Source organism: Candidatus Poriferisocius sp. (genome assembly GCF_965202595.1).
Classification (GTDB): Bacteria; Actinomycetota; Acidimicrobiia; order Acidimicrobiales; family Bin134; genus Poriferisocius.
Map to the genome: position 1 here is coordinate 229,665 of NZ_OZ241836.1, position 230,686 is coordinate 460,350.

General features: G+C 62.9%; 196 protein-coding genes, 2 tRNA genes, 2 pseudogenes and 1 riboswitch (1 of these 201 running past the window's edge). Of the genes and pseudogenes, 121 read left to right on the forward strand and 79 right to left on the reverse strand.

Annotated elements, in window-relative coordinates; translation table 11 throughout:
* The first annotated feature begins 59 nt into the window (after positions 1 to 59).
* The 9 genes from ACOGXC_RS01445 to hemL all read left to right on the forward strand — a co-directional run bounded on the left by ACOGXC_RS01445 (position 60) and on the right by hemL (position 9,017).
* Positions 60 to 548: a YbjN domain-containing protein gene (locus tag ACOGXC_RS01445; protein ID WP_419918955.1), complete on the forward strand. Its 489-nt coding sequence runs from the start codon at positions 60 to 62 to the stop codon at positions 546 to 548.
* Positions 549 to 697: 149 nt separating this feature from the next.
* Entirely contained in the window at positions 698 to 1,534 is an 837-nt protein-coding gene (gene proC / locus ACOGXC_RS01450) for a pyrroline-5-carboxylate reductase (RefSeq protein ID WP_419918956.1), read from the forward strand.
* Positions 1,535 to 1,679: 145 nt separating this feature from the next.
* The gene (locus tag ACOGXC_RS01455; protein ID WP_419918957.1) at positions 1,680 to 1,874 is read left to right on the forward strand and encodes a helix-turn-helix domain-containing protein; all 195 of its coding nucleotides are present in this window, start codon (positions 1,680 to 1,682) and stop codon (positions 1,872 to 1,874) included.
* A gap of 57 nt (positions 1,875 to 1,931) precedes the next feature.
* On the forward strand, positions 1,932 to 2,819 hold the full coding sequence (locus ACOGXC_RS01460; protein ID WP_419918958.1) for an SAM hydrolase/SAM-dependent halogenase family protein: 888 nt from the start codon (positions 1,932 to 1,934) through the stop codon (positions 2,817 to 2,819).
* A gap of 178 nt (positions 2,820 to 2,997) precedes the next feature.
* Complete coding sequence (locus ACOGXC_RS01465) at positions 2,998 to 3,630, forward strand: precorrin-2 dehydrogenase/sirohydrochlorin ferrochelatase family protein (RefSeq protein WP_419918959.1); 633 nt, start codon at positions 2,998 to 3,000, stop codon at positions 3,628 to 3,630.
* The gene (locus ACOGXC_RS01470; protein WP_419918960.1) at positions 3,575 to 4,885 is read left to right on the forward strand and encodes a glutamyl-tRNA reductase; all 1,311 of its coding nucleotides are present in this window, start codon (positions 3,575 to 3,577) and stop codon (positions 4,883 to 4,885) included. Before ACOGXC_RS01465 ends, ACOGXC_RS01470 begins: the two co-directional genes overlap by 56 nt.
* 4 nt (positions 4,886 to 4,889) lie before the next feature.
* On the forward strand, positions 4,890 to 5,864 hold the full coding sequence (gene hemC / locus ACOGXC_RS01475) for a hydroxymethylbilane synthase (RefSeq protein WP_419918961.1): 975 nt from the start codon (positions 4,890 to 4,892) through the stop codon (positions 5,862 to 5,864).
* Between the two features lie 215 nt (positions 5,865 to 6,079).
* Positions 6,080 to 7,600, forward strand: a complete 1,521-nt coding sequence (cobA, locus tag ACOGXC_RS01480; RefSeq protein WP_419918962.1) for a uroporphyrinogen-III C-methyltransferase — start codon at positions 6,080 to 6,082, stop codon at positions 7,598 to 7,600.
* 169 nt (positions 7,601 to 7,769) lie between these two features.
* Positions 7,770 to 9,017: a glutamate-1-semialdehyde 2,1-aminomutase gene (hemL, locus tag ACOGXC_RS01485; RefSeq protein ID WP_419918963.1), complete on the forward strand. Its 1,248-nt coding sequence runs from the start codon at positions 7,770 to 7,772 to the stop codon at positions 9,015 to 9,017.
* Here the strand turns inward: hemL and ACOGXC_RS01490 are convergent.
* Together ACOGXC_RS01490 and ACOGXC_RS01495 are read right to left on the reverse strand one after the other, a co-directional pair.
* Complete coding sequence (locus ACOGXC_RS01490; RefSeq protein ID WP_419918964.1) at positions 8,975 to 10,345, reverse strand: geranylgeranyl reductase family protein; 1,371 nt, start codon at positions 10,343 to 10,345, stop codon at positions 8,975 to 8,977. The two genes, hemL and ACOGXC_RS01490, sit on opposite strands and share 43 nt — an antisense overlap.
* Entirely contained in the window at positions 10,248 to 11,033 is a 786-nt protein-coding gene (locus ACOGXC_RS01495; protein ID WP_419918965.1) for a c-type cytochrome, read from the reverse strand. The genes ACOGXC_RS01490 and ACOGXC_RS01495 overlap by 98 nt, the downstream gene beginning before the upstream one ends.
* A 273-nt stretch (positions 11,034 to 11,306) precedes the next feature.
* Here ACOGXC_RS01495 and ACOGXC_RS01500 point away from each other — a divergent pair, with 273 nt between their 5' ends.
* The 21 genes and pseudogenes from ACOGXC_RS01500 to ACOGXC_RS01600 all read left to right on the forward strand — a co-directional run bounded on the left by ACOGXC_RS01500 (position 11,307) and on the right by ACOGXC_RS01600 (position 33,311).
* On the forward strand, positions 11,307 to 11,891 hold the full coding sequence (locus ACOGXC_RS01500; protein WP_419918966.1) for a hypothetical protein: 585 nt from the start codon (positions 11,307 to 11,309) through the stop codon (positions 11,889 to 11,891).
* Positions 11,891 to 12,382: an NADH-quinone oxidoreductase subunit I gene (locus ACOGXC_RS01505; RefSeq protein WP_419918967.1), complete on the forward strand. Its 492-nt coding sequence runs from the start codon at positions 11,891 to 11,893 to the stop codon at positions 12,380 to 12,382. Before ACOGXC_RS01500 ends, ACOGXC_RS01505 begins: the two co-directional genes overlap by 1 nt.
* A gap of 97 nt (positions 12,383 to 12,479) precedes the next feature.
* Entirely contained in the window at positions 12,480 to 13,208 is a 729-nt protein-coding gene (gene extP, locus ACOGXC_RS01510) for a selenite/tellurite reduction operon b-type cytochrome ExtP (RefSeq protein WP_419920097.1), read from the forward strand.
* Between the two features lie 42 nt (positions 13,209 to 13,250).
* A complete protein-coding gene (locus tag ACOGXC_RS01515; protein ID WP_419918968.1) occupies positions 13,251 to 14,051 on the forward strand; it encodes a menaquinol-cytochrome c reductase cytochrome b subunit in 801 nt (266 codons plus the stop codon).
* A 9-nt stretch (positions 14,052 to 14,060) separates the two neighbouring features.
* The gene (locus ACOGXC_RS01520; RefSeq protein ID WP_419918969.1) at positions 14,061 to 14,927 is read left to right on the forward strand and encodes a ubiquinol-cytochrome c reductase iron-sulfur subunit; all 867 of its coding nucleotides are present in this window, start codon (positions 14,061 to 14,063) and stop codon (positions 14,925 to 14,927) included.
* A gap of 73 nt (positions 14,928 to 15,000) precedes the next feature.
* Positions 15,001 to 16,347, forward strand: coding sequence for a c-type cytochrome (locus ACOGXC_RS01525; protein ID WP_419918970.1), 1,347 nt, complete (start codon positions 15,001 to 15,003; stop codon positions 16,345 to 16,347).
* A gap of 90 nt (positions 16,348 to 16,437) precedes the next feature.
* A complete protein-coding gene (locus ACOGXC_RS01530; RefSeq protein WP_419918971.1) occupies positions 16,438 to 17,556 on the forward strand; it encodes a hypothetical protein in 1,119 nt (372 codons plus the stop codon).
* A gap of 20 nt (positions 17,557 to 17,576) precedes the next feature.
* The gene (locus ACOGXC_RS01535; RefSeq protein WP_419918972.1) at positions 17,577 to 18,110 is read left to right on the forward strand and encodes an NADH-quinone oxidoreductase subunit A; all 534 of its coding nucleotides are present in this window, start codon (positions 17,577 to 17,579) and stop codon (positions 18,108 to 18,110) included.
* Between the two features lie 29 nt (positions 18,111 to 18,139).
* A pseudogene (locus ACOGXC_RS01540) lies at positions 18,140 to 18,643 on the forward strand (NADH-quinone oxidoreductase subunit B); the annotation flags it as partial.
* Positions 18,644 to 18,723: 80 nt separating this feature from the next.
* The gene (locus tag ACOGXC_RS01545) at positions 18,724 to 19,158 is read left to right on the forward strand and encodes an NADH-quinone oxidoreductase subunit C (RefSeq protein ID WP_419918973.1); all 435 of its coding nucleotides are present in this window, start codon (positions 18,724 to 18,726) and stop codon (positions 19,156 to 19,158) included.
* Positions 19,155 to 20,534, forward strand: coding sequence for an NADH-quinone oxidoreductase subunit D (locus ACOGXC_RS01550; protein ID WP_419918974.1), 1,380 nt, complete (start codon positions 19,155 to 19,157; stop codon positions 20,532 to 20,534). The genes ACOGXC_RS01545 and ACOGXC_RS01550 overlap by 4 nt, the downstream gene beginning before the upstream one ends.
* Before the next feature lie 2 nt (positions 20,535 to 20,536).
* Positions 20,537 to 21,175, forward strand: a complete 639-nt coding sequence (nuoE, locus tag ACOGXC_RS01555) for an NADH-quinone oxidoreductase subunit NuoE (RefSeq protein WP_419918975.1) — start codon at positions 20,537 to 20,539, stop codon at positions 21,173 to 21,175.
* Positions 21,175 to 22,596, forward strand: coding sequence for an NADH-quinone oxidoreductase subunit NuoF (nuoF, locus tag ACOGXC_RS01560; protein WP_419918976.1), 1,422 nt, complete (start codon positions 21,175 to 21,177; stop codon positions 22,594 to 22,596). Before nuoE ends, nuoF begins: the two co-directional genes overlap by 1 nt.
* The gene (locus tag ACOGXC_RS01565) at positions 22,593 to 25,220 is read left to right on the forward strand and encodes a molybdopterin-dependent oxidoreductase (RefSeq protein WP_419918977.1); all 2,628 of its coding nucleotides are present in this window, start codon (positions 22,593 to 22,595) and stop codon (positions 25,218 to 25,220) included. Before nuoF ends, ACOGXC_RS01565 begins: the two co-directional genes overlap by 4 nt.
* 46 nt (positions 25,221 to 25,266) lie before the next feature.
* Entirely contained in the window at positions 25,267 to 26,493 is a 1,227-nt protein-coding gene (gene nuoH / locus ACOGXC_RS01570) for an NADH-quinone oxidoreductase subunit NuoH (protein ID WP_419918978.1), read from the forward strand.
* Positions 26,494 to 26,548: 55 nt separating this feature from the next.
* Entirely contained in the window at positions 26,549 to 27,205 is a 657-nt protein-coding gene (gene nuoI / locus ACOGXC_RS01575) for an NADH-quinone oxidoreductase subunit NuoI (RefSeq protein ID WP_419918979.1), read from the forward strand.
* A gap of 43 nt (positions 27,206 to 27,248) precedes the next feature.
* Positions 27,249 to 27,800 carry an NADH-quinone oxidoreductase subunit J gene (locus ACOGXC_RS01580; protein WP_419918980.1) on the forward strand — a complete coding sequence of 184 codons (552 nt, stop codon included), beginning with the start codon at positions 27,249 to 27,251 and terminating at the stop codon, positions 27,798 to 27,800.
* A 70-nt stretch (positions 27,801 to 27,870) separates the two neighbouring features.
* Positions 27,871 to 28,173 (forward strand): NADH-quinone oxidoreductase subunit NuoK, encoded by a 303-nt coding sequence (nuoK, locus tag ACOGXC_RS01585; RefSeq protein WP_419918981.1) that lies wholly within the window; start codon positions 27,871 to 27,873, stop codon positions 28,171 to 28,173.
* Between the two features lie 83 nt (positions 28,174 to 28,256).
* Positions 28,257 to 30,152 carry an NADH-quinone oxidoreductase subunit L gene (nuoL, locus tag ACOGXC_RS01590; RefSeq protein WP_419918982.1) on the forward strand — a complete coding sequence of 632 codons (1,896 nt, stop codon included), beginning with the start codon at positions 28,257 to 28,259 and terminating at the stop codon, positions 30,150 to 30,152.
* Between the two features lie 70 nt (positions 30,153 to 30,222).
* Positions 30,223 to 31,812 (forward strand): complex I subunit 4 family protein, encoded by a 1,590-nt coding sequence (locus tag ACOGXC_RS01595; protein ID WP_419918983.1) that lies wholly within the window; start codon positions 30,223 to 30,225, stop codon positions 31,810 to 31,812.
* The gene (locus tag ACOGXC_RS01600; RefSeq protein ID WP_419918984.1) at positions 31,812 to 33,311 is read left to right on the forward strand and encodes an NADH-quinone oxidoreductase subunit N; all 1,500 of its coding nucleotides are present in this window, start codon (positions 31,812 to 31,814) and stop codon (positions 33,309 to 33,311) included. The genes ACOGXC_RS01595 and ACOGXC_RS01600 overlap by 1 nt, the downstream gene beginning before the upstream one ends.
* Positions 33,312 to 33,383: 72 nt before the next feature.
* Here ACOGXC_RS01600 and ACOGXC_RS01605 read toward each other — a convergent pair whose 3' ends face one another.
* The 5 genes from ACOGXC_RS01605 to ACOGXC_RS01625 all read right to left on the reverse strand — a co-directional run bounded on the left by ACOGXC_RS01605 (position 33,384) and on the right by ACOGXC_RS01625 (position 39,802).
* On the reverse strand, positions 33,384 to 35,702 hold the full coding sequence (locus tag ACOGXC_RS01605) for an N-6 DNA methylase (protein WP_419918985.1): 2,319 nt from the start codon (positions 35,700 to 35,702) through the stop codon (positions 33,384 to 33,386).
* A 99-nt stretch (positions 35,703 to 35,801) separates the two neighbouring features.
* Entirely contained in the window at positions 35,802 to 36,854 is a 1,053-nt protein-coding gene (locus ACOGXC_RS01610; RefSeq protein WP_419918986.1) for a PQQ-dependent sugar dehydrogenase, read from the reverse strand.
* Positions 36,855 to 37,231: 377 nt separating this feature from the next.
* Complete coding sequence (locus ACOGXC_RS01615) at positions 37,232 to 38,071, reverse strand: acyl-CoA thioesterase (RefSeq protein ID WP_419918987.1); 840 nt, start codon at positions 38,069 to 38,071, stop codon at positions 37,232 to 37,234.
* A 194-nt stretch (positions 38,072 to 38,265) separates the two neighbouring features.
* The gene (locus tag ACOGXC_RS01620) at positions 38,266 to 38,985 is read right to left on the reverse strand and encodes a DNA-methyltransferase (protein ID WP_419918988.1); all 720 of its coding nucleotides are present in this window, start codon (positions 38,983 to 38,985) and stop codon (positions 38,266 to 38,268) included.
* Position 38,986: 1 nt separating this feature from the next.
* A complete protein-coding gene (locus ACOGXC_RS01625; protein ID WP_419918989.1) occupies positions 38,987 to 39,802 on the reverse strand; it encodes a TdeIII family type II restriction endonuclease in 816 nt (271 codons plus the stop codon).
* 320 nt (positions 39,803 to 40,122) lie between these two features.
* On the opposite strand from ACOGXC_RS01625, the gene ACOGXC_RS01630 reads away from it, so the two are divergent.
* The 3 genes from ACOGXC_RS01630 (at position 40,123) to ACOGXC_RS01640 (ending at position 42,685) form a co-directional block, all read left to right on the forward strand.
* On the forward strand, positions 40,123 to 40,752 hold the full coding sequence (locus ACOGXC_RS01630) for a GtrA family protein (protein WP_419918990.1): 630 nt from the start codon (positions 40,123 to 40,125) through the stop codon (positions 40,750 to 40,752).
* Positions 40,724 to 41,353 carry a class I SAM-dependent methyltransferase gene (locus ACOGXC_RS01635; RefSeq protein WP_419918991.1) on the forward strand — a complete coding sequence of 210 codons (630 nt, stop codon included), beginning with the start codon at positions 40,724 to 40,726 and terminating at the stop codon, positions 41,351 to 41,353. Before ACOGXC_RS01630 ends, ACOGXC_RS01635 begins: the two co-directional genes overlap by 29 nt.
* A 150-nt stretch (positions 41,354 to 41,503) precedes the next feature.
* Positions 41,504 to 42,685 carry a DUF1214 domain-containing protein gene (locus ACOGXC_RS01640; RefSeq protein ID WP_419918992.1) on the forward strand — a complete coding sequence of 394 codons (1,182 nt, stop codon included), beginning with the start codon at positions 41,504 to 41,506 and terminating at the stop codon, positions 42,683 to 42,685.
* A 2-nt stretch (positions 42,686 to 42,687) separates the two neighbouring features.
* Here the strand turns inward: ACOGXC_RS01640 and ACOGXC_RS01645 are convergent, their stop codons facing one another.
* The 8 genes from ACOGXC_RS01645 to hemE all read right to left on the reverse strand — a co-directional run bounded on the left by ACOGXC_RS01645 (position 42,688) and on the right by hemE (position 51,440).
* Positions 42,688 to 43,284 carry a restriction endonuclease subunit S gene (locus ACOGXC_RS01645; RefSeq protein ID WP_419918993.1) on the reverse strand — a complete coding sequence of 199 codons (597 nt, stop codon included), beginning with the start codon at positions 43,282 to 43,284 and terminating at the stop codon, positions 42,688 to 42,690.
* A gap of 22 nt (positions 43,285 to 43,306) precedes the next feature.
* The gene (locus ACOGXC_RS01650; RefSeq protein WP_419918994.1) at positions 43,307 to 43,849 is read right to left on the reverse strand and encodes an HsdM family class I SAM-dependent methyltransferase; all 543 of its coding nucleotides are present in this window, start codon (positions 43,847 to 43,849) and stop codon (positions 43,307 to 43,309) included.
* Between the two features lie 245 nt (positions 43,850 to 44,094).
* Positions 44,095 to 45,120: a prenyltransferase gene (locus ACOGXC_RS01655; RefSeq protein WP_419918995.1), complete on the reverse strand. Its 1,026-nt coding sequence runs from the start codon at positions 45,118 to 45,120 to the stop codon at positions 44,095 to 44,097.
* 40 nt (positions 45,121 to 45,160) lie between these two features.
* Positions 45,161 to 45,913, reverse strand: coding sequence for a class I SAM-dependent methyltransferase (locus tag ACOGXC_RS01660; RefSeq protein ID WP_419918996.1), 753 nt, complete (start codon positions 45,911 to 45,913; stop codon positions 45,161 to 45,163).
* A gap of 126 nt (positions 45,914 to 46,039) precedes the next feature.
* A complete protein-coding gene (locus ACOGXC_RS01665; protein WP_419918997.1) occupies positions 46,040 to 47,299 on the reverse strand; it encodes a glycosyltransferase family 4 protein in 1,260 nt (419 codons plus the stop codon).
* Between the two features lie 102 nt (positions 47,300 to 47,401).
* On the reverse strand, positions 47,402 to 48,886 hold the full coding sequence (gene lnt / locus ACOGXC_RS01670; protein ID WP_419918998.1) for an apolipoprotein N-acyltransferase: 1,485 nt from the start codon (positions 48,884 to 48,886) through the stop codon (positions 47,402 to 47,404).
* 87 nt (positions 48,887 to 48,973) lie between these two features.
* Positions 48,974 to 50,308: a protoporphyrinogen oxidase gene (gene hemG, locus ACOGXC_RS01675; protein WP_419918999.1), complete on the reverse strand. Its 1,335-nt coding sequence runs from the start codon at positions 50,306 to 50,308 to the stop codon at positions 48,974 to 48,976.
* A 73-nt stretch (positions 50,309 to 50,381) separates the two neighbouring features.
* Entirely contained in the window at positions 50,382 to 51,440 is a 1,059-nt protein-coding gene (gene hemE / locus ACOGXC_RS01680) for a uroporphyrinogen decarboxylase (RefSeq protein ID WP_419919000.1), read from the reverse strand.
* Positions 51,441 to 51,557: 117 nt separating this feature from the next.
* On the opposite strand from hemE, the gene ACOGXC_RS01685 reads away from it, so the two are divergent.
* The 5 genes from ACOGXC_RS01685 (at position 51,558) to ACOGXC_RS01705 (ending at position 60,743) form a co-directional block, all read left to right on the forward strand.
* Positions 51,558 to 51,818 (forward strand): hypothetical protein, encoded by a 261-nt coding sequence (locus ACOGXC_RS01685; protein ID WP_419919001.1) that lies wholly within the window; start codon positions 51,558 to 51,560, stop codon positions 51,816 to 51,818.
* A gap of 88 nt (positions 51,819 to 51,906) precedes the next feature.
* Entirely contained in the window at positions 51,907 to 54,219 is a 2,313-nt protein-coding gene (locus tag ACOGXC_RS01690) for a HelD family protein (protein ID WP_419919002.1), read from the forward strand.
* Between the two features lie 3 nt (positions 54,220 to 54,222).
* Positions 54,223 to 54,621, forward strand: coding sequence for a pyridoxamine 5'-phosphate oxidase family protein (locus ACOGXC_RS01695; protein WP_419919003.1), 399 nt, complete (start codon positions 54,223 to 54,225; stop codon positions 54,619 to 54,621).
* Positions 54,621 to 55,292 (forward strand): O-methyltransferase, encoded by a 672-nt coding sequence (locus ACOGXC_RS01700; protein WP_419919004.1) that lies wholly within the window; start codon positions 54,621 to 54,623, stop codon positions 55,290 to 55,292. The genes ACOGXC_RS01695 and ACOGXC_RS01700 overlap by 1 nt, the downstream gene beginning before the upstream one ends.
* Positions 55,293 to 55,538: 246 nt before the next feature.
* Complete coding sequence (locus tag ACOGXC_RS01705) at positions 55,539 to 60,743, forward strand: fibronectin type III domain-containing protein (RefSeq protein WP_419919005.1); 5,205 nt, start codon at positions 55,539 to 55,541, stop codon at positions 60,741 to 60,743.
* Here ACOGXC_RS01705 and thiD read toward each other — a convergent pair.
* The 7 genes from thiD to thiC form a co-directional block, all read right to left on the reverse strand.
* On the reverse strand, positions 60,740 to 61,525 hold the full coding sequence (thiD, locus tag ACOGXC_RS01710) for a bifunctional hydroxymethylpyrimidine kinase/phosphomethylpyrimidine kinase (protein ID WP_419919006.1): 786 nt from the start codon (positions 61,523 to 61,525) through the stop codon (positions 60,740 to 60,742). The two genes, ACOGXC_RS01705 and thiD, sit on opposite strands and share 4 nt — an antisense overlap.
* A 109-nt stretch (positions 61,526 to 61,634) precedes the next feature.
* Entirely contained in the window at positions 61,635 to 62,210 is a 576-nt protein-coding gene (locus tag ACOGXC_RS01715; protein ID WP_419919007.1) for a thiamine phosphate synthase, read from the reverse strand.
* Positions 62,197 to 62,967, reverse strand: a complete 771-nt coding sequence (locus tag ACOGXC_RS01720; RefSeq protein ID WP_419919008.1) for a thiazole synthase — start codon at positions 62,965 to 62,967, stop codon at positions 62,197 to 62,199. The genes ACOGXC_RS01715 and ACOGXC_RS01720 overlap by 14 nt, the downstream gene beginning before the upstream one ends.
* Positions 62,968 to 63,156, reverse strand: coding sequence for a sulfur carrier protein ThiS (gene thiS, locus ACOGXC_RS01725; protein ID WP_419919009.1), 189 nt, complete (start codon positions 63,154 to 63,156; stop codon positions 62,968 to 62,970).
* A complete protein-coding gene (gene thiO, locus ACOGXC_RS01730; RefSeq protein WP_419920098.1) occupies positions 63,153 to 64,310 on the reverse strand; it encodes a glycine oxidase ThiO in 1,158 nt (385 codons plus the stop codon). The genes thiS and thiO overlap by 4 nt, the downstream gene beginning before the upstream one ends.
* Before the next feature lies 1 nt (position 64,311).
* Complete coding sequence (gene thiE, locus ACOGXC_RS01735) at positions 64,312 to 64,905, reverse strand: thiamine phosphate synthase (RefSeq protein ID WP_419919010.1); 594 nt, start codon at positions 64,903 to 64,905, stop codon at positions 64,312 to 64,314.
* Positions 64,906 to 64,914: 9 nt separating this feature from the next.
* Positions 64,915 to 66,633, reverse strand: coding sequence for a phosphomethylpyrimidine synthase ThiC (thiC, locus tag ACOGXC_RS01740; protein ID WP_419919011.1), 1,719 nt, complete (start codon positions 66,631 to 66,633; stop codon positions 64,915 to 64,917).
* Positions 66,624 to 66,734: riboswitch (TPP riboswitch) on the reverse strand. It overlaps the preceding gene by 10 nt.
* A gap of 113 nt (positions 66,735 to 66,847) precedes the next feature.
* Between thiC and pgi the strand changes: the two genes are divergently transcribed.
* Positions 66,848 to 68,455, forward strand: a complete 1,608-nt coding sequence (gene pgi, locus ACOGXC_RS01745) for a glucose-6-phosphate isomerase (RefSeq protein ID WP_419919012.1) — start codon at positions 66,848 to 66,850, stop codon at positions 68,453 to 68,455.
* Between the two features lie 42 nt (positions 68,456 to 68,497).
* On the opposite strand, the gene ACOGXC_RS01750 is transcribed toward pgi, so the two are convergent.
* From ACOGXC_RS01750 to ACOGXC_RS01785, 8 genes are all read right to left on the reverse strand, one after another.
* Entirely contained in the window at positions 68,498 to 68,878 is a 381-nt protein-coding gene (locus ACOGXC_RS01750; RefSeq protein ID WP_419919013.1) for a hypothetical protein, read from the reverse strand.
* A gap of 5 nt (positions 68,879 to 68,883) precedes the next feature.
* Positions 68,884 to 69,144, reverse strand: coding sequence for a CopG family transcriptional regulator (locus tag ACOGXC_RS01755; RefSeq protein ID WP_419919014.1), 261 nt, complete (start codon positions 69,142 to 69,144; stop codon positions 68,884 to 68,886).
* Between the two features lie 92 nt (positions 69,145 to 69,236).
* Positions 69,237 to 71,972, reverse strand: a complete 2,736-nt coding sequence (locus ACOGXC_RS01760; RefSeq protein WP_419919015.1) for an ABC transporter permease — start codon at positions 71,970 to 71,972, stop codon at positions 69,237 to 69,239.
* A 52-nt stretch (positions 71,973 to 72,024) separates the two neighbouring features.
* Positions 72,025 to 72,729, reverse strand: coding sequence for an ABC transporter ATP-binding protein (locus ACOGXC_RS01765; protein ID WP_419919016.1), 705 nt, complete (start codon positions 72,727 to 72,729; stop codon positions 72,025 to 72,027).
* Positions 72,730 to 72,864: 135 nt separating this feature from the next.
* Positions 72,865 to 73,494, reverse strand: a complete 630-nt coding sequence (locus ACOGXC_RS01770; protein ID WP_419919017.1) for a peroxiredoxin — start codon at positions 73,492 to 73,494, stop codon at positions 72,865 to 72,867.
* Between the two features lie 139 nt (positions 73,495 to 73,633).
* Positions 73,634 to 74,644, reverse strand: a complete 1,011-nt coding sequence (locus ACOGXC_RS01775; RefSeq protein ID WP_419919018.1) for a hypothetical protein — start codon at positions 74,642 to 74,644, stop codon at positions 73,634 to 73,636.
* Positions 74,641 to 74,826, reverse strand: a complete 186-nt coding sequence (locus ACOGXC_RS01780; protein ID WP_419919019.1) for a hypothetical protein — start codon at positions 74,824 to 74,826, stop codon at positions 74,641 to 74,643. Before ACOGXC_RS01780 ends, ACOGXC_RS01775 begins: the two co-directional genes overlap by 4 nt.
* An 85-nt stretch (positions 74,827 to 74,911) precedes the next feature.
* Positions 74,912 to 75,427 carry a LysM peptidoglycan-binding domain-containing protein gene (locus ACOGXC_RS01785; protein ID WP_419919020.1) on the reverse strand — a complete coding sequence of 172 codons (516 nt, stop codon included), beginning with the start codon at positions 75,425 to 75,427 and terminating at the stop codon, positions 74,912 to 74,914.
* 213 nt (positions 75,428 to 75,640) lie between these two features.
* On the opposite strand from ACOGXC_RS01785, the gene ACOGXC_RS01790 reads away from it, so the two are divergent.
* The 6 genes from ACOGXC_RS01790 (at position 75,641) to ACOGXC_RS01815 (ending at position 82,343) form a co-directional block, all read left to right on the forward strand.
* Positions 75,641 to 77,308 (forward strand): N-acyl-D-amino-acid deacylase family protein, encoded by a 1,668-nt coding sequence (locus tag ACOGXC_RS01790; RefSeq protein WP_419919021.1) that lies wholly within the window; start codon positions 75,641 to 75,643, stop codon positions 77,306 to 77,308.
* A gap of 216 nt (positions 77,309 to 77,524) precedes the next feature.
* The gene (locus ACOGXC_RS01795; RefSeq protein WP_419919022.1) at positions 77,525 to 77,944 is read left to right on the forward strand and encodes a hypothetical protein; all 420 of its coding nucleotides are present in this window, start codon (positions 77,525 to 77,527) and stop codon (positions 77,942 to 77,944) included.
* Between the two features lie 110 nt (positions 77,945 to 78,054).
* Positions 78,055 to 78,981, forward strand: a complete 927-nt coding sequence (gene deoC, locus ACOGXC_RS01800; RefSeq protein ID WP_419919987.1) for a deoxyribose-phosphate aldolase — start codon at positions 78,055 to 78,057, stop codon at positions 78,979 to 78,981.
* Positions 78,982 to 79,092: 111 nt separating this feature from the next.
* Entirely contained in the window at positions 79,093 to 80,550 is a 1,458-nt protein-coding gene (locus ACOGXC_RS01805; RefSeq protein ID WP_419919988.1) for an aldehyde dehydrogenase family protein, read from the forward strand.
* 246 nt (positions 80,551 to 80,796) lie between these two features.
* Positions 80,797 to 81,699: an aldehyde dehydrogenase family protein gene (locus tag ACOGXC_RS01810; protein WP_419919023.1), complete on the forward strand. Its 903-nt coding sequence runs from the start codon at positions 80,797 to 80,799 to the stop codon at positions 81,697 to 81,699.
* Positions 81,696 to 82,343: a 5' nucleotidase, NT5C type gene (locus ACOGXC_RS01815; RefSeq protein ID WP_419919024.1), complete on the forward strand. Its 648-nt coding sequence runs from the start codon at positions 81,696 to 81,698 to the stop codon at positions 82,341 to 82,343. The genes ACOGXC_RS01810 and ACOGXC_RS01815 overlap by 4 nt, the downstream gene beginning before the upstream one ends.
* On the opposite strand, the gene ACOGXC_RS01820 is transcribed toward ACOGXC_RS01815, so the two are convergent.
* From ACOGXC_RS01820 to ACOGXC_RS01860, 9 genes are all read right to left on the reverse strand, one after another.
* Positions 82,331 to 83,059 (reverse strand): hypothetical protein, encoded by a 729-nt coding sequence (locus ACOGXC_RS01820; RefSeq protein WP_419919025.1) that lies wholly within the window; start codon positions 83,057 to 83,059, stop codon positions 82,331 to 82,333. The genes ACOGXC_RS01815 and ACOGXC_RS01820 overlap by 13 nt on opposite strands.
* A gap of 200 nt (positions 83,060 to 83,259) precedes the next feature.
* Positions 83,260 to 83,964, reverse strand: coding sequence for an HAD family hydrolase (locus tag ACOGXC_RS01825; protein WP_419919026.1), 705 nt, complete (start codon positions 83,962 to 83,964; stop codon positions 83,260 to 83,262).
* A gap of 31 nt (positions 83,965 to 83,995) precedes the next feature.
* Positions 83,996 to 85,066 (reverse strand): adenosine deaminase, encoded by a 1,071-nt coding sequence (locus tag ACOGXC_RS01830; RefSeq protein ID WP_419919027.1) that lies wholly within the window; start codon positions 85,064 to 85,066, stop codon positions 83,996 to 83,998.
* 159 nt (positions 85,067 to 85,225) lie between these two features.
* Positions 85,226 to 86,494 (reverse strand): thymidine phosphorylase, encoded by a 1,269-nt coding sequence (locus ACOGXC_RS01835; protein WP_419919028.1) that lies wholly within the window; start codon positions 86,492 to 86,494, stop codon positions 85,226 to 85,228.
* A gap of 46 nt (positions 86,495 to 86,540) precedes the next feature.
* Positions 86,541 to 86,930: a cytidine deaminase gene (locus tag ACOGXC_RS01840; protein ID WP_419919029.1), complete on the reverse strand. Its 390-nt coding sequence runs from the start codon at positions 86,928 to 86,930 to the stop codon at positions 86,541 to 86,543.
* A 138-nt stretch (positions 86,931 to 87,068) separates the two neighbouring features.
* Positions 87,069 to 88,325 (reverse strand): ABC transporter permease, encoded by a 1,257-nt coding sequence (locus tag ACOGXC_RS01845; protein WP_419919030.1) that lies wholly within the window; start codon positions 88,323 to 88,325, stop codon positions 87,069 to 87,071.
* A 116-nt stretch (positions 88,326 to 88,441) separates the two neighbouring features.
* On the reverse strand, positions 88,442 to 89,614 hold the full coding sequence (locus tag ACOGXC_RS01850) for an ABC transporter permease (RefSeq protein WP_419919031.1): 1,173 nt from the start codon (positions 89,612 to 89,614) through the stop codon (positions 88,442 to 88,444).
* Entirely contained in the window at positions 89,611 to 91,161 is a 1,551-nt protein-coding gene (locus tag ACOGXC_RS01855; protein WP_419919032.1) for an ABC transporter ATP-binding protein, read from the reverse strand. Before ACOGXC_RS01855 ends, ACOGXC_RS01850 begins: the two co-directional genes overlap by 4 nt.
* A gap of 216 nt (positions 91,162 to 91,377) precedes the next feature.
* Complete coding sequence (locus tag ACOGXC_RS01860; protein ID WP_419919033.1) at positions 91,378 to 92,610, reverse strand: BMP family ABC transporter substrate-binding protein; 1,233 nt, start codon at positions 92,608 to 92,610, stop codon at positions 91,378 to 91,380.
* A 174-nt stretch (positions 92,611 to 92,784) separates the two neighbouring features.
* Here ACOGXC_RS01860 and ACOGXC_RS01865 point away from each other — a divergent pair, with 174 nt between their 5' ends.
* Positions 92,785 to 93,927 (forward strand): ferritin-like domain-containing protein, encoded by a 1,143-nt coding sequence (locus ACOGXC_RS01865; protein WP_419919034.1) that lies wholly within the window; start codon positions 92,785 to 92,787, stop codon positions 93,925 to 93,927.
* Here the strand turns inward: ACOGXC_RS01865 and ACOGXC_RS01870 are convergent.
* Together ACOGXC_RS01870 and ACOGXC_RS01875 are read right to left on the reverse strand one after the other, a co-directional pair.
* Complete coding sequence (locus ACOGXC_RS01870; RefSeq protein WP_419919035.1) at positions 93,924 to 94,466, reverse strand: thiol-disulfide oxidoreductase DCC family protein; 543 nt, start codon at positions 94,464 to 94,466, stop codon at positions 93,924 to 93,926. The genes ACOGXC_RS01865 and ACOGXC_RS01870 overlap by 4 nt on opposite strands.
* Complete coding sequence (locus tag ACOGXC_RS01875; protein WP_419919036.1) at positions 94,432 to 94,521, reverse strand: 50S ribosomal protein bL37; 90 nt, start codon at positions 94,519 to 94,521, stop codon at positions 94,432 to 94,434. The genes ACOGXC_RS01870 and ACOGXC_RS01875 overlap by 35 nt, the downstream gene beginning before the upstream one ends.
* Positions 94,522 to 94,575: 54 nt before the next feature.
* On the opposite strand from ACOGXC_RS01875, the gene ychF reads away from it, so the two are divergent.
* The 10 genes from ychF to ACOGXC_RS01925 all read left to right on the forward strand — a co-directional run bounded on the left by ychF (position 94,576) and on the right by ACOGXC_RS01925 (position 102,348).
* A complete protein-coding gene (gene ychF, locus ACOGXC_RS01880; RefSeq protein ID WP_419919037.1) occupies positions 94,576 to 95,652 on the forward strand; it encodes a redox-regulated ATPase YchF in 1,077 nt (358 codons plus the stop codon).
* 84 nt (positions 95,653 to 95,736) lie between these two features.
* A complete protein-coding gene (locus tag ACOGXC_RS01885) occupies positions 95,737 to 96,090 on the forward strand; it encodes a DUF192 domain-containing protein (protein ID WP_419919038.1) in 354 nt (117 codons plus the stop codon).
* An 18-nt stretch (positions 96,091 to 96,108) separates the two neighbouring features.
* Positions 96,109 to 96,960, forward strand: coding sequence for a 16S rRNA (cytidine(1402)-2'-O)-methyltransferase (rsmI, locus tag ACOGXC_RS01890; protein ID WP_419919039.1), 852 nt, complete (start codon positions 96,109 to 96,111; stop codon positions 96,958 to 96,960).
* Positions 96,961 to 96,970: 10 nt separating this feature from the next.
* The gene (locus tag ACOGXC_RS01895) at positions 96,971 to 97,435 is read left to right on the forward strand and encodes a VOC family protein (protein ID WP_419919040.1); all 465 of its coding nucleotides are present in this window, start codon (positions 96,971 to 96,973) and stop codon (positions 97,433 to 97,435) included.
* 98 nt (positions 97,436 to 97,533) lie between these two features.
* Entirely contained in the window at positions 97,534 to 99,033 is a 1,500-nt protein-coding gene (locus ACOGXC_RS01900; protein WP_419919041.1) for a class I tRNA ligase family protein, read from the forward strand.
* A gap of 19 nt (positions 99,034 to 99,052) precedes the next feature.
* Positions 99,053 to 99,799: a TatD family hydrolase gene (locus ACOGXC_RS01905; protein ID WP_419919042.1), complete on the forward strand. Its 747-nt coding sequence runs from the start codon at positions 99,053 to 99,055 to the stop codon at positions 99,797 to 99,799.
* Between the two features lie 263 nt (positions 99,800 to 100,062).
* The gene (gene rsmA, locus ACOGXC_RS01910; protein WP_419919043.1) at positions 100,063 to 100,920 is read left to right on the forward strand and encodes a 16S rRNA (adenine(1518)-N(6)/adenine(1519)-N(6))-dimethyltransferase RsmA; all 858 of its coding nucleotides are present in this window, start codon (positions 100,063 to 100,065) and stop codon (positions 100,918 to 100,920) included.
* 40 nt (positions 100,921 to 100,960) lie between these two features.
* Positions 100,961 to 101,107: an AbrB/MazE/SpoVT family DNA-binding domain-containing protein gene (locus ACOGXC_RS01915; RefSeq protein ID WP_419919044.1), complete on the forward strand. Its 147-nt coding sequence runs from the start codon at positions 100,961 to 100,963 to the stop codon at positions 101,105 to 101,107.
* Between the two features lie 104 nt (positions 101,108 to 101,211).
* Positions 101,212 to 101,601 (forward strand): PIN domain-containing protein, encoded by a 390-nt coding sequence (locus tag ACOGXC_RS01920; RefSeq protein ID WP_419919989.1) that lies wholly within the window; start codon positions 101,212 to 101,214, stop codon positions 101,599 to 101,601.
* A gap of 36 nt (positions 101,602 to 101,637) precedes the next feature.
* Entirely contained in the window at positions 101,638 to 102,348 is a 711-nt protein-coding gene (locus tag ACOGXC_RS01925) for a 4-(cytidine 5'-diphospho)-2-C-methyl-D-erythritol kinase (protein WP_419919045.1), read from the forward strand.
* A gap of 29 nt (positions 102,349 to 102,377) precedes the next feature.
* On the opposite strand, the gene ACOGXC_RS01930 is transcribed toward ACOGXC_RS01925, so the two are convergent.
* Positions 102,378 to 102,479 carry a 30S ribosomal protein bS22 gene (locus ACOGXC_RS01930; protein WP_419847603.1) on the reverse strand — a complete coding sequence of 34 codons (102 nt, stop codon included), beginning with the start codon at positions 102,477 to 102,479 and terminating at the stop codon, positions 102,378 to 102,380.
* 263 nt (positions 102,480 to 102,742) lie between these two features.
* Here ACOGXC_RS01930 and ACOGXC_RS01935 point away from each other — a divergent pair, with 263 nt between their 5' ends.
* The 14 genes from ACOGXC_RS01935 to ACOGXC_RS02000 all read left to right on the forward strand — a co-directional run bounded on the left by ACOGXC_RS01935 (position 102,743) and on the right by ACOGXC_RS02000 (position 116,939).
* Positions 102,743 to 103,051, forward strand: a complete 309-nt coding sequence (locus tag ACOGXC_RS01935) for a hypothetical protein (protein ID WP_419919046.1) — start codon at positions 102,743 to 102,745, stop codon at positions 103,049 to 103,051.
* A gap of 6 nt (positions 103,052 to 103,057) precedes the next feature.
* A complete protein-coding gene (locus ACOGXC_RS01940; RefSeq protein ID WP_419919047.1) occupies positions 103,058 to 103,537 on the forward strand; it encodes a nucleotidyl transferase AbiEii/AbiGii toxin family protein in 480 nt (159 codons plus the stop codon).
* A gap of 347 nt (positions 103,538 to 103,884) precedes the next feature.
* Positions 103,885 to 103,957: transfer RNA gene (locus ACOGXC_RS01945), tRNA-Gln, on the forward strand.
* A gap of 126 nt (positions 103,958 to 104,083) precedes the next feature.
* Positions 104,084 to 105,049: an NTP transferase domain-containing protein gene (locus ACOGXC_RS01950; RefSeq protein WP_419919048.1), complete on the forward strand. Its 966-nt coding sequence runs from the start codon at positions 104,084 to 104,086 to the stop codon at positions 105,047 to 105,049.
* Positions 105,050 to 105,054: 5 nt separating this feature from the next.
* Positions 105,055 to 106,035 carry a ribose-phosphate diphosphokinase gene (locus tag ACOGXC_RS01955; protein WP_419919049.1) on the forward strand — a complete coding sequence of 327 codons (981 nt, stop codon included), beginning with the start codon at positions 105,055 to 105,057 and terminating at the stop codon, positions 106,033 to 106,035.
* A gap of 129 nt (positions 106,036 to 106,164) precedes the next feature.
* Positions 106,165 to 106,827, forward strand: coding sequence for a 50S ribosomal protein L25 (locus tag ACOGXC_RS01960; RefSeq protein WP_419919050.1), 663 nt, complete (start codon positions 106,165 to 106,167; stop codon positions 106,825 to 106,827).
* Positions 106,828 to 106,847: 20 nt separating this feature from the next.
* Positions 106,848 to 107,459, forward strand: a complete 612-nt coding sequence (gene pth, locus ACOGXC_RS01965; RefSeq protein WP_419919051.1) for an aminoacyl-tRNA hydrolase — start codon at positions 106,848 to 106,850, stop codon at positions 107,457 to 107,459.
* Between the two features lie 171 nt (positions 107,460 to 107,630).
* Entirely contained in the window at positions 107,631 to 111,182 is a 3,552-nt protein-coding gene (gene mfd, locus ACOGXC_RS01970) for a transcription-repair coupling factor (RefSeq protein WP_419919052.1), read from the forward strand.
* A 92-nt stretch (positions 111,183 to 111,274) separates the two neighbouring features.
* Positions 111,275 to 112,609, forward strand: a complete 1,335-nt coding sequence (locus tag ACOGXC_RS01975) for a MazG nucleotide pyrophosphohydrolase domain-containing protein (protein ID WP_419919053.1) — start codon at positions 111,275 to 111,277, stop codon at positions 112,607 to 112,609.
* 146 nt (positions 112,610 to 112,755) lie between these two features.
* On the forward strand, positions 112,756 to 114,045 hold the full coding sequence (gene eno, locus ACOGXC_RS01980; RefSeq protein ID WP_419919054.1) for a phosphopyruvate hydratase: 1,290 nt from the start codon (positions 112,756 to 112,758) through the stop codon (positions 114,043 to 114,045).
* On the forward strand, positions 114,042 to 114,383 hold the full coding sequence (locus ACOGXC_RS01985) for an FtsB family cell division protein (RefSeq protein WP_419919055.1): 342 nt from the start codon (positions 114,042 to 114,044) through the stop codon (positions 114,381 to 114,383). Before eno ends, ACOGXC_RS01985 begins: the two co-directional genes overlap by 4 nt.
* A 130-nt stretch (positions 114,384 to 114,513) precedes the next feature.
* Positions 114,514 to 115,209: a J domain-containing protein gene (locus ACOGXC_RS01990; RefSeq protein ID WP_419919056.1), complete on the forward strand. Its 696-nt coding sequence runs from the start codon at positions 114,514 to 114,516 to the stop codon at positions 115,207 to 115,209.
* Positions 115,210 to 115,226: 17 nt separating this feature from the next.
* Positions 115,227 to 116,441 carry an amidohydrolase family protein gene (locus ACOGXC_RS01995; protein WP_419919057.1) on the forward strand — a complete coding sequence of 405 codons (1,215 nt, stop codon included), beginning with the start codon at positions 115,227 to 115,229 and terminating at the stop codon, positions 116,439 to 116,441.
* Positions 116,442 to 116,444: 3 nt separating this feature from the next.
* Positions 116,445 to 116,939: a hypothetical protein gene (locus ACOGXC_RS02000; protein WP_419919058.1), complete on the forward strand. Its 495-nt coding sequence runs from the start codon at positions 116,445 to 116,447 to the stop codon at positions 116,937 to 116,939.
* A gap of 87 nt (positions 116,940 to 117,026) precedes the next feature.
* Here ACOGXC_RS02000 and ACOGXC_RS02005 read toward each other — a convergent pair whose 3' ends face one another.
* Complete coding sequence (locus ACOGXC_RS02005) at positions 117,027 to 118,139, reverse strand: amidohydrolase family protein (protein ID WP_419919059.1); 1,113 nt, start codon at positions 118,137 to 118,139, stop codon at positions 117,027 to 117,029.
* 78 nt (positions 118,140 to 118,217) lie between these two features.
* On the opposite strand from ACOGXC_RS02005, the gene ACOGXC_RS02010 reads away from it, so the two are divergent.
* The 5 genes from ACOGXC_RS02010 to ACOGXC_RS02030 all read left to right on the forward strand — a co-directional run bounded on the left by ACOGXC_RS02010 (position 118,218) and on the right by ACOGXC_RS02030 (position 124,722).
* Complete coding sequence (locus ACOGXC_RS02010; RefSeq protein ID WP_419919060.1) at positions 118,218 to 119,609, forward strand: phenylacetate--CoA ligase family protein; 1,392 nt, start codon at positions 118,218 to 118,220, stop codon at positions 119,607 to 119,609.
* Positions 119,606 to 120,502 (forward strand): amidohydrolase family protein, encoded by an 897-nt coding sequence (locus ACOGXC_RS02015; protein WP_419919061.1) that lies wholly within the window; start codon positions 119,606 to 119,608, stop codon positions 120,500 to 120,502. Before ACOGXC_RS02010 ends, ACOGXC_RS02015 begins: the two co-directional genes overlap by 4 nt.
* A gap of 26 nt (positions 120,503 to 120,528) precedes the next feature.
* A complete protein-coding gene (locus ACOGXC_RS02020) occupies positions 120,529 to 122,691 on the forward strand; it encodes an acetate--CoA ligase family protein (RefSeq protein ID WP_419919062.1) in 2,163 nt (720 codons plus the stop codon).
* A gap of 41 nt (positions 122,692 to 122,732) precedes the next feature.
* Complete coding sequence (locus tag ACOGXC_RS02025) at positions 122,733 to 123,383, forward strand: NYN domain-containing protein (protein ID WP_419919063.1); 651 nt, start codon at positions 122,733 to 122,735, stop codon at positions 123,381 to 123,383.
* Positions 123,384 to 123,888: 505 nt separating this feature from the next.
* The gene (locus tag ACOGXC_RS02030) at positions 123,889 to 124,722 is read left to right on the forward strand and encodes a hypothetical protein (RefSeq protein WP_419919064.1); all 834 of its coding nucleotides are present in this window, start codon (positions 123,889 to 123,891) and stop codon (positions 124,720 to 124,722) included.
* Between the two features lie 77 nt (positions 124,723 to 124,799).
* Here ACOGXC_RS02030 and ACOGXC_RS02035 read toward each other — a convergent pair whose 3' ends face one another.
* Positions 124,800 to 125,546 (reverse strand): hypothetical protein, encoded by a 747-nt coding sequence (locus tag ACOGXC_RS02035; protein WP_419919065.1) that lies wholly within the window; start codon positions 125,544 to 125,546, stop codon positions 124,800 to 124,802.
* A gap of 117 nt (positions 125,547 to 125,663) precedes the next feature.
* Here ACOGXC_RS02035 and ACOGXC_RS02040 point away from each other — a divergent pair, with 117 nt between their 5' ends.
* The 15 genes from ACOGXC_RS02040 to ACOGXC_RS02110 all read left to right on the forward strand — a co-directional run bounded on the left by ACOGXC_RS02040 (position 125,664) and on the right by ACOGXC_RS02110 (position 147,344).
* Positions 125,664 to 126,695 (forward strand): IS1595 family transposase, encoded by a 1,032-nt coding sequence (locus ACOGXC_RS02040; protein WP_419919066.1) that lies wholly within the window; start codon positions 125,664 to 125,666, stop codon positions 126,693 to 126,695.
* 318 nt (positions 126,696 to 127,013) lie between these two features.
* Positions 127,014 to 127,157 carry a hypothetical protein gene (locus ACOGXC_RS02045; protein WP_419919990.1) on the forward strand — a complete coding sequence of 48 codons (144 nt, stop codon included), beginning with the start codon at positions 127,014 to 127,016 and terminating at the stop codon, positions 127,155 to 127,157.
* Positions 127,154 to 127,855 (forward strand): MvaI/BcnI family restriction endonuclease, encoded by a 702-nt coding sequence (locus ACOGXC_RS02050; RefSeq protein WP_419919067.1) that lies wholly within the window; start codon positions 127,154 to 127,156, stop codon positions 127,853 to 127,855. Before ACOGXC_RS02045 ends, ACOGXC_RS02050 begins: the two co-directional genes overlap by 4 nt.
* Positions 127,856 to 129,143: 1,288 nt before the next feature.
* Positions 129,144 to 129,908, forward strand: a complete 765-nt coding sequence (locus ACOGXC_RS02055) for an SDR family NAD(P)-dependent oxidoreductase (RefSeq protein WP_419919068.1) — start codon at positions 129,144 to 129,146, stop codon at positions 129,906 to 129,908.
* A 104-nt stretch (positions 129,909 to 130,012) separates the two neighbouring features.
* A complete protein-coding gene (locus tag ACOGXC_RS02060) occupies positions 130,013 to 130,786 on the forward strand; it encodes a CPBP family intramembrane glutamic endopeptidase (protein ID WP_419919069.1) in 774 nt (257 codons plus the stop codon).
* Between the two features lie 137 nt (positions 130,787 to 130,923).
* Positions 130,924 to 132,084: a cysteine desulfurase family protein gene (locus ACOGXC_RS02065; protein WP_419919070.1), complete on the forward strand. Its 1,161-nt coding sequence runs from the start codon at positions 130,924 to 130,926 to the stop codon at positions 132,082 to 132,084.
* Entirely contained in the window at positions 132,084 to 133,079 is a 996-nt protein-coding gene (locus tag ACOGXC_RS02070) for a DUF4007 family protein (protein WP_419919071.1), read from the forward strand. The genes ACOGXC_RS02065 and ACOGXC_RS02070 overlap by 1 nt, the downstream gene beginning before the upstream one ends.
* A 603-nt stretch (positions 133,080 to 133,682) precedes the next feature.
* Complete coding sequence (locus tag ACOGXC_RS02075; RefSeq protein WP_419919072.1) at positions 133,683 to 136,625, forward strand: hypothetical protein; 2,943 nt, start codon at positions 133,683 to 133,685, stop codon at positions 136,623 to 136,625.
* Positions 136,618 to 137,487 (forward strand): phosphoadenosine phosphosulfate reductase family protein, encoded by an 870-nt coding sequence (locus ACOGXC_RS02080; protein WP_419919073.1) that lies wholly within the window; start codon positions 136,618 to 136,620, stop codon positions 137,485 to 137,487. The genes ACOGXC_RS02075 and ACOGXC_RS02080 overlap by 8 nt, the downstream gene beginning before the upstream one ends.
* Complete coding sequence (locus tag ACOGXC_RS02085; protein WP_419919074.1) at positions 137,484 to 139,661, forward strand: sigma factor-like helix-turn-helix DNA-binding protein; 2,178 nt, start codon at positions 137,484 to 137,486, stop codon at positions 139,659 to 139,661. Before ACOGXC_RS02080 ends, ACOGXC_RS02085 begins: the two co-directional genes overlap by 4 nt.
* Entirely contained in the window at positions 139,658 to 141,934 is a 2,277-nt protein-coding gene (locus tag ACOGXC_RS02090) for a DEAD/DEAH box helicase family protein (protein ID WP_419919075.1), read from the forward strand. Before ACOGXC_RS02085 ends, ACOGXC_RS02090 begins: the two co-directional genes overlap by 4 nt.
* Positions 141,935 to 142,156: 222 nt before the next feature.
* Positions 142,157 to 144,388, forward strand: coding sequence for an AAA family ATPase (locus ACOGXC_RS02095; RefSeq protein WP_419919076.1), 2,232 nt, complete (start codon positions 142,157 to 142,159; stop codon positions 144,386 to 144,388).
* Between the two features lie 117 nt (positions 144,389 to 144,505).
* Positions 144,506 to 144,880, forward strand: coding sequence for a hypothetical protein (locus ACOGXC_RS02100; protein ID WP_419919077.1), 375 nt, complete (start codon positions 144,506 to 144,508; stop codon positions 144,878 to 144,880).
* 32 nt (positions 144,881 to 144,912) lie between these two features.
* Positions 144,913 to 146,106, forward strand: a complete 1,194-nt coding sequence (locus tag ACOGXC_RS02105; protein ID WP_419919078.1) for an amidohydrolase family protein — start codon at positions 144,913 to 144,915, stop codon at positions 146,104 to 146,106.
* A 68-nt stretch (positions 146,107 to 146,174) separates the two neighbouring features.
* Entirely contained in the window at positions 146,175 to 147,344 is a 1,170-nt protein-coding gene (locus ACOGXC_RS02110) for an ATP-binding protein (protein ID WP_419919079.1), read from the forward strand.
* Positions 147,345 to 147,403: 59 nt separating this feature from the next.
* Here ACOGXC_RS02110 and ACOGXC_RS02115 read toward each other — a convergent pair whose 3' ends face one another.
* The 4 genes from ACOGXC_RS02115 to ACOGXC_RS02130 all read right to left on the reverse strand — a co-directional run bounded on the left by ACOGXC_RS02115 (position 147,404) and on the right by ACOGXC_RS02130 (position 151,115).
* On the reverse strand, positions 147,404 to 148,153 hold the full coding sequence (locus tag ACOGXC_RS02115) for an SDR family NAD(P)-dependent oxidoreductase (protein WP_419919991.1): 750 nt from the start codon (positions 148,151 to 148,153) through the stop codon (positions 147,404 to 147,406).
* 127 nt (positions 148,154 to 148,280) lie between these two features.
* Entirely contained in the window at positions 148,281 to 149,180 is a 900-nt protein-coding gene (locus ACOGXC_RS02120; RefSeq protein ID WP_419919080.1) for a 1,4-dihydroxy-2-naphthoyl-CoA synthase, read from the reverse strand.
* 85 nt (positions 149,181 to 149,265) lie between these two features.
* A complete protein-coding gene (locus ACOGXC_RS02125) occupies positions 149,266 to 150,369 on the reverse strand; it encodes a hypothetical protein (protein ID WP_419919081.1) in 1,104 nt (367 codons plus the stop codon).
* Positions 150,370 to 150,638: 269 nt separating this feature from the next.
* Positions 150,639 to 151,115: an NYN domain-containing protein gene (locus ACOGXC_RS02130; RefSeq protein WP_419919082.1), complete on the reverse strand. Its 477-nt coding sequence runs from the start codon at positions 151,113 to 151,115 to the stop codon at positions 150,639 to 150,641.
* A gap of 77 nt (positions 151,116 to 151,192) precedes the next feature.
* On the opposite strand from ACOGXC_RS02130, the gene ACOGXC_RS02135 reads away from it, so the two are divergent.
* Positions 151,193 to 151,266: transfer RNA gene (locus ACOGXC_RS02135), tRNA-Arg, on the forward strand.
* Between the two features lie 69 nt (positions 151,267 to 151,335).
* Here ACOGXC_RS02135 and ACOGXC_RS02140 read toward each other — a convergent pair.
* From ACOGXC_RS02140 to ACOGXC_RS02165, 6 genes and pseudogenes are all read right to left on the reverse strand, one after another.
* Positions 151,336 to 152,661: a hypothetical protein gene (locus ACOGXC_RS02140; protein ID WP_419919083.1), complete on the reverse strand. Its 1,326-nt coding sequence runs from the start codon at positions 152,659 to 152,661 to the stop codon at positions 151,336 to 151,338.
* 8 nt (positions 152,662 to 152,669) lie between these two features.
* Positions 152,670 to 153,041, reverse strand: a complete 372-nt coding sequence (locus ACOGXC_RS02145; RefSeq protein ID WP_419919084.1) for a hypothetical protein — start codon at positions 153,039 to 153,041, stop codon at positions 152,670 to 152,672.
* Between the two features lie 62 nt (positions 153,042 to 153,103).
* Positions 153,104 to 153,655 carry a hypothetical protein gene (locus ACOGXC_RS02150; protein WP_419919085.1) on the reverse strand — a complete coding sequence of 184 codons (552 nt, stop codon included), beginning with the start codon at positions 153,653 to 153,655 and terminating at the stop codon, positions 153,104 to 153,106.
* Between the two features lie 60 nt (positions 153,656 to 153,715).
* Positions 153,716 to 154,945, reverse strand: a complete 1,230-nt coding sequence (locus tag ACOGXC_RS02155) for a hypothetical protein (protein WP_419919086.1) — start codon at positions 154,943 to 154,945, stop codon at positions 153,716 to 153,718.
* Positions 154,946 to 155,012: 67 nt separating this feature from the next.
* Positions 155,013 to 155,603 (reverse strand): annotated as a pseudogene (locus ACOGXC_RS02160) (DsbA family protein); the annotation flags it as partial.
* Between the two features lie 204 nt (positions 155,604 to 155,807).
* Positions 155,808 to 156,833, reverse strand: a complete 1,026-nt coding sequence (locus ACOGXC_RS02165) for an LLM class F420-dependent oxidoreductase (protein WP_419919087.1) — start codon at positions 156,831 to 156,833, stop codon at positions 155,808 to 155,810.
* 143 nt (positions 156,834 to 156,976) lie between these two features.
* Between ACOGXC_RS02165 and rpmB the strand changes: the two genes are divergently transcribed.
* The 4 genes from rpmB (at position 156,977) to ACOGXC_RS02185 (ending at position 159,967) form a co-directional block, all read left to right on the forward strand.
* A complete protein-coding gene (gene rpmB, locus ACOGXC_RS02170; RefSeq protein ID WP_419919088.1) occupies positions 156,977 to 157,213 on the forward strand; it encodes a 50S ribosomal protein L28 in 237 nt (78 codons plus the stop codon).
* A complete protein-coding gene (gene rpmG, locus ACOGXC_RS02175; RefSeq protein ID WP_419919089.1) occupies positions 157,213 to 157,380 on the forward strand; it encodes a 50S ribosomal protein L33 in 168 nt (55 codons plus the stop codon). Before rpmB ends, rpmG begins: the two co-directional genes overlap by 1 nt.
* Positions 157,381 to 157,421: 41 nt before the next feature.
* Positions 157,422 to 158,159: an HDIG domain-containing metalloprotein gene (locus ACOGXC_RS02180; RefSeq protein WP_419919090.1), complete on the forward strand. Its 738-nt coding sequence runs from the start codon at positions 157,422 to 157,424 to the stop codon at positions 158,157 to 158,159.
* A 131-nt stretch (positions 158,160 to 158,290) separates the two neighbouring features.
* A complete protein-coding gene (locus ACOGXC_RS02185; RefSeq protein ID WP_419919091.1) occupies positions 158,291 to 159,967 on the forward strand; it encodes a hypothetical protein in 1,677 nt (558 codons plus the stop codon).
* Positions 159,968 to 160,025: 58 nt separating this feature from the next.
* Here ACOGXC_RS02185 and ACOGXC_RS02190 read toward each other — a convergent pair whose 3' ends face one another.
* Positions 160,026 to 160,820 carry a hypothetical protein gene (locus ACOGXC_RS02190; RefSeq protein ID WP_419919092.1) on the reverse strand — a complete coding sequence of 265 codons (795 nt, stop codon included), beginning with the start codon at positions 160,818 to 160,820 and terminating at the stop codon, positions 160,026 to 160,028.
* Between the two features lie 205 nt (positions 160,821 to 161,025).
* On the opposite strand from ACOGXC_RS02190, the gene ACOGXC_RS02195 reads away from it, so the two are divergent.
* Complete coding sequence (locus ACOGXC_RS02195; protein ID WP_419919093.1) at positions 161,026 to 166,227, forward strand: fibronectin type III domain-containing protein; 5,202 nt, start codon at positions 161,026 to 161,028, stop codon at positions 166,225 to 166,227.
* 265 nt (positions 166,228 to 166,492) lie between these two features.
* A complete protein-coding gene (locus ACOGXC_RS02200; protein WP_419919094.1) occupies positions 166,493 to 171,691 on the forward strand; it encodes a fibronectin type III domain-containing protein in 5,199 nt (1,732 codons plus the stop codon).
* Positions 171,692 to 171,873: 182 nt separating this feature from the next.
* Here the strand turns inward: ACOGXC_RS02200 and ACOGXC_RS02205 are convergent, their stop codons facing one another.
* From ACOGXC_RS02205 to ACOGXC_RS02275, 15 genes are all read right to left on the reverse strand, one after another.
* Positions 171,874 to 172,788, reverse strand: coding sequence for an exopolyphosphatase (locus tag ACOGXC_RS02205; protein ID WP_419919095.1), 915 nt, complete (start codon positions 172,786 to 172,788; stop codon positions 171,874 to 171,876).
* 67 nt (positions 172,789 to 172,855) lie between these two features.
* On the reverse strand, positions 172,856 to 173,359 hold the full coding sequence (locus tag ACOGXC_RS02210; RefSeq protein ID WP_419919096.1) for a DUF501 domain-containing protein: 504 nt from the start codon (positions 173,357 to 173,359) through the stop codon (positions 172,856 to 172,858).
* Positions 173,311 to 173,958 (reverse strand): SRPBCC family protein, encoded by a 648-nt coding sequence (locus ACOGXC_RS02215; RefSeq protein ID WP_419919097.1) that lies wholly within the window; start codon positions 173,956 to 173,958, stop codon positions 173,311 to 173,313. Before ACOGXC_RS02215 ends, ACOGXC_RS02210 begins: the two co-directional genes overlap by 49 nt.
* Complete coding sequence (locus tag ACOGXC_RS02220) at positions 173,949 to 174,506, reverse strand: nucleotidyltransferase family protein (protein ID WP_419919098.1); 558 nt, start codon at positions 174,504 to 174,506, stop codon at positions 173,949 to 173,951. Before ACOGXC_RS02220 ends, ACOGXC_RS02215 begins: the two co-directional genes overlap by 10 nt.
* A gap of 67 nt (positions 174,507 to 174,573) precedes the next feature.
* Entirely contained in the window at positions 174,574 to 175,692 is a 1,119-nt protein-coding gene (locus ACOGXC_RS02225) for a DUF3179 domain-containing protein (protein ID WP_419919099.1), read from the reverse strand.
* Positions 175,693 to 175,898: 206 nt separating this feature from the next.
* Complete coding sequence (locus tag ACOGXC_RS02230; protein WP_419919100.1) at positions 175,899 to 176,699, reverse strand: XdhC family protein; 801 nt, start codon at positions 176,697 to 176,699, stop codon at positions 175,899 to 175,901.
* A gap of 2 nt (positions 176,700 to 176,701) precedes the next feature.
* Positions 176,702 to 177,016, reverse strand: a complete 315-nt coding sequence (locus ACOGXC_RS02235; RefSeq protein ID WP_419919101.1) for an XdhC family protein — start codon at positions 177,014 to 177,016, stop codon at positions 176,702 to 176,704.
* Positions 177,013 to 178,200 carry a vWA domain-containing protein gene (locus tag ACOGXC_RS02240; RefSeq protein ID WP_419919102.1) on the reverse strand — a complete coding sequence of 396 codons (1,188 nt, stop codon included), beginning with the start codon at positions 178,198 to 178,200 and terminating at the stop codon, positions 177,013 to 177,015. The genes ACOGXC_RS02235 and ACOGXC_RS02240 overlap by 4 nt, the downstream gene beginning before the upstream one ends.
* A gap of 32 nt (positions 178,201 to 178,232) precedes the next feature.
* Entirely contained in the window at positions 178,233 to 179,177 is a 945-nt protein-coding gene (locus tag ACOGXC_RS02245; RefSeq protein ID WP_419919992.1) for an AAA family ATPase, read from the reverse strand.
* A 52-nt stretch (positions 179,178 to 179,229) separates the two neighbouring features.
* On the reverse strand, positions 179,230 to 180,054 hold the full coding sequence (locus ACOGXC_RS02250; RefSeq protein ID WP_419919103.1) for an FAD binding domain-containing protein: 825 nt from the start codon (positions 180,052 to 180,054) through the stop codon (positions 179,230 to 179,232).
* A complete protein-coding gene (locus ACOGXC_RS02255; RefSeq protein WP_419919993.1) occupies positions 180,051 to 180,512 on the reverse strand; it encodes a (2Fe-2S)-binding protein in 462 nt (153 codons plus the stop codon). The genes ACOGXC_RS02250 and ACOGXC_RS02255 overlap by 4 nt, the downstream gene beginning before the upstream one ends.
* A 107-nt stretch (positions 180,513 to 180,619) precedes the next feature.
* Positions 180,620 to 181,084, reverse strand: a complete 465-nt coding sequence (locus tag ACOGXC_RS02260) for a Zn-ribbon domain-containing OB-fold protein (RefSeq protein ID WP_419919104.1) — start codon at positions 181,082 to 181,084, stop codon at positions 180,620 to 180,622.
* The gene (locus tag ACOGXC_RS02265; RefSeq protein ID WP_419919105.1) at positions 181,077 to 182,246 is read right to left on the reverse strand and encodes a thiolase C-terminal domain-containing protein; all 1,170 of its coding nucleotides are present in this window, start codon (positions 182,244 to 182,246) and stop codon (positions 181,077 to 181,079) included. The genes ACOGXC_RS02260 and ACOGXC_RS02265 overlap by 8 nt, the downstream gene beginning before the upstream one ends.
* 101 nt (positions 182,247 to 182,347) lie before the next feature.
* Entirely contained in the window at positions 182,348 to 187,531 is a 5,184-nt protein-coding gene (locus ACOGXC_RS02270; protein ID WP_419919106.1) for a fibronectin type III domain-containing protein, read from the reverse strand.
* A 247-nt stretch (positions 187,532 to 187,778) separates the two neighbouring features.
* Positions 187,779 to 192,734, reverse strand: a complete 4,956-nt coding sequence (locus ACOGXC_RS02275; RefSeq protein WP_419919107.1) for a RecQ family ATP-dependent DNA helicase — start codon at positions 192,732 to 192,734, stop codon at positions 187,779 to 187,781.
* A gap of 287 nt (positions 192,735 to 193,021) precedes the next feature.
* Here ACOGXC_RS02275 and ACOGXC_RS02280 point away from each other — a divergent pair, with 287 nt between their 5' ends.
* Positions 193,022 to 193,762 carry a GNAT family N-acetyltransferase gene (locus ACOGXC_RS02280; RefSeq protein ID WP_419919108.1) on the forward strand — a complete coding sequence of 247 codons (741 nt, stop codon included), beginning with the start codon at positions 193,022 to 193,024 and terminating at the stop codon, positions 193,760 to 193,762.
* 52 nt (positions 193,763 to 193,814) lie between these two features.
* Here ACOGXC_RS02280 and ACOGXC_RS02285 read toward each other — a convergent pair whose 3' ends face one another.
* Positions 193,815 to 194,573: an enoyl-CoA hydratase-related protein gene (locus ACOGXC_RS02285; RefSeq protein WP_419919109.1), complete on the reverse strand. Its 759-nt coding sequence runs from the start codon at positions 194,571 to 194,573 to the stop codon at positions 193,815 to 193,817.
* A gap of 166 nt (positions 194,574 to 194,739) precedes the next feature.
* Here ACOGXC_RS02285 and ACOGXC_RS02290 point away from each other — a divergent pair, with 166 nt between their 5' ends.
* The 5 genes from ACOGXC_RS02290 to ACOGXC_RS02310 all read left to right on the forward strand — a co-directional run bounded on the left by ACOGXC_RS02290 (position 194,740) and on the right by ACOGXC_RS02310 (position 200,506).
* The gene (locus ACOGXC_RS02290) at positions 194,740 to 195,972 is read left to right on the forward strand and encodes an MFS transporter (protein ID WP_419919110.1); all 1,233 of its coding nucleotides are present in this window, start codon (positions 194,740 to 194,742) and stop codon (positions 195,970 to 195,972) included.
* Between the two features lie 96 nt (positions 195,973 to 196,068).
* On the forward strand, positions 196,069 to 197,235 hold the full coding sequence (locus ACOGXC_RS02295; RefSeq protein WP_419919111.1) for a Fic family protein: 1,167 nt from the start codon (positions 196,069 to 196,071) through the stop codon (positions 197,233 to 197,235).
* Between the two features lie 68 nt (positions 197,236 to 197,303).
* Positions 197,304 to 197,747: a hypothetical protein gene (locus tag ACOGXC_RS02300; RefSeq protein ID WP_419919112.1), complete on the forward strand. Its 444-nt coding sequence runs from the start codon at positions 197,304 to 197,306 to the stop codon at positions 197,745 to 197,747.
* 117 nt (positions 197,748 to 197,864) lie between these two features.
* Complete coding sequence (gene mce, locus ACOGXC_RS02305; RefSeq protein WP_419919113.1) at positions 197,865 to 198,266, forward strand: methylmalonyl-CoA epimerase; 402 nt, start codon at positions 197,865 to 197,867, stop codon at positions 198,264 to 198,266.
* A 29-nt stretch (positions 198,267 to 198,295) separates the two neighbouring features.
* Positions 198,296 to 200,506, forward strand: a complete 2,211-nt coding sequence (locus ACOGXC_RS02310) for a heavy metal translocating P-type ATPase (protein WP_419919114.1) — start codon at positions 198,296 to 198,298, stop codon at positions 200,504 to 200,506.
* Positions 200,507 to 200,516: 10 nt separating this feature from the next.
* On the opposite strand, the gene ACOGXC_RS02315 is transcribed toward ACOGXC_RS02310, so the two are convergent.
* Positions 200,517 to 201,614 (reverse strand): alpha/beta fold hydrolase, encoded by a 1,098-nt coding sequence (locus ACOGXC_RS02315; RefSeq protein ID WP_419919115.1) that lies wholly within the window; start codon positions 201,612 to 201,614, stop codon positions 200,517 to 200,519.
* Positions 201,615 to 201,657: 43 nt separating this feature from the next.
* Between ACOGXC_RS02315 and ACOGXC_RS02320 the strand changes: the two genes are divergently transcribed.
* From ACOGXC_RS02320 to ACOGXC_RS02390, 15 genes are all read left to right on the forward strand, one after another.
* Positions 201,658 to 202,062: a cupin domain-containing protein gene (locus ACOGXC_RS02320; RefSeq protein ID WP_419919116.1), complete on the forward strand. Its 405-nt coding sequence runs from the start codon at positions 201,658 to 201,660 to the stop codon at positions 202,060 to 202,062.
* Positions 202,063 to 202,155: 93 nt separating this feature from the next.
* Complete coding sequence (locus tag ACOGXC_RS02325; protein ID WP_419919117.1) at positions 202,156 to 202,638, forward strand: VOC family protein; 483 nt, start codon at positions 202,156 to 202,158, stop codon at positions 202,636 to 202,638.
* 81 nt (positions 202,639 to 202,719) lie between these two features.
* Entirely contained in the window at positions 202,720 to 203,103 is a 384-nt protein-coding gene (locus tag ACOGXC_RS02330) for a cupin domain-containing protein (RefSeq protein ID WP_419919118.1), read from the forward strand.
* A gap of 66 nt (positions 203,104 to 203,169) precedes the next feature.
* On the forward strand, positions 203,170 to 205,263 hold the full coding sequence (locus ACOGXC_RS02335; protein ID WP_419919119.1) for a hydantoinase/oxoprolinase family protein: 2,094 nt from the start codon (positions 203,170 to 203,172) through the stop codon (positions 205,261 to 205,263).
* Between the two features lie 104 nt (positions 205,264 to 205,367).
* Positions 205,368 to 206,969 (forward strand): hydantoinase B/oxoprolinase family protein, encoded by a 1,602-nt coding sequence (locus ACOGXC_RS02340; RefSeq protein ID WP_419919120.1) that lies wholly within the window; start codon positions 205,368 to 205,370, stop codon positions 206,967 to 206,969.
* The gene (locus tag ACOGXC_RS02345; RefSeq protein WP_419919121.1) at positions 206,959 to 208,482 is read left to right on the forward strand and encodes a class I adenylate-forming enzyme family protein; all 1,524 of its coding nucleotides are present in this window, start codon (positions 206,959 to 206,961) and stop codon (positions 208,480 to 208,482) included. Before ACOGXC_RS02340 ends, ACOGXC_RS02345 begins: the two co-directional genes overlap by 11 nt.
* Before the next feature lie 66 nt (positions 208,483 to 208,548).
* On the forward strand, positions 208,549 to 209,730 hold the full coding sequence (locus ACOGXC_RS02350; protein WP_419919122.1) for an aromatic ring-hydroxylating oxygenase subunit alpha: 1,182 nt from the start codon (positions 208,549 to 208,551) through the stop codon (positions 209,728 to 209,730).
* 124 nt (positions 209,731 to 209,854) lie between these two features.
* Complete coding sequence (locus ACOGXC_RS02355) at positions 209,855 to 210,961, forward strand: hypothetical protein (RefSeq protein WP_419919123.1); 1,107 nt, start codon at positions 209,855 to 209,857, stop codon at positions 210,959 to 210,961.
* Positions 210,958 to 212,721 carry an ABC transporter ATP-binding protein gene (locus ACOGXC_RS02360; protein ID WP_419919124.1) on the forward strand — a complete coding sequence of 588 codons (1,764 nt, stop codon included), beginning with the start codon at positions 210,958 to 210,960 and terminating at the stop codon, positions 212,719 to 212,721. Before ACOGXC_RS02355 ends, ACOGXC_RS02360 begins: the two co-directional genes overlap by 4 nt.
* 97 nt (positions 212,722 to 212,818) lie before the next feature.
* Complete coding sequence (locus ACOGXC_RS02365; protein WP_419919125.1) at positions 212,819 to 213,910, forward strand: ABC transporter permease; 1,092 nt, start codon at positions 212,819 to 212,821, stop codon at positions 213,908 to 213,910.
* Between the two features lie 106 nt (positions 213,911 to 214,016).
* The gene (locus tag ACOGXC_RS02370) at positions 214,017 to 214,955 is read left to right on the forward strand and encodes an ABC transporter permease (RefSeq protein WP_419919126.1); all 939 of its coding nucleotides are present in this window, start codon (positions 214,017 to 214,019) and stop codon (positions 214,953 to 214,955) included.
* 77 nt (positions 214,956 to 215,032) lie between these two features.
* Complete coding sequence (locus tag ACOGXC_RS02375; protein WP_419919127.1) at positions 215,033 to 216,187, forward strand: DNA adenine methylase; 1,155 nt, start codon at positions 215,033 to 215,035, stop codon at positions 216,185 to 216,187.
* A 54-nt stretch (positions 216,188 to 216,241) separates the two neighbouring features.
* On the forward strand, positions 216,242 to 216,895 hold the full coding sequence (locus ACOGXC_RS02380) for an EcoRI family type II restriction endonuclease (protein ID WP_419919128.1): 654 nt from the start codon (positions 216,242 to 216,244) through the stop codon (positions 216,893 to 216,895).
* 13 nt (positions 216,896 to 216,908) lie between these two features.
* Positions 216,909 to 217,943, forward strand: a complete 1,035-nt coding sequence (locus ACOGXC_RS02385; RefSeq protein ID WP_419919129.1) for a zinc-binding dehydrogenase — start codon at positions 216,909 to 216,911, stop codon at positions 217,941 to 217,943.
* An 11-nt stretch (positions 217,944 to 217,954) separates the two neighbouring features.
* Complete coding sequence (locus ACOGXC_RS02390; RefSeq protein ID WP_419919130.1) at positions 217,955 to 219,040, forward strand: methyltransferase; 1,086 nt, start codon at positions 217,955 to 217,957, stop codon at positions 219,038 to 219,040.
* Positions 219,041 to 219,206: 166 nt separating this feature from the next.
* Here ACOGXC_RS02390 and ACOGXC_RS02395 read toward each other — a convergent pair whose 3' ends face one another.
* The 3 genes from ACOGXC_RS02395 to ACOGXC_RS02405 form a co-directional block, all read right to left on the reverse strand.
* Positions 219,207 to 219,536, reverse strand: coding sequence for a hypothetical protein (locus tag ACOGXC_RS02395; RefSeq protein ID WP_419919131.1), 330 nt, complete (start codon positions 219,534 to 219,536; stop codon positions 219,207 to 219,209).
* A 140-nt stretch (positions 219,537 to 219,676) separates the two neighbouring features.
* Positions 219,677 to 220,444 carry an IS30 family transposase gene (locus ACOGXC_RS02400; RefSeq protein WP_419919132.1) on the reverse strand — a complete coding sequence of 256 codons (768 nt, stop codon included), beginning with the start codon at positions 220,442 to 220,444 and terminating at the stop codon, positions 219,677 to 219,679.
* Positions 220,445 to 220,732: 288 nt separating this feature from the next.
* The gene (locus tag ACOGXC_RS02405; protein ID WP_419919133.1) at positions 220,733 to 222,358 is read right to left on the reverse strand and encodes a DNA methyltransferase; all 1,626 of its coding nucleotides are present in this window, start codon (positions 222,356 to 222,358) and stop codon (positions 220,733 to 220,735) included.
* Between the two features lie 29 nt (positions 222,359 to 222,387).
* On the opposite strand from ACOGXC_RS02405, the gene ACOGXC_RS02410 reads away from it, so the two are divergent.
* Complete coding sequence (locus ACOGXC_RS02410; protein WP_419918168.1) at positions 222,388 to 223,362, forward strand: IS30 family transposase; 975 nt, start codon at positions 222,388 to 222,390, stop codon at positions 223,360 to 223,362.
* A 3-nt stretch (positions 223,363 to 223,365) separates the two neighbouring features.
* Here the strand turns inward: ACOGXC_RS02410 and ACOGXC_RS02415 are convergent, their stop codons facing one another.
* From ACOGXC_RS02415 to ACOGXC_RS02425, 3 genes are all read right to left on the reverse strand, one after another.
* The gene (locus tag ACOGXC_RS02415; RefSeq protein WP_419919134.1) at positions 223,366 to 224,373 is read right to left on the reverse strand and encodes a DNA methyltransferase; all 1,008 of its coding nucleotides are present in this window, start codon (positions 224,371 to 224,373) and stop codon (positions 223,366 to 223,368) included.
* Between the two features lie 80 nt (positions 224,374 to 224,453).
* A complete protein-coding gene (locus ACOGXC_RS02420; RefSeq protein WP_419919135.1) occupies positions 224,454 to 224,606 on the reverse strand; it encodes a hypothetical protein in 153 nt (50 codons plus the stop codon).
* Complete coding sequence (locus tag ACOGXC_RS02425; protein ID WP_419919136.1) at positions 224,603 to 227,500, reverse strand: DEAD/DEAH box helicase family protein; 2,898 nt, start codon at positions 227,498 to 227,500, stop codon at positions 224,603 to 224,605. Before ACOGXC_RS02425 ends, ACOGXC_RS02420 begins: the two co-directional genes overlap by 4 nt.
* A gap of 145 nt (positions 227,501 to 227,645) precedes the next feature.
* On the opposite strand from ACOGXC_RS02425, the gene ACOGXC_RS02430 reads away from it, so the two are divergent.
* Together ACOGXC_RS02430 and ACOGXC_RS02435 are read left to right on the forward strand one after the other, a co-directional pair.
* Positions 227,646 to 228,113: a hypothetical protein gene (locus tag ACOGXC_RS02430; RefSeq protein WP_419919137.1), complete on the forward strand. Its 468-nt coding sequence runs from the start codon at positions 227,646 to 227,648 to the stop codon at positions 228,111 to 228,113.
* The gene (locus tag ACOGXC_RS02435) at positions 228,110 to 228,628 is read left to right on the forward strand and encodes an HNH endonuclease signature motif containing protein (RefSeq protein WP_419919994.1); all 519 of its coding nucleotides are present in this window, start codon (positions 228,110 to 228,112) and stop codon (positions 228,626 to 228,628) included. The genes ACOGXC_RS02430 and ACOGXC_RS02435 overlap by 4 nt, the downstream gene beginning before the upstream one ends.
* Before the next feature lie 11 nt (positions 228,629 to 228,639).
* Here ACOGXC_RS02435 and ACOGXC_RS02440 read toward each other — a convergent pair whose 3' ends face one another.
* Positions 228,640 to 230,686, reverse strand: the 3' portion of a protein-coding gene (locus ACOGXC_RS02440; protein ID WP_419919138.1) for an AAA domain-containing protein. It continues 1,178 nt past the right edge of the window; the window shows 2,047 of its 3,225 coding nt (coding positions 1,179–3,225); the start codon falls outside the window, past its right edge; its stop codon occupies positions 228,640 to 228,642.

Here is a 230,686-nt window from a genome sequence, read left to right on the forward strand (position 1 = left end):
TGTTGATGTGTGGGGTTGTCGATGACGCGGCCTGGTGGTGTTGATGTGTGGGGTTGTCGATGACGCGGCCTGGTGGTGATACCGGCGGCAATTTGGCGCTGACGGTTGAGGAGTTGGCTGCGCTGGGGTCGGCCATCGACGCGTGGCTGGACGATCAGCTCCGAACCAATCCGACCGTGTTGACGGTGGACCGGGGGGAACCCGGCCGGCACCGCTGGTACGTGCGGATGGTGGGGGAGGAGAAGGCGGTGTCAACCGTGTGGTTCACTCTCGGCCAACGCCAGTTGCACTGCGAGTGCTACTTCATGCCCGCCCCCGAGGAGAACGAGGGCCAACTGTACGAGTACCTGCTGCGCCGCAATCGTGATCTGGCCGGGTTGCGGTTCGCCATCGGTGTCGAGGATGCCGTGTTCCTGGTTACCGAGTTGCCGGTCCACGCGGTGACCGAGGCCGAGATGGATCGCATTCTGGGTTCGTTCTACGCCTACGTGGAGAGGTGGTTCCGTCCCTGCATGCGCATCGGCTACGAGTCACGGTTCAACCCTTAACATCTTTAGTTGATTTTCATGTATTTTCAGTATACAATGATTATTCCTGGCCGGTGGGGGGATCGGGGAAGTCCTCCTGCCGGCCACTGTTACGGCTTGGGGATTTTTAAGTCCTGGTGATGAGGCCGCCCGCCTGCTATAGCAGTGAGGTGGCACTTCGGCTGCAATTGATTGGTGGCGGCCGCATGGGTGAGGCTCTGCTCGGTGGCTTGCTGGCCGGCGGGTGGGCACAGCCCGGCGAGCTGGCGGTGGTGGAACCGATCCCGGCCCGGCGAGCGGAGTTGGCGGGGCGGTTCCCTGGCCTGACCGTGGCCGAGCAGCCGATTGATGGGGTTGAGGATGTGGTTTTGGCGGTCAAACCGGATGATGCCGCCGGCGCGGCCACCCGTCTCCGGGAGGCCGGTGTCACCAGGGTGCTCAGCATCGTGGCCGGGGTCACAACTGCGGCTCTGGAGGCGGTTTGGGATGGCGGGGTCACCACTGCGGCTCTGGTGGGGGTTTGGGATGGCGAAGTCAGGGTTGTTCGAGCCATGCCCAACACACCGGCGCTGATCGGCACCGGGGCGGCGGCAATTGCTCCGGGGCGAGGGGCCACCGATGAAGACCTGGCGTGGGCCACCACCATCCTTGAGGCGGTGGGCACGGTGGCGGTGTGTGACGAGTCGATGCTGGACGCTGTCACCGGGCTCTCGGGTTCGGGGCCGGCTTACGTGTTCTGGTTGGCTGAGACCTTGATGGCCGCGGGGGTGAAGGTCGGCCTTCCCGAGGCCATGGCTGATGCCCTCACCCGCCAGACCATTCTGGGGGCGGCCAAGCTGCTGGTGGAGTCCGGCGAGGCCCCTGCCGACCTGCGGGCCGCGGTGACCTCTCCGGGCGGCACCACCGCTCGGGGAATCGCTGAACTGGAGGATCGCCGGGCCGGAGCGGCTTTCGTGGCCGCGGTGACCGCTGCCACCGAGCGTAGCCGGGAGCTGGGTAAATCCTGATCCTTGGGGCACTTGTGTCCTTGGGGCATTTGTGGAGGCGGGGGTGGATATTGATATTTGGGGTATTTGAGGGGACTGGGTGGCACCCGGTCGGCCACTCGGCATAAGGTGATCGCCCTACCGCGGAGTTGAGGGGTATTTTGGTATGGCAAAGCCTGAAGGACGGGAGCGACTCATGACCGTGGCCGAGGTTGCCACTCTCATGAGAGTTTCGACGATGACGGTTTACCGGCTTATCAACGCGGGGGACCTTCCCTCCGTTCGGATTGGCAAGTCGTACCGATTGCGGGAGAGCGATGTGGATCACTACCTGGCCAGCCGCTACACCCAGGCTGGTTGAGGGCGTGGATCGCTACCTGGTCGGCCGGTACTCCTGGGCCGGTTTGTACCGCCTCGGTTGATACCGCCTCGGGGCACTGGCGCAGCCTTGCGCTACGACACCGTCTCGTTCTTGTCCGATTACGGGCTGGGTGATGAATTCGTCGGGGTGGTGAAGTCGGTCATCCGGTCTCTGGCTCCCGAGGTGGTGGTGGTGGACATCACCCATGACATTGCTCCTCACGATGTCAGGGCCGGGGGCCTGGCCCTGGCTCGCAGCGCCCAGTACCTGGTACCCGGGGTGGTGCTGGCCGTGGTCGATCCCGGAGTGGGGGGCAAGCGGCGGGCCGTGGCGGTGGAAGTGGGAGGCGGAACCTCGGTGCTGGTCGGCCCCGACAACGGCCTGCTGGCCCCGGCGGTGGCCATGGTCGGGGGAGCGACCCGAGTGGTGGAGCTGACCGCCGAGAAATACCACCTTCGCTCTCCCGGCCCTACATTCGCGGGCCGCGACGTGTTCGCTCCGGTGGCCGCCCACCTGTGTTCGGGGGTCGGGCTCGAAGACGTGGGCACGCCGATCCCTATGCACTCCCTGACTCCGGGAGTCGTGCCGGTGAGCCGTACCGGCGGCGACCGGATCGATGCCGAGGTGCTTTGGATCGATCGATTCGGGAACTTGCAGCTCAACCTCGACCCCTCCGACATCGACCCTATGGGTGATGTGCTGAGGATCACCGCGGGCGGTGTGGGTCGCAACGCCCGCCGGGTCAACTGCTTCAGCGATGTGAGCACTGGTGATCTGGGGATACTGGTAGACTCCTACGGGTTGGCGGCCGTTGCGGTCAACCGAGGTTCGGCAGCGATGGAGTTGAACTGCAAGGAGGGTGACTCCATCATCGTCGAATCGGGGGAGTCCGCTTTGGCCACCCCGGTGCAACTTCAACCCAGACCCCCGGAGGTGCCGGCATGAGACCGGGAACCACCATCGCTATCGCCGTGCCATGAGACCGGGAACCACCATCGTCATCGCCGTGCCATGAGACCGGGAACCACCATCGTCATCGCTGTTTTGCTGCTGGCCATCCTGGTGGCGGCGGCGGTCCAATTGTTCGTGCTGGCTCGCTGATCGGTATTACCGGTTGACCGTTATGCCCATCGAGGAAGCCCTCTACCCGGTGAACCTGCGGATCAGGGGTTACCGTTGCCTGGTGGTGGGGGGAGGCCAAGTGGCACTGGCCAAAACCGAAGGGCTGCTGGAAGCCGGGGCGAGGGTGGACGTGATCGCCCCCGATCCGGTTCCCGATCTGGAGAACCGCGAGCGGGTTACCGTTCACCGCCGCCGTTACCGCTCCGGGGACGTGGTTGGTTACCGCCTCGTGGTGGCGGCCACCGGCAACCGGGAGATCAACGCTCAGGTGTACCGCGATGGCGAGTCGTCCGGGGTGTGGGTGAACAGCGCCGATGACCCCGAGAACTGCTCGTTCACCCTCCCCAGCAAGATGCGCCGGGGGCCGATCATGGTTACCTGCTCCACCGGCGGCCACAGCCCGGCCCTGTCCCGCTGGCTCCGCCGCCGTTTTGAGGAAGAGATCGGACCCGAGTACGAGACGCTGCTGGGTCTGCTCAGCGAGGCCCGGGAGCGGTTCCGGGCCGCGGGCGTGTCCACCGAGGACCTGGCTTGGCAACAGGCACTGGATTCGGGGATGCTGGAGATGATCCGCTCCGGTGAAACCCGACGAGCACGAGACATCGTCGACCGCCTGGTCGATAACCCCGGATGAACCAGTGTCAGTACTTGCCATAGGCCTCAACCATCGAACAGCGCCCCTCGGCCTGCTGGAGCAGATGACCATTGACGAGTCCCACCAACCCAAGGCGCTGACCGACCTGATGGGGAGGGAGAACATATCCGAGGCGGTTGTGCTCTCCACCTGCAACCGCATCGAGGTTTACGCTTTTGCCGAGACCTTTCACGGGGCGTTCCAGAATGTGCGGGACTTTTTGTCCGAGACCGCTCATGTGCCCCCTGAGCGGTTCAGCGATGCTCTCTACGTCCACTACGAGGCCGATGCCGTGTCGCACCTGTTCGCGGTGACCAGCGGTTTGGATTCCGCGGTACTGGGCGAGCATGAGATTCAGGGTCAGGTGAGGAACGCATGGGAGGCAGCCCGGCTGGAGGGCACCTGCGGCACCACTCTGAATGCCCTGTTCCGTCATGCGGTGGAGGTTGGTAAGCGGGCCCGCTCCGAGACCGGCATCTCCCATCACATCACCTCGGTGTCCCACGCGGCCGTGGCTCTGGCCGGCGAGCGGCTGGGCGGGTTGGTCGGCCGTCGCATGATGGTGCTGGGAGCCGGGGACATGGGCGGGGGAATGGCCGCCGGCCTGGCCAACAGTGGGGTTGGAGAGGTTGTGGTGGCCAACCGCACCGCCGACCGGGCCGCGGAGCTGGCCCGCCGGGTGGGAGGCCGGTCGGTGGGTCTCGACGAGTTGGCCGCCGAGCTGGTGGCAGTGGATGTGCTTTTGACCTCCACCGGTGCGTCCTCGATGATTCTGGAGCACTGTGATGTGGCCGGGATCATGGCCCGGCGGGGACACCGCCCGCTGCTGATCGTGGATGTGGCCGTACCCCGGGACGTGGATCCGACCGCGGGCAACCTGGACGGGGTAACCCTGCTGGACATGGACGACCTGCGGGCCTTCGCCGACCGGGGCCTTCAGGAGCGTCGGGCCGAATCGGAACGGGTGCGAAACATCATCGGCCACGAGGTGAACCGCTACATGGATTACAGCTCGGCTCGGGAGGCGGCCCCCCTGGTAGCCGCGCTCCGGTCCCGGGCCGAGATCCTGCGCCGGGAGGAGCTGGATCGTCATGGCGGCGGGTTGTCGCCGGCCGAGCGGGAAGCAGCCGAGGCCGCCACCAGAAGGGTGGTGAACAAACTCCTGCACGAGCCCACCGTCAGGCTCAAGCAGGCTGCGGGGTCGCCGCGAGGTGATCGGTTGGCCGAAGCCCTACGGGATCTTTTCGATCTCTGATCCAATGCTGCGCGCCGCCACCCGAGGCAGCGCCTTGGCCCGCTGGCAAGCAGCCCACGTAGCCGATCTGCTGGGCGATGCCATCGACGTTCAACTGCTTGTTGTGACCACAACCGGCGACCGGCGAGCCGGCGAGCCCATATCGTCCATCGGCGGCAAGGGGGTGTTCGTCAAGGAGGTGCAGGCCGCGGTGCTGGACGGGCGGGCCGACCTGGCCGTCCACTCGGCCAAGGACCTGCCCGCCACCACCCCCGATGGTCTGGTGGTGGCTGCGGTGCCCCCCCGGGCCGATCCTCGGGACGCGCTGGTGGGCAGCCGGTTGGACGACCTTCCCCCCAAAGGGTTGGTGGCCACCGGCTCGGCCCGCCGCCGGGTTCAGCTCCGCCGGCTCCGCCCCGATCTGCGGTTCGCCGAGTTGCGGGGCAACATTGACACCCGGCTGGCCAAGGTGCCCGACTACCACGCAGTGATCATGGCCAAAGCCGCCCTGGACCGGCTGGGCGAGCATCCGAGCGTTGTGGCGGCGCTGGGTCGGCGGGGCGAGCAACCGAGCGTTGTGGCCGCCCTGGAGCGGCTGGGCGAGCAACCGAACGTTGTGGATGTGTTGGGTCGGCGGCGCGAGCAGCCGGCCATCGTGGATGTGTTGGACTGCGAGGTTATGGTTCCTCAGGTGGGTCAAGGGGCCCTGGCGGTGGAGTGCCGGGAGGGCGATGATCGGGTCCGCTCCCTTCTGGCCGCCATCGAGGATCCAATGGCCCGGCGAGCGGTGGACGCCGAGCGGGCCTTTCTGTCCACCCTGGGCGGTGATTGCACCTTGCCCGCGGGAGCCCACGCCCGGATACTCGACAACCGGGTGGTGATGCGGGCCGTGCTGGCCGGCGGTGTGGACGGCCGCTGCCACACCATGGTTGACGAGGGCAGCGACGGTGAATCCCTGGGCCAAGACTTGGCCCGCCGGTTGCTTGCCGCGGCCCGATGACCGTTTATCCACGATGGCAGGGTTGATGGGCATGGCGTTGAACACTCGCCGGTTGCTTGCTGCGGCCCGATGACCGTTTATCCACGATGGCAGGGTTGATGGGCATGGCGTTGAACACTCGCCGGTTGCTTGCTGCGGCCCGATGACCGTTTATCCACGATGGCAGGGTTGATGGGCATGGCGTTGAACACCCGCCGGTTGCTTGCTGCGGCCCGATGACCGTTTACCTGGTTGGTGCCGGGCCGGGCGATCCCGACCTTTTGACCCTGAGGGGGGCCGAGGTGTTGGCCGGTGCCGATGTGGTTGTGTACGACCGGCTCTCGGCCCCCTCGCTGCTGGATTTGGTTCCCGATGGGGCCGAGCGCGTATCAGTGGGCAAAACCCCCGGCGGTCCCCGCACTTCGCAGGAGGACATCAACGCCCTGTTGGTGGATCGGGGCCGAGCCGGCCGGCAAGTGGTGCGGCTCAAGGGGGGCGACCCTTTCGTGTTTGCTCGCGGTGGCGAGGAGGCCGCGGCGCTGGCTGCCGCGGGGGTTGCCTTTGAGATCGTGCCCGGTGTTACTGCCGCGGTGGCCGTTCCCGCCTATGCCGGGATCCCCGTGACCATGCGCTACTCCTCCACCTCCCTAACCGTGGTTACCGGTCACGAGGATCCGGCCAAGGGTGATGTGTCGGGTGATGGGGAGGATCCGGCCAAAAGCGATGTGTCGGGTGATGGGGAGGACCTGGCCAAAAATGATGGGTCGGTCAATTGGGAAGCGGTGGCTGCTTTGGGGGGCACGGTTGTGGTGCTCATGGGGGCGGCTCGCTGCCGCGCCATCTGCGATCGGCTCATAGCGGCGGGCTTGGCCGCCGACACCCCGGCGGCTGCCGTTCAGTGGGGCACTCGCCCGGACCAGCGCACGCTACGAGCCACGGTGGGGACTCTGGCCGGTTTGAGCCCCGAACCGCCGAGCACCATTGTGATCGGCGAGGTGGCAGCGGTGGATCTGGCCTGGTTCGAGAACCGGCCGCTGTTCGGGCGGCGCATCGTGGTGACCCGAGCCCAACCTCGGGCCTCGGCCCTGGCCGCTGAGCTGCGGCGGCGGGGAGCGGAAACCGTGGAGTTGCCGACCATCGCCTTCGAACCTCCCGACGACCTCGACCTCATGGCCCGGGCCGCGGCTCAGGTCGGTGGCTACGACTGGGTTGTGTTCACCTCGCCCACCGGGGTGGCCCGGTTCCTGGAGCAGCTTCGAGATGCTCGCGACCTGGGCGGGGTGCAGGTGGCAGCCATCGGGCCGGGGACGGCGGCCGCGCTGGCCGAGCGCAACGTCATTGCCGATCTGGTTCCGGGCCGGTTCGTGGCCGAGGCTCTGCTGGAGGCCATGCCCCGCGGGCCGGGACGGGTGCTCATCCCCCGAGCCGAGACCGCCCGCGACGTGCTGCCCGAGGGTTTGGCCGCCGCGGGTTGGGATGTGGATGTGGTTCCCGTGTACCGCACGGTGGCCCCGCCCCCCGATCCCACCGCCCCCGCCCGGCTGGCCGGGGCCGAGGTCATCACCTTCACCTCGTCCTCCACGGTGACCAACTTCGTGGATATCCACGGCACCGGCGGGGTGCCCCCGGTGGTGGCCACCATTGGGCCGATTACCACCGCCACTGCCCGCAACCGGGGCCTGGAGGTAGCAGTGGAGGCCACCGAGCACACCATCGCCGGTTTGGTGGCCGCTCTGGAGGATTTCTTCACCCGCTGAGAGGCGGCGGTTCCACCGGGGGCATTCGGATTTCTTCGCCCGCTGAGATCCAATGGCTTTTCCCGCTCCTCACCGGGGGCGCTCGGATTTCTTTGCCCGCTGATATCCAACCTTTCCGGGGCTTGCTCGCTGGTTGGCTGGGCCGATTTGAGTTCTAGGATCAGCCGGTATGGCCACCAACCGGGATTTGTTCGAGCGGGCGCAGAGGGTCATTCCCGGGGGGGTCAACTCGCCGGTGCGCTCGTTCCGGTCGGTGGGGGGGACTCCCTACTTCGTGGCCCGGGCCGAGGGACCCTATGTGTGGGATGTGGAGGGGAACCGCTACATCGACTACGTGCAGAGCTATGGCCCCGGCATTTTGGGCCATACCCATCCGGCGGTGACCGCGGCGATCGCCGAAGCGGCCGCGGGCGGTACCAGCTACGGGGCCCCCACCGAGCGCGAGGTGGTGCTGGCCGAGCTGCTGTGCGACCGGGTTCCCGGTTTGGCATGGACAAGGCTCACTTGCAGCGGTACCGAGGCGGCCATGGCTGCCGTCAGGCTGGCCCGGGGGGCAACCGGTCGCAGCAAGATCATCAAATTCGCCGGCTGCTACCACGGTCACAGCGACGCTCTTTTGGCGGCGGGGGGCAGCGGGGTGGCCAATCAGGGACTGGCCGGCTCGGCCGGGGTGACTCCCGGGGCGGTGGCCGACACCGTGGTGGCTCCTTACAACGAGATTCCCGAGATGGATGCCGAGGTGGCCGCAGTGCTGGTGGAACCGGTGGCGGCCAACATGGGGGTGGTGGCTCCGGCCCCCGGCTTTCTGGAGGGTTTGCGGGCGGCCTGTGACCGATCCGGGGCCCTCCTGGTGTTCGATGAGGTGATAACCGGTTTCCGGCTGGCCCCCGGGGGGGCCACCGAGTGGTTCGGGGTCATCCCCGACCTGTGGTGCTTTGGCAAGGTGGTGGGGGGCGGCCTGCCCATCGGCGTTTTCGGGGGGCGATCCGAGCTGATGGACCACCTGGCCCCACTGGGTGGGGTGTACCAGGCCGGGACTCTGTCGGGGAACCCGCTGGCCACCGCGGCCGGTCTGGCCACGCTCGAGCTTTTGACCCCCGATGCCTACCGCACACTGGCCGGCACCGCCGCTCGGCTGGCCACTGGACTGGTGGCCGCTGCTGCTGCCGCCGGCGTGGCCTGCACGGTGCCCCGGGTGGGGTCGCTGCTCGGCCTGTTCTTCTGCGAGGAACCCCCCTCGAACTTCGATCAGGCTCGGGCCGCCGCCGAGAACGGCATTTACCCCCGAGTGTTCCATGCCCTCCTGGATGCCGGCGTGTCGTTCGCCCCCGGCCCCTACGAGGCCCTGTTTCCAAGCCTGGCCCACACCGGTTCTCACTTAGATGCCACTGTTGAGGCTTTCGCGGCTGCTTTGTAGATGTACTCGGCTGTTTTGGGGTTGTCGGGATCCATGAGGTTGGCCATGATGCGCAGGGCCCACTCCATGATCGGCCGGGATTGCATGCCGATCCGGGTTAGTTCCCGCAGCAGCGCCGGTTTGCCGATGAGCCGGGCAAACAGGCGGGCCACCCGAAAGTAATCCCCGTAGCATTCGTCCAGCAGGTTCGGGTACCGCCAGATCACCCCGCCGTCACCGGTGGCCAGGGCCTCGGCCACCAGATCGGCGGCCATCCGACCCGTCTCGTAGGCGTAGTCGATGCCCTCACCGTTGAACGGGTTGACCGACCCGGCCGCGTCCCCCACCACCAGGTGGTTGGGCCCCACCTTGGGGTTGACCGACCCGGCCATGGGCAGGCGCCCCCCCACCGGGTCCATCAGCGGCCGGTTGGGGTCGATCTCCCAGTGGGCGGGCAGGGTGGCCGCGAACTCCCGCATCAAGTGGGAGGTGTTGACCGAGGTGTAGTCACGAAACGTGGACAGCAGACCCACGCCCACGTTCACGCTCCCGTCGCCCACGGGGAAGATCCAGCCGTATCCCGGCAGTGAATTGCCGTTGCGGTCCCGCACATCCAGGGCGCTCTCGATCCAGGGGGTGTCGTGGAGCGGGCTCTCGAAGTATGTGCGGATGGCCATGCCCTGGGGGTAGGTCCGGTCCCGGGCCGTTCCCAGGGCCCGGCCGAACCGGGAGTTGGCCCCGTCGGCGACCACCACATAGCGGGCCCGTACCCGGTCGGTGCCGCCCGTTATGGTGTTCTTCACCTCGACCCCGTCCAGCAGCCCGTTGACCAGCAGCGGTCGGGTGGCTTCAACCCCGAGCCGGAGTTCGGCCCCCCCGGCTACCGCGTGGTCGGCCACCAGTTGGTCGAGCTCCCGCCTCCGCACCACATAGCCGTAGTCGGGGAATACCGGGTGGCGGGGCCAGGCCAATTCCATGGTCCGGCCATGGGCCACCGCCCGCAAACCCCGGTAACGGTGGTAGCGGATCATCCGGTGACCCAAACCCATGTCGTTCAGCGCCTTTACCGCCCGGGGGGTGAGTCCATCGCCGCACGTTTTGTCACGGGGGAACTGCTTGCGCTCCACCACCACCACGTCCAGCCCGTGCCGGGCCGCCCAGTAGGCCGTGGCGGCTCCGGCCGGGCCACCGCCGACGACCAGAAGGTCGCGGGAAGTGGTCAGTTCTCCCCCAGAAGGTCGCGGGAAGTGGTCAGTTCTCCCCGATCCCGGCCCCGGCGAGTAGGTTGCGCAGCGTGCTGGGGAAGACCTGCCCGATCTCGAAGTCCTCCGGTAATGTTGCTCCGGCATCGAACAGCTCCTCCAGTTCGACCAGGTCGGCTTCCGAGGCTCCGCCGAGTTCGGCCCGCTCGAAGTAGGTAACCGCCAGTATCTCCCGGGCGCTCAGCTTGTCGCCGAAAGCGGGCATGCCGTTGGCGGCACCCACCGACAGATCACCGCCGTCGCCGTAGGGGGTGCCGGGTTCGGGCGGTGAGCCGTTGATCACCCAGATGACGTGGTCCTCCCAGTCGTTGAATGTTCGAATCACGTCGCCGTTGCTCAGCGCGGGGCCGACCCCACCTCCGCCCTCGGCCCCGTGGCAGCCGGCGCACCCGCCGTCGTTCTCGTAGACCTCGCGACCCAGGGCAACTATCTCGCTGTCCTGCTCCGGCGACTCCAGGGTACCGGCGAAGATGATGGCCCAGAACGGCAGGAAGATCAGCACCGGTACCGCCCATACCGGGATCTTCTTGCGGGTCAGTGCGGCTTTGACCCAGGGCTTGATGGGTTCGGGTTGAGGCTTGGGATCCGGCTTCAGTTCGGGCAGTTCGGGTAGGGAGGGAGCCGTTGCCGCCGGGGTTCGGGTTTGGGCTACGGCGGGAGCGGCGGTGGTTTCCGAGGGGGGAACCGATGCGGCCGGTTCGCCGTCAACGGTCGCGCCGAGAGCCTTGCGGCGATCCTTCGATCGTTGCAGCAGATGCTCGGGTACCTCGGTCAACGCTCCTCCGGTGTGCCTCCCGGCCGGCAGATCAGCCGACCCGGTGACACATTAGGCCCGCCCGGTGCCGGCGGCCCAACTATTCATCCCCCAAGTATTCATCCCTCAAGTATTCATCCCCCAAGTATTCATCCCCCAACTATTCATGGCGTTCATAACCAACTGTTGCGGGGTCGCCTGGGCAAGGGGCATGGTTGGCGGGCACTTTGATGTGTAGTAGCGCGTGGCGCGGCTACTACTATCTTTGGCAACCGCACCCTTGAGGGGAGGAACGTGGCCGCCAAGAGGCCCATAGACAACGCTGTCACCAATTTCTACAAGGCCATGGGGGCGGTTTTTGCCCTGTTCATGGCCCTGTGGGCCTTTATTGCCGTTCACCAGTACGACGAGGGTCTGGGGGCTCCGTATTTCAATGTGGCCTTCACCGCCAGCTCGGTGGTGGCGGTTCTGGGTACGGTGGCCTTCCTGGAGTACGCCCGCCGCCGGCCGGTGGGGGCCTATCACACCTGGGGCGAGGCCATGCTGGCGGCAGCGGCGGTGTTCTTCCTGCTGTTCTGGGTCTACGGCGTGGTGCCCCATCAGTGGCTGGTGTACGCCGACAGCGAGCTGGGCTGGCGCAAGGACCGTCTCATCGAGGGCTACCATGTGGGTGGTCAGGGCATCATTGCCTGGGCTCTGCCGTTCGACCTTCCCTACCTGGTGCTGCGAGATGTTGTGGCGGTGCTGATCTACGGCGTGGGTCTGGCCGGGAACGTGGCCGGTTGGATGGTGTGGCAGAACCGGGGCAAGACCGCCCCGGTGGAGGTGGAGAAGTCCGAGTACGGGCGACCGATCGTGAAAAAGGGGGTAACGGTCTGATGGCCGACGGCGATACCAACCCCCCCGAACCGGGGGTCAGTGAGCAGGAGTACGAGAAGTTCGACACGCTGTGGACGACGATTGCCAACGCCAACCCCCCCATGCCGGAGTTCCGGGACGACTACGTGCTGGTTGAGGTGGACAACGAGTACCTCCAGAGCCAGGTGAAGCCCAAGCAGTTCATCCACATCGATCAGTCCGAATGCATCATGTGCGAGGGTTGTGTGGACATCTGCCCGTGGAAGTGCATTCACATGGTGACCCCGGATGCGGTGGACATGGCGGTGGGGGCCGAGCAGCCCGGTGTGGACCCCAGCGACCATGTGATCTTCACCATCGACGAGGATGCCTGTACCCGCTGCGCCCTGTGTGTGGATCGGTGCCCCACCGGTGTGATTACCCTGGGCCGGCTGGGCGATCCGGGGGGAGACGGCGACCCCCACCAGCGTATGACCAGCTACGGCTACGGCTACGGGATGAGATTGGCCTAGAACTAGGCCCGGACGAACGCAACAGGACACGGGGAGAAACGTGGCAAAACAGCCCAGACCACCGGCGAGCGAGCGGGCCAAGCAGGCCGTCAGCGGCATGCTGAGCGATGTTCAGGGGTCGCAGGCCTGGTCGTCCATATTCCGTCCGGGTTCCATCTTCAGGAAGGGCTACAGCGACAGCCCCCGGAACCGCAGCTACGTCATCATGAACAGCGTGCTCTACCACCTTCATCCGGTGAAGGTGAAGCGTCACGCGGTGAAGGTCAGCTACACCTTGTGCCTGGGCGGCCTCAGCTTCTTCCTGTTCATCCTGCTCACGGTGACCGGTATCTTCTTGATGTTCTTCTACCGGCCCACCGCCGCCCAGGCCTGGGACGACATCTACAACCTCCAGACCTCGGTCACCTTCGGGCTTCTGGTGCGGAACATGCACCGGTGGGCCGCGCACCTCATGGTGATAACCGTGTTTTTGCACATGGCCCGGGTTTTCTACCACGGGGCCTACAAGCCGCCCCGGGAGTTCAACTGGGTCATAGGGGTCATCCTTTTGACCCTCACCCTGCTGCTGTCGTTCACCGGCTACCTGCTTCCCTGGGACCAGTTGGCCCTGTGGGCGGTGACGGTGGGAACCAACATGATGGGCTTCACCCCGGTATTCGGCGATCAAGTGCGCTTCGTGCTGCTCGGCGGGGTGGAGATCGGCACTGACACCTTGCTGCGATGGTATGTGTTGCACGTGCTGATGTTGCCCTTCGTGATCGTCATTTTCATGGCTATCCACTTCTGGCGAGTTAGAAAGGACGGAGGTATTTCCGGGCCCCTCTAAGGAGCGATGCCACCACGCCGCTCCGGCCCCACCCCAAAGCCCATGGCCGAAGTTCCCGAACATCTCCTGAAGCGGGCCCAGCAGGCTCGCGAGCGCGCCGAGGCCCAGCAGGGCAGTGCCGGTTCCGACGCGCCCGGTTCCGACGCGCCCGGTTCTGCCGATGCCCCGTCCGGGGAATCCTCGGGTGGTCCCCGGATTCCCGATCACCTGCTGGACCGGTCCCGGTCGGCTCGCGAGCAGGCCGCCTCCGGGGGGTCCGGGGGGTTGGCCCCCGCACCGGCCACCGGTGCCGCCACCGCAGTGGCCGCCGCCCCGGCGGTGGCTCAGCCGGCGGCCACCGGACCGGGAGGCGGTACCCAGCGGTTGCTCACCGTGGTCAAGTCGGGCTCGATCCAAGATGTCAAGGCCATGCCCGCCGACAAGGTCCATGTCTGGCCCCACCTGCTGGTGGTGGAGTTCGTGGCTGCGCTGGTCTTCACCGCCTTCACCTTGATCTTCTCGATCTTCGTGAACGCCCCGCTGCTGGAGCTGGCCAACTTCAACGAGACCCCCAACCCGTCCAAGGCCCCCTGGTACTTCCTCGGCCTTCAGGAGCTGCTCACCATGTTCCACCCGATGGTGGCCGGGGTGACCATTCCCGGAATCGGGTTGTTCCTGCTGATTTTGGCCCCCTACATCGACCGCAATCCCAGCAAGCGACCCGAGGATCGCAAGTTCGCCATCTCGATCATGACCATTCACCTGATGTTCTGGGCCACGCTGGTTCTCATCGGCTCGTTCTTCCGGGGCCCCGGCTTCAACTTCGTCTTCCCGTGGGAAGCCGGTCTCTTCTTCGATCTCTAGGAATTGCCCGTGGGTATTGCACTCTCCATCGCCATACCGATCATCGTGGTGGCCGCCGCGATCATGCTGGTGGCCGCGGCCCGCCGCCGGGAGACCATGGCCGCCGAGGGGCACCTGAACCGGGAGACCCGCCGCCGGGATCGCGGCCGGGTGGCCGTCGACGGCGAACCCGTTGCCGGCCCCACCGGCCGGGAGGTGGAGAGGGCCGCGGTGGTGGCTCGCCAATCCGCCGGCACCGAGGTGGTGGAGGCGGTGGATGCGTCGGTCGAGGAGTGGACCCCGCCCCATCCCGAGATGGTCGGGGTGAGCCGCCGCCAGTTCCTGAATCGCAGCACGGTGGCCATGATGGGTTTTGGCCTCAGTGGTTTCGGTGCCGCTTGCATAGCCTTCTTGTGGCCGCCGTTCGTCACCGGTTTCGGTGCCGACGTGAACGTGGGCCTGGTGGACGATGTGAAGTCCCGCATCAAGGATGAGAACGGTTTCCTTTATATTCCCGAGGGTCGCGCCTGGGTGACGGAGTACCCGCAAGCCGCCTTGCAGAAGGCGCAGAACGTGTACAGCGCTCCGGAGTTGGCGGGGATCGAGTCCGGGCTGATTGCCTTGTTCCAGAAGTGCCCCCATCTGGGGTGCCGGGTGCCGTCGTGTTTGACCTCGCAGTGGTTCGAGTGCCCGTGCCACGGATCCCGCTACAACCAGGTGGGCGAGAAGCGGGGTGGGCCCGCTCCCCGGGGCATGGACAGGTTCGCCATGTCGGTCAACTCCAAGGGGGAGTTCATCATCCGCACCGGCACCATTATCCAGGGGCCCCCCATCGGGGTGAACACCACCGGCCAGGAGCCCGAGGGGCCGAGCTGTCTTGGGGGAGCATCGCACTGATGTTCGAGTATCCCCGCCGATTCGATGCTCCAACCTGGTGGGGGCCGAGCTGTCTTGGGGGAGCATCGCACTGATGCCCCTGCTTGCCGCTTCTACCCAGCGCAATCTGGGCATGGCCATCGCGGTTGTCGCCATTGTTGGCTTTGCCATCTACCTCATCTACAACGTGTTGTGGGCGGGTCGGGAGGAGAGGGGATCGGAGCTGGAGCTGGCCCCCAACCGCAAGCCCTACATGAACGATCAGGAGCTGGAGACCAGAAGGTTGGACCTGGCCCTGGCCGGGGGGCTGGCAACCCTGGTCATCATCGGCGTGGCCCTGCCCCTGTACTGGTTGGGGGAGCCGGGCCGCCAGCAGGGCTACGTGGAGGACTCCCGGAGGCAGTTCACCAGCCGGGGGGGCGAGATGTTCGAGGAGCAATGCTCGGACTGTCACGGCGGCGGCGGTTTGGGTGGCTCCACCGCCACGACGATCGTGGACGACAGCGGCAATTTCGTGACCCCGGTCCAGTGGGAGGTTCCCGCGCTCACCACCACGCTGTACCGCTTCTCCGAGGACGAGGTGCGTCACATCCTCAATTACGGCCGCCCCCCCACCCCCATGCAAGCGTGGGGGGCACCCGGCGGAGGTCCTTTGACCACCCAGCAGGTTGACGAGCTCATCCAGTACATTCAGAGCATCCAGCTCTCCCCCGAGGAGGTGGAGCAAGAAGTGCTGGACGGCCTCATCCTTCAAGTTCGCGGGGACGTGTTGGAGGCCAACCCCGAGCTGGGGGCGCGATTGGCCGAGGCCAACGATGCGGTGAGGCAGGCGGGGGCCGACGAGGCCGCGGCCGAGGCTGCCGCCCGCAACCTGGCCGCGGTCGAGCAGGAGATTCGCGAGACCAGCGAGCAGTACATACGTGATCTGCCCGGGGTGGATGGGGCATCGGCGGCCCGGGGGGAGCTGCTGTTCAACAACGGGGTTTACGGCTGCGCCCGCTGCCACACCCCGAGGGACTCGTGGCGGTTCACCGTACCCGAGGAAGCGCCCGGGGAGGATCCGAAGACCTACGAACAGGGTTCCCCCGAGGAGGCCGAGGTCGTCGCCCGGTTGGGGTCGCTGATCCCCGAGCGGGAACCCGGCGGGGGTGCGTTCGGCCCCAACCTCACCAACGGGTCCACCAAGCGCCAGTTCGACACCGCCGGTGACCATGCCGGCTTCGTCGCCGAGGGTTCCCAGGAGGGGAAGGCTTTCGGCAACTTCGGCCAGGGCGACGGTGGGGGTCAGATGCCGGCCTTTGGTGTTTGCGTGGGTGACCGGGACTCGGGTGAGCGCAGCCCGATCCACGGTTTCTGCACCTTGACCGACGGCAGTCCCCGACCCGGGATGTTGACCCCCGAACAAATCGACGACATCGTGGCTTACGAGCGGGGGTTGTAGGCAAGCATGGGAGAATTGTTCAGCTTCATTCCGGCCCCGTACCTGGCTTACGAGTGGGGGTTGTAGGCAAGCATGGGCTCGGTTATTTCCTTGCTGGTTGCACCCGCAGCCATCTCGTTCGACAACGAGGTGCGCGGCCTGCTGGTGGTGTTGCTGGGCTCGGCCATCCTCATGGGATCGGTGTGGCTCATCGTGTCCACCAACACCGGCTTTCGCCTGGGGTCCCTCATCGCCATATCGGCCATATTCGGGTGGACGGCCATCATGTCGTTGATCTGGGCCCTCTACGGCATCGGCCTCCAGGGAGCCCGCCCCACCTGGGAGGTCCAGGCCATCCATATCGGCAACCCATCGGTGACGGCCAATGAGGCCAACCCCCCTCCCGGGATTCTGGATGACCTGCCCAACCCGGTGACCTGCGACCGGCTCGGCGATCAGGACTGCCTGCCCCGGGCCATCGAAATCGTCAGGACCCTGGGTAGCAGCGAGGTGCGGGCCGAGTTGGACTCCATTGATGGTGAGACCATCAGGGCCGAGGTCTCCGCATTCCACGCCGCTCTGGCCGGCAACGACTCCCGCAAGCTCACCGGGGCCGAACTCGAGGCCGACATCGAGCGCCTGATCGACCAGCAGCGCATCCGCAACGAGGATCTGACCCTGAGCGAGTTGAAGGGCATCGCTCCCGGGTTGATCGACGAGGCCCAGAGCCGAGGCTGGCTGGAGCTGGGCGACTGGAATCTGGAGGCCACCCAGGCCGCCGGGGAGGCCATAACCGAGGCCGGCGACTACCTGACCCAGGCCGATCTGGGATTCGGGCCCACCGATGACCAGAGCAACAGCTTCGTGGTGCTGGATGCCTTCCAGCAGGGTGGCAAACCTCCACGGCTGAGCGATGGGGTTTGGGAGCGGGTCAGCAACAAGGTGATCACCAGCGCCATGCCCCGCCATCCCACCAACTACACGGTGGTGCAGGTGCAGCGGTCGCTGTACAAGCCGACCGTGGCTGGCCAGGCCCCTCCCCCCGTCGAGGTGGATACCGGCGAGCCGGTCATCTCGGTGCTTTTACGCCGCAACCTGGGCCGTTTCCGCCTACCCGGCATTTTGGTGGCCATAGGTTCCGGGTTGCTGTTTTTGGCATCCCTGCTGATGCTCCACACCCGCGACCTGGAGGTTCGCCGCCGCTTGGAGGGCGGGAGCGCGGCCCCGTGATCGACCGGGGGTAGATCGCGATGACCGGCCAGTACCTGCCGATCCTCGCCCTCGGGGTGCTGGCCGTGTTGTTTGCCGCCCTCAGCTTCGGTGCATCCCGCCTGCTGGCTCCCCGGCGGCAGACCCGGGCCAAGCTGGCTCCCTACGAGTGCGGGGTCGCCGAGAGCGGTGATGTCCCGGAGCGGTTCGGGGTGCGGTTCTTTCTCATCGCCATGATCTTCATAGTCTTCGACATCGAGATCATCTTCTTGTACCCCTGGGCGGTGTCCTACCGGGGGTTGGGTCTGTTCGGCCTGGTGGCCATGGGGGTGTTCGCCCTGGTGGTGTTCGAGTCCTTCGTCTATCTCATAGGCAACGGGGCTCTGGACTGGGGGCCGGCGCGGTCCTCGTGGCGGCGCGACCCCCGGGTGTTGGCCCACCGCACCAGCGACACCACCATCCGCCGGGTTGGTTTGGACGGTCGCGGTTCTGCGGGTGGGGTTGGTTTGGATGGTCGCGGTTCTGCGGGTGGGGTTGGTTTGGATGGTCGCGGTTCTGCGGGGGAGGCGGCGTGAAGTTGCCGCTTCTGGGCGATTCCGAGGCCATCGCCGGCCGGGGCCTGGAGGGATTGGACCACAATTTTTTGACCGGCAGGATCGAGGATCTGGTCAAGTGGTCCCGGGCCCGAAGCTGCTGGCCCGCCACCTTCGGCTTGGCTTGCTGCGCCATAGAGATGATGGCCACCGGTGGGGCCCACTACGACCTGGCCCGTTACGGCATGGAGGTGTTCAGAGCCTCTCCCCGCCAGGCCGATCTGATGATCGTGGCCGGCCGCGTCTCGCAGAAGATGGCTCCCATACTGCGCCGCATATACGACCAGATGATGGAGCCCAAGTGGGTGATCTCCATGGGGGTATGCGCTTCCAGCGGCGGCATGTTCAACAACTACGCCATCGTGCAGGGGGTGGATCAGATCGTGCCGGTGGATGTGTACGCCCCCGGCTGCCCGCCCGGCCCGGAGACGCTCATGCACGCCATCTTGACCCTCCACGACAAGATCCTCAGCGGGGAGATCACCCGCCGCCGGGATCAAACCGGGGCTGGGGCCAACCTGACGGTGAGCGAGAGCGGGGGGCCCGGTACCACGGGGGGTGCCAAAGGTAGTACCACGGGTGTGGTTATTCGCGCATGAGCGATTCGGTGCTGCATGTGCCTCGTGAGCAGCTCATCGAAACGGTGAGCCGCTTGCGGGATGGTGGCTACGTGATGGTTTTGGACGTGACCGCGGTGGACTACCTTCAGCATCCGGGCCGCGACGACCTGCCCCCCGAGGTGACCGCCGAGCGGTTCGAGGTGGTGGTCACCCTCATCTCCCACGCCGAGTTGGCCCGGATCAGGCTGCGGGTGCAGGTGCCCGCCGAGGATCCCACCGTGCCCACCCTGTTCGACCTCTTTCCCGGTACCGAGGCCCTGGAGCGGGAGGTGGCCGACATGTTCGGCATAGTTTTCGAGGGCCATCCCGATCCCACCCGCATCCTTATGCCCCCCGACTGGGACGGTCACCCGCTGCGCAAGGACTTCTCGGTCGGTCGCATACCGGTTCAGTTCAAGGCAACCCGATGAGCGCCAGCGCTCCCGGTGCTGTGGTTGATGCCGGTGCTGCCGGTGCCGGTGCTGTGATTGATGCCGGTGCTGCCGCCCCTGGCACCGTGGTTGATGCCGGTGCTGCCGGTGCCGCGGACACGGCCGAAGCCGTTTGCCGGCGGGAGGGTAGCGCGGTGCTCAGGATCGGTGAGGACGACGGTGAGCGTTTGGAGGCCGAGGCCGGCACCAGCGCCACCAGCATGGTCATGAACATGGGGCCCCAGCATCCCAGTACCCACGGTGTGCTGCGGCTCATGCTGGAGATGGATGGGGAGACCGTGATGCGGTCCAAGCCGGTCATCGGCTACCTCCACACCGGTATGGAGAAGACCGCCGAAACCCTCACCTACCTCCAGGGCCCCACCAACGTCACCCGCATGGATTACGCCTCGCCGCTGTTCAGCGAGCTGGCCTTCTCGATGGCCACCGAGGCGTTGCTGGGCCTGGAACTGCCCCCCCGAGCCGTATGGATCAGGATGCTCATGTGCGAGTTGAACCGCATCAGCTCGCACCTGCTGTTCCAGGCCACCAACGGCATGGACATCGGGGCGGTGTCGATGATGCTGTACGGCTGGCGGGAGCGGGAGGAGGTTCTCCGGCTGCTGGAGAAGATCACCGGGCTGCGGATGAACCACAACTACATCCGGCCCGGCGGGGTGGCTGCTGACCTTCCCGATGGCTGGCGGGACGGCGTGCTTTCCCTGATCGACACCCTGCCCGCCCGGCTCGACGAGTTCGACACCCTGCTCACCGGCCAGCCCATCTACCGGCAAAGGTTGCAGGGCGTGGGGGTGATCAACCCCGCCGAGTGCCTGGCCCTGGGGGTGACCGGGCCCATCCTGCGCTCCACCGGCTACGCCTGGGACCTGCGGCGCGACATGCCCTATCTGGCCTATGACCAGGTGGATTTCGACGTGGTGGTGGGCACCTACGGGGACTGCTTCGACCGCTACGCCATCCGGTTGAACGAGATAAGGGAATCGATTCGCATAGTGGCTCAGATCCTCGACCGGATGCCCGCCGGTGACTACCGGGTACAGGACAAGAAGGTCACCCCGCCGCCCCGGGCCCGTATTGATGAGTCGATGGAGGCCCTCATCCACCACTTCAAGATCTTCACCGAGGGGTTCAAGGTGCCGGCCGGTGAGGTGTATGCCGCCGTGGAATCCCCCCGGGGCGAGCTGGGCTGTTACATGGTGTCCGATGGCTCGGCGGTGCCCTACCGCATGCACATCCGCGGCCCCAGCTTCGTGAACCTGCAAACCCTGCCTCACCTGATGCGGGGGGGCCTGGTGGCCGACGCGGTGGCCATCATCTCCTCGGTGGATCCCATTATGGGAGAGGTGGACCGGTAGCCATGGCCCGCCTGAACGCGGCCAACCTGCCGGTGGCCCGGGAGATAATCAGCCGGTACCCGGTTGCCCGGTCGGCGCTCATCCCACTTCTTCACCTGGCCCAGGAGCAGGACGGCTACGTCACCGAGGAGGCCATGGTCCACATTGCCGAGTTGGTGGGGGTCACCCCGGCCGAGGTCATGGGCACGGGCAGCTTTTACGAGATGCTCAAGCGGGCTCCGGTGGGTGATTACGTGGTCAACATATGTCACGGCATCTCCTGCCACCTGCTCGGCGCGGCCGATCTGATCCATCACGCCGAGGCCACCCTGGGGGTGAAGCCCGGCGGGACCACCGGCGACGGCAGGATCACCCTGGAAGCGGTTGAGTGCATCGCCGCCTGCACCGAGGCCCCCTGCTTGCAGGTGAACTACCGGTACCGCAACCGGGTCACCCCCGAAGCCTTCGACCGGTTGGTGGCCGAACTGCGGGCCGGTACCTCCGGGGTTGCCCCCCATGGCAAGCTGGCCAATGTCCGCCAGCACGTGAGCAATGACCGCCGGGCCGGGGTGTCACCCCCCGATGGCCAGGGCGAGCCCGCCTGGATGGCCCGCAACCCCTCCGACAATGTGGATGGTTCCAACAACGGGGGTGTTTCGTGATGGTGGTGGATGGGGGTGTGCGGATTGTTACGTCCCGCTTCGATGTGTCCGACGGGCACACAATGGCTGGCTATCAGCGTACTGGGGGGTATGAAGGGTTGCGGCGGGCGCTGGGGATGACCCCGGAGCAGGTCCACGACGAGGTTCGTGCCGCCAGCCTGCTGGGCCGGGGCGGGGCCGGGTTCCCCGCCGGGGTCAAGTGGGGGTTCTGCCCGCCCGGGGTCTGGCCCCGCTACCTGGTGGTGAACGGTGACGAGTCGGAACCCGGCACCTACAAGGATCGCCTCCTCATGGAGCGTGACCCCCACCAGCTCATCGAGGGTTGCCTGATCGCCTGCTACGCCCTCGGCCTCTCCCAGTGCTTCCTGTACGTGCGGGGCGAGATGGCCCATGCCCAGGAGCGGCTGGCCGCCGCTCTCAACGAGGCCTACGAGGCCGGGTACGTGGGCCGCAACGTGCTCGGTGCCGGCGACTTCTCGGTGGACATCACCCTGCACTGGGGGGCCGGGGCCTACATCGTGGGGGAGGAGACCGCCCTGATCGAGAGCCTGGAGGGCAAGCGGGGTATGCCCCGATTGAAACCGCCCTACTTCCCGGCTTCCATAGGTCTCTACGGCAAACCCACCATCGTCAACAACGTGGAAACCCTGTCCAACCTGCCGTGGATCTTGGCCAAAGGGGGAGCGGCCTTCGCCGCGATGGGGGCGGACGGCTCCACCGGTACCCGGGTGTTCGCAGTGTCGGGCCACGTGGTTTCCCCCGGCGTGTTCGAGGTTCCCTTCGGCACCACCACATTTCGCGACATCATCTTCGATCCCCGGTACGCCGGTGGCCTCCACCCCGGCCGTACCCTCAAGACGTTCATCCCCGGCGGGGCGTCGGCTCCCTGGTTCTTCGAGGAGCACCTTGACTTGCCCCTGGAGAAGACCACGGTGGACAAGGCCGGCTCGATGCTCGGCTCGGGAGCCATCGTGGTCATGGACGACACCACCGACGTGGTGAGGGCCTGCCACAACGTGGTGCGCTTCTTCGCCCGGGAATCCTGCGGCAAGTGCACCCCGTGCCGGGAAGGCACCTCGTGGATGGAGAAGATCCTCAGCCGCATCCTGGACGGTCAGGGCCGACCCGATGACCTGGAACTACTGATCGACGTGGGCGACAACATCAGCCCGGGCGGGCACTGGCCCCCCCGCCAGACCACCATATGCCCGCTGGGCCCATCGGCGGTCTCACCAATCGCCTCCGCGCTGGGCCGGTTCCGCGACGAGTTCGAGGCCTACCTGCCCGCTGATGCTGTTGTGCCCGCTGACGCTGTTGTGCCGGCTGACGCTGTGATGCCCGCTGACGCTGTTGTGCCGGCTGATGCTGTGATGCCGGCCACTTCGGTGACCATAACTGCGAGTTCGGGAGCGGCACCGTGAACCGGCCGGAAACCGTGGTCAACATCACCGTCAACAACCGGTCGGTGCAAGCCACCCCCGGAGAGTGGGTGATTGCCGCTGCCGAACGGGCCGGGGTGTACATCCCCCACTTTTGCTACCACCCCCGCATGAACTCGGTGGGCATGTGCCGCATGTGCATCGTGGACATCGACACCGGGCGCGGCCCCGCCCTGCAACCCTCCTGCATGGTGCCGGTCAGCGAGGGAATGGTGGTGGACACCACCTCCGAGCAGACCCGCAAGGCTCAGGAGGGGGTGCTGGAGTTCCTGCTGTTGAACCACCCGCTGGACTGCCCGGTGTGCGACAAGGGCGGCGAGTGCCCCCTCCAGGACCAAACCATGTCCCACGGCCCCGGCGAGAGCCGCTTGGTGGAGGAGAAGCGCCATTTCGAGAAGCCCATCCCGGTGAACGATCTGGTTTATCTGGACCGGGAGCGCTGCATCCTCTGCGATCGCTGCACCCGGTTTGCCGATGAGGTGGCTGGGGACCCGCTCATCACGTTCCAGGATCGGGGGGATCGGACTCAGGTCAACACCTTCCCCAATCTGCCCTTCTCCTCGTACTTCAGCGGCAACACCGTGCAGATCTGCCCGGTGGGGGCCCTCACCGCTCGACCCTACCGGTTCAAGGCCCGCCCCTGGGACCTCACCGAGGTGGAGTCCACCTTCCCCAACCCCATGGGTGATCGGGTGGTGGTGCAGGCCTCTCGCGACCAGGTGCTGCGCTACCAGGGAGTGGACAGCGACGCGGTCAACTGGGGGTGGCTCACCGACAAGGATCGGTTCGCATTCGAAGCTCTTGATCGGGGGCCACGGCTGACGGTGCCGCTGGTTCGGGGCTCCTCGATGAGTGGCTCCGACCCCGGCGGCCAGGAGCTGGTGGAGTCCTCCTGGCATCAAGCCCTCAACCGGGCCGCGGAGGCCATCCGGGCTGCGGTGGCCGACCGGGGTCCGGGGTCGGTGGCGATACTGGGTGGGGCCCGCTCGACCAACGAGGACCAGTACGCCTGGGCTCGCCTGGCCAAGGGGGTTATCGGCACCGACCATGTTGACGCTCAGCTCGACGACGGCCTGCCCGCCGATGTCGTGCTCGGCCTGCCTCGGGCCACCATCAATCGGGCCTGCACCCCCGGCGGCACCGTGATCTTGATGGCACCCGATCCCAAGGAGGAACAAGGCACCCTCTACCTGCGGCTCCGCCACGCCGTGACCAACGACGGCGTGCAGCTCATCGAGCTGACCCCCCGAGCCACCGGTTTGAGCCATCTCGCCGCCCACCGGCTGCACCACCGCCCCGGTGAGGTTGCCGCGGTGGCGGCGGCCCTGGTGGGCGGCGATATCGATGTCGGACCCGCCGGTGAGATCGGCGGGGTTCCCGGTCCGGTGCTGGCCGCTGCGGCGGCCGGGCTGGTGGCCCGAGCCGATCAACCCATAACCGTGATCCTGGGTCGCCCTTCGCTGGCCGAGTCGGCCGCCCCTACGGTGGAGGCCGCCGCCGAACTGTCCAAGCTGGCCCGGCTGCTCGCCGCGGGCGGGCGACCCGGCATGAGTTTCCTGCCCGTACTGCACCGGGGCAACGTGTTCGGCGCGCTCGACATGGGTCTGGCTCCCGGTCTGCTGCCGGGCCGGGTGTCCCGGGCCGATGGTGGCTCGGCGGTGGCCGAGTTTTGGGGTTCGTTACCGGCGGACCCGGGCGCTGGGGCCGGCATCGCCACCGGCGCTGCCACCGGCGCTGGGGCTGGTGCTGTCACCGGCGCTGCCACCGGCGCTGCCACCGGCGCTGGGGCCGGCGGGATCCTGGAAGCGGCCGCAGGGGGACGAATCGAGGTGCTGATCCTTTTGGGGGCCGATCCTTTGGGCGACGTTCCCAACGCCAAGCTGGCCGAGACCGCTCTGGCCGGGGTGGGCACCATCATTGCCTCCGACTTGTTCCTGAACCCCTCCGCGGCCCGGGCCGACATCGTTTTCCCGGTCACGGCGTTCGGTGAGCATCGGGGTACCCACACCAACCTGGAGGGTCGGATCACCCGGCAGCGCCAGATTGTCACCCCTCCGGGTACGGCCCGGACCAACTGGTCCATCGCCACCGATCTGGCTCGGTTGCTGGGCACCGATTTCGGGTTTGCCGACCCCGAGGCGGTGTGGTCCGAGATCACCCGGGTGGCCCCGTCGCACCGGGACCTGACCCTGGAGGCCGTGGAAGCCGAAACCGATGGCGTGGTGGTTGCCGGTAGCTCCATCGTGTTCACCCCGCCCGGCGAACCGGTGCCGGTACCCCCGGCCGATGCCTACGGCCTGCGGTTGGTGTCGTCGCGCCGCATGTACGACCGGGGCACGCTGCTTCAGCACTCCCCCTCCCTGGCCGGTTTGGCTCCCACGGCGGTGCTGGCCGTGAACCCCTCCGACTTTCAGGGTGTCGGGGTGGATCCCGGTACCGAGGTTCAGGTCGTCTCCCCGGTCGGTGAGATGACCGTGCCGCTGGTGGTCGACCCCGGTGTGCCCCGAGGGACCGCAGCTTTTGGCTACAACCACCCCGACCGCGATGTACGAGAACTCATCGACCCGGCCGCGGTGGTTACCGATGTGAGGATTCAGACCCGATGACGGCTGACCCGGCTGCGGTGGTTACCGATGTGAGGATCCGGACCCGATGAACGTCGCCCCGGCGCTTTTGGGTCCGACCGTGTTCGGCCTCGACCCGCTCTACATCGGGGGGGTGGGCCTGGCCGAGGTTCTCATCACCCTGCTCAAGGTGGGGGTGGCTTTTGCTCTTCTGCTGATGGCGGTCATGCTGATGATCTGGTTCGAACGCAAGTTGATCGGCGACATGCAGAACCGTATCGGGCCTGCGCTGGCCGGGCCGTTCGGCATCTTCCAGACCCTGGCCGACGGGATCAAGCTGTTCTTCAAGGAGGACCTGATCCCCGACCGCTCCGACCGGTTGGTGTTCAAGCTGGCCCCCTACCTGTCGCTGGTGCCTGCCTTTTTGGTGTTCGCCGTGATCCCCGTGGGCGGCGATTTCAGCGGTGGCAACGGGCGGGTCAGCCTGTTCGGTCACGAGACCTTCCTCCAGGTGTCCGACCCGCCGGTGGGCATCCTGCTGGTGCTGGCCATGTCGTCGGTGGCCGTTTACGGGGTGATGCTGGCCGGGTGGTCGTCGGGCTCCAAGTATCCCCTGCTGGCGTCGGTGCGGGCCTCGGCCCAGATGGTTTCCTACGAGGCCGCACTGGGTTTGTCGCTGGCCGCGGTGCTGCTGAAATCGGGCAGCCTGTCCACCCACCTGATCGTTTCCGAGCAGTCGGTGTGGAACTGGAACCTGTGGGTTACATGGGTGGTGCCCATGGTCGTCTTCTTGATCGCTGCCACCGCCGAACTGAACCGGCCCCCCTTCGACCTGGTGGAGGCCGAGCAGGAGCTGGTCGGCGGCTTCCACACCGAGTACAGCTCCATCCGGTTCGCCCTGTTCTACCTGGCCGAGTTCATGAACACCATCACGATGTCGGCCATCGTGGTGACCCTGTTCCTGGGCGGGCCCAACGGTCCCGACTTCACCTCGGTGGGCTGGCTGTCGGGGTTGCTGTGGTTCTTGGGCAAGCTGCTGATCCTGCTGTTCACCTTTGTGTGGTTGCGGGCCACCCTGCCCCGCTTCCGCTACGACCAGCTCATGGACCTGGGTTGGAAATTGCTCATCCCCCTGTCGCTGGGGTGGCTGCTGGTGCTGGCCTCCTACGACGTGGCCGGGGATCGGGGCTGGAACCGCTTCGCCACCGTGCTGGCGGTGATGGCGGTGATGGCCGCTCTGGCCGGGTTGTTGAGCCTGGCCCTGCGAAATGCCCGCCGCCACCGGGAGTTGGATCCCCAAGGTGGTTTTGCCTGATGGGATACCTTGAGTTCACCCGATGGTGGCTGGATCCCCAAGGTGGTTTTGCCTGATGGGATACCTTCAGGGCTTTGCCGTCACCCTTCGCAAGTTGTTCAAGGGCACCGAGACCGGTCGGGTGGTCACCAGCCAGTACCCCGACGAGAAGCGTCCCAAACCCGAGCGCTTCCACGGCCGCCACGTGCTGAACCGCTACGAGGACGGCATGGAGAAGTGCATCGGGTGCGAGCTGTGCGCCGGGGTCTGCCCGGCCCGGTGCATTTATGTTCGGGGGGCCGACAACCAGCCCGATGATCCGGTTTCGCCCGGCGAGCGATACGGCTATGTCTACGAGATCAACTACCTGCGGTGCATCCACTGCGACCTGTGCGTGGAGGCCTGCCCCACCGAGGCCATAACCGAGTCGAAACTGTTCGAGTTCTCGTTCACCGACCGGGCCGATGCCATCTACACCAAGGACGAGCTGGTGGTGGATGACGATGGCCGCCCCCAGCAGCTTCCCTGGGAACACTGGAATCCCGGTGACGATCAGCACACCTCGGCCTGGGTCCGGGCCACATCCCCCTCGGGGCGGGCCGACTACGAGGGTCGGGTGGCCTGGTCGGGCGAGCTGGGCTACGGCATCCGCGCCCCCGAGCGGGGTCAGTCGGCCGGCGACGAGTCCCCCGCCGATTATGACCAGGAAGATCTTGGCGGGGGTCACCACTGATGGAGACAGCGGTTCGCAAAGCCCATGGCGGGGGTCACCACTGATGGAGACCGCTGTGTTCATCGTGTGCGCGGCCATCGTTTTGGCCGGGGCGCTGGGGGTGGTGCTGTCCCGCAACCCGGTTCATGCTGCGCTGAGCCTGGTGGGAACCCTGTTCGGCGTGGCCGTTCTTTTCCTCAACCTCGAGGCCCACTTCCTGGCCGCAGTTCAGATCATCGTCTACGCCGGTGCCATCGTGGTGCTGTTCCTGTTCGTGATCATGCTGCTGGGCGTGGATCGGCTGGAGGACCTGTCGGTGGAGCCCATCACCGGCCAGCGAGCCTTGGCCGCGCTGGTGGGGGTGGGCACCTTCGGGCTGCTCGTGGCCTTCCTGCTGGCCGGCGATGTGAGCGTCATCAACCCCCCGGACACGGCGGCGGAGATCACCGGGCAATCCTCCAACCTGCGCCGGATCGCCGATGTGCTGTTCACCGACTACGTCTACGCATTCGAGGCCACCGCGGCCCTGCTCACCATCTCGGTGGTGGGAGCGGTGGTCATGTCCCGCCGCATGACCCGAGATGGTGGAGCCCAAGAAAATGCCGGTGAAGACTGATGGTCACCGCATTCTGGTATGTCCGTTGCCGGCCACCGCGGGGGCTGCGACCGGCCCCCGGTGAAGACTGATGGTCACCGCATCCTGGTATCTGGTGCTGGCTGGCGCGCTGTTCACCATCGGGGCGGTGGGCCTGCTGGTGCGGCGGAACCCGCTGATCATGTTCATGTGCGTGGAGCTGATGCTCAACGCGGTCAACCTCACCTTCATCACCTTCGGGCGGGAGCTGAATGACATCGGGGGGCAGGTGTCGGTGTTCTTCGTGCTGGTGGTGGCCGCGGCCGAGGTGGTGGTGGGTCTGGCCATCGTGGTGGCCATCAAGCGCCACCAACCCCGGGCCACCGCCGACGACCTTGCGGCCCTGAAGGGTTAGTGGGTACATGAGCATGCTCGTGGATGCTGAAGGGTTAGTGGGTACATGAGCACCCTCGTGGATGCTGAAGGGTTAGTGGGTACATGAGCACGCTCGTGGATCTGGTGTGGCTGATCCCCGCCTTCCCGCTGGCCGGGGTTCTGATCCTCGTGGTTTCGGGGCGCAGGCTGGGCGAACCCCGGGCCGGCTGGCTGGCCACCGCCATGATGGGCGGATCGTTCGTGACCACGCTGCTGGTGTTCATCGGGCTCCTGGGCCACGACGGTGAGGAGCGTCAAAAGGTGCTCACCCTGTTCGAGTGGGTACCCGCGGGGCGGCTGGCGGTGGACATCGGCTTTCTGGCCGACCCGCTGGCCATCACCATGGCCTTGTTCGTGACCGGGGTCGGAGCTCTCATCCACCTTTACTCCATCGGCTACATGCACGGCGACGAGGGGTTCTCCCGGTTCTTCGTGTACCTCAACCTGTTCGCCTTCTCCATGCTCATGCTGGTGCTGGGCGACAACCTCCTGCTCACCTTCCTGGGCTGGGAGGGGGTGGGGGCCTGCTCCTACCTGCTCATCTCGTTCTGGTTCACCGACGAAACCAACGCCACCGCGGGCAAGAAGGCGTTCGTCACCAACCGGGTGGGCGACTGGGGCTTCTTGGTGGCCATGTTCCTGGCGTTCTTGACCTTCGGGTCGCTCCAGTACGGCGAGATCTTCTACGACCTGGAGTCCAACGGGGTGGCCGCTGGCACCGCGTCGGCCATCGTGGTGCTGCTGCTGGTGGGCGCGGCCGGCAAATCAGCCCAGTTCCCGCTGCACATCTGGCTGCCCGATGCCATGGCCGGCCCCACCCCGGTGTCGGCGCTCATTCACGCCGCCACCATGGTCACCGCCGGGGTTTACCTGCTGATCCGCATGAACCCGATCATTGCCGAGGCCCACGGGTGGGTGCCCGACCTGATCATGTGGTTGGGTCTGGGGACCGCGCTGATGGCCGCCACCATCGCGGTGGCCCAGAACGACATCAAGAAGGTGCTGGCCTACTCCACGGTCAGCCAGCTCGGGTTCATGTTCGTGGCGGTGGGGTCGGGGGCCTACGTGGCCGCCATCTTCCACATGGTAACCCACGCCTTTTTCAAGGCCCTCCTGTTCCTGGGGGCCGGGTCGGTGATCCACGCCATGCACGGCGATCAGGATCTTCGCCGCTACGGCGGTCTGGCCCGATTTCTGCCCGTTACCTCGATGACCTTCGTGGCCGGCTGGCTGGCCATTGCCGGCGTTCCCCCGTTCTCCGGTTTCTGGTCCAAGGACGAGATCCTGGTTTACGCCTATGGCGAGAACAAGCTGCTGTGGCTGCTGCTGCTGGTGACCGCGGTGCTCACCGCCTTCTACATGACCCGGCTGGTGCTCATGACGTTCTTCGGCCCCCGCCGCTGGGCGGGCGAAGCAGCCGATCCCCACGAGTCGCCGTGGACGATGACCGCTCCCCTGGTGGTTCTGGCCGCCCTGGCCGTGGTGGCCGGGGTGGTGAACCTGCCGTTTGCCTCCAGCACCCACTTCTTGGGGAACTGGCTGGATCCGGCCTTTTTCGGCAATGCCTCTCACCTGAGCCTCGGCGGGGGCACCAAATGGGTGCTGGCCGCCGTTGCCATCGTGGGCAGCCTTCTGGGAGTCTCGGCCGGGGCCGCGGTGTACGCCCGGCGCCGGGTGGATCCGGCTCGCCTCGAGCACCCCTTCCTGGCCCGGGCCTGGCGCATCGATGAGCTGGTCACCGCCTTCATGGGTGGTCCCGGCCGCCGGGCGTTCGAGCGCACCACCCGGTTTGATGAGCAGGTGGTGGACGGCGCGGTCAACGCCACCGGCGCTTTGATCCGCCGGGCCGGAACCAAACTGCGGGTGTCGCAAACCGGCCTGGTGCGCAGTTACGCCCTGGGTATCGCCGCCGGGGCAGTGGCACTTTTGGCCTGGTTCCTGTCGCGGGCGGGGTTGTGATGTTCCGTAGCCGATCATCTGGCCCATTCCGGCAACTTTTGGCCTGGTTCCTGTCGCGGGCGGGGTTGTGATGGACGGATCCAGCATTTTGGCGGCCATAATCTTTTTGCCCCTGGTGGGTGCGGTTGCCCTCGCGCTGGTGGCCCCGTCCCGCTCGACGGTGCTCAAACCGGTGGCAGTGGCCACCTCGTCGGCCACCGGGGCCCTCACCCTCTGGCTGATGGCCGCCTTCGACAGCGGTGACAGCGGCTTCCAGTTCACCCAGGTGGCCGGGTGGATCGATTCGGCCGGCATCTCCTGGCATGTGGGGGTGGACGGCATCTCGCTGTTCCTGGTCGTGCTCACCGGGGTGCTGTTCCCCATTGCCATCGTGGCCTGTGACCCACCCCATAACGCCAAGGCCTACTACGTCTGGCTGCTGGTGCTGGAGACCGGCTGCCTCGGGGTGTTCCTGGCGCTGGATCTGGTGCTGTTCTTCCTGTTCTTCGAGATCGTGCTGGTGCCGATGTACTTCCTCATCGGCTCCTGGGGTCACGACAACCGCCGCTACGCCGCCACCAAGTTCTTCCTCTTCACCATGCTGGGCTCGGCCCTGATGCTGGTGGGAATGCTCACCCTGGCTCTGCTCACCGCCCACCACACCGGCAACGCCGTCACGTTCAACGTCGTAGAGCTGGCCCAAAGCGCCGGTGAGCTGCCCACCATCACCGCCCGCTGGGTGTTCCTGTCGTTCGTTTTGGCCTTTGCGGTGAAGGTTCCCATGTTCCCGGTGCATACCTGGTTGCCCGATGCCCACACCGAGGCCCCCACCGCCGGCTCGGTGATCCTGGCCGGGGTCATGCTCAAGCTGGGTACCTACGGTCTGGTCCGTTTCGGCCTGTACCTGTTTCCCGAGGCCACCCGCTACTTCGCTCCGCTCATGTTCACCCTGGGGGTGATCGGCATCCTCTACGGCGCGGTGGTGGCCACCATGCAGCGTGACCTGAAGCGCCTGGTGGCCTACTCATCGGTGGCCCACCTCGGTTTCATCGTGCTGGGCATATTCGCCCTCAACACCGAGGGACTGGAGGGCGGCCTGCTCCAGATGGTCAACCACGGGCTGTCCACCGGGGCGTTGTTCCTGCTGGTGGGGTTCATCTACGAGCGTCGCCACACCCGCCGGATCTCCGAGCTGGTGGGTCTGCAAAAGGCCGCCCCGGTTCTGGCCGCGGTGTTCACCGTGGTGATGCTGTCGTCGGTGGGGCTCCCCGGGCTCAACGGCTTCGTCGGCGAGTTCCTCATCCTGACCGGGGCGTTCGTGGCTCACCGCTGGTGGGCGGTGGTGGCCACCGCCGGGGTGATTCTGGCCGCGCTCTACCTGTTGTGGGCCTACCAGAGGGTGTTTCACGGCACCCCCGACGGCAAGAACGCGTCCACGCCCGACCTCACATGGCAGGAGAAGCTGGTGATGCTGCCGCTGGTGGGCCTCATCGTGTTCTTGGGGGTGTACCCCAAACCGGTGATAGAGAGGATGGAACCAGCGGTGAACGCCCTGATCGAGCACATGGAACGGGTCGAGGGGTTCGAGTCGCCCACGGTGGGTGATCGACCCGGCGGCAGCTTCGAGGAGCTGCGCGACCTCCGGGTGGATCACGATGACACCGGGGAGGGTCACCACTGATGCTCCCGATGCCGGCCCAGGTGGTTTCCCCCGACACCCCCGACATCGAGTGGTTGGCCCTGACCCCCCATCTGGTGATGGCTGGGGCCGCGGTGGTGCTGCTGACCATCGTTTCGGTGGCCGGCCGCCGGCTGCCGGGTTGGTTCGCGGCGGCGTGGACGGTGGCGGCCGGGGTGGCGGTGCTGATCACCGCCGTGCCGGTATGGCTGCGGGTACACGACCAGGGGCCGTCCTCGGCGGTGGCGGGAGCCATTGGCGTGGACAAGTTCTCGGTGTTCTTGATCGTGCTGCTGGCCGGGGTTGTGGTGCTGGCCGCCCTGGTGGCCGATGGCTTCCTGCGCCGGGAGAGTCTGGATGGTCCCGCCTTCTATGCATTGTTGATGTTGTCGGCGGCCGGGGGCATGACCATGGCCTCGGGCAACGACCTGATCGTGCTGTTCCTGGGGCTGGAGATCCTGTCGCTGGCGGTTTACGTCCTGGTGGCCATGCACCTGCGCCGATCCGAATCCCAGGAGGCGGGCATAAAGTACTTCGTGCTGGGAGCGTTCGCGTCGGCGTTCTTGCTGTACGGAATTGCCCTGGTTTACGGGGCCACCGGGTCGACCAACCTGGTGGACATCCAGGAGTCGGTGACGGGCCAACCCGGTAGTGACGGCGCGCTGCTGATGGCCGGGCTGGCCATGCTGCTGGTGGGGTTCGGCTTCAAAGTGGCTGCGGTGCCGTTCCACGCCTGGACCCCCGATGTGTACCAGGGGGCACCGTCACCGGTGGTGTCGTACATGGCCGCCGGGGTGAAAGCGGCCGGGTTTGCCGCCCTGACCCGGGTGTTCGTGGCTGCCTTCGGGGCGCAGGCCGGGGACTGGAAGCCGGTGATCCTCGGCCTGGCCGTGGCCAGTCTGGCCGTGGGATCGCTGCTGGCCATCGTGCAGGCCGACGTGAAGCGAATCCTGGCCTACTCCTCGATCAGCCACGCCGGTTTCATCCTCGTGGGGGTGCAGTCCGCCACCGACGCCGGGACGGCTGCGGTGCTGTTCTATCTGGCGGCCTACGCGGCCATGGCCCTGGGCAGCTTCGCGGTGGTGACCCTGGTCAGCGCCCCCGGCGACGAGGGGGTCAGCATTGGTGATCTGCGGGGCCTGGCCGCCCGCCGCCCGGTGCTCGCCGGTGCCTTCACCCTGCTGCTGCTGTCGCAGGCCGGCATACCGTTCACTGCCGGCTTCTGGGCCAAGTTCGAGGTTATCGCCGCCGCCGTGGATGCTCGATCCTTCTGGCTGGCGGTGATAGCCATGCTGGCCGCGGTGGTAGCGGCGTTCCTGTACCTGCGGATCGTGGTGTCCATGTACCTGGAGGCTCCCGACCCCGATGCCCCCCGCATCAGCATCCCCCGCGGCCCCGCCCTGGCCATCGCCATCGTGGTGCTGTTCACGGTGGTTATAGGTGTCTACCCCGAGCCCCTCACCAACCTGGCCGGCGACGCACTGCCCATCATCATGGACTAGTTGACAACTTCAACACTGTTATAAAATTTGAAAAATACACTGTTCAAGTAAGTGACTTCTTCTGAAATACTGTCACAATTTTTTCAAATTACTACTGTAGTTGAGTTTACCAATATAGGACTCCATGAAATCCCAATCCGGTAATCCGGGTTTTATTACAGGCAAAGGTATCCGTGATCGTTCCAAGCGGGCTTTCACAAGGGCATATCCGTAGTTGTAGGTGCCCTTGTGAGCGAAATCCATCACAGTCACTAGAAAGATGCCAATACCTGCGCTCATTCTCTCGTGCCTGATAATGTTTACCTTGTTACCCTTCAAGAACTCATCTGGCTGATAGAAGGCCACTACTCCCTCTGCTCCTATCGTTATACAGTTCCCCTCATAGGATGTGTCATGCCTACCGAAGCCGTCCACCCCGTTGTTAGACGCGGTACGCGTGATGTACGGCAGGCTGCCTTCAATAAGCTCTCTCTTATCGGTGTAAGGTCCAAGGGTAACAGCGAACGTTTCTCCGATATTGAAATACTCCCATTCCCTGTCAGTGAGCCGAAGATCAGATTCAGATATGGGTTGTGAATGTACGGCGTTAAGCTTACCCTGAGAAAACATAGCTCCTGTGAGTAATCTCAAAGAATACTGGAAGTCTTCCTGTGTCAACTGCCGGTAATCTCGCGTAATACAGGCCTCTGCGCACCACTCATCAGCTGGGTTAAGCTCTCTCATTTCACTGAAATATGGGACTTCATCTCTGTTGAGGAAATGCCTTACCCACTGATCTCGAATGGAAGGCCACTTGTTGTCCGGATCTACTCGACCCTTGTGCATCTCCACCACATAGCCGTCATCTTTGGCAAGTGCCAGCCAGACTTTTTTACCTTTTGGATGTGGGCGATGGGCTATAATCACCATGACGCAGGTAACAGCGCTAGCTTTGGAGTTAAAAAACAGTTGATTTGGCATGGACAACACTGCTTCCAGCGTGTGTTTTTTCATCAACTTTGACTTGAAGTTGATGATCTTGTCACTTGTGGATAGAGCTGACTGCATGGGAATGATGGCAATACAGATGCCTCCATCACCTAAAATATCAAGGTTATTGAGTACAAACTCCCACTCTTCTTTGTCGTGTCTTTTGTTCGATTTATATGGAGGGTTGAGCATTCCTACAGTGGGCCGTTTAATTTTCATTCTTGCAATAATATCGGTATCGAAACAACTTGCTTGCTCTATATTGGATTTGCCATCTTGATGTATAAACATGTTGGAGACAGCCAGTGGAAAAATGTCAGCCTGTAGTTCAACTCCGAAAAGCTGGCTGTTCTTTATACGGGTTTCTAGTTCTTCCGATCCCTTAGCATCTGTAATCATACGTTTCATAGCGCTGATCAGGAATCCCCCAGTACCTGCACAATTATCGTAGACTATGGAGGACTTATTCACCTGGGCTAGATCTGCAAATAACTCGGTTATATGCGGTGGTGTAAGAACTATACCCAGGCCCTTATCCTTGTTGGCATATCTCAGGAACTCAACGTACAGTTCGCCTAGGACATCCCGGTATTCATGGTTTTTGATGAAGGAGTTTATTTCGCTATCTATCTGCTGTACTAACTCTCTCAGTTCCCCATCCTTTTGAATCAAAGCTGTCTCGTGTTCAATGAATGAGAACTTCTGTTCCAGCAATCTAAGTTTTTCCTCATCCAAGTCGGCCTTCAACTCTGCTAGGACTCGTTTCTGAATATCCTTTGCCAATTCTACCGAGTCGTTTTCCGCGCCATATGATCTTTTGAAGGACGGATTCTCCAAAGCTATTAGTATAGCACTTATCAAGAGTGCTCTGTTGCTTTCAGCGACTTTGTTTCTATGTAAACGCTCATTCAATATACGAAGAAAACTCTTCAAAGAATCGTAGTCTTGCCTGTACTTATCAGGATTATTGTAGTAGCCCCGAATATAATCTGACGGAGAAAGCAAAGTTTCATCAAATATTGGAGTCGGGCACGCAACTCCTTTGAGGTGTAGAAAATGGGAAATTCTGGCATCTGTGTGAGTTTCTCCACTGATACCTATACAAATCACGTCGAATTCTTTTGATAGGTAAGACGAGTAATGCATGGCACCATCAACCGCAAATTCGATGGGACGGTCCCGGTCAGGACTCTCATGTTTGTTCCGGTCAGCCTTGCACTCGATCACGATTAAAAGATCGGGTTCGTCTTTCAAAGTAACCAGGAACTCGGGATAACCTCGTCCTGCCCCTCCTTTCGATGCCGATGCCAGCAGTTTTTCGATTCGGCGGTGCTTGGATTTTTGCTCTTCCACTTCTACCTGGTCGGCGTACTGCCTGAAGTGGGATCGAACTATTTCCTCTGTGTTTCTCTCGTTAGGCACTGTTCGTTACTGGCTTCCTTGAGAGCGGTCGACCGGAGCACTCCATTTCACTTTCTCCATGAGCACATAGTACAGGTGGTGCGTGACAATTTGTGTGATCTAACCCGCTGCGTCCAGCCGGTACACGGTGCCGTCGAAGCTCAGCGCGTACAGCTCCCCACCGGCATCCTCACCGAATGAGACCAGGGAGACGGGTGGGACGGAGACCCCCAGTTCGATCCGGGTGAACATCCCCTGGTCGTCAACGCTCAGCCCCCACAGGTGGCCGGCGCAGTAGTCCCCGAACACGTAGGTTCCCACCAGGTCGGGAATGGCCGATCCCCGGTAGACATGGCCGCCGGTGATCGAGCAGCCGTCCTCATGGCTGTACACGTGGATGGGTGGCACCAGGTCATCGGGGGTTGCGGTGCCGGAGAACCGCTCGTTTCCCTCGAACAGCGGCCACCCCAGGTTGGTCCCCGGCTCCCAGCCGTCGCCGGCCGCCAGCCTGTGAATCTCTTCCCACTCGTTCTGCCCGACATCGGCGATCCACAGGTCGCCGGTGGTCCGGTCGAATGAGAACCGCCATGGGTTGCGGGCCCCGTAGGCCCAGATCTCGGGGCGGGCCCCGCCATCGGTGAAGGGGTTGCCGGGGGGAATGGTGTAGCCGGTTCCACCGCCGGCTTCGGGGTCGATGCGGATCATGGCCCCCAGAACCGAGTTCAGGTTCTGGCCGTGTCCGAAGGTGTCGTTGGCCCCACCCCCGTCCCCTAATCCGATCCAGAGGTGGCCGTCGGGTCCGAAGACCAGGTGGCCGCCGTTGTGGTTGCAAGCCGGTTGGGTCACGTCCAGCACCCTCCGGCCCCCATCCTCCAGAACCCGTTGCCCGGCCATGGGATACTCCACAACCTGGTTGTTGCCCTCCAGGTCGGTGTAGTGGGCGTAGAGTTTCGATCCGTCGGGGGAGAAGGCGATGCCCAGCAGTCCCATTTCGCATCTATTGGTGGTCAGATCGCCGATGTCCAGCACCGTTAGGGGAGGCTCATCACCGCCGGCGGCCAGGAGCCACACCTGCCCGCCACGGGAGGCCACGTAAAGATCGCCCGGATCGCCGGTGCCCGGCCGGGCAACCAGGGCAATAGGTTCGGTCAGCGACACCACCGGGGCCAGCATCAGCAATGGCGCATTGGGTTGGTTGGGGTCGTTGGGTGTTGGCGGATTGGGTTGGTTGGGGTCGTTGGGTGTTGGCGGATTGGGTTGGTCGGGGGTTGCTGGTTGTGTTGGCTGCTGGGGTGGGGTTGATGTTGGGGTTGGTTCTGGGGGTTGGTTGGTGGTTGCTGGTTGTGTTGGCTGCGGGCGTGGGGTCGCATTGGTGGTTTCGGGGTCTCCGATACCTTCGTCGTTACCGCCCCCGCAGGCACCGGCCACCAGGCATACCCCGGCGATGACCACCACCATTTGGCCCCGGGAGTTCGCGATCAAGTTCGCAGCAAGCCGGCTCGCTGACCGCAACCTGATGTGAGTAAGCATTCGGATCAGGAAGCTCGCGATCAAGTTCGCAGGGGTCTCATCAACCCCTCCTGTACCACCGAGGCCACCAGATCACCGCTGCGGGTCCAGGCCGTACCCCAGGCCAAACCTCGGGCGTTGGATGCCGAATTCGACACTTGATCCAGAAAGATCCAGTCGTTCATGCTCAGCGGCCGGTGGAACCACATGGCGTGGTCCAAGCTGGCCATCTGCATGTCCACATCGTTGCCCTGCACCGGGTGGGGGCGGGTGGCGGTGTCCAGAACCGTCAGGTCGCTGGCGTAGGTGAACATGCAGGTGTGCAGTACCGGGTCGTCGGGTAGGGTGCCGGTCGCCCGCAACCACACCTGAAGCCGGGGTTCCCGGCTCTCGGATCGTTTCGCCGGCGACCCGGTCGCATAGCGCAGCTCGATCGGGCGTTTCATCCGGCCCTGGTCATCCACCGGGAAACCGGGCCATACGAAAGGTTCCAGCTCCTCGGGATCGGGTATCCCGGTGGGGAAGTGGGTTTGGTGTTCGAAGCCGTCCTCCCGGCTCTGGAAGGAGGCCGACATGGCGAAGATGGGTTTGCCGTGCTGGATGGTGGTCACCCTGCGGGTGGTGAACGAGCGGCCGTCCCGCACCCGCTCCACCAGGTACACCAGGGGAGCCATAACATCGCCGGGACGGATGAAGTAGGCGTGAAGGCTGTGGACCGCCCGGCTCTCCACGGTGCGAGCTGCGGCCACCAGGGCCTGGCCGGCTACTTGACCGCCGAACACCCGCTGGCGGTCCTCTGTGGGGCTGACCCCCCGGAAGATGTCCTTCTCGATGGGTTCCAGATCCAGTAGCTCGACCAGATCATCCACCTCCGACTGCATGACCGGCTCATTCTACCGCCTTGAACCCGTGGCTGATGCATCTATCTGAAAATGTCCACGTCTAACGGCCAAATAATCGGCTACCCACAAGTTCATGTCTGTAACAAACTCGTCAAACCACTCTGGTGGCATCTCATATGCTTTCTGTTTCCCTCTGGAAGTGTCCGTTTTCTACTCTAATGCATCAACATTTTTTAGAAGGGTAGGCGGTTGTTATAAGAAGCTTTGATTAACCGATTCTCAGCAGCAGTGAAATAGGCTTGGTCCAATTCAGCACCTAGGAAGCGTCGTTTCAGGTTTAGCGCTGCTACACCAGTTGATCCGACACCCATAAATGGATCATAAACAAGATCACCTTCTAGGGTGGCCAAATTTATTATATGTTCCAACACACGTACTGGTTTCTGCGTTGGGTGTTTAGGGTCTTTCAATCGTTCCCTGCCCATGCAGATAGGAGTTTCAATAAAGTTGTGCATATCAGACTGTTTCCCGAAGTTCCAGGTATGCCCTTTGTTCCACACACAAATAATTAGTTCACATGAGTTGAGAAATCCTGCTTTTCTGATCTTGGGTGCAGGGTTAGTTTTGTGCCAGACCATAAACTGAAACGTGTCAAACTCTGGGTCGAAAGCGTCATGCCACTGTCCCAACAAGTTATAACTAGTGAAGGCAAAAATGTTTCCAGTTGGTTTCAAAATGCGTGTGAATTCATGTAACCACTTGGCTGGTATGAACTCTTCTCTATCCCATTCTGCTAGATCATTGTTGAGATCAGAACGCCAGTTAAATTTCATGTTGCCAGTCGAATATGGGCTGAGATTGTATGGAGGGTCTGTGAGGATAAGGTCAACGGTGTGGTCAGGTATTGTTTTGATGTGCTCAGCGCTGTCAGCCCACACTGTTTCATATTCCATATTATTCTCCCAAGTAGGTGTTTCGTATAGAGTCTAAAGCTAGTCGGATATAGTGTGCACTGTCCCTGTATGCTTTCAATACCCATTCATAACCGTTGTCTGATTGGCACACAAAGTTCCAAAAGTCTTGACCTATCAATAGTTCTTCGTCTGCAAAAAATTGTCGTACTCTTTCTTGTGCCCACGGTTGGCCTTCTCCAAATCTGTTATAGGCAGTAGCGAAGAAAGTACGGACTGTGGCATCCTCGGAAAGCTGATTGGTCAGTATCGTATATTGTTCCATAATAGCTTCTTTTTCAGAGCGTGCCTTCTTGTTGTCCAGGTCACCGCCTATCTTTAGTTCTATCAGGTAGTGTTTGTTAGCTGCTCTGTCAATCAGATAATAGTCAGACCCGTGCTGTTTTATGATAGGTGAACCTTTTACTGATTTGTGCAGCTTTCTGTAGTCAGATAGAGATGGTGTTGCCCGTCGGCTTTTATAACTTTCTAATATCGCAGCGATGGTCGATATTTGATCTTCACTTATAAAGCCAGATATATTATTGTGAACCTCAAACGAGAGTTCTGCAATTTGGATTGCTAGTTTTTCTAACATGTTGCCTAGCGAACTGTCTAGTGATCGAACTAAAGCAGTATAGTATCGTATTTCCGGCCCTAAAGCTTCAATAAAAATATTGTGTATTTTCATGTTTATCACGCCATTAGGGTTGTTTACTTCACTTTCGTGGCGCAGCTTAAACCCTTCCGCGTATGCCATCACACAGCCGCGTACAAGCGTTTCAACTGCCAGTTGCTTGGGTGTGTTGTCGTGCGTCATGCGGCCCCTGTTTCCAATTTTCATTGCTGGTATTGTGTCAGACAGGAGTGACAGTTTTGCATTTTACCTGGTCAGATGTGATTTTGTTCATATTTGGTATAAACCTATAATAGGCCGAGCGGAGTAAGTCAAGAAGAAATACGCTGGGACAATCCTGGACCGCCCGGCCCTCCACGGTACGAGCCGCGGCCACCAGGGCCTGGCCGGCCACTTGACCGCCGAACACCCGCTGGCGCACCAGCGTCGGCGCCGGGTGGTGGGGTGGGGCTGGCTTCGCCTACCCTCGGTTCAGGGGGTCTGGGCTACGCTTTCCTTCTCCCATGTCGCTTCTTGTTTCGGCCCGCGCCCACTTGGTGGACTACAGGCACCGCCTGCTGCGTTACGGCGGGGCATCGGCGGTGGGGGTGGTGTTGGGGCAGACCATCCTGCGAGTGTGCTACGACCTGCTGGGATGGTCGGCGTTGGTGGCCAACCTGGTGGCGTTCCTTATAGCCAACATCCCCGTGTACCACCTGAACCGGTCATGGGTGTGGGACCGATCGGGTCCCAGTAGCTGGAGGCGCGAGGTGCTGCCCTTCTGGCTGGTTTCCTTCGCGGGGCTGGCCCTGTCGTCGCTTGCCGTGGGTTTGATCGACCGGGTGACCGGCAACGGCTGGTTGATCACCGTGGCATCGGTGGGGGCGTTCGGCACGGTATGGCTGGTGAAGTACGCGGTGTGCGACCAGTACCTGTTCGGCCCCCCAGGCCAAAGCGGCGACCATGACGGTCCCAATCGGGAGATGGCAGGGGATCACAACGATCCCAATCGGGAGATGGCTGGGGATCACGACAGCTCCAATCGGGGAATGGCTGGGGATCACGACAGCTCCAACCGGGGGATGGCAGGGGATCACAACAGCTCCAATCGGGGAATGGCAGGCGATGGAGCCCGACCGGCGGGCGTTCGCTGAGGCCGCCCGGGGTTTCATGCCCCCCGACGAGGGGTTGGCTCTGAACCGGGCCGCGTGCGGCCTGGGCGTGGATGGGCCGCTTTTGGAGGTGGGCAGCTATTGCGGCAAGTCCTCGGTCTATTTGGGTGATGCCGCCCAGTCCCAGGGGCGGCTGCTTTTCGCTCTGGATCATCACCGGGGATCGGAGGAGAACCAGCCCGGTTGGGAGTGGCACGAGCCCGACCTGGTGGACCCCGAGGTGGGCCTGATCGACACCCTGCCCCATTTCCGCCGCACTGTTAACCGGGCCGGGCTGGAGCCGTGGGTGGTGGCGGTGGTGGGTGACTCGGTGACCATCGCCCGGAACTGGTCCACCCCGCTGGCCTTTCTGTTCATCGACGGCGGTCACGGCCCCGAGCCGGCCCACGCCGACTACGAGAACTGGGTGCCCCACGTGGCCATCGGGGGCCGGTTGGCCATCCACGATGTGTTTCCCGATCCCGCCGACGGTGGCCGCCCGCCCTACGAGATCTACTGCCGGGCCATGGACTCGGGAGCGTTCACCGAACTGGCCGCCACCGGCTCGCTGCGGATACTCACCCGCCACGCCCCCGGAATCTGACCGGGTTCGAGGGATGAACCTCCCAGGCCGGTCCCAGACTTCAACCCAACGCCTTTAGTGCACAGTGCCGAGCCAGTGGTTGGCCGGGTTCGTTACGGTGACAGGCGTACCTGGTTATCCGCTTGTGGCCCGGTTCGTTACGGTGATGGGGTGGACAATGAGGAGAGGCTGGCATCGGGCGAGGCGTGGAGGGAGTTCTGCGAACGGCTCAAAGCGTCGGGTGACCGCCTGCTGGGCCCTGACTTCCCCGGCGGGGCGAGGGAGCGAGCCGAGGGGTACCGCCACCTGAGCCGGCTTCTCATGCAGGGGTTGCTGGAGCAGGTGGAGATGAGCGATCGGGACTTTCCGGTCATGTACCGTCACAACGACGACATCATGCGTTGGGGTGGGCCCAACGTGGACAACACCTACTGGCGGGCTCCTGTCAGCGCTCAACACACCTACCGGGTCACCGGTTGGCTGCCACCGGGGGCGCTGTTCGTGATTCAGAGCGCCCACGGTGAGATGCACCAGAACCGGCCGGGCATATGCGCCGAGCGTTCCAACGACGACTTCGCCGTGGACCCCGATGGCAGCTTCACCTTCGTGGTCAGCTCCGCTCCTCATGACGGCAACTGGCTTCCCATCGACGAGGATACCGATCGCATCTCCATACGGGAGTACAACGTTGAATGGGGTGCTGCCCAACCGGGCCGGTTCTTCATCGAGCGGGTGGGCAATGAGGGTGGGCATCCCGCACCCCTGAATCCTGCCGGTTTCGTCGGTGCCCTGGACCGAGCCATGACCTGGGCCGACGACGCTCTGGTGTTCTGGAACCGGTGGATGGATCAAAGCCGCGGATCCGCGCCGCCCAACGTGTTCTACGGCCCGCGCTCGGTACCGGGCGGGGCCGCCGCCATCGGCTACGGCGGTTGTTCCTACCAGTTGGCTCCCGACGAGGCCATGATCGTGACCTGCGACATACCCCAGGCCCGGTACTGGTCGTTCATGATCTACAGCTACGCCTGGTTCGAGTCGCTGGACTTCGCCAACCGCACGGTCAGCCTGAACAACGCCCAGATTGCCACCGACCCCGACGGCCGTTTCCGGCTGGTGGTGGCCCACACAGACCCCGGTGTGCAGAATTGGCTCGATACCGAGGCCCGCCCCGAAGCCCTAATTTCCTTCCGCTGGGTGCAAAGCACCACCATGCCCACTCCCGAGGCCCAGGTAGTCCCCTTCTCCCAGCTAGGCCAATATCTACCCGATTTCATCACCCGAACCACCCCCGCCCAACGCATCGACCAAATAAACCTCCGTCGCCACTCCCGAGCCCTCCGCTTCCGCTGCTAATCCTATAGTTGTTCTCTGAGCACTCGAAGAAGGCGGTCATGCTCTGTATCCAAAAGTTCCTTTTGTGCTTCAAATTCTTCCAGTGCCTCAAAAAACTCTTTAACCATCTCTCTCTGGTTATCAATGGGTATAACTGGAATGGGAATACATTCAATATGTTTTTTGTAAATGTGAGGCTGCCCTGTCCCTTGTTGTCTACTGTAAATTTCATTTTGGCGGCTTTTTACGCAAGCATAAAGGTATCCAGTTAGAAATTTAAATTCATCCCTACTATATACTACAATACTATCTGATGCCCATATAGGCCCACTGTGCCACCAAACATAGCATGAGTAGGCACCGCTCTTGCTTATAGTAAAGCAATTTCCGCGGTGTGTAAAATTTTTGTGGTTGTACGGACTGGACCCACCGCCAGCAATAACAGGTATATTTCCTGGGAGTATCTCCTGCTTTGTGATTGATTTCCCATTCTCTAAATAAGCAACATTTTTTAGTAATACATAGTCGACACTTTCAGGAACAGGCCATAGTGAATTGGTTAGTGCAGCAAACACGTTTTTCATGTTACGGGTTTTGACGACAGAGACTGAGCGATTCATATCCTCAGGAATCGGGTCAGGTTCATCCTGGTATGATAACTGCCATACTTCCTCCTTCTGACAAAGAGTTGAAACACCGTAGCAAACAGGCTTCATCAGCGTCCTTCGCATCACTGTCAACCAGGCGAATCTCACCCCTGCTGAGACTTTGGGAAAATGGAATGTTGGAGAAGACAACTTGGAATTTGTTCTCTGGAGGGTTGTTTATGCTGTTAATTTGAGTCACACCTGAGTGGCCATCTCCGAACAGAATCATATTCATTTTCGCTATTCGTGCGTTGCTAGTTATTTCTTGCCCAAATATGGTTTTGGTTTGAAGAATCTCTATATCCCGAGGTGACCTCCCAGCTTTGAAGCTAAGGTGTTTGTATGATTCTACTAGAAATCCACCTGTGCCACAGAAGAGATCGAATACTGTCTGCCTAAACTCTGGATCAACAAGTTTTACCATAAATCGGACAATATGTCTGGGTGTGAAGTATTCACCAAGGTCATTCTGAATGGTTGTACGCTGAATAAAATGCTCAAATGCAACTCCTTTTATGTCTTCATCAACACTTGACAAACTTAAAGGGTTCAATTCTAATATAATTTTCTTTAGTACTTTTCCATCCTTAATTTTGGTTTCAGAAATAACCTCACTAGCACCGTATCGACATCTGCGACAGTTACCCCTGAACCACAAAACACCAGGTCAGAAGGGGTGTCTTTAGCGCCGTACATAAGTCGTGTTCTGGTCAGATCAAGTCAACACCCGATGAGCAAGCGAGTTTGGCGACCCCGGCGCTCCCTTGAACACGGGGGGAAGGGTTAGCCGATGGTGATTAGTTCGGGTAGGGATTGGTGGTTGGAAAAGATGGTGGCGGCGGGGGAGCCTCCGGCTAGGGCGTCGGCGGCCAGGATGACGGCGGCGGCGGTGTAGGTGGAGCGCTCGGCGGCGGGGAAGTGGGTTCGCTCGGGGTGGACCATGCCGGTGAAGTAGGAGCCGTCGTCGGCCCGCAGATCCTGCACCCATTCGAACATCTCGGTAGCGATGTCCCGCCGGCCCACGCCCAGGTGGGCGATGATGCACTCGCAGGTTTCCGCTGCGGTGACCCACGGTCGGTCCGAAACGCAGCGCACCCCGTGGCCGTCCATCACGAACTGGTCGAAGCGGGAGGCCAGCATGCTCCGACCGGCCTGCCCGGTGACCACCCCGGACAGAACCGGGTAGTACCAGTCCATGGCCCAGCGGTGCTTGGGCGCAAAAGCACCGGGCTGGGTACGGATCACATCGGCCAACCGGGCGGCACTCAACTCCCAGTCGGGGCGCTCGTGGCCCAGCTCCTCACCAATGGCGATGGCCGCCCTCAGGCTGTGACAGATACTGGACGATCCGGTCAGAAGGGCGAACGACCACGGCGTGCCGTCGGCGTGGCGGGCCCAGCGGATCTCCCCCCGGGGCAGTTGCAGATCGAGCACGAAATCCACCGCCGGTTCCACCACCGTCCACATCGTCTCCAAGAAGCCCCGATCGCCGGTACACAGGTAGTGGTGCCACACCCCGGTGGCCACGTAGCCCACGCAGTTGGCATCCAGCTTGTCCTGTTCCACGCCGTCGGCCAGGTAGTACTGGTGCCAGGCTCCGTCGGACCGCTGGTTGTCCACCAGCCACTGGTAGGCCCGCTCGGCCTCGGCCCGAAACCCCATAACCATGAGAGCCATGGCCGCCTCCACGTGGTTCCACGGATCGGCATGACCGCCGGGGAACCAGGGGATCATCCCGCTGGGCAGTTGCCAGGCGGCAATGCTGCTCGCGGTCAACTCCAGTTCGGCTGAAGACAGAACCCCGGCCACCTGAGGGACAAAAAGCCCTGCCTCTTTATGGTTATGGGGTTCAGGCGGCGACACTCTTGGCCTCCTTCAAATGGCTGGAACCTGATTTCCGGCTGTAAAGCACCAGGCTCTTGCCCAGGACCGGACTCAGAACCCGGTCAGCAATTCGGGTAATTCTGGGTTGGTCAACAATATCCCATTCCAGGAGTCGGCGGTAAGCCGCAACCAGCCGGTGGTTATCGTTGTTCGGACCCACCGCGCACCGCAACCACCAGTAGGGGCTGTGCAGCCCATGAGCGTGGTGGCTGGAGAACGGGGTGAGGCCGGCGCACCGGAGCCGACCGCGGAGCTGTCCGTGCCGGTAGATGCGCACGTGGCCGCCCACCGCTCGGGGGGCGTGGTACTCGTCCGACAGGGCCCAGCAGATCTTCTCGGGTAGCCAGGTGGGTACGGTCACGGCCAGGACCCCGCCGGGTCGCAGCACCCGGGCCAGCTCGGTCAGGGCCTGCTCGTCGGAGTGCACGTGCTCGAGCACCTCCGAGGCGATGATCCGGTCGAATACCCGGTCGGCAAAAGGTAGGCGGGTGGCATCGCCCCGGACGGTTTGGCAGGTTCCGCGGTACCGCTCGCCGGCCTCCGACATGGCGGCAAAGGTGGCCCTCACCTGGGCCAGCTCTGTCGATGCCAGATCGCAGGCCACCACGTGCGCCCCCAATCGAGCAGCCTCATAGGCGTGGCGCCCGAAACCGCACCCCAGATCCAGGAGCTGCTCGCCGGGTTTCAACCCCAGCCGGTTGTAGTCAACGGTCAGCACCTGCTGTCCAGCAGTACCCGGTAGTGCTCCGCTGGGGAGGAGGGCCGTATTCTCACCGTCACGCGTGCCATTCGTTGAGCAGTACCCGGTAGTGCTCCGCTGGGGATGCGGTTTGGGTTCTCACCGTCACGCGTGCCATTCGTTGAGCAGTACCCGGTAGTGCTCAACGGTCTTTTCCGCAGTGTGGTGCCAACTCCAGCGGCTCCTCACCCGTTCCCGCCCGGCTTGGCCTATCCGAGCGGCCATGGCCGGATTGTCCAGAATCCGAACGAGCGCCCCGGCCAATGCCTCGCTGTCTGCGGGGGGCACCAGCAGGCAGGTCTCGCCGCTGGTGCCGGCCACCTCGGGCAGCGCCCCGCCGGTGGTGGCCACCAGCGGTGTGGCGCTGGACATGGTTTCGATGGCCGGCAGCGAGAACCCCTCGTACAGCGAGGGCACCACTGCCACTGAGCTGGTGGCGTACAGCTCCACAATGCGGTCATCGGGCACCCCCGACACGAACTCCACCACCTCGCCCAGTCCCAGGCTGTTGATGGTGGAGGAGGATGCACCCCCCTCGCGGGGTTTTCCGATCACGATCAGCCGCACATCCCGCTCGGTGCGCAACTTGGCCACCGCCTCCAGCAGGTAGCGCAGGCCCTTCATGGGCACATCCGCGCTGGCGGTGGTGATGATCTGCCCCGGCCGGCGGTCCACGCCGGGAAGCGGGCGGAACAGCTCGGTATCCACCCCCACCGGTACCACATGCATCCGGCCATGGGGTACCCGCTGGTCCCGGGCTATGTCGTCGAGGGACGACTCCGACACGGTGATGATGCGCCGCAAGCGGCGGGCCACCCGGGCCTGCATCCGGATGAAGGAGTACCAGCGTCGCTTGCCGAAACGATCCATCATCCCCCGGGCGTGCTCGAGCTCCAGTTGGCGGTCCACGGTGATGGGATGGTGGATGGTGGCCAGTACCGGTAGCCCGTCCCGCTCCATGCCCAAAAGCCCGTAGCCCAATGACTGGTTGTCGTGCACGATATCGAATTCCCCGGCTCGGGAGCGCAGTGCCTGCCAGGCCCGGAGCGAGAAGGCCAGCGGTTCGGAGAAGGCTCCGGTCATGAACGAGCCCACCTCGGCGGCATCGGCCCACGATTTGATCTCCCAGAATCCGGGTAACCGGCCCGGGTAGGCATCGTTGAAGATATCCAGGCTGGGAAGCCGGTGAAGCGGTACCCGAGGGTCCAGAACCGGGTAGGGCTGCCCGCTCAGCACCTCCACGTGGTGCCCCAGATCGGTCAGCGCCCGACTCAGGTGATGGACGTACACGCCCTGGCCCCCGCAATGGGGTTTGCCCCGGTACGAAAGCAGGGCAATCCTGAGGGATCGATCCTCCGGGGCCATGACCTACAAGGTTCTCGGAATCAGGTTGGTTGGGTCAAATATCAGTTGTTGAGGGGTTTGGTGGAGCAGGTGGGCAAGGTTCTCGGAATCAGGTTGGTTGGGTCAAATATCAGGCTTTGGGGGTTTGGGGGTTATGGTTCGCGAGCGGAAAGCCCAGGCGGCAACCCCGATTGCCAGGGCCAGGGCAACCATGGGCCAGGGGCCGGCTCGGGTGGCGAGGGTTTGGCCGGTCCGCAGCTCGACGGGAGCTTGGATCACTGCTTGTTCGGAAACGCCGGTGCGCTGGTAAACGTTTCCGCCGGGGTCCACGAACGCGCTGAAACCGGTTGGAGATGCCTGCGCCACCCACCGCCCCGTCTCCAGGGCCCGCAACCGGGAGCTGGCAACCTGCTGGGTCTGCACGATGGTGAGCCAGTAGCTGGACCCGTTGGTGGGGTTCAACAGCACCTCACCACCGTTGCCGATGGCATCCCGAGCCCGATCCTCGAAGAAGACCTCCCAGCTTATTGATACCCCCAGGCGACCCGCGGGGGTGTCCAGCACCGCGGGGGCGTTCCCCCGCCGCATGTCCTGGGCCGGTAGGTAGTCGGGGGCCAGCGGCTCGATGAGCCACCGCAGCGGCACGTACTCCCCGAACGGCACCAGCCGCACCTTGTCGTAGCGGCCCGCCGGGGTTCCCTCAGGGGTGAACACCGCAACGAAGTTGGCTCCTGCGCCGCCGGGCAGGTCTTCGATCACCCCGGCCACCAGGGTGGTGTTCAGTTCCTGGGCCAGCTCGGCCAACCGTTGCTGCTGGGGGCTGGCGGCGAACAGGCCCTGCACGTCCACCACGTCCTCGGGCCACACCACCAGATCCACCGGTGGTTGCACCAGTTGGCTGGCTTCCCAGTGCCGTTCGAACACCACGGCCGGGTCGGTGTTCGCGGCTCGGGTCCGCTGGGGTCCTCCCCCCTGCACCAGGGCCACGTCGATGGTGCCGAGCGCCGAACCCTGGGGGGCTACCGCGGCCCAGCCCCAGAATCCCACCACCACCACCGCCAGAACCAGTGCGGTCTGCCAATGGCGGTGCAAAGCTGCGGCCACAACCATGGCCACCGCTACCGCCACCCCCACCAGTAGCAACGGGCCCAGCACCCGAACGGTGATGGCCCATGGGCTGTCCACCTGGCTCATGGGCAGGGTGGACAGTGGCACCCCGCCGAAGGGCCACCGCCACCGTATCGCTCCGGCCAGCACGAACAGGCCGGGCAGGGCAACCCACCGGCCGATCCCCGGTGGGCAAGCCACCCCCACCGAGCCGTAAAGAATCGAGAACACCACGCCAACGGCCAGGTAACCGGGAAGGGTGAAATCGACCATCCACAATGTGGAGGGAAACAACCAGCCGGCCCCGAATCCCAACCCCCGCCAGGCCCGGGCCCATAAGGGTTGATCGGCCAGCAGGCGCTCCAGAACCACCAGCGCCACCAGCGCGAGGGGCCACCATCCCCAGGGTGGCATCGACAGGGCAACCAGTCCCCCAGCCCCCAAGGAGCCCACCGCCGGCACCCCGCTGGTGCGAGCCCAAAGCCCGGGTGCGAAGTTCACTGGTATCTCATTGCCACGGGCATCTCATCGCCACTGGCATCTCATCGCCGCGGGTATCTCATCGCCAAAGGATGCACCAGGTGCCGGCTACCGGGGGCCCGGGGCACCATTTGTGGCGGCAAGGGCTGCCTGGCGACCCTGATGGATGCAGGCCGGGATGCCCAATCCTCGGGCCCACGCCCCGGTGACCTGTACCCAGGGCGCGTCTTTGGACAACGCTTGTTCGATGGTGGTCACCAACTCCAGGTGGCCGGGGAAATACTGCGGCAGGGAGTGCTCCCAGCGGCTGATGCGCACATGCTGGGGCGTGGCGTTCAGCCCCATCGTCGTTTCCAAGTCCGACATCACCACCCCCAGCAGGGCCTCGTCGCTCAGGTACAGCAGCTCGTTGTCGCCGTACCGGCCCAGGGACACTCTCATTATCACGGTGTTCGGCGATGCCAGGTGGGCCCACTTGCTTGAGGCCCATGAGCAGGCGGTGATGCTGAGGCCCTCCACGGCCGGTACCAGAAAACCCGATCCGGCCAGGGGGTGTTTCACGGCGCGAGCGTCGAAAGCCAGGGTCACCAGCACCACCGAGGCGTATCGGATGCTTCCCAGCAGCCCGGCCGCTGTCTCGGACAGGGGGGCCACCAGACGGCCGGCCCTCGCGGCGGGCACGGTGATGATCACCCGGTCAGCATCCAGGTGGTTCAAATCGGAAACCGGGGATGACAGCCGCAGCCGGTCGCCCAGCCGGTCGCCCAGTTCTTTGGCCAATCCACCCAGGCCGCCGGGAAGGGTGTAGAACACCGGAGCGCCGGGATCGGCCCCGGGGGAGGCGACCAGCCGCCTCAGCCATCGCACCAGACTGGGGCCGTGGGCGGCGGCCTCGGCCAGTCGAGGCACCGCAGCCTGCACGCTCAAATTGTCCATGGACGAAGCGTTGATGCCCCCGATCAGCGGGTCCACCAGCCGTTCGGCCACCTCGTCGCCCAACCTCCGCCGCACCAGCCCGCCCACCGATTCGTCGCCGACCAGTGCCGGCCCGTCCAGATCGGGCTCCTGGCGGGCTCGGGCCACCCCCGGCGCAGATATGATTCCCGAGGCGGCCAGGGAGTCGAAATCCAGCGGAACCCCCAGCACGTTGGGTTGGGGCAGCTCCCGCAGCGCCCCCCGGGAATACACGAACGCGGCCCGCTGCGTGGGTGACACCAGGTTTGCATCCAGGCCCAGCTCGCGGCACAGCCCCAACGCCCCCGGCACTCGGGCCAGAAACGCATCGGGCCCCTCATCCACCGGCCGGCCTGCCAACTCGGAGGTAAGGATCCGCCCCCCGGCCCGGTCGGCCGCCTCGTACACCACCACCTCGGCTCCGGCCTTGACCGCCTCGTATCCAGCGGCCAGGCCGGTGATGCCCGCCCCCACCACGGCTACCTTCATGGGTGCGACCTCATGGGATGGCTGGGCAGCGCCGCGACCTCATGGGTGTGATTTCATGGGCCGGGGTGCGAATTCATGGGGCTGCTTGGTAGCCGTGTACCAGCTCGACCACTTGCTCCAGCACCTCGGGGTTGGTCTCGGGCAAAACACCGTGGCCCAGGTTGAACACGTGCCCCGGCCGGCCGGCGTTGCGATCCAACACGTCGGTCACCTGCTCGGCCACCACCGGCCACGGAGCCAGCACCACCGCCGGATCCAGGTTGCCCTGCACCGCTGTTTCGGGTCCCAGACGCTTTCGAGCGTCGTCCAGGGGAACTCGCCAGTCCACTCCCACCACATCGGCCCCGGCTTCGGCCAGCAACTCCAGGAACTCACCGGTCCCAACCCCGAAGTGGATGCCCGGGGCCCTCGAATCCCTGTGGCGGTCCTTCAGCTCGGAGAACACCCGTTGGCTGGCCGGCAGCACGAAACGGCGGTACTGGTCGGGGGCCAGGGTTCCGGCCCAGGAGTCGAATAGTTGGAATGCGGAGGCTCCGGCATCGAGTTGCGAGCCGATGGAGGCTATGGCCAGATCGGCCAGACGGTCCATCAGCTCCGCCCACAAGTGGGGATCGCGGTACATCAATGTCTTGGTGAGGGCGTGAGTTCGAGACGGCCCTCCTTCCACCAGGTAGGACGCCATGGTGAACGGTGCCCCTGCGAAGGCGATCAGCGGCACGTCCAGCTCGGCCACCAGGTTGCGCACCGTCTCCAGCACGTAGCCGGTATCGGCCTCGGGGTCCAGCGGTGGCAGGCGATTCAGGTCGCGGGCCTCCCGGAAGGGCTGCTCCACCACCGGCCCCACACCGGGAACGATGTCCACCCCGAACCCCACGGCGTGGGCCGGAACCACGATGTCGGAGTACAGGATGGCGGCGTCCACCCCGTACCGGCGTACCGGCTGGAGGGTCATCTCGGTGGCCAGCTCCGGGCGGGCTATGACCTCCAGCATGGAACCTTCTCCCCGGAGGGCCCGGTACTCGGGCAGCGATCGCCCGGCCTGGCGCATGAACCACACCGGTACCCGCTTCACCGGCAGGCCTCGACAAGCCCGCAGGAAGGCATCGTTGGCAGGAGCGGTCCCGGTGGCCACGCCCAAACCGTACCGACCGCCGGAGCTTGCGCTGCCATCGTCACCGGAGCCGGTAATCCCCCAAAGCCGGTAATCTGCTACTGCCGGTAATCCCCCACCGCCGGTACCATTGTGTGGGTGCGTCGGTCCATTGATGACTATCCCTTCGATCCAGCCGATCTCCCGCCGGGCGATGGTGACGAGTTCGCGCCGGTTTCGTGGGCGGTGGCAGTTGCCGACGACTATGACGATGCCGCGGCCCGGGTGGTGCTCACCGTGGAGGAGGTGGGCCGGGCCGGTTATGGGCTGGTGTTTCATCTGCCCCCTCACCTCGCCCGCCGACTCCGGGTTGCCATCGGTGACGCGCTCAAGGAGATCGGCGAGCCGGTGGATTCCTGAATCCTGGATCGGGGTGGATTTCTGATTCCTGGAGCCGGGCGCTTCTTGAATCCTGGATCGGGGTAGTACACTCAAATGTCTGCCAGTTTTGAACCGAGTCCGAGGAGCCCCGATTCATCCCGATCACACTGCGGAGCAGGCATACATAGCTCGGGCTCATCAAGCCCTTGAATCAGCCCGGCTGAGAGCTTTGTCGCTGAAAGGCATGGTGGAGGTGGGCACGGGCGGTACCCATCAAGCCCGCTACGAGCGGGAGATCATATGGGACTCCATCAGCAATCGCCTGAGCGCCTTGGACATCGGTGACTCCTCGCTGGTGTTCGGCCGGCTGGACTGGACCGAGGAGGGGGGCGGCGACCGGTTCTACGTAGGTCGGGTGGCGGTGTGGGACGACGACCAGGAGCCAATCACCATCGACTGGCGGGCCCCGGCCGCCGAGGCCTTCTACCGGGCCACCGGCGGCGAGCCCATGGGTTTGTCCCGCCGCCGCCACTTCATCACCCGGGGCCGGGAGCTGCTGGGAGTGGAGGACGAGAGCTTCGGTGCCCGCAATGGGGGTGGCCCTCTTCCCCTGGTGGGGGAGGCCACGTTGCGGGCCGGTTTGGAGGCCGGGCGTACCGGGCGGCTGGCCGATGCCGTCGCCACCATCCAGGCCGAGCAGGATGCCATCATCCGCTCCCGGTTGCCCGGTGTGCTCGTAGTGCAGGGTGGCCCCGGAACCGGCAAGACGGTGGCCGCCCTCCACCGGGCCGCCTACCTGCTGTATACGCATCGCTTTCCTCTCGAGGGTCAGGGGATGCTGGTACTCGGCCCCAATCGCTTGTTCCTGACCTACATAGAGCAGGTGCTGCCGTCGCTGGGTGAGGCCGGCGTGGAGGTGGCGATGCTGGCCGATCTGCTGCCCGGCACCCGGATCAAGGGACTCGACAACCCTCGGGTGTCGCGGATCAAGGGTGATCTGCGCATGGTCCCGGTGTTGCGCCGGGCTCGCCGGGACCGCCAGCGGCCGCTGCGCGCCGATCTGGTGGTGCCCCTCGGCCTCCGGCGACTCCGGCTCACCGTGGATCAGAGCGCCGGGATAATCGACCAGGCTCGCCGGCGGTTCCGCACCCACAACCGGGCCCGCTCGTTCGTCGAGCAGCAGGTTTACCAGCTCCTGGCCGCCAGCGGGTCGCGCCCCGGTGTCCCGGACCTCGACGGTGAGGCGGCGCGCGAGCAGCTTCACGGCAGCCTCCATCTGCGGGAGGCTCTGGAGTGGATGTGGCCGGTGCTCACCCCCGCCCATTTCCTTCACGATTTGTTCGGGGCCCCGAGCCTGCTTCGCTCGGCAGCGGGCCCGGTGCTGGCCCCGGATGAGGTTGACCTGCTTCATCGCCCCCGGGCTGCCCACGCCTCCCGGGTGGTGTGGACGGCCGAGGACGCCCCACTGCTGGACGAGGCTCTGGCCCTGCTGGGACCCCGCCCCAGCCACCGCCGGGCCGATTCGGTCCGCACCTACGGCCACATAGTGGTGGACGAGGCCCAGGACCTGTCACCCATGCAGCTCAGGATGATCAGCCGGCGATCGCTGAACGGGTCCATGACCGTGGTGGGCGACATTGCCCAAGCCACCTCCGCCTGGGGTCACGACTCCTGGAGCAGCGTGGTTGAGCACCTGCCCGGCCGCATTGAGCCCCGATTCGCGGAGTTGACCATCGGCTATCGCCTAACCGAGCCGATAATGGCGGTGGCCGCTCGGGTGCTGGATGCCGCGGTGCCCGGCCTCGCCCCACCCCGGTCCGTCCGTACCGGGGGCCTTGCTCCTAGATTCGTAACCGTTACCAACCCTCACCCCCCGAATGGTAACCGCGATTATCAGGGGCTTCCTTCCCGATTCGTAACCATGGCCAACCAGCAGAGCCTTACCGGTAACGGTGAGTGGGGCGAAACCGGTGTCACCGGTAATGGTGAGTGGGGCGAAACCGGTGTCACCGGTAATGGTGAGTGGGGCGAAACCGGTGTCACCGGTAATGGTGAGTGGGGCGAAACCAGCCTTGCCGGTTTGGTGGCGGCGGTTGTTCGAGAGGTTCAAGGTGAGCTGGGCGCGCTGGTCAACGGGAATCTGGCGGTAATCGCCCACACCTCGATGGTCGAAGCCATCTCCGGGGCATTGGCTGGTGCCGGGGTGGACCACGGTTTGGTTTATGAACGGGGCCTGGAGTTCCGGGTGACCGTGGTTCCGGTGGAGCTGGTCAAGGGTCTGGAGGTGGACATCGCTGTGGTGGTGGAACCGGCTGATATTTGCGAGAAGCTCCCCATGGGGATGCGGGCCCTGTACGTGGCCGTGACCCGAGCCACCCAGCGCCTGGTTGTGGTGCACTCCCGCCCGCTGCCCGAACCCCTGCCGGCCGGGGCGGTGTGACTGATGGCCCACGACCCTCACAACCTCAGCGAGTCGATGGTTGGCTTCCTTCGGGATCGCCACCTGGCGTCTCTAACCATCCTTCGCCCCAACGGCACCCCTCACGTGACCCCGGTGGGGTTCACCTGGGATCCCGCCACCGCCACCGCCAGGGTCATCACCTGGGCCGGGGCCCGCAAGGTACACCTGCTGGAGGCGACCGGTGGTGGTAGGGCTGTGCTGTGCCAGGTGGACGGGGGTCGATGGGTGACCCTCGAGGGTTGGGCCACCGTAACCGCCGATCCCCGGCAGTGCGCCCACGCCGTAGCCCGCTACGCCGAGCGCTACCGCCCGCCCAAGGACCGGGGGGCAGACCGGAGGGCCATCCTTATTTCAGTTGACTCGGTGCTCGGGAGGGCGTAATGACACCCAAGGGAATTGGCCTCGCCACTGATGTGCAGGAGTACATGGTGGCCCATGGGGCGGGTATCGACCCCGTGGCCCGGGAACTGATCGAGGTCACCGTCGGGTTGGGTGGTGTTTCCCGGATGCAGATCGCTCCCGAGCAGGCCGGCTTCATGACCCTGCTCACCCGCCTGCTGGGGGTGCGGTTCGCGGTGGAGGTGGGTACGTTCACCGGCTTTTCGGCCCTGTCGATTGCTCGGGGGCTCGCCCCCGGTGGGAAGTTGCTGTGCTGTGACGTGAGCGAGGAGTGGGTGAACATCGGCCGGCCATTCTGGCATCGGGCAGGGGTGGCCGATCGGATCGAGGTTGTCATCGCCCCCGCGACCCAGACCCTGGCCGGTTTGCCCCCAGATCCATCCATAGACCTGGCCTTCATCGATGCCGACAAGGGCTCCTACCGGATCTACTACGAGGAAATCCTCCGCCGGCTGAGCCCCCGAGGCATCATCCTGGTGGACAACGTGCTGTGGGGCGGCCGGGTGGCCGATCCCGATGCCGATCTTGACTTGGACCAGAACCTGGCGGCCATCCGCGCTTTCAACCGATTCGTGGTGGCCGACCCACGCACCACTCAGGTGATGCTCCCCGTAGCCGATGGCCTCACCTTGATTACCCACTCGGGTTCTTAGGGGGGGGCAAGGGCGAGCTCGGTTGGGCTTTGTAAGGGGTACTTGCGCGCGGGGGGGTGTGTGAGAGTGTAGTGGGGTAGTTGTTCGTTTTGGCTGGGGCTTTGGGGTTCTGGTCGTTTCAGGAAAGGGTGGGTAGGCTTTGTGATGGTTGAGCGGTTTGGTTTCGGTTGGGTGGCGTTGCGCCGGTTTGGTGGGCCTCTGGTTTTGTTGGGGTTGTTGGGGTCGGTGTTGGTTTGGGTGGGGGGTGTGGGTGCGCAGAGTGTGCCGAACACTCCGTCGTCGCCGCAGGTGGTGGTGTTGGGTGGTGGTGCGGTGCGGTTGTCGTGGGGGCCGCCGCCGGCCACTGTGGGGGTTGTGGGTTATGAGTATGTGTTTTCGCGGTCGACCGATGGTGGAACCAATTGGGTTCCACCATCGGACAGGGTGAAGGATACTTCTACGGGGTTGGCACCTACTTCGGGGGATCGTAGTGGGGTTGTGTGGCGGCCGGTGCCCGGTGGTGGGGCTGCTCGGTCGGTGGTGGTGTCGGGTTTGACGGTTGGCAGCCGCTACCAGTTCTGGGTGCGAGCGGTGAACGCCGCGGGAGCGGGTCAGATTGTGAGTATGAGTCCGGGGGATGGGGATTTGGTGTCTGATGTTGCGCCGGTGCCGGGGGGTTTGCGGGCGGTTCCTGGGGATTCCCAGGTGGAGTTGAAGTGGACCAAGGCTGACGGTGCGGTGGCGGGGTCGGGGTTTGCTGATATTTTGCGGTACGAGTACGCGATCAAACAGGGTGATGGGGGTTGGTCGGCGTGGTCGTCGATGCCGGATTTGATTAGGGGGAGTTCGGTTGTGGCGTCTGGGGATCGTGATTCGTTCGTGGTTTCGGGTTTGACCAACGATGTTGGGTATTCGTTCAGGGTGCGGGCGGTTAACAAGCATGGTGCTGGTGCTTTCGGTGTGGTGGGGCCGGTGGTGGTGGGGGGAGCGCCGGGTGCTCCCCGTAACTTTGTGGTGATGCCGGGGGATAAGTCGGCGTTGTTGTCGTGGCAGCCGCCGGGGGTGGTTGGCTCGCCGGTAACGGGTTGGGAAGTCCGGTGGTCGGACGGTAATTACGGCACTTTGGCGGAAGCTGGTTGGAACCGGGTTCCTGGTGGGGCCGGGGCTAGGTCTTATTACGTGACTGGTTTGGATAATAACCAGAGTTATTTGTTCGAGGTGCGGGCCGTCAACGCGTTGGGTGGGGGTTTGGGGGCGCGTTCTGGGTTCGTGTATTTGGGTGCGCTGCTGGGGGCACCTCGTGATTTGAAGACACCGACGGTGACGGAGTCGTCGGTAACGTTGGACTGGCGCCGGCCGGCTAATTTCTCTAGTAGTGGTGATACTGCGGGGTTTAGGCGTTATGAGTATTCGTTGCGGGCTGGTGATGGTGATTGGGGTGGTTGGGTGGTGATACCGGGTGGCTACACGACTACAGAGTTTGAGGTTCGGGGTTTGACGGCGGGCACCGGGTATCGGTTCCGGTTGCGGGCGGTGAATGTTGTTGGTGGTGGTGCGGTGGCTGAGACGGGGGTTGTTTATCCGGGTACGGTGCCGTTGGCACCGGCGGTGGTTGCGGAGGTGGTGTCGGATTACACGATAGGGTTGCATCAGGTGATTTTGTCGTGGACGGGTTCCAATGGGGGTTCCCCGGTAATAAAGTGGCAACTGAAGCGGGCGACAACGGTGGATGGGTTGACCAGCGCGGTGTGGCATGATTTGTGTGATAACACAGAGGGGGCGGATCCGGGGTGCGGGGGGTTGTCGACGGTGATGTTTCCCAGGTATCGAACCTTTGATTACCAGAATGCAACTGGCTGTTTTGTTGGGTTGTGTGTGGGGGGTTTGGTTGTGGGGGATCATTTTTTTGTGTTGCGGGCGGAGAATGCCAGGGGTGTGGGTTTGGAGTCAGAGGTGGTGAGGGTGAACATCGCCAGGGGTGTCCCCTCGATGGCAAGGACGGCGGTTTTGAGGGGTTATACAGGTGATCCCCGCACCGATGGTCGCCCTCATATGGGGGTAAACTCTCCTGCGAGTTATCTTCATGGTGGTACGCGTTTGCGGTTTGAGTGGTCGTGGAAGGTGGGTGGTGGGCCGTGGGGTGGATGGGTTACTCAACAGGGTAGCTTGACCGGTGCTACTGAGCTTTTTGATGAGATGACTTTCCGGGTTGGGGAGACTTACACGTTCAGGACCCGGACGGTGTCTGATTTGGGGGTGGGTTATGCGGTCGAGTCGGAACCGTTTATTTTCGGGGCCCCACCGTTGCCGGGCGCTGCGGCCTGGGAAGCCTTCCCCCACGATCGTCCGGAGGTGTTGGCGGTGCCGGGTAATGGTCAGGTGAAGTTGAACATCGTTAAACCCAAAGATAGGTTTGTAAGGCGCGGTGGTGGTTTTGTAATTGGTTATGAGAATGCTTTTGTTGATACCGATGGTACTTATGATGGCACGGTTTGGGAGTATTCGTATCGCCCCGTAGGGGGTGAGTGGTCGCCGTGGGCGGTGTCCAATACGGGTGAGCGGTTCGCTGATCGGGCTGCGAACAGCGCCGATGTGGCTGGTGATGGGATTGTGGTGTCGGGTTTGCGTAATGGGGTGGCTTATGAGTTCCGGGTTAGGGCGCGGAACCGGCACGGTACCGGTTGGTTGGTGGGTCCGGTGTTGTATTCCAACGGTGCTGGTTTGTACAACAAAGCCGGCGATGTCATACCCGACAAGGTGGCCATACCGGGTGTGGCACCCCCCGCCCCGGCAGGGTTGACTGCTTCGGGTGGTGATAGCCAGGTGACGTTGTCGTGGACATCGGTGGGTTCTGGGGGTCCGCCGATCATCCGTTGGGAGTACCGTCAACAGAGCCGAGCCGCGGGTGTTAACAATTTTGAGGATTGGGGCGATTGGACAACGGTTCCCGGTTCGGGGCCGTTGACGACTTCGGCGGTGATAAAGGGTTTGACCAACGGCACGACGTACCGGTTCCGTTTGCGGGCGGTGAACGCTTTGATGGCCTTCGACAGCGAGGGTGTTTTGGAGACTGTGACTACCGATGTCAACAAGGGTGCGCAGGCGCAGTCGTTGGCGGTCACCCCCGGCAATACGCCCACCGCGCCCCGCCAGGTGGCAGTGGTGCCCGGTGATCGTGAGGTGAGGGTCTCTTTGTTGGCCCCGGTGTCTGGTTCTGCGGTTCTGGCCTATGAGGTTCGGATGCGCCGCACCGGTCAAGGCACCTTTGATGCGTGGGAATCGTTGGGAGCTCGTATCACCCCACCGGCCCGCCATTTGGCCGAGTCGGTTGGTGTGCCGGTACGGGGCCTGGTCAACGGGGTGGCCTATGACTTCGAGGTGAGAGCGGTGAACCAGTTCGGCGCCGGCCCCGCCGCCGGCGTGGTCGGCCCGATAACGCCGGTGGGTGCCCCCGCTGGCGGTTCGCTGCAAGCCACCGCCGGTGATGGGCAGGTCACGCTGTCATGGGCAGAACCGAACACGGGGGGTTCTGTGGTTACGGGTTGGCAGTACCGCATGAAAACCGATGGTGGGGGTTACGGTTCATGGACTGCGGCCACCGGGGGTGCCGCGGCCCGGGGTCTGGTGGTGGATGGTTTGGCCAACGGGCGGGCTTATACGTTCCAGGTGCGAGCCATAACCACCAATGTTCAGGTGATTGGGGCGGCGTTCGAGTCCGAGCCGGTCACCCCCTCCGCAGTACCTCCCGCGCCGACGGTGAAAGTCACCGCGGGCAACATGATGGTCACTTTGAACTGGAGCGCTGGTGATGGCGGTGCGGTCGGTGAATCCAATTGGGCTGCTGTGGTTACTGGTTGGCAGTACCGGATGAAAACCGGCACCGCTGGTTACGGGGCTTGGTCTGATGTGCCTGCCGCTACCACCACCCGCGAGGTTGATGGTCTGGTCAATGGTGTTGCTTACATCTTTGAGGTCAGGGCCCGGAACAGGATTGGCTCCAGCACCGTGGCTATCGCCACGGCGACGCCGGCGGCGGTGCCCGCCGCGCCCACGGTGACCACAACGGCTGGTGACAAGATGGTGACGGTGAGCTGGACGGCTGGTGATAACGGGGGTTCTGCGGTGACGGGTTGGCAGTTGCGCACCGGCACCGACCAGTGGGTTAGCTATCCTGCTGGTACCACCTCGGTGCCGGTTCAGAATCTCGCCAACGGCACCACCTACACCTTCCAGGTTCGAGCCCAAAACGCTATGGGGGCTGGTGCTGTTGGGGTTGACACGGCGATGCCGGCCACGGTGCCCGCTGCGCCCACGGTTGCCACGACCTCAGGTGACGGCACGGTGACTTTGTCGTGGACACCGGGCACCGATGGGGGTTCTGCGGTGACGGGTTGGCACCTGCGGGTTGATGATGGCCAGTGGCAGGATTTGGCTGGGATGGGTTTGGGGGCTGATGCCACTTCGGTGCCGGTACCCAACCTGACTAATGGCACCAGCTACGCGTTCCACCTGAGGGCCCGGAACGCGATGGGTGCTGGTGCTGTGGCTTCGGTGTCGGCGATGCCTGCTGCGGTACCGGCTGCTCCCAGTGTCACAGCGACGGCTACCGATGGCACTATCACCGTTACTTGGGTGGCGGGTGCCGATGGTGGTTCTGTGGTGACGGGTTGGCAGTGGCGTACCCGGGTCGGGAGTGCTGGTTTCGGCGAGTGGGCTGATGTTGGTGCGGTCACGATGAGCACGGTCATATCCGGTACTAATACTGGTACCGGTCCGGTGGCTTACACCTTTGAGGTGCGAGCCGTAAATGCCATCGGTGCCGGTCCCGCGGGTACCTCGCCCACGGTCACCCCTGGGGAGGATGCTCCTGGTGGTGATACCCCCAGTGATCAGGTTTATTACTCCGGTCCGGTCACCGGTCCGAGTTTTTGTGCGGAGTTCTCTTTGGGTGGGGTCCGCTTGTTCGCTTTGGACAGCGATGGTGATGGGGTGGCCGATATTTGCTCGCTGCCCTACACGCGCCGTGAGGCCATAGCCCGGCAAAACGCGGTGATAACCCTGGCCAACCGGTATCCCGACCTGTATAGCCGGCTCGTGAACGCCGAGTGCGCCAACCAGCCCGGCAGCGAGGCTTGCGGCGGTGAAGAGTTGGCTGCACCCGGGTTCCCGCCGCCCAATGACGGGGGCGCCTATTACTCGGGGACCATCACCGGCCCTTCCTGGTGCGCCAACCGCTCCCTGGGAGGGCCAACCACCTACCCGCTCGACAGCGATGGTGACGGGGTGGCCGATGTCTGCTCGCTGCCCTACACCCGCCGTGAGGCGATAGCCCGCCAAAAAGCCGGCGACACCCTGGCCGCCACTTACCGCGACGAGTACAGAGCCGCGCTCGCTGAGGAGTGCCGCCGCCTGGGCCGCGGCAACTACGGCGACAGCGTTGCCGACCTCAACAACGACATCTGCAACAACTAACCCACCCCCACCCAATTTCTCCCCGCCGGGGGAAGATGTCCCACTGGTCCTCGGCCGGTTCCCAGTTGCCAACCGGCGGACTGGATGATTTGCCGGCGGACGAACTCCTTGGCTGCCAGGATTGCGTTCATGGGCTCGGTTCCTGAGGCCAAACCGGCTGCTACTGCGGCTGAGAAGGTGCAGCCCGTGCCGTGGTCGTTGGCGGTGTCGATCGTCTCTCCCGATATTTCGGTCCAGGTGCCCTTGTGGAGCACCCGGTCGGTGGCAGTGGCCTCCCCGGTTATCACCAACCAGCCGGGGTTAACCAGCCCGGGATCGGATGGCTCGACCAGCCCGCCCACTTCCTCGAGCACTCTTGCCTCCCGGGAATTGGGAGTGGCCACCATGGCGTGCTTCAGCAGCTCCAGGTAAAGGACCTCGGCCCCCGGGTCCAGAAGTCGGGCCCCGGTGGACGAAACCATTACCGGATCCACCACCAGGTTGGGTAGTTGGCCGGCCGCGGCGTAGTCGCCTATCACGGCGATGATGTCCCGGTTGGCCAGCATCCCGGTCTTCACCCCGGCCACCGGCAGATCGCCCAGTACCGAGTCGAGCTGGCGGGCCACGAAGTCGGCCGGGATGGGGTGCACCCCCTGCACCCCCGTGGTGTTCTGGGCGGTCACCGCAGTGATGACCGCGGTTCCGTGCACTCCCAAGGCTGCGAAGGTGGCCAGGTCGGCGGCCACCCCCGCGCCGCCGGAAGCGTCCGATCCCGCCACGGTGAGCGCTACCGGGGGGTTCATTGCCTGCTTTGGTTAGGAGCAATCGCGGCGGGGTTCCCGATGACCAGCTCGATTACTGCGAGTGTCCAATTGCTAGGTCGGGACACCCAGGCGGCGGCGTTTCGGGCACTCATCCCGAATGCCATTCGTCCAGCAGGGCGGCGATGGTCTCGTCCGGGTCGGGGCTTCGGGCCACCGCCCCCTGCACCGCTATCCCGGCCGCACCGGCATCCCGGCAGGCGGCCACCCGTCCCAGGTCAACTCCTCCCAGGGCATAGACCGGCACATGGGCCTGACGGGCAATCCGGCGCAACCCGGCCAGCCCCAGCGGTGGCCCGTAACCCGGCTTAGACTCGGTCTCGAAAACGGGGGAGATGGTCACGTAGCTTGCTCTCTCGAACTCGGCTTGGCGCACATCTCCCAATCCGTGGCACGACCGACCGATTATGCCCGGGTAATTTCCCGGGTGGCGATCCGATCCCGCCAGATGCACCCCGTCGGCCACCGGGTCGATCATTGATGCCAGGATGAGGCAGCCGGTGTGCTCGCTGATCAGCCGGGCCAGATCGCGCCGGTTGCGCGGTGGTAGGCCCTTGGCTCGGAGTATCACCGCCGGCGCTTTCACCACCCCGTCGGTGAGTACCAGCAGCTCGGAGTCCAGTACCCGCTTCTGGCCGTAAGGCCGGTGAAGGTCAGAACTCGGCACGACCCTGGTCGGAGGTCGAGGCTTGGGCACCGAAGCGCTTGGGTATTCGCCCGGCCCGCCGGGCCCGCCGGCCGGCATCCACGGCCAGCTTCATGGCGGCGGCCATCTGCTCGGGGTTGCGGGCTCGGGTGATGGCTGATGCCACCATCACCGCGTCGCAGCCCAGTTCCAGGGCCAGGGCGGCATCGGAGGCGGTACCGATGCCCGCGTCCAGTACCACCGGCACCGATGCCTGCTCCACGATCATCTCGATATTGTGGGGGTTGCAAATTCCCAGTCCCGATCCGATGGGGGCCCCCAGCGGCATGACCGAGGCGCATCCCAGGTCCTCCAGCCGGCGGGCCAGAACCGGGTCATCGTTGGTGTAGGCCATGACGGTGAAGCCGTCGTCCACCAGGGTTTCGGCGGCGGCCACCAGCTCTATGCCCTCGGGCATCAGGGTGATGTCGTCGGCTATAACCTCCAGCTTCACCCAACCGATGTCGAATGCCTCTCGCGCCAGGCGGGCGGTCAGCACCGCGTCAGCCGCAGTGTGGCAACCGGCGGTGTTGGGCAGAACCTCCAGGCCCAGCCGGTCGATCACCTCCAGCACCGAGCCGCCGGCGGTGGGCGACACCCGGCGCAGAGCCACCGTTACCAGCTCGCATCCCGACGCGACCAGCGCCCGCTCCATGACGGCCAGGTTGGGTGCCCCCCCGGTGCCGGTGATCAGCCGGCTGGTGAGGTTCCGCCCGCCCACTGTCCACGAGTCGCTCACTTATCCCCCCTGGGCCGCTTCCAGGATCTCGACCCGGTCGCCGTCGGCCAGCAGGGCCTCCCCCCACCGGCTGCGAGGAACCACCACCCGGTTCACCGCGACCGCCACCCCTCTCCGGGTGGGGGCCAGAACTCCCACCGTGCAGCCTTCGGGCAGCTCCCGGGCCTCACCGTTGATCACCACGATCATTGGCTGGCGAAGCGGTTGGGGCTGAACGGGGACAGGTCCAGGGGCGGATCGTGACCCTGCACGAGCGCGGACACCGCCGCCGCGGTGATCGGTGCAGTGAGGATGCCGTTACGGTAGTGCCCGCTGGCGTACACGATGCCGTCGTCGCCCATCCCGATGATGGGGGCGTTGTCGGGTGTGCCGGGACGCAGCCCGGCCCACGTTTCCACCAGGTCGATCTCGCTCAACGCCGGTAGCAGGGCAATGGCGTCCCGGAGCAGCTCGTGAACACCGCCCGCCGTCACCCGGGTGTCGAATCCCTGCTCCTCCTGGGTGGCTCCCACCACTATCTCGCCGTCGCTGCGGGGTATCACGTACACGCTCGACCCTCTCACCACGCCCTTTACCGGTAGCCGCATCAGCCCCTCCGGGCCGTTCAGGCGCAGGATCTGCCCCTTGATGGGCCGGATCGGCAGGCTCAGCAGCTTGCCGGTCCACGCCCCGGCGGCCACCACCACCTGCCCGCAGGTCATCACCCGGGGGTTGCCGGTTATCACCTGGTTGCTGGTCATCACTTGGTTGCCGGTCATCACTTGGCCACCAGTTACCACCTGGTTGCCGGTTATCTCGGTGGCCGCTGCCGGTATGGTGGGCACTCGCTTCAACAGCTCAACGATCACCCGGCGGGGGTTCACCTGGTGATCGATTGGCGAGTACACCCCGCCCCGCACCCCGGGGGCCAGCAGGGGCTCCCGGCTGCGGCATTCCCGGCTGTGGAGACGCTCCACCGGCAGGTCCTCCCGTTCGTGGAGGTCGCTCAGGTTGTCGAGCACAGCCTTGTCGCCGGCATCGTAGGCGACCATCAGCATCCCGTTGTGCCGGTAGTCCACCGCAGTGGTTCCCAGGGCCTCGGCAAATGCCGGCCAGGCCCGGCTGGCGGCCAGGTTCAGCCGTAGGATGTGGCTCTCTTGCCAGCAAGCCTCGTGGATGGGGGCCAGCATTCCCGCGGCGGCGTGGCTCGCCCCGGTGCCGGGAGCGGGGTCGATCACCACCACCTCGGCACCGTCGCGCCTGAGCTGCCAGGCAACCGCCAAACCGATTATGCCGCCACCGACCACTATCACGTCGGGGGTTCCCGTTGGCTCGGGGGTTCCTACCAGTTCTGGGGCTGGCATATCAGTCACCGAGAGCCTCCAGCAACTCCGCGGTGGCAGCGGCCGGATCATTGGCTTGAGCCACCGCGCCGATCACGGCCACACCGTGGGCCCCGGCATCCAGAAGCTCGGGGATTCGGGCGGCGGTGACCCCCGCTATGGCGATCACCGGGATGTCAACCGCGGTGGCCACCTTCTCCACCCCGGCCGGGCCCAGAGGCGGGGGCAACCCCGTTTTGGAGGTGCTGGCGTACACCGGACCAACCCCCACGTAGGAGGCTCCGCCGTGCTGGAGGCAAAGGGCGGTACCGGGGTCCCGGGCGGTGCCTCCCACCAGCGCTTCGGGCCCGAGCAATCGTCGCAATTCCGCCACCGGCAGGTCGTCGGCCCCGCCATGGACCCCGCCGGCCCCCGCGGCCAGGGCGATGTCGGCCCGGTCGTTCACGATCACCACGGCATCGAACTGGCGGGCCGCGGCCACAATCCTTCGGCACTCCGCGAGAACGGCGGCATCGGTTGCTTGCTTGATGCGAACCTGCACCGCCGGCGCACCACCGCTCAGGGCGGCTCGGGCCAGGGCTGTGCAACCGGCGATCACGTGAAGCCTGGGGACCATCAATCCCTGCTAGCCGGCCAAGTAGATGTCGGAACCCTTTTGCCGGAACTCTCCGGCCTTGGACTTCAGCCCCAGCTCGATGGCTACCGACTCGTCCACCCCCCTGCTGGCGGCGAAGTCCCTGACATCCTGGGTGATTTTCATGGAGCAGAACTTGGGGCCGCACATGGAGCAGAAGTGGGCGGTCTTGGCCGGTTCGGCCGGCAGGGTCTCGTCGTGGTAGCTGAGCGCCGTCTCGGGGTCGAGCGACAGATTGAACTGGTCGGTCCAGCGGAACTCGAACCGGGCCTTGGACAGGGCATCGTCCCACGCCTGCGCTCCCGGATGGGCCTTGGCCACATCGGCGGCATGGGCCGCGATCTTGTAGGCGATCACCCCGGCCTTGACATCGGCCCGGTTGGGTAGCCCCAGGTGTTCCTTGGGGGTCACGTAGCAGAGCATGGCCGTGCCGTACCAACCGATGTTGGCCGCGCCGATGGCTGAGGTTATGTGGTCATAACCGGGAGCCACGTCGGTGGTCAGCGGGCCCAAAGTGTAGAAGGGGGCATCCTGGCACCACTCCCGCTCCAGCGTGACGTTCTCCTTGATCTTGTCGAGAGGAACGTGGCCAGGCCCCTCGATCATCACCTGCACATCGTGGGCCCAGGCCCGTTCGGTCAGCTCCCCGAGAGTTTTCAGCTCGGCCATTTGCGCGGTGTCGTTGGCGTCGGCGATTGATCCCGGCCTGAGCCCGTCGCCCAGCGAGAAGGCCACGTCGTAGGCCGCGAAGATCTCGCACAGCTCCTCGAAATGGGTGTACAGGAAGTTCTCCTGATGGTGGGCCAGGCACCAGGCGGCCAGTATGGAACCGCCCCGGCTGACGATACCGGTTGTGCGCTCAGCGGTGAGGGGCACGTACCGCAGGAGCACCCCGGCGTGGACGGTCATGTAGTCCACGCCCTGCTCGGCCTGCTCGATCACCGTGTCCCGGTAGATCTCCCAGGTGAGTTCCTCGGGGTGCCCGTTGGTCTTCTCCAGGGCCTGGTATATGGGTACGGTGCCGATGGGAACCGGCGAATTGCGAATGATCCACTCCCTGGTGGTGTGGATGTCGGAACCGGTGGACAGGTCCATGACGGTATCGGCCCCCCACCGGGTGGCCCAGGTCAACTTCTCCACCTCCTCGGCAACCGACGATGTCACCGCCGAGTTGCCGATGTTGGCGTTGACCTTGGTCAAGAACTTGCGCCCGATAATCATCGGCTCCGATTCGGGGTGGTTGACGTTGGCCGGGATTATGGCCCGCCCTCGGGCCACCTCGGCCCGCACCACCTCGGCATCGAGCCGCTCCCGAGTGGAGACGAACTCCATCTCCGGGGTGATATCGCCCCGGCGGGCATAAGCCATCTGGGTAACTGCTCGACTCTTGGCCCGGCGGACGGGGTGCCGCCCGCTCCGAAACGGGTCCGAGGATCGGCTGGTGCGCACCGCCCGGCGGCCGTCGTCTCGCGGGTCAGCCGGCCGGCCCTCGATCTCGATGGTGTCATCCCGCTCGGTTATCCACCCGAGCCGCAGGGGGGGCAAGCCGGCATCGGGATTCGACCCGGGGCCGCTGGTGTCGTACAGCAGGAACGGGGGTTCCGGAGCGGTGAGGTTGACTTGGGTGAACGGCACCCGCACATCGGGTCGGGAACCGGTCACGTAGACCTTTTCCCGGGCCGGGGCGCTACCGTTGCTCTTCGCGGTCATCCTCAGCTCCCTTCGCCGGCGTTATCCGGTGCAGGTTCGGCGGTCGGTGCCGGCGGACACCCTCTCAGCCCGACGATCCTCGAGCTCCCGCGTGGTCGTTGCCCATTATAGAGGTTGAAGTTGGGATGGGGGTTACCCTGAAGCGGGCGCGAGACCCGGCGGCTGGATCTCTAAAACATCCAACTGGCCTTCAAGGTGGGGGTTACTCTGAAGTGTGCGCGAGACCCGGCAATGGCAGGCGCTGGTCGAGCATCAGCGGGCTCTCGAATCGATCCATCTGCGAGACCTGTTCGCTGCCGATCCCACCCGGGGGCCGCGGCTGACCGTCGAAACCGACGATTTGCTCCTGGACTTCTCCAAGAACCGCCTGATCGCGCCAACCTTGGATCTGCTGGCCGACCTCGCCGACCGGGCCGGGTTGCGAGATCGCATCGAGGCTCTGTTCAGCGGTGAGGCGGTCAACGTGACCGAGGGTCGGGCGGCGAGGCATGTGGTTCTGCGACATCCCGAGCCACCCCCCGAGGTTCGCCGGGAGCTGGATCGCATGGCCGCGTTCGTGCGGTGGGTTCGCGAGGGGCCGTGGCAGGCGGTTGTCAACATCGGCATTGGTGGATCCGACCTGGGACCGGCCATGGCCACCGCGGCCCTGGAAGCCTTCGCCACCGGCTCTCCCGAGGTGCGGTTCCTCTCGAATGTGGATGGTGCCCACTTCCTTTCGGTAACCCGCGATCTGGATCCGGCGCGCACCTTGTTCATCGTGTCCTCCAAGACGTTCACCACCGTCGAGACCATGACCAATGCTCGCACCGCGTTGGCTTGGGTGGGTGCGGCCCTGGGTTCTCAGGCTGCCCGGAAGCAGGTGGCTGCGGTCACCGCCAACCCCGCTGAGGCCGCCCGGATGGGGGTGGCACCCGAGGCCACCTTCAGTCTGTGGGACTGGGTAGGCGGTCGGTATTCCTGGTGCTCAGCGGTGGGCCTCAGCCTGATGGTGGCCATAGGTCCCGATGCTTTTGCCGAGATGCTGGGCGGTGCTCACTGGATGGACGAGCACTTCCGTTCCGCTCCCTGGCCGGCCAACCTTCCTGCGCTTCTGGGGCTGATCGGGGTGTGGCACCGCAACTTCTGGGGTCACGCCACCTGCGCCGTGCTGCCCTACTCCCAGGAGTTGCACCGCTTTCCGGCCTACATCCAGCAGCTCGACATGGAGAGTTCGGGCAAGTCGGTCGGTGGGGACGGCAGCCCGACCGAGTTCGACACCGGGCCGGTGGTTTGGGGCGGGGCCGGCACCAACGGCCAGCACGCCTTTCACCAGTTGCTGCACCAGGGCACCACGGTGGTGCCAGTGGAGTTCATCGGCTTCTGCAGGCCCAACCACCACCCGATCCAGCACCAGGATCTGCTTGAACACCAGCGCAGGCTCGCCTTCGACCATCAGGATCTGCTGGTGGCCAACATGTTCGCCCAGGCCGAGGCTCTGGCTTTCGGCTCGAGTGATGCCGGCGAGTCTCACCGGAGCTTTGCCGGCAACCGCCCCAGCTCGATCCTTCTGGCCGACCGACTCACGCCCCGAACGCTCGGGATGTTGATGGCCCTGTACGAGCACAAGGTGTTCACCCAGGCCACGATCTGGGGCGTCAATCCCTTCGACCAGTGGGGCGTGGAGTTGGGCAAGCGAATAGCCGCCCAACTCGTGGGGGAGTTGACCGCTCCGGCCGGCAACGAGGGTGGGGCAGGCGAAGGCAAGAGCGGCCCCAACCGGCACCTTGTGGATCGCTACCGCTCCCGCCGCGGTTACCCAAGGGCCCGCCACTGTGGGGATTAGGTCCAAGCGCTGCTCACCAAACCCGGGGCAATTCCGGGCTGGTCAGGCTCTGTAAATGTGAACATTTTTGGCGTGTGTGGCTAGAGCTTGTAGGTCTTTGATGTCGCTGGTGAGCACAGCCCCACCAGGTTCGGCAAGGGCAACGACGATGGCATCCACAACGGATCCTCGGCGGGCAAGCGTCCTTAGCGTACCGGCACGGCGGGCGAGATGCTCCGGAAGTTGCTCGGCGATTTCGCATGTCTTGAGGAAGCGGTTGATGTTGGCATCACTGCGTTGATGCCCGCTTGTCGACTCGGTGAGTACTACCGACGGCACCACTGGTGGCCATAGGCCATCCCGCTTGAGAGTGGCAATCAGCGCTAGGGAGTCCTGGTGTTGGCGTGCAAGGCGGCTGACAGCACCCGAGTCAAGAACAATCACACAATTTAAGCTCGCCCTGCCGAAGCAGAGCGGGCATCGTTGGCTTGAATTCGCCGTGACAGCGCTTCAGCTTTGGCAACAGCCTCATCGGTCGGCGTGCCCACCTCATCAATGAGTTCAGCGAGATAGCGGTCGGTCTCCTCAAGGAGTGCTTGACGGCGCAACTCGGCCCGAACGGCATCTCGAAGAAGCTCAGAGGGCGATAGCTCACGAGCTTTGACAGCATCATGGAGTTCATCGGGTAGGTATACCTGCATTCGTGGCATACGCCTACTATACACACTACAAACATTGGGCCCACCTGAAATGTCAAGCATTGTCGGATGGTGTTCCCCACAGCACCTGTGGTTACTCGGGTTCACTGGTGGGCGATAGCGTCCAGAACGTTGAGGCGTCCGGCCCTTCGGGCAGGAAATGATGCTGCCACCAGCCCGGCCAGTGCGGCACCCGCCAGGTAGATCAACAGAATGGTCCAGGGCACGGCGAACACCGAGATGAAGCTGCTGGGAATGACCTGCACTGCGGCCCAGGCGAACAGAACCCCAACAACCGTGCCCAAAAGCCCGCCGAAGGTGGACACGATGGCACCCTCCCAGCGGATCATGCGCCGGGTCTGCCGCCGGGTCATGCCCACCGCCCGCAAGAGGCCCAGCTCGCGGGTTCTCTCGAACACCGAGAGCGCCAGAGTGTTGGCTATACCCATCAGGGCGATCACCAGCGAGATGCCCAGGAAGACGTTCACCAGCATCAGGAAATTGTCGATCTGGCTCTCTTGATTTTCCAGGAACTCGGCTTGGTCACGTATCTCGAGCTGGGGGTATTCGGCGGTCACCGATTCCAGGGCGGCCCTGGCTTGTTGGGCGGTGAACCCGGGGGCGGTAACCGCAGAGAGGAACTGGTCCTGGCTCGAGGAGAGGTAGGTGTCCCAGTCGCGGTTGTCGATCACCCACGGGCTTCCCAGGATGGTGTCGTCGGCGAACAGCGCAACCACTTCGAAGTTGGCCCGGCGGCCGCCCACGAACTCCAACTCCACCCGGTCACCAACTTGGATGCCCCGTTCGGTGGCCTCGTCCTCCAGCACGACTATGTCGCCGGAGCCCGCCCCCGCCAGGGATCCGGCCACGATGTCGGGGTCGAGGTGGCTGTTGAACACGTCCAGGTCGGTGGAGAAAAGCGTGTGCTCATCGCCGTCGGTGGGGGTGCGAACCGACCCTTCACGGGCTCGATACGAAACCACCGACTCCAACTCGGCTCGCTCGGACATGGCTTGGGCCGCTGCCGGGCTGAACGCGGCGAACTCGTTGTTGCAGTTACCCACGCAGATGAGCCAGTCGGCGCTTACGGAGTCGTCCAGGGTGTCGCTGAGGGTCTGCTTGAACGACTGGCCGAGCACGGTCACCATCGACACCAGGGCCAGCCCGATCATCAGCGCGGAAGCAGTGCTGGAGGTGCGTCCGGGGTTGCGGGCGGCGTTGAGCCGCGACAGGTTCCCGCTGATCCCGAACACCCTGGCGGGAAGGCCACCCAGAAGTAGCGCAACCGGGCCGGCGAAGGTGGGGCTCAGCAGGTTCATGCCCAAAAACACCGACAGGGCTCCCATCCCCAGCAGAGCCAAGGTGTTGCCCGTGGATAGGTCCACCAGGATGGCCAGTGTCAGCAGCGCCACTCCCAGCACGAGCACGCCCACCCGGCCGGCGAACGGGTGCAATCGAACCCCTCCCGTGTACATGAGTATCGGGCCTGCCAGGCCGGTGAGCACGATGAGCCCCGTTGATGGAAAGGAGATTCCCAAGGCCACCACCGCCACAGCCGCAGCAATGAGCAAGCCCCCCAACCAGGGAGCACGGTGAACCTCCGAAGCGCTCAGGCGGGCATCTTCGGCCAGCGCGGCCATCGGTACCACCCGCCGGGCCTTCAGGGCCGGCCAGATGGCCGAGACAAGGGTAACGCCCACACCTATGGCGAAGGCCGCTATGACCGTGCGGGAGCCGACCACGATTGGCGCATCGGGCAGGTCGAGACCGATAGCGTTGAAAATGGCTCGGAGCATCACGGCCAGCCCCACGCCGCCAACCAATCCCAGGCCGGTGGACACCAGGCCCACCACGATCGCCTCGCCAACAACGGTCTGGGATATCTGGCGCCCGCTGGCTCCGAGCGCCCGAAGCAAACCCAATTCCCGGATGCGCTGGCCGATGATGATGGTGAAGGTGTTGTAGATGATGAACGCCGACACCACCAGGATCACGATGGCGAAACCCAGCAGGAAGTTCTGGAAGAAGCCGATGACCTCGCCGAACTCGTCGGTCTGCTCCTCCACCAGCATCTCGTTGGGCACCACTTCCAGGTTGTTCACCCCCTGGGCGGCAAGCGCGGCGGTTATGCTCGCTGCCGTCGTTTCCTTGGAGGCACCGGGTTCCAGCCGGATGTCGATGCTGTCGAAACCCCTGTTGCCGTGCAGCACCTTTTGGGCGGTTTCCCGGTCCCAAGCCGAGATTTGTGCCCCTACGGTGGCGTTCTCGCTCGTGCCGAACCGGAAGTACCCCACCAGCGTGAAGGCTTGGGTGCCGGTGGGGGTGGAGATGCGGTAGCGCTCCCCGATTTCAAAGCCGTTCTCGCGGGCGGTGTCGGCATCCAGGGCGAACTCATCGGGCCCTCTGGGGGGGCGGCTCATGCCGTCGGGCCACACCGTCAACTGGCTGAGCTGCGAGTCGTCGGGCCAACTCACCCCCATCTGGGGCGGGCCGAAGCTATCCAACGATTCCCCGTCGGCCTTTATGGGAACGACGTTGATCTCGAAGACACCCCCCTCGGCGGCTGCAACCCCGTCCACGGACCTCACCACCTCCTCCAGCGCCGGATCTACCAGGGGTGCGTCCAGGGTGCGGTCACCGAACTCCACCTGGGAACGCACCGAAAGGTCCACCCCCTCGAAGATGTCCTGCGAAAGATCATCAAATGTGGATCGCAAGCCGTCGGTGGTGATGAACACGCCTACGGTGAATGACACGCCGATCACCACAGCAAGGGTGGTGAGCACGAACCGGATGCGGGCACCGGCGATGCTCTTGAGGGCGTAGCGGACGAGTATCATGGAAGCGGTCGCCCAGGTGAGGCAACAGGCCCGGAGGTCAGGCACCCGGCCATCAGTCGCCGAGGTCTTTCATGTAATCCAGCACCCGATCGGCGCTGGGGTCAACCAGTTCACCGTGAATGGCACCATCCACCAGAAACACTGCCCGGTCGGCGTGGGAGGCCGCCATCGGATCGTGGGTGACCATAACGATTGTTTGGCCCAGGCTGTCCACCGCCCGGCGCATGAACTCGAGAATCTCGGAACCGGTGCGGGAGTCCAAGTTTCCGGTGGGTTCGTCGGCGAAGATGATCTCGGGCTTGCCGACCAGGGCCCGGGACACCGCCACCCGCTGCTGCTGCCCACCCGACAGCTCGCTGGGGCGGTGAGAGAGGCGGTCGCCCAAACCAACCGCGGTGATCACTGTCTCGAACCAGCCGTTGTCGGGCTGGCGACCGGCCAGGTTGATCGGCAGGGTGATGTTCTCCCTCGCCGAAAGGGTGGGCACCAGGTTGTAGGCCTGAAACACGAAACCCACCCGGTTGCGGCGCAGCAACGTGAGTTCCCTGTCGTTCAGCGTGCCCAGATCGGTGTCGCCGATGAGTACTTGGCCCTCGGTGAGGTTGTCCAGCGCCGCCATGCAATGCATGAGGGTGGACTTCCCCGAGCCGGAAGGCCCCATGATGGCGGTGAAGCGTCCCTGCTCGAAACCGATGTTCAGGCCGTTCAGCGCCCGCACTTCGGTATCTCCCCGGCCGTAGATCTTGGTGGCTGCCACCGCTTGAGCAGCAAGGTTCGTTCCGTTGTTCAAGGTTCCTCCGGGGTCGTTGCTCTCTGGGATGACCGGCTGCGATGGGGCGAAGGCAACCAGCGCTCGTAGCGCAAGCCGGTGAATCAGGATGTCAGGATAACGTCAGGGTTGAGCAACCACACGCAGGTACGGTTTTTGCTCGTCCCAGCCGCCGGGAAACAGTTCGGCGGCTTCTTCCTTGGACAGAGCGGGCACGATGATCACGTCGTCACCCTGTTGCCAGTTCACCGGGGTGGCCACCTTCTTGGCTGCGGTGAGCTGCAACGAGTCGATAACCCGCAGCACCTCGTCGAAGTTCCGCCCGGTGCTGGCTGGATAGGTGATGGTGAGCTTGACCGCGTTGTCGGGACCGATCACGAACACCGAGCGCACGGTCATGGTGTCGCTGGCGTTGGGATGGATCATGTCGTACAGGTCGGCCACGGTGCGGTCGGGGTCGCCGATCATGGGAAAGTTCGGGCGGATACCCTGAGTGTCCTCGATGTCCTGTGACCAGGCGATGTGATCCTCCACCGAGTCGCAGGACAGGCCGATGACCTTGACGTTGCGGCGGGCGAACTCATCGGCCAGCTTGGCGGTGTAGCCCAGCTCGGTGGTGCAGACCGGGGTGAAGTCCTTGGGATGGGAGAAGAGCACCGCCCAGGAGTCACCTTTCCACTCGTGGAAGGAGATGGTCCCCTCCGAGGTGTCAGCAGTGAAATCGGGGGCGGTGTCACCCAGTCGAATAGCCATGTCAGGTTCCTTGCTCAGCTCGGCTGCGGACCAACGGTGCCAGTCTTGTTCAGCGAGCAGGTTTGGGCCAAACCAGTTGCGGCTTCCTGCCCCACCAATTCTGCTCGGGCCATCCCTTTTGGATTCTTCGGCTCTCCCGTTATTCCTGCCCGGCGTTCCCAACAGCATCGGGAGCATCGGGGGGCTCGTTCTCAGAGGTTCCACGGGTGCTGATACGGGTGCTGACGCGGCGGAGGAGGTACCGGAGGCGACCGCCCTCCAGGTCGTCGGTGGAGTCTTCGGGGGAACCCATGGCTGCTTTCAGCACATGTTCGGGCTGATCCTCCAGGTTGAGGATGGGGGCCGGATCCTCTCCAATTATGAGCGGGATTTCGCGGTCGTCCCCGTCCTCGGCCGGATTCTCGGTTTCGATCAGAGCGGCTTCCAGTGCGGCGCGGATCTCCTCCAGTTCGAACTCGGTGGTGGTCAAAACCGCTCGCAGGCTGCCGGTGGGATTCTCGGAGAACTGTCGCAGCCGCTCGATCCACTCGTCCCGGTACTGAATGTAGATGAGGTGCTGGCGGCGGGCGGTTTCGTAGTCACTCCTGACCACTGCGAACACGGTTGCCTCTCCGGCAACGTGCATCGCGCTCAGTTCGGCCCGCATTACCGGGGAGGGATGGCCGGCTATGGCCTCCCGCATCCTGGGGGCCAGCTCCTCGTACCCGACCATGAGCTTGTCGCGGTTCTCCAAGTCGATCCGGAGGCCCGAGGCGTTGATCCTGCCCAGCACCTTCTGGTGGTTCTCGATCCAGGCCGACACGGTCAGCTCATGGAGCCGGTGCCATCCCGCCAGATCTTCGGGACCGGTCCGGGAGGTATCAACCCCGAAAGGGGCGGCCGCCGCGGCATCATCATCGACGAGCTCGGGTTCCGGCTTGGCGCGTTCCGAGCTGGTTCCGCCATCGAGGTGATCCTCACCGGCGGGGGAACCGGCATTGTCGTTCGATCCGTCGGCCCTGATGCTCGGAATCTTCGGTTCAACCTCGGGAATCGGGCCGGGAAAAATGTCCCACGGTGCCCGTTTCCTGCGGGTGGCGAAGGCAACCGCGCCGACCAGCAGGCCGCAACCCAGGATGATAAGCGCCGGAATCGCAAGCCCAGCGTTCACGACTCGCCGGGCGCGCTGGTGGCCAGAACGCGTACTTGGGCGGTCGGGGCCGGGGTTGTGGCTGTGCGCCGGCGGCACGCCCAGCAGGTGTCGCGCGCCGTTCCCCACCAGGTGACATCGCACTGGTGGCACCACATTGTGGACTTTCGCCGGGAGAGGAAGGTACGAGCCAGAACCGCCATGCTGCCCACACTAGGAGCACAGCCCACCACAATTGTGGATATTTCAAACGGGATGTGGATATTTCAAATGGGAGTTAACGGTTGGCTATGAATCGGGGTCTTCCTCATCGGCGGGGATGATGAGCGGTTGGCCCACCTGGAGCAGGCTGGCCATGGTTAGGTTGTTGGCCGCCAGCAATTCCGGCAAAGGCTTGTCGTACTTGACGGCAATTTCCGACAGGGTTTCGCCCGCAACCACGATGTGGGTTCGATCGCCCGGCCGAACGGTGCCATCGCGGTTCAGCACCACCGGCACGTCTTGGGGTATCTCGACTTGCTGGCCGATGCTCAAAAGGTTGGGATTGTCAAAATCGTTCACCAAGATGATCCCGGCGAGGCTGGTACCGAATTCGGCCGCGATGCTGGCCAGTGTGTCCCCCTCCTTCACCACATAGATGAACGCCTCCGGTGTGGAAGTGGGTGTGGGGGTGGGGGGTGGGGTGGGTAGTGCCACCTCGACGGTGGGGCTGCCCGCCTCATCGGGGTCAAGACCCAGCGGGCGATCTTCGGAGGAGGTTCCCCCGCCCCCGCAGGCTGCTCCCAGAACAGCTATGAGCAGCATCATCGCTACCATTAGTGACCGGCGCACAGCGACACCTCCTTGACAGCCAGTTTCTACCCACCTTAGGGGCTGCGCCCTCCAACGTGAAAAAGGGGACCTTCCGGTGTGGCCGGATGTCACGCCTCCAGTGCTGCGCCCTCGAATGCTGGAAAAAGGGGGACCTTCCGGCGCTCGGGCGGGCGCGCTCGAGCGGTACGTGCGAGACTCGGACTTATGAGCGCAGACATCGTTATTCGCGGGGGAGTTGTGGTGGACGGCTCCGGCCGGCCGGGGACAGAGGCCGACATAGCCATAACCGGGGATCGCATCAGCGGGATCGGGAAGGGGCTGTCGGGCCGGACGGAACTGGATGCCGGCGGCCAGGTGGTGGCCCCGGGCTTCATCGACATCCACACCCACTACGATGCCCAGGTTTTCTGGGATCCCGAACTCTCGCCCTCGTGCTACCACGGGGTGACCTCGGTGATCGCCGGTAACTGTGGTTTCTCCATAGCCCCCACCCGATCGGAGCATCGGGGGCTCATCGCCCGCACGCTGGAGAACGTCGAGGACATGAACGTGGACAGCCTGGCCGAGGGCATTCCCTGGGACTTCGAGACGTTCCCCGAGTACCTGGACTCCATCTCCCGCCGGGGCACATCCCTCAACTTCGGGGCTTACATAGGTCACACCGCCCTGAGGTTGTTCACCATCGGCGATGAGGCCTATGAGCGGGCCGCCACCGATGAGGAAGTGGCCGGCATGGTAAAGGTGGTGGCCGAGGCTGTCGACGCGGGAGCAGCCGGTTTGGCCACCAGCTTCGCCATGACCCACCGGGGCGCTGACGGGCTGCCCGTTCCCAGCCGGTTCTCGACCCGGGAGGAGTTCGAGGCGCTCATAGGAGTGCTCGGCCGGAAGCGCCGGGGTGTGGTATCGGTGGCCCCGGGCCAGCCGGTGGGCATCGACGACCTCTACACGTTGCAGCCTCGGGTGGGCGTGCCGTTCACCTACGGTGCGCTTTTGACCTTCCCCAATGGTCACCATGTGCAGAGCGCGGCCCGTAACCGGGATGCCTGGGCTGAGGGGATCCAGGTATGGCCCCAGGTAACCCCCCGCCCGCTCACTTTCCAGATGATGATGAGCGATCCGTTCACCCTCAATGTGAACCCCGAGTTCGCCGCGCTGATGAGCCAGGATCGTGACACCCGGCTGAAGGCTTACGACGACCAGGACTGGCGCAACCGGACGGCCGAGGCCTTTGAGCACCAGCGGGCCATGAAGCCCCGATGGGATACGTTCCGCATTGCCGAGACGGCCTCGCGCCCCGAGCTGATCGGCCGGAGACTCACCGACGTGGCTTCCGAGCTGGGGGTTCGTCCCCTGGATGTGCTGCTCGACACCGCAGTGGCCGACGATCTCACCACCCGGATCAGTTGCGTCATCGCCAATGATGATCCCGAGGGTGTTGCCCTGCTGTTGCAGCAGGACGGCTGCACGCTGGGACTGTCCGATGCCGGAGCCCATGTGGGCCAGCTTTGTGACGCTCCCCAAGCCACCGACTTTTTGGGCAACTGGGTGCGCGACCGCGAACTCATGCCCATGGAGAAGGCGATCAGGAAGCTATCCGCGGTGCAGGCCGACCTGTTCAACCTGGTGGACCGGGGCTACCTCCGGGAGGGGGCGTATGCCGATGTGGTTGTGTTCGATCCCGACACGGTGGCTCCGGGTCCGCTGCGCCGGGTGCGGGACTTTCCTGCCAACGCCGAACGGTTGACCGCGGATGCTCCCACCGGTATCACCCATGTGCTGGTCAACGGCACCCCCATCCGCCGTGATGGCGAGGTGGACCGAAGCGGTGTGGACACCCATCCCGGGGATATTTTGCGCCCCTCCGCCCGCTGATCTGGGACCGGTAAATGATGAATGGGGTGCGCCCTTTCGCCCGCTGATCTGGGACCGGTAAATGATGAATGGGGTGCGCCCTTTCGCCGGCTGAGCGCCCCCTATCGGGCAATCGGGCCGAGACCCTCTGGCGCGACTCCCGATCATCGGCCTAGGGTGTTGGGGTAGGCATGAGCGACAGCGTGGTCGTTCCCACATGATGACGAGGAGATCGCCATGGGGGAGAACAGGGACTGGCGTATGGACATAAGCCGTGCCGGGGCCGACCTGCACGAGCTGCTGTCTACAGGTATGCCCGCCGACGAATCCGGGGAGTGGATGCGGTGCTTGGAGGAAAAGCTCGGTCAGCTCAGCCGGGCCCTCATCGGTTTCCGCGCCGACTGTGCCCACGGGCTGTACGACGAATGCATCGAGCTGGCCCCTCGGTTGGTGTCCCAGGTGAACAAGCTCCGGGCCGAGCAGGCCCAGATTCAAACATCGGTGCGGGAGCATCTCGACCGGTTGCAGTCCCAGCGGCCCGGCCCTGGTTTGTGCCGGTCGATGACCGAGTTGGTACACCGGGTTGATCAACTCAGCCACAACGCGGTGGACTTGGTGTACAGCGCCTATGACACCGACCTCGGTGGTCCTGGCTGATATTTCTTCGATTTCAGCTTTATCCTGTAGTGGGTGAGTGATCTGCTGGTGGTGGTTCTGGCTGATATTTCTTCGATTTCAGCTTTATCCTGTAGTGGGTGAGTGATCTGCTGTCGGTCGAGGCTCCGGCCGGATTTGTCGATGCCGTGGATGGGGTGCGCATAACACCGGTGGACGAGGTGGGGTTGGAACAGCGGGCTGCGTTGCTGTGCACCCGATCGGTCAAGGCTGCGTCCAAGGCGGCGATGCTGGATTTGACCATCCAGGTCATGGACCTGACCACCCTGGAGGGCGCTGATACTCCCGGTCGGGTCCGGGCACTGTGTTCCCGGGCCCGCCGTCCCGATACCACCGACGGGTCGGCACCCCCGGTGGCCGCCGTTTGCGTGTACCCAGAGATGGTACCGGAGGCGGCGACGGCACTGGCCGGCAGCCCGGTGGCGGTGGCCAGCGTGGCCGGCGGCTTCCCCGCCGGCTTGTCCCCCCTGCAATCCCGCCTGGCCGAGATCGCCTGGGCAGTGGCTGCCGGGGCCGACGAGGTGGACATCGTGCTCAACCGCTCGGCGTTTCTCTCCGGGTGCTACCAGAAGGTTTACGACGAGATCGTCTCGGCCAAGCAGGCCAGCGGAGCGGCCCACCTGAAGGTGATTCTCGAGACCGGGGAGCTGGGGGCCTACGATCAGATCAGGCGGGCATCCATGCTGGCCATGGCGGCGGGGGCCGACTTCATCAAGACCTCAACCGGCAAGCTGGGCATCTCGGCCACTCCGGCCACCGCTCTGTGCATGGCCGAGGCCATTCGGGACATGGCCGAGCAAACCGGTCGTACCGTAGGGCTGAAGCTGGCCGGGGGTATCCGCACTGCCAAGCAGGCCTGGCACTATCTGGTGATTGTGGGGGAGACGTTGGGACCGGCGTGGCTCACCCCGGAGCGTTTCCGGCTGGGAGCATCCAGCCTGCTCAACGATGTGCTCATGCAACGAGCCAAGCAGCGCGACGGCCGCTACCAGCGACGAGAGGATTTCAGCGTTGACTGATTGTCGGTTGCCCGGTGGTGGGGTTTTGCGGACTGATGGTCGGTTGCCCGGTACCGGGGCTTTTGCAGAAAGGTTCTGGCTTTGACCGGTAGCTCGATCCCGGGCAACGAGATTCAGAGGACCACAAACCTCGGCCTCGACTACGAGCCCGCCCCCGAGTCGGTAGCTCCAGTGCGCATCGCACCGCAATATGGCCTGTTCGTGGGGGGTGAGATGGTCGAGCCGGTATCCGGGCAGTTCGCTCCCACCGTCAACCCCGCTACCGGGAAGCCTCTGGCCCAGGTCGGCGTGGCCGGTTCCGCCGATGTGGAGCGGGCGGTGGTCGCAGCCCGTGCCGCCTGGGAGGGGGGCTGGTGCGACCTGCCCGGTGCCGAGAGGGCCAAGTACCTCTATCGGGTGGCCCGCCTGTTGCAGGAGCGGTCCCGGGAGTTCGCCGTTTTGGAGACGATGGACGGGGGTAAGCCCATCCGGGAATCCCGAGACCTGGATGTTCCCCTCGCCGCGGCTCACTTCTTTTACCACGCCGGATGGGCCGACAAGCTCGACTATGCCTTCAGCGGTCGCCGGGCCGTGCCGGTGGGAGTGGTCGCCCAGGTCATCCCCTGGAACTTCCCGTTGCTGATGGCCGCTTGGAAGCTGGCACCGGCGCTGGCCTGCGGCAACACCGTGGTTCTGAAACCGGCACCCACCACCCCACTTACTGCGCTGTTGCTGGCTGAGGTGCTCCGCGATGCCGAGCTTCCCCCCGGTGTGGTCAACATCGTGACCGGTGACGACGCTGCTGGGGCCGCGCTGGTTGCCCATCCCGGCGTGGACAAGGTTGCTTTCACCGGATCCACCGAGGTGGGTCGGGCCATCGGTGCGGCAGCCGCCGGCACCGGCAAGCGTCTCACGCTGGAACTGGGGGGCAAGGCGGCCAACATCGTGTTCGACGATGCGGCGTTGGACCAGGTGACCGAGGGCATCATCAATGGGATCTACTTCAACGGTGGTCAGGTGTGCTGTGCCGGATCCCGCCTGCTGGTGCAGGAGACCGTGGTGGACACCGTGGTGGGCAAGCTCCGGCAGCGCATGGACACCTTGCGGGTGGGTGACCCGCTGGACAAGAACACCGATATCGGAGCTATCAACTCCCAGGTTCAGCTCGATCGCATCCAGGAGCTGGTGGCTTGCGGGATTGCCGAGGGAGCCGACCTGTACACCCCCCGGATTGCTTTGCCCGATCAGGGGTTATTCCATCTCCCGGCACTGTTCACCAATGTATCCACTGCCCACCGCATCGCCCGGGAGGAGATCTTCGGGCCAGTGCTGTCGGTTCTGACCTTCCGTACCGCCGAGGAAGCTGTGGCCAAGGCCAACAACACCCCCTACGGGCTGTCGGCCGGGATCTGGACCGAGAAAGGATCGCGCGTCATGTGGATGGCCGACCGCATGCAGGCCGGTGTTGTGTGGGCCAACACCTTCAACCGGTTCGACCCCTCCAGCCCTTTCGGTGGTTACCGGGAGAGTGGCTACGGCCGTGAGGGAGGCAGAGTCGGTTTGTTGCCCTATGTGGAGTTGGTGGCGTGATGGTGGCGGCCCGTGTCGGTTTGTTGCCCTATGTGGAGTTGGTGGCGTGATGGTGGCGGCCCGTGTCGGTTTGTTGCCCTATGTGGAGTTGGTGGCGTGATGGTGGCGGCCCGTGTCGGTTTGTTGCCCTATGTGGAGTTGGTGGCGTGATGGTGGCGGCCCGTGTCGGTTTGTTGCCCTATGTGGAGTTGGTGGTGTGATGGTGGCGGCCCGTGTCGGTTTGTTGCCCTATGTGGAGTTGGTGGCGTGAGTGCACATGGAGGATCGGGGGAGTTGAGCGGGCGGTTGCCGGTCAACAAGACCTACAAGCAGTTCATCGGTGGGGTTTTCGAGCGCTCCGAGTCGGGGCGTTCCTATCCGGTGGTCGGAGCCGGGGGCCGGCTTTTGGCTCACGCGGTTTTGGGATCACGCAAGGATATTCGGGAGGCGGTGGCCGCCGCCTGCTCGGCTCAGGGGGGCTGGGCCGGACGCACCGCCTACAACCGGGGGCAGATCCTCTACCGGGTAGCTGAGGTGATGGAGTCTCGCCGGGCCGAGTTCTCCGCTGAGGTGCTTCGGGCCGGTCATGGGACCTCGGAGGAGGCTGCCGCCCGGGAAACATCCGTGGCCATCGACCGCTGGGTGTGGTATGCGGGCTGGGCCGACAAGTTTTCCACCGTCCTGGGTGGAGTCAACCCGGTGGCCGGGCCTTACTTCAACCTCAGCATGCCCGAACCCACCGGCGTGGTGGGGATCGTGGCCCCCAACGAGCCGCCCCTGCTGCCGCTGGTGTCCCGGTTGGCTCCGGCGATTGTGTCGGGCAACACTGCGGTGGTGTTGGCCTCGGAGCTTTGCCCTCTGGTTGCCGTCACCCTGGCGGAAACGTTGGCGCTCAGCGATGTTCCCCCTGGGGTGGTCAACATCTGCACCGGGTGTCACCAAGAGCTGGTTCCCCCGCTGGCCGATCATGGTGCGGTGGATGCGCTGGACATAACCGGTTGCGATCCCGAACTGGCCAGCGATGCGGCTCGCCGGGCCGCGGCCACCATCACCAGGGTGGTGAGTGCTTCAGCCGCTGAGCGCCTATGGGCTGATGAGGCCGCCCAGAGCCCCTACCTCATCGACGCGTTCTGTGAGATCAAAACTGTATGGCACCCCAAGGGAAGATGAGCATCGGCCCCTTTGTGCTCGGTGTCGACCTTGACGGGGTGTGCGCCCAACACACCGTGGCTTTCCGCAAGGTTGTTGCCCTGGAGAAAAATGTTCCCGAGGAATCACTGACCCTGAGCTGCGGTTGGGGTTTCGAGGAGTGGGGTTTCGAGGAGGGGGACTTCGAGAAGTACCACCGGCAGGCGGTGGTGGAGCATAGGATGCTGGCAAACATGCCGGCGATGCCCGGCGCATCCCGGTCGCTGTGGCGGTTGTCGGAAGCGGGGGTATGGATTCGCATCATCACTCACAGGCTGTACACCAACTGGGATCACGCCATAGCGGCCGGTGATACCGCCCAGTGGCTGGATTGGGCCAAGATTCCCTACCGGGACCTGTGTTTTGTGGGTGGGAAAACCGCGGTTGATGCCCATGTCTATATAGAGGATGCCCCCCACAACATCGAAGCGCTGCGCGAGGATGGGCGGAAAGTGATTGTGTTCGACCAACCCTACAACCGGGAGTTGGATCCGCCTCGGGCCCACGACTGGGAAGAAGTGGAGCACATGCTCTCAACCGAACTGGCTGCCCATCAGGGGGCCGTGCAGCACCAGTTGCCAGGTTTCGATCCCGGTACCTACCGCCTCGGCGGTCATACTTCCTGAGAAACGCCCTCCTTTCGGATCGGCTGCTCCCCGCGGGCTATCAGGCCCTTGTTCATTTCTTTGATGATGCCGATGAGCCCTTCGTGCAGGGTTTTGTGCAGCCGCTCAAACTGCTCGTCGGTCTCCCGCCGGTAGCTGGCAAACTGCTTTTGGGTTTCCAGGCGTTGGGCAGCAATTTGTTCTCGACTTTCCAGGCGGTAGCTGGTGATTTGTTCTTGGATGTCCTCTCGAAAGCTGGCGATTTGTTCTTGGCTTTCCAGGCGGTAGGCGGTGATTTGTTTTTGGGTTTCTTCCCGGTAGCTGGTGATTTGTTCTTGGATGTCCTCTCGAAAGCTGGCGATTTGTTCTTGGCTTTCCAGGCGGTGGGCGGCGATTTGTTTTTGGGTTTCTTGTTGGTGGGCGGTGATTTGTTTTTGGGTTTCTTGTTGGTGGGCGGTGATTTGTTTTTGGGTTTCTTGTTGGTGGGCGGTGATTTGTTCCTGGCTTTCCAGGCGGTGAGCGGTGATTTGTTTTTGGGTTTCTTCCCGGTAGCTGGCGATTTGTTCTTGGCTTTCCAGGCGGTGGGCGGTGATTTGTTTTTGGGTTTCTTGTTGGTGGGCGGCGGTTTGCTCCTGGGTTTCCAGGCGGTGGGTGGCGAAGCCGTCGATGACTTTGTCAATTTTGGCGTTCAGGGTATGAAAGTCGGAGCGCTGGCTGCGCCACAGTGCCAAGAACATTGTGAGTAGCCCAGCCCCGACGGCCCCGATGACCGAACTGAGGATTGCTATGTCCACGGTTTGTCCCTCTGGTTGGGGGTGGATCGTTGGGGGAAGAGCCCTATCATAGTAGCTGCTCTCAGCCCAGCCGTCAATTTCTTACCCAAATAAAATCTATCTCAGCATCTTTCAGCTATTTTCAATCTTGAGATGGATTCATATCAGGCCAGTCGATCCCGGTTCTGGTCGGCCAGCCAGGAGGGTAGTTGGCGGATGTCGGCCAGCTCGGTCCAGTTGGAGTGGGGGGAGATGATGCTGTGCTCCAGATCCCAGGTGATGTGGTAGGGAATGTGAACGGCCTGACCGCCCAGGGCGATCACCGGCTCTATGTCGGAGCGCACCGAATTGCCCACCATAACGAATTGGTCGAGGGCGATGTCGTGGCGGTTCAGTACTCGAGTGTAGGTGGCTTCGTCCTTCTCGGCCACGATCTCGACCGTGTCGAAGCAGCCTGCCAGCCCCGAAGCCGCGATCTTGGTTTCCTGGTTCCACAGATCGCCCTTGGTGATGAGCACCAGCCGGTAGCGGCTCTCAAGCTCCGAGATGGTTTCGGCCACGCCGTCCAGCAACTCCACCGGGTGGGCGTACATTTCCTTGGCCCAGCCCACGATGGTGTGGATCTCCTCAGCGGTGATCCGACCCCCGGTGGCCTCGATAGCGGTCTCGATCATTGAGAGCACGAATCCCTTGATCCCGTATCCGAAGACGGCCACGTTCTGGCGTTCCAGAGCGATAAGCCTCTCATGCACATCCGCATCGGGCAGGTAGCGGCCCACGAGGCGGCACATCCGGTCCTCGTAATCGGCGAAGATCGGCTCGTTGTGCCACAGGGTGTCATCCGCGTCCAGCCCCACGGTGTCTATCACGGCAGGGGGACCCTGGGTTCGGTCATTGGTTTCACAGCGCGAGGGGACCGTAGGCCGGTTTGATGATCTTATTGATGATCTCCAGCCGCTCGTCAAAGGGGATGAACGCGCTTTTCATGGCGTTGATGGTGAGCCATCGGATATCGGCCCAGCCGAAACCGAACTCATCCACCAGTTGCATCACCTCGCTGGTCATCGAGGTTGCGCTCATGAGGCGGTTGTCGGTGTTCACGGTTACCCGGAAACGCAGGTCGCTCAGCAATTTGATGGGGTGCTCGGCAATGGACGGCACCGCCCCGGTGTGGACGTTGGAGGTGGGACACAACTCCAGCGGGATGCGCCGATCCCGCACGTAAGCAGCCAGCCGCCCCAGTTCGGGGAGGCCGCCGGGTTCCATCCGGATGTCGTCCACAACCCTCACACCGTGGCCCAAGCGCTCGGTACCGCAATACTGAACCGCCTCCCAGATCGACTCGGGGCCGTATGCCTCGCCGGCGTGGATGGTGAAGTGGAAGTTCTCCCGCTGGATCAGGTGGAAGGCATCCAAGTGACGGCTGGGGGGATGGCCGGCCTCGGCCCCCGCGATGTCGAAGCCCACCACCCCACGGTCGCGGTGGCGGACGGCAAGTTCGGCGATCTCCAGCGATCGAGCGGCGGTTCGCATAGCGGTTAGCAGCGTGGCGACACGGATGGTGCGTCCACTGCTGCCCGCTGTGAAACCGGCCACTACTGCCTCTACCACTTCGTCCAGGCTCAGCCCGGCCTCGGTGTGCAGCTCGGGAGCGAACCGGACCTCGGCGTAGACCACGCCGTCGTCGTCCAGATCCTCAGCGCACTCGGCCGCCACCCGTTCGAGGGCGTCGCGGGTCTGCATGACCCCCACGGTGTGGGCAAAGGTCTCCAAGTAGAGGGTTAGATCGAGGCGGTTCGCCCCCCGGACCATCCAGCGGGCCAACTCACCGGGATCGCTGGTGGGTAGGCGGCGGTAGCCGTTCTCTCTTGCCAACTCCACAACCGTTTCCGGGCGCAGGCCGCCATCCAGGTGGTCGTGCAGCAGGACCTTGGGGGCATTCCGTGCCGCTTCGGCGGTGGGGCGTATCACCGGTCCAAGCCTATGGGGCTATCGAAGCTAATGGTTGCAATAGCTATGGAAGAGCTAGAGCCACGCCTCTGACTTGGTGAAGCCTCGGGGTCTGGTTGCAATAGCTATGGAAGTCGCGGTTTACAAGATTCTGGCTGTACAGTGGATGGAAGTCGCGGTCTACACGATTCTGGCTGTTACCAGTTGCCGGCGCGATGGGGTGGTTTCGCTGATGGTCAGGGCCGACGACAGGGCTTCGTGGGCGGCGGCCAGGCGGGAAGGGTTGTCGGTGTGGAGTTCGGCGATCACCTCACCGGCAGCCACCCTGTCACCGCAAACTCGGCGCAAACGCACCCCGGCCACCGCCGACACACCGTCCTCCTTATGAACCCGGCCCGCCCCCAAACGCCACGCAGCCACCCCGACGGCCAAAGCGTCGATGCGGTCGATCACCCCACCGGTCGGTGACTTCCAGTGGTCCACCACCGGGGCGATGGGCAGGGGGGCCTCGGGGTTACCACCTTGAGCGGTCACCATGGCCTGCCAAGTATCCATGGCCCGACCCGAGGCCAGCACCTCGGTGGGATCGGTGTCCAGATCGGCCAAGCTGATCATTTCTTGGGCCAGTGCCAGGGTCACCTCCACCAGATCGGCCGGGCCACCCCCGGCCAGCGTTTCGACTGCCTCGGTCACTTCGAGGGCGTTGCCCGCGGTCCGTCCCAATGGCTGGTCCATATCGGTGATCAACGCCACCGTGTCCACCCCGTGGCTACGACCCAGTTCGACCATGGTTCGCGCCAGCATCTCGCCCTCGGCCGGGTCGGGCAAGAACGCCCCGGAGCCGAACTTCACGTCCAGTACCAGGCCGGAAGTGCCCTCGGCGATCTTCTTGGACATGATGGAGGCAGCGATAAGCGGAATCGATGCCACTGTCCCGGTCACGTCTCGCAGCGCATAGAGAATCCGATCTGCCGGAACCAGGTCGGCAGTAGCCGCGGTGATCACCGCACCCACCTCGTGGAGTTGGGCCAGGAACTGTTCATGGTTCAACTCGGCCCGCCAGCCCGAGATGGCCTCCATCTTGTCCAGCGTGCCCCCGGTGTGGCCCAAACCCCGCCCCGAGAGTTGAGGCACGGCGGCACCGCAGGCCGCCATCAGCGGGCACAATACCAGTGACACCTTGTCACCCACCCCGCCGGTGGAGTGCTTGTCCACAGTGGGTCGCTCCAGACTCGACAGGTCGAGCCGGTGTCCGCTGCCGATCATGGCCGCCGTCCACGCGGCCAACTCCCGGCCGGTCATGCCCCGCCATACGATAGCCATGAGCAGCGCGGCGGCCTGCTCCGCGGGTATGCGCCCTGCGGTGATGCCGCTGATGAACCAATCGATCTGCTCTCCACCCAGCTCGTGGCCATCCCGCTTGGCAATGATGAGATCGACTGCGTTCATGGGAGGTGTTCGGGACCGAACGCACCGGGGATGAGATCGACTGCGTTCATGGGAGGTGTTCGGGACCGAACGCACCGGGCAGCAGGTCGCCCACGGTTTTGGTCTCGTTGATCCGGCATCTTTCGCCCCCCGCCTCGTAAAGGATCTGGCGGCAACGTCCGCACGGGGTGAGCGGGTGGCCGTCGCCGTCGGTGACCGCCACGGCCACCAGCAACCCACCGCCGGTACGGTGCAGGTCGCCCACCAGGGCGCACTCGGCGCACAGGCCGAGCCCGTAGGAGGCGTTCTCCACGTTGCATCCTGTCACCACCCGGCCGTCGCCGGTAAGCCCTGCGGCTCCCACCTTCAGGTTCGAGTACGGGGCGTATGCCCGTGACGCGGCTTGACGAGCGGCGGCCCACAGCTCGTTCCACGAGATCGCCTGTTCTGGGCTCATTTGGTATCTCGCGGCATTTTCAACGGTATCGCCCAAGCAGGTGGCTGCACGAGATCGCCTGTTCTGGGCTCATTTGGTATCTCGCCCTCTACTGCTTCGGTTTCTTCTAACCGCTGCGCCGGTATACCGGAATGTCTTCTAACCGCTGCGCCGGAATGATTGGCCCGCTGCTGCCGGCGGGATCGACCGCCCGACCGCACCGGCCACTACCACCAGCGTTACGATGAATGGTAGTGATTGCAGGAACTCGCTGGGTATCCCGAATCCTTTCACTTCCACATCCAGGAACTGGATGCGACTTCCCAACGCCCGGGAGAACCCGAACAGCAGCGCCCCACCGAATGCCCCCCACGGTGTCCACTTGCCAAAGATCAGAGCTGCCAGAGCGATGAACCCGGCGGCGTTGGTCATGTTGTCCTCGAACCGTGATTGCTGCTCCATCGAGAACCATGCTCCGGCCAGCCCGGCGATCAGCCCTCCCAGGATTACCGATTGGTAGCGAATGCGCACCACATCCACCCCCAGCGTTTCGGCGGCCCGGGGGTTCTCCCCGCAGGAACGCACACGAAGCCCCCAGGGGGTGCGGAACATCACCACCCAGGTGCCCAGCACCACCAGGTACATCATCCAGTAGATGGGACGGCCACGGAAAAGCTGATCGCCAACCACGGGGATGGACGACAGCAGCGGAAGGCTGAATTCGGAGGTTCCCACACCGGTGGTGATTCCGCTTTTGACAATCACCTCCGAACGCAGGAACCCGGTAAGGCCCAGAGCGAACAAGTTTATCACCACACCCGACACGATCTGGTTGACGTTGAAGCGGATGCAAAGAACCGCGTGCAGCGTGGCCACCAGGCCTCCTGCCAGCACCGCAATCAGGATCGAGAACCACAGCCAGCCGGTGGAATGGGCACTTCCGATTGTAACGTAGGTCATGTAGCCGATGCCTGCGGCTGCCAGCATGGTTCCTTCGATGCCGATGTTGATGATCCCCGAGCGTTCCGACCACAAACCGGTGGTGGCACCCAGCGCGTAAGGCGTTGCTAGCACCAACGATGTGAAGAGCAAATTGGTGATGTTCGTGCTGCGAGTCTCGGAGAGCGCCAGGCTCAGCACCAGCATCAGGGGCACAAGTGATATGGCGCTCATGATCCGGGCCAGGCCTGCCCACCGCCGGATCCCGTGCGGAGCGAAGCTCAAAATTGTGGTGACCAAGTGCAGAATACCGATGGCAACAACCCAGGTGGGGGGGTGGAAACCGATTCCCACTGGATCGGGGGGAGGTTCGAGATTGAATCGCCGGCTGGTGCCCGATATCGCCGGAGCCACCCCGGCGATCAGGGCCACCCCCAAGAGACCGAATACCAGCCCGGTAATGGTATGGCGATCCAATCCGGACCGCTCAGCGGTAGGGTTTGGCCGGGGGGTTCCATTGGTGGCGCTCACACTTCTGTCCGCGCTGTTCAGGCCAGTTTTTGGGTTTGGCCGGGGGGTTCCATTGGTGGCGCTCACACCTGCTCCCCCGAGGATGTGGTTCCGAACGGGCTGTGGCTGATCTCGCGCACCCGGAAGAGGTAGCGCACGATGGCATCGGCCGCTACGAATAGCAGCACCATCGCCTGGATTATCCGGACCACGTCAATTGAAACGTCAGCTTCCTGCTGCATCAGCGGCGCACCCGACAGCATCGAACCCCATAGCAGGGCAGCCGCGATTATGGCAATAGGGTTGGTGCGGGCCAGCAGGGCGATGGCGATGCCGTCGAAGCCCATCAGGGCGAACGTGCCCGGTTGGAAGTGCCCGGTGGTGCCCGAAACCTCCGAGGCTGCCGCCAGTCCGGCGAACGCTCCCGATGCTGCCATCGAGATCGCGATCACTCGGTTCACGTTGATGCCCGCGTAGTGGGAAGCGTGGGGATTCAGCCCAACAGTGATTACCTCGAACCCGAAGTTGGTGCGTTTCAGCGCGAACGCCACCACGAAGCACACCCCTACCAGCACGATGAGGCCCGTGTGAAGTTCCGGCTGGCTGCTCACCGATTCGGGCAGCAAGCCGGGCAAAACAGCGGTGTCGGATATCTGCTCTGTGCGGGGAACGCTGCTGTCGATGTCGCGCAGCACCACTGGATCGCGGGAGTTCACCATCCAGCGAATCACGTAAAGTACCAGGTAGTTGAGCATGATGGTGCTGATAACCTCGTGTGCGCCGGTCTTGGTTCGTAACACCCCGGGAATGCCCCCCCAGATGGCACCTCCCAGCGTGCCCGCAACCAGAATCACGGGTATTGCCAAGATGCCCGGCAGGTCGTACATCCAGGACATCGCCCCCACCCAGGCCGCAGTGATCCCGCCGGCCAGTAGCTGCCCTTCAGCACCGATGTTGAACAGCCCAGCTCGGAAAGCGAAAGCCAGGGCCAGTGCCGATCCGATGAACGGTACCGACTTGGCTACCGAACTGGCGATCTGGCTACGCCCGCCAACCATGCCCTGCAAGAGGGCCCAGTAAGCGGTGAAAGGGTTGATGCCGATGATGGAAATGAGCACCCCGCCGACCACGAACGATAAAAGGATGGCGCATAGCGAAACGTACAGAGGTTGAAGGCGCCACGCCTCTGTGAGCAGGTGGTGCACCTGGGCGCTCGCCCTCCCGAAACCAGCGTTCCCGCTTTTGGGCTTGCTCAATGCTGGTCCTTCGCCGTGCCGGTGGCCATGAGCAACCCGAGTTCTTCCCGCCTGGCCTCGGCCGCGTTCACCGTTCCCACCAGTTTGCCCCGGTAGAGCACGCCTATACGGTCGGAGAGCGACATGATCTCGTCCAACTCGGCCGATACCAGCAGTATCGCGGCCCCCCGGTCGCGCAGGTTGATGATCTTGCGGTGGATGAACTCGATGGAGCCCACGTCCAACCCGCGGGTGGGTTGGGAAACCACCAGCGCCCGGGGTTGGCTCGAAAGCTCGCGAGCCACGATCACCTTCTGCTGGTTACCGCCCGAAAGCGTGCTAACGGGTACTTTGATGCCGGGGGTGCGAACATCGTATTGCGCCACCAGATCTTCGGCTTCAGCTTCTACAGCCGCGGTGTTGCGGACACCGTGTCGGGAGAACTTGGCGCGGTGGTAGTGGTTCAGCACCAAGTTGTCGGCCACGGAGTGCTGGGCCACCACCCCGTGCTTGCTGCGATTCTCCGGAATGTGGGCCACCCCCAGGTTGTTGATCCTGCGGGGTGTCCAACCGGTTGTGTCCTGGCCGAGTATCTCCACCCGCCCTCCGGTTGCTGGTCGCATGCCGCAAATGACCTCCACCAACTCCCGCTGGCCGTTGCCCTGCACCCCGGCGACTCCAAATATCTCCCCAGCTTTCAGATCCATGTCCAAGCCGGCAACCGTTTCCACGCCCCTGTCGTCGTTGGCACGCAGACCGTGCACCTGGATTACCGGTTCCCCAGGATCGGCCTCGGTTTTTTCCACCTGGAACACCACATCTCTACCCACCATCAGGTTGGCCAGTGACTGTTGCGTGGCCCCTTCGACGGTGGTTCTGCCCACCACCCTTCCGGCTCTGAGCACGGTTATGCGATCAGCCACAGCCAGCACCTCGCGCAGCTTGTGGGTGATGAAGATGATGGATTTACCCTGGCCGGTGAGGGATGCCATCACCTCGAAGAAGTCGTCCACCTCGCCGGGCGTGAGCACCGCAGTGGGCTCGTCGAGGATCAATATGTCGGCGTCGCGAAACAGGGCCTTGACCAGCTCTACCCGCTGTTGCTCACCCACCGACAGTTCGCCCACGGTTGCGTCGGGGTCTACGGCCAACCCGTAACGCTCGGCCAGAGTCGCGATTCGGTTGCGGGCGGAATCCAGATCCAGGAAGGTCCCCTTCCGCCTGGTCACCTCGTTGCCCAAGATGATGTTCTCGGCCACGGTGAACACGGGTATGAGTTGAAAGTGCTGATGCACCATACCGATGCCCCTGGCGATGGCATCGCCGGAGTTGTCGAGTTGCACGGACTCCCCGCGCACGCGGATGGTGCCTCGATCGGGCCGGTATAGCCCGAACACCATGTTTACCAGGGTGCTCTTTCCCGCACCGTTCTCACCCAGGAGGCAGTGGATCTCGCCCTCGTTGAGGGTGAGGCTCACGTCCTCATTGGCGATTACCCCTGGGAAGGTTTTGGTGATGCCCTCCACCTCCAACACCGGGCTGGGTACAGCCTTGCTTGCCTGAGCCATGCCCGACCCAGATTACGGCACCGGTGGCCGGAGGGTCGCAAAATATAGTTACTATTCCCACGCCAGCCGCCACATTTACCAGTCCGTTTGCTGGATCCTGGTGGATCTGGATTTACCAGTCCGTTTGCTGGATCCTGGTGGATCTGGATTTACCAGTCCGTTTGCTGGATCCTGGTGGATCTGGATTTACCAGTCCATTTGCTGGATCCGGTGGCTTCAGTCGCAGGCGGAGTTTTCGCCCAGGAACAGGCCGTCTATCCCGCACACTCCGGTGGTGAGGCTGCCGTCGGCAAGGCCGGCCCGAACCCTCTCCACGGTTGCGGCGGCCTCGGCGCTCACCGCGGCATCGTGGAAGGGGGCGTAGGTGATTCCCAGGTTCTCAGCCGTCAGCACGTAGGAGCCTCCGGCAAAGGTGCCCTGGATGACGGCTGCGATATTGCGGAATACCGAGAGGTCCACCCGCTTTATGGCTGAGCTGGCCAGGTATTCCGAGCCCGGAGCTGTTCCGCCGTTGAAGGTGGTGTAGTACTCGTCCTGGTCCACACCGATGCCCCAAGCCCCGGCCTCGGCCGCGGCCTTCACGCCACCTGATCCAGTGGGGCCACCAGCGCCGAAGATCACGTCTGCACCTTCGCCGATGAACTGCTGAGCATCCGAAGCACCCTTGGCCGGGTCGGTGAAGCTCTCGTTGTACACCGACAGCACCTGGATGTCGGGATTGATGTGCTCGGCACCGGCCTTGTAACCGTTGACGAACTTCACCACCGGGGGAACGCTCTCGAGTCCTCCTATCACACCGACCACGCCGGTTTCGCTGAGCGAGGCCGCCAGGGCTCCAGCAATGAAACCTCCCTCGTGCTCGTTGAACAACACACCCAGGTAGTTGTCGGGATACTCCATCTGGAACTGGTCGATACCTATGTAGTGGATGTCGGGGTTATCCTCGGCCGCCTCAAGGGTGTGGCTGGCGAGCAGGAACCCCACGGTGATCAGCACGTCGGGGTCCTGGAGGGCCGAGGTTGTCAGGTTGGCATCGTAGTCGGCCTCGGACGCGGTCTCGATAACGCTGGAGTCCTCGATGCCGAAACACTCGGTGGCAGCAATCATGCCCTCGTAGGCGAATTGATTGAAAGTGCCGTCGTCCACCTTTCCGATGTCGGTGACCATGTTCACCCGGAAATCGGCAGGAGCCTGGATTCCGCCCCAGGCCTCACACTCCTCCTCCAGGGTGATTAGAGCTTCTGAAGGCATCTTGGGTGCGGGCATGGCGGTCGCTTCGGACATCTCGGTTGCCTCGGGCATGGCGGTCGCTTCGGGCATCTCGGTTGCCTCGGGCATGGCGGTTGCTTCGGGCATATCGGGTGCCGAGTCGTCGTCGTTGCCGCAGTTAGCAGCCACCAAGACCAACGCCAGCCCCAAAGCAAGCAGCGACCACAATTTCTTGTGCATCATGGACCCCTCCGTCTAATGCGAATCGGTTAAGTGCTACCAGGCTAGCCCGGGCCAGCGACAATCCGGGTGTCGGGCGAGTAGGTCAAATTCGCAACATGCCGAAGGAACAGGGCCCACCACGGTTCCGCCTGGGTATCATGACAGCGGAAGCGTTGCTGATAGGAGGATCGCATGGCTACGCCTGTTCATACCGGTCAGGGTCGTACCGATCGGGAGATCCTGGGTCGTGCCGAGGTCAATGACGTTGACACCATCATTGATATCTCCCGGGCGAACTGCGACACCACTTCGGTGATTCATGCGGTGAGGGACAGCAGCGACGCCCTGTTCACCTGGGACTACGCCAAGGGGGCCCGCCCCCAGTTGGATCGTCTCTACGAGAAGGCCAAGACATCGCAATGGAATGCCCAAACCGATCTGGATTGGTCCATCGAGGTGGATCCGTACGAGGCTTTTTCGATCTTCTCCGAGAACGGGTCCGAGTCCGAGTTCGAGCGGGATGAGGATCTGCCCACCGCCAACTGGGGTGAGGATGAGTGGCGGGAGTTCTCCCTGGAGTCGTTCAAGTGGCGGATGAGTCAGTTCCTCCACGGCGAGCAGGGGGCCCTGCTGTGCACGGCCAAGATCGTTGAGACCGTTCCGTGGATCGATGCCAAGTACTACGCCGCCACCCAGGTGGTGGACGAGGCTCGTCACGTGGAGGTGTTCGGCAAGTACATCGACACCAAACTGGGTGATTCCTATCCCATCAACGCCCATCTCAAGCTGCTGCTCGACGACATCATAAGTGACAGCCGGTGGGACATGACCTATCTGGGTATGCAGATCATGGTCGAGGGTTTGGCCCTAGCCGCTTTCGGGTTCATGCACCAGCTCACCCCCGAGCCGCTGCTCAAGAAGCTCCTCCGATACGTGATGGCCGACGAGGCCCGCCATGTGGCCTTCGGCGTGCTCAGCCTCAAGGAGTACTACGCCGAACTGTCCCTGACCGAGTTGCGGGAGCGTCAGGAGTTTGCCTTCGAGGCAGCGGTGCGGATGCGCGACCGGTTCATCCAGCAGGAGGTTTGGGAGCGCATGGGTGTGCCGGTTCGGCCCATGGTGCAGAACTTCCTGTCGTTGCCCCCCGAGCAGAAGCCGTTCCAGAACATCCTGTTCTCCAAGATCGTACCCAACTGCAAGAAGCTGGGTTTGCTGGATGCCGGTGATGCCTGGCTCCGTCGCCGGTTCGAGGACATCCACGTCATCCAGTTCGAGGACTGGGTGGACACCGGTGAGGAATACGAGGAGTTCCAGGTCGAACCGGTTGCGGTCTAGCGGTTACCCCGCGAACCGTGGAGGAACCTAGGTTTGATGCGGTGGCGATTGCGGGCCACCAACCGGTAGAGCGGGCGAGCGAGTGGGCTGATCGGTTTCAGGGTCAGCAGCCGGCCCAGTAGGGGCCACGGTCCGCTCATGGCCCTCAGCGCCTCGCCTATGCATAGGTGCTCGTCGGCCCGGGTGCCGTCGGGGCCTATCCACCACGCCGAGCGGGCCACGTCCTCGGTGGTGAGGCCGAGAGCCTCCAGGTCGGCCTGCTGCGCCGGGATGATCCGATTCCGACCGCTCAGCCGGCGTTCCACCCAGTGTGCGGTTGCCGTGCAAAACCCGCAGTTGCCGTCGTAGACCAGCAGGCCCGCGGCCCCAGCCTGACCTGGGTAACCATGGGGCTGATCTGCGTCGCTTGCTGGTGCCGGCGGTGATGGGCCCGGGTTAGCTGTTTCGCCCGGTGTTGGGCTTGCGCTCGGGTTAGCTGTTTCGCCCGGTGTTGATGCGTCGGGGTTAGCTGTTTCGCCCGGTGTTGGGCTTGCGCCCATGATTGGCCTTCTTGCGTCGTGCTCGGGCTTTGCGTTTTTGGGTGCGCTTCGACATTCAGACCTCCGCGTCTTTAATCATGCTACCGGTTGCCATTAGCTTGGGCGATCCGTGGAGCGCTTCGGGTTCGTCGGTTTGCCTAATGCCGGCAAGTCTTCCCTGTACAACGCCTTGGTCGGCTCGGATGTGCTGGCCGCTCCCTACGCTTTTGCCACCACCAGTTCCAACACCGGGGTGGCCAGGGTGGTGGACCCCCGCCTAGACGCGCTGGCCGACCTGAGTGGTTCCCGCACGGTTACCCCGGCCAGCGTGCAGTTCACCGATATAGGGGGTCTGGTGGAGGGAGCCAGCCGGGGTGAGGGTTTGGGTAACCGTTTCTTGGCCGGCATCCGGGAGGTGGATGCTGTGGTATTCGTGCTCCGAGCCTTTGCCAACCCCGATGTGGCCGGCCCCACCGACCCGTTGGAACACCTGAGGGTGCTGGAAATCGAGTTGACGCTGGCCGACTTGGAGACCGTGGAGAACCGGCTGGTCAAGCTGCGCAAGGCTGCGGTCCACGACCGATCCCGGGCAGCGGAGGTGACCGCCCTGGAAGCAGCCGGCACCATCCTGGATGGAGGCACACCGCTGTATCGCTCCGACCTCACCGCCGGGCAGCAGGCTGATCTGCGGGAGAGCTTCTTGCTCACCAACCGCCCGGTTCTGGTGGTGGTCAACATCGGTGAGGATCAACTGGACCGTGCCGATGCCTTGATCGAGCCGGTGGTCGCCGAACTGGGTAGCCGGGCCGAGGTGATGGCCGTGTGCGTGCAACTGGAGGCCGAGGCGGTTCAACTCCCCGCCGATGATCGGTCCGAGCTGCTCGAGGGCTTGGGTTTGGGTGAGGGGGCATTGGGCCGGTTCACCCATGCCGCCTACAACCTGCTGGGATTGCGGACCTTCTTCACCACCGGGGACAAGGAAACCCGGGCCTGGACCTTTCGCCAGGGGGCGAATGCTCCCGAAGCCGCGGGGCGAATCCACACCGACTTCCAGCGGGGGTTCATCCGGGCCGACGTGATTGGTTGGAAACAACTACTGGAATCGGGCAGTTGGGCCAGGGCCAGGGACCAGGGACTTGTCCGTACCGAGGGTCGCGACTATCTGGTGGCCGATGGCGATGTGATGGAGATCCGTTTCAACGTTTGAGATGTGATGGAGATTCGTTTCAATATTTGAGTAGTGGGCAGATTGTTCTTGCCCGAAGGCCGCTGGAGTTGGAAAATCAACCTCATGGCGTGGCTGGTCTGTGAGGATCGGGTGCTGGCCACGGTGGAGGTAGCCACCGGTTGGTGGGAACGGGCCCGGGGGTTGCTGGGCCGTGACGGGTCCGACGACGTGGTGTTGCTGCTGCGACCGGCCTGCTCGGTCCACACTCTGGGGATGCGCTTCCCCATTGATGTGGCTCACCTGGACCGGAATCTGGTTGTACTGAGAGTGGTGACCATGGGCTGTCACCGGATCGGCCTGCCGGTGTGGCGAGCCCGGGCGGTTCTCGAGGCCAAGGCCGGCTCGTTCGCCCGCTGGGGTCTGAAACCGGGTGACCGCCTGGAAGTGCGGCAAACTATGGGGGACAAGAGAGGGTAACCGAGCCGGGGAGGGAAAATGGTCGGAAAGCTGGTGCTGGTGGCCACCCCCATCGGGAATCTGGGCGACCTGTCTCCCCGGGCGGTGGAGGTACTGGCCGGTGCCGATGTGGTGGCGTGCGAGGACACCCGTCGCACCGGGCGCCTGCTGGCCCATGCCGGGATCCGTTCCCCCCGCTTGATGGTGGTGAACGAGCACACCGAGGCCACCGGCGCGGCAGAGATAGCCAACCTGGTGGTCGACGGCAGCACCGTGGCCCTGGTCAGTGACGCCGGCACCCCGGCGGTATCCGATCCGGGGGCCAGAGTGGTGAACGCCGTCCTTGCCGCTGGCGGCGATGTGGAAGCCGTCCCCGGCCCGTCGGCTGCTCTGGCCGCTCTGGTGGTGAGCGGGTTGCCCACCGGTCGGTTCTGCTTCGAGGGGTTCCTCCCCCGCCGGGGTAGCCCCCGAACCTCCCGCATCCGGGCGCTCGCCCAGGAGCCCCGCACCATGGTTCTGTTCGAAGCTCCCCATCGCCTGGCCCGAACCCTGGAAGATCTGGCCTCGGCGTTGGGCGGGGATCGGGAAGTGGCCGTCGTGCGCGAGCAGACCAAGCTGTACGAGGATGTCTGGCGGGGCACCCTGGCCGGGGCCGCGGCTCGGGCCGATCACACCGAAGCTCGGGGTGAGCATGTACTGGTGGTGGGCGGCTGCCCCGATCCTTCCCCCCCTCCGGTGTCTCAGCTCAAGGCGGCTGTCGATGAGAAGCTGGCTGGCGGAATGTCCCGGCGGGATGCTGCGGCCGCGGTGGCGGCCGATCTCGGGGTGTCCCGCCGATCCGTTTACCAGCTCGCCATACTAGAATCCGGGGACGATCCGTCCTGCTGCTGAAGGAGTTGCCATGAGTGCCACTAAGCCCATTCCCGACGATTACCCCCGCGTCACGCCCTACTTGTGCGTGGATGGTGCAGAAGCAGCCATCGACTTTCTGGTGACGGTGTTCGGGGCCAAGGAGCGCATGAGAATGCCAATGCCCGGTGGCAAGATCGGCCACGCCGAGGTGATGATCGGTGACGGGCTGGTGATGCTGTCCGACGAGTACCCCGAGATGGGGGTACTCGGCCCGAAGTCGGTCGGGGGCACCGCCGTCACCATCAGCGTTTACGTTGAGGACTCCGATGCCACCTTCGCCCGGGCGGTTGAAGCCGGTGCCACCGTCGAGCAACCGGTGGAGACGCACTTCTACGGGGATCGTGCCGGCCAGTTCATCGACCCCTTCGGCCACCGCTGGAACGTAACCACCCACGTGGAGGACGTGGCTGCCGACGAGCTGGACCGCCGCCGGGTTGAGATGTTCGGGGGCTGACGGCTCGTACCCCGTCCCATTCCGGTCAGGATGGGAACACCATGGGCAGTAGGGTGAACCGGTCAGGATGGGAACACCGTGGGCAGTAGGGTGAAACAGTGTCGCGTTATTACCTGACCACCCCGATCTTCTACGTCAACGACGCTCCTCATATTGGCCACGCCTACACGGTTCTGAACGGGGATGCCGTAACCCGCTGGCATCGGCTTCTGGGTGACGATGTCTACTACCTGACCGGTACCGACGAGCACGGGCTGAAGGTGCAGCGGGCGGCCGAGGCCAACGGCTTGTCACCCCTGGAGCAGGCCGACCGCACCAGCCGGCGCTTCCGGGAGGCATGGAAGGAGCTCGGGGTGGCCAACGACGAGTTCATCCGGACCACCGAGCTGCGCCACTACCGCTCGGTCCAGACGCTCATGCAGCGGGCTTACGACAACGGCCATATCTACTCGGCGGTGTACGACGGTTGGTACTCGGTGTCCGATGAGGCCTACGTCCCGGAGGACGAGGTTTCCGAGGCGGATATCGAGTCGGGCCGGGTGGAGAGGATGACCGAGGAGAATTATTTCTTCAAGCTCTCCGCGTTCGAGGACCGGCTCCTGGAGTGGTTCGAGGCCGAACCCCGGAACATCACACCCGAGGGTTATCGCAACGAGGCCCTGGGCATCATCCGGGGTGGTCTGCGGGACATTTCCGTAACCCGCACATCCATCGACTGGGGCATTCCGGTGCCCTGGGCCGAGGGTCATGTGTTCTACGTGTGGTACGACGCGCTAACCAACTACGCCACTGCCGTGGGATATGGTGCCGACCAGGAGCGGTTCTCCACGTGGTGGCCCTCGGTCCGCCACCTCATCGGCAAGGACATCTTGCGTTTCCACTGCGTGTACTGGCCGGCCATGCTCATGGCTGCCGGAGTTGACCACATGCCCCGCTGTCATGTTCACGGTTGGCTCTTGGTGGGCGGGGCCAAGATGTCCAAGTCGGCTTTCAACCAGATCTCCCCGGCCGATCTGGTCGACGACTTCGGCGTGGACGGTTTTCGCTACTCCCTGCTGCGGGATGCCCCGTTCGGTCCCGACAGCGAGGTTAGCCACGAGGCCCTCCAGCACCGCTACAACACCGACCTGGCCAACAACTTCGGCAATCTGCTGCAAAGGGCGGTCACACTGGTCCACAGCAAGTGCGGCGGGGTCGGCCCGGCCCCCGATCCCGACCATCCTCTGGCCGATGTGGCGGCCAGGGTGTACGCCGATGCCGCTGCTGCCTGGGATCGGTTCCAACCCTCGGTGGCCCTGGAAGCCACCTGGCGTCTCATACGTGACACCAACGAGTACCTCCAGGCCACCGAGCCGTGGAAGATGGATCCCGGCCCCCTGGTGGGCAAGGTTTTGGGCAACGCCCTGGAAGCCCTTCGCATTGTGTGCGTGCTGGCCTGCCCGGCCATACCCGCTTCCTGCCAAACGGCATGGGATCGCCTGGGTCTGGCCGGATCCCCCCTCGACCAGCGGCTGCCCGGGGCGGCGGTGTGGGGTCAGTACCCCGGCGGCCTGACCGTGACCGCGGGCGATCCACTGTTCCCCCGCCTCAAGGGCTGAGAGCGAAGGTTGGTTGAGGGTGCGTTGGACCGATAACCACTGCCACTTGGAACAGGACATGCTGGAGGACACCGTGGCGCAGGCCTCGGCGGCTGGAGTGCATCGCCTTGTCGATGTGGGCACCGACGCGGCCACCTCGGCTGCCGCAGTGGCCAAGGCAAATGCTTGCCATCGGGTATGGGCCACGGTGGGAGTACACCCCCATGAGGCTCACCACGGGACCGGTGGTATCGACGATCTGCTGGGTTCGGACCGGGTGGTGGCGGTGGGGGAGTGCGGGTTGGACTACCACTACAACCACTCACCGCCCCCGGTCCAGCGAGCAGTGTTCGCGGCTCAGATCGAGATGGCCCATTGCCACCGGCTACCGCTGGTGATCCACACCCGAAAAGCGTGGGACGACACCTTCGCCATCCTGGACGAAAGCGGGGTGCCCGAGCGCGTGGTGTTCCACTGCTTCACCGGCGGACTCGACGAGGCTCGAGCCGCTCTGGACCGGGGGGCGTTCCTGTCGTTCAGCGGAATCGTGAGCTTTCCCTCGGCCGATGAAGTGCGGGCCGCGGCCGAGCTGTGCCCCCCGGATCGCCTGCTGGTGGAAACCGACTCGCCTTACCTGACCCCCGTACCGCTGCGGGGCAGGACCAACACGCCGGCTTATCTTCCCCTGGTGGGGGAGGTACTGGCTCGGGTTCGTGACCTGGACCTCGAATCGGTGGCCCGGCTCACATGGGACAACGCAACTGCCCTCTATCAGTTCGATTCCTGACCGTGGCTTCTCCTGCCCGAACTTCGACTCTGGCCCGCCTGGCTCTTTGATTCCTGACCGTGGCTTCTCCTGCCCGAACTTCGACTCTGGCCCGCCTGGCTCTATTGCTGGTAGCCATGGCCATGTTGGTGGTGCTGGCGGTTCAAACAAACCGTGATCACCCGCCGGCAACTGCCACAACGGTTCATGTTGTGGCCGGGCTGTGATCGATCAGGTGTTCGCCGGGTGCGGTGGGCAAGCAAGGTTCCCATTGGGGCCGGGCTGTGACCCTTACCCGTAGCCAGGTTCTGGATCTGCTGAACCGTTACGAGGTAACTCCCAGCAGGGCCATGGGCCAGAACTTTGTCGTTGATCCCAACACCATCGACGCGATGGTTCGGGCCGCGGAACTGACGCCCGGGCACTCGGTGGTGGAGATCGGCCCCGGGCTGGGGTCGCTCACCCGAGCACTGGCGGTCGAGGCCGACCAGGTGCTGGCCATCGAGGCCGATCGCCGGCTGCTGGCCCCACTGGCGGAAACCGCCGACCTTGCCAACGTGGAAATCCTCTACGCCGATGCCACTGCCGGCGACTGGCGAACCCGGCTGGGTTCCAGCGATAGGCGGTGGGCGCTGGTGGCCAACCTGCCCTACAACATTTCCGTACCGCTGATCCTGGACCTGCTGGAGCACGAGCCGCGCATCGGGGCATTCACCGTCATGGTGCAAAAGGAGGTGGCTGAGCGGCTGGTGGCCCCGGTGGGGACCAAGGCCTACGGTATTCCCACCCTCAAGGTGGCCTACTGGAGCGAGGCTCGGATCGTGCGCCCGGTTCCTGCTTCGGTGTTCCACCCCCGGCCCCGGGTGTCATCGGCCGTGGTCCGCCTTGCCCGCCGGCCCGCACCGGCAGTGGATGCCGACCCCGACCGCCTGTTCACCCTGATTCGTACCGCCTTCGGTCGGCGCCGCCAGATGCTGCGCCGCTCCCTGGCCACCCACGTACATCCCGATCATTTCACCCGGGCAGCCATCGACCCCACCCACCGCCCCGAGCAGCTCACCCTGGCGGACTGGTCCCGACTTGCTTTTGCCGCCCTATTGCCGCAACCACCGGACCCCAAGCATGAGGACAACATAGGGTAGCCCTGTACCAATATGTGTATGTGTGTGGTATGATTAGTACATGAGTGGTACATATGCGTTGTCTGTGGGAGATAGGGGCAGGATGGTCATCCCAGCAGAATTGCGAGACAGCGAGGGCCTCGTTGAGGGAACTCTGCTGATTTTGCTGTCCACACCTGGAGGGTTGGTTCTGTTGACCCGCAGTTAACTCCTGTCCCGGGTACGAAACGAACTCCAAGGATTGAATCTGGTCGAAGAGCTTCTTGCCGAACGGCGACGCTTGGCCGACCAAGAGGACGCAGTTTGAGCTCGGTGCTGGACGCATCGGCACTTTTGGCATACCTGCAAGGCGAGGAGGGTGCCGATGCGGTCGAAGCAGCACTCCTTGCCGGCTCAATATGCGGGGCTGCCAATTGGTCGGAGGTTGCTCAGCGGATTCTGGGTGCCGGGAAGGATTGGGAAATCGTCCTGGGGCTGCTGCTCAGCTACAACATCCAGGTTGAGCCGCTTACGAGAGACGATGCCGAGTGGGCGGCACGGCGTTGGCAGCGGGGAGAAGGTCTCTCGCTGGCAGACAGGCTTTGCTTGGCGCTCGCCGAGCGGGTTGATTCAGAGGTACTGACCGCGGACAAGGCCTGGGGGGAGCAGGGCAGGATCAGGCAAGTAAGGTCTGGGGCGAGCAGGGCAAAGTCAGGCGGGTAAGGTCTGGGGCGAGCAAGGCAGGATCAGGCGGATAAGGTGACTGTTCTGGCCGCGGCGGCCAAGCTCACGCTGTCGCTTCGCATCACCGGGGTGCGAGCCGACGGCTACCACCTCATCGATGCCGAGATGGTCACCCTCGATCTGGCCGACACCCTCGAGGTTGAGCCCGCGGCCACCACATCCATTGCCGGCGGGGGGGACATCGACCCCGGAGACAACCTCATCGCCCGGGCGCTGATGCTGATGGGACGCACCGCCCGAGTCACGGTGACCAAGCGGATCCCCCCCGGTGCGGGGTTGGGCGGCGGGTCGGCCGATGCCGCCGCCGTCTTGCGCTGGGCCGGCTGCACCGATGTCGAGGGATCGGCTCAACTGGGTGCCGATGTTCCCTTCTGCCTGGTGGGGGGGCGGGCTCGGGTCAGGGGTATCGGCGAGCTCGTCCAACCGCTCGATCACATTCCCAGAACCCTCACCCTGCTCATACCCCCGTTCGGTTGCTCCACCCCCGCGGTGTACCGCCGCTGGGACGAGATGGGCGGCCCCGAGGGGGCCAGCGGTAACGACCTGGAGCTCGCGGCGTTGGAGGTGGAGCCCCGCATGGAACGGTATCGCCAAGCGCTGGAGCGGGCCACCGGCCAAACCGCACGGCTGGCCGGCAGCGGTTCCACATGGTTCGTGGAGGGCGCGTTCCCCGGAGACGACCGGATGGTGGTTCGCACCGTACCCGCCCCGCCCCACCCGGCCTGAAGGCCAGTGGAGGGTTACCTCTGGATGGGCTACTTCCCGCGGGCTCGCCGCTGGAAACGAGTGCGCTTCAGCATCTTCTTGTGCTTCTTCTTGCGCATCCGCTTGCGGCGTTTCTTTATCAACGATCCCATGGTGGGGCCACGCTAGCCTGCTGAGGCCATACTGCGACAACCTTGATAAGAGTTACGCTCACCTGCTCTCGTTGCCAGGATGTCAGGGACATAGACTGGCCCACATGTCCAACCCGAGCGCAAGGCTCAACTCTAGCAGTGCCCGCAACGCAGCATCAACGGAGCGAGTCGGTGGTAGCCAGGGCCGGTATCGGGAGCTTGATGACTCTGGCGTAGGCGATTCGCAAGGCTCTAAGGCCGAGTATCCCAGCTGTCCCCCGCGGGTGAGGCCTCTGGGACGGATGCCGGTTGCCATACCCAACGACATGGAGGACCGGTCACTGCCCAAGGCCGCCGGGCTAGTGAGGCTTCCCGCCCATGTCGCGTGGAGCCCACCCTATGAGTACGACCTTGCCGACCGTCGCGACCTTCGCTGTGCCTACGCAAGGGTGATGACCGAGGGCCTTGAGGCGGATGTGCGCCACTACATCGACCTCGACATCCTTGTGGACATATGGGATGAGCTGTACCTTTCGCCACACGTTCGTAAGCGTTGGAACAACTGGCTCGCCGAGCGCGGCTTGATCAGCTAGCCAAAAGTGCTCACCGAATTGCAACACAGAGTTCGGCACATCATTGCTGAACTTCCCGAGTGTGGAGTGTTCGCTCTTGCCGGAGGTGCGGCACTCATCGTGAATAGCATGACCAATCGACCCACAGCCGATCTCGATTTTTTCACAGCTTACCCGCAACAAGTCAACGAATTATTGGAGGCCGCCCGGGTTGCGCTTGAGGCTGACGGCCTGAGGGTCACGACCCTTTCGGAAGGTCCGACATTCGCACGGCTGCGAGTTGACTCCGACGTAGAGACCACCTACTTAGACTTGGCCTCTGACTACCGGCTCATGCCAGCACTCACCACAGATGAGGGTGCCGTGTTGGCCGCAGCCGAGTTGGCAGCAGACAAGGTTCTTGCCCTGGTCGCCCGTGCTGAGGTCCGCGATTATATTGACTTCGAGGGCCTTGCTGCTCGCTTCACCCTTGACAAGATCTGTGAACTAGCTGCTACGTGTAGGTAGGTGTAACCCATCCGGGGACGGTTTTTCGCACCCCGGGGTTTGACGTTTTCCCGGCCGGGGATCCTCCATCGTTGCTCTGGACACACCCATCTGAGCAGCCACATGAGCCTGAACCGTCAACGCCGGTTCCCCCTGTGAACCGGTTCCTGAAGCTACCCAGTGGCTATTCCGGTGGAGAAACCCCCCAACCGCTCCCTGCGATAACCGCAACGTTCGCTTCTAGCTGATGCTGTAGCCTGTGGGCGGTGCCTGATGCTTTTCTGCAAGCTGCCGACTGCCTGCTCACTTGCCTCGGGGCCACCAGGTAGCCTGTGGGCGGTGCCTGATGCTTTTCTGCAAGGCCCCCTTGGCGAGTAGTTCAAGTGGCAGAACGCCTGGCTTTGGACCAGGAGGTTGCAGGTTCGAGTCCTGCCTCGCCAGCCGCGCTAGAAAGAGTCCATGATGGCGGTATGCGTTTTTGCTGCGGGTCGGCCTTGCTGATCCGGGGAGTCCATGATGGCGGTATGCGTTTTTGCCGGGGGTCGGCCTTGCTGACCATGGAACCCCGTGACGGCTGATTCGCTGCCCCTGTCCGCGGTGGTTATGGCCGCGGGCCGGGGGGCTCGCATGCGTTCGGGGCGACCCAAGCCCCTGCACGATCTGTGCGGTCGGGCCATGCTGCTGCATGTGCTCGATGCTCTGGTCGCGCTGGATCCCCGCCGTGTTGCGGTTGTGGTGGGCTACGGCGCGGAGGATGTGACCAAGCACGTGACCCAGGAGGCCCTTGACCTGCGGATCGATTTTGTCGAGCAGCCGGTTCAGCGAGGTACGGCTGACGCGGCTGCTCTGGGACTCACCGCTTTGGACAGCGACGTTGACGATGAGGATGTGCTGGTACTGTCGGCCGACATGCCCCTCATCAGGGGGGGAACATTGCGGGGGTTGGTGGCCCAGCATCGGGTATCGGGCTCGGCGGCCACCGTGGCTACCGGGGACGAGCACAGCGCCGGCATCTACTGCTTCCGCCGCAGCTTGCTGTCCCCCGCGCTTCGCCGGGTTAATGCCGGTGACTCCGGTCGCGAGCACGACTTGGGCGATGCCGTTTCGGTGCTCACCTCGGCCGGTCACCCTGCGGGATGCCATTCCATCGACGGGGTTGAGGCGCAGGGGGTGGACGACCGGGAGCAACTGGCCTTTGCCGAGGCGGAGATGCGTCAGCGCATAAACCGCAACTGGATGGTATCCGGGGTACGCATCATGGCCTCCCACAGCGCCTACATTGACGTGAGCGTGGAACTGGCCCCCGATGTTGTGATCCATCCCGGAGTCGTGCTCAGAGGTAGAACCATGGTGGGGGAAGGTGCGATCATCGGCCCCCATACCCATCTGGTGGATTGTGTCGTTGGTCCCCGAGCCGTGGTGGAGGCGGTTTCGGCCACCGATGCCGAGATCGGGGCCGATGCCCGGGTGGGTGCCTACATAACTCTGGAACCCGGGGCCCGGATTCCCCCCGCCTCGACAGGAGGAAGCTGAACACCATGGAACTTGTCACCAAGAAGAAGCTGGTGATCGTCTCGGGCCGGGCCAACGAGGGCCTGGCCACCGAGATTGCCGAGGTTCTCGGAGAGCAGATGGTCGAGCCCAACCTCTCCGACTTCGCCAACGGGGAGATCCATTGCCGGTTCGAGGCCTCGGTACGGGGCACCGACGTTTTCATCGTCCAGAGTCACACCGCCCACGGCGACTTCACCATCAACGACGCGGTGATGGAACACCTCATCATGGTGGATGCCGCTCGGCGGGCCTCGGCCAAGCGCATCACTGCGGTTTGCCCATTCTTCGGCTACGCCCGCCAGGATCGCAAGGCCGAGGGGCGCGAGCCCATCACCGCCAAGCTCATGGCCAACGCCTTTCGGGCATCGGGGGCCGACCGGATGTTGAGCGTGGATCTCCACTCCGGGCAGATTCAGGGGTTCTTCGATGGGCCCTGGGACCACCTGACCGCGATGCCCGTGCTCACCGACTACCTGAGAGGCATCGGCGATGATCTGGTGATCGTGTCACCCGATGCCGGCCGGGTGAAGGTGGCCGAGCGCTACACCAACGAGCTGGGAGCGGACCTGGCCATAGTCCACAAGCGGCGGTCCCGTAACACCAAGAACGCGGTGGAGGCCAAGGAGGTGGTGGGCGACGTGAAGGGCCGCGCCTGCGTGCTCATCGACGACATGATCGACACCGGGGGCACCATCGTGGCTGCGGCCGACGCGCTGGCGGCCCGGGGTGCGGCCACGATTCACGCTGCCACCACCCATGGGGTTTTCTCCGGCCCGGCCATCGACCGGCTGAAGAACTCGGTGATCTCCAAGGTGGTGATCACCAACACCCTGCCCCTTTCGTCCGACAAGCAGATCGACAAGATCGAGGTGCTGTCGGTGGCCAGCATCATCGCAGCCGCCATTGATGCGGTCTTCGAGGACACCTCCGTATCCGAGATATTCGGCGGCAAGAACCTCTCCTAGCCTTTTTGGGTTGTGGCTGTGGTTCTTCTCCTAGCCGTTTTGGGTTGTGGCCCGGTTGTGGAAAGTTGCTTCTGTGGTTCTTCTCCTAGCCGTTTCGAGTGAAGGCTCGGTAGGATTGCTGGCTGCGCTATGGCCGAGCTGATCTTGAAGACCAATGCCCCGCGCGAGCTGGGTACTCGCTCGTCTCGCCGCTTACGCCGCGGTGGGCAGATTCCTGGCGTGGTGTACGGCCTGGGGCAGGAATCGGTCCCCGTCGCGGTTGATGCCCGCGAGCTGCGGTCAGCACTGACCACCGAGGCCGGTCTCAACGCCCTGCTCACCCTGGATATGGACGGTACCCGCCAGCTCGGCCTGGTCAAGGATTTGCAGCACCACCCGGTGCGCAATGAGGTCATCCATGTGGATTTCATCCGGGTGGATGCCGATGTCGAGGTGGAGGTGGATGTGCGGGTCGTGCTGGTGGGCGACGCCTCCGGTGTGACCAACGAGGACGGGGTGGTGGATCAAGCCGCGTTCAGCGTCCGGGTGCTGGCCAAACCTCAGTCCATTCCCAACGAGCTGTCGATCGACATCAGCGAAATGGTCATGGGCAGCACGTTGAGAACCGGCGACATCCAGTTGCCCGATGGGGTGCAGTTGGCCGGCGATCCCGAGGATCTGGTGGCCAGCACCTCGATGGCCATCGAGGAGCGGATTGAGGACGAGGTCGTGGACGAGCCGGGAGTCGAGGGCGAGCCGGTGGCTGCCGAGGAATCCGCCGACGATACCAACGCCTCAGCCTCCGGCGACTGAGCTGGTCGGCGCTGGTCGCCGTGCCTTTTCGCTGGCCTCCCGCCAAAAAGCACACCGGTACCCCTGCCGATCTGGTGGTGGTGGGGTTGGGCAATCCCGGTGATCGCTATGTGGGAACCCGCCACAACGTGGGGGCCGAGGTGGTGCTGCTGCTGGCCGATCGCCACGGTGAGCGTTTGCGCAAGAGTCGGGAGGCGGCGTTGACCGCCGAGTTCAGGGTGGATGATCGTCGGGTGGTTCTGGCCTTCCCCCAAACCTTTATGAACCGCTCCGGCGAGGCCGCCCGATCGCTGGTAAGCCGCTGGAGCATGGACGACCGCCTGGACCGCTTCGTGGTGGTTCACGACGAGCTGGATCTATCTCCCGGGCGGATCAAGTTGAAGTGCGGTGGTGGGCTGGCCGGGCACAACGGTCTTTCGTCCATCAAAGCCCACCTTCGCACCGCTGATTTCACCCGCATTCGCATCGGGGTGGGCAAGCCCCCCAACTCCTCGGCCGGGGCGGACTATGTGCTGAAACGACCGGGTCGAGCCGATCGCGAGGCGTTGGACGGCGCGGTGGAGCGGGCCGCCGAGGCGGCATTGGCCTTGCTCGACAGCCCCCTCGACGCGGTTATGAACAGGTTCAACTGATGGGGGCAGGTTCAACCATGAACAGGTTCAACTGATGGGGGCAGGTTCAACCATGAACAGGTTCAACTGATGTCGGTGGTTCAACCATGAACAGGTTCAACTGATGTCGGTGGTTCAACCATGAACAGGTTCAACTGATGTCGGTGGTTCAACCATGAACAGGTTCAACTCGTGAAAGCAGCCGGTATCTCCGCTTTTGATCCTGATACTGGCGAGGCCGGATCGGGACTGATGGGCCTGGGCCGGCTCCTGGCATCGGAGCCGGCAGTGGTCAGCGTGCTCGGACGCCGCAACGCCTCGCTGGCGGTGGCCGAGCCGGGCCAGGCTGCGGTGCTGGCTGCTGTCGCCGAGCTGAACGACCGCCGCCCCATACTGGTGGCCACCCCTACCAGCACCGATGCCGAGCGTCTGGTTGCCGATCTATCGGTGATGCTGGACGGTGGTGCTGCGCTGTTCCCCGCGTGGGAGACCCTGCCGTTCGAGCGGGTCAGCCCCGGGGTGGAGACCATGGGTCGCCGCTGCCAAGCCATCTGGCAGCTTGGCGATCAAGCCCGGTGCCCGCCGGTGCTGGTGGCCCCCATCCGGGCTCTGCTTCAGCGTCCAGTGCCCGATGCCGATGATGTTGCTCCGATCACCGTGGTCCAGGGCGACCGCATCGACCTGAGCCGGCTCATCGCCGAATTGTCGGCCCGGGGTTATCGCCGCGATGTGCAGGTGGAGCACCGGGGGGTGTTCGCGGTGCGGGGCTCCATCGTGGATGTGTTTCCCTCCACGGCCGACGACCCGGTACGTATCGACTTGTGGGGCGACGAAGTGGATCGGTTGGCGGAGTTCTCGGTGGTCGATCAGCGTTCCACCGGCTCGGTGGACGAGGTGGAGATTTTCCCCGCCCGGGAGGTAAGACCCTCCCCGGCCCTCCGGTCGGTTGCGCACCAGCTCGTTGCCTCCCGCCCCTGGGGTCGTGAGCAGTGGGAGCGATTGGCCGAGGGTCAGTTCTTCGACGGCATGGAGTCGTGGTTGCCGTGGCTGACCGATGCCGACCGGATTATCACCGATTGCCTCGGTCCCGAAGCCCTGGTGGTGCTGCTCGAGCCCGGGCGGTTGCGGAGCCGGGCCGACGACATCGCAGCCGAGGAGGCCGACCTGGCCGGTGCGCTGGCCCAAACCTGGGGGGCGACCGGCGAGGAGTTCCCCCGCCTGCATGCCGGTTACGACCGCTTGCTGGCCGCCTGCCCGTCACCGGTATGGACCATGACCGCCGCCCCGGCTGAGCCGTCCAACCCGGTGGTGGCCGTCGGGGGTTGGCCCTCGACCATCGGTGATCCCTCCGCTCCGGTTGACCGGGTTGCCCGCCTGCTGGCCGAAGGGTACCGGGTGGTGGTGGCGGCCGACGGGATCGGATCCGTCGGCCGGGTCACCGCCCTGCTGCGTGACCATGGTGTGGATCTCCCGGTCGTCGCCCCCGGGGGTTCGTCCGTTTCGGGGGGTATCGATTCCGGGGGTTCGTCTGTTCCGGGGGGTATCGATTCCGGGGGTTCGTCCCTTCCGGGGGGCTGCGTGGTGGTTGCTCCCGTTCAACGGGGTTTCGTGCTGCCCGAGTGCCGCCTGGCTGTGCTGAGCGAGGCCGATCTCACCGGTCGCCGCCGGGCCCACCGGCGCAGCCGCCCCCGGCAGTCGTCGGCTCGAGCCCTGGACGACCTGGCTGCGGGGGATTACGTGGTTCACCGCCGCCACGGCGTGGGCCGCTACAACGGCATGGTGAGCAGGGCCGTTGCCGGGGTGAGCCGTGATTACCTGCTGCTGGAATACCGGGGTGGCGACAAGCTGTACGTGCCCAGCGACCAGGTGGACAACGTGCACCGCTACTCCGGGGGGGAGACCCCGCCCCTGAGCAGGATGGGGGGTGCCGACTGGCAGCGAACCAAGAGTGGGGTGCGATCCGCGGTCAGCGAGATCGCCAGGGAACTGGTGGAGCTCTACCAGCGCCGGGTCACCACCCCCGGCCGGGCGTTCTCCCCCGACACCCCGTGGCAGGCGGAGATGGAGTCGGCTTTCGCCTACCGGCTCACCCCCGATCAGCGCAAGGCCATTGTGGAGGTCAAGGCCGATATGGAGCGGTCGGTGCCCATGGACCGCCTGATATGCGGCGATGTTGGTTTCGGGAAGACCGAAGTGGCCATTCGCGCCGTGTTCAAGGCCGTCCAGGATGGCGCTCAGGTCGCGGTTCTGGTGCCCACCACCCTGCTGGCTCAGCAGCACTACCAGACCTTCGGTGAGCGGTTTGCCGGCTATCCCGTGAGGGTTGAGGTGCTGAGCCGGTTCCTGTCCCCCAAGCAGGCCCGCAAGGTGGTGGCCGGGCTGGCCGACGGTTCGGTGGACGTGGTTATCGGCACCCACCGCCTGCTGTCCGACGACATAACCTTCAAGTCCCTGGGCCTGCTGGTGGTGGACGAGGAGCAGCGTTTCGGGGTCGGCCACAAGGAGGCCATCAAATCCATCAGGGCCGATGTGGATGTGGTCACCCTCACCGCCACGCCCATTCCCCGGACGCTGGAGATGAGCCTCACGGGCATCAGGGACCTCACCCTGCTGCACACTCCGCCCGCCGACCGCCGACCCATCCTGACCTATGTGGGGTCCTACGACGAGCGTCCGGTGGCCGAAGCCATCCGGCGGGAACTGCTGCGGGAGGGTCAGGTGTTCTTCGTTCACAACCGGGTGGCCGATATCGACCATGTGGCCGCCGACCTGCGGGAACTGGTGCCCGAGGCCCGCATCGCGGTGGCCCACGGGCAGATGGACGAGGGCACCCTGGAGCAGGTGGTCATCGATTTCTGGGAGCACGCCTACGACGTGCTGGTGTGCACCACGATCATCGAGTCGGGTATAGACATGCCCACCGTGAACACCCTGGTGGTGGACCGGGCCGACCTTTTGGGGTTGGGCCAGCTCCACCAGCTCCGGGGTCGGGTGGGACGGGCCGGGGCCCGGGCCTACGCCTACCTGTTCACCCCCGAGGGGCGGACGCTCACCGAGGAGGCCTACGAAAGGCTCAAAACCATCGGGGAGGCCACCGAACTGGGATCGGGGTTCAAGATCGCCATGCGCGACCTCGAGATCAGGGGAGCGGGCAACATGTTGGGTACCGGCCAGTCGGGCCACATAGCGGCGGTGGGCTACGACCTCTACTGCCAACTGGTCACCGAGGCGGTGGCCGAGCTGAAGGGCGAGACCCCGCCCGAGCCGGTGGAGATCAACATCGACCTTCCGGTGGGAGCGGGCATCCCCGCCGACTACATACCCAAGGAGGAGTTGAGGTTGGAGGCCTACCGGCGGGTGGCCGCGGTTCGTGCCCCCGAGGAGGTGGATGATGTGGAAGCCGAGTGGGTCGATCGCTACGGCCCCGTCCCCGACGTCGCTCTAACCTTGCTGGACGTGGCCCGGCTTCGGTGTGAGTGCATACGAACCGGGGTGCGGGAGGTGACGGTGGCCAAGGGTCCCGGATTTGGCGGCCCGAAGTGGGTGGCCCGGCTGAACCCGGTGCAGCTTCTGGCCAGCCGCCGGGTTCGCCTGGAGCGATTGTATTCCCGGGCCACCTACCAGGATTCCTCGGGGTTGCTGGTTCTACCGCTGGAGTCGGCCGCCGCCGCTGTCGAGACGATCATGGCTGCTCTGCGCGATCTTGTTCCCACCGACGAACCGGCAGCAGCAGCAGCATGTTGATTACATGGATGGTGTGGATGGCATGGGAAGGGTGATTACATGGATGGTCTGGATGGCATGGGCAGGGTGATTGCAGGGATGGTGTGGATGGCATGGGAAGGGTGATCGTTGCCGGCCTTGGGCCGGCTGGACCCGAGTTCATCACCGCCGCGGTGCGCGACGCCATCGAGGGGGTGAGCCGCCGCTTCGTCCGGACCCGGCTCCACCCCGCAGTGGTGGCGCTGGAGCCGGTGGAGTCGTTCGACTACGTCTACGACCGGGCTTCGTCGCTCGATGAGGTATACCCGGCAATCGTGGACCGGTTGCTCCGCGAGGCTGCGGCCGGCGACGTGCTCTATGCCGTGCCCGGCTCGCCGCTGGTGGCCGAGCGTACCGTGGAACTCCTGCGGGGCGGGACCGGGGTGGAACTGGAGGTGCTGCCCGGCCTGTCGTTCGTTGATCTGGTGTGGGACCGTGTCGGTATCGATCCCCTGGTTGCCGGGGTGCGCCTGGTGGACGGGCACCGGTTCGCGGTGGACGCCGCCGGGGAGCGGGGGCCGCTGCTGGTGGCTCAATGCGACACCCCCAATGTGTTGAGCAACATCAAGCTGGCCGCACTGGAGGCACTGGACCGGTCGGGGGCCGGGGGGCCTGCCCCGCGGGTTGTCGTCCTCCAGCGTCTGGGTCTGCCCGGCGAGAGGGTTTACGAGGTGGCGTGGGCCGACCTGGATCACGCGGTGGTGCCCGATCACCTCACCTCCCTGTACGTGGCCGAGCTGGGAGCGCCCATAGCCCGGGAGGTGGCCCGGTTCGTGGATCTGGCCGGGGAGCTGCGGCAACGCTGCCCCTGGGATCGCGAGCAGACCCATAAGTCGTTGCGGGGTCACCTGCTTGAGGAGACCTACGAGGTTCTGGAGGCCCTCGACAGGGTGGACCCCGGCAGCTCGTCGGGTTATGAGGAGCTGGAGGAGGAGCTGGGGGATCTTCTCTACCAGATCGTGTTCCACTCGCTTCTGGCCGCCGAGGCCGGGCGGTTCACCCTGGCCGATGTGGCCCAGGGCATCCACGACAAGCTCAGGTCCCGCCATCCCCATGTGTTCGGACCCTCGGGCCGAGCCGGGATCGGAGCGGATGGTGGCGACGATGACATCGGCGAGGTTTCCGTCAACTGGGAGGCCATAAAGCGGGAGCAGAAGGGCAGGTCCTCGGTGATGGACGGCATCCCCCCGGGGTTGCCCGCGCTGTTGCTGGCTGACAAGGTGATCCACAAGGCCCGCTCGGTGGGGGTGATACCCGATGTGGACACCACCACGGTGGCCGGTTGCCTCTACGATGCCGTGCGGGTCGCCCAGCAGAACGGTCTGGATGCCGAGTCGGAACTTCGGGCTCTGGTCAACACCGTCGGTGAGCAGATAAGAGCCCACGAAATTTCTTCGGTGAGCAGATAAGAGACCACGAAATTTCTTCCCCGTAATCACTCCGCATAATTAATTTGCGGGTAACCCTGGCCTGACGGCACCGGATCGTCTATTTTTACAGCTCCAGTCACATCAGCAACAAACGATGGGTGGATGATCCTGAAAGACTCGAAATTTTGAGCGCTATTACCCGCATCTCCGGTCGAGAAGTGCTCGACTCCAGGGGTAACCCTACCGTTGAGGTTGAGGTTATGGCCACGTCGGGTGCAACCGGCCGGGCCATCGTGCCTTCGGGAGCGTCCACCGGAAGCCACGAGGCGGTGGAGAGGCGCGACGGCGGTGATCGGTATCTGGGTCTGGGGGTGGCCGGCGCAGTGGCCTCGGTGAACGGGGAGATCGCCGATGCCGTGGTCGGGATGGACACCCACGACCAGCGGGGCCTGGACCGGACGATGATCGACCTGGATGGCACCGATGGGCTCGGCCGCCTGGGGGCCAACGCAGTCCTGGGGGTTTCCCTGGCCGTGGCCCATGCCGCGGCCGCCGACTGCGGCCTGCCGCTGTACCGCTATGTCGGCGGGGCCAACGCCCATTTGCTGCCCGTACCCATGATGAACGTGCTCAACGGCGGGGCCCATGCGGCCAACAACATAGATCTCCAGGAGTTCATGGTGGTACCTGTGGGGGCTGCCTCGTTCGGTGAGGCTCTGCGCTGGGGGGCCGAGACCTACCATTGCCTGCGCCGGCTGCTGGGGGAGCGGGAGTTGTCGGCCGGCATCGGCGACGAGGGGGGGTTCGCGCCCGATCTGGCCTCCAACGAGGCCGCGGTGGCCGTGCTGGTGGATGCCATCGAGGCTGCCGGGCTGAAACCGGGGTCCGACATGGCTCTGGCCCTCGATGTGGCCTCCACCGAGTTCTACCGGGGGGGCGAGTATCGCCTGGCCGGGGAGGGCCGGTCCCTGGACTCCGCCGGGATGGTTGCCTACCTGACCGAGCTGTGCGATTCCTATCCCGTCGTGTCCGTGGAGGACGGGATGGCCGAGGACGACTGGGACGGCTGGGCCCTGCTCACCAGGGCCCTGGGGGGGAGGGTTCAACTGGTGGGTGACGACCTGTTCGTGACCAGCACCGAGCGTCTTGTTCGGGGCATCGAATCGGGGGTGGCCAACTCTGTTCTGGTCAAGGTCAACCAGGTGGGCACGCTCACCCAAACCCTGGAGGCGGTTGAGCGGGCCACCGCCTCCGGCTACACCTCGGTTATCTCGCACCGCTCGGGTGAGACCGAGGATGCCACCATCGCCGATCTGGCCGTGGCCACCAACTGTGGTCAGATAAAGAGCGGAGCCCCGGCCCGCAGCGACCGGGTGGCCAAGTACAACCGGCTCCTGCGCATAGAGGAGGAGTTGGGCGAGGCCGCTGCCTACCGGGGCGGGTCGGCCCTGGGGCCGTCGAGGTTAGGGTTGTGAGCGGGTTGCGCCGTATGGTCATCCCGCTGGGGCTGATGCTTATTGTCGTGGTGTTGATTTCCTACGCCGTGTTACCCACCCGAACTTATATGGCCCAGAGGTCGGCCACTGCTGACGCTCGGGCTGAGCTGGCCGGGCTCCAAGACGAGAACGCCGCCCTTCGGGCCCGGCTGAAAGCGTTGTCCCAGCCGGAGGAGATTGAGCGCCTGGCCCGCTCGGAGTACAACCTGGTCTATCCCGGAGAGGAGGCTTACGCCATCCTGCCTCCGGCTCCTCGCCCGGTGGAGATTCCCGACCTGTGGCCGCTCAACGCTCTGGTGGCATCCCTGACCGGGTAAGTTCGGCAATTGGCGATACTGAACTGAGGATCCACGCGGATAGGAAGCATGACAGCAGCCCGATCCCAACCATCCAACCCAAATACGAGACCATATCGCACCTATCCGCGCCGCCCTTAGAAAGGGGCTGATGCCGGAGCGGTCCCACTACGAGGTTCTGGGCGTTGCTCCCGGGGCTGAGCCCGACACCGTTCGACGCGCCTACCTCCGCCAGGCTCGTCGCTGGCACCCCGACCGGCCGTCGGGGGATCCCGAACGGATGCGGGCGATCAACCGGGCGTGGCAGACCCTTGGGGATCCCCGGTCCCGAGCAGAATACGACCGGACTTTGTCGCGCCCTGCGAGCGTGCCCCCGGCTTCGGGTTCACCCCGCCCGGGTCGCAGCTCCGGACCGGTGAGCAACCCCCGTCCCTCCGGGGGTCGTCCCGCCGGGGGTCGCCCTGCCGGGGACCACCCTGCGGATGGCCCATCTGAACCTTGGGTGCCGCTTGAGATGATCGGCATCCGCCGGCGGTGGATCGGTCTGGCGGTGGCCGCAATGGTGGCCGCCGCCATTGCCCTTATCCTGGTGGCCACTTCGAACACCGACGATCCCGGCCCGGCCGGTTCGATCTCCCCGCCGGCCCCGGTGTCCCGGTCGCGCCCCGAGCCCGGGGACTGCTTCTGGATCGGTATCGCCACCATCGTCCCGGTGCCCTGCGACCATCCCCACGACGGCAAGCTGGTTTCGTGGGTGACGCTGGGTGCTCCCTGCCCGCCCCGCACCGAATCCCGCTGGGTCAGAGCTGTGCAGCAAGTCGCCTGTTACCACCCTCCCACCGGTTGATCTAGTCTTGATCCACTATGCGGAACGGGTACAAGGTTTTTGATGCCGACGGGCATGTGGTGGAGCCCAAGGACATCTGGGAGCGTTTTCTGGACAGCAGGTTCCAGCACCGGGTGGGTTGGAAGGAGGTTCCCGGGCGGGAGGCTTTCCGGCCCGCCACCGTGGATGGCCGCTACACCCAGAGTCGGGTCACCATCTTCGGTGATTTCATGGAGGCTGTGGATTGGACTTACGACAACATGCGGGCCAAGTACGGCAGGGCCGTGGTTGACAACGGCTTTCCCGGCGATGCGGTGGCGGCAGCCATGCCGCTGGACGGCATGGACTTCATGGTGATCTACGGCCCCGGCTACGACCTGTGGTCCGAGGGCATCGACCCCGAGCTTCAAGCCGCCATGTGCCGGGCCTACAACCGCTGGGGCCAGGAGATGCGGGACACCTCGGGCGGGCGGGTCATCGCCTCGGGGCCGGTGCCGCTCAACGACGTGCGCCGGGCGGTGGAGGAGATCCAGTACGCCTACGACCACCTGGGCACCCGATGCTTCTTCGCCCGACCCAACATGTTCAACCTCCGAATGCTGGGCGACCGCTTCTACGATCCCATGTACGAGCTGCTCCAGGACCTGAATTGTGCTTTCGCCACTCATGATTTCATGGGTCACAACGGGGTGTCGGCCGGTGCCGACCGGTTCGAGACCTTCACCGAATGGCACACCGTGTGCCATCCCCATGAGGCACAGATGGCCATGCTGTCGATGATTGCCAACGGCGTGTTCGAGCGGTTCCCCCGTTTGCGGGTGGCCTACATGGAGGCCAACTGCGCCTGGCTCCCGTGGTGGTTGTGGCGCATCGAGGAGCACATCGAGCTGGCGGGGGACTACGAGAAACCGGGGCTCACCAAATCGCCCCAGGAGTACTTCCGGGACAACTGCTTCATTTCGGTGGAGCCCGACGAGTACCTGGTGTACCACGTGATCGAGGAGCTGGGCGACGGCAAGATCGTGTGGGAGAGCGACTACCCCCACCCCGACTCCAAGTACCCGCTGGCGGTGCAGTCGTTCCTGGATCTGCCCAAGGTGTCCGACGAGTCCAAGCGCAAGATCCTGTGGGACAACGCCATCGACCTGTACCGGTTCCCCGACGGCTACCTGCCGGATGAGTTCATAGAGGCCACCACCTACACCTACGACCCCTCGGCATACACCCCCGCAGAGCCCGCCCGGGTGGGATGAGCGATGGCATCGCCCCATGAGGTTCCAGGCCGGGTGCCCATCTTCCGCCATCTGGACGACGAGGATCTGAAGCTTCAGCAGGTCCGCACCCAGATGCACCCCGACGGGCAGAAGTCGGTGTGGGAGAAATGGTTCACATTCGGTGGCCCCGACGGGTCGTACCTGTCCATGTGGGCCCGCTGGGACCCGGGCATGATCGTCCACCGCCACGGCCACCACTCCCCCCAGGTCATCTACGTGCTGAGCGGCGACATGATGTGCGGTGATGTCCACTGCCCGACCGGCACCCATATCGAGCTGCCCCATGGTGCCGCGCTCGGCCCGCTGATCGCCGGCCCCGACGGGGTGGAGCTGTTCGAGGTGATGATGGGCGATGCCGCCTCCTGGGCCGCCGACCCCGAGGGTTTCGACACCCTCCTGGTGTCCCGCAACATCACCAAGCTCCCCGATCCCCCCATTGACCTCCCCGAGGGTTTCGAGGATCGCCGCCACCAGTAGCAACCCGTGTAGCTCGCACTCGTACAGGTACTCGTACAGGTAGCGCCCCGCCCCCTCCCTCCCCCTCCCGGGGGATCAGTTGAACTTTCAGTTGAACTTGTAGACCCGGGCGGCGTTGGCGTAAAGGACCTTTTCTGTGTCGGCGGGATCCATCCCCCTGACCAGATCGGCGATGATCTCCTGGCTGTCGGGCCACAGGGTCACCGAGTGGGGGTAGTCGGACGACCACATGGACATGCCCACCAGGGTCCGGTTGCCGCCGGCCATTTGCAGGTGGCCGTTGCGGTCGTCGAGGCCGGTGACGAACACGTTGTTACCCAGGTAGCTGCTGGGCTCATGCTCCAGGGGCGAGTCGGACCAGGCGGCCTGGGTGCGGTACTCGTCGTCCATGGTCTGGTACCAGAACGGCACCCAGCCGTAGTTCACCTCGGCGGCCACCACCTTGAGATTCGGATGGCGGTCGAAGATGCCGGCGAAGATCATGTAGGTGAGGGGGCGCACCGCGCTGAAGAACCGGTTCACGATGCCGGGAACCGACACGTTCTGCTCCACCAGCTCGTCCCAGTCGGAGTCGGGCGGCCGGCCCCCGAAGGTGCGGTGGAAGGTGATCGGCACGTCCAGATCCGAGCACGCCTTCCACAGCGGCTCGTAGTAGGGGTCGTTGTAGGGCCGCGACGGCATACCGGGGATGAACAGCCCCCCTGCCCCCTTCTCCACCACCCGATCCACCTCGGCCAGGGTGATGTCCATGCCGTCGTCGGTGGGAAGCATGGGCAGGCCCCGCAGCCGATCGGGGGCCGCGCCCTGGAACTCGTCCAGCACCCAGTCGTTGTACGACCGCATGCAGGCCACCGCCAGACCCCGGTCGGGCTCCAGGTAGGTGAAGATGGAATTGGCCGGGTACACCACCGACCCCCACACCCCGTCGATGTCCATGTCGGCGCAGTGGGCGGCACCGTCGTAGTTGCCCGGCATGATCTCCTCGAACTTCATGCCCGAGAGCTTGTAGTTGTCCTTCGACCGACCGGCCATGGCCTCTATGCCGAAGCTGCGCTTGGGAGGGCCGCCGTCGAACGACCACCCGTCGCCCCCATCGGGCGCGGGCATCATCCGGGGGATGCGGTCCTTGTACTCCTCGGGCACCCGCTCGAACACGTGGGGCGGTTCGTTTATGTGGCAATCCGCCGAGATGATCCTCACGACCCCAGGGTAATGCCCGCCCGACATCGGGCGCGCCGAAACAGCAGCGGTATTGAGCAGCGGGTACCGTGCAGGGCCATGAGCACGGGGATGCGCCGCCCGCACGAGCTGGACTACGATGCCATCCAGCGCCTGTTCCCCCCACCCCCGGAGTACTTCGAGACCACCTTCTACGAGGATCCCGACACCATTGCCCGCAAGCAGCTCCTGCGCCTCCAGGACCGGGCCCACCGGGCCTGGCGGGTGCCGTTCTTCCGCCGGCGGTGGGAGGCGGCGGGTTTCCATCCCGACCAGCTCCGCACCCTGGACGACCTGGGGCGGGCCCCGACCTACACGGTGGACGACATCCGGGCATCCATAGCCGAGCACCCCCCGCTGGGCGACTACCAGGGTGTGGGGTTAACCGATGCCCGCCACGAGCCCATGCGCCTGTACGTATCGGGGGGCACCACCGGGCGGTCCCGGCCCACCCTCTACACCGCCTGGGATCGGGAGGTGGGAGCCATCACCATGGCCCGGGCCCTGTACGCCGAGGGGGTACGCCCTGGCGATGTGGTGATCAACGCCTGGGCCTACTCCACCCACAACGGGGCCCATGCCTTCGACGAGGCCCTCTACCGGTGGCTCAACTGCGTGGTCATCACCACCGGTACCGGCAACGTGACCTCCACCCGCAAGCAGGTTCAGTTGGCTCACGAGTACCAAGCGTCGGCCATACTGACCACCGGCGACTACATGCTGAAGATGGCCGAGACCGCGGTGGAGATGGGTCTCGACCCCAGAACCGACTTCAACATTCGGGCCCTGCCCGGCGGCCATATCGGCAACGGCGAGCGGGTCGAGGAGGTTTGGGGGGTCGCCCCGGTCCAGAACTACGGGTTCCACGAGGTGCAGAACGTGGCCATCGGGTGTCCCCGGCGCAACGGTCAGCTCCACATCCTCGAGGACTGCTTCGTGGTCCAGGTCGTGGATGCGCAGACCGGTGAGCCGGTGCCCGACGGCACCCCGGGAGCACTGGTAATCACCGAGATCTACAAGACCGGATCGCCCCAGTTCCGCTACAACATCATGGACCTGTCGTTCTTGTACCCGCCGGGGCGGTGCGAGTGTGGTTCGTGGCTGCGGCGCATGGGTCCGTTCGCCGGGCGGGGTGACAACATGGTCAAGTTGCGGGGTGTCAACGTGTGGCCCGAGGCCATCGGTGAGGTGATCAGCGACGTGCCCGGCGCGACCGGGGACTTCTTCTGCCGGGCGGTGCGGGCCGGCGACCGGGACGAGATGATCGTGATGGTGGCCGGAGACACCCCGCCCGAGCAGTTCGGGGCGGTGGCCGAGCGGGTGGAGAGCCGCATCAAGGAGGCCATGGGGGTGCGGATGACCGTCGAGATGGTGGGCCCCGGTGAGCTGGACACCTTCACCGGGATGGGTTCCGCGGCCAAGCTGGTGCGTTTCCGGGACGAGCGACCATGACCGGCTCGGTTCCGGCGGGTTCCGGGTCGGGGGTTCCGGCAGGCGGGGCGATCGACTACTGGTGCAACCGCTTCTTCCCCGAGCAGGCCGCCGTGTGGAACGCCGCTTTGGAGGCCACCGGTGTCTCGGTGAAGGTCCGCGCCGGCGGCACCGACTCCTTCTGCGATGCCGACACCATGGTTACCCGCATGGATGAGCTGGGCATTGCCGCGGTGATCCTGCCCGTTACCCACCATCCGGCCCATACCGAGCCCACCGACTTCGAGCTGTTCGCCGCCCAGCCCCGGGATCTGGACCGGTTGACCGGCATCCACCCCGGTCGCTTCTGGGGCCAGTGGTCGGTCGATCCCCGCACGGGCATGGCCGGGGTGGACGAGGCCGCCGCCATGCTGGATCAGCCGTGGTGCGTGGGCCTGCACACCCATACCCACAGCTTTGATCGCCGTTTCGACCACGCCGACTACTACCCCTACTACGCCCTGTGCGCGAGCCGGGACGTGCCCTTCGTGATGCAGGCCGGAACCTCGGGGGGGCTCATGGGCAGCGAGTGCGGGGTGCCCATCGGCATCGACCGCCCCGCGCTGTACTTTCCCCGGGTCCGGTTCGTGCTGTCCCATACCGGCTGGCCGTGGGTGACCGAGTGCATGGCCATGGCCCTCAAGTTCCCCAACGTGTACCTGGGCACCTCGGTGTACCCGCCCCGGTACTGGTCGGTCGAGCTGGTGGCGTTCATGAACGGTGCCGGTCGGCGCAAGTGCCTGTGGGGAACCGGTTTCCCCACCGTCGGGCACCGCCACAGCCTGACCCAACTCCCCGAGGTGGGTTTGGGCGACGAGGCCCGGACCAACTTGCTGGGCGGCACCGCCCGCCGGGTCTTCACCCGCCTGGGGTGAGAGGGATTGGGCAAGATGGTGGCCCGGTGATCGTCGCCGAGCCTGAGGTTGTCGTCGAGCCTGTGGTTGTCGCCGAGCCTGAGGTCAAGGCCATTCTGGCCGATGCCGGGGTGGTCGTTCCCCGGGGGGTGGTGGCGACCTTCGCCGATACGGTGGCCAACCCCTCGGTGCTGGCCGATCTGGCCACAACCCACGGGCTGGCCGGCCCGCTGGTGCTCAAGGGTTTCGGCGGCAGCCTGGTTCACAAGAGCGATGTGGGCGCGGTGCGCTTGGGGGTTGAGGCCTACGAGCTGAACTACGAGGCGGCCCGGATGGCGATGGCGGTGACCGAGTCCGGGGGGAGGATCGACGGGTTCCTGGTTGAGGAGCAGGCCGATGCCGGGGTGGAGCTTCTGGTCGGGGTGGTGGATCGGCCCCCGTTCGGCCCGGTGGCCGCCCTCGGCCTGGGGGGCATCCTCGCCGAGGTGCTGGACGAGGTGGTGCTGCGACTGGCCCCCGTATCCCGGGCCGATGCCGAGGCCATGGTGGCGGGCTTCAGGGGGGCTGAGCTGCTGGCGGGGTTCCGGGGCCGCCCCCCCGTGGATGTCGAAGCGGTGGTCGAGCTGCTGCTGGCCATCGCCGGGCCGGGTGGGGTCGCCGACCGCCTGGGTGGCCACCTGGTCGAGCTGGAATGCAACCCGGTCATCGCCACCCCCGAGGGGGCCATTGCGGTGGATGCCCGGCTCATTACCCGCAACCCGCCCGCGCCCCCGCCTCCCGAGCCGCCCAGAACCGACTTCGGGCCGCTGTTTGCCCCCCGGGGCATCGCGGTGGCCGGGGCTTCCACCAGCGGGGCCGGGTTCGCCAACACCTTCCTGGCTGCCTACAAGGAGCTGGGTTGGGGACCGGGCACGCTGTGGGCCGTTCACCCCACCGCCACGGAGGTCGATGGTGTGCCCGCGGTGCGATCAGTGGCCGATATCGACGGCGATGTGGACTACGTGGTCGGCGCAGTACCGGCGGCGGCCTGTGCCGACCTGGTGCGGGGGGCAGCCGGCAGGGCCCGGTTCGCCCACATCATCAGCGGCGGGTTCCGGGAGGCCGGTCCCGAGGGGGCCGACCTGGAGGGGGAGCTGGTGGCGGCCGCCCGGGCCTCGGGGGTGCGGGTGCTCGGCCCCAACTGCTTGGGGGTCTACGCCCCGGCCGGTCGCCAGACCTTTCTGCGCAACCCCCCGATGGAGGGGGGCCGGGTGGCCATGATCTCCCAGAGCGGCGGGCTGGCCGGTGACATGGTCAAGGGTGGCGCGGTTAGGGGCATCCGCTACACCAAGCTGTGCACCGTCGGCAACAGCATCGATGTCACCCCCGGGGAGTTGCTGGAGTGGTTGGTGGATGACCCCGACACCTCCATAATCGGCATGTACGTGGAGGATCCCCGTGATGGACACCGGCTCACCGATGCTCTTGATGCGGCCCGGGGCAGCAAACCGGTGGTGATCCTGGTGGGGGGTCGTACCGACCAGGGCGGGGGGGCGGCCCTGTCCCACACCGGGGCCCTGGCGGCCGACCATCGGATCTGGGATGCCATCGGTGCCTCTTCGGGGGCCAGCATCGTTGCCACCGTGGAGGAGTTGCTGGCGGCGGTCGCCTACCTCCAGCGCTGGGCCGATACCCCGGCCGGTGGGGCCCTCGACACCCTGGTGCTGGGGGTGGGCGGGGGAGCGTCCGTTCTGGGTACCGATGCCGCCGACCGGGCCGGTCTGGTCACCACCACGGTTTGCGAGCAGGGCCAGCAGGCGCTCAAGGACCTCGGATACGGCATCGGCACCAGCGTCCGCAACCCCATTGAGATCGGCTTTGGGCCCGTTTCCGAACCCGATGTCCTGGTGCGGGCCCTCGACCCCATCCTGGGGGCCCAGGTCTACCCCGATGTGGTGCTGCATTCCAACGTTCAGGCCTTCTTCAGCTACGCCGGGGGTGGTATCGACAGGCTATTCCCCATCATCGAAACCACCGCTACCGCCACCGGCAACTGGCCCCGCACCCGCCTGTCCATCGTGCTCCGAAACCTCGACTGCGCTCCGCCCGAGACCGTCACCCGCATCCGCCAAACCTGCCTCGATGCCGACCTCCCCGCCTTCACCAGCTTCGACGAGGCCATGACCGCCGCCGCCGCCGCCAAACGCCACGCCCGCTCCCCAACCAGGTAGCTACCATCTCCCCCTACCAACGGAATTTGTTAGGCGAAACAGTGTCAGAGAGTTTCTCGGCCGAGACCGGCAGACATCCGCAGACGATTGTTTACATTGACGGGTTTAACTTCTATTACGGTGCCGTTAAAGGGACACGGCACAAGTGGCTCGATCTTGAGGCGCTATGTCAGCTAATGTTGCCAGATGATCAACTAGTCAAGATTCGTTACTTCACAGCTAGAGTAACTGCCCGTCCAGATGATCTTCAGCAGGCTAGTCGCCAAGAAACTTATCTACGAGCTATCGCCACGCTGCCTCTTGTTGAGATCCACTTCGGGCATTTCGTGAGTCAAAAGGTTAGCTTACCGAGGGCAGACCCTAAGGTTGGAGAATCGCCAACCGTTCAAGTAGTTAGGAACGAGGAGAAGGGCTCCGATGTTAACCTGGCCACTTACCTCCTGCTGGATGCTTTCAAAAAAAGTTGTGACATTGCAGTGGTTATCAGTAATGATTCGGATTTGGCCCAAGCCATCCATGTTGCTCAGTCGGAGCTAGGGATCAAGGTGGGCATAATCAATCCGCATCTACGTAAACGTCGGTCCCGCAAGCTTCTAGAGCTCAAATGTCTGTTTTACAAGCAGGTGCCGCAGCAAAAGCTTGCCCAGGCTCAGTTGCCAACCGTAAGGGGCTTATGTCCGAAAGTGGCGTAAAGTGGGTTTGACCTGGGGAAACAGGTGAACCGTCACCCGGTGTCGGTAGGGTGCTGGTATGAGCGGCGCAAGGAAGAGGGCAAGGGGGGGGGGGTACTCCGTCCAAATTTCGGTGATCCTATAAGATTAGCCACATGGACAGGGCGAGGCAGTCCGACCAGGCGAAACGGCAGTTGCGGTATCCGAAAGGGCACCCGCAGGCCGGTAAGTGGAAAGACGAAAACAAAACACGTCCGCGAGGAGAAGCCTACATGATCGTCCTGTGAATGGCAGCGAAACGATCTCTGCTCAACGGTTGCTCTCCAATTGGGGCAACGGTTAAGCTGAGATCATGAGGAACGATCAGCTCCGAAAGAAAAAACAGGCCGCAGGCCAGCGTAGGGATAGTCAAGGCAAATTCGTGGATGAGCACAAGATACGGACGCGTGGAGATACGCCGTCCGTTGGTACGGTTGATTTGGCGGCGACGTTGACGGGAACCGAACAGTAGGGTTCGTCTGAAGAGTTGGCCGAACTGAACTGTTTGAGTGATTTGCGATCCGAATTTTGTTTAGGAGAAAACCATGTGCCATCAATGATAGATGATTTGCGGAAGCAAATAGGTATAGATCATTTGCCGACAACTGTTCTTCCTGTGTTGATGAGTCCTGGGAAAATGCAAGAAGCTATGACTATAAGGCTTCGTTACATTTTAGAAGTGCTTGATGTGTTTTCAGGTGCTGACCGGAAGCATATAAGTTGGGAAATTGATCGGTTAGCTGGAGGGAAGACGACGAGTAATGGTGTTGATAAAACCTATTTTCGGGACAGCTTGGATTTGATTGCTCAAGAGATAGTAGAAGAGGCTATCCAAAAACAAAATCAGTCTCGATCACCAGAAGATGTGAGCGAACACTTGGAAGATAAAGAAGCAGTGTGGTGTAATATCATAACGGAGTGGGAAAGACTGTTGAGCGAAGAAATCGTAGACAGTTTAGGTGCTGAGTATCACAATGTTTGTTTGGATGAGTTGAAGGTTGAACTGGATGGTATCTACGTTAGTATCTCTGACAAGTTCCCTATACTTGGCTTTTCTTCCGATCCTGTACAGAATCAGGCATATTATGAGTTCATTGATAAGGCTAAATGGTCTACACTTATCGAACACTATAATAAGAACTGGTTCACCAATCATAAGCCAATCATGCGGTCCACCAGTCTAACAGATCATTATGATCTAAGGATGCAACTAACTCCTGATTTGGCCTATCTAAAAGACCCTTATGTTACACCTAGCGTTAAGGTTTCTGTGTCCACTCGTTATCCACATGATATGGCTGTCGAAGGTAGATATGGGTGACGACAGGAAAAAATCTTGAAGTTGGATCATCTCGTCTGAGAGACGCTTTGGATGCTGCTGGGTGAATAATCGCACAGCTATCTTAGAGGATAGGAACCAGATACTGTGAGAGCAACTTGAGGATAAACTCCACCTTCCTCGTGTTCATCGACTGGGAGATGCATCAAACTGGGTTGCAGTTCGATGCTGTATTTATGGGCCTCATCTAATTGCAATACTTGCCTAATAGGAGAAAAATCTTTGAAATAATTGTCTGGTGTCCAGTCGAAATCTGCTTCATTAGGGGAAGGTATCCACCCAAGTGGCAGATCAATGCTGAGAGACAAATTGACGTATTCGTTGTCACTGTCAACAGACCATTCATCTATCCTTATTTCAGAGTAACTCTCTACTCCATCCCCAGCATAAAGAGCGTGTGTTGAGAGATCGCCTATAACCTCATCTATGGCTATTTGCCGGACTTCCCGCATAGTGTCGATCCATAGCTGTTCATTATCTCCGCTTAGGTTTTGTTTATGAATAGCGTCTATTATATGACCATCGACATGGGCGTGGAACTGGAATTGTTCGGCATCTTTTTCCATGGAGAAGCCTCTTGCTCCTGGAGATAAATCTCCTGTCCCGTCTGGGCTGTATTCTGTAGAACCGGAAAGAAAGCAGTGCAGCTTACTTAATTGTTCAGCAGATTTTGTGATCGCATCCATCCACCTGTCATTTGGATAGACCGGATCAACTCCAGTGGTAGGATTTATTCGATCAATGAGTTCTGAAAGTATATCTGGAATCGCGTGCGTACTGGTCCACTCGTGTCGTTCAATTGCCATGCTGTCGAGTTTCAGATTGTCCCTTAAAAGTCTGGGGCTTATATCTGAAAGTGGCGTAAAGTGGGTCTGACCTGGGGAAGCAGGTGAACTGTCACCTGGTGTCGGTACTGTGTTGGTATGAGCAGAACCAAGAAGCGGGCACCGGGTCGGGCTGAGCGGAAGGGGATCACCCTCGTTGAGCTTTTGCGGACGTTCCCCACTGACAGGGCTGCTGAGCGTTGGCTGGTGAAACGGCGCTGGCCCAACCGGGTGGAGTGCGTGTCGTGCGTGTCGTGCGTGTCGTACGTGTCGTGCGGGTCGGTGAACGTGCAGCTGGGGGCGAAGCACCGCACGATGCCGTTCCGCTGCCGCGAAAAGGGGTGCGGGAAGAAGTTCAGCGTGCGAACAGGGACGGTGATGGGGAGTTCCAAGCTGGGTTATCAGACGTGGGTGTTCTCCATCTACATCGTGATGACCAGTCTCAAAGGGGTGTCCAGCATGAAACTTCACCGCGACCTGGGGATCGGACAGAAAACAGCGTGGTTCCTACTACACCGCCTACGAGAGGCGATGGACGACGCTGAGGACTTCCTTTTCTCTGGTGCGGTGGAAGCTGATGAGACCTATGTGGGCGGGCTGGAACACAACAAGCATCAGCACAAGCGGATGAAAGCCGCAGGCGGCCCAGCAGGGAAGGCTATCGTCGCTGGTGTGAGGGAGCGGACAACGGGCAGGGTCGCCACAGGTGTTGTGCCCGACACCAAAGCTGCTACCTTGACAGGCATGGTGGCAGAGCACACTGAAACGGGGGCGATGGTGTTCACCGATGAGGCCCCCGGCTACCTGCCGTTGACCAGGGCAGGGTACCAGCACCACTCGGTGACGCATTCGACAGGCCGGTGGGTTGACGGGATGGCCCACACCAACGGGCTGGAATCGTTTTGGGCGCTGCTCAAACGCGGCTACCAGGGCACCTACCACCATATATCACCTGAACATTTGGGCCGGTACGTAGCGGAGTTCCAGCACCGTCACAACACGCGTGGGTTGGACACCATCGACCAGATGGCAAAACTGGTGCGCAACATGGACGGCAAACGGCTGACCTACCCGCAGCTAACCACCAACGGAGTGCGAGCCAGGAGGCGAAAGGATGCGGTCACGGGGTGAGACCACAGCGCCAGGCGGCTTCCAGGGACTTAATTGACCCATGGTTGGGTCGGATACATCAGGGTGACTGTTTGGAGATCAGCGGAATTAACTTCAATCCTGGGTACTTCCTGCCAAACTACGAGGTCATCTACCTGATTCCAAAACCGGAGTTCAAACTGGCCCCGAAAGCTAATGCTGTGGGGTGTGTTTGGAGGTTCCACCAGGAGTTCAAGAACGAACATCCCGCGCCGTTCCCAGTCGATTTAGCAGATCGCTGTGTTCGGTCTGTGGGGGGGGGATGGGGATGGGGATGATTTCGTTGTGCTGGACCCGTTCATGGGGAGTGGTACAACGGCACTGGCAGCCATCGCTAACAACGTTGCCTGGGTCGGAATCGACATTTCCAGCGCCTATATCGCTATGGCAGAAGAGCGAATATCTGATTGGACCGAATCCGAGCCCAAGAAGGCTCTGCGATGACAGACGCAGAGTTCTTCGCCAGAGTCAAGGAGATCACACAGACAGGATACTGGGAACTCGGAGAAAAACATGGTGGGACAGGTGGTGTGGGGAAACTCTTGGAAGAGCTTTTGGATGTGGACGGCGGCAATTCCGACACTCCCGACGAAGGCAGGTGGGAAATAAAGACCCACACAGGACAAGGGACACTGTTAACCCTATTTCACAAAACAGGCACACCAAATATGAGCTGCATACTTGAATCTGATTACAGTTATTATCCGAATGGTGATATGAGTAAACCCATTACATATCGAAACACTGTCTATGGAGGTGCCCCAAACAGTCAGGGCTTCTTTGCGGACACAAGCCACAGCATGAACAGAGTGACGTTGTTCAATATCAATGACAACCCCAGGGTGGCGTACTCGTCTTGGAGCTATGATGATCTTATGACAGCGTTCAGTTATAAACTTCGTAGGCTTTTGCTGGTCAATGCGACGAAGAGTGGGCAGAAAGCAGCTTTTGGACCAGCGACCGCATACAGTGATCCATACCTGAGGAAGTTTCCAGACATGGTAGCCAACGGAGACATTGCCATCGACTTAGATGCACGATACCAAAGCCCGGAATCTTCAGCTATACGGGATCATGGCACCAAGTTCAGAATCGCTATGAGCAATCTCACCAAACTTTACAAGAATATACAAAAAATATAAGACTCATCATGTCACCCGATGAACTGCCAGAAGAGCTGGAACACCTCTACGACCCTGACGAGGTGTTCACCTTCGAGGGAACCTCTGAAGAATTAGCCGCCGCCCTCTTCAAAAACACTGAGTGACTAGGTTACGCCACTTTCAGATATAAGCCCCAACGCATTAGGAGTAACCGAAGCCAACAACCCAGCAACAACAAATACCAACAGTCTTTTCACGATAACCACCTTGCTCTTATACGTTCTACCACAATGATAAACACAACAGATATTCCCATCGAAATTACAAAGCTATTACTAGAAATGTCTACCCAAATGTCAATTATGTATAACAGAGGAAAAAGGACAAGATAGTAAACACCAAATCCAGCGACTACCAATAAAAACTTTGCAAGTCGCCGGTTTTGCCATCTGCTGCGTTTGGTGATCTCAGTAGTGGGCTTCACTTGCCTGGGGATAGGCCCCCGGTCGGGGTCATCGGGGTGTTGTCCGGGTCGGGGGTGGTGGGTTCGGTTGGGGTGGTCATGGGGCCAACCGTAGCCGTTTGTGGCGATCCCATCATTTGGTGGCCCCCTTCAGACTGGCGTTGAGCTTCTGTCCATAGGAGCGTCGCGGTCAGGGCCGAAGGGAGCCATGAGATGAACCCCATAACGCCTTTTGATCCTGACCGCGAGGTTGAAACCCCAGCGATACTCCTATGAACGCTGGGGACGATAGGGCCGGGGCTGGGTGCCTGTCAAGTGAAACTGCCGAGAGCCGCCGCTGAACGCTACCTGGGGCCACCAAATGACCAGCCCCCCCCCTCCCCCCAGCCCGCTGAGAGGCCAGACACCGTTACAAACCCGTTCCTGCCTGTTTGAGAGGCTTTCACCACCGCTGCCCACTGGGAAGAGCAACGCGGCCGGGCCGATGCTTCGCAAACTTCGAGACGATACAAGGCCTGAGCCACCCAACGGCCCGCCACCACCGAGGGCCTATCTAGTTCGCTGACCTGACACTATGCCCGCCGCCCTCTTCAAAAACACTGAGTGACTAGGTTACGCCACTTTCAGATATAAGCCCCAACCGTAATGCACGACTCTCGGGGGACCATTCGCAAGCCCGAGGGTTGGTAAAACTCGAAGGCCCGCCAAAAGCGGGCCTTCGCCCAGCCACCTAAGCGACTGGGGGGATATCACCATTATATGCAGACTTTATATGCAGACTTGTGACAACCTATCAAATAGCGTGCCCGCAAAACCGTGGTCACTCCGCTCTCGCTTCTTTGCCGGGTAGCCTAGCATCGCCCCATGCCGAGCGAGGGAGAGTTTGCCGGGCGGGTGGCGCTGGTGACCGGGGCGGCGGGGGCGGCCATTGGCTCGACCACCTGCCGGACGCTGGCCTCCTACGGGGCCGGCATCGTGGTACTGGACAACCACCATCGCCGTACCCATGAGACCGTCGAGGCCCTGCGGGGTACCTACGACGTGCCGGTGATGGCCGCAGTGGCCGACATCGCAGACCGGCAGGTGATGGCCGGGACCATGGACCGGGTGTATTCCGAGATGGGCTCGGTGGACATCCTGGTCAACAGCGCGGCGATCAATGTGCAGGGCAGCATCTTCGACTACCGGCCCGAGGACTGGGACCGTGTGATCGCGGTTGATCTCACAGCCGCTTGGTGGCTGATCCGGCGAACCATCGGGGCGATGCGGGACCAGCGGTGGGGTCGTATCGTCAACGTGACTTCGGTGGCCGCCTACCTGGGGGGCAATGGCCGGGAGGGGCCTTACTCAGCGGCCAAGGCCGGTCTTCAGGAGGTGACCCGGGGGGTGGCCATCGAGGGTGGGCCGCACAACATCCGGGTCAACGCGGTGGCCCCCGGTCTGGTGAGGTCCAAGTGGGTGGACGCCCAGTTCGAGCACTACGAGTCGTTCCGGGAACAGACCCCTCTGCGCCGCCACGCCGAGCCCGAGGACGTATCCCGCACCATCGCCTTTTTGTGCAGCGACGAGTCGGCACATATCACCGGCCAGGTCATCAACGTCTCCGGCGGGTGGTACCTCACCCCGTGATGCGGGTGCGGTGAGCGGGATTCCCTTCCCCGGAGATGGGGGAGATGCCGGTTGCGCTATGGCTCATGTGATGAACGGGATTGTTGCGCAATGGCCCCGGTGCGGTGAGCGGGTTTACTGAGCGGGCGCGGGTGGTTGCTCCCGCACCGGGTGAGTTGGATCGCGACGCGGTGGTTCTGATCCTGCTGGCCATCGGTGTGGTTATTGCCATCCGCTACGGCGGGCTGTCCAGCACCACCGGTTGGCTCACCACCACCCTCGACAGCTTGGCCCTCGACGGGTTGGCCGACCGGTTCGACCGGGCCCTGAACCGTTCCGACCACGCCCCTTTCAACAGCCGGATGTATTGGGGGCTGTTCCGATGGGTGGTGTACGTGGTGCCCGCCGTGCTGGTGGCCCGCTTCGTGCTGCGAACCCGCCTGCGTGACCTGGGCCTGCGAGCCGGCCCCGAACTTCGCCACCACGCCCCCCTGTACCTGGGGCTCTACCTGGCGCTGCTGCCGTTGGTGGTCGCGGCCGGCCTCAACGGCGAGTTCCAGGACACCTACCCGTTCTACGAGCCACCCCCCGGTGTGAGCTTCTGGCCCCGCTTCTACATTTGGGAGGCGGTGTACGCCGGGCAGTTCCTGGCTCTGGAGTTCTTCTTCCGCGGCGTGCTGGTCCACGGCCTGGCCCGCCGCTTCGGCCCCATGGCTGTGTTCGTGGCGCTGATCCCCTACGTGATGATCCATCTCACCAAGCCGCTGGCCGAGGCCCTGGGCTCCATAGTGGCCGGCATCGTGCTCGGCTTCCTCAGCCTCCGCACCGGCTCGATCTATCTCGGTGCCGCCCTCCACTTCGCCGTCGCCCTAACCATCGACCTGCTCGTCCTCCGGTGAGTTCTCGAGGGTCAGCCGGACGGAGGAGACGACCAACTGTCACAGGGATATGGCAACATCTGGTGAGTGCTTGTACTACTTTTGAAGCTGCTGGTGCTCCAGTGGTGCGATTGACCGATTATGGCTGAGGAGACGGGGTGAACGAGGTCTATCTCGACTACAACGCTTCTGCACCTCTCGATCCGAGGGTGGCCGAAGCCATGATGCCGGTACTGGCCCACTGTGTGGGTAACGCATCTTCAGCCCACCGCTTCGGACGACGGCAGGCCGCACTTGTAGGCACAGCTCGACAGCAGGTGGCTGCTTTGGTGGACGCTTCTTCGTCCGGGGTGGTGTTTTGCGCCGGAGCTACGGAAGCGAACAATCTCGCCCTGATCGGGCTAGCGGAAGAGGCATCCCCAGAGCGGAACCGGATCGTGATATCGGCGGTGGAACACGCTTCGGTGGCCGAGTCCGCCCGCTGGCTGCATGTCCAGGGTCGGGCGAAGCTGGATGTGGTCGGGGTGACGAGGGGGGGATATCTCGACCTTGATGAGCTGGAATCATATTTGGGTACCGATGTAGCCGTTGTGTCGGTCATGGCTGCGAACAGCGAGACGGGGGTGTTGAACCCGATTGCAGATGTGGCAGACCTAGCCCATGGTGTCGGGGCTCTGTTTCACTGCGATGCCACGCAGATGGTTGGTCGGCTGCCGCTGTCGATGACGGAGTTGGATGTTGATCTTCTGGCTTTCAGCAGCCACAAGATCTGCGGGCTGGCAGGGGTTGGTGCGCTGGTCGGGACACGCCATGCGCTAGGCCGCTTGCAGCCCGTTATTCACGGTGGAGGCCACGAACGTGGGCTCCGGTCGGGTTCTCTCAACGTGGCCGGCATTGCCGGGTTTGGTGCTGCTGCGTCTTTGGCCTTGCAGGAGAGCGCCCAGGAATCGGTTCGGGTGGAAGCGTTCAGGAATCGATTGGTGGAAGGGCTAAGGGCAGGTTTGGTCGGGGTGTACGAGAACGGTGACGCAGCTAGGCGACTGCCCAACACGGCAAACCTGCGTTTCGCCGGTGTTGACGCAGAGGCGTTGGTATCCAATATCGACCCGGTAGCGGTTTCCACGGGGTCGGCTTGCAGCAGCGGCACAGTCGAGCCCTCGCGGGTGTTGCTGGCCATGGGACTGTCGCAGGATGAGGCGTTCGAGTCGGTACGCTTCAGTCTTGGACGATTCACGACCGCCGGAGAGGTGGAGTTGGCGATTGCCCAAACCGTTGAGGCCGTGGAGCGCATCAGGGATTTGACGGGCGGGATCGGCTGATGCGTCTCGCCGATGCTGCCAAGCCCGTATTTGCCAGGCATGAGACGTTCCATCCCCGGTATGGGTGGTTCCGAAAAGCGTTCGAAGCTGCCTCTCACAGTTCCGAGATTTTTTCTGCCCCCAACGCCACAGTTGAGTTGGGTGTGGGGAAGAACATGGTGAAATCCATCCGGTTCTGGGGTATGGCCGCGAAGCTGATCCAGGACCATCCCGACCCTCTCAGGAAAAGGGCTCCTGGAGTCACTCCCACGCCGTTCGGTGAGCTGCTGTTCGGCCCCGAAAAAGGCTGGGATCCCTACATGGAAGACCCGGCCACCCTATGGCTGTTGCATTGGAAGTTGTTGGCCCCCCGCTGCTATTTACCCGTATGGTGGGTCGCGTTCAACGAATTCAACACAGTGGAGTTCGATGTTGAAGAATTAGAGTTGGCCTGCGCGGGAAAAATTGGTGCGGCTGCCGGTTGGGAGCCGCCGCACCTTTCCTCGCTCCGCAAGGACGTGAACGTGCTCTTGCGTACCTACGCTCCTGCCGAACGGACTGCCCGTAGCAGCATTGATGATCTCCTGGATTGCCCCCTGCGCGAGCTGGGGCTGATCGGACGATCGCCGGCAACGGGAAAGCACCGGTTCGTGCTCGGTGTCAAAGCCTCGCTGCCGCCGGCCGTTGTCGCATATGCGATCCTCGACTTCGTCGCGCAGGTTGAACCGCGGGCCAAGACGGTTCTTTTGAGCCGGATGGCCGATGAACCGGGAGCTCCCGGTCGGGCGTTTCGACTTTCCGAAACGGAGCTAGCTGATGCTCTCGCACCTGCGGTGAACCTTCTTGCTGACGGCCAGTTGACGCTGACCTCGCCTGCTGGAGTCGCCCAACTGGCCTGGAAGTCCAACCCATCGGAACTGGCTCGCAATATTTTGACCGAGTACTATGTGCCTGGTTTTGATTCCACGAGTGCGCCGTTTGACGAATTGCAGACGACCATAGGGGTTTTCACGTGACCGTGCTGGCCGACCACGTGACTGTTGTCGGTCGTTTTGCCCGGTCGGCCAATCTGGAGCGAGACGCGTCCCGAACTGAGCCTCTTGAGGGTTACATAGCCACTGCCCGGGTTGTGGATGTTGTCCAGCGTTTTACCTCCACCGCACTTTCTGGCCCTGCGGGCGGGGCTTGGTCGATTACGGGTCCTTACGGGTCAGGGAAGTCTTCGCTCGCTCTCTTGCTCGATGCTGCCTTTGGGCCGGGGGGGGGGGGGGGGTGGTAGAAGTTTACGCGACGCAGCATTGAGCGTTCTCGAATCTGCCCCCGATCTTGTGGAGCAAATTCGGCAGGTTCACAGAAATCATGAAACCACCCGTCACGGATTCCATCGGGGCTTGGTGACGGCTCAACGCGAGCCGCTGGCCCACACCGTTTTAAAGGGTTTGAAGTCGGCGGTCTGCCGAAGCTATGGAGGGATCCCCCCAGTTTCGGTGTTCGGGGCATCCGCTGTGCTTCAAGATGCGATCCAGGATGCCGCCGAAGCGGTTCACAACCCCCGTCGCACAGGCCCTTCACCCGCTGCTGTATTGGAGATAGCTCGCTGCTTGTCCTCTGATAGGCCATTGCTGCTTCTGCTCGACGAGTTTGGCAAGAACCTGGAAGCGGTTACTGATGGGTCATCCTCCTCGAGTACCGACCCCTACTTGCTCCAGCAGCTTGCAGAGTTAGGGCAGGGCCAGGGCCTGCCGATCTTCATTTTCACTCTCCAGCATCAATCGTTCGATGACTACCTGCAAACGGTGGATGCTCCCAAGCGCAGGGAGTGGTCAAAGGTTCAAGGACGGTTTGAGGACATCGCTTATGTGGAGTCTCCGGCGCAGACCCGGGCGCTCATCGGCTCGGTTTTCAATATCAACAATGAGCAGTTGCGAGGTCGCGTATTGCGGTGGGCTCGTTCTCATGCCCAGACCATGCGGTCTCTGGGAGTCGGAGATTTATCCGATCCTGCTGCTGTGGCTGCCTGCTGGCCTTTGCACCCGATTACCGCGCTGGTGCTCTCGGAATTGTGCAGGCGGTACGGGCAGCACGAGAGAACACTCTTCTCGTTCTTGACCGGGCAGGGTATTGCCGGCAGCAACGGTTTTCTGGCTTCCACCGCTCTGCCAGCTCGAGGAGCACTGCCAATGGTAGGCCTGGATGCGGTCTATGACTACTTTGTGGGTGACGGCAGCTTGTCGTCGATGACGGTTGCTTCCAACAGCAGGTGGGTGGAGATCGCCACCCGGATGCGTGACTCTTACGGCTTGTCCAACGATCAATTGCGTGTGGCCAAAGCAGTGGCCATGTTGAACTTGATATCCACATCGGGAACGATTCGGGCCTCGGAACAGATCATTGAGTACCTGGAACCCGGATCACCCGAAACCCTTGGCGAGTTGGAAGGCTCAGGACTGATCACCTTCAGGGCATTCGCCGACGAGTACCGCATATGGCAGGGCACGGATGTGGATATCCGGCTATTGCTGGACGAGGCCCGCAAGCAAGTGCAACAACTAGGGGTATTCGAGGTGATGGCCTCCATGCCGGACCCTCTACCGGTTGTTGCGGCTCGTCACAGCGCTATGCATGACTGCCTCCGAGTCTTTTGCCAGCGGTTTGCAAGTTGCGCTGAAAAGGCCGAAATACTGGACGTTTTCTCGCCCTATGACGGCCAAGTGCTACTGGTGGTGGACGGTGAACAGCCACCGGTTATGTCCAATTTGCCTGTTGGGGTTGCCAAACCGACCGTGACGGCCATTCCAAACTCTCGTGAAATGGGCAGGGTCGCTGATTCGGCCCGGGAGCTGGTATCGCTGGACATGGTGCTTTCTAATCCGGCAGTGAAATCTGACTGGGTGGCCCGGCACGAAATTGGCGAGCGGCTGGCAGCGGCGCACCTCGTTTTCGGCCAAGCCATGTTTGCTGCTTTCAGCAGTGGCTCGTGCCGTTGGTTCTTGCTTACAGGTGACAGAGAGATCGAGTTACAGGCTGGCCGTGGCAGTTCGGTGCTGTCGGAAGCATGTGACCATGCTTACCCTGAAACACCGGGCGTGCCGAACGAGATGTTGAACCGGACCAGCCTCACCTCGCAGGGGGTCAAGGCTCGGCGCGATTTGATCGAAGCGATGGTGGAGCATCCCTCGGAGCGGCAGTTGGGCCTGAAAGGGAACGGTCCGGAGGTTGCTATGTACAAGGCAGCCCTGGCTCACACCCGTCTACACCTCGAGGAAAAAGGCATGGGAGAGATGGTATTCATGGCTCCACGCGGCCATGGTGCGGCTCGCAAGATGCTTCCCGCCTGGAATGCTTTGGAAGCTGAATTTGAACGGGCGAAGGGGCGAAGGGTGAGCCTCAGCGATATCAACGCTGCGCTTCAATCCCCACCGATCGGGATGAAAGCAGGAGTAGTGCCGGTAGTTGTGGTGGCCGGGCTGCTAGCCGGCAAGGAGACCATAGCCATCTACGAGCATGGTACCTTCAAGCCGAGGCTCACCGCAGATATGGCTGAGCGAATGACGAAGAACCCCGGATTCTTCGAGATCAAGCACTTCGCCAGCGCAAACGGGGCACGCTGGCACGCGTTGGCAGTTGTTGCCTCGAAGCTCGGGATAATTACTGGGGGAGCCCGCCGAGACGGGGTGGCAAAAGCTGATCTGCGGGTCTCGAATGTACTATCGGTGGTTGCCAATCTTGTTTCCCGAGCACGCAAACTTGACAAGTTCACCCAGCAGACCCGTGACTTGACACCGGAGGTTCAGGCGGTGAGGGATGCGTTGCTTCAAGCGGTTGAGCCCGATGACCTACTTTTTGATTCACTTCCCAAAGCCCTGGGTCTCCCGCCCGTACCCAGCACCGGAGCCGAATATCAGCATGCCGAAAATCTTGCCTCTCGCATTGCCTCAGCCATTGACACGCTTGAAGCTGCCGGGGAGCGCTTGATGTTTGGGGCGCTAGACCTGCTTATCTCATCCAGCGGAGGGGCCGACCGGCAAGCCATGGTTGATCGCGCTGGCGCGGTAGATGTCGACGCTTTGAACAAGACAGCTCGCCCGTTCGTACTGGCCGTTGCGAATGCCGGGGCAGATAGCGATTTATCCTGGATCAAGACTGTGGCCACAGTGGTGGCACAGAAGTCCCCATCCGAGTGGACCGATGAGGATGCTCAGCGTTTTCGCCGCGTTCTCCCAGAGCAGGTGGCCGCGCTGGAACGATTGGTAGCCCTATACTCCGGTCCCACCGTTGTCGGGAATTCGCCCGATGATATGCGAACCCCGTTTGAACGAAATGGGAGTGCTGGGGGCACATCGGGGGCGAGTGCTCAACTCAGGGTCACAGTGACCCGCCCGGATGGTCGAGAGCACGCCAGGCTGGTGAACATCAAACCTTGTCACCGCCTCCAATTTTCAGCAGTGGTGGATGAGGCTCTCGCCAAGGTAGAGCAGTGGATCGGTTCCGGCGAGCAAGCCCGGCAGGTGTTGCTGGGGTTACTCGGCGAGCAAGTTCTGGAGGGTGTCTGCGATGAGTGATCCGGTGATTTCAGGAAGTTGCACAACACGGCACATATGCGGAATATCGGGAGGCAAAGACTCCAGTGCTCTCGCAGTGTACTTGAAAGACCAGGTACCCCAGATGGAGTACTTCTTTTGCGACACGGGGGCAGAGTTGCCGGAAACCTACGAGTTTCTGACCCGACTAGAAGTGATCCTCGGCAAGCACATCACCAGGCTGAACGCCGATAGAGGCTTCGACCATTGGTTCGAGATGTTCCGGGGAGCGCTGCCATCCCCACAAATGCGCTGGTGCACCAAGAACATGAAGATCAAACCACTGGAAAAATGGATCGGTAACGATAAAACAATCTCTTATGTGGCCATCCGCTCCGACGAGGCCAATCGCAAGGGCTACGTTTCAACCAAGCCAAACATCGAAAGCCGCTTCCCCTTTGTAGAAGATGGCATCGACCATGCCGGAGTGATGCGGATACTTGGAGATGCCGGTATTGGCTTGCCTGCTTACTACGAGTGGCGAACCAGGTCGGGCTGTTACTTCTGCTTCTACCAGCGCAAAGCCGAATGGATTGGCCTTGCGGATCGACATCCAGACTTGTTTGAACGAGCCGTTGCCATCGAACAAAAAGTGCTGAAAGATGCCGGTGTCAACGGAGATGCTGACTTTGGCGAGCAAGCTATGCAGGGCCGTCAATATACGTGGTCTGGAGGAGAAACACTTGTTCAACTGCGTGCCCGGCGCGCGGAAATACTCGAGAGGCAGGAGGCAGCGATTGCTCGTACAGCCCGGATTCAGCCCAACCTTCCATTGATTGATGCCCTAGCCGAAGTGCTGGATGAAGAAGATGACACAATCCCTTGCACGGTGTGTGCACTATGACCCGGCTTGAAGTAAATCGGCAGCCCGCACCTTGGGGAAGCCCTCCCACCCCAATCTTGCCTAAATGGTATTTCGAGACACTAGGTTCTAGGCCTCTTCCATCATCACTGCAAAAGATCGGCACACCATCCAAGAAATATCAAGTACTTGGTGATCTTGAAAGTATCTGGCAACATCGTGAAGTACCTTTGAATAAAGAGGAGTTTAGTGCTTTAGTTGAGTTTATGTATAAAAACTCAACTCCACCTAGTAATATGTCAGTCGTTCCTGCTGGCAGTAACATCATCAAATTGCTTGATTTGCCATTAAAAGTAAGGACACGAAACTGTATCTTTAGGGCTCTGTATTCAAAAGAAATTAGTCAAGCTCAGGAAATTACAGTTAATGATCTATTGAAATTAAATAATTTTGGTTTAACGTCACTTTTGGATCTGATGTGTATTATTGAGGTAGCTTTAGTAAATAAATATTTTGACTTACCAAGTGTTACTGCTACAGCTTCTGGATTAGAGGGTAACTTCCAGCCTCCTTCTAGCACTACTGAAAAACCTCTAGACCCCCAAAAGGTTTTGTGGAACTCTACTATTTGTTTGTTTGAAAAACTTTTGCTAGCTTCCAGTAAGATTTACAACAGCAAAACTTTTTTTGAGGCATTAGACAGTAATTTAGGGGAGTTAGCAAAATCATTAGTAATGGTTGACCGACTTGAAGAAATTACAATTTCTGACCTGGTTGGAGAGCTTTCAATTAGCAAAAAAATAATTGAGGCCTTCAGAGTTACGCTGAAATCATTAGATTCACGTGATAGCATCATCCTCAAAAAGCGTATACTATGTTCAGAGCCATTGACGCTTGAAGAAGTAGGAGAAGAAGCTAACGTCACACGGGAACGTATTCGCCAACTTGAAACTCAAGTCAAAAGTCGCTTAAACCACCCGTCCGAAACAGGTGCAGCTATAAATTGCTGGATAAGCATACTTACAGAAGACCTTCGCATTCAACTTGGGCCAATTGCTAGCAGAGTTGAGTTTGAAAAATATATTTCAGCTACTTTTCCTATAGAGACACAAAGCAGCGATGAGGACCGTGTGATAACAGAGATGGCACGCTATCTGCTTATAGAGGACTCTGATTACACTTTAAAAGGAGAGGTTTTTCTAAGTAAAAATGCCAGCGAGATAGTTACAGTAATTACTGAAGCAGCTAAATCTTTGGCTGATGACGTTGGCATAATAGACGAGTACAAGTTGAAGGCTCATCTGCCAGATGAGGTTTGGGAACTGCATTGGGATCAATTGATTGCTCAGTGTAGCTTTGGTCGCGTTTGTGGTTATTTGACTCTTCGCAACACTCAGAAAGCTCTAGTCAAGGCAGCCTTATTGAGTATAGGACGACCAGCAACAAAAAAAGAAATTGGAAAATTGATCGGATTAGATCCCGATCGCATATCAAGCCAACTTTCAAATATATCAAGTATTAGTCGGGCTGACAAAACTCGTTGGGGTTTAAAAGATTGGATAGATGATGAATACGAAGGTATCTCTGCTGAAATAATCCAACGCATCAATGAGGATGGTGGAGCAACTCGTTTGGAGCGCTTGCTTGAAGAACTCCCTCGGTTATTTGAGGTGAGCCAATCCAGTGTACATACATACACTAAGACACCCCGCTTTCAAATAAATGATGGATATGTCAGTCTTGCTGATACTTCTTCAATCAAACTTCGACCCTTAGAAGATGTAATTCATGGTCACACCCCAGACGGTCGATTATTTTGGAGTTTTACAGTTGAAGCCCGTTACTTTGAGGGTTATAGTTTGACGGACCTACCTTCAGAAATTGCCAAAGCCCTAGGATGCGGACCCGATGAGCGGGGAGTGCGAGTTCCCATATCATTTCCCGAGAGCTGTGCTCCCGTGTCGGTTAGTTGGCCGTTGACATCACCCACAGGAGCTTACTTGGGCTACCTGTCTGCTCCATTGAACCTGCTTAATGCCCAAGAAGGCAACCAAATACTCCTTGTTCTGGAAGGTTCGGGGAGTATCGCATTCCATCATGACAGCGCTGAGCTTCGGCATACTCCCGGAGCTGACCCGAGCAATAGCAATGATCAAGTTCCGGACCGGGCCAGAGAAATGCTCGAGCGTATGAAGAACCGGCGACGGGTGTTATGACTTTGCTTGCACAGGAAGTCGATCTTCGGCCCGGCCTTTATCGCCTTCCGGAAGCGCCAATAGGTTCGCAGGTGCTGATCCCTGGGTTTAGATCTGCCACATCGGTAAGGGGTGCTTTCGGCTGGTTCAGTGCGGGATGGATTGGACGCTTGGCCCCCGGTCTGGCTGAATACCTGAACAAGACAAATGTTGCTCCTATCTGCTTTACAGTTTCTCCGGTCTTTTTTCCTGGAGAACGGCAAGCAGTTGAGGAGGGGTGGTCGATGTCGGCCGAGGAGGCGGCTCAGCGGGTGGCGGATGTGTTTGTGGAAGGGCGGGTGGATGCCACGGCCCTTGGTTGTCACGCTCTGGACTGCTTGTCCTGGATGGTCGCGGTTGGCAGTCTTCGCTTGAAAATTGCCGTGCCGGCACCCGATTCCAACTACCACCCCAAAATCTGGCTATTCGATGACGGTACCCATCAGGTGTTGGTGAGAGGGTCGGCCAACGCCACCGGGCGTGGATTGAGCGGTGGTGTAGAGCACATGGATGTGGATGTGTCTTGGGACGAACAAGGACGGCATCGAGTTTTGACCGGCATCGAAATACTTGACGACTGGGAGCAGGGTATCAGTGTGGGAATCGCGCACACAGTGGATCTTCCCGAAGCCCTCCGTGACGACATCATAAAGACAGCACCCGGTTCACCTCCGAGTGCTGAGCACTACAATCGCGCTGTTGGGGAAGCAAAATTATTATCGGGGCACACTACCTCTCATGAAGCGCTCGAAAGGTTACAGGCAAGATTCGCGGCGCGCGGAACTGAGAGCGAGTGTCCGAAGTTGGCTATTCCCGATTGGCTTGATTGGCAAAGCGGTGATTATGCCCACCAAGGAGAAGCTGTAGAGGCATGGGAGTCTGGCCCTGATCCTAAACGCGGTACTATTGCCATGGCCACAGGGGGAGGCAAGACCATTGCTGCTCTCATTTGTGCCACCAGGGTGCAACAACGACTTGGAGATACCCCTCTGCTCATTGTGGTTTCGGCCCCCTCCGTACCCTTGATAACACAATGGGCCGAAGAAATCCGTGCTTTTGGTATCAATCCGGTAACACCAACCCTGGAACATAACAAAAATACCGCTATAGTCCACCTGCTACAGTCTCTCAGTGGTGGAGGTACCCATATCGCTGTAGTCACAAACAATCTGCTTTGTGATAGGGCCTTTCAAAACACGCTGGCTAGCTACATCGGCAATGCCTCTCGACCCATAGCCACCATGCTGATAGGAGATGAGGCCCACACCCTTGGGTCTGCTAGCTTCCTCGCCAATAAACCAGAGTTTTTTGAGCAGCGGCTTGCTCTGTCGGCTACACCAGAACGCCAATATGATCCTGATGGCACTGAGGAAATATTTGACTTCTTTGGACCACTGGTCTATGAGTTTGGTCTTGGCAGAGCTATTGGTTTCTGCCTCGTGCCCTATGACTACTATGTGCATGCTACTACTCTTGGTGGCAATGAGTTGGAAGAGTTTGCATCTCTAACTGAACGTATACGTCGAATAGCATTCAAAATAAAGGATGAGGATGATGCTGGTGGCCTTACCAGCTTGCTAATCAGGCGACGGCGTATCATAGAGACAGCCAGTTCAAAAATACCTTTGCTTTCACAAGTTATTCAGCACCGTTTTCCACGGTCGATCAAACAAGCCCTAGTCTACGCATCGGCAAAAAACCCTGAGCAATTTAATAGCATTGCCGAAACACTAACCAAACTTGAGATGCGCTGGGCACCGGTAACTCAGGACACAACAGCCAACACTAAGCAACTCAACAAGACACTAGAGATATTTGCTGCGAGTGGGTACCAATTGCTGCTAGCTAAGAAAGTTCTTGATGAGGGGGTGGATATCCCTAGTATTCGTGAAGCTTTTTTGGTGGCTTCATCTACAGTGGAAAGGGAGTGGGTGCAACGGCGTGGCCGTATTCTGCGCCGTCATCCCGATAAACCCTGGGCCGTTCTCCATGATTTTATTGCGCTCCCACCTGTAGAACTCTTCAATCAGTCTGGCAGTTCGGACCACGATCTTAAAAAGATCGTGCGCAGCGAACTATCACGGGCTTACACATTTGCTAGCCATGCCCGTAATGCCACAGGAGTAGATGGTGTTTTATCTCACCTCGACTTGATCAAAAATACTTACTGGCCAGAACGCTCCGCAGCTCCTGTACTTAGATCCGAGGGCGATTACCTGATCGCACCTGCAACCCCGAAAGGAAATCTATGGTAAGCAATTATGACCGGATCTTAACTGAAATTACTTCTGAGGCAAAGCGTGTGTCTGCGGAAAATGGCCTGCCTTCAAAAGAGCTGGTTGATTTAGTTATGGAAATAGTGGACCTAGTAGATCGTAATCGCATTCAGCCAGTACATGCAATTAATCAGAAGGTAGCTAGGATGATCAGTCAAGTAGCTATTCAAACACTTGAGCGTTAGGAGTATAATTATGCTTATGCTGCAACGGATTGAAATCGAGAATTTTGTGTTGTTTGATAATCTAGTAGTAGAGCCTTCTACTGATTCAGAGCGCCCATTGACTATTATACGGGCCGAAAATGGGTCGGGGAAGACTACATTCCTCAGGGCACTGCACTGGGGTATGTATGGTGACAGAGCTTTGCCTGAACCTGGGTCACGGTTTCCGATCCATCCAGCTTGGTGGCGACCAGATGCGGCAGGTATCGAGACTCGTGTAGTAATAGAGTTTGAAGCGGATGGTACAAGCCGATATTACACGGAGACTGATAATGATACCGATCTTTACAGGCTAGACAGAATTGTCAAAACCCAAATTCTGCAAGACGGCAAAGATACTGAGCCTAATTTTCTTCGTATTGATGAACGCATTACACTAATGGTTAAAAAGATGGATGGGAATTGGGAGCCACATGATAAGGGTGCTGATGCTGTAATAGAGCAACTTTTACCCTATAGCTTGAGAGACTTTTTTATTATGGATACCGATGAGGTAACTGATTTTGTGGGAGGCAGTGAAAATAAAATTGTTTCACAGCAAGAAGTACGCGATAAAACTACAGCAGCAGTTACAAGCCTTTTGGGCATAGAAATTTTCAAAAATGCTAGAGATCGAATTGAAAAAGTAGCTCAAGAGTTTAGTAGTAAGGCAACTAAAGCAATAGGTGACGTTGATCTGGTCAAACTTGATCAAGATTTGAATAACGCTAAAGAAAGTATGGAAGATACAAAGAGAAAGATTAGTGAAGAGCGTGTTCGTGAGGCAGAGTTAGCAGACAAATTAGTCAGGTTAGAGGAGAATATGGAAAAGGAAGTGCTTAAGTTAGGTTCCTATGATGAGCTTATTTTGTCAAAGAAAAATAATAAAATAAAACAGAATGAATTAATAAGTGGACGGAAAGAATCTTTGGCCAATCTAACTCAAGCGTTAGAGGCAGAGGATTTGTTAGCAACTTGTGCATCAACATTGATTGGCCAGGTATATAATTTTCTCAAGCCATTGCACGATGAAGGGGCAATCCCTGCTGCCCACTTGCCTTTTGTAAAAAGCTTGCTCACATCTGGGCGTTGTGTTTGTGGGCAAGTTTTGTCTGAAGATAATGAATATGGACAAAAAGTGAGACATAGTATCAGTGAGATAGGTTCCAAAGTTGAACGAGCTAATTTTTTAGATCATTTATATAGTTCTGTACAAAAACTGAGTTTCACTATAGAAAAATCTACCTGGAATAGTCAACGGGAAGATAGTTTAGCTAGCCTTGCTAGATCTGATGAGGAATTGCGCAATTTACAAACAGAAGAAAGAAGTATAGAAATGAAAATTAATGGCATTGATTCCGAAAGAATTCAGTTGTATAAAGATGAAAAGAGTACTCTTCAAAAGCTCCTTGATGCGTGCAAAGTAAACTTATATAACTATAATAATAAGCTACAAACTTTAGAAGAAAAAATTATTTCTATGCAAAAAACTATTACTCAAAGGCAACGTAACAAACGTGAGGCAAAAGATCATCTAGTTGCCAGAGATATGTCTCAGTATATTATTGAAGTTATTGACCATGCTTATTCTACTATAGAACGTCAGCAAGTAGAGGAGCTTTCGGAACGAATGAACCGTCTTTTCCAAAAGATGGCTGCTAATGTTTCTGATGAAGAGTTAGCAGATAGCCAATCTAGTAAAGCCACATTACGTATGATTTCACGAGTGGGGGTTCGAAGTGTTGACGATAATACCGATAATTTTGAAATATTTGCTTTGAATAATCATGAACATTCGATGCCACCAGTGCAAATCAATGGAGCATCCCGTCGAGTATTGGCTTTGTCTTTTGTATTAGCTTTGTGTATTGAATCCCAAACTCGTGCCCCGTTAATTGCCGACTCATTACTAAACTTTATGTCTGGTGTTGTGCGGCGTAATACTTTACGTATTACTTCGGAAAACTCCAAGCAGCCCATTTTATTGCTCACCAATTCCGACCTTGAATCGCAGTCAGAGGTTGGTATAGTAGACCAGTATGCTGGTGCTACCTATACTCTTACTGGTCAGTGGGATGCGATTGAAGCAGGCAGCGGAGGTGATGTGTTGAATTGGACAACAGAACAGCGTGTTTCATTGATATGTTCATGTGGCCCACGCCAGTACTGTACAATCTGTGAGCGCGTTGGGCAGGCAGGTTCACCCGGATGGTCCAAGAGAGATAATTGAAAGGTATTCATGTCTTATTTTGGTCAAATTTTGACTCAACAGACTCATTCTCTGCGATTTCCTAAGAGTTCGACTGATGAAATACATCGTCTAGTGCGTATGCATCAGAGTGCTAGCGTGGAGAAGGCACCGTTTCGTAGACAGCTTGACTTTTGGGGATTCTCTTTAGCTACTGCGTTAGCGGAGGATCTGAACCCACTTGAAGGACCATCGTCAAGGTGGGGCGACAAGTTTGTTGACACTCGAAGTGTGGAAATGCCAGATGTTTTGTGTGATATTCTTGCAATTGCTGCCTTTCACTACCTTGGCTATGAACACGAGGAAATTGATAATCCTGCTCAGATCATTGAAATTGGTAATTGTCTTGCTGGAGCAGGCTGTCCTCTTGTTCTTAAAGAGTTGCATAGTCAAGACCTTCGACTTGCAACTTTGCACAAAGCTCTGAATTATGCTGCTACTCTCTACAACCGTGTTCGCGTGTCTAACGAATGACTTGGATGCTCGATAGGTACTAGGCTCGTTTCATGGTTGAGCTGGGCTATCGCACCTTTGATGCTGACAATCACTACTACGAGGCCCCGGACTGCTTCAGCCGTCACATCGAGTCGCGCTATCGCCACCGGGCCATAACCGCGGCTCGGGGGGCTGATGGGGAGTGGGAGGTGAAGGTGGGGGAGCGCCCCTACAACTTCATGCACGTGAAGTTCGACAAAACCAACGCTCCCGGTTCGCTGCACGAGATGTTACGGGCCAAGCGGGAGAACTCCGATCTGAGTTGGGGTGACTCCTACACCGCCGAGAACATGCTGGCGGCCTACAAGCATCCCGATGCCCGCCTCGAGCTGCTCGACCGCCAGGGTGTGGGGTGGGCCATCTTGTTGCCCACCTTCGGGGTGTCGGTGGAGGAGTACATGGTGGGTGATGTCGAGCAGACCTACGCCAACCTGCGGGCCTTCAACCGCTGGCTGGAGGACGACTGGGGTTATGCCGGCCATGACCGGCTGTTCGCCCCGCCGCTGCTGTCGCTTTTGCACCGGGAGCACGCCATCGCCGAACTCGACCGGGTGCTGGAAGCCGGAGCCCGCATCGTGCATCTGCGCCCCTGCCCGTGGGGAGGCGAGGGCCGCTCCATTGCCGATCCCTACTACGACCCGTTCTGGGCCCGGCTCAATGAGGCCCGTATCCCGGTGGCGTTCCACATTGCCGACCTGCGCTACGGCGATCTGGCCGCCCGCATGGGCGAGGACCCGGTAGCCAACGTGCGGGAGATGTCGGCCTTTCAATGGGCCTTCTGCCACGGTGACCGTCCCATCATGGAGACGTTGGGTACGCTGCTCTACGCCAACATGCACGCCCGCTTCCCCGATCTCAACTTCTTGAGTATCGAGAACGGCTCCGACTGGGTGCACTACCTGCTCACCCTGCTGGACAAGAAGAAGGGCATGGCCCGCTTCGGTCCCTGGCCCGCCGGGCGCCCCGCCGGGCGTATCAGCGAGATCTTCAAGCGGTGCTGCTACGTGTCGCCCTATCCCGAGGACGATGTGGAGGCCCTGGTGGATCGCATCGGTGCCACCCAGGTGCTGTTCGGCTCCGACCATCCCCACCCCGAGGGCATCGCCGAGCCCAACCGTTTCATCGACCTCATCACCAACCGTTCCGGCACCGAGCAGCGCCTCATCATGCGTGACAACGCCGCTGCCCTGTTCAATGTGGGCTGAATCCCCTCAGAGTTGCACAATGTGCAAGTAGTAATTGCAAATTGACACATAAGGGGTAGTCTGGGGCGGTGATCGAGCGCGAGATCACCTCGGTACTGCTGAGGCTGTTCGAGCAGTATCCCCTGGTTACGGTGACCGGGCCGCGCCAGTCGGGAAAGACCACTCTGTGCCGGGCCACCTTTCCGTCTCTTGAATACGTGAACCTGGAGGCTCCCAACCAGCGGGAGTTCGCAATAACCGACCCCGTGGGCTTTCTCAGCCGGCTCGACCAGGGGGCTGTTTTGGATGAGATCCAACGCGTTCCCGACCTGCTGTCGTACCTTCAAGTCCTGGTTGATGAGAAACAGCAGAACGGCCTTTTCGTTCTCACCGGTAGTGAACAGTTCAGGCTCTCCGAAGCCATTGGCCAGACACTTGCGGGGCGCACAGCGCTGCTTCGCCTGCTGCCGTTCTCACTGGCCGAGCGCAGCCGAACGGGGGCGAGCAACCAGGTCGACCACATCCTGTACTCCGGTTTCTACCCCCGCATTCACGACCAGGGGCTTGAACCGTCCCAAGCGCTCGGCGATTACTTCGAGACCTACGTCGAGCGCGATGTGCGCCGCCTCGGGGAGATCCGAAACCTGGCCGGGTTCGGGCGGTTCGTGCGGCTGTGCGCCGGACGGGTAGGCCAGGTAATCAACCTGTCCTCGCTGGGAGCAGATGCCGGGGTTTCCCATACCACTGCGCAGCACTGGATGACTGTGTTGGAGGCAAGCTACGTGGTATTCCGCCTGCCGCCGTTTTTCGCCAACCTCCGCAAGCGCCTGATCAAGTCACCAAAGCTCTACTTCTACGATGTGGGATTGGCCGCCCACCTGATCGGCGTGGAGCACTCGGAGCAGCTTGCCACCCATCCGCTTCGTGGGCTGCTTTTCGAGAACACGGTTGTTCTGGAGGTTCTCAAGCATCGCTTCAACCGGGGTTGGCGATCCAACTTGTCGTTCTTCCGGGATTCCCGGGGTTTGGAGTGCGATTTGTTGTACGAGCATGCCGGCGGCATCGGAGCCATCGAGATCAAGTCCGGGGCCACCGTTGCCTCCGACCACTTCGACGCCCTGGATCGAGTCTCAAAGGTGCTGGCGGGTATAACCACACGGGCCGTGGTGTACGGGGGTGCCGACCACCAGAGCCGCCGGCAGGGCCAGGTTGTACCTCTCTTGGGTTTGCCCGGCCTGCTCGAGCAACTGGACGGATGAGCAGCGCCTCCGGGCCGGGGTTGGATCAGCTACAATCGTCACCGGGCCGGCGCAAGCCCCTACCGGGGAGGCACGAAGCCGCCGTCCACGATGATGCACTGGCCGGTGATGTAGCTGCCGGCGTCGGAGGCCAGCAGCAGGGCGGCACCCACCAACTCGTCGGGGTGGCCGATGCGACCCAGGTGGCTCAGATCGGCCATGCGGCCCATGGCCTCGGGGCCGGTGTTGCGGGTCATGGTGGTGTCAACCGTGCCCGGCGCTATGGCGTTCACCCGCACCCCTTGGGGACCGTACTCCCCGGCCATGGATCGGGTGAATGACAACAGCGCGGCCTTGGCCGCCGAGTACATGGCGGTGTTGCCAGCCGGGATGTAGGCACCCACCGAGATCACGTTGATGACCGAGGCGTGGTCGGAGGCCAGCAGCGACGGCAGGCACCTCTGGAACAAGAAGAACGGCCCCCTCAGGTTGACGGTGAACGACTTGTCCCAGATCTGCGGGGTTATTTCGGTCATCGGCACGCCCAGCGGGTTGGCCGCGTTGTTCACCACGATGTCGATCCGCCCGAACCGCTCCAGCGTGGCCTCCACCAGCCGGTCAATGCTGTCGAGGTCGCCCATGTGGGTGGGAACGGCCATTGCCTCGCCCCCGGCTTGCGCTATCTCTGACACCGCCAGATTACAGGCATCGGGCTTGCGGCTGGCCACCACCACCCCGGCCCCCTGGGCGGCGAAGCCGTGGGCAATGGACAACCCTATGCCCCGGCTCCCACCGGTGATGATCGCCACCCGGCCCGATAGGTCGAACATTCGAGCCGCGCTCAGCGATACCGGGTCGGGTCTCGGGGCGAACCTCGGGTCGGTTGCCGGGTCGGCAGCAAGGGAATCAGCCATGGCCGAACCCTAATGATGCTCCGCCCCCAACCGTAACCCCCGGCTAGAAGTGGTACGGGAACCGTGAGAAATCGGCGGGGCGCTTCTCCAGGAAGGAGTCCCGGCCCTCGGCGGCCTCTTCGGTGCCGTAGGCCAGGCGGGTGGCCTCCCCGGCGAACAACTGCTGGCCCACCAGCCCGTCGTCGATCAGATTGAAGGCGAACTTGAGCATGCGCTGAGCGGTGGGGCTCTTGGCGTTCACCGCCGCGGCCCACTCCAGAGCGGTTCGCTCCAGCTCAACATGGGGTACCACCGCGTTGACCATACCCATCTCGTAGGCCTCGACCGCGGTGTAGGCCCGGCCCACGAAGAACACCTCCCGGGCCCGCTTCTGGCCCACTTGGCGGGCCAGGTAGGCCGAGCCGAAGCCGCCGTCGAAGCTGGCCACGTCGGCGTCGGTCTGCTTGAACCTGGCATGCTCGGCCGACGCCAGGGTCATGTCGCTCACCACGTGCAGGCTGTGGCCCCCACCGGCTGCCCACCCCGGCACCACCGCGATCACCACCTTGGGCATGAACCGGATGAGCCGTTGCACTTCCAGGATGTGCAGGCGCCCGGTCCGGGTGCTGTCCACCGTTTCCCCGGTCTCGCCGCTGGCGTACTGGTAGCCATCGGCCCCCCGGATGCGCTGGTCGCCCCCCGAGCTGAACGCCCAACCGCCGTCCACCGGGGAAGGCCCGTTGCCGGTCAACAGCACCGTGCCCACGTCGGGGGTCATGCGGGCGTGGTCCAGGGCCCGATGGAGCTCGTCAACCGTGTGGGGGCGAAAAGCGTTTCGCACCTCGGGCCGATCAAAAGCGATCCGCACCGTGGCCTGGTCGACGGCCCGGTGGTAGGTCACGTCGGTCAGATCCAACCCCTCCACCACCTGCCAGAGATCGGGGTCGAACAACTCCGAGACCATGACGATACCCTACGACACCCTACGAGACCCCACGACCTCCTACGCCCCCCACAGGTAAGTTTGGAGGTAGCGGGTACTCCACACCCTACGGTTGAGATGGCAGGGGCGGGTACTTGAAGTCGCTATCCGAGTCGTCCCGCCAGCCCTGGTAGGTGTCCTTGGCTTTTTCGGCCACTTTCTGGCGAACCTTTTCACTTATCCTATTGCTGGCCTTTTTGGCCGACTCGCGGGCGGTGAAGTACGCCATCTCCTTGTGGGCCCGACGACGACCCATCTCCACCAGAACCCGGGCCGCCGTGAGCGTCTTGCCCGTTCCCAGGGGCATGGCCACCCTCCCGGCGAAGATGAGGGCCGACTGCCAGTCACCCTGCGACAGCGCGTACAGGGCCCGGGTGGTGTCAACTATCTCGCCCACCACCGGCAGAACCCCGGCGACCTCCATGGCCCAGAACCCCACATCGTCCCAACCGAAACCGTCCTTGCGATGGTAGGCACCGTGGGCGATGACAGTGGCCGCGGCCTCCCGCACCGCAGGGGGCAGGCTGGTATCGGCGGTTATGGCCTCGAAATCGGCTTTGGACAGGAACAGGTCGGCTTTGGACAGGTCACCCTGGGCCGCGGTATCTATGGTGGCCAGGTAGGGCAAAAGGACGGTGTAGGCCGACATCTTGGCCTCGAAGGCATCCAGGTCGTCGAGGCTGATGCGACCGTCGCCACCGCTGGCCTGGAAACCCTTGAGGGGATCGGACAGGTAGTCGCGGTTGTTCTTGGCCGTATCCAGCATGGTGAACAGGCTGCGGTTGGTGATCAGGATCCGGGCCGCCTCACCCAGCTCATCGGGTCGGGTGACGAACGACTCCAGGTTGCGCCGGGACACGATGTCGTCGTCCCCCCAGACATCGGGGGTGCGCCGCAGTACCTCTATGGCCCAGAGGGCCAGGTTCAGACTCTCCGGCCCCAAAAGGATCATCTGGGCTCGCCGGGATATGTCCTCGGAGTCGGCCCGTAGCTGCCGGCTGATACCGTCCAGCGCCTGCCACACCGGGTACTGGCTCTCGCCCAGCCAGTAGTCCACCTCGTCGACCACCGCGCCCCACCGTTGCCTCCGCCGGTCGAGCTCGTCGGCCGCGACCAGGTAATCGATCGCCAGACCCATGGCCGCTTCCGCGTCCATCGCCACAGTGGACATACATGAAATATATCATAAATAAATGAATCATCACAAATGTTCAGCCTTTTTTGATTCCTTTGGTGGTTTTCTGCGCCCACGAACGTGACAAGCCGAGCCGATCACCGATTTCCCTATGGGTTAGACCTGCTCGTCGAAGGCGACGGGCCTCAGTGACCGCAGCCTCTCGCCGCTTTCGAGCAGACGTAAAACCAGAAGTCGCTGGGGTAGGGGTGGTGGGGTCGAAAGAGAACTCTTGTTGTGGATATTCATTTTCCGGGTTGAGTAGGTCAAGAAGTTCTCGGGCTTCGAACAGTCCTCTTCCTTTGTACTTGCCACGTGAGGGGGTGACGTTGACCGGCTTGACAGAGACTTTTTTTCTTTTGCCATGTTGCCGTCTCGACACGTCTACCAACAGCCAAAGCGTGCTCCAACGCCGGAACAAGATCGGTGTCGGCAGTCACAGCTACTGCTACGTCGTATTCGCCATTGATGGCACCAATTGCGATATCAAGTGCCATCATCACATCTATGCCCTTTTCCCGCCCAACGTAAATAATATCGCCGGTACTATTTGTTTCACGGTGGTACTTCAGAGGCTTAGTAAACAGTTTTAATAGACCCCGCCATGACCTGATGGACAGGCCAGGCGGGGAAGAGTAACCACACCATATCGCCCATCGGTTTGTACTGCAACCCCAAATGCCAAGTTTGCGGGCAAGGTTGGGTCCAGTGTGTTGGCAAACCCCTCCCGAGGCCTGCTCCACCCCCGTACCATAACAGCGGGCCAACCCCCGGCCCGGCCGCTAACCTGGCAACTGCGGGCCTCATGGCGCGCCGGCCCGCCCACGTAGCTCAGTCGGACAGAGCAGGGACCTCCTAAGTCCAAGGCCGCAGGTTCGAATCCTGCCGTGGGCGCCGATTCTTGGAGTTGGCCTCAAGCAGTCATGGCGGCGGCAATCCCGAGCCTCGGCGCTTTCCGGCGGTTCAAGCCCGCTGGAGGAGCAAGAGGCCGACCACGCTGTAGAAGACCATCACGATCAGCATGGGGCGCTGGGCCCAGGAGGCCTCTTTGGCGTCGCTGGTCTCGACGGCGCGGTCGTGGGCCACCAACACAGCGGCGATATGGCCGAGGACGATGGCCAGGAACTGGATCCAGGCGATGGTGCCTGGGGATACCAGCAGGAAGTTCACCGACCAGTCGGATGTTCCGAACCAGTTGGTTCCCCGGTCGAAGGGGTTGGACAGCAGGCGCAGGAACTGTTGCCCGCCATCGAGGACCAGAAACGAGAAGTAATGGGCCACGGTGTAGCCAAAAACGATGGGCACCAGGGAGTGGGCGAAACGCCGGGCGATCTCGCGGGGGGTGTGGCCGGTGTAGCGGCCCACGGCTAGCGAGCCCAGGTAGTAGAGCAAGGCCATTGCGGAGATGACGATGGCCATTCCTGCGGTGTTGACCATGGTGGAGCTCCAGCCCCGGTGGTAGCCCACCAGGTTGGGCCACAAGGTGCTGCCGGCCAGTGAGTCGAACGTGGTGCCTCCCAGTACCACCAGCAGCACGGCCAGCAGGTCGATACGGGGGGCGACCGTGGTCAGCCCCGACAGCGGGGGCCGCAGCCTCACAGCGCCGGTTTCGTCGCGATACAGGGGTGCCATCTTGGCCAGCAGGCCGAAAAGCACCCCGAAACCGTCAGCCTGGCGCAGCCAGCGCCGCCCGTACACCGCCGACCCGCCGACCATTCCCACCGTGTAGGCGATCATGGCCCCACCGACCGCCGAGTTGGTGGTCCCGTCGTGGTAGCACAATTCGAAGAACAGGAACCATCCCAGTGCGATCACCGCCGGCCAGTAGCCGCCGGGAATCTCGCCGTTGTCCCTGAGGGTGGGCAGGCCCAGCCGGCTGGCGGTCCACTCGATGGCGCCAGCAATGGTTTCGAACGGGTTGAGCACCTTCCACACGTCGCCGAACAGGGCAGACACGATCGCCATCCCCACCCACAGGGCCACGTACACAGTGAGCGGGCCGAAGCGCTGGCTGCCGACCTCGGCACCGCTGAGGCTGCTGGCCAGAGCCAGCACGAACAGCGCCAGCGATGCCAGCCGGGCCGGCACGGCCACCAAGTCGAGCACCCAGCCGAAGGCCTGCCCCAGGCTGCGACCCTTCGCCGCCCCCGCCAGCCAGGCCCGGGGCCAGAAGAAGCTCAAGCTGATGAATGCGGCCATAAGGGCGATGCCCGCACCGCCGGCGAACAGGTAAAAGGGCAGGGGCAGGTCGTCCCTTACCCCGACCCCGTGGGCAAAAACAGCGCTCACTTCAGGGATTATCGCACCTCGAGTTCCATCACCAGATCACCGTGGTGGTGGGTCTCGGCCTCGAAAATGCCAGGAATGTTGGCCTCGAAGGTGATGGTTCCCGGCCGGTCGGGGGCGAACCCCACCTCCAGGTCGTAACCATGAATGTGGAGCTCGTCGACGGTGTCGCCATGCACGATGACCGTGACGGTGTCCCCGGTGTCGATCCGGTGTCTTTGGATCCCATCGACCGGCTTGCCCCCCACCACCTCCACCTCGATGCGGGTGCCATCGACCTCAGCCGTGGGTTCGGCGTCGTTGCCGCAGGCCGCGGCCAAGAGGCAGGCAGCGGCGAAGAAGCCGATTGACAAGCGCGCCCAAAAAGTCTGCTTCAAACCCATGATGTCAATTTATCCCCGGGAATGGCGCTAGCGGCAGGGTTCCAGGAGGAATACGGTCGGGCTCAGATCGTCTGGGTGCCGTCCACTCCGAGAGCGATGGCCAGAACCACCGCGAGGCCGCCGAGAAGTCGCGCCGCTGTCGCCAGCAGCGGGGTGGGCACCGCTCGGGCCCGAAGCAGCCCGGCAACGAGCAGGGCGGCCGGCACCACCCCGGCCATGGTGCGCAGTGTGCCGTCATGGGCAGCAGTGGCCAGCACCACGGTCACCATCTGGGGAGTGAGCAGCACGGTCAAAGCGATCAGGGCTACCTGGACCCCCGCTCGGGGCTCATCGTGCACCGGGCGGGCGGGCAGCACCATCCACCGCAAGCCGGCCACCGCGAAGGGCACCGAGGTGGCCAGCCGCCAGGTGCCCACCGACACCGACAGGGCATCCAGGATGGGATCGGCCAGCGCTGCCAGCAGCCACAGCACGCCGGCGGCCGCGGCCACCGCCATCAGCACCCGGGATTGCCATCTATCCCGGTTCGAGGGTCGCCAGGCCACGCTCAGCGCGCCCGCGGCCGGGTTGGCCGCGGCCAGCACCATCAAAATCACCGGCCCGAGTCCGCTCATGGGGTTTCTTTTCTCATTGCTCTCTTTATTTGCATGGGGATTTTCATGGGGTTTCTTTTCTCATTGCTGCATTCCTTCCAGGTCGAATCCGAAACCGGCCATCAAGAGCCCGGAGATGGCGTGTTGCTGGTCGTCCACCCTGGTCTGATCGTCGTAGTACCAGGCACCATCGCCGTCCTGGGCGTCGATCAAGCGGGCTGCCCCGCACTCCAGCCGCTCCCGGAGCAGGCCCCCGGCTTCTTGGTTGGCGAGCCGGGGTTCGTTGCGCCAGAGCCACTCCAGTGCTCCCAACCCCTCCAGGATCGTTCCGTAGCCGCCGCCGCGGGGCATGGGCAGGTGGGAGAACTCGGCTATGCCCTCCCGCTGGGCATCCCAGCGGATCATCTGGCCGAACCGGCCGGCCAAGCGCCGGGCGTAGGCCAGGTGGTGGTCGTTCAAGCCCCACTCGGCCATCTCGGCCAGGGCGTAGGCCGCCCACTGGTCGGGCCACGGCGGGGGCCACAGCCCCTCCAGTTCGTCCCGCTCGGTGGCCAAATAGTCCATGATGGCCCACACGGGATCGTCCCACCCCCCGGAGGGGAAGATCTCGTGCAGCAGGGCCAGTCCCCAGGCGGCCTCTCCGGTAGCGAACCGGGATCTCACCTCGGGCACCGGTGCCCCCGTACCGGGATCCCAGAAGTTCAGCATCCCCCCATCGGGCAACTGCTGGCCCACCAGGAACCGGCCCAGGGCCTGCATCTCGGTGTCGTGGCGACTGTCGCCGGTGAGGATGCGCCGGTGGGCCAGCGACACCAGCGTCAGCGCCGCCGTCCCGGTTTTGACCGGACCCCGGGGTGTCAGCGCCGGCCCCATGCCCCCGCCGCCGGTGTCCACCGCCCGCTCCAGCAGGTAGTCCATGCCCCGGTCGGCGGCTTCCATCGCTTGCGGGTTGAGCGCTTGGGGGTTGCTCGCTTGCGGGCTGAGGCCCTGCTGGGCGATGGCCAGTTGGTACAGCGACAGCGTGCCCCCGGCGTGGCGGACCAGGTTGTAGCCCGGCACCGCTGAGCCGGTGCGCCGGTCGTAGTTGTACAGGTAGCGTCCGCTTGGTTCCTGGGTGCGGATGATCCAACCGGCGGCGGCATCGATGGATTGCTGCCCCTCGGCCCGGGTGAATCGGGGGCAAACCTCGGGGGCGGCCAGCGTCACCCGCAGCAGGCCGGCGGTCACGACCCATATCATCGCCCAGGCAACGAGCCGTCGAGTTCCCGCTCCCTTGCGGGGGTGCCGCTTGGTGACCGGACTCATGCTCATCGACTTTTTGGTGTCACCGGCGTTCCCGCTCCCTTGCCGGGGTGCCGCTTGGTGACCTTACCCACTATCAGCCGCCGTTTTCATACCTTCGCCGGTAGGCTTCCAGATCGGGAGGCAGGCGGTCACGTTTCAGCTCGGCGAAGTTGTCGTAGGCGGTGAGCCAGCGCACGTGGTGCCACAGCTCCACTGCTTCTTCGGTGGATCCGGGCGGGTTGCTGATGACCGGGCCGAACAGGGCCGGCCCCCGGCCGCCGTCCAGACGGATGGTGGGCACGCCGAAGCTGCGGGTCTCGTCGCACAAAACGGCGTGTTCGGTTCTCAGCGTCTCCCAGGTGCCCTCATCGGCCAGGGCGGCATCGGCCAGGTCGGCATCGAACCCGGCATCGGCCGCCGCCGCCCGTATGGTGTCCAGCTCGTCCACGGGTTCGACCATATCGAACACCCGGTGGCCGATGGCCCGGTAGTAGGCACCGATGCCGTCATTGCCGCCCACCTCGCGGGCCCTCACCGCGGTGCGCAGCGAGCGAATCCCCACCCCCCGGTCGGGGTCGAACTCGTCCATGGGCTTGTTCCAGTTGACGATGGCCAGCGAGAACAGGCCCCAGGTGACGTTCACCTCGCCGGCATCCTCTATCTGACGAACCCAACGGGCCGTCTGCCAGCACCATGGTCAAAGCGGATCGAAATAGAAGGTGATGGGCTCGGCCATGGGGTCATTATCCCCGACCGGAGACAACCTCGTCCATCGTCCTTAGATCTCAAGGGGTGAGGTCGGCTGTGGGGCTGGAGTGGATCTCAAGGAATGAGGCGTGGGGCTGGAGTGGATCTCGGTGGGTGAGGCCCGCCGTGGGGGCTGCTTTTGCTACTGATCGAGGACGACCTCGGCGATGGTGCGCAAATCCTCCATGTTGCGGGCTCCCACGTTGATGCCGGTGACGGGGCTCTCCTCCCAGGCCGCCAACCGGTCGCGGATACGCTCCGGCGATCCCACCAGCGAGATCTCGTCGGCAAATTGATCGGGCACCGCGGCGATGGCCTCGTCCCGGCGACCCTCGAAAAAAAGGTCCTGGATGCGGTGGGCCTCTTGCTCGAACCCCATCCGAGCCATGAGCTTGGTGTGGTAGTTCTGACCCTTGGCCCCCATCCCGCCGATGTAGAAGCCCAGCGAGGCCTTGGTGGGCAGCAGCGCATCGGCCAGCTCCTCGGGGGAGTCACCGGTGACCCGAATTGTGGTGTGGACCGTGATCTCGAAGCCCTCCGAGCGGCCGGCGATCGACTCGGCGTACACCTCGGGCCGGAACGGCGAGTAGTACAGCGGCAGCCAGCCGTCGGCGATCTCCACCGTCTGGGCGATATTCTTGGGGCCCTCGGCCCCGATGAAGATGGGGATGTCGGGCCGGGGCGGGTGGGTCATGATCTTGAGCGGCTTGCCCAGGCCGGTGTCGCCCTCTCCCCGGTAGGGGTGGTTGTAGTAGTCGCCCTCAAAGGTCAGGTGGCCGTCCCGGGCGAACACCCGCCGAAGGATCTCCACGTATTCCCGGGTGCGGGCCAGCGGTCGGTTGCCGGGCTGGCCGTACCACCCCTCCACCACCTGGGGGCCGGACACGCCCAGTCCCAGGATCAGCCGCTGGCCGGACAGGTGGTCGAGGGTAACGGCGTGCATGGCGGTGGCGGTGGGGGTGCGGGCGGCGAGCTGCACTATGCCGGTGCCCAGGCGGATGCGTTCGGTGTGGGCGGCCAACCACACCAGCGGCGAGAACGCATCGGAACCCCACGACTCGGCGCTCCACACCGAATCGTAGCCCAGCTTTTCGGCCTGCTGGGTGAGCAGCACGAAGTTGTCGGGCATACCCCGGCCCCAATACCCCCAGACAAGCCCCAGTTTCATGGCCGCGACCCTATACTCCGATACCAGCCGGTGGGGGTGTTCAGGTTGGGTCAGGTTGGGGTGGTGGTGTTCAGGTTGGGTCGGGCCGGGTCAGGCCGGGTCAGGTTGGGGTGGTGGTGTTCAGGCCGGTAACATGGCGGTCTATGTCAAGGGTCTGCCAGGTGACCGGCCGTCGCCCATCGTTCGGCAACAACGTGTCCCACTCGCACCGCAAGACGCGGCGCCGGTGGAACCCGAACGTCCACAAGCACCGGTTCTGGGTTCCGTCGGAGAAGCGGTGGATCACCCTCACCGTCTCGACCAAGGGGCTCAAGACCATAAACAAGCACGGCATCGACAAGGTGCTGGCCCAAATGCGCCGCCAGGGCGAGAAGGTGTGATGGCAATGGCCAGTGACAAGCGTCCCATAATCAAGCTGAAGTCCTCCGCAGGTACCGGCTACACCTACGTCACCACCAAGAACCGGATCAACGACCGGGAGCGGATCGAACTGAAAAAGTACGACCCGGTGGCCCGCAAGCACGTTACTTTCAAGGAGGAGCGGTAGCCACGGATATTGACGAGCGCAGGAACACGCTCACCGCTGCGGTGCTGGCCGATGATCCCGCTCCACCACTGTGGAAACTGGTGGATTCGGGTCTGGCCGACGAGATAGTTCCCGAGCTGCCCGCTCTGCGCCTCGAGCAGGATCCCATCCATCGCCACAAGGATGTGCTGGCCCACACAATTGCCGTGGTGGCCAAGACCCGCCCCGACATAACCCTGCGCCTGGCCACCCTGTTCCACGACGTGGGCAAACCCCGAACCCGCTCCTACGAACGGGGCACCGTTACCTTCCACCACCACGAGGCGGTGGGGGCTCGCATGACCCGCAAGCGGCTGGCTGCGCTGCACTACCCCGAGTCGGTGGTGAACGACGTGAGCGAGTTGGTGCGGCTGTCGGGCCGGTTCAAGGGCTACGCCGGGGGCTGGAGCGATGCCGCGGTGCGCCGCTACGCCCGGGAGGCCGGGCCCTTGCTGGGTTATCTGAACGAGCTCGTGCGGGCCGACTGCACCACAAGGAACCGCCGCAAGGCCGCCGATCTCCAGCACCATGTGGATGACCTCGAGGCTCGGATCGCCCGCCTGGCCGAGCAGGAGCGCCGAGCGGCCGAGCGCCCGCTGCTCGACGGCCACGCGGTCATGGCCCGCTACGGCGTGGGTCCGGGCCCCGAGGTGGGTCGGGCTCTGGCGTTTCTCCTGGAGCTCAGACGCACCGAGCCCGAGTTGGATGCGCCCGCCACCGAGGCCCGCCTCGACACCTGGTGGGCCCGTAACCAGTCCTGATTTTTCTATTTATTTCTATGTAATTGTTTCTATGTAATTGCATGCATGTCACTACATGCGTGTAATTATCGGGGGCGGCCACTAATCTGAAGGCCTCTGTGGCAGGCAAGACCCAGTTGAGCAGGCCGGGCGTGAGTCGGCGAGCTGCGATTATCCGGTCGAATCGGTTGGGTCGGGCCGGTCGGGCTGTTGCGCTCCTGGCCTTTGTGGTGCTGTCATCGTCGTGTTTGTCGGGCAGCGATGCGCTGAGGGACACCGGTTCGTCCCGCGTGCGGGAGCCCATCGCATTCCCCGATACCAACGTAATCCTGGTTGGGGCCGCCAGCAGGGTGGCCACGGTGCCGGGGGGTTCCCCCTGGGCCGGCACCGGGGATGGCCCGCAACGGCTGGGGGTTGGGAGCACCACCGAGCCCATTGAGCCCGAGCGAGACTGCTCGCCCCGGGTTCCCGACGATCTGCGCGTATCCACCACCGCTCCCTCCGAGGCCGGTATCGAGATATCGCAGGCTGTGTACCCGTGCGCTCACGAGGTCGGTCTGGCCCCGGTTTCGGATGCCGCGGCCATCGCCACGCTGGTGTCCCGCGGGATTCGGGGGCCGCTGCTGCTGGTCGATTCCTGGGTGGAGCCTCCCCTTATGATCGAACTGCGGCGGCTGGCCCCGGATCGGATCGTTGCCGCCGGGTTGGACCGGCGAGCCTTCAGCTACGCCCTGGCCGACTTCGCCCTTGAGATGGTAACCGTCGATGAGCAGGCAACCATTCCGTTTGGGGGAGCGCCCCATGACCGGGTGTGGATCGTCGATAACACCGAACCGGCCACGCCGCTGGCCGCCCTCGGCCACCAGATCGGGGTGGGGGTGGTTGCGGCGACCGAGGATTTGCGAGCGGCCTCCCCCGAGGAGCGGGAGATGATATTCGGGGCGAGCCGGGTGGAGGTTCTCTTCGATCTCGGTGAGGATGCGGCCTGGCAACTGGAGGTGATCCGCCGGGGCGACGAGATCCCCGGGGGCGGCCTGCTCATGTTCGAACCGGGCCGGGGGGATCCCGGTCGGAATCGCCGCTTGGTGGCCATGTACGGCCATCCGGCGACAACCACCCTCGGAGTGCTGGGGGAGCAGGGTCCCGAGGCGGGAATCGAACGCCTCCGATCCATCGCCGGGGGCTACGACGGGGACGGTTACACGGTGCTGCCCACCTTCGAGATAATCGCCACCGTTGCCTCGGCTGCCCCCGGTCGAGACGGTGACTATTCGGGCGAGACCGCTCGGGATGCGATCAGGCCCTGGATCGAGGCGGCAGCCGCCAACGATGTCTACGTGGTGCTGGATCTACAGCCGGGAAGAACCGACTTTCTCACGCAGGCCCGGATCTACGAGGAGTTCCTCCGCCTCCCCCATGTCGGTCTTGCCCTGGATCCCGAGTGGAGGCTCAAGCCCGACCAGGTGCACCTGAACCAGATAGGCACGGTGGACGCGGCCGAGATCAACCGGGTGATCGATTGGCTGGCCGGTATCGTCCGCCGGGAGGCTCTTCCCCAGAAGTTGCTCATCGTTCACCAGTTCCGGCTGTCCATGATCACGAACCGTTCCGGTATAAGGACCCCTCCCGAGCTGGCGGTGCTGATCCACATGGATGGGCAGGGCAGCCTGGGGGCCAAGTACGGCACCTGGGACACCTTGACTGCCGGGACCGGGGCCGACCGGTTCCACTGGGGCTGGAAGAACTTCTACGACGAGGACTCCCCCCTGGCCACCCCCGAGCAGGTGCTCGAACTCACCCCCACCCCGGTGTTCGTATCGTTCCAGTAGAACCCAGCAGGTAGGGCTCAGGGGCGAACCGTGGGGTTAGTCCGCCCGGCCGCCCGGTTCAGAGCTGGTCTATGTAGGTGTCGGTGCCCACCACGGTCTTGTAGAAGGGGCCGGCCCAGCGGACATGGGCCAGGCCCGAGCCGTTGATTGCCTCCACGTATGACCGGAACGTGTCCCAGCAACCGTCGGGCTGCGTCTCGCTGAAGAAGATCTGGAGGGTGCGGGCTTCGGTACCCGGGCCCGAGCCCAGATTCATGGGGGAGTTGGAGGTGATCTCGTCCCGCTGGCGGGGCTTCCAGACCGAGCCGATGGCCACCGGTGAGCCCGCCATCATTTCGGGCATGGCGGTGTCTCGCAAGAAGGTGTGGAGTTGCTCCTCGCTCACACCATCGGATCGGTCCATGGCAACCACGCCGATACCGGCGTAGCCGTGGTCGAGGGCCAGCTCCAGCGGCACCGGGTCGTCGTCGCGGTACACGGCCCAGCCGCAGTCGGCCAGGATGGTGTGGCGGTGGGTGCGCTCGGCGAACCCCCGGCCGTTGCTGTACAGCCAGTGGACCTGCTCGCCGGCCCACTCCCAGTGCTCCTCGTCGTGGCCGTCGAGCACCCAGTACACCGCCAGGAACGATCCCTGATCGGTCTGCGAGACCTCGCCGCTGCCGTCGGTGATGCGCAGGTCCTTCAACCCTCGGGGGGCGACCCACCGGGATCCGGCGAACATCCAGGGTCCGATCATGCATCCGGAGTAGAAATGGTCCCGCTCGTACCAGCGGTTGTACTCCCGCTCGTGTCCCGGGTTGGGGTCCACCAGGGTGAACAGCATGCTGCCTACGTGGATGGGGTAATCGTTCACGACCCCGAACCTAGCCGCTTCTTGTGCGGAAAGCTCACCTCGGGTGGTTGTGTGGTGTATGGTTGTTTTATGACTTTGGTGCGTTGCTTGCGGGTTGGTTTGAGCTCTAACCGGGGGGGGGGGGGGTAGTCGTGTAGGGCTGCCCTGGTTTGGGTTTCTGGTTTTGGTGGGGTTGTTGGGGTCGGTGTTGGTTTGGGTGGGGGGTGTGGGTGCGCAGTCGGGTGTTCCGGGGTATCCGAATCCGTCGGTGGTGGTGTTGGATGGTGGGCGGGTGCGGTTGTCGTGGACACCGGGGGCGAATGCTGAGAGTGTTGCGCGTTATGAGTACACGTTTTCGCGGTCGACCGATGGTGGGAGTACGTGGGTTCCGACTTCGGCTCAGGTAAGGACCGCTTCGGGGGATCGTAGTGGGGTGGTGTGGTGGCCGGTGCCTGGTGGTGCGGCTGCCCGGTCGTTTGTGGTGTCGAATTTGACGGTTGGTGTTCATTACCAGTTTCATGTCAAAGCGGTGAACGCTGCTGGTGCGGGTGCTTCCCAGTTTGCGGATCCGACTTCGGTTCGTATTTCCAGTGTTGCCCCCGCTCCGGCGGGTTTGCGGGCGGTTCCCGGGGACTCCCAAATCACACTGAAGTGGGCCAAGGCTGCCGGTGAGGTAGCCGGGTCGGGGTTCACTGATATTTTGCGGTATGAGTACGCGATCAAGCAAGGCGACGGGCAATGGTCAGGGTGGTCGGTGATGGCCGACGATGGCAACGCTGCTAAGGATCGCGAATCATTCGTGGTCAAGGGGTTGACCAACGAAGTGGGGTATTCATTCCGGGTGCGGGCGGTCAACAAGCACGGCAACGGTGCCACCGGTGAGGTGGGGTCAACTGTAGTAAGGGGCGCACCGGGGGCTCCTCGTGGCTTTGTGGTAACACCGGGTGATAAGTCAGCGTTGTTGTCGTGGGCTGCGCCGGGTGTGGTTGGTTCGCCGGTTATGGGTTGGGAGGTTCGGTGGGCTGAGAGTTATACGGCGTTGACGCAAGCGGGTTGGCATCGGGTTCCTGGAGGGGCTGGGGCCAGGTCTTATGTTGTGGGTGGTTTGGATAACACTAAGAATTATGTGTTTGAGGTGCGGGCTGTTAACGCGTTGGGTGCGGGCACGGCGGCGCGTTCTGGGTTCGTGTCGCCGGGTGTGGTGTTGGGAGCGCCTGGTGGTTTTACGGCGACGGCGGCGGAGTCGTCGGTGGTGTTGAGTTGGGGGGAGCCGGCTGGTGTTGCTTCTCGGCCTTTTAGGGGTTATGAGTATTCGGTGCGGGCTGGTGATGGTGATTGGGGTGGTTGGGTGGCGATACCGGGTCCCTATACTACTGCGTCGTTTACGGTTCGGGGTTTGGTGGCGGGTGTGGGTTATTGGTTCCGGTTGCGGGCGGTGAATAATGTTGGGGCTGGTGCGGTGGCGGTGACAGCGGGGGTTGTTTATCCGGGGACGGTGCCGGCGGCGCCGGTGGTGGTTGCGGAGCCGGTGTCGGATTATTCGGTGGGGTTGCATCAGGCGGTTTTGTCGTGGACGGTGGATGATGGTGGTTCGCCGGTAACGAAGTGGCAGTTCAAGCGGTCAGATACGGTGGCAGGGTTGTCTGGTGCATCTTGGCATGTTTTGTGTGATAATACTGCGGGGGTGGATCCGGGGTGTGGGGGGTTGCGGTCGGTGACGTTGAACACGGGTAGGGTTGTTGATCCCAGGTATGCTGGGGCTACTTATTGTCCTGATGAGTGTTCCAGTAGTTTGCCTGTGGGGGATAATTATTTTTTGGTGCGGGCGGATAATGCTAGGGGTGAGGGTTTGGTGTCGGGGGTGGTGAGGGTTAATTTCGCTAAGGGGGTTCGTGCTATGCCAAATGCTTTGCATTTGCGGGGTTACACCGCTGATCCTCGTAGCACTGGTCGTCCTAATATAGTTGCTCAGTCGGGTAATACGAATGGTAGCACGACTGTGCGGCGTGAGTATGCGTGGAAGGTGGGTGATGAGCCGTGGGGTTCGTGGTTTGTTCAGGCGGGGGGCAAGAGAGGTCTTACTAATGCGGATGAGCGTTTTGATGAGATGACTTTTCGGGTTGGGGAGACTTACACTTTTCGGCACCGGGCGGTGACTGATCTGGGTGCGGGTTATGCGCGCGAGATGGTGCCGTTTGTTTTCGGGGCTCCACCGTTGCCGGGTGCTGCGGATTGGGCCGGTACCGACCTGACGCGGCCGGAGGTGTTGGCGGTTCCGGGTAATGGTCAGGTGAGGTTGAACGTTGTGCGACCCAAAGAGGAACGGCGCACCGATGCCAATCGTAATCCTTATTATGTGGTGGTTTATGAGAATGCTTTCACCGATCCCGATGGTACTTATGCTGATACGGTTTGGCAGTACTCGTATCGTTCCGCCGATGGTGAGTGGTCGCCGTGGGCGGTGGCCAATGTTGGTGAGCGGTTCGCGAATCGGGCTGCGGGCAGCACCGCTGTGACCACCGATGGGATCACGGTGTCGGGTTTGCGCAACGGGGTGGCCTACGAGTTCCGGGTCAGGGGGTTGAACCGGCACGGCAACACCATGTTGCCCGGTGTGGTGCTGTATTCCAATGGTGCCGGTTTGATTATCAACACCACAGCCGTCGATACTTTCCCCGACAAGGTGGTGATACCCGGTGTGAACCCACCCGCACCGGCAGGGCTAACCGCAACCGGTGGTGATGGGCAGGTGGTGTTGTCGTGGACCTCGGCAGGGTCTGGGGGTCCGCCGATTGTTCGCTGGGAGTACCGCAAACAATCACGTGCTGCTGCTGATGCCGCGTTCGGGGCTTGGGACACCGATTGGACAACGGTTTCCCGCAGCGGCCCCTCAACAACTCAAGCAACGGTGAAGGGTTTGGCCAATGGCACCCTGTATCGGTTCCAGGTGCGGGCGGTGAACGGGTTGGCTGATTGGGTGCCCTCGGGGCAGTTGGCCGCTGGTTCCGGTGATGGTGCGGCGGCGCAGTCGCTGGAGGTCGTCCCCGGTCGGGTGCCTGCTGCGCCTCGCCAGGTGACGGCGGTGCCGGGTGATGGTGAGGTGAAGATCACTGTGGTGGCCCCGTTGCGGGCTGCTTCTGCGGGGGATGCGAAATGGACATCGGTTCTGGGTTACGACGTTCGGGTGCGCCGCACCGGCAGCGAAGCTTTTGATGCGTGGCAGTCGTTGGGAACCCCGGTACCGCAACCCCAGAACCCGTCACCGGCCACCGCCACCCCCCGCCACCGGGCCGAGTCGGTTGGTGTGCCGGTGGGGGGTTTGGTCAACGGTGTGGGCTATGAGTTTGAGGTGCGGGCGGTGAACCGGTTCGGTGCTGGCCCCGCGGCTGGGGTGGTTGGTCCGGTGACGCCGACCGGTGCGCCCGCAGCCGGAACGCTGCAAGCCACCCCTGGCGATGGGCAGGCCACGCTGGTATGGACACCGGCGAACACGGGGGGCAGCACCATCTCTGGTTGGCAGTACCGCATGAAAACCGCTGGCGGGGGTTACGGTTCGTGGACGGCGGTAGCCGGTGGTGGGGCGGCTCGGGAGAAGGTGGTGGATGGTTTGGCCAATGGTCGGGCCTACACGTTCCAAATAAGGGCGGTGACCACTGATACCGAGGTGATCGGCACCGCGTTCGAGTCCGAGGCGGTCACTCCCTCCGCGGTGCCCCCAGCGCCGACGGTGACCGCCACCGCTGGTGACATGATGGTCACTTTGGGTTGGACCGCTGGTGTGAGCGGTGAGGTGGGTGAATCGTCGTGGGCTGCCCCGGTTACGGGGTGGCAGTACCGGGCCAAACCCGCCGACGGTGACTACGGCACCTGGGTTGATGTGGCTGCTGCTGTCGTCACCGCTGATGTTGGTGATTTGATGAACGGCACTGTTTATATGTTCGAGGTCAGGGCTCAGAACAAGATGGGCCCCGGCACCGCTGGTACTGCGATGGCGACACCGGCGACGGTGCCCGCCGCGCCGACTGTGACAGCTGCTGCTGGTGATGGGATGGTGACGGTGAGCTGGACACCGGGTGCCGATGGTGGGTCTGTGGTGACGGGTTGGCAGGTGCGTACCGGTGATGGCTCATGGCAGGACCATCCTGCTGATACCACCTCGGTGCCGGTGCTGAACCTGGTTAACGGCACCGCTTACACCTTCGGGGTCCGAGCCCAAAACGCCATGGGCCCTGGCGCTGTCGGCGTTGACACCGCAACCCCTGCTACCACCCCCGCTGCGCCCACGGTTACCGCCACACCCGGCGACAGCAGAGTCACGTTGTCATGGACACCCGGTGATGATGGGGGTTCTGCGGTGACGGGTTGGCATCTGCGGATCGATGATGGCCAGTGGCAGGACTTGGCTGGGGTGGGTTTGGGGGCTGATGCCACCTCGGTACCGGTACCCAGTCTGACTAATGGCACCAGCTACACTTTCCATATACGAGCCCAGAACGCGATGGGTGCCGGTGCTGTTGCCTCTGTTGCGGCGGTACCGGCGGCAGTACCAGATGCCCCCACCGTCACCGCAACGGTCACCGACGGGACCATTACCGTCACCTGGGCCGCGGGTACCGATGGGGGTTCGGTGGTGACGGGTTGGCAGTGGCGCACCCGTATCGGCAGCGCCGGTTTCGGTGATTGGGCCGATGTCGGGGCCACCACCACCAGCACGGTCATAGACGGAGTCGATGCTGGTACCGGCCCGGTGGGTTACACCTTTGAGGTGCGAGCGGTGAACGCGGTGGGTGCCGGCCCCGCGGGCACCTCGCCCACGATCACTCCTGGCGATGATCGGGCTGGTGATGAGGACTACTACACCGGTCCCGTCAACAGCCCGAGTTTCTGCGCGGAGTTCTCTTTGGGTGGAGCCCGCTTGTTCGCTCTCGATAGCAACGGTGATGGGGTGGCTGACATCTGCTCTTTGCCCTACACGCGGCGTGAGGCCATAGCCCGCCAGAACGCGGTGATCACTTTGGCCAACCGGTATCCCGCTTTGTATCGCCGGCTTGTGAACGCTGAGTGCGCCAACCAGCCCGGCAACGAGGCCTGCGGCGGTGACAGCCTGGCCGCACCCGGTTTCCCACCCCCCAACGACGGGGGTCCTTATTACTCCGGGACCATCACCGGCCCCTCCTGGTGCGCCAACCGCTCCCTGGGTGGGCCCACCACCTACCCCCTCGACAGCGACGGTGACGGCGTGGCCGATGTCTGCTCACTCCCGTACACCCGCCGCGAGGCCATAGCCCGCCAAAAAGCCGGTGACACCCTGGCCGCCACCCACCGCGATGAGTACAGGAGCATCCTGGCCGAGGAGTGCCGCCGCCTGGGCCGCGGCAACTATGGCGACAGTGTTGCTGATTTGAACAACGACATCTGCAACAACTAGCCCACCTCCACCTAATTTCTCCCCGCCGGGGTGTCCCCCACCACCCTGGGTCGACCCCGGCGGGGGCCGGTCCCCGCTAATGGCTTTGTGGTGGGGATGCTTGCGGGGGGGGGGGGGGTGGGTGGTTATAGTGGGGGTTATGTTGAGTTTTTTGCGGGTTGGTTTGGGCTCTAGCCGGGGGGGGGGTAGTCGTTTAGGGCTGCCCTGGTTTGGGCTCCTGGTTTTGGTGGGGTTGTTGGGGTCGGTGTTGGTTTCGGTGGGGGGTGTGGGTGCGCAGACGCAGACGCAGAGTGTGCCGAATTATCCTTCGTCGTGGGTGGTGGAGGTGTTGGGTGGTGGTCAGGTGCGGTTGTCGTGGGGGCCACCGCCGGCGACTGTGGGGGTTGTGGGTTATGAGTACACGTATTCTGAGCAGGCGTTTGGTCAGAGCAGTTGGGTTCCGCCGGTGGACAGGGTGGTGGATACTTCCACGGGGTTGCCGCCTACTTCGGGGGATCGTAGTGGGGTTGTGTGGCGGCCGGTGCCCGGTGGTGGGGCTGCTGGGTCGGTGGTGGTGTCAGGTTTGACGGTTGGTAGCAGGTACGAATTCTGGGTGCGGGCGGTGAACGCTGCGGGAGCGGGCCGTATTTTGGCTATGAGTCTGCCGGGTGGGGATTTGGTGTCTGATGTTGCGCCGGTGCCGGCGGGTTTGCGGGCGGTTGTTTCTGATTCCCGGGTGGAGTTGAAGTGGACCAAGGCTTCCGGTGAGGTGGCGGGTTCGGGGTTTGCTGCTATTTTGCGGTATGAGTACGCGATCAAACAAGGTGATGGGGGTTGGTCGGTGTGGTCGCCGATACCGGATTTGATTTCGAACAACGCAGTTGTGGCGGCTGAGGATCGCGAGTCGTTCGTGGTGTTGGGTTTGACCAATGATGTTGGGTATTCGTTCAGGGTGCGGGCGGTCAACATGCATGGTGCTGGTGCCACAGGTGAGGTGGGGCCGGTGGTGGTGGGGGGCGCGCCCGGTGCTCCGCGTAACTTTGTGGTAACACCGGGTGATAAGTCGGCGTTGTTGTCGTGGTCTGCGCCGGGGGTGGTTGGCTCCCCGATCACGGGTTGGGAAGTCCGGTGGCAGTCAGGGGTGGCGACACCGTCGGATGCTCCGTGGTTGAGGGTTCCTGATGGGGCCGGGGCCAGATCTTATTATGTGACCGGTTTGGATAATACCAATGTACATGTGTTTGAGGTGAGAGCTGTTAACGCGTTGGGTGGGGGTTTGGGGGCGCGTTCTGGGTTTGTGTATTTGGGTAAGCTACCGGAGGCACCTCGTAATTTGAGGATACTGACGGTGAAGGAGTCGTCGGTGGAGCTGAAGTGGGGCCGGCCGGCTAATTTATCTGGTGGTACTGCTACTACGGGGTTTCGGCGTTATGAGCACTCGGTGCGAGCCGGTGATGGTGATTGGGGTGATTGGGTGACGGTACCGGGTGACGCGAACAGCGCTACTATAAGTTTTGAGGTTAAGGGTTTGACTGCGGGTGTGGGTTATCGGTTCCGGGTGCGGGCGGTGAGTACTGTTGGTGGTGGTGAGGTGGCGGAGACGGGGGTTGTTTATCCAGGGACGGTGCCGTTGGCGCCGGCGGTGTCCGCGGAGGTGGTGTCGGATTACGCGATAGGGTTGCATCAGGTGGTTTTGTCGTGGACTGGTTCCGATGGTGGTTCTCCGGTGACGAAGTGGCAGTTGAGACATGCGACAACGGTGGGCGGTTTGGTTGGTGCGGCGTGGCATGTTTTGTGTGACAACACGGCGGGGTTGGATCCGATGTGTGGGGGGTTGTCGACGGTGACGGTGCCCACTGGTCGGGTTTTTGATGGTGTTGGTGGTACTAAATGTGTTGCGAAGTGTTCGGGGACTTTGGGTGTGGGGGATCATTATTTTGTGTTGCGGGCGCAGAACGCCAGGGGTGAGGGTTTGGAGTCGGGGGTGGTGAGGGTGAACATCGCCAAGGGTGTTCCTGCTATGCCGATGCATGTGTTTTTGAGGGGTTACACTGGTGATCCTCGTACCGATGGTCGCCCTCATATGGGTACACCCTTGCCGGTGAATTATCTTCATGATGGTAAGCGTTTGCGGTTTGAGTGGTCGTGGAAGGTTGGTGATAGGCCGTGGGGTGGTTGGGTTACTCTGGTGGGTAGCATTTCTAGTGCTACTGAGCTTTTCGATGAGATAACTTTCCGGGTTGGGGAAACTTACACGTTTCGGTTCCGGACGGTGTCTGATGTGGGTGCGGGTTATGCGGGCGAGTCGGAGCCGTTTGTTTTCGGAGCTCCGGGCTTGCCGGGTGCTGATGGTTGGTGGGGTTCGACCCACACGCGTCCGGAGGTGTTGGCGGTGCCGGGCAATGGTCAGGTGACGTTGAACATCGTCCGACCCAGTGGTGTCGGTGCAGAGAGTGTGGTTGTTTATGATAATGCTTACACTGATACCGATGGGGTTTATGATGATACGGTTTGGGAGTATTCGTATCGCCCGGTTGGCGGTGAGTGGTCTCCGTGGGCAGTGTCCAATACTGGTAAGTCTTTCGCTAATCGTAATCCCGATGCTAGGGGTACGGCGACGAACAGGCAGGTGGTGTCGGGTTTGCGTAATGGGGTGTCCTATGAGTTCCGGGTCAGGGCGCGGAACCAACACGGCACCGGTTGGTTGGAGGGTCCGGTGTTGTATTCCAACGGTGCCGGTTTGACAAACAAAGCCTCCGATGTCATGCCCGACAAGGTGGTGATCCCGGGTGTGGCCCCACCGGCACCAGCAGGTTTGACGGCTTCGGGTGGTGATAGCCAGGTTTCGTTGTCGTGGACCTCGGTGGGGTCCGGGGGTCCGCCGATTATTCGTTGGGAGTACATCAAACAGGAACGAGCCGCGGGCGAGACCACATGGGATGATTGGGAGACCACTTGGACACCGGTTCCGGGTTCGGGGCCGTCGAGGACTCAAGGGGTGGTGAAGGGTTTGACCAATGGCACCTCGTACCGGTTCCGCCTGCGGGCGGTGAACGCGCTGGCCGATTGGGTGCCCTCCGGCCAGTTGGCGACCGGCGCTGGTAACGGCGCCCAGGCGCAGTCATTATCCGTCACCCCCGGTAAGACGCCCACTGCGCCCCGTCAGGTGGCAGTGGCACCGGCCGATGGTGGGGTGAGGGTCACTTTGTTGGCCCCGCAGAGTGGTTCTGCTGTTTTGGGCTATGAGGTTCGGATGCGCCGCAGCGGTAGCAGCAGTTTTGATGCGTGGCAATCGTTGGGAGCTCGCATCACCCCACCGGCCCGCCACCCAGCGGAATCAGTCGGGGTGCCGGTACGGGGCCTGACCAACGGCGTGGCCTATGACTTCGAGGTGCGGGCGGTGAACCAGTTCGGCACCGGCCCCGCCGCGGGGGTGGTCGGCCCGATAACACCGGTGGGCGCACCCGCTGGTGGTTCGCTGCGAGCTGTTGCTGGTGATGGACAGGTCACGCTGTCGTGGGATGCAACGAACACGGGGGGCAGCACGGTTACGGGTTGGCAGTATCGCATGAAAACTGATGGTGGGGGTTACGGTTCGTGGACCGCGGTCACTGGTGGGGCGACGGCGCGGAGTTTGGTTGTGGATGATCTCGCCAACGGGCGGGCCTATACCTTCCAGGTGCGGGCGGTAACCACCGATGTTCAGGTGATTGGGGCGGCGTTCGAGTCCGAGCCTGTCACCCCCTCAGCAGTGCCCCCCGCCCCGTCGGTAACCGCCACCGCTGCGGATATGAAGGTCACTTTGAACTGGAGCGCTGGTGCTAGCGGTGTGGTGGGGGAGTCCAACTGGGCTGCTGCGGTTACTGGGTGGCAGTACCGGATGAAAACCGGCACCGCTGGTTACGGGGCTTGGTCTAACGTGCCTGCCGCTACCACCACCCGCGACATCGATGGTCTCACCAACGGTGTTGCCTACACCTTTGAGGTAAGGGCGCAGAACAAGATGGGTCCCGGCACCGCCGCTACCGCGACGGCGACACCGGCCACGGTGCCTGATGCGCCGGCAGTGACCACCACGGCTGGTGACAAAACGGTGACAGTGTCGTGGACACCCGGCGATAACGGTGGTTCGCCGGTAACGGGTTGGCAGTTGCGCACCGGCGATGGTGAGTGGGCTAATTATCCTGCTGGTACGACTTCGGTGCCCGTCTCCAATCTCGTCAACGGCACCACCTACACCTTCCAAGTCCGAGCCCAAAACGATATGGGCAACGGCGCTGTTGGGGTTGACACTGCGATGCCAGCGATGACCCCTGCTGCTCCGATGGTTACCGCCACGTCCGGTGACGGTACGGTGACTTTGTCGTGGACACCTGGCACCGATGGGGGTTCTGCGGTGACCGGTTGGCATTTGCGGGTCGATGATGGCGAGTGGCGGGACTTGGCCGGGATGGGTTTGGGCGCTGATGCCACCTCGGTGCCGGTTCGAGACCTGACTAATGGCACCAGTTACACGTTCCACCTAAGGGCTCAGAACGCGATGGGTGCTGGTGCGGTGGCCTCGGTGTCGGCGACACCTGCTGCGGTACCGGCTGCTCCCAGCGTCACAGCGACGGCTACCGATGGCACCATCACCGTCACCTGGATGGCGGGTGCCGATGGGGGGTCTGCGGTGACGGGTTGGCAGTGGCGCACCCAGGTCGGTAGCGCTGGTTTCGGTGAGTGGGCCGACTTTGGTGCAGCCACGATGAGCACGGTCATAACCGGGGTTGATACTGGCACCGGTCCGGTGGCCTATGTGTTCGAGGTGCGAGCCATCAACGCAATTGGTGCTGGCTCCGCAGGCACATCGTCCACCATCACCTCCGGCGACGATGCTCCTGGTGGTGATACCCCCAGCGATCAGGTTTACTACTCCGGCCCGGTCACCGGTCCGAGTTTTTGTGCGGAGTTCTCCCTGGGTGGGGCCCGCCTGTTCGCCCTCGACAGCGATGGTGATGGGGTGGCCGATATTTGCTCGCTGCCCTACACGCGCCGTGAGGCCATAGCCCGGCAAAACGCGGTGATCACTTTGGCGAATCGATACCCGGATTTGTACCGCCGGCTCGTCAACGCCGAGTGCGCCAACCAGCCCGGCAACGAGGTTTGCGGTGGCGAGGAGTTGGCCGCTCCGGGGTTCCCGCCGCCCAACGACGGGAGTCCCTACTACTCGGGCACCATCACCGGCCCCTCCTGGTGCGCCAACCGCTCCCTGGGAGGCCCCACCACCTACCCCTTGGACAGCGACGGTGACGGGGTGGCCGATGTGTGCTCGCTGCCCTACACGCGGCGCGAGGCCATAGCCCGCCAAAAAGCCGGCGACACCCTGGCCGCTACCTATCGCGACGAGTACAAAACCATCCTGGCCGAGGAGTGCCGCCGCTTGGGCCGCGGCAACTACGGCGACAGCGTTGCCGATCTGAACAACGACATCTGCAACAACTAGCCCACCCCCACCCTATTTCTCCCCGCCGGGGTGCCCCCCACCACCCTGGGTCAACCCCGGCGGGGACCCACCACTACAATCACCACCGCCACCACGTGTCAACAACCTCCACGAATGTTACAACTAGATACACAGTGGCACCCCTCACTCCAGCAAGCTGAGCACGAGGGTTGCTCAACCCCTCACTCCAGCAAGCTGAGCACGAGGCCGTCCAGGATGTCGGACTCCGATACCAGGCAGGTATCGAAATCGAAATGGCGCATGATCTTGACCAGCACGGTCATGCCCCCCACGATCACGTCCACCCGGCCCGGTTCGAGCCCGGGGTTGTGGGCCCGGTCGGCGCGACACTCGGTGGCCAGGGTGCGGAACACATCCTCGGCAGCCGCCCTGGTCAGCTCGAAATGGTGGATCCGGTCCCGGTCGTAAACCACCAAGCCCTGCTCTACCGCCGCCGCGGTCGAGATGGTGCCGGCCAAACCGATGAAGGTCCGGGCGTGGCGGGCCGCGGGCATCTCCCGATCCACATCGTCTAGGTGGGCACCGATCACCGACAGGCAGGCGTGCAGCTCCTCGGGTAGGGGCGGGTCGCTGTGCAGGTACTTCTCGGTGAGCCGCACGCAGCCGACATCTATCGACAGGGCCGACTCGCAGGCCGTGGTGCCCACGCTCAACTCGGTGGAACCTCCCCCCAGATCCACCACCAGGAACGGCCCCATCGCGAGGTCGAACTCGGCCGTGGCCCCCCGGAACGACAGTTCACCCTCGGCCCTGCCGCTCAGCAACTCGGGCCGGACCCCGACAACGGCCTCGGCCCGATCGAAGAACTCGTCACGGTTGGCGGCATCCCGGGCGGCAGAAGTGGCGGTGATGCGCACCTCCCCGGCTCCATGGTGGTCCATGACCTCGCGGTAGCGGCGCAGGCAGTCCAGCGTGCGATTCATGGCTCCGGCGGCCAGCCGGCCGGTTCGGTCCACCCCCTCGCCCAGGCGGGTGATGGTCATCAGCCGATCCAGCGTCTGACCCCGACCCCGGCTGACCAGCAGGCGGGTGGAGTTGGTTCCGCAGTCGATGGCCGCCACCACGGAGCGGTTCACGCCGGTGACCCCGGGTCGAGATGCTCCGCCCGGAACGCTACCGGTGCTGTCGAGGGGTTCTGAGGGTTCACGCCGGTGACCCCGGGTCGAGATGCTCCGCCACCCAGCGGCCCACCGGGTCGTCACCCCCGGCCAGGTGCCAGGCGTAGTGGGCGTGGAGGCACTTCACCCCCTGGCGAGTGCCGCCCACCCCGGCGGTGGGGCGGTGACCCCGGTGGCCGTCGGGAATGGCTCCGTCCCGCTCGGCGGCGTAACGGCGGTGGGCATCGGCCAGCTCGCCGGCATCGACCGCGGCCTCGGCCCGTCGCACTCCCCCGGCTGCCTCGAGCCGGCTCACCTGCCGCACATCGTCGGGGCCCACCAACCAGTACCGGGTGGGCATGGGGGTGCCGTCGTCAAAAAGGGGAGCGTTTTTCAACACCCGGGGCGTACCGTCATCGGCCCTGACCACCACCTCGTAGGAACCCTGGGGAACCCGACCCAGCAGGGCCTCGACCTGCTCGTCGTCACCGGGATTCAGGATCAGCCCTTCTTTTTCTTCTTCCTCTTGAAGAGCTTCCTGAGGATCCACAACCCGGCTATGACTCCGGCTATGGGTCCCAACCTCTTGGCCGCCGGCGGGCCGGCCACGTCCAGAAGATCGATGGGCGCAGATTCCACATCCTGGGTTACAGCCTCATCGCCGGCAGATTCCACATCCTGGGTTACAGCCTCATCGCCGGCGGGGGCCGACAGCAGGGACTCCAAGTTCTCGGCGAACCGGTCCATCAGCTTGGCGCTCACGTCGGGGATGAGATTGCGGCCGATCTGGGCCACCTTTCCGGTGATCTTGAGCTCGGTGGTTACCCCCACCCCGGTCCGATCCTCGCCCAGGGATTCCAAGGCCGCTGTTATCTGGGCGCTGGCGTTGCCCTGCCCCCGGGTCTCGCGCCCCTCAGCCAGGATGACCACCTTGAGGGCATCACGGTCGCGCTCCACAAACGTGGCCTTACCCTTGTACTGGGCGTTGATAGGGCCCACCTTTATCTTGACCACCCCCCGGTACTCCTCCCCCTCCACCTCGGTGAGCTGGGCACCGGGCAGGCAGGGGGCGATGCGCTCCACGTCGTTGAGGGCATCCCATACCTCATCGACCGAGGCGTTCACTTCGATCTGGTTGGTCATCTCCATGATTGCAGGTCCTCCAGGGTATCGAAATCGACCGGATCCCCCGAACAGGATACCTCGCTAACCAGTTCGGGCCTCATTCGCATCAGCATTCTGGCCCCGGCATCGCCACCGGTGGGCAGAAGCGGCCAGACCGCGGCCCCCAGCTTCACCGGGGGGCTGCGACGACCGCGATAGGTGGCGGTCACCAGATCGCCCTCGCCCTCGGCCACCGCCCGCCACGACTCCGGGCCCACCAGGGGTTGGTCACCCAGGCCGACCACCACCGCCTCGTGGCCATCCTTTTCGGCTATGAACACCCCGGCTCGCAACGAGGTGGCCTGGCCCAACTCCCACGAGTGGTTCTGCACCAGGATCACCCCGTCGGGAATCAGGTCACGCAGCTCCACCGCCCCGGCAACCACATACACTGCGTCCAGACCGGCCCCCAGCGCAGCCTCCACGGCGTGCTGCACGACGGTCGAACCCCGGAACTGGGCCCTCAGCTTGTGGGTGCTGCCCGCGAACCGGGTACCGGCCCCAGCAGCCAGTACCAACCCGGCAATGCTCACGGCACGAAAACCTCACCATCGGGATGCCCACCCGCCATACCCCTCCAAGTCGTTACCCCGGCAATGCTCACGGCACGAAAACCTCACCATCGGGATGGAACACCGCCCAGGCGAACCAGAACTCGTTGGTGTGAGGCACCGGATCGAGCCGGGTGCCGGACAACTCTCCCTCCACCGCCTGGCCGAGCACGTTCCAGGTCGAGCCGGTGAGATCATCGGTGAACCGGCCCTCACCGGCGGCTGAGAACTCCAGCGGCTCACCGTTGACCCGGCGGTCAAAGGCCAGAGCGGCCCCCACATCGGCACCCGCCGCGGTGCTGGAGGAATCCAGAGCGTCGGCGGTGCCCGGCGACCACAACACCACCACAGGCACCCCGGCCACGGTGTCGTTCACCGCCCCGGCTACCCGCACCACGCTGAACGGGTAGGCCCTGGCCCGACCGTTTACCGTCAACCCCAAGGTGCGTTCCAGCGCGGGGTACCGGTCATCGAGTTCGGAAACGTCGAAGAACCCCGGGATCGGGGTGGCCCGAGAGGTGTACTGCACATAAGGGTTGCGGCCGTAGCTGCTGGCCGGCCGGCTCGAAGGGGCCAGTACCCGACCATCGGGATATCCGGCCCGGAAGTCCCGCCAGGACACGATGGCCGACGGGATCACCTCCAAACGGCGACCGGCGTGCGCCCCCACCAGGCCCTCGCCGCCGATCTGCTGCCATAGCGACTCGGTGGCATCGTCCCACATAACCAGGTCGCTTTTGCGCAAAAGACCCGATGTGCCGAACCGCAGGCGCCGACCATCCACCACGGGGTCGAACACCAAAGCGCTGTTGCACAGCGGGCAGTAGGTGACCAGCACCGGATGCCCGTTCACCTCGTCGTTGACTATCTCGTGGACAATGAGCATGGCCAATGGATAGAAGCGGGCCTCATCACCCATCACCAGCAGCAAGCCGGGCTCCCGGTCGGCCCAGCCGGCATCCGATACCGGAGCGAACTCGGGGTTGTCCATCGGGGGTATGCGGTCGCGGATGGGGATCGTCGCGATGCCAATACGCAGCTCGTCCAGGTGGATGGTGCGGGTGGAAAAGTCGGTACCCCAACCGGACGTAACCCGGGCCAGATCCCCGGTGGGACCTTCACCGTCGACGATCACCTCCCGAGTGGGTACAACCGGGGGAGCCGCCACGGATGGGGTCCCAGATACAACCGGCGGAGCCGCCACGGATGGGGTCCCGGATACAACCGGCGGAGCCGCCACGGATGGGGTCCCAGATACAACCGGCGGAGCCGCCACGGATGGGGTCCCAGATACAACCGGCGGAGCCGCCACGGGGTCGGGGGAGCCACAGGCTGACGCGATCAAACCCGCCGCCACCAGTGCGGCGAGGTGTCTCATCCCGCCGCCGGGGGGCGGTGGATGGGGCCATCGCCGTCGCGCAACGACGGGGCCGCGTGGCCGGTGCGGTTGGCGATGATCTCGGCGCACACAGAGACAGCCGTCTCCTCGGGGGTGCGGGAGCCGATGTCCAGCCCGATGGGGGCCATGAGCCGGTCGATGTCCTTGCCATCCACCGCCACCTCACGCAATCGCTCCAGGCGGGTGGCATGGGTCCGGCGACTTCCCATGACCCCGATATAACCCACGCCGGTGGCCACGGCCCGCTGCACCGCGGGCACGTCGAACTTGGGATCGTGGGTGAGTATGCACACCGCGTCGTGGGGGCCGAGGCGATCCCCGTAGGCATCGAACACCTCGTCGGGCCAGGCCACCATCACCCGATCCGCCATGGGAAACCGTTTGACGGTGGCGAACACCGAACGGGCATCGGCCACGATCACGTTGAACCCCAGCAGCTTGCCGGCGCGGGCCAGCGCGGCGGTGAAATCCACCGCTCCGAACACAATCATCAGCGGCGGCGGGGCGAACGACTCTATGAACACCGACACATCGGTCTCCCGGGCCTGCCCCTCGGGGCCGTAGTGGCGCACGCCGGTGCGGCCGGCGGCCAGCTCGCCCACTGCGTCCCGGCTCACGATCCGATCCAACTCGGGATGACCCAGGGTCCCGGTGGTCTCGCCGCCGGGCTCCACCACCAGCTTGGCCCCGGTTTTTCCACCCTCGATGACGGTGGCCAGCGCCACCGGTCGCTCGCTGACGATGGCGTCCCTCAGCCGCTCATAAAGCCCGACCACCGCTACCAGTCCAGCGGCTCGATGAACAGGTGGATGGTGCCCCCGCAGGTGAGCCCCACCGCGAAGGCCTCGTCGTCGCTGTAGCCGAAGCTGACCATGCGCCGCCGGCCACTGTCGAGAATGTCCAGGGCCTCGGCCACCACCGCACCCTCCACGCAGCCCCCCGATACCGATCCGACCACATCCCCGTTGTCGCTCACCGCCATGGCGGCACCGGGATCGCGGGGGCCTGAGCCCTCGACGTTCACCACCCGGGCCAGCGCCACCCGGCGGCCCTCGGCCCGCCAGGCATCCAACTCGGCCAGTATCTCTTTCATACCGCCCCCGTTCCGCTCATACCGGATCGGGTGATCCCAGGGGGCCGGGAGGCCGGGGCCCGGTCGCCGTCCAGCACCTCGGCCAGGCGCTCCAGCGAGCGCAAAGAATGGCCTTCGATGAAGTCGTCCACATGGGGCAGCGCGGCGGCCATGCCCTGGGCCAGAGGTTGGTAACCGGGGGTGGCCTTGAGCGGATTCACCCATACGAGTCTATGGGTCACCCGGCGCAAACGGGCCATCTGCTCGGCCATCACCTCGGGGCTGCCCCGGTCCCAGCCATCGCTGAGGATAACCACGGTGGCCCCCCGGGCCATACCCCGGATACCCCAGGTCTCGTTGAACACAGCCAGGGTGTCCCCCAGCCGGGTACCGCCCGACCAGTCGCTCACCGCGCCCCCCGCTGCCCTCAACGCCCGGTCGGGATCACGCGACGACAGTTCCCGGGTGATGCGGGTCAACCGGGTGCCGATGGTGAACACCTCAACCCGGCGGCGGCCCACCACCGCAGCATGGACGAACCGGATGAGGGCCCGGGCGTAGGTCTCCATCGACCCGGAGATGTCCAGCAGCAGAACCACCCGGCGCAACCGCTCACCGGGCACGGTGTAGCAGCGCCGCACCGGTTCCCCACCGGTTCGGATGGCGGCCCGCACCGTGCGGCGCAGTTCGGGATGCCCGGCTCGACGATGAGCGCGGCGGCGACGGGATCGGCGCGTGCTGCCGATACGAGTCATCGTGGCCATGAGACGGTGGGCTTCGTCCAGCTCGTCGATGCTGCAATCGGCGAAGTCCTTGTCCCGCAACACCTCCTGGCGGCTCCACCGCAGCATGAGCGACGGATCCGAGGGTTCCTCATCCCCGCCGCCATCATCGTCGTCACCCTCGTCATCGCCGTCATCGTCCACCACCAGGGTGATGGGCTGGGCCACCTCCACCACCGGGGTGACCACCAGCGGCTGCCCCCGGTAGTAGGTATCGAAGATCCTGTCGTACACCTCGATATCGTCGGGTTCGGTTATCAGGGTGGCCCGGCCCGCCCAGTACACGGAGCTGCGCCGCTCCAGGCCCACCGCACCGAGGGCCTGGTAGTAGTTCACCGACGACCCGACGGCCACATCGAGGCCCGCGCCCCTCAAAGCGTTGACAAAACCAACAGCCAGTTGATCAGCCCTTACCGCCGACAACTCCAACCCCTCCCGCCGGGTGAACGCCAGGGTCAGCCCGCAGCGGCAACGGCCCGCTCGATCAGGCCGCCGATTCCCTGGTCAACCACCCGCTGCTGGTCCTCCCGGTACTTGAGCACCGACCCCAGACTGGCCCGGGTGATCTCGGGAGTCAGCTCGGACGCACCGAGGCGGCCCAGGGCCAGGCTCCAGTCGATGCTCTCGGCCACTCCGGGCGGTTTGTACAGGCCCAGCTCCCGGAACGTGGCCACCGCCGCCGCCACCTGCCGGGCCAGGGGTTCGCCCACCCCGGGGGCCCGCCGGCCGATGATGGCCACCTCCCGCTCGAATCCGGGGTGCTCAACCCAGTGGTAAAGGCAGCGTCGCTTCAAGGCGTCGTGAACATCGCGGGTGCGGTTGGAGGTGATGATCACCCGGGGCGGGACCACCGCTGCAAACCGGCCGATCTCGGGAACGGTCACCGCGTAGTCGGACAGGATCTCCAGCAGGAAGGCCTCGAACTCGTCGTCGGCCCGATCAACCTCGTCGATGAGCAGCACCGGCGGCGGCCCCTCAGTTGCGGCAATGGCCCGCAGCAGCGGGCGCCGGATGAGGAAGCGCTCGGAGTAGAGCTCGTCCTCCAGAGCCTCGGCGGTATCCCGGGTGGCCCCCCCGGTGGCTTCGGCGGTGCGCAGGTGCAACAACTGGCGGGAGTAGTCCCACTCGTACACCGCCTGGGCCACGTCGATGCCCTCGTAGCACTGGAGGCGGATCAGCTCGGCACCGGTCCAGGTAGCCAGGGCATTGGCCGTTTCGGTCTTGCCCACACCGGGCTCGCCCTCCAGCAGCAAGGGTCGGCCCAGGGTGATGGCCAAGAACACGGCGGTGGCCAGCCCCTCATCGGCCAGGTAGTCGCAGCTCTCCAGTCCCTCGGCCACCTCGGCGACACTCGCCGGCAAGCTCAAACGTGAACCGGTCGAAGCGTCGCAGCTCTCCAGTCCCTCGGCCACCTCGGCGGCCGATGAGGGCTGATAACCCGGAGGTTGGGTTCTAGCGTCCAGCGGCTTCGAGCGCCCGGCGGGTGAGCACCCGGGCGAGGTGCTCACGGTACTCGGGCCCGGCGTTCAGGTCGGACGGCGGGTTGGTTCCCTCAGCCGCGGCCTCGGCGGCCTCGGTGGCCGAGGCCCCCCCAACCAGGGCGGCCTCCACCCCTGCGGCCCGGATTGGCGTGCTGTCCATGTTCACCAGACCAACACCGGAGCTGCCGTTGCTAACCACCGCCGACACTCCCACGATGGCCCAGTCCTGGGCCCTGCGGTTGAACTTCTGGAAACCCCAGGTTGCGTCGGGCATCTTCGGCACCCGGATCTCGGTGAGCAGCTCGTCGGGGTCCAGAGCGGTCTCCAGGAAACCGGTGAAGAAATCATCCACTGCGATCTCCCGCTCGCCCCCCGGCCCCCTCACCACCAGGGTGGCCCGCATGGCCAAAAGCACCGACGGCAGATCGGATGCGGGGTCGCCGTGGGCCACCGAGCCGCCTATGGTGCCCCGGTGACGTACCTGGGGGTCGCCCACATGGCCGGTGGCCTCGGCCAGCAACCCGGCCTGACCCCGTACCAGATCGCTGATCTCCACATCGCGATGGCGGGTCAAAGCACCGATGGCCAGATGATCGCCGGCATCGCTGATATAGCTGAGGTCATCGATGCGCCCGATGTCCACCAGCACCGCGGGGGTGGCCAGCCGCAGCTTCATCAGCGGCAGCAGCGAGTGACCCCCGGCCAGCAGCTTGGCCTCGTCGCCGTGCTCGGCCAGTGCGGCCAGGGCCTCGTCGGCCGACCCGGCCCGGATGTAGTCGAATGCCGCCGGGATCATGACGAGGCCTCGGCGCAGTGCAGAACGGCCTTCACGATGTTGTGGTACCCGGTGCAGCGGCACAGGTTGCCCTCGAGGCCGATGCGAACCTCCCGCTCGGTGGGATCGGGGTTCTCGTCCAGAAGGGACACGGCGGCCATGACCATGCCCGGCGTGCAGTAACCGCACTGGAGGGCGTGACACTGGCGGAAGGACTCCTGCATGGGATGCAGAACATCGCCATCGGCCAGACCCTCGATGGTGGTGAGGTTTTGCCCATCGGCCTGCACGGCCAGCATGGTGCAGGACTTGACCGACTCACCGTTCACATGGATGGTGCAGGCACCGCACGAGGAGGTGTCGCACCCGATGTTGGTACCGGTGAGACCGACCACGTCGCGGATGTAGTGGACCAGCAGCGTGCGCGGTTCCACATCATGCGAATAGCCATCCCCGTTGATGGTGACCGTTACTTCCACGGCTTCCCCCTGTTCGTAATCCGGGCCAGCAAGGAATCTAGTACAAGCACCGGTACCCAGGTAATGCCGAACGCCCATCGGTTGCCTTCCCGGAAGTCCTAAGAACTTCAGGCCGAGCGCCAGGCCAAAATGGTGAAGGAACCCTCGCCGTCGGTGTGATCCTCGAAAACCACCTGGATGGGCTGCGCGACGGTGGGTGCCTCCTCGCCCTGCCAGAGCGCGGGTAGGCACAGATCCTCCTGCTCGTCTAGGCGGCCCAGCACCACGGTGTAGGGGGAGGTGAACCCGGGCAAAAAAACGTGGTGATTCACCACCCAGCTCTCCACCGTGGCCCGACCCGAGAGCGGCACCCAGGTGTAGCCGAAGCAGGCGCAGCGCCCGCACATGGCCCGGGGTGGCCACCGCCATGCCCCGCACCGGTCGCAGCGCTGCAACTCCAAACGGTGCTGGTTCACCCGCTCCCACCATGGGGCCGAGTCCCGCTCGGGATGGGGCCGGGGCGCTGCCCTTGTCTGGGTGGGCACCGGATTTGGGGGTGCCGAATCCCACTCGGGATGGGGCCGATCAACCATCGCGGCGCAACAAAAGGGCCGAGGAGTTGCCGGCCACGTAGCCGGGCTGGCCGGTGGACAGGGCCACTCCCGCATCGGGAACCTGGAGGGGCCCGGCGGTTCCCCGGATCTGCCGGACGGCCTCATGCAGGTTGTTGAGGCCGTGGACATAGCCCTCGGACAGGAACCCGCCGTGGGTGTTGATCGGAATCCGACCTCCGGGTGCGGTTGCCCCACCGGCGATGAACCCAGCGGCCTCACCCTTGGGGGCAAACCCGAAGTCCTCGACCTGGACAAGCACCAGGTGGGTGAAGGCATCGTACAGCGAGGCGTACCGGACATCTTCGGGGCCGACCCCGGCCATCCCGTACAGCCGGCGGGACATCCCGGCGGCGACGGATGTGGTCCAATCGGCCTGCACCCGGTTGCTGTGCATCATGTGACCCCCACCCCAGGTCGCCCCCGAGATCAGCACTGGTGGTTGGCGCAGATCCCGGGCCCGCTCGGTGGTGGTGATCACCACCGCGGCGGCAGCATCGGTTTCCAGGCAGCAATCCAGCAGCCGGAACGGTTCCACGATCCAGCGGGAGGCCAGGTAGTCGTCCATGGTCATGGGGGATCGCATCATGGCCCGCTCGTTGAGCACCGCGTTGGCCCGCTGCTGGATGGCAATCCGCCCCAGATCCTCCGAGGTGGTGCCCCAACGATTCATGTGGGAGCGAGCGAACATCGCATACCACTGGGGTGGGGTCACCCAGCCGGCGGGGTGCTGATACTGGGTTTCCACAATGGCCGGCGGCGGGTGCCCGGTACCCCCCATGCGATGCTCGGACCGGGCGTTGATCGCCCGCCACACCACGATGTGGCGGGCATGGCCGAGGGCGGCGGCGTTGGCCGCGTGGCCCACCACCGAATGCGAGGTGGACCCGCCGCCGAACTGATCGCAGTACCAAGACAGGTCATCCACCCCAAGGCACTGGGACACAATCGAGGCGGTGACCGAATCCTGCACCTGGTGGCAGGCCACCCCGTCGATGTCCTCCCGGCGCAACCCGGCATCCTCAACCGCAGCCATGATCGCCCGCAGTGCCAGCGTGAGGGTGCTCACCCCCGAGTTCTTGGACAACTCGGTGATGCCGATTCCCGCTATCGCCGTCCTGTCGCGAAACGGATGCTCACCCACCCTCGCGAGACTAAGAGCGCGCCGGTAGATGGGCAAGCTTCACCGGGGTTGGCCTCGGTGGTTTCGGGGTTCCCCGGCGGGGAGAAATCAGGCGAGGTGGGTTAGTTGTTGCAGATGTCGTTGTTGAGGTCGGCCACGCGGTCGCCGTAGTTGCCGCGGCCCAGGCGGCGGCATTCCTCAGCAAGGATGGTCTTGTACTCGTCGCGGTGGGTGGCGGCGAGGGTGTCGCCGGCTTTTTGGCGGGCTATGGCCTCGCGGCGGGTGTAGGGCAGTGAGCAGGTATCGGCCACCCCGTCACCGTCGCTGTCGAGGGGGTAGGTGGTGGGCCCTCCCAGGGAGCGGTTGGCGCACCAGGAGGGGCCGGTGATGGTCCCCGAGTAGTAGGGGCCCCCGTCGTTGGGCGGCGGGAAACCGGGTGCGGCCAGGGTGTCGCCGCCGCAAGCCTCGCTGCCGGGTTGGTTGGCGCACTCAGCGTTGACGAGTTGGCGGTACAGGTTGGGGTACCGGTTGGCCAGGGTGATCACCGCGTTATGACGGGCTATCGCCTCACGCCGCGTGTAGGGCAAAGAGCAGATGTCAGCCACCCCATCACCGTTGCTATCGAGAGCGAACAAGCGGGCCCCACCCAAAGATAACTCCGCACAAAAACTCGGACCGGTGACCGGACCGGAGTAATAAACCTCATTGCTGGGGGTATCACCACCAGGAGCATCGTCGCCGGAGGTGACGGTGGGCGATGTGCCCGCAGAGCCGGCACCCACCGCGTTCACCGCTCGCACCTCGAACACATAGCCCACCGGACCGGTACCAGTATCAACACCGGATATAACCGCACTCATCGTGGCCGCCTCGACATCGGCCCACTCGCCGAAACCAGCGCTACCGATGCGAGTGCGCCACTGCCAACCCGTCACCACAGAACCACCATCGGTGCCCGCCGTCCAGGTGACGGTAATGGTCCCGTCGGTGACCGTTGCGGTGACGGTGGGGGCATCTGGTACTGCCGCCGGTACCGCCGCAACAGTGGCCACAGCACCGGGGCCCATCGCGTTCTGGGCTCTTATGTGGAACGTGTAGCTGGTGCCATTAGTCAGGTCCCGAACCGGTACCGAGGTGGCGTCAGCGCCCAAACCCGTCACGGTCAAATCCACCCACTCGCCATCATCAATGCGTAACAACCAACCGGTTACCGCAGAACCCCCATCGGCACCGGGTGTCCATGACAACGTGACTCTGCTGTCGCCGGGTGTGGTGGTAACAGTGGGGGCGGCGGGCACCGTGGCCGGCATCGCCGTAGCTGTGCCCGCAGTACCGGCACCCATGGCGTTTTGGCCTCGAACCTGGAAGGTGTAGGTGGTGCCATTGGTCAGGTTCGATACCGGCACCGAGGTGGTACCAACAGCATGGTCCTGCCACTGGCCATCGCCGGTACGCAACTGCCAACCCGTCACCACAGACCCACCATCGGCACCCGGTGTCCAGCTCACCGTCACCATCTCATCACCAGCCGTTACGGTAACCGCCGGCGCATCAGGAACCGTCGCCGGTGTCACCGTCGCAGTACCAGCAGTACCAGCACCAATCCTGTTCAGCGCTCGGACCTCAAAGGTGTAGGCAACACCATTAGTGAGACCATCAACCTCACGGGTGGTGGTAGCGGCAGGCACGTCAACCCAAGCGCCGTAACCAGCGGTGCCGGTTTTCATCCGGTACTGCCAACCAGTAACCGCAGCAGCCCAGTTGGATTCCCCCACCGCCCCACCATCAACAGCGGTCCAGTTCAAAGTGACCATCGTGTTGCCAGCGGTGGCTTTCGCTGTGGGGGCGGGGGGCACTGCTGATGGGGTGACCGCCTCGGACTCGAACGCCGCCCCAATCACCTGAACATCGGTGGTTACCGCCCGCACCTGGAAGGTATAGGCCCGCCCGTTGGCGAGATCATCCACAACCAAACTCCGCGCCGTCGCCCCACCAGTGACCGCGGTCCACGAACCGTAACCCCCACCATCAGTTTTCATGCGATACTGCCAACCCGTAACCGTGCTGCCCCCCGTGTTCGTTGCATCCCACGACAGCGTGACCTGTCCATCACCAGCAACAGCTCGCAGCGAACCACCAGCGGGTGCGCCCACCGGTGTTATCGGGCCGACCACCCCCGCGGCGGGGCCGGTGCCGAACTGGTTCACCGCCCGCACCTCGAAGTCATAGGCCACGCCGTTGGTCAGGCCCCGTACCGGCACCCCGACTGATTCCGCTGGGTGGCGGGCCGGTGGGGTGATGCGAGCTCCCAACGATTGCCACGCATCAAAACTGCTGCTACCGCTGCGGCGCATCCGAACCTCATAGCCCAAAACAGCAGAACCACTCTGCGGGGCCAACAAAGTGACCCTCACCCCACCATCGGCCGGTGCCACTGCCACCTGACGGGGCGCAGTGGGCGTCTTACCGGGGGTGACGGATAATGACTGCGCCTGGGCGCCGTTACCAGCGCCGGTCGCCAACTGGCCGGAGGGCACCCAATCGGCCAGCGCGTTCACCGCCCGCAGGCGGAACCGGTACGAGGTGCCATTGGTCAAACCCTTCACCACCCCTTGAGTCCTCGACGGCCCCGAACCCGGAACCGGTGTCCAAGTGGTCTCCCAATCATCCCATGTGGTCTCGCCCGCGGCTCGTTCCTGTTTGATGTACTCCCAACGAATAATCGGCGGACCCCCGGACCCCACCGAGGTCCACGACAACGAAACCTGGCTATCACCACCCGAAGCCGTCAAACCTGCTGGTGCCGGTGGGGCCACACCCGGGATCACCACCTTGTCGGGCATGACATCGGAGGCTTTGTTTGTCAAACCGGCACCGTTGGAATACAACACCGGACCCTCCAACCAACCGGTGCCGTGTTGGTTCCGCGCCCTGACCCGGAACTCATAGGACACCCCATTACGCAAACCCGACACCACCTGCCTGTTCGTCGCCGTACCCCTAGCATCGGGATTACGATTAGCGAAAGACTTACCAGTATTGGACACTGCCCACGGAGACCACTCACCGCCAACCGGGCGATACGAATACTCCCAAACCGTATCATCATAAACCCCATCGGTATCAGTGTAAGCATTATCATAAACAACCACACTCTCTGCACCGACACCACTGGGTCGGACGATGTTCAACGTCACCTGACCATTGCCCGGCACCGCCAACACCTCCGGACGCGTGTGGGTCGAACCCCACCAACCATCAGCACCCGGCAAGCCCGGAGCTCCGAAAACAAACGGCTCCGACTCGCCCGCATAACCCGCACCCACATCAGACACCGTCCGGAACCGAAACGTGTAAGTTTCCCCAACCCGGAAAGTTATCTCATCGAAAAGCTCAGTAGCACTAGAAATGCTACCCACCAGAGTAACCCAACCACCCCACGGCCTATCACCAACCTTCCACGACCACTCAAACCGCAAACGCTTACCATCATGAAGATAATTCACCGGCAAGGGTGTACCCATATGAGGGCGACCATCGGTACGAGGATCACCAGTGTAACCCCTCAAAAACACATGCATCGGCATAGCAGGAACACCCTTGGCGATGTTCACCCTCACCACCCCCGACTCCAAACCCTCACCCCTGGCGTTCTGCGCCCGCAACACAAAATAATGATCCCCCACACCCAAAGTCCCCGAACACTTCGCAACACATTTAGTACCACCAACACCATCAAAAACCCGACCAGTGGGCACCGTCACCGTCGACAACCCCCCACACATCGGATCCAACCCCGCCGTGTTGTCACACAAAACATGCCACGCCGCACCAACCAAACCGCCCACCGTTGTCGCATGTCTCAACTGCCACTTCGTCACCGGAGAACCACCATCGGAACCAGTCCACGACAAAACCACCTGATGCAACCCTATCGCGTAATCCGACACCACCTCCGCGGACACCGCCGGCGCCAACGGCACCGTCCCTGGATAAACAACCCCCGTCTCCGCCACCTCACCACCACCAACAGTACTCACCGCCCGCACCCGGAACCGATAACCCACACCCGCAGTCAAACCCTTAACCTCAAAACTTATAGTAGCGCTGTTCGCGTCACCCGGTACCGTCACCCAATCACCCCAATCACCATCACCGGCTCGCACCGAGTGCTCATAACGCCGAAACCCCGTAGTAGCAGTACCACCAGATAAATTAGCCGGCCGGCCCCACTTCAGCTCCACCGACGACTCCTTCACCGTCAGTATCCTCAAATTACGAGGTGCCTCCGGTAGCTTACCCAAATACACAAACCCAGAACGCGCCCCCAAACCCCCACCCAACGCGTTAACAGCTCTCACCTCAAACACATAACTCTGGGTATTATCCAAACCACTCACAAAATAAGACCTGGCCCCGGCCCCATCAGGAACCCTCAACCACGGAGCACTCGACGGTGTACTCACCCCTGACTGCCACCGGACTTCCCAACCCGTTACCGGGGAGCCAACCACTCCCGGCGCAGCCCATGACAACAACGCCGACTTATCCCCCGGTGTCACCATAAAGTTACGAGGAGCGCTCGGCTTACCCCCCACCACCACCGGCCCCACCTCACCTGTGGCACCATTGCCATGCTTGTTGACCGCCCGCACCCTGAACGAATACCCAACATCGTTGGTCAAACCCGTGACCACGAACGACTCGCGATCCTCAGCCGCCACAACTGCGTTGTTCGAAATCAAATCCGGTATCGGCGACCACACCGACCAACCCCCATCACCTTGTTTGATCGCGTACTCGTACCGCAAAATAGTAGTAAATCCCGATCCCGCCACCTCACCGGAAGCCTCGGTCCACTTCAACTCCACCTGGGAATCGGAAACAACCGCCCGCAAACCCACCGGAGCCGGAGCAACATCAGACACCCAATTCCCATCCGGCGGACTCATAGCCAAAATACGGCCCGCTCCCGCAGCGTTCACCGCCCGCATGAAGAACCGGTAGGTGCTACCAACCGTCAAACCCGACACCACCACCGACCGAGCAGCCCCACCCCCCGGCACCGGCACCCACACAACCCCACTACGATCCCCCGAAACAGGTGCTAACCCCGTAGAAGTATCCACCACCCTGTCCACCGGCGGAACCCACGTGGTCCCACCATCGGTCAACCGCGAAAACACATACTCATAACGCACTTCACCCGACCCCGGCGATTCCCACGACAACCGCACCTGCCCACCACCCAACATCACTAACCCCGGCGATCGCGGATACGCCGGCACACCCCCCTGCGCACCCACACCCCCCACCGAAACCAACACCGACCCCAACAACCCCACCAAAACCAGGAGCCCAAACCAGGGCAGCGCTAAACGACTACCCCCCCCCCCCGGCTAGAGCTCAAACCAACCTGCAAAAAACGCAACATAACCCCCTATTATAACCATCCCCCCCCCCCCCTCCCCGCAAGTACCCCCCACAAAAACCCGTCGCAACCAGCAGAGCTAGCCCACTGTCAACAACCTCCGTAGGCGCTACAGCTAGTGGTCACTCGGTTGAGAAGATGAGCTCGGGTACGACCACCTCCCAGGTGTCGCTTCTGAGCTGTGACTCGTATTCGGGTTTGGAGTACTTGCGGGCCCAGGTGGTGATTGCCCAGACGCTGGCCCCGGTGCAGACCGTCCCGGGCGGAGGTTCGAAACTCTGGGCCAGCTTTGCAACCACCAGCCCCGATTCGTTGAGAAGCTCCCAGCCACCGGATTGCGGGCGAACCCGGAGCGGGTCGTTGGGCGACAGGGCCGCGATTGCTTTATGCACGCGATGGCCGGGTGGATATTTCCCGGCAAAGCTCAGGTAAACATCCTTCAAATTGAGTTGTCGATGCCGGCGGCTCAATTCCGGTGCCGGTGGCGGTAGTTCGAAAGGCTCCCTCCACAAGGCAGCCGGGCTGCCTCTCAGGGCCGCTTGCCAGGGATTCGGCTTGCCCACGTACCCAAGGGCAAGGGTTTGGCGGGCTCGGGTCATTGACACGTAGTACAGGCGGCGTGAAGCGTCCGGATCCTCCCCCCGTCCCGCGCGGCGATCCCAGCCTCCGTCGATCACAACCACATGGTCGAACTCCAAGCCTTTTGCCCGGTGGGCAGTGCAAAGCAGCAGCCCTTGCTGTTGCCGGCGCACGTTTCGTCCCCACTCCGCCAGCCATCCGGTGAATGCGTCCACGGGCACCTCGGTTCGGTCCACCTCGACCTCGTGAGCCTCCAGGGCTTCTTGCAACAGCTCGGTCCAGGGGGTTTGCTGCTGGCTGGTCAGCCACCGGCGCAGGTCGGCATTTCCGATGAGGTCGGAGCCACGACTCTTGAGCCAATCCAGCAGCGACTGCGTCTCCCGCAGGTGCCAGACGCTTAGAAGGTCTTCATTCGCCATCTGCACCGGGACATTTTCCTGCTCGCAGATGTTGCGAACTGGCTCCAGGTATTTCCATTCTCGGGCGATTACCGCGCAGTTCGACCAGTTCCATTGCCAAGCGAGTTCCCTCAACCGCTGGAGCTCCGCCAATGCTGTTTGGGCCTGAGAAATAGCATCGCGGCCCGCAGGCAGCATTTGAACCTTGCCGCGACCAACCGGGTCCAGCTTTGCCCACTCACCCCCGGCCGCATCCTTGGCTCGGGCCCTATCAATCCGGATCTCATGGTTGGCCTTCATACGGTGTTGTGCCGGCCCGATGACTGTGTTGGCAGCCTCTATGATGTAGCCGGTTGATCGGTAGTTTTCCGTTAGGAAAGCTGGTCTAGCCTTGTAATCCTGCTCGAAGCTTCTAATGTATTTCACCGACGAACCCTTGAAGGTGTAGATGTTTTGGTCGTCGTCACCCACTGCGAACAGGGTGAGCTTGGAATCCTCATCCGACAGGGTTCGGCCAGCCAGAGCAGAGATGAGGTTGTATTCCTCCTTGCCAACATCCTGGTATTCGTCCACAAGAATCCATCGGAACCTCGCCAGCAGTCGGGCTCTGGCCTCCTCGGCATCCTCCGGTGCCAGACCCTTACCGTTTAGCAGGGCTGTTGCCTGTATGAGAATGTCGTTGAAGTAGTTGCTGTCGGAACGCTCCACGCGCTCCAAGGCGCTTGCTCCGGTAAGTTTCATCGCCAGCGCATGGCAGGTGAGCACCAACACCCGTTTCGAGTCGTTGCCCACCAGGTCGAAAAGCCGGCGGCGTATCTCCAACGCTGCGTGGCGGTTGTAGGCAAGAGCCAGGATGCCCTCAGGGTCTTCGCGCTTGGCTCGTATCAGGTAGGCGAGCCGGTGCACCAGCACCCTGGTTTTCCCCGAACCCGGCCCGGCCAGCACTAGTACATTGGTGTTCTCGCGGTCGTCGGCCACCAAGCGGCGCTGGGAAGGGTTGTTCAGGCTTTCCACAATGTCATGCCACGATTCCGGCGTTGTCTGCCGGGTGAGTTCCTGGCGGGACTGGGGCAGCCATCGGTGCAGGAACTTGCCCTCATCGAGTGCGAAGTAGTCAATGGCCAGATGCTTGGCCTCTACCATGTTGGCGAGTCCCCGTTGCGCGTACTCGGCCATGATGTGGATTTGACGAACTGTCTCATCATAGTGGATTTGCAATGGTAGGTAGTCGGATTTCACAAAGTTGCGCTGTTCAGAGGCCAAATGGATGGTCATCGCCGTTCGGAACACGGTGAGCCCCTTGTTGAGCCGGATTACCTCTTGTTCGTGCAGCCACAAGAGTGACCGCTCCGAAAGTTTGTGGAAGTTAGTGACCTCCCCGGCTAGGCTGAGGTCTGCTTCGAGGGCTTGTCTCAGCTTTCCCAACGTGGTCTCGGCCAGCAGGTCAATACCCCGCTTGGCCTCGGGCACGCACGAAATCAGATGATCGAGCAACCTTTTAGCGCCAGCCCGTCTACGCCGAGCAATTCTCACGATGGAGTCCCACTCCCGCTTCAGTGTTATACGAAAACTCTCCGGATCAAGTTTTCTCACCGAGATGCTACCGCTCTGGGAATTATCGCCGCGCCCATCAGCCGCTATGCCCCGGAGAATGCGAACCACGTGTTCAGTTCTGATATGGTCATGTCCAGCATCTTTGAGCCGCTGAGTGGCAATTCGTAGGTTCAACATTGAGGTGTCACCGACTCCCATGTCCGGAGCCATCTCTTGCAGGAGGTTCAAAAGTGTTTCCTCCGCTTTGGCGGCTTGAGCAAGTCGATTCTTCGAGCTGTGTTGCACACTCACATGGACAAAAGCAGTCAACACAGTATCGTTACTGGCGATACCCAAGCTCTCCAAGTCATAAAGAGCGCTGCGTACCTGCTCAAAGGTGAGCCCAACAGTATTCATCAGCGTATCAGTGGATATACCCTCGTCAGGGTCGGCAGCAATCAGCTCTTTAACAATGGACAGCAGCCGCTTGCGAACGCGCTCATCCATTGTTTTTCTCTCAAGCTTTTCCCTGGCCTCCTCCACAGAAGCAACCCGTAAAGACGATGGGTAGATCTTCACTTGGTTTTCCTCGCGAGTTAGCAAGGCTGACTCTTCAAGCCACGCGATTGCAGTTTTCCCTCGCGTGTCGTCAGTTGCAGTATCCCGCCTGAAGCCGTTGTCCTCATCTTCGCTCAGGATCTCACCAGGAGTGGCAACAACTTCTTTGCTCCTATTCCGGCGGCTCAATCGACGCAAAGCTAAAAGAAATGCTTGAATCTCGCGCCGGGTTAGCCGGGAGTGTGCCGACATGCTGAACTGCCGTTCCACGTCTTGTTGCGTGTATAGCAAAACACAATGTGCTGGCTTTTGGTCTCTACCAGCTCGGCCTGCTTCCTGCAAGTAGTTCTCGAGTGACGACGGAATATCGGCGTGTATAACCAGTCGTATATCGGGCTTATCTATACCCATGCCGAAGGCATTAGTAGCGGCAATAACTTGCAAGTCGCCTTCGATAAAATTGCGCTGAATAGTTTTCTTTTCCTCAGGTTGTAAACCACCATGAAAGCAATTGGCATCAACTTTTTGATCCCTCAAGTAGTTTGTCACCTCTTCGGTCTGCTTCCGGGTAGCACAATAGACGATGGCACCACCGTTGGATTTTTTGCCGTTGAATTTTGGGGGAAGGTGGTTGGTCAAGATCATATTGATATCAGGGAATTTGTGGGATATAGTTGTCTCAACCACTGTGAACTCGAGATTGTCTCGGTGGCTACCACCGTCGAACACCTGCATCTCGGTACCAAGTTGTTTTTTGAAGTAATCCAGGATTTCTTCTTTGACTCCAGGCTTGGCTGTAGCGGTCAAGCAAAGCACCGGAGGTACGGTTTCCCCTTCCGATTGCTCACGAATGTATCGCCCCACGTAGCGGTAGTCGGGGCGAAAGTCGTGCCCCCACTTGGAAAGGCAGTGGGCCTCATCAAGCACCCAACCACCGATCTCCCGCTGGGCCAATGAGCGGCGAAACGGCATACTGCGAAGCTGCTCAGGAGAAATCAACACAATGGCAGCGTCTCCCAATCTCAGCCTTTCCAGCGCGTCAGCGCGCTCCGGCATCGACAACATACCGTTGATGGTAATGCAGGAGGCAATACCCCGAGCCTCGAGTCCTGTTACTTGGTCGGCCATCAACGCTACCAGTGGCGATATAACTACGGTGACAGCTCCGGTTTTTTCGTATCGTGACAACGCCGGTATCTGGTAGCACAATGATTTACCTGTACCTGTAGGTAATATACCAAGGGTGTGGTGACCTCCCATTGTTGCCTCAACGATGGATTGCTGCAACGGGTATCCATTTGTGTCTGCCGGTTTGGGTCTGAATCCATCAAAACCAAAAAATCGCTTCAACTCCTTGCGGGCGTCGTGGCGCTCCTGGCACCAGGGGCAATCCCTGCTGCCACACCTGAGATCACGGAGGTGCCTAACCAACTTTCCCGCTTCAGGAAATTGGTGCCGTACCCAGGGAGGCATTACCGAATTACCCCCGGCCACCGACAGCCACGCCAACGCGTAGGCCAGTGACCAGCCATGCTGTTCAGCAGTGTTCAGGGTTTGCAGCGTGTGGGTGCGGCAGGATACCCCTTCGATACATTGGTAGATCGCTTGTCGGGCTTCGGCCTCGGATGGTTTTGGCAGCCGGCGAATGTCCTCGAATACCATGTCGAACCCGTGTGAGGGCTGTGATCCTGTCAAGCAATGCCAAGCGGTTAGCAGGTCTGGAGATACCTTCGACAGGGCTTGCTGCTGGTCGGCAAATAGCTGCAATACAAGTCGGGCATCTTGTAATGGATCATTCTTGCGCCCCGTGAGGAGTTGACCGTCTTGGTAATGCTTTACAAGATGGTGATAGGGGTTGCGAGGAAAGGCCAGAGGATTTAGCCACAAGGTATCCACTACTGGTAAATGCAAAAGGCGTAAGTCTGGCTTGGCTGCCTGTAAATGAGGCTTATCAAATTCGATGAAGTTGTGGCCCAATATGAAGTCCGTGGGTTCGGCAAAGTCGCTCAACTCTGCCAACGCCTGATGAAGGGGCAGGCCTGCTGATGGGTAGGTAAGAGTCTCCTCGGTGTCGGCGCGGATTGCCGCGAAGGAGTGGATTCGCCCTGTCCTGGGGGTTACCTCCAGGTCTATGGAAACGCATCGCCACAATCCGGCCCCTCGCGATGGTTGTTGGGTTAGGTAGCGGTTCATGGATCGGTGGGTGTGGGCTTGGGACTCTGACATGATGCTCGCGATGGTTGTTGGGTTAGGTCGCGGTTCATGGAGTTACCCTGCTGTGCGGACATGGTATTTCAATGGATTGTAGTGTTCGTGCAGCTCAGGTGCCGGTTTGGGTCTCGGCAATCGTCAAGTCCGCTGGGGGCTCGCTACCCGGCGGGGTGATGGGTGGCGCGAGTAGGTTTCTGGTGGTGCGGACCTGGTCCCGATTTCGCAGTTCCTCGAGTGGGCTGGTTCTTTGCGGTGCTCGGGTGGAGCTGCGCATGCTGGTGGAGGACGACTTTGCCGAGTGGCGGGCGGTACGGCGGGCCAATCGGGAGTGGCTCACCCCCTGGGAGCCCACCGCACCCCGCTCCCAACCCGATGTCGTGGAGGACCGCCTGGCCTTTGCAGCCCGATGCAGCGCCCGAGATCGGGAGCTCCAGATGGATACCGGCTACGGGTTCGGGGTGTTCGCCGAAGGTCGCCTGGTGGGGGAGATGAACCTGTCCGGCGTGCAGCGGGGCCCGTTTCAGAGCGGTCATGTGGGGTACTGGATCGACCACCGTCACGCCGGGCGGGAATACACCCCCGAGGCGCTGGTGGTGATGCTCGACTACGCCTTCGGCAGCCTCGGCCTGCACCGGGTGCAGATCAACATCATCCCCCGCAACCGGGCCAGCCGCCGGGTGGTGGAGAAGCTGGGTATCCGCAACGAGGGGGTGGCCCTGCGCTATTTGGAGATCAACGGCTGCTGGGAGGATCACATCCGCTACGCAATCACCACCGAGGAGTGGCACGTGCTGGGTCCCCACCTGGTGGCGGGCTGGGTTGGCTGATTGGTTTGAGGCAGCGACCCTCGACATTTTGGTGGCGGGCTGGAGCGGCTGATTAGTTCGAGCGGCTGATGGCTTGCTTGAGGGCGGCCACCCGCTTCTTGAACTCGGGCTGGGTCATCGACCAGGCCTGCGGTGCCACCTCCCGGGCGACCGCGGCTGCGCTGTCGGTCACTGCCCCCATGTCGATCACGGTCTGCTTCATGGCCATGGTCAGTTCTCGTGGGGTACCGGCCGGGCGGCGGGCCATGCGGCGGGCCTCGTCCAGCAGAGCGTCGTCGTCCACGCATTTCCAGGCCAGCCCGACCTCGGCGGCCCTTTGCCCATCGAGCCTCTCGCCGAACAGCACCATGGCCATGGCCGTCTGGCGGTCGCAGATGGTGCGCAGGCGCCAGGTGTGACCTCCCCCGGGATGGATGGCGATCTGGAGGAAACGGCTCTCGAACATGGCCCGGTGCCCGGCCACGATCACGTCGCAGGCCAGCGCGAAGTTCATCCCCGCCCCCACCGCCGGGCCGTTCACCGCGGCCACGGTGGGCAATGGGCAATGGGCCACTCTGAGGAAACCGGCGTAGATCGCCTCGAGGCTCTCGGCGCTGGTGGCGGCCAGGAGCTCATCCAGATTGGCACCGGCGGAAAAAGCCGGGGGAGTACCGGTTAGCACCACCGCGCCCACCGACCCGTCGGCCTCCAGGGTGTCGAAGGCGGTGTCGAGCTCGTGGTTCATGTCCAGGCTTACCGCGTTGCGCACCCCCGGTTGGTTCAGGGTAACGGTGGCAACGCCGTCGTCGATTTCGGTGAGCACAAGAGCCATGCCCGCAGGTTAGGTTGACCGAGTGACCCTCTTTCGGTTCCTTCGCCATGGTGGCCATGAATACGAGGTACCGAACATCGGGAGACAGCCCCATCGTCTTTCGGTTCCTTCGCCATGGTGGCCATGAATACGAGGGGCAGCGACGGTTTAACCGGCGGTTCAATCGATGACTGATTCCCGGTCTCGCCGGCGCGGCAGTCGAGCACTGTCGTACCGCAACTACCGCCTGTTCCTCTCCGGGGCCATTGTGTCCAACTCCGGGGTTTGGGTCCAGATGATCGCACTGGCCTTCGTGATCGAGGATCTGACCGGTAAGGGAACCTGGGTCGGGCTGGCCGCCATGATGCAGACGCTGCCGGCCGTGGGTCTGGGGATGGTGGGAGGGGCACTGGCCGATCGCTTTCCCCGCCGCATCATGCTGATGTTCACCAACTCCTCCCAGGCGCTGGTTGCCCTGGGGTTCGCGGCCATGTGGTTCTCGGGGGTGGACCGGCCGCTGGCCTATATAGCTCTCGGGGTGGTGAACGGGTGCGTGAACGGTATCCAGCTTCCGGCCTGGCAGGCGTTCGTCAGCGAGTTGGTGCCCCGGAAAGCCCTGCTGAACGCGGTTACCTTGAACTCGGCCCAGTTCAACGCCTCCCGGGCGGTTGGTCCCGCGGTCGGCGGGTTGGTGCTGGCCTTTGGGGGTCCCGGGTGGGCGTTTCTGGTCAACTCCCTGTCGTACATGCCCGCGGTGCTGGCTCTGGCGCTTATCCGGGTGCCCCGGTTGGCCGCCGGTACCGACGGTCGCCCCAACCTGTTCACCGATGCCGTCGCCGCGGTGCGCTACACCGCCTCCCACGCCGGTATCCGGCGAGCGGTTCTGATCGCCGGGGTGATCGCCTTTTTGGGCCAACCCATAATCCACCTGGTGGTGATCTTCGCCCAGGATGTGTTCCGGGTGGGCGAGTTGAAGTACGGCATCCTGGCGGCCGCCTCGGGGGTGGGGGCAGTGCTGAACACCCCGTTGGTGATCAGTTGGGGCAGCCGCGCCCCCCGAAGCCTCCTGGTGGGTTTGGCTTGGCCGGTTTACGGCTTGGCCTTGCTGGGGTTCGCGTTGTCTCCCAACTACTGGTTGGCGGTGGTAGCTCTGGCGGTGGTGGGAGCGTCGCACATCGTGACCGCTTCCACGCTCAATACCGTTATACAGCTTCAGGTTACAGAAGAGCTGAGGGGAAAGGTTCTGGCCCTGTACCTGATGACGCTGCTGGCCGGATTGCCCCTGGGTGCCCAGCTCCAGGGGGCCCTGGCCGACCTGATCGGCCCCCGCATAGCAGTGGGCGGCGCCGGGGCCCTTCTGGCCGCTACCGCACTGTGGTGGGTACTCAGCGGACGCACCAGGGTCCTGAACCTGGGTTAGGTATTCAACCGGCTTATTTTCGACTTACTTGCAGGGATGTTAAGATTTAGGCGCTAACTCTTAATTCCGGTCGGGCAGATTGAGGAACTCTTAACGATGCACCGCGGCGCAACTGGAGACTACCGGGTCACTGCCCACGGCGGTGAGGAGGTTCGCGCCTTCGTTCCGAAGCCATTGCCCCCGGTGCCGCCGATTCAGGTGGACGGGCAGCTACTGAAGCTGCTGGAGGCGGCGAACCGGGCGCTTGGTCGCCTCGACGCTGTTTCAAGTCTGCTCCCCGACAAGTCGCTCTTGCTGTATTCCTATGTGAGGAAGGAAGCTGTCCTCTCGGCACAGATTGAAGGCACCCAGTCCTCGCTTACCGACCTGCTTCAGCACGAGAGAGGCACCGTTTCTGGTGTTCCCCGGGACGACGTAGCCGAGGTGTCCTGCTACGTGGCCGCGCTCGGGCACGGGCTGAAACGACTCCGAGACGACAACTTTCCGCTGTCGAACCGGCTGATCCGAGAGGTCCATGGAGTCCTCCTTTCATCGGGCCGGGGAAGCAAACTTACGCCCGGCGAATTCCGGCGTTCACAGAACTGGATCGGCGGCACCAGGCCGGGAAACGCTGAGTTCGTGCCACCACCCCACACCGAGGTGGAGAACTGCATGGCTTCGCTGGAGCGTTTCCTGCATCCCACCAACGACGGGTTGGCGGATTTGGTGCGCGTCGGACTGGCGCATGTGCAGCTTGAGACCATTCATCCTTTCCAGGACGGGAACGGCCGGGTGGGGCGCCTGCTCATCACCTTCCTGCTGTGCCACTTGGGGTTGCTCCAGGACCCGCTGCTGTATCTCAGCCTTTACCTCAAGCAGAACCGTTCCGAGTATTACAGGCTGCTGACCCGGGTTCGCTTGCATGGGGACTGGGAAGCATGGATCGCATTTTTTCTGGAGGGCGTGCGCGTTACCGCCAACAGCGCGTCCGACACGGCAAGACACCTGTCGGTGATGTTCAGGCAGGACGCTGCTCGCATCAACACACTCGGCCGGCCGGCCAACTCAACTCGCCGTGTCCACGAAGCGCTTATGGCCTTAACGATTTGCAGTATCCCGAAAGTATGCGACTCAACCGGACTCTCGTATCCGGGAGCACTGGCGGGGATGGAACGCCTCGTTGAACTAGGAATCGCCGAGGAGATTCCACCAGAGGGGCGGAGCCGAACCTTTGTCTACCGGCAATACCTGGATCGGCTGATCGAGGGCACGGAACCGCTCTAGATGCCAACCGCGGGTGCTGGCGGGGGCCTGTGGGGAGAAACTGTCACACCCCTTTGGATAATGGGGCCATGATGATGAAACCCACGGAAAAGAAGCACACCGAGAACCGGAGATCCTCGACGGGGGCAGCCCCGCGGATGCGGGTCATTCCCGGTGAGGGTCAGGGGCCCGGCGAGGGGCCGGAGCAGGAGAGCGGCCCGGGTTGGAGCCTGGCGTTCGCTGAGATGGGCCGGCGGCTTGGGGAGGCCATCCAGGGCCGGGGGCTGGTCGTGCCCAACTTCCGCAGCCCACCTCGTGAGGTCGGTCGGCGCCGCTCGCTGGTTCGCCATGGCGATGGTTCGGCCACGGTCTCGGTGCTGGTCCGGAACCGGCCGTGGGTCGCGGTGATGTCCGACATGATCGAGGGGGTGGTGGTGGCCAATCGGCTGGATGGCATCCAGGCCGAGGCGCTGCGCGACCAGCTCTGGGCGGCGTTGGCCGGCGAGTCGCCGTCCCAGGATGCTGCGGCCTGAACCCGGTTGGGTCGGCAGCAGTTGTCCGTGGGGGATGGGCCGGTTGAGGAAATCGGCTAGGTAGGCGATCTCTGGGCAGCAGTTGTCCGTGGGGGATCGGCCTATGATGGGGGCACTGTGATCCTCACCGAGATAGACCATGTCGCCATCGCAGTGCACGACCTGGAGCAGGCCATCTTTTTCTACGAGTCGGCCTTCGGCGCTTCAGTGCTTCATCGCGAGGTCGTGGAGCACGACGGGGTGGAGGAGGCCTTGATCAGGGTGGCCGACTCCTATGTGCAGCTCACCACCGGCACTCGTGAGGATTCCCCCATCTCCAAGTTCCTGGCCAAGCGGGGCGAGGGAGTGCATCACATCGGCTACCGGGTGGACGACTGCGCCGCCGCCATCGAGTCGATGGTTGCGGCTGGGGCCACCCCCATCGATGCCGAACCCCGCCCCGGTTCTCGAGGAACCACCGTCGCCTTCATCCATCCCAAAGGTGCTCTCGGCACTCTGATCGAGCTGGTCCAGGAATAAGCCTCGATCCCGCGCCGTATCCTGGAACCGTGGCGGTACGGCGAGCAACGCTAATTGTCGAGGGTATGACCTGCGCGGCCTGCGTGTCGAGCGTCGAGCGCAGCCTGATCGAAGTTGAAGGTGTGGTCGAGGCCCGGGTCAACTATGTCTCGGGTCGAGCTTTGGTGACCTGCGATGAAGCCGTCGCCAATTCCCAATTGCGGGCAGCAGTGGCAGCCGCCGGCTATCTTGCTCGCCTTCCTGATGGTCTTGGTTCTGATGGTCTTAGCCCTGATGGCCTTGGCTCTGGTGATTCAAGCGATGGTCATGGCATCGGATCGGCCGAGCTGCGCCGGTTGATCCTGCCCGCAGGGTTGACGGTGGTGGTGGCGCTGGTGACGATGGTCGAGCGCCTGGCCTTCGATCTGGGTTTCCGGGCCTCGGACTGGCTGGCCGCGGCGCTGGCCGCGGGGGTGGTGTTCGGGTCGGGCTGGGGGTTCTTCCGCAGGGCGCTGAAGCAGCTTGATCACCGGACCGCCACCATGGACACGCTGGTGGCGGTGGGAACCGGGTCGTCGTGGGTCTGGTCAACAGTCGTGCTGGCCGCCCGGATCGGCGACGGCCACATCTATTTCGAGACCGGAGCGGTGATCGTGGTTCTGGTACTGGTGGGCAACCACCTGGAGCTCCGGGCCCGCCGGCGAGCCGGGGATGCCCTTCAGGCCCTGGCCGGTTTGGCCGCTCCGGTGGCCCGGCTGGAGGACGGGACCGATATGGCGGTGGAAGACCTGCAAGTGGGTACCCGGTTCGTGGTGCGCCCGGGGGAGAGGGTCGCCACCGACGGCGTGATCATCGACGGCGTTTCCGCGGTGGACGTATCCATGATCACCGGTGAGCCGGTCCCGGTTGAGGTCGGCCCCGGCGACAAGGTGTTCGGCGCCTCGGTCAACGCCAACGGGTCGCTGGTGGTGGAGGCCACCGCGGTGGGGGCCGGCACCACCCTGGCTCGGATAATGCAGTTGGTGGACCGGGCCCTGACCAACCGCACTCGCGTTCAGCGGCTGGCCGACCGGATATCAGCGGTGTTCGTGCCAGCGGCGATGGTGATTGCGGCGGGCACGCTGGTCGGTTGGCTGGCGGCCGCCCAGCCCGCCTCCGAGGCATTCACCGCCGCGGTGGCGGTTTTGATAGTGGCCTGCCCGTGCGCGCTGGGCCTTGCCACCCCGCTGGCGGTGATGGTCGGCACCGGGCGGGGATCGCAGCTCGGAATCATCATCAAGGGCGGCGAGATGCTGGAGGACACCCGCCGGCTCGACACCGTGGTGTTGGACAAGACCGGCACCGTCACCGAGGCCCGCATGCAAGTAGTGGGCATTACCGCGCCTGGCGGCGACCCCGAGACCCTGCTGGCTCTGGCCGCGGCGGTGGAGGCCCGCTCCGAGCACCCCATCGGTAGGGCCATTGCCGGTACGGCTGGGAGCAACCCGGGTTCTGCTGCCTATGGGGTCGGGAGCGGCCGGGAGGTGACCGGATTCGAGAATCGTCCGGGGGTGGGAGCGGTGGCCATGGTGGACGGCCTCGAGGTCAGGGTGGGGAAACGGACGCTCTTCGAGCAGGTGCCCGAGCCGGTGGCCGCCGCGGCCGACGAGGTGGAAGCCGGGGGCCAGGTTGCGGTGCTTACCGGCCGGGGGCCGGAGGCCGAGGCGGTTATAACCGTGGACGACCAGCTTCGGGATTCCGCCCCAGCCGCGGTGGCCGCTCTCAAAAAATTGGGTCTCGACACCGTGCTGCTGACCGGGGACCACTTGGTGCGGGCCCGGACCACGGCCGGTGAGCTGGGTATCGACCGGGTGGTGGCCGGTGTGGGTCCCGGTGGTAAGGCCGCCGAGATTGCCCGCCTCCAGAACGAGGGTCACCGGGTCGCCATGGTGGGCGACGGCATCAACGACACCCCCGCCCTCAGCCAGGCCGACATCGGCATTGCCATCGGCACCGGGACCGACGTGGCTTCCGAGGCCGCCGACATCACCATCATGGCACCGGATCTGAGAAGCGTGGCCGATGCCATTGCCCTGAGTCGCCGGACCATGAACACCATTCGCGCCAACCTGTTCTGGGCCTTCATATACAACACCGCCGCCATCCCCCTGGCTGCCGCCGGGGTGCTGGAGCCGATGTTCGCCGCCGCCGCCATGGTGGCCTCGTCGTTGTTCGTGGTAACCAACAGCCTGCGCCTCCGCCGCTTCCGGCGCAGCCAATAGCCAATATCGATCAGATGTCGCCGGTGAGGAAGGCCAGGAGCACCTGGTTGGTGAGCTTGGGATCCTCCTCGGGGATGAAGTGGCCGCAGCCTGCGGGTCGGGCCCGGTAGTCGGGGAAGTGATCGATGAAAGAGTCGGCGTAGGGGTTGCCGGTTGGGATGTGGTCGTCGGCGGGGAACCCGTCGGCGAACGCCTGGGGCATGAGGAAGCCCGAGTACAGGTACAGCGCGGGGTGGGGGTAGGTGCGGCCGAGGTCCTCGGGGCCGAAGATCGGGAACACCCCGAAGTCGGGGTGGCCGAAGATCAGGTCAGGATGGTGCCACATCTCGGCCACCTGGGCCGGGGTCCGGTACACCGGGTTGCCGCCGGAGTCGGGAAAATGAAACGGCAGGGCATCCCGGTAGTAGGAGACCGCGTGGAAGTGGGCACCGGGCTGGTCGAACGCCGATCGGTAGTGCTCCACATCCTGGGCGGTCCAGTACCGGGTGGGGTCCCAGCCGGCCATAGCCCTGCGGGGATCCTGGGTTTCGCCGGGATCCTGGGTTTCGGGGTCGGCTGGTGGTGCCTTCCACGGCGAGTGAGGCGGTGGTCCGTAGCTGCCCTCGACACCGCCGAAGATGGAGGAGATGAACTCCCCGGCATGGCGCTCCCAGAACTGCTCGGCCTCGGGCTCGCACTTGAACCAGTAGCCGTGGATGCCCCACGGGATCCACACCGTGCACAGGGTGTCCACCAGGCCCAGCCGGCGGAACCGGTCAGGATGTTCCAGGGCGGCCTTGAAGGCGATGATCCCGCCCCAGTCGTGGCCCACCAAAAAGCAGTGCTCAATGCCCAGGGCATCGATGAAATCGACGATGTCGCGAGCCAGCAGGTCACGGGTGACCCGCACCCGGGGTTTGCTGGTGCCGCCGTAACCCCGGGTGTCGGGGGCGTACACCCGGTAGCGCTCGGCCAGCACCGGGATCTGATGGCGCCACATGTGGGAGGTCTGGGGGAAGCCGTGCAGCAGAACCACCGGCGGAGCCCCCTCGTCGCCCGCCGCCAGGTAGTGGAACCGCAGGCCCGCGGTGTCGATGAAGCAGGATTCGATGGGATCGGGTTGTTTCACGTGTGCTCCTGTTTCACGGGTGTTCCTGTGAAAAGATACCCCCATGAGCATCGCCCCGAGGATCCTGCGCTTTGACGACATCGATTGGGTGGACGAGACCGCCAACCCCGATGCGCCCGCGGAGCTGGTCGCCAAGGCCCAGCAGCTCGGGGCCAGGCGCAAGCATGTGGCCCGGGGCGACGGGGGCTTCTGGTGCCAGTACACCACCCTGCCCGCCGGCTATCACGTACCTCCCCACAGCCACGATCAGAACGAGCTGCTGGTTGTGCTGTCGGGCGGCTGCCGGGTGTGGCCCGACGGTGCCGGCGGACCCTCGGAAAATCTGGGGCCCAGGGACTCGGTCATCCTGGCCGCCAACCACGAGTACTCATTTACTTGCGGCGCTGAAGGTATGGAGTTCTTCGTGCTTCGCCCCGGCGATTCTACGGCATCGTTCGATCAACCGTAGCCGGCGACCCGGAGCAGATGATTACAGGGATGAGCCGTATTTTGGGGAAGGGAAAATGATCTCGGGGATGAACGGTATTTTGGGGAAGGGAAAATGATCTCAGGAATGAACCACGCGGTGCTGTACGTGCGCGATGCCCGCCGCCAGCAGAAGTTCTACGCCGACGTGCTGGGGTTCGACACCGTCATTGACGAGCCGGGCCGCTTCGTGTTCATGCGAGCCCCGGTGTCGGCCAACCACCACGACATCGCCTTTTTCTCCATCGGCGACGGGGCGGAGCCATCGCCGGCCGGCCGCCGGTCGGTGGGCCTGTACCACATCGCCTGGGAGGTGGCCACCCTTGACGATCTGGCCGTGATGCGCCAAAGGCTCATGGATGCCGGGGCCCTTTACGGCGAGAGCGATCACGGGGCCAACAAGAGCCTCTACGCCAAGGACCCCGACGGGTTGGAGTTCGAGGTCATGTGGCTGGTACCGGCCGAGCACTGGGGCGACGAGGAGAATAAGGCCATAATCCGCCCCCTGGACCTGGCCCATGAGCAGCACCGCTTTGCCGGTATGGCTGCCAGCGACTAGGCAGGAAACCGGCATGGGGTTTTCCACGGCGACTGCTTCCAAAGGCGATTGCTTTCCAAAGCGACGGGGCAGGATGGCGGCGTGATACCTACCAACCAGTACTGCTACTTCTATGACGACGACCTGTTCGTGGGAACCGACCGGGAGGGCTTCCGCCGCCGGGTCATCAACGGCGACGGGTTGCAACTCTGTTTCTGGCGCATCGACGGCGGGGCGACCGGGTCGTTCCTGCACCGCCACGAGAACCACGAGCAGCTCGGCATCGTGGTGAGGGGCAAGCTCGATTTTCGCATCGGCGAGGATCCCGGCAGCCAGGATCGGGTGCTGCTGAGCGAGGGTGAGGCTTACCTGGCCCCCAGGGGAGTGTGGCACGGCGATTCGGTGTTCATAGGCGACGATGAGTACGGGGAGTGCTGGATTCTGGACGTGTTCACCCCGCCCCGCGACGACCTGTTGGCCGGCTGATTAGGCTGGTTGGCGGTGTGATTGGTTTGCGAGACCGGCTGATTGACGGTTTGATTGGTTTGCGAGGTGAGTGACTGGCGCCTGGCGGTTGATGTGGGGGGTACCTTCACCGACGCGGTGCTGCTGGATGCCGCCACCGGTGCGGTAACGGTGAACAAGGCCCTCACCACCCCGACCAACCCCCTCCAGGGGGTGCAGGCCGCGGTCGGTCACCTGCTGCGCAGCGCCGGGGTGGCACCCGGTGAGATAACCGCCCCTATTGTTCACGCCACCACGCTCATCACCAACGCCCTCATCGAGAACAAGACGGGCCGGGCCGCCCTGGTAACCACCAGCGGCTTTGGCGACACCCTCTTGATCCGCGACGAGCACCGTTACGACATGTACGACCTCCAGATCGAGTTTCCCGATCCCCCCATCGGCCGGGAGCTCACCTTCGAGATAGCCGAGCGGACCGCGGCCACCGGTGAGGTGCTGGTGGAGCCCCGAGCCGAGGCCATTGCCGCTCTGGCCGGCGAGCTGGGCCGGGCCCGGGTGGAGTCGGTGGCGGTGTGCCTGCTGAACTCTTACGTGAACCCGGCCAACGAGCGGTTGCTGGCCGGCGAGCTGGGTCGGCAACTGGGGGTGCCGGTGTGCGCCTCGGCCGACATCTCCCCCCAGATCAGGGAATATCCTCGCATGATCACCGCAGCTTGCAACGCGGCCACCATGCCGATCATCGGTCCCTACCTGGACGAACTCCAGAAATGGCTGTCGGCGGGGGGATTCGGCGGATCGGTGCTGATGATGCTGTCCAACGGGGGTGTCGTGTCGGCTGACGATGCCGCCGCCGCCCCGATCCGGCTGGTGGAGTCGGGTCCGGCTGCCGGTGCTCTGGCGGCGCGGTGGTTCGCCCGTCGGATGGGGGAGGATCGCCTGCTGGCCTTCGACATGGGGGGCACCACCGCCAAGGCCACCCTGGTTGCCCAGGGCGAGCCGGCGCTGACCACCACCTTCGAGGTGGCCCGGAGGTACCGGTTCAAGAAGGGATCGGGCTTTCCGGTGTCGGTGCCGTCGGTGGACCTGGTGGAGATCGGGGCCGGGGGTGGCAGTCTGGCCCACCTGGACGGGTTCAACCTGCTCAAGGTGGGTCCCGAGTCGGCTGGGGCCGATCCCGGCCCGGCCTGCTACGGGCGGGGCGGCGAGCAGGCCGCGGTGACCGATGCCGACGTGGTGCTCGGGCTGCTGGACCCCGATGCCTTCTTGGGGGGCGACATGCCGCTGGATCCCGGCCGGGCCGAGGCCGCGGTGGCGGTGGTGGCCGCCGGTCTGGGCCTGCCGGTGGTGGACACCGCGGCCGGTATGTACGAGGTGGTCAGCCAGAACATGGCTGCGGCGGCCCGCATGCACGCGGTGGAGCGGGGCGTGGATCTGCGAGGGGTGACCGTTCTGGCCTTCGGGGGGGCGGGACCGCCCCATGCCTGCCGGGTGGCCGAGTTGCTGGAGTCGAAGCGGGTGGTGTTCCCGGTGAACGCCAGCGTGCTGTCGGCCTTCGGAACCCTGGTGTCGCCGGTACGCATTGACCTGGCTCGCTCCATGCCGGTGAAGCTGGCCCTGGTGGACCCCGCCGAACGGGATGGCCTTCTGGACGAGTTGCGGCAGGAGGGCCGCCGGGTGCTGCGGGGAGCGGGCGTGCCCGAGTCCGAGATCAGCTTCCGCTACGGCATCGATGCCCGTTACGCCGGGCAGGGAAACGAGATCACCGTCTGGGTGGGCGACGGGCCGGCCTGGCCCGCCGGCGATGAGGAGGTGGTGTCGGCGTTCGAGGCCGAGTATCGCCGCATCTACGGCATGACCATCGACGACGTGGCCATCGAGGTGGTCACCTGGCGCTTGTCGGCTAGCGCCGAACCCGCGGCCATAGCCCCGGTCGACCCCGGAGTGGGTCCGGCCGCTGCCGGCAACCCGCCACAGCCGGCCTCGACTCGAACCGCGGTGTTCGGCCGCCGGCAGGCCCGGGTGGAGGTACCGGTGTTCCGCCGGGCCGATCTGGTGGTTGGCGCGGCCTTTGCCGGTCCGGCGCTGGTGGAGGAGCGGGAGACCACATCGGTCATTCGGCCCGGCTGGCGGGTGCGGGTGGCCGGCGATGCCAGCCTTGTTGCCATCCGGGAGGAGACATGACCCAAACTAACCACGATCCCATTGGGCGGTCGATGGACTCAAGCCCCCATGATCCCATTGGGCCATCGATGGACTCAAGCACCCACGGCCCCATCCGGCGGTCCATGGACCCAAGCACCCACGATCCCATCCGGCTGGAGATCTTGTGGCAGTCGCTCATCTCGGTGGTGAACGAGCAGGCCCGAGCGCTCCAGAGGGCGGCGTTCAGCCCCATCGTGCGCGAGGCCGGTGACTTGGCCAACGCGGTGTTCGACCGCCGGGGCCGCATGGTGGCCCAGGCGGTGACCGGGACCCCCGGCCACATCAACTCCCTGGCCATCGGGGCGGCCAACATGCTGGAGGAGTTCCCCCCCGAGACCCTCGAACCCGGCGATGTTCTGGTTACCAACGACCCCTACCTGACCGCGGGCCAGTTGCTGGACGTGACCGTGCTGGTTCCGGTGTGGCGCGTTCCGGCTGCCGGGGGCGATCCGGTGCCCATCGCCTACTTCGGCTCCACCATCCACCACACCGACGTGGGGGGCTACGGCATCGGCGCCGGGGCTCGCGACTGCTTCGAGGAAGGCCTTTGGATCCCCATTTGCAAGCTCATGCGGGGCGGTCGGCGCAACGAGGACGTGTGGCGGTTCATCCTGGCCAACGTCCGCCAGCCCGACCACATGGCCGGTGACCTGCACGCCCAGATGGCGTCGGGCGAGGTGGGGGCGCAGCGCCTGGCCGCCCTGTGCGACGCTCACGACCTGGACGACATCGAGGCGCTGTCCGACGAGATCATCGACCGTTCCGAGGCGGCCACCCGGGCCGGCATCGCCGAGCTGGCTGCGGGGGAGTACCGGGCCGATGCCGTGCTGGATCTGGCCGACGGCAGCCGCATCGACATCGTGTGCTCGCTGAGGGTGGACCCCGAGGCCGGGGAGATCCTGGTGGATTACTCGGGCACCTCCGAGGCCAGTCCCTGGGGCATCAACGTGGTTCGCAACTACACCCACGCCTACACCACGTTTACCGTGCGCTCGGTGATCAACCCCGAGATTCCCAACAACCACGGCAGCCTGGCCCCGATCCGGATGACCGCCCCCGAGGGGTCGATCGTGAACGCTGTCCGGCCTCAACCGGGCACCGCTCGCCACGTGGTCGGCATGTTCTTGCCCAACGCCCTGCTCAAGGCCCTGGCCCAGGTGAAGCCCAAGGACTCCATGGCCGAGGGGGCGGGCGCGGTTTGGACCATGCAGGTCAGCGGCAACCACGACGACGGCACCCCGTTCATCACCGCCATGTTCACCTACGCCGGAGGGGTGGGAGCCCGGGCGTCCAAGCCGGGCCTGGATGCCTGCTCCTATCCCACGGGGGTGAGCGCGGTGCCCCTCGAGGTGGTGGAGGCCTCCGCGCCGGTGCGGTTCCTGCGCAAGGAGTTGCGCCCCGGCTCCGAGGGGTCCGGAGCCCAGCCGGGGGGAAGGGGTCAGACCATCGAGTTCGGGGTGGACACCTCCCGCCCCTGGCTGCTCAACGCGGTCACCAGCCGCCTCTGCGAACCGCCCCAGGGGATTTTCGGTGGGAGTCCCGGCCGGGCGGGATCGTTCATGGTGAACGGCGAGCCGGTCACCACCCAGAGCCGCATCACCCTCAACCCCGGCGACATCGTGCGCCTCGACCTCCCCGGCGGTGGGGGCTACGGCTCCCCGCCCGAACCCGCCGATGAGTCCTGAACCTCCCGATAACTCGTTCGTTTCATCCCCGCCGGCGTTCGCCGATATGTGGAGGGGGACGGTTGATCGCCACCCCGATGCGGTGTTCCTGGTGTTCGAGCGGCCCGACGGCACCACCGCCACCTGGACCTACGAGCAGTTCGACACCGTGGTTGGCGGGGTTGCCGCCGGCCTGGTGGAGCGGGGGGTTGCCCCGGGGGGAGCGGTACATTTGGCTCTGACCAACACCCCGGAGTTCGTGGCCATCTGGTTGGCCGCCAACCGGTTGGGGGCGTGGATCGTACCGTCCGATCCCACCAGCAAGGCCCCGGAGTTGGCCGATCACCTCGGGCGCACGCGACCGCAGGCCGGTTTCTGCGCCCTCGACCGGGCCGATGTCTACCGCCGGGCCGCTGCCGCCGTCCCCGGCATGGCCATCACCGAGGTTAACGAGGACCGTGGCTCCATAGATGCCCTCCGGGGCAACGCCCGGGTGGACTGGCCAGAGCCCGACCCGCGGGACCGGGCGGCGGTGATGTTCACCTCGGGAACCACCGGGCGGCCCAAGGGGGTGGAGGTTACCCAGGCCAACTACGCCTTCAGCGGGTGGGTGATGGGCGAGCGGGCCGGGCTTGTGCCCGACGACCGTCAACTGGTGGTGCTGCCCTTGTTCCACGCCAACGCCCAGTACTACTCCTTTGCCGCGGCCATCTGGGCCGGGGCTTCGGTGGCGCTGATGCCCGCCTTCTCGGCCCGGGGTTTTCTGTTTCAGGCCGCTCGCCACCGGGCCACCTGCGCCAGCCTGTTCGCGGCTCCGATGAGGATGATCCTGGCCCGGGGTGCTCCCGTGGAGGGGGTGGCCCTGCGCCACTGCTGGTATGCCCAGACCATCGCCGATGACCAGTACGAGACGCTGGCCGCCTGGCTCGGATGCCGCCCCCGCCAGTTGTACGGCATGACCGAGACCATCCCCGCGGTGCTCACCGAGCCGGCGGCAAACCCGGTGCCCTCGTCCATGGGCCAGGTCACCCCCGGCTGCCGGGTGATCGTGCGCGACGGGGAGATCCTGGTGGGGGGCGAACCCGGGTTGACCCTGTTCGCCTCCTACCTCGACGACCCGGGGACCACCGGGGATTCCTTCACCGCCGATGGCTGGTTCCGCACCGGTGATCGGGCCCGTGTGGATGCCGGCGGTCGCCACTACTTCGCCGGTCGCCACAACGATGTTCTCAAGGTGTCGGGCGAGAACGTTTCGGTGGTGGAGGTGGAGTTGGTGCTGGCCGCCCACACCTCGGTGCTGGAGGCCGCGGTGGTGGGTGCCCCCGATCCGGTACGCGACGAGGTGCCGGTGGCTTTCGTGGTGCCCGCCGATCCGGCTCGCCCCCCATCCGTGGAGGAGCTCTCATCGTGGTGCCGGGAGCGGCTGGCCAAGTCCAAGCAGCCCCGGTCGTTTACGCTCTTGGACGAGTTGCCCCGAACCAGCGTCGGCAAGATCCGCAAGTTCCTGCTGAAGCAAAAGGCGGAATCGGTATGACCATGTTCACTCAAGAGCTTTTGGCATTATGACGATGTTCCTGCTGAAGCAAAAGGCGGAATCGGTATGACCATGTTCACTCAAGAGCTTTTGCAGTCCTTCGAAGGCTCGGTGACTGATGTGGCCACCGCTTGCACGCTTCCCCCCGAGCTGTACACCTCCGAGGATTTTCTGGCCTTCGAGCGCCGGGCGCTGTTCGAGCACGAGTGGTGCTGTGTGGGGGTGGCCGGTCGCATTCCCGAGCCGGGAGACTGGTTCACCACCACGGTCAGCACCGAGCCCGTCATCGTGGCCCGCCACAAGGACGGCAGCATCCGGGCCTTCTCCGCCATCTGCCGCCATCGCGGCATGCAGGTGGCTGAGGGGCAGGGAAGCGGCCGCACCTTCCGGTGCCCCTACCACCACTGGAGCTACGGGCTGGACGGTCGGCTGCTGGGGGCCCCGGCCATGGAGCGCACCGCCGGCTTCGACAAGTCCGATTGGGGGCTGCCCAACCTGGCGGTGGAGGAGTGGCACGGGTTCGTGTTCGTCAACTTGGATCCCGATGCCCCGCCGCTGGCCCCCACCCTCGAGCGCTACCAGCCCTACGTGACCAACTACGAACTCGACAATTGCGTATGCCCCGGCACCTTCACGCTGACCGACCTGCCCTGGAACTGGAAGGTCATGTTCGAGAACTTCAACGACGGTTACCATGCCAACCGCCTCCACCAGGTGATCCAGGACTTCTGCCCCTCGGAGATGGCCCGGTTCCCGGTGCCGTGGACCGACGACTCCAACGTGATCTTCAGGGAGAACGGCTACACCCACATCGACGGCGGGTTCAACGCCACTCGCAAGGCCCTGTTGCCGGTGTTCCCCAAGCTCACCGAGAAGGAGCGGTGGCGGTCCACGTTCGCGCTGATCCCCCCCACGCTGTGCTTCGGTACAGCCCCCGATATGGCCTTCTTCTTCATCGTGCGGCCCACCTCGGCCGAGACCATCGACGTGGAGATCGGTTACCTTCTGCATCCCGGCTCCATGGAGCACCCCATGTTCGAGCACCTGTTCAAGGCCAGCGACGAGGGCGTGCAGGTATTCGTGGCCCAGGATCAGGACGCCACCACCAAGGTGCAAAGGGGTCTGCGGTCGCGCTACGCGGTGCGGGGCCGCTACTCCTGGCAGGAGGAAACCCACGTACAGTTCAACCGCTGGCTCGTCCAGCGCTATCGCCGGCACTGGCCGCCAGGCAATACAGTTCTCAGGTAACTGTCGTTCGAACCAATACAGTTCTCGAGTAACGATGGTCGTTCGAGCAAATACAGTTCTCAAGCAATGGTCGTTCGAGCAAATACAGTTCTCAAGTAACGATCACCCAAACAGGAGGGAACCAATGACCAAACCAACTGGGGGCCGTTTCCGGCTTTTGATCCTGCTGGCAGCTCTGCTGGCGGTGCCCGCCCTGATCGCCGCCGGCTGCGACAACGGTGGCGCGGCGACGGATATGGAGATGCAGGCGCTGCTGGACACTTTCGATGCCAACGGCGACGGCACCATCACCATCGGGGTGGCCGCTGCCGGTCCCCGTGACGATCAGGGCTACTACCAGGCGCTGGTGGACTTTGCCGAGAAGTTCTCTGCCGACAACGGTTTTGCTGCCCCTATCGTGAGCGACAACATCGGTTCGGCTGAAGCAGCCCAGGCCATGTCCGATCTGGCCTCCCAGGGGGTGGACATGATCCTGGTGGGGGCCAGCGAGATCGCCGAGCCCCTGCCCGATCTCACCGAGCAGTATCCCGACATCTTCTGGTACTGCAACTGCGGGGCCGGGTTCGACGAGATCGCCGGGCTGGCCCAGGCAATCGACTGGGGAGCCCCGATCCACTACACCGCCGGTGTGGCCATGGGCGCGACTCTGGTCGACCACGGCGGAGACACCGCGGTGTTTCTGGGGTGCTGCGACCTGCCCTTCGAGGTGGAGGCTTACAACGCCACCGTGGCCGGCCTCCAGTCGGTGGATCCCTCGTTCACCATGGAGTACGTGTCCACCGGCGATTTCCAGTTCGATTTCGACAACGCGGCCAACGCCACCGCTGCGCTCACCAACGCCATAGCCGAGGATGCCAGCCTGGTCTACGCCTACCTGGGGGGCGCGCTGAACCCGGTGGGCCAGCTCGCCACCGAGAAGGAGATAGCGGTGTTCGCGGCCGGTCCTGCCGACATCTGCTCCCGCGAAGACGGCATCAACTGGACGGGCAGCATCGTTTTCGATGGGGGGCGCTACGCCCAGGAGTCGCTGCCGCTCATCATCTCCGGAGAGCTCGTGGAAGGCCAGAAATACCAGTTCCCAACCGAGCGGGGTTTCAACGGTGCCGAGCTGTGCGATGCCTCCCCGGAGGCCGAGGCGATGCTGGCCCAGGTTTTCGAGGACGTAGCCACCAACGGTGAGTTGCTGGGCATGCTCGGCGGAATATCGGGTGCCGCCTACGGCGGAGGGTGACCCACGCCACGACCGGAAAGGCAGATGCCGGGGGGCAGGCCCTCCCGGTGCCTGCGGTCGAACTCTCGGGAATTACCAAGAGTTTCGGCAGCATCGTGGCTTGCGACGACGTTGACTTGCGCCTGCACCGGGGCCGCATCCACGGCATCCTGGGCGAGAACGGAGCCGGTAAGTCCACGCTCATGAAAGTGCTCATCGGCCTGGTGCTGGCCGATGCCGGAACGATACGAATCGATGGTCGCCCCTGTGCGATTCATGATCCCTCGGCCGCTGCCGCTCTGGGCATCGCCATGGTTCACCAGCATTTCAGCCTGGTGGACGAGCTGGCTGTCTGGGAGAACGTCGCGCTGGGAGAACAAGGAAGGCTGAATCCGGCCGAAGTGCGAGATCGGGTGGCCGCCATCAGCAGCCAGTACGGTTTGGAGGTAGATCCCGGTGCTCGGGTGGGCGATCTAACCGCCGGGTTGCGCCAGCGGGTGGAGATCATCAAGTGCCTGCGCCGTGATCCCCACATCCTGGTGTTCGACGAGCCCACATCGGTGCTCACCCCCGGGGAGTCCGAACAGCTTTTCGACACCTTGCGCGAGGTGGTTGCCGCAGAAGGCCGGGCCGTGGTGCTGGTGAGCCACAAGCTGGATGAGGTGCTGCACGCCACCGACGAGGTCACCATCATGCGCCAGGGTCGGGTGGTGGGCCGGATGCCCACGGCGCAGGCCGATGCCCGAAGCCTGGCCCGAGCCATGGTCGGGCGGGATGTCATGTTGCGTTCCGAGAGATCGGCCTTAGGTCTGACCCAGGTTGCCGAGCCCGGCGGTGAAGGCACCGATCCCGCCAGCCGCGCCTTGGCCGGCGATCGGACGGAGGCCGTTGGGGCAGCAGCCGGCGAGCCGGTCCCCGATGCCCGAGTTTTGGCCGGCGATCAGGTTGGTGCCGGTGGGGGAATGGATCGCGAGCCGGTCCCCGATGCCCGCGCCTTGGCCGGCGATCAGGTTGGTGCCGGTGGGGGAATGGATCGCGAGCCGGTCCTGCGGATAGAGGATGCCACGGTAAGGGGGCGGGGCGGGGTGATGCTGCTGGACGGCATCAACCTGGATCTGCGCCCCGGTGAGATCGTGGGGGTGGCGGGGGTGGAGGGCAACGGCCAGCGTACCCTGGGAGATCTGCTTTCCAGCCTGGTTTCGCTGGATGCCGGTCGGGTGGTGGTCAATGGCACCGAGGTTGCCGCCGGCTCGCCCGGGGCCATGGCCGCCGCCGGGGTGGCGGTGATACCCGAGGATCGCCACGACTCCGGGGTGGTGCTGGACATGACCGTGGCCGAGAACCTGCTCATGGTCGACCCGCACCGGCTGGCCAGGTACGGGGTGATGAACCGCCAGAGCGTGTTCGAGATGGCTCAGCGGATGATCCACGAGTTCGACATCGGTTGTACCGGCCCCGATGCCCCCCTGTGGTCGCTGTCGGGTGGCAACCAGCAGAGGGTGGTTTTGGCCCGTGAGCTGGCCGCTGAGCCCGATGTGCTGCTGGCCGCCCAACCCACCCGAGGGTTGGACGTGGGGGCGATCGAGTACATGACCGAGCGGTTGCGCCGCACCGCGGCCACCGGGGTGGCGGTGTTGCTCATCTCCAGCGAGTTGGAGGAGATCCTGGATCTGGCCGACCGGATAGTGGTGATGTCCCGGGGCCGGATCGTTGGCGAGGTGGGTGGGGCCGAGGCAAACCTCGAGACCCTGGGTCTTTTGATGGGCGGCAGCCGCGCATGACCAGGGGGGCGAGGGGCCGGGGCAGCCATTTGACTGGGAGCGCGAGGGGCCGGGGCAGCCATTTGACTGGGAGCGCGAGGGGCCGGGGCAGCCGCGCATGATCAGGGGGGCGAGGGCGGCTGAGTGGGTGGGGCTGTACGCCGCCAGCGTGGTTGCGGCTCTGGTTCTGGCCGGGGTGATCGTGGAGGCCACCGGGGGTGATTGGTGGCCGGTGATGGAGGCCCTGGTGGATGGCAGCATCAGGGCCCCCGGCCGCTGGGGGGAGACCCTGGGGGTGGCCGTGCCCCTGCTGCTGGTGGCTCTGGGCACGGTTGTTTCGGCCAAGGCGGGTTTGATCAACATCGGCCAGGAGGGGCAGGTATTGATGGGGGCGGCGTTCGCCGTCTACTTCAGCTTCCTCATCGGCGGCCCCGGCCCCCTGAATCTGGTGGTGCTCATGGCGTTCGGTGCCCTGGGCGGGGCGGTTTGGGCTTCGGTGGCCGGGCTGCTGCGCTTCTGGCGGGGAGTGCCCGAGGTTCTGAGCACGTTGCTGCTGGTGACCGTGGCCACCCAGGCAGTCGGTTACGGGCTGAAGCAGGAGTGGTTGCTGCTGGCGCCGGGGGCCAATCGGGGGAACCGCAACCAGGTCAGCCGGCAGTTGGCCGGTGACAACCGGATACCCCGCTCCGATGTGTTCGGCAACGAGTTTCCGATCACCGTGTACGTGGCGGTGGCGGTGGCGGTGGTGACGGCTTTCGTGCTGGGCCGCACGGTATGGGGCTTCCGGCTGAGGATGCTGGGGCACAACGCCCGAGCCGCCCAGCGGTCCGGGGTGTCCTCCACTGTGTACGGGGCGGCTGCTCTGGCCATCGGTGGCGCTCTGGCGGGTTTGGCCGGGGCAGCCATGTTCGCCGGGGGCGGCTTCTCGTTCGGCAACTATCGGCTGGTGCCGGGGTTCTCCGACAACATCGGCTGGACAGGGCTGCTGGTGGCGCTGGTGGCGCGGGAGCGGGCCCTGGCCGCGGTGGTGGTGGCGTTCGTGTTCGCCGGTTTGCGCACCGGGGCCGGGTTCGTGAACAGCACCGGGGTGGAGAGTCGTATCACCGATGTGGTTCAGGGACTTCTGGTGCTGGCCCTGCTGGTGCCCCCGGCGGTGATATTCCTGAGGGATCGCCACAGAGCCCGAGCCGCGGCAACGGAAAGGGTGTGATGTTGTGTTGATCGCGGCAACGGAAAGGGTGTGATGTTGTGTTGATCGCGGCAACGGAAAGGGTGTGATGTTGTGTTGATCGCGGCAACGGAAAGGGTGTGATGTTGTGTTGATCGACTTCTTCTCCGCGGTGGGGGACATCTTCACCAGCGAGTCCACCTACATCAACGGGGCGCTGTTCGCCGCGCTTTTGGGTTTCGCCGCTACCGGGGAATGGGTGGCCGAGCGGTCGGGCACTTTGAACATCTCGGTGGAGGGGATGCTGCTGAGCGGGGCCTTCGCCGGCGCTCTGGGTTACCACCTCACCGGGTCGGTGGCCGTGGCCATGGTTTTCGGGGCTATGGGCGGGGTGCTCATCGCCGCCGTCCAGGCCGAGATGAGCCACCGCCTCACCGCCGATCAGTTCGTGGTCGGCCTCACCCTCAACATCTTGGTCTTCGGCCTGGCCGGGTTCTTGGACCGCGAGATCGACCCCAAGGCCACCTTCGCCTCGACGGTGGAGATCCCCCTTCTGGCCGACATCCCCCTGGTCGGCGAGGCGCTGTTCGCCGAGCCGTGGCCGTTCTACCTGCTGTACGGGTTGGTGCCGCTGTCGTGGTGGCTGGTGTACCGCACCCGCTGGGGCCTGGAGCTGCGGGCCGCGGGCGAGAACCCACAATCGGCCGATGTGAGCGGTATCGACGTGAACCGCCGTCGCCGCCAGTCCATCTACTACGCCGGGATAACCTCCGGGCTGGGAGGGGCCTACTTCGTGTTCGCCCGGCTGGCCACCTTCGACGACTCCATCATCGGGGGCCGGGGCTTCATCGCCATCGCCGCGGTGATCTTCGGCGGCTGGACTTTGTGGGGCACCGTGGCCGGTTGCATCCTCTTCGCCGGTGCCCTGTCGTTCAGGCTGTCGGTGCAGGGCCTGGGCTACGAGATCAACACCGAGCTGCTGCAAGCGCTGCCGTTTCTGGTAACCATCGGGGCCATGGCCATCTTCGCCCGCCGAGTAAGACCCCCCACCGCCCTAGCCCGCCCCTTCATCCGCGGCCTCAAATGATCCAGTCACTATGGTTGTTGGAGAGCTTGTGGGCGGCTACGCTCCAGAGTTACTAGCATCATTATGAAAGAGGTGGCATGAGCAGGAGCGATCCGGAGCAAATATCTCTTTTCGAACCTTCAGTCTGTCTGAGCGAAAGAGCTGAATACTTCAAACAGCAACTGATAACTTACATCGGAAACAAAAGGCTACTGTTAGGTCCAATAGCGGATGCTCTGAAACAAGTTCAATCAGAAACTGGAAACAAAAAGCTTCAACTTTTTGATGCTTTCTCTGGGTCTGGAGTTGTTTCGCGACTTTTTAAGTCCTACGCTTCCCGCCTAGTAGCAAACGATCTTGAGCCATACGCTGGTGTTATTTCGCGATGCTTTTTGGCAAATGAAACAGAAATAGACCTTAACATAATCAAATCTGTTGTAGAGTCTATCAACGACCTGACAGAAGAAAATTTGGCATCTTATCCAGGGATAATTGAGCGTTTGTATGCGCCTTCAGACGACAACTATATTAAGCATGGTGAGCGCGTTTTCTATACGAGAGATAATGCTAGAAGGCTGGATAAACTCCGATTGTTGATTGAGCAACAAAATAAGGACTACAGGAACTTGCTCTTAGGCCCACTGCTCTCATCAGCATCTATACATGCAAATACTGCTGGTATATTTAAGGGGTTTTATAAGGATAAGGACACCGGAATTGGTAAGTTTGGTGGCTCTGGGTCAGATGCACTATCTAGAATCAAAGGGAAGATAAAGTTGGAAGTACCAGTGCTAAGCAAGTTTCAAACTGAATTTGAAGTTTATCAAGAAGATACCAATAAGTTGATATCTGATGTAGGGGATTTTGATCTCGCATATTTTGACCCTCCTTATAACCAGCACCCGTATGGTTCAAATTATTTTATGTTGAACTTGCTGGTAGACTATGTTGAGCCAACAGATATATCCGTAGTGTCAGGTATACCTTCAGACTGGAATCGTTCGCTGTATAATAAAAAGAAACATGCTTTTGAGCAATTATCTGATGCAGTTGCAAGAGTAGATGCAAAGTATGTTCTTTTGTCGTTCAACGATGAAGGCTTTGTTAGTACTAATTTGCTAAGAAACTTTTTGTCCAAAATCGGAAAAATGACAGAATTACAAATTAAGTACAATACCTTTAGGGGGAGCAGGAATCTAAATTCACGTAAGATCCATGTGACGGAGCATTTATTTCTAGTCAGGAAATACTAGATTATGGCAAGGAAGTCCGACCTTAGAGAACAGCGAACTGGGACGGTCTTAAACATGACCTCAAAAAAACAGGAAACAGATTTAGGAGTTGCTCTTAAGAATGTGGTAGATAGGCTTAGTGAGAATTTCAAAGTCAGATTAGAACATACAGCACAATGGAAACTGGTAGACATAGTTTCATTGCTGCGCAGCAGCTTTACTGATATAGAATTTTACTATCATTTTGATACTTCAGCTATGAAACCAGATGGTGGCATACTTTCAATTCTGGATAGCGAAGGAACCGCGCGACCTATTCTCATCACAGAGGTAAAGAATCAGGGAACCAATGACTTACGAACAGCGGAAGGAAAGCCAAGACAAGCAAAGGGCAACGCGATAGAACGATTGGGAAAGAATGTAATTGGATTCCGTACGGCTATGATGAATGAGTCAATAGTGCCCTTTATTTGTTTTGGTTATGGGTGTGACTTCGCGGATGAAAGTAGCATTTTGGACAGAGTATCTACGATTGCTATGTTCGGGCCTCTCAATACAATAAATGTTGTGAACCAAGGTGAGTCTGGGTTATTCAATCGTGGCAGTTTCTTTTTCCGAGAAACGCCTTTGACAGTGCAAGAAATGGCTAATTCGATGTATGAAGTAGCATCTAGAGCGATTTACTATTATTTTGCCCGCTATGGTGAAGATAAGTTCCTGTTTAGCTGACACTGTTTTGTCAATGAAGGCAATAAGGTATAACGAGTTCGGGGGGCCTGAGGTGCTTCGTTACGAGGAGGTGCCTGACCCGGAGCCCGGTCCGGTGGATGTGGTGGTGGATGTGGTGGCGGCTGCGCTGAACCGGCTGGATGTGGTGCAGCGCAACGGTTGGTTCACGATGCCCGGTTTCGCCTTGCCCCACATTGCGGGAATGGATGTGGCCGGGGTGGTGTCGGAGGTGGGTGCCGAGGTGGATGGCATCGCGATTGGTGATCGGGTGGTGGTGGATCCGTCCCTGGCCGGGGTTGATAACCGGTCCGGGTTGGGGGGTCGGGGCGACCTGTACGGTGAGTTGGGCATCATCGGTGCCACCGCCGATGGGGGTTACGCCGAGCGCTGCCTGGTGCCGGCATCACACGTTTACCCGATGCCGCCGGCCATGGCCATGGACACCGCAGCCACCTTCCCCACCTGCTACCTCACCGCGGCTCATGCCCTCTTCGAGGTGGGGGGTTTGGCGGCGGGGGAGACGGTGATGATCCACGCCGCCGGGTCGGGGGTGTCGGTGGCGGCCATCCAGTTGGCCACCAATGCCGGGGCGGTGGTGCTGGCCACCGCGGGTACCGATGAGAAATGCGAGCAGGCTCGGGGGCTGGGTGCGGCCCATGCCCTGAACAACCGGACCGGTGACGTGGCCGCCTGGGCAAGGGAGCTGACCGATGGAGCCGGCGTGAACATGGTGTTCGACCACGTGGGTAGCGCCCTGTTCGGCCCGTCGCTCTTCGCGCTGGGCATCGGCGGGCGGCTGGTCAACTGCGGCAACTCCTCGGGTGATGAGGCCGTCATCCCCTCGCTCGGCTACTTGTTCCACTCCGGCATCAAGATTTTGGGCTCCGACCCGTACCGTCCCGAGGAGTTCGGCCCGGTATGGAACACGTTCTGCGAGGGCGAATTCACGGCGGCGGTGGATTCGGTGTTCGACCTGGCCGATGCCGCCAACGCCCAGATCAAGATGCTGGCCAGCGACTTCTTCGGCAAGATCATCCTGAAGCCTTGAGCGGTTGACAAGTGGTTGATTCTCCTTATCCGGAGCTGAAGAAGTCGCACGTTCCGCAGCGGGTGGGGCGTCCGTGGAGCGATCACAAACCGCTGCCGTCGGCTCCGGTGTGGGCGGTGATCGGCGGGTTCGGCTCGTTCCATGTGCTGGTGGCCGCGCTGGAGTTGGGGGTGTTTGATGCTCTGGTTGATCGGGGGGCCACCGCCGGCATTATCCCGCTGGTTACCGCTGGGGAACTGGCCGATGATCTGGGAGTGTCGGCCCCACATTTGGAGGCGCTGCTGGATTCCCTGGTGGTGCTCGAGCTGCTGGAGCGGGCTGGTGGCCGATACGGTTTGAACGACACCGCAGCCCGCTATCTCACCACCGATGGGGCGGCTTCGATGGCTTCGCTGGTGCCGGTGGCCCCCGGCCCGCTGGCCAACTGGTCTCAACTGGCTGCCACCATTCGGGCCGGTAGCCCCGACCACCCTATAGACGACAAGCCCACCGAGTTCTACCGCGCCCTGGTGGAGGGCACGTTCACGACCATGCTTCGGGCCGCCACCCGGGCCGACCTCCAGGTTCGTTACAGTGCGATGGGCAGCCCCCGGGTGCTGGACCTGGGCGCGGGAGGAGCACCGTGGACCATCGCCGTGCTCCGAGCCTGCCCGGGGGCAACAGCGGTGGTGAACGATCTCCCCGATGTGCTTGATGTGGCTTTGCATAAAACAGCCGAGCATGGTGTTGACGAGCGGTGCGAGTTCCGTCCCGGCGATTTCCATACCGTCCCCATTGAGCCCGAGGAGTACGACATCGTGGTGCTGGGCCACGTGTGCCGCACCGAGGGCCCGGAGGGTGCTCGCAGCCTCATATCAAGAGCATGGGAGGCGCTGCTCCCCGAGGGACGCGTGCTGGTGGCCGACTATTTCGTGGCTCCCGAGCCCAAGTGGAGCCCTCACAGCGTGTTGATGGGCATGACCATGATGGCCAGCACTATCAACGGGTTCCCCATAACCGCCGCTCAAACCGCAACCTGGCTGAGAGAAGCAGGCTTTGAGGCTCTTCGACTGATTGAACCCATCGGCCACCAGTACGTCTACACCGCCACCAAATAAGGAAATATAATTAAAATGGGAATTATATACTTGGGTTGACACACCCCTTCTGAACTGGGGTTTTGTAAGTTGTAACATGGTCTACGGCAAGCATTTTCAACCCAGGTATGTAATTCCCCTTGGTAAGGCTTGGCTAATGCCAGCACTAAGACTGGCATTAGCCAAGTTATTTCAAGCGACTAAGCCGCTTGTAATGTTTCCTAGTGCGATTTGACAAACTACGCTTACCTTTACCAATCCCGTTCATCATGGCATTAACATAAGCTAAATCCATAAGCCAGTTAGCTACAGGCTTAGGTTCACCAATAAGAAACTTGGCGAATTCGTGGCAAGCGTTATCATAAGCTTGGCAAATTGGCGTAGCTTTTCGCCCCCAAACTTTGCCAGACTTTAACAAATCACTTAGGGCTGCGGCTGGCTCAACCCAAGCCATATAGGCTTCTTGGTGCTCGGTAGTTACCAAGCCGCGTAGTTCATTAGGAACATTTATAGGCATTATTAGTCTCCTTATAATAGTAGTTGTGATGCTAGTGCCAGCAATAATACTGGCACTAGCACTTATACTTATGGGGTTTATATCCGGTTTTAGCCGAGATCGAGAGCGGGGGTAGGCTCTATTGGTGATCGCGACAGACTTTAGCATAGATGGTTTGGGCGGGTTGCCATCGGTGGGGTCTGCGGGGCGTGGAGGTCTTCGATGATGGCGAGGTGTACCGGGCTGATGTTGAGGTTGGTGCTTTTGGGTAGCCAGTGTCTGAGTGTGGCGTTGTTGTGGGCATCGTAACCATCGGGTAACGCCACTACCAGGGTGTGGCGGCTGGTGCGCTCCACCAGGGTCGCCACCGCGGATTGGTTGTTCGCGCCGATTATGAGATCACCTTCCCAGTGGCCCGCCTCGGCTCGGGTGGCGACTATTTCGGGACGCTGCGAGATGGGCCGAAAATCACCCAAAACGGAGCGTTTCGCCTGCTCACAACGACTCCGGGGTTTGCGGCGGCGGCGTTGTCGTACCAGCAGTTTCCAACTATCAGCCGCTAGTCCGCTGTGCGCGGAGCGCGCGTAGCACGCCCGGTAGATCGTTTCCCCACAAACCCGCAGTCCCTGTTCGCGGAGAACATCTGAGATCGCATGAGGCGACCAACGAAGCGCCAACAACCCGGCCACAGCTCCGGCCAACACCTTATCTGCGGCCAACTTGGATGGGCGAGGCCTCAAAGCCCGCACATCCGCCGCTGCTTGCGCCACATCCGCCCGATAGGTCGAACCGCAACCGTTGCGCCGCAACTCCCGCCACACCGCGGAGCGGCTCCTACCCAACCGGCGGGCAATCTCAGAGACCCCCACCCCCATACCAACCATCATCTCGATGCGGGCACGCTCGCCCGCACACAACCTCTGTGCCATACCACAACACCTCCAACTGTGACTCGCCAATGTTTCTAATCGACCATCATGGCCGACCCGTCGCGATCACCGGTGGAGCCTTCCGTGCGCGATAGCAATGGCTGGCTAAAACCGGATATAAGCCCCTTTGAAAAACAGTCCCTGGCGAGGGGTGGCAAGGGCTTTGCCAGGCCCATGTGGTAGTGGTAGCGTCAACTCACCCACCCGGCTCCTTGAGGGCCGGGTCTTTCCTTTCAGGGTGAGAGCCCGGAGCTCCCAGGCTGTTTCGTTCTCCAGCCGCTCCGGAGGCTAGGCCGGTGGGAGTTCGAGGGTGGTGGTCATTTCGGCCCCTGTGCGGGTGATGATTTTTATGGCTATGACATTGGGGGGTGGGGGTGGGGGGAATGGTTGTGATTCGAGGCCGCAGAGGGTGGTTTGGGCTTGGGGGTCGAGGTCTTTGCCCAGTGCTTTGAGCAGGTTCTTGATGTTGGGGTTGCCGCGCTTGTAGGCCGGTAGGTACACCAGCCTGGGGAAGAATGCGGTGCGGTCGTGGTTGGTGTCGATCATCCAGCAGTCCACGTCCTCGCCGCCCGAGGTTTTCACGTTTCCGGTGGCCGGGTCGTAGGTGTCGTAGCCGAGCAGGCTCACCACCAGGTCGCCGCTTTCGGTGGTTTCGCACAGAACGTCGGGTTCTCCCAAAAGGGTGAACGCGCCGGAGTCGGCATCGGGGGCCAGGCCGGAGATTTGGAGGTCTCGGGCGGTGACCACCTTGTGAACCGCTATGGGGCCGGCCTGGTGGGGGGCGTTGTCGTCGAACGCGGGGGCCACCACGATCAGGTTGGTGATGGTGTTGTTTCCCCGGCGGGCCTGCGATGCGGCGGCGGTGATCTGGTCGGCGGTGACGGTGGCATCGGGAGCGGACAGCATCACCGCCGCGGTAATGCGGGTCTGGCGGCCGGGCGAGGTGCAGTCGGCCTCATGGGTAACCATCCCGCCACCGGGATACGCGGTTATCTCGGCAATCTCCAAAACGGTATCCCCATTGCTGTCACAGATCGGACTATCAACCAGCGCGTCCAGCAGGCGCTCGGCATCATCACCGGAGGCGGTGCCCGGGTTGCCGGCATCGGCGTTGTCGGTGTCGAACGGCAACCAGGTGTAGGGGCTGTGGGATTCCACGGTGAAGGGGCCGGTCAGCCGCCTGCGCTTGGTGTCCACCCTGGGGCGGTCCACCAGTGAGATGGTGTTCTCGGGGTCGTCCACCCGGTCGTAGGCCAGCGTGGCGGCCGACACCCGCTGCATGGTTTCAACCTGAAAACCGGCGGATGGGTCGGCGCTTTCGTCCGTGGTGCGATACCAGGGGTGAACGGTGGTGAGCAGGTGGCGGCGGGCTATGGCGATGGACACCCGGCCGGCATCAATGGTGATCCAGCGGCGACCCCATTGCTCGGCCATATGAGCGGTGGCTCCCGAGCCGCAGGTGGGGTCGAGCACCAGATCCCCCGGGTCGGTTGACATGAGGATGCAGCGTTCTATAACGGAGTTGGCGGTTTGTACGGCATAGCGCTTGTTGGAAGGGTTTTGCAGGCGATGCCAGACATTGTCGATCCGGCGGCCCGGTACTTCGTCTTCATACCATTTCCAATGCAAGCTCCCGGTTGGCCCAGTGCCCTCAAGTCGTCCTAATTCTTTTAATCGGTCAAGGCCCGAGTCTTGTTCTGGTGCACCGTCAGGCGCGCCAGACTCTCCACTGGCGCGTGCCGTCCCATTGGAGTGTCTCTGCTCCTGAGGAGTGGAGACTCTCCAATGGCGCGTGGCCCCACAATGGTAGACAACCCCATCATACTCATATTCGCAGGTGCGTCCGGTTTTTGATGGTCGGAAGGCTCCACCGGTGATCGCGACAGGTCGGCCATGATGGTCGATCAGAAACATTGGCGAATCACCGGTGGAGGTGTTCCAGTATGGCACAGAGGTTGTGTGCGGGCGAGCGTGCCCGCATCGAGACTATGGTTGGGATGGGGGTGGGGACAGCTGAGATGGCCCGCCGGTTGGGCAGGAGCCGCTCCGCGGTGTGGCGGGAGTTGCGGCGCAACGGGGGTGGTTCGGTGTATCGGGCCGATGCGGCCCAAGCCGTTGCCGATGTGCGGGCTTTGAGGCCTCGCCCATCCAAGTTGGCCACAGATCCGGTGTTGGCCGACGCGGTGGCCGAGTTGTTGGCGCTTCGTTGGTCCCCTCATGCGATCTCAGAATCTCTCCGCAAACAAGGGCTGCGGGTGTGCGCAGAAACCATCTACCGGGCGTGTTACGACCCCAGCGGACGCAGCGGCCTAGCAGCCGATAGCTGGAAACTGCTGGTGCGCCGTCGCCGGCGGCGCAAACCCCGAAGCCGTTGTGAGCAGGCGAAACGCTCCGTGCTGGGTGATTTCCGGCCCATAGCGCAGCGCCCCGCAATAGTCGACACCCGAGCCGAGGCGGGCCACTGGGAAGGTGATCTGATAATCGGTGCGAACAACCAATCAGCCGTAGCCACCCTGGTGGAGCGCACCAGCCGCCACACCCTGGTAGTGCCTTTATGTGATGGTTACGACGCCCGAAACACCGCCAAAGCCGTCACCGCCGCACTCAAACGCCAACCCGCCGAAATGGTCAAAACCCTGACCTGGGACCAAGGAACAGAAATGGCCAAATGGGCCGACATCGAAAAAACCCTCAACATACAGGTCTATTTCTGCGAACCCCGATCCCCCTGGCAACGACCCACCAACGAACAAAACAACGCCACACTCAGACGCTGGCTACCCAAAAGCACCAACCTCAACATCGGCCCGGTACGCCTCGCCATCATCGAAGACCTCATCAACACCATGCCCCGCAGAATCCACCAATGGCAACCCGCCCAAACCATCTACACTAAACTCTGTCGCGATCACCAATAGAGCCTACCCACCTTGAGAAGTAAGAGCCATTGTTCTGTAGATGCGAGCACCCTTGGGAAGCAGACCGTCAGGGTTTGCCTTCTCTTCTTTGGTCATCTTGCGGGTCACCCCATCAGGCAACTCAACTTTTACATATGAAGTCATAAACTCCACTTTTTCAGCCCGTGTCAATGGCTCATAAAGCTGATAGTATTTCACGTAGGTTTTATCTTTACTATACCACAATATATAGCTAGCAGATTCCGGTAGTGTCTTAGCTGAAGACCCGCTAGTAGGTTTCCAAGTAATCGTTGCCACCTTGTTATCCGGGCCGAAAACCTCATCGCAAAGTACGGCCAGGCGATGCACATTGTCATCCCCGATCTGTACGAACAACGAGCCGCTATCGGCCAGCAACTCCCGGAACAGCACCAGGCGCTCGTGCACTTCATCCAAGTACGAGTGGATGCCGTTGCGGTAAGTATCCCGGAATACTTTTACGGGTACGGTGTCGCCTGCGGGGATGTCGGTGGCTTCGATGTTGTCGGTGGCGGACATGAAGTTGGAGTCGTAACCGATGCCGTATGGCGGGTCGAAGTAAATCATCTGCACCTGGCCGCCCAGCCCGTCACGGGCGATCAGCGATTGCATCACCTGCGAGCTGTCACCGTGTATCAACCGGTTCTGCCAGTGGCCCGAGTGCTGGTAGAACTCCCACTTCTGCGCATCGGGGGGCAGGCCGTTGAAGTCGTCGAGCAGGTTGAGGGGCACCCCGGCATCGGGCTTGCGCAACTGCTCGATCATGGTGAGCGGGTTCACCTTCTCCCTTGTGTACAGCGGCGTGCCGGCGAACCCCCACAGGTTGTCCTCGCCGGAGGTATGGCCCTGGCGGTTCCAGGCCAGGCGGGGTTCGGGCTCCTGGGTCATGTCGGTTCTGGCCTCGGTAGCGTCAACCAACTTGTGGGGTGCGGGTTCAACCTCAAATGGCACCGGGGCCCTGGTGTTGTCGTCCAGCAGGGGAGCGGTTTCCACTGTCGGCTGGTTGGGGCGGTTGGCCTTTTCGTGGCGGTAGGAGCTGGGCGGAGGCTTCGGAGGCTGGTTTCTGGGCACGTTCAGGCTTGCCTTTCCTCGGATTTCTGCATGGCGGCTTGGTTTGACCTCTCGCTTGCTCCTGGCTTGGGAGCTTGCCTTTCCTCGGGTTTCTGCATGGCGGCTTTGATGGCAGCCGCGAGCTGGTGGGTGATCGAGTCGGGGTCGTCGATCACCGCGTAATGCCAGGTGCGGAGGTGGTCGGGCAGGTCGGGGTACCGGCAATGCTGGGTATCCAGTGATCCCTCGTGTACTCGGCGGCCAGGGTGGATTTGTCGTCCCATGCGCCCTTGCACTCGATGATCAGGTTGGTGTGGTTGTCGAGCACGGCAACGAAGTCGGGTTCGTAGCGGGCCCACGCCCCCTGGCGCCAGTAGGGGATTGTCCAGCCGAGTTGAAAGTTGCGCACCCAGCGCACCACCCGGGAGTTGCCATCGAGCGCCCGGGCGGTCTCGTATTCGAGCATGGAGTGGCAGGCGGCGTGGGAAAGCTCCGACTTCTGCGGTTCGGCCAGCACGTGGAGCAAGGTGGTCTCGAAGTCGATGCCGGCGGTGTCGTGCAGGGGCGGGCGGGTCAGGCGGGCCCGGCGGCCGGAGGGCTCTTCACCGAACTCGCAGGCATCGAGTATCTGTTCCTTGGCGGCCTGGAGCTTGTTGGGGTCGGCAAGCAGAACCCTCAGGTCGGCAAGGTTCACGTTGGGGTGCGAGGCCCACTGGCGAACCGCTTTGATTGCCGAGCGGAAGAGCGAGGTGCGGCCATACCTCGCTCGTTCCCCGCCGACCTCCCCAACGAGGGCTTCGGCAACCTTGAGCAGGGCGGTTCTGTCGCGCAGGTCGTGCCGCACCGGCGAGATGATCTCGGCCTCGCCCACAACCCCCTGGTTGAGCACCATCGTTGGTGTGCTGGAAGGCCTTGGCGACCACTTGCGCACCCTTTGGGGTTGGAGGCTGAAGTGGCCCTGGGGGGCCGTGCGGATGTACTCCACGGCCTGGGGCCAGCCGACCCGCCAATCCTGGCGCCGCTCCATCGTGTGCACGCGGGTGCGTGGTTTCGGCGGGCGGGGCCTGGGGTCGCGCTCGTTCATGTTGGGCATGAACTCGAACGGCACCCCCACCACGTCGGCGTACTCGGCTTCGAGCAGTCGCCTTCCCCCGGCACCGGGGGCATCACGGAACGCGTCGTAGGAGGTGCGTCGCAACGCCCGGCCGGTGACCTGCTCGCACAGAAGCTGCGTGCTGAACGCCCTGAAACCCACTATGTGGGTGACCGTGCGGGCATCCCACCCCTCGGTCAGCATGCTCACCGACACCACGCAGCGCACCTGCGCCGCCGGACGGTTGGGCTTGCCGACCGTGTTCAGCATCTCACGCACAACCTCCTCGGCCTCGGCCCTGCTGCCCAGGCCGGCCCGGTTCACCAGCACCTTCTTAAGCGGTTCGGGGATCACGTCGGCCCCGCCGATCTTGCTGTGCACCAGCAGCGTGCGAGGCTCACGGTGCCACCGGCCGTGTTCGTCGAGGTTGGAGAGTTCGGGAAACGCCCCCGGGGTGAAGGTTCCGTCGTCGTGGACGCGGCCCGAAAGGTATTGCCAGAGGGTGGTGGCGTTCTTGATGTTGTTGGCTACGAAAATTATTACCGGCGGGGTGGGTTGCGGTGGCCTGTCCGGTTCGTCACCGCCGGGGGAGTGCCCCTGCCACAGGCGGAGTTTGCGTTCCCAGTCGCCCACAACCGCCTGAATCGCCCCGTGCAAGGGTTCGGGGAACCCCCCCCCACCCCCATTACCGGAGCCATCGCTGCTGGCCAGGTAGTCGGCCAGATTCTTGGGGTTCGTGTTGTGGTACAGCTTCCGCCAGGTGGTTTCGTCGTGGGTGCTGTCGTCATCCACCGGCACCCGTGGCACCTTCACCAGCCCCGACTCGATGGCATCCATCAAACCGAAATCCGATGAGACCCACTGGAACTGTTCCGGCTCCGATTTGTGCGACTGGTCGATCCACAAGGGGGTGGCCGAGAAATCGTACACGGGGCACTCCTGGCCGTGTTCGTTGACCCTGCCCAAAAGCCCCTCGTCGCGCATCGCCCGGATGGTGTTGAACCACACCGCAGCCCGCTCATCCTCGGCCTTGTCCTCCCCCGTGCGCCTCCTGGGGGAATCGGTGGGCAGGTAGCAGTGATGGGATTCGTCGTTGATGACACAAATGCGGCCCCTGCCGTCGGCGATGTCGCGCAGCACCCGCCGCACCGCCGCGCTCGGAGCCTCGGCATCGGTGCCCTTGGCCCTGCCGAGCAGCTTGCGGGCCTGCGGGTCGTCGATCAACTCCTTGCGGGTGAAGGCCTGATAGTTCACCACCCGAACCCGGGCCCGGTTCAACAGCGTGCGCATGTCCTGGGGAACCAGATCCATCTCGTCGTACACGTTCTGCTCGTTGGATGGGATCAGCACCCCCAGGCGCTCACGCACGGTATGGCCGGGGGCGAAAACCGCGAACCGGTCGGTGTGCATCACGTTCTGGGTGCGGCGAGAGCGCACTGCGTTGAGGGTCTGCCAGGCGATCAGCATCCCCATCACCGCGGTCTTGCCGGTGCCGGTGGCCATCTTGGCGCACAGGCGCACTATGCCGTCGTTGTGCTTGCGGGCCTCATGCTCCAGCTCGCGGCGGTGGGGGTTGGCCCTTGTGACCACTTCCCGCAGCCAGATGAACGTTTCGATGGCTTCCACCTGGGCGAAGAAGGGCCGCAGCTTCATCGACTGGGGATCGGTCCAGTGCCACAGCAGCCGGCGGCTGGTTGGGGTGGCCCGCTGGTAACCGGCTTCCCGCCAGCGGGCGACCTCCTCGCGAATCGCCATGACGGTGCGGTTGGATTTGCGATCGTCGAGCTTCAGGGCTCGCTGCCGGGCGGTTTTCGTATCGTCCGGCACGCTGATCCGTACCGGCTCCCGGCGGGAGTGGAGCGGTGGCCGGGTGCGGTCGGCTCTGCCGGCACCATCCAGTTGGCAGTGCCGATCCGGCGGATCGTAAGGAGAGCAAAGCACCGGGTCTATCGCCGGGTCCAGCAAGGGCCGATCCACAGGCACAGAGCATACCAAAATTGGCTAGGTAAACAAGCTTTGTTGGCGGTCAAGATCAAATTTAGCCAAGTTTAGCATGGATCGTTTGGGTTGGTTGCCAGTTGTTTGGGGGTATGTGTCGCAGGTGGTTGGTATGATGTTTGGTATGGAGTTGAGCGATATGGATACCAGTTTAGTTGTTGCTGAAAACCCGGCTGGGGATGACCGGACCGGGTTTGTGGGTGAGGCTGTTTTGGCTTCTGATGGAGGGTTTGTTATTCGTGTTACCCGTCGTAGTGTTGATGGTTTGTCTTTGGATGAGTTGGATGACCGTATTGAGGAGCTTGGTAAGGCCAGGGCCAGGATTGAGGGTTGTTTGGCTGAGGTGTTGGCTGAGAGGGCTCGCCGGAGTAGTAATCGTGAAGCTGCCGCGGTGTTGAGGGAGCGGGTGTTGGAGTCGGCGGGTCGCGCTTCGGGTGATGTGAAAACGGCGGTGTCTTTGGCGGAAAACTTTCCCTCCACCCTGGAGGCGTTGGTTGCCGGTGAGATCAACTCCGGTCATGCTCGGGTTATTGACCGGGTGGCTGGGAAGCCCGATTATCGGGGTGAGGAAGAAATGCCCTGGTGCAGATGATCACCCGCGACGCTACGCAACGAGCCGCGCCGGCGAATCTGATGGTTATCAGCGATTACAACACTACTACCGGTGAGTTGGGAGCGCCTCGCCTCGATGATGGCCAACCCGTACCCCCGGAGCTGCTGGAGGGAATCCTGGAAAACGTCGAGGTGTACACCGCGTTCGTGGACACCAAAGGCCTACCACTGTGGCTGGGCCGCTCGAAACGATCAGCATCGCTGAACCAGAAACTCATGCTCGCCGCCCGAGACGGCGGCTGCATCGGCTGCAACACCCCATCGGAACGCTGCGAAGCCCATCATATCCACCATTGGGCCAACGGCGGCGAAACCAACATCGACAACCTCGTCCAACTATGCCCCGGCTGCCACCACCTAACCCACGACACCAACTGGCAAGTCCACCAAAACCACCAAGGCCGACACTACCTCAAACCCCCACCCGACCCATTCCCCAACACCGCAACAACCACCTATCAACCCAGCCAACACAACCCCATACTCCAAACCTGAACAACAATATCCTATTCGGGAAGCAGCTCTGAAATGATTTCGTTGACACAGCCGGTCAGGTCGGTGCTGAGGCGTCTCCCACTGAAACGCATAATTGTCCACCCCTCTGCCTTTATGGCCCGGTCTCGTATTGAATCAGCTTCTCGATCTATATGAAAGGCAGCACCGTCACATTCAATGTCAAGGCGGTAGCTTCCTTGGTTGATGGCTAGATCCAGTCGGTGGCCTGCTACTATCATACCGGTGGTAGCCACAATACCCTGGTCAAGTAGAGCTTCGTGTAGAGCTAGTTCGAGTGGGCTGTCAAAAGATCCTGCTTCAAGACGGCTCACATATCTGGCCAAGTCTGCTAAAATATTATTGTGCCTTAGGCAGGCTTCCATGTTCCCAAATATGACAAGCCGTCGACGTGCCCTTGTCAAGGCTACATTTACAAGGTTGGGATCGGCAGCAAAAGTGGCCTGTGGTTTAGTCGTTGAAGGACCTACCACAGGTGAGAAGTAAATTACGTCGCGTTCGTCACCCTGGAATCGGTGTGCAGTTGCAACCGTGACTTTATCGCGCATTTCATCGCTGAGAGTTCTGCTAAGGTGATCAATAATAAGATCTGCTTGAGCCCTATATGGAGTAACCACACCTAGGGAAAGACCAAGCCCATTAAGGGTGGGCAGGTTAGCGTTCACAGCGCTGGCCAATACTGTCGCTTCTTGAGGGTTGATACGGCTACGCCCACCTGGACCTTTTCTGCTATCACCATCAACTCGTACCCACTCAATTGCAGGCAATTCTTGAGGTGGCCTACTGGTAGAACACAGCTCAAGCCGATTATCATAGAAGTAATTGTTGGAAAAACCAATGATTGCAGGATGTGATCTAAAATGTAGGTCCAAAAAAATAGGGGATTCATCAACACGAGTAGATGCCAACCCAAAACAACTTCTGCTTTTATAGCTAAATTCATTAATACGGTCATCGGTAAGAGCCCAGCGTCTACCAATAAAATCTTCCCGAGTAGAACTAAGTGATGTCGTATGAATCAACTGCTTTCGATCTCCAATAATTAAAGCTCGACGTGCTCTTACTAAAAGGGGAAGTGCTGAGGCGACATCACAAGCTGAGGCCTCGTCTATAATAACAAGATCAAAAAGCCCAGAAATAAGAGGCAAATTGGTACGAGCAGATAGGTTTGTGATACCCCAAACCGGAAGTGAAGGAAGTGATTCTTGTACTTTATTTCTGGCACGGCGGGCCCCTGAGCCTGTTTTTGAAACTGTTCTAAGCAGTTCGGCAAGTTCACCTGAGGCAGTTCTGGCTATAGGGTTGTCCCAGCGGATCTGTTCCCATCGGGTATCTAGCAGTGCCCTACCAGCTTCAGTTCTTTTCTCGCTAATCTGGTAGAGTTGGTCATCAAGTTGTTGTTTGTTTGGAAGGCTATTTAGTTCGCGATATTTGTGGTCAATTTTGGCTTGAGTATTTCTTGCCCAACGGATGGTATTGATATTTTCACTGACAACTTTTTCAATATTATAAAAGTCGCGTACAGGTATCAATGATCTCTTAGGCTTATCTGCAACTGATTTAAGCAATTGTTCAACACTATCCCTGCTAATGATATTGATGTTGTACAAATTTTGCAACTCATTTCTTGCTTTATCAAGGCGCTTTTGATGTTTTTTCCAGCGTGAAATAAACCCAAGTCTTTCGCTAAATACCCTAAGAGAAGTCTCTACTCTTTTTAGCATTCTAGTAATTTTTTCAATATCGATATCTATTGTCATACTTGCAGGAAGGGCATTCAATCGGTCATATAAAGTACCTTTCATGTAACTGATTTCATTCTCAAGTTGGAGACGGTGTTGAAGTATATTATGAATAGAAAGAACTGAACCTTCAATTTCAGTCCATTTGTGGTGTGCAATCATAGGGTCAATAGTCTTTTGTGGAGTTGACAATATTTTTGAGATATTTGATGCTACATCGCTCCTGTAGCCTGCTGCTCCTGCACGTATCATGCAGGGTTCTTTGGTGGTTTGTGCCAGACGTTCAAACACAACATCC

What these genes read in the sequence shown, in the direction of transcription:
- ACOGXC_RS01930 (WP_419847603.1), bottom strand. Translation starts at nt 102,479, where the DNA reads ATGGGATCGTTGATAAAGAAACGCCGCAAGCGGATGCGCAAGAAGAAG.
- ACOGXC_RS02250 (WP_419919103.1), bottom strand. Translation starts at nt 180,054, where the DNA reads ATGATCCCGGCGGCATTCGACTACATCCGGGCCGGGTCGGCCGACGAG.
- ACOGXC_RS01625 (WP_419918989.1), bottom strand. Translation starts at nt 39,802, where the DNA reads ATGACGCACGACAACACACCCAAGCAACTGGCAGTTGAAACGCTTGTA.
- thiE (WP_419919010.1), bottom strand. Translation starts at nt 64,905, where the DNA reads ATGGTCCCCAGGCTTCACGTGATCGCCGGTTGCACAGCCCTGGCCCGA.
- ACOGXC_RS01835 (WP_419919028.1), bottom strand. Translation starts at nt 86,494, where the DNA reads ATGAACGCAGTCGATCTCATCATTGCCAAGCGGGATGGCCACGAGCTG.
- ACOGXC_RS02430 (WP_419919137.1), top strand. Translation starts at nt 227,646, where the DNA reads ATGGAGTTGAGCGATATGGATACCAGTTTAGTTGTTGCTGAAAACCCG.
- ACOGXC_RS01790 (WP_419919021.1), top strand. Translation starts at nt 75,641, where the DNA reads ATGAGCGCAGACATCGTTATTCGCGGGGGAGTTGTGGTGGACGGCTCC.
- ACOGXC_RS01955 (WP_419919049.1), top strand. Translation starts at nt 105,055, where the DNA reads ATGGAACTTGTCACCAAGAAGAAGCTGGTGATCGTCTCGGGCCGGGCC.
- ACOGXC_RS02015 (WP_419919061.1), top strand. Translation starts at nt 119,606, where the DNA reads ATGACCGGCTCGGTTCCGGCGGGTTCCGGGTCGGGGGTTCCGGCAGGC.
- ACOGXC_RS01875 (WP_419919036.1), bottom strand. Translation starts at nt 94,521, where the DNA reads ATGTCGAAGCGCACCCAAAAACGCAAAGCCCGAGCACGACGCAAGAAG.
- ACOGXC_RS02350 (WP_419919122.1), top strand. Translation starts at nt 208,549, where the DNA reads ATGACCATGTTCACTCAAGAGCTTTTGCAGTCCTTCGAAGGCTCGGTG.
- ACOGXC_RS01490 (WP_419918964.1), bottom strand. Translation starts at nt 10,345, where the DNA reads ATGCCGGAGCAACATTACCGGAGGACTTCGAGATCGGGCAGGTCTTCC.
- ACOGXC_RS01870 (WP_419919035.1), bottom strand. Translation starts at nt 94,466, where the DNA reads ATGGGCGCAAGCCCAACACCGGGCGAAACAGCTAACCCCGACGCATCA.
- ACOGXC_RS01785 (WP_419919020.1), bottom strand. Translation starts at nt 75,427, where the DNA reads ATGCTGCTCATAGCTGTTCTGGGAGCAGCCTGCGGGGGCGGGGGAACC.
- thiC (WP_419919011.1), bottom strand. Translation starts at nt 66,633, where the DNA reads ATGACCGCGAAGAGCAACGGTAGCGCCCCGGCCCGGGAAAAGGTCTAC.
- ACOGXC_RS02325 (WP_419919117.1), top strand. Translation starts at nt 202,156, where the DNA reads ATGATCTCAGGAATGAACCACGCGGTGCTGTACGTGCGCGATGCCCGC.
- nuoL (WP_419918982.1), top strand. Translation starts at nt 28,257, where the DNA reads ATGAGCACGCTCGTGGATCTGGTGTGGCTGATCCCCGCCTTCCCGCTG.
- ACOGXC_RS01820 (WP_419919025.1), bottom strand. Translation starts at nt 83,059, where the DNA reads ATGTTCTTGGCACTGTGGCGCAGCCAGCGCTCCGACTTTCATACCCTG.
- hemG (WP_419918999.1), bottom strand. Translation starts at nt 50,308, where the DNA reads ATGAAGGTAGCCGTGGTGGGGGCGGGCATCACCGGCCTGGCCGCTGGA.
- cobA (WP_419918962.1), top strand. Translation starts at nt 6,080, where the DNA reads ATGACCGTTTACCTGGTTGGTGCCGGGCCGGGCGATCCCGACCTTTTG.
- ACOGXC_RS02165 (WP_419919087.1), bottom strand. Translation starts at nt 156,833, where the DNA reads ATGAAACTGGGGCTTGTCTGGGGGTATTGGGGCCGGGGTATGCCCGAC.
- ACOGXC_RS01840 (WP_419919029.1), bottom strand. Translation starts at nt 86,930, where the DNA reads ATGAGCCCAGAACAGGCGATCTCGTGGAACGAGCTGTGGGCCGCCGCT.
- ACOGXC_RS01885 (WP_419919038.1), top strand. Translation starts at nt 95,737, where the DNA reads ATGGCGTGGCTGGTCTGTGAGGATCGGGTGCTGGCCACGGTGGAGGTA.
- ACOGXC_RS02235 (WP_419919101.1), bottom strand. Translation starts at nt 177,016, where the DNA reads ATGAAAGAGATACTGGCCGAGTTGGATGCCTGGCGGGCCGAGGGCCGC.
- ACOGXC_RS02070 (WP_419919071.1), top strand. Translation starts at nt 132,084, where the DNA reads ATGCGTCTCGCCGATGCTGCCAAGCCCGTATTTGCCAGGCATGAGACG.
- ACOGXC_RS01580 (WP_419918980.1), top strand. Translation starts at nt 27,249, where the DNA reads ATGGAGACCGCTGTGTTCATCGTGTGCGCGGCCATCGTTTTGGCCGGG.
- ACOGXC_RS01550 (WP_419918974.1), top strand. Translation starts at nt 19,155, where the DNA reads ATGAGCGCCAGCGCTCCCGGTGCTGTGGTTGATGCCGGTGCTGCCGGT.
- nuoI (WP_419918979.1), top strand. Translation starts at nt 26,549, where the DNA reads ATGGGATACCTTCAGGGCTTTGCCGTCACCCTTCGCAAGTTGTTCAAG.
- ACOGXC_RS01770 (WP_419919017.1), bottom strand. Translation starts at nt 73,494, where the DNA reads ATGGCTATTCGACTGGGTGACACCGCCCCCGATTTCACTGCTGACACC.
- rpmG (WP_419919089.1), top strand. Translation starts at nt 157,213, where the DNA reads ATGGCAATGGCCAGTGACAAGCGTCCCATAATCAAGCTGAAGTCCTCC.
- ACOGXC_RS01895 (WP_419919040.1), top strand. Translation starts at nt 96,971, where the DNA reads ATGAGTGCCACTAAGCCCATTCCCGACGATTACCCCCGCGTCACGCCC.
- ACOGXC_RS01525 (WP_419918970.1), top strand. Translation starts at nt 15,001, where the DNA reads ATGCCCCTGCTTGCCGCTTCTACCCAGCGCAATCTGGGCATGGCCATC.
- ACOGXC_RS01855 (WP_419919032.1), bottom strand. Translation starts at nt 91,161, where the DNA reads ATGGCTCAGGCAAGCAAGGCTGTACCCAGCCCGGTGTTGGAGGTGGAG.
- ACOGXC_RS02405 (WP_419919133.1), bottom strand. Translation starts at nt 222,358, where the DNA reads ATGTTTCTGATCGACCATCATGGCCGACCTGTCGCGATCACCGGTGGA.
- ACOGXC_RS01860 (WP_419919033.1), bottom strand. Translation starts at nt 92,610, where the DNA reads ATGCACAAGAAATTGTGGTCGCTGCTTGCTTTGGGGCTGGCGTTGGTC.
- ACOGXC_RS02285 (WP_419919109.1), bottom strand. Translation starts at nt 194,573, where the DNA reads ATGGCTCTTGTGCTCACCGAAATCGACGACGGCGTTGCCACCGTTACC.
- ACOGXC_RS02045 (WP_419919990.1), top strand. Translation starts at nt 127,014, where the DNA reads ATGGGGAGTGGTACAACGGCACTGGCAGCCATCGCTAACAACGTTGCC.
- ACOGXC_RS02400 (WP_419919132.1), bottom strand. Translation starts at nt 220,444, where the DNA reads ATGGCACAGAGGTTGTGTGCGGGCGAGCGTGCCCGCATCGAGATGATG.
- ACOGXC_RS02085 (WP_419919074.1), top strand. Translation starts at nt 137,484, where the DNA reads ATGACCCGGCTTGAAGTAAATCGGCAGCCCGCACCTTGGGGAAGCCCT.
- ACOGXC_RS02125 (WP_419919081.1), bottom strand. Translation starts at nt 150,369, where the DNA reads ATGTCCACTGTGGCGATGGACGCGGAAGCGGCCATGGGTCTGGCGATC.
- ACOGXC_RS01995 (WP_419919057.1), top strand. Translation starts at nt 115,227, where the DNA reads ATGCGGAACGGGTACAAGGTTTTTGATGCCGACGGGCATGTGGTGGAG.
- ACOGXC_RS01620 (WP_419918988.1), bottom strand. Translation starts at nt 38,985, where the DNA reads ATGGAATATGAAACAGTGTGGGCTGACAGCGCTGAGCACATCAAAACA.
- ACOGXC_RS02385 (WP_419919129.1), top strand. Translation starts at nt 216,909, where the DNA reads ATGAAGGCAATAAGGTATAACGAGTTCGGGGGGCCTGAGGTGCTTCGT.
- ACOGXC_RS01600 (WP_419918984.1), top strand. Translation starts at nt 31,812, where the DNA reads ATGCTCCCGATGCCGGCCCAGGTGGTTTCCCCCGACACCCCCGACATC.
- ACOGXC_RS01915 (WP_419919044.1), top strand. Translation starts at nt 100,961, where the DNA reads ATGAGTGGTACATATGCGTTGTCTGTGGGAGATAGGGGCAGGATGGTC.
- ACOGXC_RS02145 (WP_419919084.1), bottom strand. Translation starts at nt 153,041, where the DNA reads ATGGGTTTGAAGCAGACTTTTTGGGCGCGCTTGTCAATCGGCTTCTTC.
- ACOGXC_RS01455 (WP_419918957.1), top strand. Translation starts at nt 1,680, where the DNA reads ATGGCAAAGCCTGAAGGACGGGAGCGACTCATGACCGTGGCCGAGGTT.
- rsmI (WP_419919039.1), top strand. Translation starts at nt 96,109, where the DNA reads ATGGTCGGAAAGCTGGTGCTGGTGGCCACCCCCATCGGGAATCTGGGC.
- ACOGXC_RS02380 (WP_419919128.1), top strand. Translation starts at nt 216,242, where the DNA reads ATGACCTCAAAAAAACAGGAAACAGATTTAGGAGTTGCTCTTAAGAAT.
- ACOGXC_RS02055 (WP_419919068.1), top strand. Translation starts at nt 129,144, where the DNA reads ATGCCGAGCGAGGGAGAGTTTGCCGGGCGGGTGGCGCTGGTGACCGGG.
- thiS (WP_419919009.1), bottom strand. Translation starts at nt 63,156, where the DNA reads ATGATCGTGGTGATCAACGGTGAGGCCCGGGAGCTGCCCGAAGGCTGC.
- ACOGXC_RS02395 (WP_419919131.1), bottom strand. Translation starts at nt 219,536, where the DNA reads ATGCCTATAAATGTTCCTAATGAACTACGCGGCTTGGTAACTACCGAG.
- ACOGXC_RS01975 (WP_419919053.1), top strand. Translation starts at nt 111,275, where the DNA reads ATGGGAAGGGTGATCGTTGCCGGCCTTGGGCCGGCTGGACCCGAGTTC.
- ACOGXC_RS02150 (WP_419919085.1), bottom strand. Translation starts at nt 153,655, where the DNA reads ATGAGCGGACTCGGGCCGGTGATTTTGATGGTGCTGGCCGCGGCCAAC.
- ACOGXC_RS01665 (WP_419918997.1), bottom strand. Translation starts at nt 47,299, where the DNA reads ATGGCCCCGGAGGATCGATCCCTCAGGATTGCCCTGCTTTCGTACCGG.
- ACOGXC_RS01610 (WP_419918986.1), bottom strand. Translation starts at nt 36,854, where the DNA reads ATGCTGGCCCCGGTGGTGTCGCTGACCGAACCTATTGCCCTGGTTGCC.
- ACOGXC_RS01515 (WP_419918968.1), top strand. Translation starts at nt 13,251, where the DNA reads ATGGCCGAAGTTCCCGAACATCTCCTGAAGCGGGCCCAGCAGGCTCGC.
- ACOGXC_RS02375 (WP_419919127.1), top strand. Translation starts at nt 215,033, where the DNA reads ATGAGCAGGAGCGATCCGGAGCAAATATCTCTTTTCGAACCTTCAGTC.
- ACOGXC_RS01815 (WP_419919024.1), top strand. Translation starts at nt 81,696, where the DNA reads ATGAGCATCGGCCCCTTTGTGCTCGGTGTCGACCTTGACGGGGTGTGC.
- ACOGXC_RS01760 (WP_419919015.1), bottom strand. Translation starts at nt 71,972, where the DNA reads ATGATACTCGTCCGCTACGCCCTCAAGAGCATCGCCGGTGCCCGCATC.
- nuoK (WP_419918981.1), top strand. Translation starts at nt 27,871, where the DNA reads ATGGTCACCGCATCCTGGTATCTGGTGCTGGCTGGCGCGCTGTTCACC.
- ACOGXC_RS02320 (WP_419919116.1), top strand. Translation starts at nt 201,658, where the DNA reads ATGAGCATCGCCCCGAGGATCCTGCGCTTTGACGACATCGATTGGGTG.
- ACOGXC_RS02105 (WP_419919078.1), top strand. Translation starts at nt 144,913, where the DNA reads ATGGTTGAGCTGGGCTATCGCACCTTTGATGCTGACAATCACTACTAC.
- ACOGXC_RS01865 (WP_419919034.1), top strand. Translation starts at nt 92,785, where the DNA reads ATGGCTACGCCTGTTCATACCGGTCAGGGTCGTACCGATCGGGAGATC.
- ACOGXC_RS01795 (WP_419919022.1), top strand. Translation starts at nt 77,525, where the DNA reads ATGGGGGAGAACAGGGACTGGCGTATGGACATAAGCCGTGCCGGGGCC.
- ACOGXC_RS02300 (WP_419919112.1), top strand. Translation starts at nt 197,304, where the DNA reads ATGATGATGAAACCCACGGAAAAGAAGCACACCGAGAACCGGAGATCC.
- ACOGXC_RS01700 (WP_419919004.1), top strand. Translation starts at nt 54,621, where the DNA reads ATGACACCCAAGGGAATTGGCCTCGCCACTGATGTGCAGGAGTACATG.
- hemC (WP_419918961.1), top strand. Translation starts at nt 4,890, where the DNA reads ATGCTGCGCGCCGCCACCCGAGGCAGCGCCTTGGCCCGCTGGCAAGCA.
- ACOGXC_RS02365 (WP_419919125.1), top strand. Translation starts at nt 212,819, where the DNA reads ATGATCAGGGGGGCGAGGGCGGCTGAGTGGGTGGGGCTGTACGCCGCC.
- ACOGXC_RS02155 (WP_419919086.1), bottom strand. Translation starts at nt 154,945, where the DNA reads ATGAGCATGAGTCCGGTCACCAAGCGGCACCCCCGCAAGGGAGCGGGA.
- ACOGXC_RS02410 (WP_419918168.1), top strand. Translation starts at nt 222,388, where the DNA reads ATGGCACAGAGGTTGTGTGCGGGCGAGCGTGCCCGCATCGAGACTATG.
- ACOGXC_RS01635 (WP_419918991.1), top strand. Translation starts at nt 40,724, where the DNA reads ATGGAGCCCGACCGGCGGGCGTTCGCTGAGGCCGCCCGGGGTTTCATG.
- ACOGXC_RS01630 (WP_419918990.1), top strand. Translation starts at nt 40,123, where the DNA reads ATGTCGCTTCTTGTTTCGGCCCGCGCCCACTTGGTGGACTACAGGCAC.
- ACOGXC_RS02290 (WP_419919110.1), top strand. Translation starts at nt 194,740, where the DNA reads ATGACTGATTCCCGGTCTCGCCGGCGCGGCAGTCGAGCACTGTCGTAC.
- ACOGXC_RS02000 (WP_419919058.1), top strand. Translation starts at nt 116,445, where the DNA reads ATGGCATCGCCCCATGAGGTTCCAGGCCGGGTGCCCATCTTCCGCCAT.
- ACOGXC_RS02215 (WP_419919097.1), bottom strand. Translation starts at nt 173,958, where the DNA reads ATGGAGATGACCAACCAGATCGAAGTGAACGCCTCGGTCGATGAGGTA.
- ACOGXC_RS02080 (WP_419919073.1), top strand. Translation starts at nt 136,618, where the DNA reads ATGAGTGATCCGGTGATTTCAGGAAGTTGCACAACACGGCACATATGC.
- ACOGXC_RS01465 (WP_419918959.1), top strand. Translation starts at nt 2,998, where the DNA reads ATGCCCATCGAGGAAGCCCTCTACCCGGTGAACCTGCGGATCAGGGGT.
- ACOGXC_RS01615 (WP_419918987.1), bottom strand. Translation starts at nt 38,071, where the DNA reads ATGCAGTCGGAGGTGGATGATCTGGTCGAGCTACTGGATCTGGAACCC.
- ACOGXC_RS02040 (WP_419919066.1), top strand. Translation starts at nt 125,664, where the DNA reads ATGAGCAGAACCAAGAAGCGGGCACCGGGTCGGGCTGAGCGGAAGGGG.
- ACOGXC_RS02035 (WP_419919065.1), bottom strand. Translation starts at nt 125,546, where the DNA reads ATGGCAATTGAACGACACGAGTGGACCAGTACGCACGCGATTCCAGAT.
- ACOGXC_RS01695 (WP_419919003.1), top strand. Translation starts at nt 54,223, where the DNA reads ATGGCCCACGACCCTCACAACCTCAGCGAGTCGATGGTTGGCTTCCTT.
- ACOGXC_RS01960 (WP_419919050.1), top strand. Translation starts at nt 106,165, where the DNA reads ATGGCCGAGCTGATCTTGAAGACCAATGCCCCGCGCGAGCTGGGTACT.
- ACOGXC_RS01990 (WP_419919056.1), top strand. Translation starts at nt 114,514, where the DNA reads ATGCCGGAGCGGTCCCACTACGAGGTTCTGGGCGTTGCTCCCGGGGCT.
- ACOGXC_RS02090 (WP_419919075.1), top strand. Translation starts at nt 139,658, where the DNA reads ATGACTTTGCTTGCACAGGAAGTCGATCTTCGGCCCGGCCTTTATCGC.
- thiD (WP_419919006.1), bottom strand. Translation starts at nt 61,525, where the DNA reads ATGAACCCCCCGGTAGCGCTCACCGTGGCGGGATCGGACGCTTCCGGC.
- ACOGXC_RS01505 (WP_419918967.1), top strand. Translation starts at nt 11,891, where the DNA reads ATGGCCGACGGCGATACCAACCCCCCCGAACCGGGGGTCAGTGAGCAG.
- ACOGXC_RS01545 (WP_419918973.1), top strand. Translation starts at nt 18,724, where the DNA reads ATGAGCGATTCGGTGCTGCATGTGCCTCGTGAGCAGCTCATCGAAACG.
- ACOGXC_RS01535 (WP_419918972.1), top strand. Translation starts at nt 17,577, where the DNA reads ATGACCGGCCAGTACCTGCCGATCCTCGCCCTCGGGGTGCTGGCCGTG.
- ACOGXC_RS02115 (WP_419919991.1), bottom strand. Translation starts at nt 148,153, where the DNA reads ATGTTCGACCTATCGGGCCGGGTGGCGATCATCACCGGTGGGAGCCGG.
- thiO (WP_419920098.1), bottom strand. Translation starts at nt 64,310, where the DNA reads ATGCCAGCCCCAGAACTGGTAGGAACCCCCGAGCCAACGGGAACCCCC.
- ACOGXC_RS02050 (WP_419919067.1), top strand. Translation starts at nt 127,154, where the DNA reads ATGACAGACGCAGAGTTCTTCGCCAGAGTCAAGGAGATCACACAGACA.
- ACOGXC_RS02010 (WP_419919060.1), top strand. Translation starts at nt 118,218, where the DNA reads ATGAGCACGGGGATGCGCCGCCCGCACGAGCTGGACTACGATGCCATC.
- nuoF (WP_419918976.1), top strand. Translation starts at nt 21,175, where the DNA reads ATGGTGGTGGATGGGGGTGTGCGGATTGTTACGTCCCGCTTCGATGTG.
- ACOGXC_RS02280 (WP_419919108.1), top strand. Translation starts at nt 193,022, where the DNA reads ATGGATTGTAGTGTTCGTGCAGCTCAGGTGCCGGTTTGGGTCTCGGCA.
- ACOGXC_RS02345 (WP_419919121.1), top strand. Translation starts at nt 206,959, where the DNA reads ATGAGTCCTGAACCTCCCGATAACTCGTTCGTTTCATCCCCGCCGGCG.
- ACOGXC_RS02295 (WP_419919111.1), top strand. Translation starts at nt 196,069, where the DNA reads ATGCACCGCGGCGCAACTGGAGACTACCGGGTCACTGCCCACGGCGGT.
- ACOGXC_RS01780 (WP_419919019.1), bottom strand. Translation starts at nt 74,826, where the DNA reads ATGGCGGTTCTGGCTCGTACCTTCCTCTCCCGGCGAAAGTCCACAATG.
- ACOGXC_RS02095 (WP_419919076.1), top strand. Translation starts at nt 142,157, where the DNA reads ATGCTGCAACGGATTGAAATCGAGAATTTTGTGTTGTTTGATAATCTA.
- hemL (WP_419918963.1), top strand. Translation starts at nt 7,770, where the DNA reads ATGGCCACCAACCGGGATTTGTTCGAGCGGGCGCAGAGGGTCATTCCC.
- ACOGXC_RS02120 (WP_419919080.1), bottom strand. Translation starts at nt 149,180, where the DNA reads ATGGTCTCGGAGTTGTTCGACCCCGATCTCTGGCAGGTGGTGGAGGGG.
- rpmB (WP_419919088.1), top strand. Translation starts at nt 156,977, where the DNA reads ATGTCAAGGGTCTGCCAGGTGACCGGCCGTCGCCCATCGTTCGGCAAC.
- ACOGXC_RS01755 (WP_419919014.1), bottom strand. Translation starts at nt 69,144, where the DNA reads ATGCCACGAATGCAGGTATACCTACCCGATGAACTCCATGATGCTGTC.
- ACOGXC_RS02260 (WP_419919104.1), bottom strand. Translation starts at nt 181,084, where the DNA reads ATGGTTGATCGGCCCCATCCCGAGTGGGATTCGGCACCCCCAAATCCG.
- ACOGXC_RS02435 (WP_419919994.1), top strand. Translation starts at nt 228,110, where the DNA reads ATGATCACCCGCGACGCTACGCAACGAGCCGCGCCGGCGAATCTGATG.
- ACOGXC_RS01595 (WP_419918983.1), top strand. Translation starts at nt 30,223, where the DNA reads ATGGACGGATCCAGCATTTTGGCGGCCATAATCTTTTTGCCCCTGGTG.
- ACOGXC_RS02355 (WP_419919123.1), top strand. Translation starts at nt 209,855, where the DNA reads ATGACCAAACCAACTGGGGGCCGTTTCCGGCTTTTGATCCTGCTGGCA.
- ACOGXC_RS01645 (WP_419918993.1), bottom strand. Translation starts at nt 43,284, where the DNA reads ATGAATCGCTCAGTCTCTGTCGTCAAAACCCGTAACATGAAAAACGTG.
- ACOGXC_RS01445 (WP_419918955.1), top strand. Translation starts at nt 60, where the DNA reads ATGACGCGGCCTGGTGGTGATACCGGCGGCAATTTGGCGCTGACGGTT.
- nuoE (WP_419918975.1), top strand. Translation starts at nt 20,537, where the DNA reads ATGGCCCGCCTGAACGCGGCCAACCTGCCGGTGGCCCGGGAGATAATC.
- extP (WP_419920097.1), top strand. Translation starts at nt 12,480, where the DNA reads ATGCTGAGCGATGTTCAGGGGTCGCAGGCCTGGTCGTCCATATTCCGT.
- nuoH (WP_419918978.1), top strand. Translation starts at nt 25,267, where the DNA reads ATGAACGTCGCCCCGGCGCTTTTGGGTCCGACCGTGTTCGGCCTCGAC.
- ACOGXC_RS02340 (WP_419919120.1), top strand. Translation starts at nt 205,368, where the DNA reads ATGGACCCAAGCACCCACGATCCCATCCGGCTGGAGATCTTGTGGCAG.